The sequence below is a fragment of the Aquibium microcysteis genome, from assembly GCF_014495845.1.
Classification (GTDB): Bacteria; Pseudomonadota; Alphaproteobacteria; order Rhizobiales; family Rhizobiaceae; genus Aquibium; species Aquibium microcysteis.
Genome location: NZ_CP061080.1, coordinates 5,839,925 through 6,064,207, shown reverse-complemented (window position 1 = coordinate 6,064,207; position 224,283 = coordinate 5,839,925). Strand labels below are relative to the sequence as shown.

Here is a 224,283-nt window from a genome sequence, read left to right as displayed (position 1 = left end):
GGCGGCCAGCATCTTGCCTGGCAGACCCCGGATGTGACAGGCATGCGTGAATGAACCCGTCGAAAGTGCAGACCCGTCCGCTTCCCGCCGGCCGCAAGGCCGATCCGGAGACGGAGAGCGACGAGATCGCCGGCGTGCTGCCCGACGAACTGGCGGACGACGAGGACGACGGCGAGGAGATCGAGGCGGAACCGGTCGAGCCGGACCTCGGCGGCTACACCTGGGACACGGCCTCCGCCGACGCGGAAGGCAAGTCCGGCACCGAAGTCATCGCCCACTTCGTCAAGCGGCTGCCGAACGCGCCGGGCGTCTACCGCATGATGAACGCGGCGGGCGACGTGCTCTACGTGGGCAAGGCGCGCAGCCTGAAGAAGCGCGTCACCAATTACGCCCAGGGCCGGTTCCACACCCAGCGCATCGGCCGGATGGTGCGCGAGACCACGACGATGGAATTCGTCGTCACCCGCACCGAGATCGAGGCGCTGCTGCTCGAGGCGAACCTGATCAAGCGCCTGCGGCCGCGCTACAACGTGCTGCTGCGCGACGACAAGTCGTTTCCCTACATCCTCTTGACCGGCGACCACGCCGCACCGGGCATCTTCAAGCATCGCGGGGCGCGGTCGAGGAAGGGCGACTATTTCGGCCCCTTCGCCTCGGCCGGCGCGGTGGGACGCACCATCAACGCTCTGCAGCGTGCCTTCCTGCTCCGCAGTTGCACCGATTCCGTCTACGACGGCCGCACCCGCCCCTGCCTGCTCTACCAGATCAAGCGCTGCTCGGGTCCTTGCACCGGCGAGATCGGCACGGCCGACTATGCCGAACTGGTGAAGGAGGCGAAGGACTTCCTGTCCGGCCGCAGCCAGAAGGTGAAGGCGGAGATCGCCAGCGCCATGCAGGAGGCGTCGCAGGCGCTCGATTTCGAGCGCGCGGCTGTGTTTCGCGACCGCCTGGCGGCGCTGAGCCACGTGCAGAGCCACCAGGGCATCAACCCGCAGTCGGTCGAGGAGGCCGATGTCTTCGCCATCCATCAGGAGGGCGGGCAGAACTGCATCGAGGTGTTCTTCTTCCGCACCGGGCAGAACTGGGGCAACCGGGCCTATTTTCCGAAGGCCGACCCCGCGCTCGAGCCGGCCGAGGTGCTGGGCGCCTTCCTCGCGCAGTTCTACGACGACAAGCCCTGCCCGCGAACCATCCTGCTGTCGCATGCGGTCGAGGAACAGGCGCTGCTGGCCCAGGCGCTCGCCACCCGCGCGGGCCACAAGGTCGCGCTCGGCGTGCCGCTGCGCGGCGAGAAGAAGGGCCTCGTCGACCACGTGGCGCAGAACGCGCGCGAGGCGCTCGGCCGGCGCCTGGCGGAGACCTCGTCGCAGACCCGCCTGCTCGCCGGGATCGCGGAGACCTTCGGGCTGGCGGCGCCGCCGCGCCGGGTCGAGGTCTACGACAACTCGCACATCATGGGCACGAACGCCGTCGGCGCGATGATCGTCGCCGGGGTCGAGGGCTTCGTGAAGAACCAGTACCGCAAGTTCAACATCCGCTCGACGGAGATCACGCCCGGCGACGATTTCGGCATGATGCGGGAAGTGATGGAGCGGCGCTTCTCGCGCCTCCTGAAGGAGCATGCCCCGGCCGCAGGCGCGCCCGCGACCGAGGCCGCGGAGGAGCCGGACGAGACCGCCGCCTTCCCGGCCTGGCCGGACCTGATCCTGATCGACGGCGGCGCCGGCCAGATGTCGGCGGTGCGCAAGATCCTCGCCGACCTCGGGATCGAGGACAAGGTGACCGCCATCGGCGTCGCCAAGGGCATCGACCGCGATGCCGGGCGCGAACGCTTCTTCGTCACCGGGCGGGAGCCCTTCATGCTGCCGCCGCGCGATCCGGTGCTCTATTTCATCCAGCGGCTGCGCGACGAGGCCCACCGCTTCGCCATCGGCTCGCACCGTGCGAAGCGCAAGAAGGAGATGGTGCGCAGCCCGCTCGACGAGATCGGCGGCATCGGACCGGCACGAAAACGCGCGCTGCTCCATCACTTCGGGACTGCCAAGGCGGTCGGACGGGCGGCGATCGAGGATCTGATGTCGGTGGAAGGCATTTCGGCCGCCATGGCGAAGCAGATCTACGAGCATTTCCACGACAACGGATGATTCGTGGCCCTGGTCCATCGTTCCTGGCCGACTTGCGGTTGACCCCCGGCCTCTCCATCTGTTTTGACTAGCCGGTACGGACCAAGCTGGAACGACATGGCAAAGCGCGCTTACAATCTGCCGAACCTCCTGACCTATGCGCGCATCCTCGCCGTGCCGCTGATTCTCATCTGCTTCTATCTGGAGGGGCGGACGCGGCCGACCGAATTCTGGCGCTGGGCGGCCTTCTGGATCTTCGTGGCGGCCAGCATCACCGACTATTTCGACGGCTACATCGCGCGGATCTGGTCGCAGACGTCGAACATCGGCAAGATGCTCGACCCGATCGCCGACAAGCTCCTGGTGGCGGCCGTGCTGCTGCTGCTCGCCTTCGACCGGACGATCGACAAGTGGTCGCTGTGGGCGGCGATCATCATCCTGTGCCGCGAGGTGCTCGTCTCGGGACTGCGCGAATATCTCGCCGACCTCAAGGTGAGCGTTCCCGTTACCCGGCTCGCCAAGTGGAAGACCACGATGCAGCTCCTGGCGATCGGCTTCCTGCTCGCCGGCCCGGCGGGGGAAGTGGTGTTCCCGTGGACCATGGAGTTCGGCATCACGCTGTTGTGGCTGTCGGCGCTGGTGACGCTCTATACCGGCTGGGACTATTTCCGCGCCGGAATGAAGCACATCGCCGACGAATGACGGAGGCCGCCGTGAAACTCGTCTATTTCGCCTGGGTGCGCGAACGCATCGGCTTGTCGGAGGAAGAGATCGCGCTGCCGCCCGAGGTCGCGACCGTGCGGGACCTGCTGGCCTGGCTGCCCGGGCGCGGCGACGGCTACGCGGCGGCGCTGCGGCATCCGGACGTCATCCGGGTCGCGATCGACCGCGAACACGTCGACCATGGCCAGCGGCTCGCCGGGGCCTCCGAGGTCGCCCTGTTTCCGCCGATGACCGGAGGCTGACGATGCCCGCCGAGCCCGTCGTGCGCATCCAGGCGGAGGATTTCGACCTCGCCGAAGAGGTCGCGAAGCTGACGGCGGGGCGCGGCGACGTCGGCGCGGTCGTGACCTTCTCGGGCCTGTGCCGCGACGAGGCCGGCACGCTGGCGGCCCTCGAACTCGAGCATTATCCCGGCATGGCCGAAGCGGAGATCCTGCGGATCGCGCGGCAGGCCGCCGAGCGATGGCCGCTGACGGGTCTGGTGGCGATCCACCGCCACGGGAAGATCGAGCCGGGCGGCAACATCGTGCTGGTGGTGGCCGCCTCGGCGCACCGGCAGGCGGCGTTCGAGGGCGCGTCCTTCCTGATGGATTTCCTCAAGACCCGCGCTCCCTTCTGGAAGAAGGAGCACAGGACCGACGGCACCGCGGGCGGTTGGGTCGACGCCAAGGATGCCGACGACCGCGCCGCCGGCCGCTGGTGACGGGCAGGTCAGGAACCCGTTAACCATCCGACGAGGCGACACCGGCCAGTTAGAAATATCGCAAGCAGCCGTCCCTAATGTACCGTCCGTTGAAGAGGTCAGACGGGGTTCGGCGCTTGATCGAGGGTGCGGGTTTCGATTTCATGGGAATCGCGCTTCTCGCCTCCTCCGCGCTCGCCCTCGTCATGGGGCTGATGGCCTCGGCCTATCGCACCCAGTCCCTGAGTGCCCTCGAGGACCGGGCCTACATGCGCGGGCTCCTCGACAACCTCTCCGAGGGCGTCTACCGCTCGTCGCTCGACGGACGGCTGCTCAGGGCGAACCGCGCCCTGGTGCGGCTGAACGGCTATGGCAGCGAGGAAGAGATGCTCGCCACCGTCACCGACATCGCCAGCGAATGGTATGTCGAGCCCGGGCGGCGCGAGGAGTTGCGTGCCCTGCTCGAACGGGACGGCAAGATCGAAGAGGTCGCCTCGGAAATCTATCGGCACAAGACGCGGGAGCGGATCTGGGTCAGCGAGTCCGCCCGTCTGGTCCGCCACTCGTCGACCGGACAGCCGCTGTACTACGAGGGTTCCGTCCGCGAGATTTCCGAGACGATGGCACGCCTCGCACTGGAGGCAACGTTCCGGAAGCTGACGAGCCACCTGCCCGGTGCCCTTTTCCAGTTCCGGACGCGCGACGGCGGCCGGCAGGTGACGGTGGAATACGTCAGCGTCGGCTACTTCGATATCGTCGAGATGTCTCCGGAGGAATGGCATGCGACCGACTTCCTCCTGTCGAAGCTCGTCCATCCCGACGACGTCGACGGCTACACGGAAGGCTTCCGCAAGGCCATCGACGGCGTCACGCTGCTGGACCACGAGTTCCGCATCGTCACGCCGCGGGGCACGGAGAAGTGGCTGCGCATGACCGCTCAGCGGGAGCCCGGTCCGGGTGGGGAAGGCGGAACCTGGTACGGCTACATTTCGGACGTCTCCCTGCGCAAGCGCCAGGCGCTGGCAATCGAGAAGCTCGCCTATTTCGACCCGCTGACGGACCTTCCGAACCGGCGCATGTTCATCGACCGGGTAACCGAGACGATGCGACGATGCGGCCGCGGCGACACGAAGGGCATCCTGCTGTACATCGACCTCGACAATTTCAAGTCGCTGAACGACACGCAAGGCCACGATGTCGGCGACGCCTATCTGGTGGATGTCGCGCATCGCCTCAGGACCAGCGTCGGACCGGGCGACGTCGTCGCGCGGATGGGGGGCGACGAGTTCGTGGTGGCCATCGAGACGACGACGACGGAAGGTGCGGTCGCCTCCGCCCTCGCGATCGGCGCCGGCAACAGGATCATGGCGGCGCTGCGGCGGCCTTTCGAGCATGGGGACCTGCGGCACAATTCGTCCGCCAGCATCGGCGTGCTCGTCTTCGGCGGCGACGCGGCGAACCCTGACGACCTCCTCAAGCGCGCAGACGTCGCCATGTACCGCGCCAAGGCTTCGGGCCGGGATGCGATGGCGCTGTTCGAGACGGAATGGCTCGAAGGGGAAGCCGAGCGCTTCACGCTGCTGGCCGAACTGCGCAAGGCCATCGCCGAGGAGACGCTCTCGTTGCGCTTCCAGCCGCAGATGGACAGGCGGCTGCGTGTGGTCGGCGCAGAGGGTCTGCTGCGCTGGACCCATCCCGGACTGGGTTCAATCGCGCCCGACCGCTTCATCCCGCTGGCAGAGCAATCGGGCCTGATCCACGCGCTCTGCAGGCTGGTGCTCGACCAGGCGATCCGGCAACTCGCGGCGTGGGCCCGCGATCCGGCGACGGCGGGGCTGCGTCTGTCGGTCAACATCAGTGTCCAGTCCTTCGCCGGCAGCACGGCGGTGGAGGGGCTCATCGCGATGATCGAGAGCCACGGCGTCGACGCCTCGCTGCTGACGCTCGAGTTCACGGAGCATGTGACGGCGGGCGACCTCGCCGCGATGGGCCACAAGATGGCAAAGCTGAAGGCACTCGGCGTGCGCTTCTCGCTCGACGATTTCGGCACCGGCTATTCATCGCTGTCGCGGCTGAAGCGCCTGCCCTTCGACGAGGTGAAGATCGACGGCAGCTTCGTCGCCGAGATCGACAAGTCCGAGGAGGACCGGGATCTGGTCCGCACGATCCTGGCCATCGCCGAGACTCTGCGGCTTCACGTCGTGGCCGAACACGTCGAGACGACGAGCCAGCAGGACTTCCTGCTCTCGGCCGGCTGCGGCGGCTTCCAGGGATATCTCTATGCGCCGGCGCTGCCGGCGGCGGAGTTCGAGCGCTTCGTCAGGGCCAGCGGCACCCAGCGCACGCCGGACCGGGGAGAGCACGAGCGTCTGTCGGCCTGACGCGACTGGCTTCCAAACGACACAGGCCGCCTCCCGGCGGCCTGTCAGTACGTGATCGGCCGCCGGTGAAGCCGGCGGGACGGATCAGCCGACGATCTCGATGTCGGCGAACCAGTACTTGATCTCCTGGGCGGCCGTCTCCGGCGCATCGGAGCCATGAACGGAGTTCTCGCCGATCGACAGGGCGTGCACCTTGCGGATGGTGCCTTCGGCGGCATTGGTCGGATTGGTGGCGCCCATCACTTCGCGGTTCTTCGCGATGGCGTTCTCGCCTTCGAGCACCTGGACGATCGTCGGACCCGAGGACATGAACTCGGTCAGTTCCTGGAAGAAGGGACGCTCCTTGTGGACGGCGTAGAAGCCTTCGGCCTCGCGCAGGCTCATCCAGACCCGCTTGGACGCGACGACGCGCAGGCCCGCGTCCTCGAGCATCTTGGTGATCGCGCCGGTCAGGTTGCGCCGCGTCGCGTCGGGCTTGATCATCGAGAAAGTGCGTTCGATCGCCATCGTCAGTTCCTTCATCTGTCCAATCGGGAAAGTCGCGGCTCTATACCGTCCGCCCTGACGAATGCCAAGGGTTTGCGCGGTGCATGGTGAAGCGGGGTGTGGCCGTCAGGCGGCGGCGGGCACCCGGGCGCCGAGGCCGTCGTGGAGGGCCAGGCAGCGCTCGAACCAGGCGCGGATCGGATCGTCGGCCGCGAGCGGCTGGTAGGACGAGACGACGCGGGCGAACTGGAAGGCGCCGAAGACGATGTAGTCCGCAAAGAGCGGCGAGGCGCCGCCGATGAAGGGCTGGTAGGACAGCATGCTGCGCAGCGGCTCGAGCGAGGCGCGGAACCCGGCCAGCCGCGCGTCGCGGTCGAGGGGGACCTCCTCGATCGGCTTGCCGAAACGCGGCTCGCGGGTGCGGCGGAAATGCGCCTGGTCCTCGGGCGCCAGGCAGTCGTGGATGTCCATCAGGATCGCCGCGCCGAGATAGGAATGGATGGTGAGCTGGGACCAGCGTTCCACGAACCGCGCCATCGCCTTGCCGCCCTCGCCCCCGAAAAGCGTCGGGCGATCCGGATAGGCCTCCTCGAGATAGAGCGCGATGTCGAAGGAGTCCGACACCAGCGTGTCGCCGTCGCGGATCAGCGGCACGATCTTCGTCGCGCCGCCCTCGATGGTCGGGATGCGCGTGAAGGGCGCCGGCATGGAGGTGAACGGGAGGCCCTTGTGGGCCAGCGCCATCGCCACCTTCCAGCAATGCGGGCTGAAGGGCCGGCCGGCGTCCGCGCCTACCAGGTCATAGAGCAGAATGGCCATTGGAACGGGTCCTCCACGGATGGTATCAGGAGCGGAATTGAGCCTGTTTCGCCGAAAAAGAAAAGATGATGAAGCCCCATTTCCGGATGCTCGCCGCCTACAACCGTTGGGCCAACGGCCAGCTCTACGACGCCGCCGCCGAGCTCACCGACGAGGCGTTCGCCCGTGACGTCGGGGCGTTCTTCAGGTCCATGACGGGAACGCTGAACCATATCCTGGTCGCCGACCGCATCTGGCTCAAGCGGTTCACCGCGGAGGGGGAAGCGCCGCGGGCGCTCGACGCGATCGTGCACCCGAATCTCGGCCCCTTGCGGCTGGCGCGCGAAGCCGAGGACGAGCGGATCACCGGATGGATCGAGACGCTCGACGACGCCGCGCTCGCCGGTCGCTTCACCTACATCACGGTCACCGACATGCGCAGGGTGAGCCAGCGGCTGGCGCCCGCCCTGACGCACTTTTTCAACCACCAGACCCACCACCGCGGGCAGGCGCACACCATCCTGTCCCTGCTCGGCAAGGAACCTCCCTCTCTCGACATGATCTATTTCCAGCGCACCGAGGAAGGTCGTCAGTTCGCCTGAAGTGGTTCGCAGTCCCACATCCTGCCTTCGAAGTATCGACGGCTCGAACCGTTAACGTTCGTCTTATCTGCCTGGAACCATTCGCCGAGACTCCGATTGCTATCACGACGGAATGACACCGTCGGTTGTAAAATATTGGCAACGGAGGAGCTTGAGATGATCCGGTTTGCAGCAATGACTTCAACCTTTTCGGCAATGGCCCTCGCTGCGGCGATGGCAACCATGCCTGCGCATGCGGACGGAGTCGGCGCGGGTGTCGGCGTCGGCATCGGTGGCATCGGGGTCGGTGCCGGCGTCGGAATCGGGAGCGGCGGCGTCGACGCCGGCGCGGCCGCATCGGTCGGCGGCTCGGGTGGCGTGAACGCCGGGGCCGGCGCCTCGATCGGGGGCGGCAGCGGCGTCGACGCCGGAGCCGGCGCTTCCATCGGCGGCAGCGGCGGCGTCAATGCAGGAGCGGGCGCGTCGATCGGCGGGGGCAGCGGCGTCAACGCCGGTGCGGGCGCGACCATCGGCGGCGGCAGCGGCGTCGGTGCCGGGATCGGCGTCTCCATCGGCGGGACCCCGGGCAGCCCGGGGTCGCCGGGCACGCCCGGCAACCCGGGCACGCCGGGGCAGCCGGGTGCCACGCCCGAATCGATCGTCGCCGGCATGTCGAACGCCGAACTCAGCCGCTACAAGCGGCGCTGCGACGAGGTCACGGCCAACCCGTCCGGATACGACCGGGATCTTCTCGCGCTCTGTCGCCTGATCGGCCAGACGGCGTCCCGCTAGCCGCGGCCGGTCGAACGGTCCAAGGAGGAGGCGGCGCCGCAGCGCCGCCTCCTCCGCGTCCGGACACGTGCCCCTTGCCGCACCGCACGCCGGCGCCTAGACACGCGGCATGATCACGCTCACCGACCTCTCGCTGCGCATCGCCGGGCGCCTGCTCCTCGACCACGCCTCCCTGGCGCTGCCTGCCGGGGCGAAGGCCGGTCTCGTCGGGCGCAACGGCACCGGCAAGACCACGCTGTTCCGCGCCATCACCGGCGACCTCGCCACCGAGACCGGCACCATCGGCCTGCCGCGCAACGCCCGCATCGGGCAGGTCGCGCAGGAGGCTCCAGGCACCGAGGAGCCGCTGATCGACATCGTGCTCAAGGCGGACAAGGAACGTGCTGCGCTTCTGGAGGAGGAGAAGACGGCGACCGATGCCCACCGGATCGCCGAGATCCACATGCGGCTGGCCGACATCGACGCGCATTCGGCGGAGGCGCGGGCGGCGACCATCCTCGCCGGGCTCGGCTTCGACGAGGAGGCCCAGCGGCGTCCCGCCTCCTCGTTCTCCGGCGGCTGGCGCATGCGCGTGGCACTGGCTGCGGTGCTTTTCTCGGAACCCGACCTGCTTCTGCTCGACGAGCCGACCAACTATCTCGACCTCGAAGGCACGTTGTGGCTGGAATCCTACGTGTCGAAATATCCGCACACCGTGCTCCTGATCAGCCACGACCGCGACCTGCTGAACCGCGCCGTGAACTGCATCGTCCATCTCGACCAGCAGAAGCTGACCTTCTGGCGCGGCGGCTACGACCAGTTCGAGCGCCAGCGCGCCGAGCAGATCGAGCTGCAGGAGAAGGCGCGGGTCAAGCAGGAGGCGCAGCGCAAGCATCTGCAGTCCTTCGTCGACCGCTTCAGGGCGCAGGCGACGAAGGCCCGCCAGGCCCAGTCGCGCATCAAGGCGCTGGAGCGGATGAAGCCGATCGCCGCCTGGCACGACGAGACCGTGCGCCCGTTCTCGTTCCCCGCGCCGGTCAGGACCGTCGCCTCCCCGATCGTGGCCATCCAGCAGGGCACGGTCGGCTATCAGCCCGGCAAGCCGGTGCTGAAGAACCTGACGCTCCGGATCGACGCCGACGACCGCATCGCGCTGCTCGGCTCGAACGGCAACGGCAAGTCGACCTTCGCCAAGCTGATCGCCGGACGGCTGGAGCTGGGCGGCGGATCGATCACGATCGCGCCGCAACTCAAGGTCGCGATGTTCGCGCAGCACCAGCTCGACGACCTCCGGCCGGAGGAGAACGCCATCGAGCACGTGCGCCGGCTGATGCCGGACGCGCCCGAGGCCAAGGTGCGCGCGCGGGTGGCGCAGATGGGCCTCGTGACGGAGAAGATGAACACGCCGGCCAAGGACCTGTCGGGCGGCGAGAAGGCGCGGCTCCTGATGGGTCTCGCCTCCTTCGAGGGACCGAACCTTTTCATCCTCGACGAGCCGACCAACCATCTCGACATCGACAGCCGCGAGGCGCTGATCCACGCCCTCAACGACTATCCCGGCGCCGTCATCCTGATCTCGCACGACCGCCACCTGATCGAGGCGACCGCTGACCGGCTCTGGCTGGTGAACAACGGGACGGTGGCGCCCTTCGACGGCGACATGTCCGACTACCGCAGCATCGTCACGGGCGGCGCGAGCGACCGCCGCGAGAAGCGCGACGCCGACAAGTCGTCCAAGGCCGACAAGCGTCGCGAGGCCGCGGCACGGCGCGCGGCGCTGGAGCCGCTCGCCAAGCAGATCCGCGCCACCGAGGGGCTGATCGAACGGACCCGCAAGCGGCTGGACGCGGTGGAGGACGAACTCGCCAATCCGGCGCTCTACGAGAAGGATCCCGCCAAGGCCACACGGCTCGCCAAGGAGCGGTCGGAACTGGCTGCGACGATCGCGCGCCAGGAGGAAATCTGGCTCGAGCTTTCCGCCGAGTACGAGGAAGGCATGGCGGAATGACCATACGGGTGGAGAACCGCGGCGACGTGACCATCGTCACCATCGACCGGCCGGAAGCGCGCAACGCGGTCGATCCCGCCATGGCGGATGCACTGTTCCGCGCCTTCATCGCCTTCGACCGCGACGAGAGCGCGAAGGTGGCGATCCTGACGGGCGTGCCCGGCGCCTTCTGCGCGGGATTCGACCTGAAGGCCGCGTCCGGCGGGATGGACGAGACGTGGTACGCCAAACACCATCTCGATGCCGCGTTCGACGGGCTGGACGACCAGCCGCGCAAGGGACCGATGGGGCCGACCCGGCTGACGCTTTCCAAGCCCGTCATCGCGGCGATCTCGGGTCCGGCGGTCGCCGGCGGCATGGAACTCGCGCTCTGGTGCGACATGCGCGTGATGGAGCGCTCGGCCTATATGGGCGTCTACTGCCGCCGCTGGGGCGTTCCGCTGATCGACGGCGGCACCATGCGGCTGCCGCGCATCGTCGGGCATGGCCGGGCGATGGACCTCATCCTGACCGGCCGGCAGGTCGAGGCGGAGGAATGCCTCGCCATCGGACTGGCGAACAGGCTGTGCGAGGACGGCTCGGCGCTCGCGGCCGCACTGGAACTCGCCGGCCAGCTGGCACGGTTTCCGCAGGCCTGCATGCGCGCCGACCGGCTGTCGGCCATCGCGCAATGGTCGCTCGACCTGCCGCAGGCGCTCGGCAACGAATGGGCGAGCGCGGAGACGTTCCGCTCCGAGGGCAGCGCGGGCGCGGCCCGGTTCGCTTCCGGCAAGGGTCGATCGGGCGACTTCTCGGAGATCTGAGGGTTGTCGGGAAGCCGTGCCTACGGCTGGTCTTCGGGACCCCGGCCCCAGCGCGGCGGCGGCGGATTCTGCCGGTTGAGCTTGCGCCTGCGCCTCGCCATCGCGACGAAGCCGACGAAGCCGACCACGATCAGCACGTAGCCGACGGGAACGGCCCGCGGATCGAGGTCGAAGGCGCCGGCATTGAGGATCAGGTCGACGCGCGACGGCGACACGCCGCCCCCGCCAGCCGTCGGCTCGAGCGTGAAGACGTAGCGGTCGTCGCCATTCACCGGATCGATGGTGGCGAGATCGTCCTCGTACAGGAAATCGGCCTCCGCCCCAGCCTGCGGTTCGACGCCCGCGAAGGTGACCGACTGCTCGAAGACCGGCTGCTCGCCGGTGGTCACGACCATCCGGAACACGGGACGGTCGGCGGACGGCACCAGCCGTTCGGCGACCTGCATCACGAGCCGCACCCGCACCGGCGCGTCGGCCGGGGCGAGCGAGACGTCCGCCCGTCGGTAGCCGTCGCCGTCGAAGAGCGGAAAGACGCCGATCTCGTATCCGGGAACGTGTCTGACGGCGAGCGGATAGCCGATGCCGAGCGCAAGACCGGCCATGAGCACCACCAGGAAGAAGAACCGCATGCGCCACCCGTTCGCGTCTGTCGTGCAAGGGTGTGCCATGCACCCGCAGCCATGTCCACACGACCTGCAGTCCGACGGAGCCCGGGAGCCGCACCGGGCGGAAGCCGCCCGCAACGCCGTCCGAAGCGTCAGCCCTGGCGTTCCCAGCGTCCGTCCGGGGTCTGCTTCCAGTAGGTCGCCTGGTGGCCTGCGGCCCGGACGGCTTTCCAGTCCTGCCTCGCAAGCGTCAGCTGCATCTCGTCATGACCGTCGAACATGAAGACGGCGCGCTGGTAGCCGGCCAGGTCCGGCGGGCGGGCGCCGTCGACGAGGAAGCGGATCTCGGCGCCGTTGGCATTCGCCGCGCCGGAGGTGAGCAGCACCGGCTGATCGGCTGCGTGCGGCTCGTGCTCGACCCCGTGCCCGATGAAGGAATCGTCGCGAAAGGTCCACAGATGCTGGTCGAGCGCATCGCGCCGCTCGTCGCTGCCGGTCTGGATCACGACCTTCCACCCCCGGCCGAGCGAGCGCTCGACGAGGGCGGGCAGCGCCTCCTCGAGCGTCGATTCGGTCAGGTGGTAGAACAGGACGTCCGTCACGCCTCGTAGTGGTCCCGCACCAGCCGGTCGAGGAGGCGGACGCCGAAGCCCGATCCCCAGGACGTGTTCGTGTCGCTGGCCGGAGATCCCATCGCGGTCCCCGCGATGTCCAGATGCGCCCAGGGAGTCTCCTTGACGAAACGCTGGAGGAACTGCGCGGCGATGATGGCGCCGCCGTAGCGGCCGCCGATGTTCTTCATGTCGGCGTTCTTGGATTCGATCAGCTTGTCGTATTCGGGTCCGAGCGGCATGCGCCAGAGCTTTTCGCCGGTGACCATGCCCGCCTGCGCCAGCTTGCCGGCGAGGTCGTCGTCGTTCGAGAACAGGCCGGCATGGTGCTGGCCGAGCGCGACCATGATGGCGCCCGTCAGCGTCGCCAGGTTGACCATGAAGGCCGGTTCGAAGCGGTCGTTGCAGTACCAGAGCGCGTCGGCCAGCACGAGGCGCCCCTCGGCGTCGGTGTTCAGAACCTCGATCGTCTGGCCCGACATCGAGGTGACGATGTCGCCCGGCCGCTGGGCATTGCCGTCGACGGCGTTCTCGACGAGGCCGATGATGCCGACGACGTTCGCCTTCGCCTTTCGGGAGGCAAGCGCGTGCATCAGCCCGGTGACGGCTGCAGCACCGCCCATGTCGCCCTTCATGTCTTCCATGCCCGAAGCCGGCTTCATGGAATTGCCGCCGGTGTCGAAGGTGACGCCCTTGCCGACGAAGGCGATCGGCTTGTCCTTCCCCTTGGCGCCGTTCCACTGCATCACCACCAGCCGGGCGCCGCGCGGGGATCCCTGGGCGACGCCCAGAAGCGCGCCCATGCCGAGCTTCTTCATCTCCTTTTCGGCCAGCACCTCGACGGTGACGCCGAGTTCCTCGAGTTCCTTCGCCTTGTCGGCGAACTCGACGGGCCCCAGCGCATTGGCCGGCTCGTTGACCAGATCGCGCGCCAGGAAGACTCCGCCCATCACCGCCTCGGCGTCGGCGAATGCCTTCTTGGCAGCCGACGGATCCGCGCAGTGAATCGTCAGCTTCGATAGCTTCGGCTTGCCGTCCTCGTCTTCCCGGGCCTTCCCCTTGACGTCCTTCTTCGACTTGTACTTGTCGAAGCTGTAGGAGCGCAGCAGCAACCCGAGCGCAAAGGCGGCCGCGGCGACCTCGTCGGGCTCGCCGTCGGCGAGTTCGAGAACCACCGCTGCGGTCTCGGCCTTGCGCACCAGCGGCCAGGCCGATCCGCCGAGACGCATCCAGCCGGACTCGTCGCGCTTGTCCGGCTTGCCGGCGCCGAGCAGGGCGAAGCGATCGAGTTCGGTAGCGTCGGGAGCCCAGACGTCCAGCGTGGCGCCGAAGCCACCCTTGAACTTGGCCGCCGCCGCCGCCCTCGCGATCGTGCCGGAGGGATCGAGCAGGCTCACGGACGCGGCCGGCGACGCCTCCTCGCCGAGGAGGATCACGGCAGTCCCTTTCTTCGGCGCCGCGGAGAGCTTGGCGAAGGCGATGGATGGTGGCTTGTGCATGGCTTACCCGGGATTTGAGCCGGCCAAGGCCGGCAAGATGACACGTCTATGTAGAGCATCGGCCGGCGGATGGGAATCGGCACACGGGAAGCGTCGGCCGGACGCCGGCGGCCCGCCCGCGGCGTTCACGAAATGTTAACCGCGTCCCTTCGCCCTTTTTTAGCCGTGCTTGCGCACAATCCGCTATTGGACGGCGGGCACGAGAAGAGAAGCAGTGCGACGGACGCTTGAGACGCTGGCGGCGACGGCATAACCTGCCGCCGCGGGCGACGGCGCGCACAGGGACACCGACAGCCATACGGATGAAGCTCGTCGAACGATACATTTTCCTGCGCGCCCTCAAGGTGGCGGCGGCGACGCTGGCCATCGCCGTGGCGATTGCGTGGACGACGCAGGTCCTCGGGCGCATAAACCTCGTCACCGACAGCGGTCAGACGGCGCTGGCCTTCCTGCAACTGGCGACCCTGCTCCTGCCGACGATGATACCCGTGGTCGCGCCCTTCGCGGTGATCATCGGAGCGACGCAGGCGCTCTCGGCGATGAACCAGGACTCGGAACTTTCGGTCATCGCGGCCTCCGGTGCAGGGCGCATGACGATCATCCGCCCGATCATGCTGCTCGCGGTACTGGCGGCTGTCCTCTCCTTCGCGGTCGACGTCTTCGTGGAGCCTGCTGCGCGGCAACGCGTGCGCGAAATCATCGCGACGTCGCATGCGGATCTTCTTTCCACCGTGATCCAGGAAGGCTCGTTCCGCAGGATCGAGGACGGGCTCTACGTGCAGGTGAGCGATCGCCTGCCGGATGGCAGGCTCGGCGGCATCGTCGTCGCCGATTCGCGCGAGAAGAACGTCGATCTCCTGTTCTACGCGAAGGAGGGCGACATCCAGCGCGTCGACGGCGGCCAGATCCTGCTGATGCGCGACGGCGAGGTCCACCGCAAGGCCCCCGGCGGAGACGTGTCGGTCATCCGTTTCGTCTCCTATGCATTCGACCTTTCCGGCTTCGCATCGAAGACCGGCGAGATCTATTTCTCGCCGAAGGACCGTTCCCTCGCCTATCTTCTCGATCCGCCGCCCAACGACCGGATCGTCCAGCGCGCGCCGCTGCTTTATACCGCCGAAGCGCACCGGATCCTGTCGGAATGGTTCTACTCGATCGTCTTCGGGCTCTTCGCCCTCGCCGCCGCCGGCGACGTGAGGTCGCATCGCGAGGCGCGGATTCATCCCATGATCGCGGCAGTCGGGGTCGCGCTCGTCGCCCGTTGGCAGGGCTACGTCATGACCGACAAGGTCGAGGAATCCGCCGCCTACATCCCCTGGGTCTATGCCATGATCGCAGGCAACGTCCTGTTTGCGCTCTACTTCATCCTGACCGGGCGGGCGATGACGCCGCCGGCCGACTGGCTGGCGAAGATCTCCGATTCCCTTGGCCGGTGGTCCGGCCGGCGGCCGGGGCGGATGGATGCCGCCGGGACCGTGGGGGGACGGCCATGATCGGCTGGACGCTCGGGCGCTATTTCTTCCGGCGGTACATCGTCATCACCGCCTGGTTCCTCATCGGCATCTTCTCGCTGATCTTCATCATCGACTTCACCGAGCAGTCGAGCCGGCTGAGCGGCCTGCCCGGCTACAGTCTGCCGGTCGGCCTGCTGATGACCAGCCTGCGCACGCCGATGGTGCTGCAGATCACCGTTCCCTTCATCGCCCTGTTTGCCGCAATGGCGACGCTGATCGCGCTGAACCGCAAGTACGAACTGGTGATCGCACGTGCAGCCGGCATCTCGGCCTGGCAATTCCTGCTGCCGGCCTGCATCGGCGCCTTCGTCTTCGGGCTGGCCTCGGTGCTCGTGCTCAACCCGATCGCCGCCTACGGCTTCTCGGCCGTCGAGCGGATGGAAAGCGACATCCGCTCCGGAAGCTCGAACAAGGTTTCTGCGTCGTCGACGCCCTGGCTGCGGCAGCGCGGCGAGACCGGGGATGTCATCATCGGCGCGCGCGCGGTCCTCGATGGCGGGCTGGCGCTCTCCGACGCCGTCTTCCTCCACATCGACAAGGAAGGGCGCATCACCGAGCGCCAGGACGCCAGGCGCGCGGATCTCGCCGATGGCGAGTGGATCCTGACGGACGTCCGCGGCTTCAAGTCGGGAGACAAGCCGGTCGCCAGCGTCACCACGCGCGTGCCCACCAATCTGAGGCCCGAATTCGTCCAGCAGCGCCTCGCCCGGCCCGAGGCGACGCCGTTCTTCGAGCTCGGCGAAAAAATCGAGACCGCGAAAGCGTATGGCTATGCTGCAAACGGTTTTTCGATGCAGTATCATTCGCTCGTCGCCCTGCCGGTGCTCATGGTCGCCATGACGCTGATCGCGGCGACGGTGTCGATGGGATTCGTCAGGCTGGGGCAATCGGGGACTCTCATTCTGGGTGGCATCGCGGCCGGGTTTCTGCTTTATGTCGTGACGACTCTCGTGAAGGCGTTCGGCAGTTCGGGGATTGTGCCGCCGGTGGTTGCAGCGTGGGTTCCGGTTGTCATCGCCATGTTCTTTGGCGTGACATTCCTGCTGTACAAGGAGGACGGTTAGTGCGGTTGGTGAGGGGTAGCTGCGGGACGGCTGCGCGTGCGCGCCTTCTGTGCGGCGCGACGGCCTTGGCCTTGCTGTGCGCGTTCGGCGCAGCAACCGTCCATGCGCAGGAGCTCGGCGATCTCGCCGCGACTTCCGGCGACGGCCCGATGCTTCTCGAGGCCGACAACCTCGTCTACGACAACGACCGCAAGACGGTCACCGCGGCCGGCGACGTGCGGATCGAATACGACGGCAATCGCCTCGTGGCGCGCCGCATCACCTACAACCAGCAGACCGGCCGAATCGTCGCCGTCGGCGACGTCGAGATCATCTATCGCGACGGCACCCGCATCTTCTCGGACGACATCGACGTCACGGACGATTTCAAGGACGGTTTCGTCAACGCGCTGCGCATCCAGACGGTGGACGACACCTATTTCGCCGCCGAGAGCGCGGAGCGGCGCGCCGGTCTGCTGACGATCTTCAACAACGGCGTCTACACCGCCTGTGCCCCCTGCGAGGACCAGCCGGACAAGTCGCCGATCTGGCGGGTGAAGTCGAAGAAGATCATCTGGAACGGCCAGTCCCGGACGGTGCGGTTCGAACAGGCCCAGTTCGAGTTCTTCGGGATGCCGCTCGCGCATCTGCCGGCGTTCGAGATCGCCGACCCCTCGGTGACGCGCAAGACCGGCTTCCTCATTCCTTCCATCGGCTATTCGAGCGACCTCGGGGCACGGCTGTCGCAGCCCTACTTCATCGCGCTGGCGCCCAATTACGACCTGACGCTGACCGGCCACTATTACACGCGCCAGGGCTTCCTCGGGGAAGCCGAGTGGCGGCAGCGCTTCGACAGCGGCTTCTACTCGCTGAAGGCCGCCGGGATCATGCAGCAGGATCCCGACGCCTTCGACACCGGCCGTCTCGACGCGCAGGAGACGACGCGCTGGATGGTGGGCACGAAGGGTCGGTTCACGATCAATCCGCGCTGGAGCTTCGGCTGGGACGCGCTGCTGCAGAGCGACACCAACTTCTCGCGAACCTACGGCATCGAGGGCTTCTCTCAGACCCGGCGGGTCGACAAGGCCTATCTGACCGGTCTCGACGACCGGAATTACTTCGACGTCCGCGTCCTCAAGTTCCGCTACCAGGACCGCGACGTGGACAATCAGCGCGATCCCCTGCAGCCCTGGGTGCTTCCGTCGCTGGACTATTCCTACACGCTCGACGATCCGGTGGCGGGCGGTGAACTCGGCTTCGACGTCAATCTCCAGGTGGTCCACCGCAACAAGCTGGACTTCGCCGCCCTTAATCCCCTCGACGATTCGACCCCTCGCTTCGGCGGCGTCGAGGGCACGTCCGGCCGCCTGACGCTCGCGACCGAGTGGAAGCGGAACTTCATCACCCAGAACGGCATCGTTCTGACGCCGCTGCTTTCGGCGCGTGGCGACGTGATCGGGGCAGACCTCTCCACCGCTTCCGCGGCGGCCTATTCCAGCATGGCGACGGGTCTGGCCGGTCTCGCCTACTCGCATGACGGCAGTTCCTACGGCGCGGTGGCCGCCGACGTCCGCTCGTCCTACTATCGCGGCATGGCGACGGCCGGCATGGAAGTGCGCTGGCCGGTCATGTTTTCCACGACGAGCGCCTCGCACGTCCTCGAGCCGATCGCCCAGATCCTGGTCCGTCCGGACGCGCCCTACGGCAATTCGCTGTCGATCCCAAACGAGGATGCCCAGAGCCTCGTCTTCGACGCGACGAACCTGTTCGAGCACGACAAGTTCTCCGGCTACGATCTCATGGAAGGCGGTACCAGGGCCAATCTCGGCATCCGCTACTCCGGGGATTTCGGTGGTGGCTGGACTGCCAATGCCGTGTTCGGCCAGTCCTACCATATTGCCGGCGAAAACCCCTTCGCCCAGCCCAACCTCGTCAGCGCCGGTGCCTATTCGGGCCTGGAAACGGACGTGTCCGACTTCGTCGGCATGGTCAGCCTCCAGTCGCCGGGCAGCCTGACGTTTTCGGCCGGCGGTCGCTTCGACGAGAAGACGCTGGCCGTACGGCGCACCGACTTCGCCGCCCAGGCGACGGTGGGGCGGGTCGATGTCGTCGCGGGCTATACCTTCATCGAGAAGCAGCCGCTCTATGGGCTGAAGTTCGACCGGCGCGAGATCTCCCTCGGCAGCCGCGTCCAGCTGAACGAGAACTGGTCGGTCTCCGGCCGCGGCTCCTATGACTTCGAATCCGAGACGCTGGTGAAGAGTGGCATCAACTTCGCTTATGCGGACGAGTGCTTCACCTATGCCATGGCGCTCACGCGCACCGAGACGATCGACGACGGCAAAGTGGATTTCGATATCGGGTTCCGGATCGGTTTCCGCACCATCGGTGATTTCGGCACGGCATCGACGGATCTGCCCGGTCTGGACGGCAAGTGAAGGCGGATCCGGCGGGAAGTCATGGTTTCGCCGTATCGATGCGACATGAGGCGTTGCTCGATCGCCCGAAGACCACCACGAGGAACACCATGTCCATGATGTCGATCCTGCGACGCCTCGCCATTCCTGCCTTCCTGTCGGTCGGGATCGTCCTGCCTCTGCTTCCGGCGGCCCTGACGACCGCGGCGCATGCCAGCGAAATCAAGTATGTGGTGAACAACGTCCCCGTCACCAGCTACGACATCTCCCGGCGCAGCGCCTTCATGAAGCTGCAGCGCCGGACCGGCAGCGCTTCCGACGCCATGATCGAGCAGGCGCTGCAGATGTCGGAGATCGCGCGCCTGCGGATCAATGTCACGGACAAGCAGGTGGACGACGCCTATGCCCGCTTCGCTTCGGGCAACAAGCTGCAGGTTGCCCAGCTCGACCAGATCCTCGCCCAGTCCGGCGTGACCAAGCAGCACTTCAAGGACTACATCCGCGCCCAGATCGGGTGGAATCAGGCGCTCGGTGCGCGGGCGCGTGCCGAAGGACGCATGAGCGAGCAGGATGCCGTCCAGCGCATGCTGGAGAAAGGCGGCCAGAAGCCGACGGCCACCGAGTACATGCTGCAGCAGGTGATCTTCGTGGTCCCCGCCAGCGACCGGAAGTCGCTGATGGCCAAGCGCAAGCGCGAGGCCGAGGCGATGCGAGCCCGCTTCAACGGCTGCGGCACGACGCGCGAATTCGCCAAGGGCCTGATCGACGTGACCGTGCGCGACCTCGGCCGGATCGTCGCTCCCGAACTGCCGCCGGAATGGGAAAAGCCCATCAAGGCGGCACAGCCGGGGCAGGCCACGCCTGTGCGCGAGACCGACCGCGGCGTCGAGTTCATCGGCATCTGCAGCACGCGCGAGGTCTCCGACGACCGGGTCGCGCGGATGATCTTCCAGAACGAAGCCGCCGACGGCGGCAAGGTGGACGAACTGGCGAAGAAGTACCTCGACGAACTGCGCAAGAATGCGCGAATCATCAATCGCTGAGGTGCGGTCGCCCGCCGTGCCGCTGGCGGTCACCTGCGGCGATCCGTCAGGGATCGGCCCTGAGCTGACGCTCGTCGCATGGTCGCAGCGCAAGGCGCTCGGCCTGCCCCCCTTCTATCTGCTGGCCGATCCGGCGCTCGTGGCCGCGCGCGGCCGGGCGCTGGGTCTGCACGTCCCCCTGGAAACCGTCTCGCCCGGCGACGCCGTCGAGGTCTTCGCGCGGGCGCTGCCCGTCGTCAGACTCGACGGTCGGCTGACCGATCGTCCCGGCGAGCCGCTCGCAGACAATGCGGCCGGCATCGTCGAGGCCATCGACCGCGCCGTCGCCGACACGCTGGCGGGAAAGGCCGCCGCTGTGGTGACCAACCCGATCGCCAAGAAGCCGCTCTACGAAGCAGGGTTCCGCTTTCCCGGCCATACCGAGTACCTCGCCCACCTGGCCGCGCGGGCGACGGGGACGGAGATACGCCCGGTGATGATGATCGCCGGCCCCGACCTGCGCACCATCCCGGTGACGATCCACGTCGCCCTGCGTGACGTCCCGGAGATGCTCACCGCCGAGATGGTCGTCGAGACGGCGCGCATCGCGGCGCAGGATCTGCGGCAGCGCTTCGGCATCGCCCGTCCGCGGCTGGCGATCGCGGGGCTCAATCCGCATGCCGGGGAGAACGGCGCCATGGGCACGGAGGACCAGGCCATCGTCCGACCGGCCGTGGAGGCGCTGCTTCGCGAGGGCATCGACGCCCGCGGGCCCCTTCCCGCCGACACGCTCTTCCATGCGCGCGCCCGGCAGGGCTACGACGTCGCGATCTGCATGTATCACGACCAGGCACTGATCCCGGCCAAGGCGCTGGCCTTCGACGAAGCCGTCAACGTGACGCTGGGCCTGCCCTTCGTGCGAACCTCGCCGGACCATGGCACCGCCTTCGACATCGCCGGTAAGGGCATCGCGCGTCCCGACAGCCTCGTGGCGGCGCTGCGCATGGCCGCGGCCCTCGCCGGCGGCAGCGGGCCTGCCGCAGCATGACGACCGACGGACTGCCGCCGCTGCGGGAGGTCATCGCCGCGCATGGGATCGACGCGAGGAAGTCTCTCGGGCAGAACTTCCTGCTCGACCTGAACCTGACCGGCAAGATCGCGCGCGCGGCCGGCGATCTGACGCAGAGTACGGTCATCGAGGTAGGGCCCGGGCCCGGAGGTCTCACCCGGGCGCTGCTGTTCTCCGGCGCGCGGCGCGTGATCGCGATCGAGCGGGACGAGCGCTGCCTGGCGGCGCTGGCGCAGATCGCCGAGCACTATCCCGGCCGCCTCGACGTGGTCTCCGGCGACGCGATGAAGACCGACTTCGCCGCGCTCGCGCCGGGCGAGCCGGTGCGCATCGTGGCGAACCTGCCCTACAACATCGGCACCGAACTGCTCGTGCGCTGGCTGACGAGCCGCGACTGGCCGCCGTTCTGGTCGTCGATGACGCTGATGTTCCAGAAGGAAGTCGCCGAGCGGATCGTGGCCGCTCCCGGTGCCGATGCCTATGGACGGCTCGGGGTCCTGGCCGGCTGGCGGACGCAGGCGCAGATCGCCTTCGACGTGCCGCGGCAGGCCTTCACGCCGCCGCCGAAGGTCACCTCGTCGGTGGTGCACCTGACGCCGCGCGCCGTCCCGCCGGCGGCCGAGCTGAAGCTCCTGGAGCGCGTGACCGAGGCGGCCTTCGGCCAGCGGCGCAAGATGCTGCGCCAGAGTCTGAAGCGGGTGGGTGGCGAAACCCTGCTCGCCGAGGCCGGCATCGACGGCACGCGCAGGGCCGAGACCCTCAGCGTCGAGGAGTTCGTGCGCCTGGCCAACGCGCTCGCTGCGCGCACCTGAGAACTGCCGCGGTCGTGACGGCTGCCACCGTCACTCCACCTTTTCGTCGAGCAGGCGGGTGACGTAGTCGAACAGGCCGGGGCTGCGGTCGCGGCGCAGGCGTTCCGCCGCCACGATCGAGAGCACCTGCTGGTAGGCGCGATCGAGGTCGCGATTGATCACCACGTAGTCATAGTCGCGCCAGTGCTCGATCTCCCGGCGGGCATTCGCCAGCCGGCGCGCGATCGTCTCGGCGTCGTCCTCGGCGCGCCGCTGCAGCCGCGCCTTCAGTTCGGACATGGAGGGCGGCAGGATGAACACCGAGACGATGTCGCCCTGCATCTTCTCGCGCAACTGCTCGGCACCCTGCCAGTCGATGTCGAAGAGCATGTCCCGGCCCTCGTTCATCGCCCGCTCGGCCGGCTCGCGGGGCGTGGCGTAGAAGTTGCCGTGCACTTCGGCCCATTCCAGCAGTTCGTCGTTATCGCGCAGGTAGTCGAACTCGCGGCGCGAACGGAAGTGGTAGTGGACGCCGTCGATTTCGCTCGACCGGCGCGGCCGGGTCGTGACGCTGACCGAGAGTTCGAAACCCTTGTCGTTCTCGAGCAGGTTGCGCGCAATGGTCGACTTGCCGGCCCCCGACGGGGAGGAGAGCACGAGCATGAGGCCGCGGCGGCGAATGCCCTCGGACGGTGAGCGGTCGACCATGCCTCTACTCCAGATTCTGCAGTTGCTCGCGGAACTGGTCGACGACGACCTTCAGTTCCAGGCCGATTGCCGTGACGGCGGTGGCGTTCGACTTCGAACACAGCGTATTCGATTCGCGGTTGAATTCCTGTGCCAGGAAATCGAGCCGGCGGCCCGTGGCGCCGCCCGCTTCGATCATCCGGCGGGCGGATTCGACATGGGCCTTCAGGCGGTCGATCTCCTCGCGGATGTCGGCCTTGGTGGCCAGGATCGCCGCTTCCATGTGCAGCCGGGTCTCGTCGAGCGCCGACCCGGCCGCGCCCATCAGCAGGCGCACCTGCGCGCCGATGCGCTCGCGGATGACGGCCGGATCGCGCGAGGGATCGGCCTCGGCCCTCAGCACGAGCGCCTCGATCGCGGCGACCTGCCCGAGGAGGATCGCCGAGAGGGCCTCGCCTTCTGCGCGGCGCGCCCGTTCGAGACCGGAAACGGCTTCGTCGAGCACGGCCAGGATGGCGGCATCGAGAGCCGACCGCGCGTCCTCGTCGTCGGCCAGTTCGGGAATCTCGAGAACGCCGCGCAGCGCGAGCAGCCCGTCGGCGGATGCCGGCGCACAGCCGAAGCGCGCCTGGAGCCGCTGCGCCAGCGCGGCGGCCTCCTCGAGGAGCGCCTCGTTGACGACGGGCCGCGCTGCCGGTCCGCTGCGCGCGACGGCGAGCGACGCCTGGATGTTGCCGCGGGCGAAACGCTTCTGAATGGCCTGCTTCGCAGCCTGTTCGACGCGCTCGAGCCCCGGCGGCAGGCGCAGGCGCGCTTCGAGCCCCTTGCCGTTGACCGACCGCAATTCCCAGGTGATCGACGCGCCGTCCTGCTCCGCCGACGCGCGGGCGAAGCCGGTCATGCTCTGAACTGTCATGCTGTCCCCCGTCAGCCCGCCGGCTCAGTCTGCCGCCGCCGGTTCCGCTTCGCCGGTTTCGTCCGCAGGCGCAGCCGGATCCGCCGCAGCGCTCTCGCGCCGCTTGCGCTCGATCGCACGCCAGCGCGCAACGTTCTCGTTGTGCTCCTGGAGCGTCGCGGCGAAGACGTGACCGCCGGTGCCGTCGGCGACGAAGTAGAGGTCATTGGTCTTCGACGGATTGGCGACGGCTTCGAGAGAGGCACGGCCGGGCGAGGCGATCGGACCGGGAGGCAGGCCGTTGATGGTGTAGGTGTTGTAGGGCGTCGGCTTGTCGATGTCGGAGCGGTAGATCGGCCGGTCGGCCGGTTTGCCCTTGCCGCCGAAGATGCCGTAGATGATCGTGGGATCCGACTGGAGCCGCATGCCCTTGTTCAGCCGGTTGATGAACACGGCCGCCACCCGGGACCGCTCCTCCGCCTGCCCGGTCTCCTTTTCCACGATCGACGCGAGGGTCACGAAATCGTTGATGTCCTTCAGCGGAAGGCCGTCGACGCGGCGCGCCCAGATGCTCTCGACGAGGCTCTTCTGCGCGGCGGACATGCGGGCAATCAGATCCTTGCGTTCCGTTCCGCGCGTGAAGCGCTGCGTGTCGGCGATCAGGCTTCCCTCCGGAGGGAGATCCGACGGCATGTCGCCGACCAGGGCCTCGTGCTCGGCGATGCGCTGGAACGCCTGTTCCACGGTCAGGCCTTCCGGGATGGTCAGAGAGTAGAGAACGGACCGGCCGCTCTTGAGGATCTCCATGATGTCCTGCATGGAGGCGCGGGGCTTGATCTCGTATTCGCCCGCCTTCAGTTCCCCGTCGGCACCATAGGCACGTACGCCGAGCGCGAAGATGCGTGCGTCGCTGATCAGGCCCGACCGTTCGAGCTGCGCGCCGATCTCGCGCACGCCGGTGCTGGGCCGCACCAGCACCACGGCTCCGGTGGCGGAGGGCCCGGGACCCTCGAACTCCAACTTGCCGTAATAGACGAGAAGACCGGCACCGATGGTGACGAGGAAGATCGTCGACATCAGGAAGTTCAGGAAGATGACGACCTGGCTGCGCGATGCGCGCGACCGGCGCGGCGGCGGCGTGCCCATCTCCGGGCGAAGCGCCTCGTTGGCCGTCTTGGGCACGATCGGCTTGGCCGCTTCGCGTCGACGTCCGAATTCCGGCTGGTTGGCGGTATCGCTCATCGGTTCAAACTCGCTCCCTCATTCCGGTACCGGCTCCCGAACGATCGGAAGGCGGCCGGAGTCACCGATCGCTCGCGGCCGGTTTCGCTTCGAGGCGCACCCGCTCGCACATACACCATGGTCATGTCACGATGTTGCGCGCGAAGCCTATCGAGGAATATGGCGAAATTGACGCCCGCGCCCGCCTGTCAACCATTATACCGTTGAAAGACGAGCGAAGCGTTCGTTCCGCCGAAGCCGAAGGAATTCGACAGCGCGACATCGATCCGGCGCTCGCGTGGCGTGTTCGGCACGAGATCGAGCGCCGTCTCGGTCGATGGATTGTCGAGATTGATGGTGGCGGGCGCGACGTTGTCGCGGATGGCGAGCAGGCAGAAGATGGCTTCGGCGGCACCGGCCGCACCGAGCAGGTGCCCGATCGACGACTTGGTCGACGACATGGAAATGCGCGAGGCGGCGTTGCCGACCAGCCGCTCGACGGCACCGAGCTCGATCGTGTCGGCCATGGTCGACGTGCCGTGGGCGTTGATGTAGTCGATGTCGGAGGCGGAGATGCCGGCGCGCTTCAGCGCGGCCTTCATGCACCGGTAGGCGCCGTCTCCGTCCTCGGAAGGCGCGGTGATGTGGAAGGCGTCGCCCGACATGCCGTAGCCCGTGACCTCGGCGTAGATCCTGGCGCCGCGCGCCTTCGCGTGCTCGAGCTCCTCGAGCACGACGACGCCGGCGCCCTCGCCCATGACGAAACCGTCGCGGTCGCGGTCATAGGGGCGCGAGGCCTTTTCCGGCGTGTCGTTGTAGCCGGTCGACAGCGCACGGCAGGCCGCGAAGCCGGCGAGCGACAGGCGGTTGATCGGCGATTCGGTCCCGCCGGCCACCATGACGTCGGCATCGCCGAGCGCGATCAGCCGCGTAGCGTCGCCGATCGCATGGGCACCCGTCGAACAGGCGGTCACGACCGCATGGTTCGGACCCTTCAGCCCGTGGCGGATCGATACCTGGCCGGAAACGAGGTTGATGATGTTGCCGGGAATGAAGAACGGGCTGATGCGGCGCGGGCCGCGCTCGTGCAGGATCAGCGCGTTCTCCGCGATGCCCTCTATGCCGCCGATGCCCGAGCCGATCATCACGCCGGTGGCGCAGCGCTCGTCCTCGGTCTTCGGCTCCCAGCCGGAGTCCTTCAGCGCCTCGTCGGCGGCGGCGATGCCGTAGGTGATGAAATCGCCGACCTTGCGCTGGTCCTTGGGCTCCAGCACATGGTCGGGATTGAACGTGCCGTCGTCGCCCGACCCGCGCGGGATGACGTTGGCGATCTTGCAGGGAAGATCACCGGTCTCGAAGGTCTCGATCCTGCGCGCGGCGCTCCGCCCCGAAAGCAGCTGCTTCCAGGAGTGCTCCACGCCAGGTCCGAACGGAGACAGTAGGCCAAGGCCCGTAACGACGACACGTCTCATTGCGGGTTCCATCCGGCGCCTCGGGCGCCGGCCAATCTCAGGCCGAGGCCTTCTCGATGAACTTGACCGCGTCGCCGACGGTCAGGATGGTCTCGGCGGCATCGTCGGGGATCTCGACGCCGAACTCTTCCTCGAAAGCCATCACCAGCTCGACGGTATCCAGGCTGTCCGCGCCCAGATCGTCGATGAAGCTCGCGCCTTCGGTGACCTTCGCTTCTTCCACTCCAAGATGCTCGACGACGATCTTTTTGACGCGTTCTGCGGTATCGCTCATTGGGATAACCCTCGACTTCGGTTCAAGTTGGTCTTCGTTAGCGGCAGGATTGCCGCTAATCAAGCTGAAAGATGGCGCTTTCCGGGTCGGTCCAATGCCGATTCCCGGGACGGCGTTTTCCTCCTGGTGGGCACCGTCCGGACGGTGAAGCCCGGACGCGGATGCCGGCTTGCGCGGCGCATAACACGAAGCCGGTGCCCCGCAAAGCCGTATTCCGCCGGCCGCCCGCGTGCAATGCACGCGGAGCGCGAGCGGTTCCCGGCGTCAGAACATCGCCATGCCGCCGTTGACGTGGATCGTCTGCCCGGTGACGTAGGCCGCCTCCGCCGAGGCGAGGTAGACGGCCGCGGTGGCGATCTCCAGCCCGGTGCCCATGCGCCGCATCGGGATCGCGCCCATGATGGCATCCTTCTGCTTGTCGTTGAGCTTGTCGGTCATGGCCGATTCGATGAAGCCCGGCGCGATGCAGTTGACGGTGACGTTGCGCGACGCGATCTCCTGCGCGAGCGACTTCGAAAAGCCGATCATGCCGGCCTTGGAGGCGCAGTAGTTGGCCTGGCCCGGATTGCCGGTGACGCCGACCACCGAGGCCATGTTGATGATGCGGCCGTAGCGGCGGCGCATCATCGGATGGGTGAGTTCGCGCGTCAGGCGGAAGGTCGAGGTCAGGTTCACCTCGATCACCGCGTCCCAGTCGGCATCGGACATGCGCACGAACAGTCCGTCGCGGGTGATGCCGGCATTGTTGACGAGGATGTCGACGCCTTCGAGATCCGCTTCCGCCTTCTGCGCCAGCGCCTTGACGTCGTCGCGGTTCGAAAGATCGGCCGGAAAGACCTTCACCCGGTCGCCGAGCTCGGCCGCGAGCGCCTCGAGCTTCTCGACGCGGGTACCGTGCAGGCCTACGGTCGCGCCCTGGCCGTGCAGGGCGCGCGCCACCGCCTCGCCGATGCCGCCGGAGGCGCCGGTCACGAGGGCCTTGCGGCCGGTCAGATCGAACATGTCGCTATCCTTTCGCGGTTTCGCGCGCGGCCGCGGCCGCGGCGGAGTGCAGTGTCAGGCGAGCGCGGCCAGCGCCGCGTCGATGTCGGCCGGCGTGTTGACGGCGGCGGTGGCAGTATCGCGGCTGATGCGGCGGGCGAGCCCGCACAGCACCTTGCCGGCGCCGATCTCGTAGAGCGTGCCGACGCCGTTGGCGGCGAACCATTCGACGGTCTCGCGCCAGCGGACCCGGCCCGTGACCTGCTCCACGAGCCGCCGACGGATCTCGTCCGGGTCGGAGAGCGGGCTGACGGTGACGTTGGCCACCACCGGCACGACGGGCGGATTCATTTCCACCGCCGCCAGCGCCTCGCGCATGGCCTCGGCCGCCGGCGCCATCAGCGCGGAATGGAAAGGCGCGGAGACCGACAGCATCAGGGCGCGCTTGGCGCCCATCTCCGTGCACAGCCGCGCGGCGTGATCGACGGCCGCCTTCGATCCGGAGATGACGAGCTGGCCGCCGCCATTGTCGTTGGCGATCTGGCAAACGCCGCCCTCGGCACCGGCGCAGGCCTGCTCCACCTTGTCCTGGTCGAGCCCGAGGATGGCCGCCATGGCGCCCTCCCCGGCCGGGACGGCCGCCTGCATGGCATTGCCGCGGATGCGCAGCAGCCGCGCCGTGTCGGCCAGCGAGAACACGCCGGCGGCGCAGAGTGCGGAATATTCGCCCAGCGAATGGCCGGCGACGTAGGCGACCTTGTCCTGCAGCACCAGGCCGCGCGCCTGCAGGACGCGGATCGCCGCCATCGACACGGCCATCAACGCGGGCTGCGCGTTGGCGGTGAGCGTCAGGGTCTCTTCCGGCCCCTCCCACATCACGGCCGAGAGTTTCTCGCCCAGCGCCGCGTCGACCTCGTCGAAGACCGCCCGGGCCTCGGGGAAGGCTTCCGCCAGATCGCGGCCCATTCCGACGGACTGGCTGCCCTGGCCCGGAAAGGTGAATGCGATTGCCATCAGACGTCCTCCGCTTGCTCGAACCGCCTGCCTGTGACGCAGGAGCGGGCGCGAAGTCAAGGGCGGGGCCGCTCGGCGTCCCGGCACCTCCGCACCGGCCGCGCCGGGCGGGAGCGGACGCGGCAGCGGCGACGCTCCCGCGACGGCCGCTGCAGTCGCCCCCCTCACGGTCAGCCCGCCGGCAGCGCCGTCTCGACGAGTTTCGCCCAGTACGAGCAGCCGACGGGGATGATCTCGTCGTTGAAGTCGTATTCGGGATGGTGGACGTAGGGGCCGTCACCCTGGCCGATATAGATGAAGGCGCCGGGCCTTGCCTCCAGCATGAAGGCGAAGTCCTCTCCGCCCATCACCTGCGGCGTGTTCACGTCGACGCGGTCGCCCACGACCTGACGGGCGACGCTCGCCGCGAAATCGGTCTGGGCGGCATGGTTCGACAGCACCGGATAGTGGCGCTGGTAGTCGAGCGTGGCCTTTGCGCCGAAGGCGCGGGCGGTGTGCTCGACCACGTCCTTCATGCGCTCCTCCAGCTGGTCGCGGACGGCGGCCGACAAGGTGCGCGCGGTGCCGGTGAGGCGCGCGGTCTGCGGGATCACGTTGAAGGCGTCACCGGCCTTGAAGGTGGTGACGGAGACGACCGCCGCCTCGATGGGATCGACGTTGCGCGCCACCACCGACTGCAGCGCGGTCATGATGTGGGCGCCGACGAGCGTGGTGTCGATGCAGCGTTGCGGCCGCGCCGCATGGCCGCCGATCCCCTCGATGTCGATGACGAACATGTCGGCCGCCGCCATCATGGAGCCGCTGCGGATGGCGAAGGAGCCGGTCGGCAGCCCCGGCGCATTGTGCATGCCGTAGACCTCGTCGATGGCGAAACGGTCCATCATTCCCTCCTCGACCATCTCGCGCCCGCCGCCGCCGCCCTCTTCCGCAGGCTGGAAGATGACGACCGCCGTGCCGTCGAAATTGCGCGTTTCGGCGAGATAGCGTGCCGCGCCGAGCAGCATGGCGGTGTGCCCGTCATGGCCGCAGGCATGCATGATGCCGGGGTTCCGCGACTTGTAGGAATGGTCGAGGACCTCCTGGATCGGCAGCGCATCCATGTCGGCGCGCAGGCCGATCGCACGGCCGCTGCCGGTCTTGCGTCCGCGGATCACGCCGACCACGCCGGTGCGGCCGATGCCCGTCACCACCTCGTCCACTCCGAATTCGCGCAGCTTGTCCGCCACCAGCGCCGCCGTGCGGTGGACGTCGAACTGGAGTTCCGGATGGGCGTGGATGTCGCGGCGCCAGGCGGTGACGTCGTCGTGGAACTCGGCGATGCGGTTGACGATGGGCATGATGGTCTTCTCCTCGTTCTTTCACCATGGACTTTGCCTCAACCGTCGCCCGGTGCAACCCCGCAAATCCCGTCGGCCCGGATCGACGTCCGGCGCCGGCCTTGCCAAGCCGCGGCGCCTCCGGTATAGCGCGCCCACTCTGCCGGTTCCGATTGGGGGCTGAACGGAGGGCTCGCGCGTTTTCCGGACCAGTCCGAACGATGCGTGTGTGAAGGCAAGGGTCCTTCCGCCTCCCGTGTCTCCGCTCTCGACCGTCTCATCGATGCGTCTTTCTTCGCCCTTTCCGGGTCAAGGCAGTCGCAGAGGCTTAGCCATCGGGCGCCGGGCAGTGAAACGAAGAAAGGCAAGAACGAGCATGGCTCTCTACGAACATGTGTTTCTCGCCCGCCAGGATCTGTCCTCGCAGCAGGTCGACGCGCTTGTGGAATCCTACAAGGGCGTCATCGAAGCGAATGGCGGCAGTGTCGGCCGGGTGGAGAACTGGGGACTGAAGTCCCTGACCTACCGCATCAACAAGAACCGCAAGGCGTATTATACGCTCATGGACATCACCGCTCCGGCGGCCGCGATCCAGGAGATGGAACGCCAGATGGGCCTGTCGGAAGACGTGCTCCGCTTCATGACCGTCCGCGTCGAGAAGCACGAGGAAGGCGCCTCCGCGATGATGCAGAAGCGCGAAGAGCGCAGCGAGCGCGGCGACCGCTTCGGCGACCGTCCCCGCTTCGGCGACCGCGACCGCGGCGACCGGGGCGACCGTCCGCCGCGCGGCGACCGCGAGGATCGCGGTCCGCGCCGTCCGCGCGAGCAGGCTGAAGGAGCACACTGATGGTCGACATCAACCAGATCCCGACCCGCCGGCCCTTCCACCGCCGCCGCAAGACCTGCCCGTTCTCCGGCGCCAACGCGCCGAAGATCGACTACAAGGACGTGCGTCTCCTGCAGCGCTACATCTCCGAGCGCGGCAAGATCGTGCCGTCGCGCATCACCGCCGTCAGCCAGAAGAAGCAGCGCGAACTCGCCCAGGCGATCAAGCGCGCCCGCTTCCTCGGCCTGCTGCCCTACGTGGTGAAGTGAGTTCGAGGCCGGGCGCCGGCGCCCGGCCCCTTCCCCGCTTCGGGTGCGGCGGAACAAAGAGAAATCCCGAGTTGGGCCGAATGCCCTAACTGCCGCGACGGGCAGGACAGCGACCAGCGGACGAAGCGCCGCCCTTGCCGTATCCTGACCGTCCACGACCAGAACCGGGCCGCCTGCGCGGCCGCATGGAAGGACGAAGGACATGGAAGTCATTCTTCTCGAGCGCATCTCGCGCCTTGGCCAGATGGGCGACACCGTCAAGGTGCGCGACGGCTTCGCGCGCAATTTCCTGCTGCCGCAGGGCAAGGCGCTGCGCGCCAACGACGCCAACAAGAAGAAGTTCGAGGGCCAGCGCGCCCAGCTCGAAGCGCGCAATCTCGAACGCAAGAGCGAGGCAGAGGCCGTCGCCGAGAAGCTCGACGGCCAGAGCTTCGTGGTGGTGCGTTCCGCCGGCGAGACCGGCCAGCTGTACGGCTCGGTGTCGACCCGCGACATCTCCGACCTGCTCACCGAGGAAGGCTTCACGGTCGCCCGCAATCAGATCGAGCTGAACAACCCGATCAAGGCGATCGGCCTGACGAACGTGGTCATCGCGCTGCACCCCGAGGTCGAGGTGACGATCACGCTCAACGTCGCCCGCTCCGCGGACGAGGCCGAGCGCCAGGCGAAGGGCGAGAAGCTCGATTCGCTCGAGGCGATCTATGGCGAGGACATCAACGAGAACGCCCGTCCGGATGCCTTCTTCGATCCGGGCGCGGAAGGCTTCGACGACGAGGAAGCCTGATCGCCCTCGGCATCGGAGACCGATCCACCGATCGGGTCCGCCGTCGATCCATGCCCGGGGGGATTCCCCCGGGTTTTTTTCGCCGCACGAGCATCGCCTGCCGGCGCGGCGGCCCTGCCTGCGCGCGCTGCTTCCGCGCGGTTTTCCCGGCATCGCTTCCGTTGTACACTCGCCACCTCGGAGAAGTTGGAGACCGTCACATGGCCCGCTGGATCGTCGCCGCGCTCCTTTGGCTGGCAGCGGCGTGCTGGCCGGCGCAGGCGGGACTGAAGCGCGTCGGAGAGGCGTCGTCGGCGCGCCTGGCTCTGGTCATCGGTGTCGCGGGGTACGAGCATCTCCCGTCGCTGAAGAATGCGGTCAACGACGCGCGTCTGGTCGCGGAGGCGTTCGAGACGACCGGCTTCGACGTGACGCTCCTCGTCGATCCGGATAGGGCCGCGATCGACCGGGCGGTGCGCGAGCACGTGCGTCGGATCGGAGAGGCGGGCGGCGCCGTCTCGGCCTTCTATTTTGCCGGCCAAGGCTTCGAGATCGACCGCAGGAGCTACGTCGCGGGCGCGGATGCCCGGATCGAGACGCTCGACGACGTCGACCGTGCGGCCACCTCCTTCGATGCGATCATGGCGCAGATCGAGGCCGCGAACGGGGACGGCGTCAGCCTCTTCCTGTTCGACGCCTGCCGCGACAACCCGTTCCATGCCTCCATCCAGAGCTCGACGCGCGGGGCGGCGATGCTGTCCGATCAGGATGGCGCGCGGTCCGCGGCCGTCGTCCGGGGAAGCCTCGTCGCCTACGCCGTGGGACCGGGCGGGATCGCAGAGGACGGCAGCGGCGACAACGGCCCCTTCGCCGCTGCCGTTTCCCGCGCGCTGGCGATGCCCAACCTCGACCAGTCGGCCTGGTTTCGCGAGGTGCGCAACGCCACGGTCGACGCCACCGGGGGGCGCCAGGTGCCGACGGTGATCGACAATCTGACCGGCGATTTCATCTTCAACCCGGTCGCCGTCGCGGCCGATCCGGACGACCAGCCGCAGACGCGGGCGGCGCGGGCCATCTACGAGGCCGAACCCGGCGTGCTGAAGCCGACCTACGAGGACGGCAGCCATGCGCTGCTGATCGGCGTCGGCGACTACGACATGGGCGCCGACGGGCGGCAGGCTTGGCGCGACCTGCCCGCCGTGCCCGACGAACTGGCGCGGCTCGGGTCCGTGCTGGCGACGGTGCACGGCTTCGACGTGGAGACCGTCCTCGACCCGACCGGGGACGAGCTGACTGACGCGCTCGAGAATTTCGTCAACCGGCACGGGGCCAAACCCAATGCGCGGCTGGTCATCATGCTGGCCGGCCATGGCACGACCACCGAGAGCTTCGGCAAGAAGACGGCCTGGTTCGTTCCCCGCGACGCGCCGGCCATGACGCCGCCGGCGCCGTTCCGCAACGCGGCGCTGAACCTGCGGCGCATCGAGGAATGGTCGGAGGTGCTGGAGGCCAAGCACGTGCTGTGGATCTTCGACAGCTGTTTTTCCGGCGCGGCGATTCGCATGATCGAGAGCCGCAGCGACGGAGGAACGCCCGACGGCTGGTCGGCGCATCTGCACACCAATCCGGTACGGCGCGTCATCACGTCGGGATCGGAGAACGAGGAGGTGCCGGCCAAGAGCCGCTTCACCGAGCGACTGATCGACGTGCTCGCCGGACGCGTCACCATCGGCGAAGGTGCGATGATCACCGGTGGCCAGATCGGCAGCTTCCTGCGGGAGGACGTGATCCGCTACACCTTCAAGCAGGGGCTGCCGAAGGTGACGCCGCAGAGCGACACGATCGTCCTTCCCGGCGAGGAGGGCGACATCGTCTTCCGGATCGAACCACAGCTCGCGGCGGCATGGAGCGCCGCGCGGTAGGTCGGCGGGACGACGCCATTTTCCTGTTTTGTTCCGCCGGCGCACCGGGTATGAGTCCGGGCGCGACGCGTCAACCGGATTCGCCCACCGCCGCAGCAAAGATGTGGACGAGTGTGAATCACGGGTGGCCAGGCAGATTGGCGTCCCGCGGGCCGCCGACATCTGGTAGGCCGGTGGCCGGCAGGGAATCAGACGGGACGATCATGGCAGAAGCAGTCCGCAAGCTCGGCGTGGCGGAGACGCCGCTCTATCGCGAGGCGCCTAACAACATCGAGGCGGAGCAGGCGCTGCTCGGCGCCATCCTCGTCAACAACGACGCCTTCTACCGCGTTTCGGATTTCCTGAAGCCGACCCATTTCTACGAGCCGCTGCACCGCAAGATCTTCGAGATCGCGGGCGAGCTGATCCGCATGGGCAAGTCCGCCAATCCCGTCACCATGAAGACCTTCCTTCCCGCGGACGGGAAGGTCGGCGACATCACCGTCGCGCACTACCTCGCCAAGCTCGCCGCCGAGGCGGTCACGATCATCAACGCGGCCGACTACGGCCGGGCGATCTACGACCTCGCCACCCGCCGCGCGCTGATCACCGTCGGCGAGGACATGGTCAACATCGCTTACGACGCGCCGGTCGACATGTCGCCGGCAGAGCAGATCGAGGATGCCGAGCGCAGGCTGTTCGAGCTGGCCGAGACCGGGCGCTACGACGGCGGCTTCCAGAGCTTCTCGGATGCGGTGACGACGGCGATCGACGTCGCCAACGCCGCCTACATGCGCGAGGGTCATCTGTCGGGCGTCTCGACCGGCCTGCGCGACGTCGACCGCAAGCTCGGCGGCCTGCAGTCGTCCGACCTCATCATCCTCGCCGGCCGCCCGGCGATGGGCAAGACGTCGCTTGCCACCAACATCGCCTTCAACATCGCCGCCGCCTACAAGCCTGCGCAGCAGGCCGACGGCTCGTTCAAGGCCGAGCGCGGCGGCGTCGTCGGCTTCTTCTCGCTGGAAATGTCGGCCGAACAGCTCGCAACCCGCATCATTTCCGAGCAGACGGAAATCTCGTCGTCGAAGATCCGCCGCGGCGAGATCACCGAATCGGACTTCGAGAAACTCGTGGCCTGCGCCCAGATGATGCAGAAGACGCCGCTCTTCATCGACCAGACCGGCGGCATCTCGATCGCGCAGCTCGCCGCCCGCGCCCGGCGCCTCAAGCGCCAGCGCGGGCTCGACGTGATCGTCATCGACTACGTGCAGCTGATGCAGGGCTCGTCGGCGAAATCGAGCCAGAACCGCGTGCAGGAGATCACCGAGATCACCACCGGCCTGAAGGCGCTCGCCAAGGAGCTGCACGTGCCGATCATCGCGCTGTCGCAGCTGTCGCGCCAGGTCGAAAGCCGCGACGACAAGCGGCCGCAACTGTCGGACCTGCGCGAATCGGGTTCGATCGAGCAGGACGCCGACGTGGTGCTGTTCGTCTACCGCGACGAATACTACATGCAGAACAAGCAGCCCGAGGAAGGCACTCCGGAATACGAGGACTGGCGGCTGAAGTTCGAGCGGGTGAAGGGCAAGGCCGAGCTCATCATCGCCAAGCAGCGCCACGGCCCCACCGGCACTGTCGAACTCGCCTTCGAAGGCCAGTTCACGCGGTTCTCGGATCTCGCCGAGGAAGACCGGCTGCCGGAACGGTTCGAGTAGCGCCGTGGCGGATCCCGTCCATATCCGCGAGAGCGGCCCGCGTTCCGATCTCGCCGGCGGCCTCGTCATGGTCGACCTGCGCGCCCTGCGTTCGAACTACCGTGCGCTCTCGAAGGTCGCCGGCCGCGCGCGCGTGGCCGGGGTGGTGAAGGCCGATGCCTACGGCCTCGGCATCGCCGCGGTCGTGCCCGCACTCGCCGCGGAAGGCTGCGACACCTTCTTCGTCGCCACCGCGGACGAAGGGATCGCGACGCGCCGCGCCGCGCCGCACGCCCGCATCTTCGTGCTGAACGGCCTCTTCAGCGAAGACGCGGCGGCTCTTTTCGCCGCCCATCGCCTGACGCCGGTGCTCAGCGGCGCCCTCGACATCGCGATCTGGGAACGGCACTGCGCGACGCATGGCTCCGACAGGTCCTGCGGGCTCCAGGTGGATACCGGGCTCAACCGCCTCGGCCTGACCGTCCAGCAGGCGCGCGCCTTCGGCGCCGACAACGCCCTGACGCGGGCGGTCGAGCCGGTCCTGGTGATGAGCCACCTCGCCTGCGGCGACGAACGCGACCATCCCCTGAACCGGCGGCAGCTGGAAGCCTTCGGTGCCGTCCGCGCCGCGTTTCCGGGCGTCCCGGCCAGCCTCGCCAATTCCTCCGGGCTGCTGCTCGGCCGCGGATATCATTTCGACATCGTCCGGCCGGGCATCGCCGTCTATGGCGGCGCGCCGTCGTCGAGCGTCAAGATGAAGACCGTGGTGACGGCCGAGGCGCGCATTCTGCAGGTGCGGCGGGCGCAACCCGGCGAGGCGGTGAGCTATGGCGCCGCGCAGCTCCTCGATCGGGACACGCTGGTGGCCATCGCCGCCGTCGGCTACGCGGACGGGCTGCCGCGCTCTGCCTCCGGCAGCGGCGTGCCGCTGCGCGGCGTCCTGCCGGGCGGCTCCGGTTCGATCAAGGGCAGGCGCGTGCCGATCCTCGGCCGCGTCACCATGGACCTGACGATGTTCGACGTCACCGACCTCGGGCCCGACGCGGTCGCCGCCGGCGACTTCATCCAGCTTTTCGGCACCGATCTGCCGATCGACGAGGCGGCGCGGTCGGCCGGGACGATCGCCTACGAACTGCTCACCGGCCTGTCGCGGCGCTTCACCCGCTTTCACGTCGGTGTCGAGGGAGACCAGCAAGCGTGACCGTCTGCGACCACCCTGCCCCGCCGCCGTCTCCTGCCCTGGAAACCTGATGGCCAAATCGCGCGTCCAGTTCATCTGCCAGAATTGCGGCACCGTCCATTCCCGCTGGGCGGGCAAGTGCGACGCCTGCGGCGAATGGAACACGCTGATCGAAGAGGGCACGTCGGGCGGCATCGGCGCGGGTCCCGCCTCGACACGCAGCGCCCGCAAGGGCCGGGCCGTCGTGCTCACCTCGCTGTCGGGCGACATCGAGGACGCGCCGCGCATCGCCAGCGGCATCGGCGAACTCGACCGGGCGACCGGCGGCGGCTTCGTGCGCGGCTCGGCGCTGCTGGTCGGCGGCGACCCCGGCATCGGCAAGTCGACGCTGCTCACCCAGGCGGCCGCCGCGCTGGCGCGGCAAGGGCATCGCATCGTCTACGTGTCCGGCGAAGAGGCGGTGGCGCAGATCCGGCTGCGCGCGCAGCGGCTCGGTGCGGCGGACTCCCCGGTGGAGCTGGCCGCCGAGACGAATGTCGAGGACATCCTGGCCACCATCGCCGAGGGCCGGCGGCCCGACCTCTTGATCCTCGATTCGATCCAGACGCTGTGGACCGACCTCGCCGATTCCGCACCGGGAACGGTCACCCAGGTGCGCGCCTCCGCCCAGGCGATGATCCGCTACGCGAAGTCGACGGGTGCGGCGATCGTGCTCGTCGGGCACGTCACCAAGGAGGGCCAGATCGCCGGCCCGCGCGTGGTCGAGCACATGGTCGACGGCGTGCTCTATTTCGAGGGCGAAGGCGGGCACCACTACCGGATCCTGCGCACGGTGAAGAACCGCTTCGGCCCGACCGACGAGATCGGCGTCTTCGAGATGTCCGACAAGGGACTGCGCGAGGTGTCGAACCCGTCGGAGCTGTTCCTCGGCGAGCGCAGCACCAAGGCGCCGGGTGCCGCCGTCTTCGCCGGCATGGAGGGCACGCGGCCGGTGCTGGTGGAGATCCAGGCGCTGGTGGCGCCCTCGCCGCTCGGCACGCCACGGCGCGCCGTGGTGGGATGGGACTCCTCGCGCCTGTCGATGATCCTCGCCGTGCTGGAGGCGCATTGCGGCATCCGCTTCGCGCAGCACGACGTCTATCTCAACGTGGCGGGCGGCTACCGCATTTCCGAGCCGGCCGCCGACCTCGCGGTGGCGGCGGCGCTCGTTTCCTCCCTCACCGGACTTGCCCTGCCTGCGGATTGTGTCTATTTCGGCGAAATCAGCCTTTCGGGCGCCGTCCGGCCTGTCGCGCATGCGCAGCAACGGTTGAAAGAGGCCGAGAAACTGGGTTTCGGGCAGGGCGTCCTGCCGGCTGGCAGCGGAGAGATCGCAGGCGCGATCGCGACGCGGTCGTTCCAGCCGGGCGCGCTCGTCGATCTCGTCGCGAAGATCGCGGGAACGAAACGCAGCAAGAATGCAGACTGACGCGGTGCTTGGAACGGAGTGGGTCCGCAATGCCGATTACGCTGCTTGACGGTATTCTCGTCGGCTTCGCCCTCGTGTCGGCCACCCTCGCCATGGTGCGCGGCCTGTCGCGCGAACTGCTGTCGATCGCATCCTGGGGTGCCGCCGCCGCGGCCGCCTTCTTCCTCCATCCGATCGTCGTTCCCTACGTCACGCCCTACATCGACAACGAGAAGCTGGCGCTCGTCGCGGCGGCCGGCATCGTGTTCTTCGTCGCGCTGGTGGTCGTCACGCTGCTGACGATGAAGCTCGCGGATTTCATCATCGACTCGCGCATCGGCGCCCTCGACCGCACGCTCGGCTTCGTCTACGGGGCGGCGCGCGGCGTGCTGGTGGTGGCCGTCGCGCTGATGTTCTTCAACTGGCTGGTCGGCGACAATCGCCCTGCATGGGTGGCCGAAGCCAAGTCGCTGCCGCTTCTCGAAGGCATCGGCGCCAAGCTGCAGGACCTCCTGCCCGACGACCCCGAGAATTCGATCATCAAGCGCCTGACCGACGACGGTGAGGGCGAGACGAGCAACTGAAGCGTACCCATCGACGTCCGGCAGCCGGCGTTGCATGGCGCGAAAGGCCGATAGCCATGGCAGAGCGAGCCGACCACTCCTTCTCCGCATCCGCGCACGACGGCGGGCTTGCGGCGGAGGCAGACGACCATTTCCACGACGAATGCGGCGTGTTCGGCATCTTCGGCCGGCAGGATGCCGCGGCCATCGTCACGCTCGGCCTGCATTCGCTGCAGCACCGGGGGCAGGAAGCGGCCGGCATCGTCTCCTATGACGGCACGCAGTTCCACGTCGAGCGGCATGTGGGCCTGATCGGCGACACCTTCACCAAGCAGTCGGTGATCGACCGGCTGCAGGGCAACCGGGCGATCGGCCACACGCGCTACGCCACGACCGGTGGCGCGGGCCTGCGCAACGTCCAGCCCTTCTTCGCCGAACTCGCCGACGGCGGGCTGGCGGTGGCCCACAACGGCAACATCACCAATGCCATGACGGTGCAGCGCGTGCTGCAGAAGCAGGGCGCAATCTTCTCGTCGACCTCCGACACCGAGACGATCATGCACCTCGTCGCCACGAGCAAGGAGCGGGACCTCAACGCCCGCTTCGTCGATGCCATCCGCCAGATCGAGGGCGCCTTCTCGCTGGTGGCGCTGACGTCGAAGAAGATGATCGGCTGCCGCGACCCTCTGGGGATCCGCCCGCTGGTGCTGGGCGACCTCGACGGCGCCTGGATCCTCGCCTCGGAGACCTGCGCGCTCGACATCATCGGCGCCCGCTTCGTGCGCGACCTGAAGCCCGGCGAGATGGTCGTGGTCACCGCCAAGGGGATCGAGAGCCACTTCCCGTTCGAGCCGGTCAAGTCGCGCTTCTGCGTCTTCGAATACGTCTACTTCGCCCGCCCCGATTCCATCGTCGAGGGGCGCAACGTCTACGACGTGCGCAAGAAGATCGGCATGGAACTCGCCCGGGAGAACCCGGTCGAGGCCGACATCGTCGTGCCGGTGCCGGATTCGGGCACGCCGGCGGCGATCGGCTTCGCGCAGGAGGCCGGCCTGCCTTTCGAACTCGGCATCATCCGAAACCACTATGTCGGCCGGACCTTCATTTCGCCCGGCGATTCGATCCGCCACATGGGCGTGCGGCTGAAGCACAATGCCAACCGCAAGATCATCGAGGGCAAGCGGGTGGTGCTGGTCGACGATTCGATCGTGCGCGGCACCACCAGCCAGAAGATCGTCCAGATGGTGCGCGACGCCGGCGCGAAGGAAGTGCACATGCGCATCGCCTCGCCGCCGACGCGCGCCTCGTGCTTCTACGGCGTCGATACGCCGGAAAAGGCCAAGCTGCTCGCCTCGCGCATGTCCATCGAGGAGATGGCCGAGTTCATCCGCGTCAACACGCTGGGCTTCCTGTCGATCGACGGGCTCTACCGTGCCGTCGGCGAAGCGGCGCGCGATGCGCAGGCGCCGCAGTTCTGCGACGCCTGCTTCACCGGCGATTACCCGACCCGCCTGCTCGACATGGAGGGGACGGACAACGTCCGCACGCTCTCGCTGCTGGCGACCGGCGGGCAGTAGCCCGTCCGCCGTCAGGCGGAAACGAGCTTCAGCCCGAGGATGCCGGCAACGATGAGGCCTATGCAGGCGAGACGCAGCGCATCGGCCGGCTCGGCGAACAGAACGATGCCGAGGATGACGGTGCCGATGGTGCCGATACCGGTCCAGATGGCATAGGCGGTGCCGAGCGGAAGCGTCTTCAGCGCCAGGCCGAGCAGCCCGAGGCTGACGGCCATCGAGGCCACGGTGAGCAGGCTCGGCACGAGCCGCGTGAAACCGTGCGTGTACTTCATGCCGACGGCCCAGCCGATTTCGAACAGTCCGGCGGCGAACAGATAGATCCAGGCCATGCCCCGTCTCTCTCCTCTTGGAGATGGGGTCGTCCCCACCGATGTCGGATGAAAGCCGGGTCGTCCCGGCCGCACAATCCTCCAACGGCGGGCGGCCTTGGTCAAGCGGGGTTTTCCTGCCGCGCCGGTTCGGCTAAGCCGGCATCCATCGCGGCCCCCCGGCCGCCCGCAACCGACGACGGGAAGCGACATGTCCGACACACCAGATCTCACCGGCCGCATCGCACTCGTCACGGGCGCGTCGCGCGGCATCGGCTACTTCATCGCCCGGCAGATGGCGGCGGCGGGGGCGCACGTCGTGGCGGTGGCGCGCACGGTGGGCGGGCTGGAGGACCTCGACGACGCGATCAAGGCCGAGCGCGCGCGGACCGGCAAGGGCGAGGCGACGCTGGTGCCGCTCGACCTGACCGACATGGCCGGCATCGACCGGCTCGGCGGCGCGATCCACGAGCGCTGGGGCCGGCTCGACGTGCTGGTCGCCAATGCCGGCGTGCTGGGCGTCATCGGTCCCCTCGCCCATATCGAGGCGAAGGTGTTCGAGAAGGTGATGGCGGTGAACGTGACCGGCACCTGGCGGCTGATTCGCTCGGTCGACCCGCTTCTGCGGCTCTCCGATGCCGGCCGCGCGCTGGTGGTGTCGTCGGGTGCCGCCCATTCGGCGCGCGCCTACTGGGGACCCTACGCGGCCTCGAAGGCCGCGGTCGAGGCGATGGCCCGCTCCTGGGCCGACGAGACGAAGAACACGGCACTGAAGGTGGCGATCGTCAATCCGGGCGCCACCCGGACCGCGATGCGGGCGCAGGCCATGCCCGGCGAGGATCCCGCGACCCTGCCCCACCCGTCGGACATCGCCGCACGGATCGTGCCGCTCGCCGGACCGGCGCTCACCGAGACCGGCCTGATCTTCGACGCGCGGGCACAGGCCTTCCAGCGCAGCCGCATGCCTGCGTAAGGACGCCGCAGGACGGCGGGCGGCGCGGACGCCCGCTTCCCGGCAGTCGGGCACGGATGTAAGGTGCGCCGGAGTTGCAGCCGCCGCCGGGGCACGCCATGGAACTCATCTCCACCTTCGTCTGGTATCTCGTCGTCTCGGGTCCGCAGGGCGGCATGGTCGTCATGCCGAGCGGCTTCGACACGCGCGAGCAGTGCCAGGACGCCATCGTCGAATACGAAAAGCGGCCGGCCATCGGCTGGCAGGTGCAGTGCGTGCCTGCCGGGGCGGCCTTCTACTCGGAGGAGAGCGACCCGGGCATCGTGGAGATCCCGCCGAAGCCCGAGTGACGCCGGCCGGGCGGCGCCCCGGCCGGAGCGCCGCCTTCGCGAGGGCGCGCGCGATCAGATCGCCGCGACGACGATGATCTCGACGAGATGCTGGGCCGTGGCCAGCCGCGCCTCGCCGGTGGCGCGCGCCGGCGGGTTCGCCGGGTCGACCCAGACGTCCCAGACCGAATTCATGTCGGCGAAGTCGCGCATGTCGGCCAGCCAGATCGTTGCAGACAGCAGCTTCGACTTGTCCGAACCCGCCTCGGCGAGCAGACGGTCGATGGAGGCGAGCACTTCCTGCGTCTGCGCCTTCACGTCCTTGCCCGGCGTGCCGACCTGACCGGCGAGATAGACGGTGTTGCCGTGGACGACGGCCTGGCTCATGCGCTTGCCGGGTTCGATGCGGCGGATGGACATGTCGGGTTCTCCCTGGTTGCAATGGGTCCGCCGGCTCAATAGCGGATCGGGCCGCGCGAGGACAGGCCCGGCGACGCGATCATGCCCGGCCCCGTTGCTTCCTCCCGATCCTGCCAAGCCGGCGGCCGCCGTCGGACGGCCCGCTGGCCCCATGCATCGTATACCGTGGCGCAGGGCCGGCCCGGTGGCGCCCTCTACAGCAGAGGATCACGGAACGACGGTGCGAATTCGGATGTCGGCAGTCATCAGCGGGCGGGAACAGGTCTTCGCGGGCATCCTGCTGACGAGCGTCGGCTACTTCCTGTTCTCGCTGCAGGACGCGGCCATCAAGCTGATGGTGGTCGGCTTCTCGGTCTGGCAGATCCTGCTCTTCCGCTCGGCCACCGTGGTGGCGATCGCGATGGCCATCGGCGGGCGCAAGGCGGTGGCGGATGCCGCGAACTCCCCCGTGCTCGTGGCGATGCTGCTGCGCAGCTTCGTCATCCTCGCTGCCTGGCTGTGCTTCTACACGGCCGCGCGGGACCTGCAGCTGGCGGAGCTGACGACGATCTACTTCGCCGCGCCGATCATCGTCACGATCCTGTCGGTCTGGCTGCTGAAGGAGGTGGTGCCGCCGGTGCGGTGGGTGGCGGTGGTCACGGGGTTCGTCGGCGTCTTCATCGCCTGCAACCCGCTGGCGATCGGGCTGTCGCTGCCGGTGCTGATGGTGCTCGCCGCCGCGGCGCTGTGGGGCTTCTCGATCGTGCTCATCCGCAAGATCGCGCTCGGCGAGCGGACGCTGGTGCAGCTCCTGCTCAACAACGGCTTCTTCCTGGTGATCGCGGGCGTGCCGACGCTGTTCGTGTGGCAGACGCCCAGCCTGCCCGAGCTGGCGCTGCTCGTCGGCACCGGCATCTGCGGCGGGCTGGCGCAGTTCTGCCTGTTCGAGGGGATGCGCAAGGCGGAAGCCTCCGTCGTGGCGCCGTTCGAATACACCTCGCTGGTCTGGTCCTTCGTGCTGGGCTTCCTGATCTGGGGCGACGTGCCGCGGCCGGGCGTGGTGATCGGCGCGGTGCTGATCTTCTCGGCCGGACTGATGATCATCCTGTCGGAGCGGCGGCGCGGCTGATCAGCCCGTCCCCGAAGGCGGTTCGGCGCCGCCCTGCTGCTCCGCCGTCTCGCGGCGGCGGTAGCCGATCCAGCTGACCGGGATGAAGGCGAGGTAGGCCAGCGCCGTCACCGTCATCGTGTGCCAGGGATAGTTGAACAGCAGCAGCACGTAGAGCACGATCACCAGGAGCAGCGGCAGCATCAGGTCGCCGCGGATGCGACCCATGTTCTTTCCCGACCAGAGCGGGATGCGGCTGACGAGCAGGAAGGCGACCAGCGCCGTGAAGACCGTGGAAAACCAGGCGAAGCCCACCGAGGGCGGGAAGCCGAGAAAGCCGAGATAGGCCGGCAGCAGCACCAGCATCGCGCCGGCCGGTGCCGGCACCCCGGTGAAGTAGCCCGAGCGCCAGTTGTCGCGGTCGGGCTCGTGCGCCATGACGTTGAAGCGGGCGAGCCTGAGCCCGCAGGCGATGGCGAAGAGCAGCGCGGCGATCCAGCCCGGCGCGCCGGCGCCGTCGAGCAGATAGGCATAGAGGACGAGACCCGGCGCGACGCCGAAATTGACGATGTCGGCCAGCGAATCCATCTCGGCGCCGAATTTCGACGTCGCCTTCAGCGCCCGCGCCACCCGGCCGTCCAGCCCGTCGAGGAAGGCGGCGAGCAGCACCATCGACACGGCGAGCTCGATGCGGCCCTCGAAGGCCAGCCGGATGCCCGTCAGCCCGGCGCAGATGGCGAGCACCGTGACGAGGTTGGGCAGCACCATGCGCAGCGGAATCTCGCGGATGCGCGGTCCGCGCGGATCGGCCGGCCGCGGCGCCTCGCCCGGGTGCAGGGGATCGGCCACCGCTCAGGTCACCCGCATCAGCGGCGTGGCGATACCGCCGAACTCGGCCAGCACCGTCTCGCCCGCCACCGCCGTCTGGCCGTGGAACACCTTGGCCACCGCACCCGCCGGCAGGAACACGTCGACGCGCGAGCCGAAGCGGATCAGGCCGATGCGGTCGCCCACCGAAATGTTGGTCGCCTCCTCGACGAAGCACAGGATGCGCCGCGCGACCAGGCCGGCGATCTGGACGGTGGCGACGGGACCGTTCGGGCTGTCGATGACGAGACCGTTGCGCTCGTTCTCCTGGCTCGCCTTGTCGAGTTCGGCGTTGAGGAATTTTCCGGCCCGGTGCTCGATGCGGCTGATGCGGCCGCGCACCGGCGCGCGGTTCACGTGGCAGGAGAAGACGTTCATGAACACGGAGATGCGCAGCATCTCGGTATCGCCGAGCCCGAGTTCGCGCGGCGGCACGGCCGGCCCGACGGCCGAGACGATGCCGTCGGCCGGGCTGATCACCAGCCGGTCGTCGACCGGCGTGACCCGCTCGGGATCGCGGAAGAAATAGGCGCACCACAGGGTCAGGATGGCGCCGATCCAGAACAGGCTGGTGGAGAAGACGCCCAGGATGATCGACGCCCCGGCGAAGGCGGCGATGAAGGGCCAGCCCTCGCGGTGGACGGGGACGAAGGCGTTCCTGATGGAATCCTGGATGCTCATGCGCTGGGGTCGTTCCTGCTTCGGTGGGCCGATGATTAGCGGAAAGGCCGGACCGTCGCAACGCGCGGCTGGGCCAGGCGTTCCGGCCCGAGCGTCCCCCGAGGCCCGCGCGCCGGCGCCGGTCTCGCGATCCCCGCCTTTCCGCCAGCGCTGCGTCGTTCAGCGCCAACACCCGCGGGCCGGGAGGCGGTTTTGCCGCCCGGCCTGTCGGGGTGCGGGGAACTGCGGGGCGGCCGGCGCAGGGACGGTCCGGGTGCCCGCGGCGGCAGGACGGGTGTCAGGACGTGTCGGGCGCGCGCGGCGGTAGTGCGCGCGTGAGCGCGCCTGCCCCGGGGCCGCAGGCGGTCCTGCCGGGCACCCGGTCGCGGCCGCCCGAGTGCTCGAGCAGGGCGCCGAGCACCATGGCGAGCCAGCGCAGGCGCCAGGCCATCAGGACCGCATCCATCGGCCCGGCGTCGCCCGGACCGGCCGCGGGCGCGAGTTCGGCCGCGAGAACAGCCGGCTTGACGCCGAGTTCCCAGGCGACGTGGTCGAGCGCGACGCGTTCGCCGCGGCGCAGGAAGAACAGCACCAGCCACCGTACGGGATGGGCGCGGCCGGCGGCGGCGTCGGCCAGGCCGGCCAGCGCGACCAGCGTCGCGATGATCCGCCTCAGCTTCCGTCCATCCCCCCGCGACCCGCCCACGCTCTCGTCCTCCTTCGACCGCGGCGCAGTATGGGGCCGATGGCCGGGGGTGTGGAAAGAGCGGCCGAAATTTCGTGCAAGCGGTTGATTTCGCTGGCGGTAACGCGCGCGTTCTGCGCGCCGCTCTCGCCGGGGGAGGACGGCCGCTGCGGCCGGCCTCTCGTCCTCCACCCCACGAAGTGGGGGCGGAGGTGGCGTCGCGAAGCGACGACGGAGGGGGGGGCGCTGGAGGATGAGGCGCTGACGGTGACGAGGGCCGCGACCGTGGAGCGGCGCCGGCGGGCGACGGCGCCGACGGTCGGCGGCGCGGGCCTCGTCGTGCACCGGATCGCGGGGCGCGGCCGGCGAGGCATGGATCCCGGATACGTCGTCCTGCGCTGCGCTTGGACGCCGTTCCGGGATGACGAAGGAACGGAGGCGGCGCGAGGGTGGCGGCGGTCGCGGACCCGACGGCTGCCTGTCCTCCACCCCACGAAGTGGGGGCGGAGGTGGCGTCGCGAAGCGACGACGGAGGGGGGGCGACGCTGGAGGATGCGGCGCTGACGGTGACGACGGCCGCGACCGTGGAGCGGCGCCGGAGGCGCCGGCGGTCGGCGGCGCGGGCCTCGTCGTGCACCGGATCGCGGGGCGCGGCCGGCGAGGCATGGATCCCGGATACGTCGTCCTGCGCTGCGCTTGGACGCCGTTCCGGGATGACGAGGTCGAGGGGCGGTGACGGCGGCGGCGGTCGCGGACCCGACGGCGGCTGCCTGTCCTCCACCCCACGAAGTGGGGGCGGAGGTGGCGTCGCGAAGCGACGACGGAGGGGGGGCGCGACGCTGGAGGATGCGGCGCTGACGATGACGAGGGCCGCGACCGTGGAGCGACGCCGACGGCGCCGGCGGTCGGCGGCGCGTGCCTCGTCGTGCACCGGATCGCGGGGCGCGGCCGGCGAGGCATGGATCCCGGATACGTCGTCCTGCGCTGCGCTTGGACGCCGTTCCGGGATTGTTTGAGCCGAACGGGGTAGTGTTGGATGAGGCTGCGGGCTCGAACACCCGCAGCCTCGGCGGCAGGCGACCGTTTCCGGGATCGGGCCGACACCCGACGTCATCAAGGCTCCCTGCCGCCTTTGCACCACCGCTTGGAGAGTTGATCGGGCCCCTGACGCGCCGTCACGCCCGCAAACAATCCGAAGCCCGCAAAGGATAGCACCCTCATGGCCTTTCTGCACCACCCGCCCGCCTGCTGCCTCGGCGTCGATGTCGCCAAGGACAGTCTCACCGTCAGCAACGGCCGCCAGGCCGCCGCGACCATCGACAACAGCCGATCCGCCATTCGCGCCATGCTCAAGAAAGCCCGGCCCGACCTCGTCGTCTGCGAGCCTACCGGCGGCTACGAACTGCTGCTTCTGGAGGAATGCCTCAAGGCCGGAATCGCCTGCCACCGTGCCGACACCCTGAAGCTCAAGAGCTTCATCCGCTCCTTTGGCACGCTCGGCAAGAGCGATGCCATCGACGCCGCCCAAATGGCCGCCTATGCGCGCGAGCGCTGGGCCAAGCTGTCTTTGTGGCAGGCGCAAGACGCCGACGAGAGGCAGTTGCAGGTCCTGGTGCGGCGTAGGGCCGACCTCGTCGCCTTCAGGGTCGCCGAGCGCAACCGCTCCAGGGCGCCCGGCGCCAAGGCACTCGCAGCCTCCTTCAAGGCCATGCTGGCCGCCATCGAGCAACAGATCGACAAGCTCGACGCGGCGATCGCCGCCCTCGTCGCACGCAGCCAGAGCCTGCGCCAACGCATCGCCGTGTGCACCGCCATGAACGGCATCGGCCTCACATGCGCCGCAACCCTCATCGCCCAGATGCCCGAACTCGGCTCCCTCCAGCGCAGGCAGGCCGCCGCCCTGGCCGGGACAGCTCCCCACCCCAACGAGAGCGGAACCGCAACCGGCCGGCGGCGGCAACGCGGCGGCAGGCCGCAGATCAGAACAGCCCTGTTCATGCCGGCACTGCGCGCAGCCGCCGGCAGAGGCGAGTTCGCATCCTTCTACAAACGCCTCGTCGACAACGGAAAACGCCCCATCGTCGCAATCGCCGCAGTCATGCGAAAGATCATCGTCACCCTCAATGCAAGGCTCAGAGACGCACAATCGGCTCAGAGTTGATGACGAAGGTCGAGGGGCGGTGACGGCGGCGGCGGTCGCGGACCCGACGGCGGCTGCCTGTCCTCCACCCCACGAAGTGGGGGCGGAGGTGGCGTCGCGAAGCGACGACGGAGGGGGGGCGCTGGAGGATGAGGCGCTGACGGTGACGAGGGCCGCGACCGTGGAGCGGCGCCGACGGCGCCGGCGGTCGGTGGCGCGTGCCTCGTCGTGCACCGGATCGCGGGGCGCGGCCGGCGAGGCATGGATCCCGGATACGCCGTCCTGCGCTGCGCTTGGACGCCGTTCGGGGATGACGAAGGAAGGGAGGCGGCGCGAGGGTGGCGGCGGTCGCGGACCCGACCGCGGCTGCCTGTCCTCCACCCCACGAAGTGGGGGCGGAGGTGGCGTCGCGAAGCGACGACGGAGGGGGGGACGCTGGAGGATGAGGCGCTGACGGTGACGACGGCCGCGACCGTGGAGGGGCGCCGGAGGCGCCGACGGTCGGCGGCGCGTGCCTCGTCGTGCGCCGGATCGCGGGCGCGGCGGGCGAGGCATGGATCCCGGATACGTCGTCCTGCGCTGCGCTTGGACGCCGTTCCGGGATGACGAAGGTGGAGGGGGGCCTGCCGGCGGGCGGAATGCCTATGCCCCGACCTCCGGGGTACGGCGGCGGATGAGGACGCCCAGTTCGTCGGTCTCGCGGGCGATGCGCAGACGTTCCTCGGCTTCGGTAGCCTCGCGCTGGCGGTCCCACATGTCGGCGTAGAGGCCCCTGGCGTCGAGCAGGGCGCGGTGGGTGCCCTTTTCGGCGATGCGGCCGTCCTTCAGGACGATGATCTCGTCGGCGGAGATGACGGTGGAGAGGCGGTGGGCGATGACCAGCGTGGTGCGGCCGCGGCTGACCAGATCGAGCGCGGCCTGGATCTCCTGCTCGGTGTGGGTGTCGAGCGCCGACGTCGCCTCGTCGAGGATGAGGATGGGCGGCGCCTTGAGGATGGTGCGGGCGATGGCCACGCGCTGCTTCTCGCCGCCGGAGAGCTTCAGCCCGCGCTCGCCGACCATGGAGCGGTAGCCGTCCGGCAGGGCCTCGATGAAGGCGCCGATCTGGGCGAGTTCGGCGGCCTTGCGGATCTCGTCCTCGGAGGCGGAGAAGCGGCCGTAGCGGATGTTGTAGAAGATGGTGTCGTTGAACAGCACCGTGTCCTGCGGCACCATGCCGATGGCGCCGCGCAGGCTCTCCTGCGTGACGTCGCGCACGTCCTGGCCGTCGATGGTGATGGCGCCCGACTGGATGTCGTAGAAGCGGAAGAGCAGGCGCGACAGGGTGGACTTGCCGGCACCCGACGGGCCGACGATGGCGACCGTCCTGCCGGCCGGCACCTCGAAGGTGATGCCCTTGAGGATGGGCCGCGCCGGATCGTAGGCGAAGTGGACGTCGTCGAAGCGCACCGCGCCGTCCTTCACCACCAGCGCGGCGGCGCCCGGCCTGTCCTTCACCTCCTGGTCGACGTCGAGCAGGTCGAACATGTTCTCGATGTCGGTGAGACCCTGGCGGATCTCGCGGTAGATGAAGCCGATGAAGTTGAGCGGCACGGAAAGCTGCATCAGCATGGCGTTGACGAAGACGAAGTCGCCGATGGTCTGGGTGCCGCGCGTGACCTCCCACGCCGAGAGCGCCATGACGATGGCCATGCCGACGCCGAAGATGACGCCCTGGCCGAAGTTCAGCCAGCCGAGCGAGGTCCAGGTCTTGGTGGCGGCCTCCTCGTAGCGCTCCATCGAGCGGTCGAAGCGGCGGGCCTCCATCTCCTCGTTGTTGAAGTACTTCACCGTCTCGAAGTTGAGGAGCGAATCGACGGCCTTGGTGTTGGCGTCGGTGTCGCTATCGTTCATCTCGCGCCGGATGGAGATGCGCCAGTCGCTCGCCTTGACGGTGAACCAGGTGTAGAGCCAGACGGTGACGGCGATGACGGCGACGTAGATCCAGCCATAGGCGACCGCGAAGATGACGGCCACCAGCGCGAACTCGATGACCGTGGGCAGCGTGTTCAGGATGGTGAAGCGGACGATGGTCTCGATGCCCTTGACGCCGCGCTCGATGACGCGCGACAGGCCGCCGGTGCGGCGCTCGAGATGGAAGCGCAGCGACAACGCGTGCAGGTGCACGAAGGTGCGGTAGGCGAGCTGGCGCACGGCGTGCTGGCCGACGCGGGCGAACAGCGCGTCGCGCAGCTGGTTGAAGCCGAGCTGGACGACGCGCACGACGTTGTAGGCGACGACGAGCATCAGGGGGCCGGCGAGCACGGCCGGTATCCAGGCCGGCGCACCGCCCTCGCCGGAGAGCGCGTCGGTGGCCCATTTGAAGAAGTAGGGCACGCCGACCAGCACGAGTTTGGCGACGACCAGGAAGGCGGTCGCCAAGACGACGCGCAGCTTCAGGTCGGCGCGGTCGGCGGGCCACATGTAGGGCCATAGATTGGCAAGCGTGGAAAACAGCGAGCCGGAGTCGGCGGATACGGTCTTGTCGGCCACGATGGGCTCCCCTGGGTCGTGTTCCTCGGGTGTCAGTCTTTCTGCCGGCCGGCGCAGCAGGCGCCGAGCAGGGTGCCGACCTCCCCCGCGAGCCTGTCGAGAGCGGGGCGGTTGACGGTGTAGCGCGAGCGGCGGTTCTGCGGCTCGTAGAGCACCAGCCCGGCCGATACCAGCACCTTGAGATGCTGCGACACGGTGGACTGGGCAAGGTCGATGCGTTCCACCACCTCGCGGCAGCAGCAGGCCTCGTGCTGAGCCAGATGGCGCAGGATCGCCAGCCGGGCGGGGTGGCCGAGCGCGGCCAGCGCGGCCGCGAGACGGTCGTCAGGCGTGTCGGGCGGAGCGGAGAAGGCCAGCGTCGAAATCATCGTTCATCGTCGATAAACGATGGAAACAAATCCCGCAAGGGCCATGGCAGGGCGCGACCGGGACGGTGGTGCCGTCCCGGAACGGAAACGGCCCGCCGCGAGGGCGACGGGCCGGCGGTTCGCGGGCGAAAGCCCTCGCTTATTGCGCGGCCGTGGCCGGCGCGGGCGTGACGACCTGGGCGCCCATGGCCTCGAGATCGGCCGCCTCGCCCTCGGTGGTCTTGTCGGGCACGCGGAAGACCTGGCCGGGCCAGATGCGGTCCGGATCCTCGATCTGCTCCTGGTTGGCGAGGTAGATGGTGGAATAGCGCACCCCGCGGCCATAGACGCGCCGCGAGATCCGCCACAGCGTGTCGCCGCGCCGGATGATGACGGACCCGTCGACCGACTGCAGCGGAGCCGCCATGACGGTGACGACGCCGTCGGACGCGGGCTCGGTCGCGGCGGCGACGTCGGCGGCGGGCTTCTCGGCGGTCGGCTGGGGATCGGCGGCGGCGACCTGCGGAGCGGCGGGCGTCGCAGGCTCGGTGCCGGTGGCGGCGGGCTCTGCGGCGGTCGCGGCAGGCTCTGCGGCGGCCTCGGCGGCAGGTGCCGCGGGCTGCGCGGCGGCGGCCATTTCAGCGGGCTTCTCGGCCGTCGGCCGGGCGGGATCGGCAGCGGCCATCTGCGGGGCGGCGGGCGCGGCAGGCTCGGTGCCGGTCGCGGCGGGCTCTGCGGCAGACGTCGCAGGCTCTGCGGCTGCCTCGGCGGCAGGTGTAGCCGGCTGCGCCGCGGGCTGGGACTCGGCGGCGGCGATCCCGGGCGAGGGCTTCTCGGCGGTCGGCTGGGCCGGATCGGCAGCGGCGACCTGCGGGGCGGTTCCATCCGCGGGCTGCGCGGCAGGCGCGGCGGGCTCGGCAGCCGGTGCGGCCGGCTGCGCGGCGGCCATCTCGGCGGCGGGCTTCTCGGCGGTCGGCTGGGCCGGATCGGCCGCGGCGACCTGGGGGACGGTTCCATCCGCGGGCTGCGCGGCAGGCGCGGCGGGCTCGGCAGCCGGTGCGGCCGGCTGCGCGGCGGCGTCGGCCGCGGGTGCCGCGGGTGCCGCGGGCTGCGGCGCGGCGGCGTCGGCCGCGGGTGCCGCGGGCTGCGGCGCGGCGGCGGCCGTGTCGGCGGGCTTCTCGGCGGTCGGCTGGGCCGGATCGGCCGCGGCGACCTGCGGGGCGGTTCCATCCGCGGGCTGCGCGGCAGGCGCGGCGGGCTGAGCGGCGGTATCGGCAGGCGGCGCGGCCGGTTCGGCGACGGTGGCCTGCCCGACGGCGGGGGGCGGTGCGGCGACGGCGGCGATGGATTCGCCGGCTTCGCGCTGGAACGGCACCGCGGCGCGGGCGACGACCTTGCGGCCGCCGTCGGCGATCAGGTCGGCGCGGACGATGTAGTCGCCCACGGGCAGGTCGCGCTCGGTCTCGATGAGGAAACGGCCGGCTTCGGAGGCCACCGCCTCGCCGAGCAGGATGGCATTGGCGTAGACCCGCACGGTCAGGCCGGGCGAGGCCATGCCCGCCACGAAGACGGTGCGGCCCTCGATCTCGACCGCCTCGACGCGGACGGCGGGCTGTTCGGCGCCGGTCGGGGCCGGTGCGGCCGGCTCGGCCGGCTCGGCCGGCGCCGCCGGATCGACCATGGCGACCTGCGCCTCGCCAGCAGCGGCGGGCTCTGCCGACGCCGCAGCGGTCGCAGGTGCCGTACCGGCGGCGGACGGCGCATCGCTGCCAGCGGAGGCAACCGGGGCGGCGCCAGCGGCGGGCGCCTCCGGGGCGGCGGCTTCCGCGACGGCCTCGCCCGCGGGTGCGGCCTGGCCATCGGCGGGAGAAGCGGCGGCGGCTGTCGGCGCGGCCTCGGGCGCGGCCGCGACGGCGGGGGCTTCGGCGGCTGCCGTCGCGGCCGGCGCACCGGCCTCCGCGGCCGGCTTTGCCTCGGCGGTCACCGCGCCGGCGGGTGCAGCTTCGGAGGCCGGAGCATCGGCAGCCGGGGCCGCCGCGGCGGCGACGGTCTGGTCCGCTGGCGCCGGTGCGGCGGCGACTTCGGTTTCGGGTGCGGCAGGTTCGGCAGCGGGCGCGGCGTTCGGCGCATCGGCGGCTGCCGGCGCGGGCGTACCGGCGAGGTCGGCGGGCGGCGTGCCGCCTTCGGGTACGGTGATCAGCCGGCTCGCCTTGCCGGGCTCCTCGACCAGCGCCAGAACCTCGCCAGAGGGCGAATCAGGCACCGAGACGAGAGCCGTCTCCAGAGAGGTCGCGACGACGTTGTCGGGCGAGGTCGCCCGCAGGACGATCTGGTAGTTGCCGGGCTTCAGCGGCTCGTCGAGCACGACGACGAAGTCCTGATCGGCATTGGCGGTCGTCCGGGCGATGACACTGGAGCCGACGACGACCTCGATGGCGGACTGCGGGGCGGCGCGGCCGGCGATGACCATCGAACCGTCCGGCTCGACGCGCAGCAGATCGAAGGTCGGCACGGAAACCTGTGGATCCGCAACGGCTTGCGGCTGCGGCACGGCGGCCCCCTCCGGGGCAGCCGCGGGTGCGGCCTCGGGAGCCGCCGCGGGCGCCGTGCCCTCGGCGGGAAGGGACGCGACCTGCGGCGCTTCGACGGGCGAGCTCCGGCCCGGGCCGTCGACGTAATAGGCGACCCCTCCCACGGTGGCGAGACCGCCGATGAGGAAGAGCAGCACCTGCAAGGGAGAATTCACCGTCAAGCCCCCGATCTTTTGCCGATTATCCTCGCTCTAGCGCGTTTTTTGCACTGCCACAAGAAAAACGCCCCGTGACGTCTTGACCGCTCCGGTACCGGCAGGCCCATTGCCGCCATGAGCACGATTCGTTCCATCTGCGTCTACTGCGGTTCCTCGCCGGGCCGGCAATCCCTCTATGTCGAGGCCGGCAAGGCGCTCGGGCGCTCGATCGCGCAGGCCGGGCTCAGGCTGGTCTATGGCGGCGGCACCAAGGGCATCATGGGCGCGGTGGCCGACGGCGCGATGGCGGCCGGCGGCCCGGTGACCGGCATCATCCCGCGCTTCCTGATGACCAAGGAGCGGACCGCCTCCGATCTCGACCGGCTGGACGAACTCGTGATCACCGAGGACATGCACCAGCGCAAGCACATGATGTTCGAGAAATCCGACGCCTTCGTGGCGCTGCCGGGCGGCATCGGCACGCTGGAGGAGATCGTCGAGATCATGACCTGGGCGCAGCTCGGCCGCCACCGCAAGCCGATCGTCTTCGCCAATCTCGACGGCTTCTGGAACCCGATGACGGCCCTGCTCGACCACATGCGCGCGGAGGGTTTCGTGCACACGGGACACCTGGTGCAGCCGCTGATCGTGGACGCCGTTGCGGACGTCGTGCCGGCGATCGTGGAGACGGCGCGGGCGGCGGCGGCTGAGGCTGAAGGGGATGCGGGCGTGATCGGGCGGCTGTGAGGGCTCGCGTTCGGGCGATCGTCCGTCCGCCATGGCCCGTCTTGTGAGTCAGGCAGCAGCTTGGCTCCGCTGGCGCCCTACGACACCCCCCTCTGCCTGCCGGCATCTCCCCCTCAAGGGGGGAGATCATGCGCTCCGCCGGCTTCGCCAATCGCAGACGGTGCACGATTGCTCGCGATGCAAGAGAGGCGGCGGCGGCCCGAGCTGCCGATCTCCCCCCTTTGAGCGGGAGATGCCGGCAGGCAGAGGGGGGTGCGCCGGGGCGCAAGGCTCCTTCACGATGCTTTGACCGTTGGACGGCCGAGCGCTCCGGCCCGCTCGCGTCCGGCGGCGGCTGGTACTTCCAGTCGCTGAAGGGGCGATGACGCTGACGGCGACGTGTTCACGCTGATGAACGTGCTGCACCAAGAGGTCGGCATCGTCGGGCTGTTCTCGGACCGGCCGGCGACGACGACCTACTATGCCAACTGCTTCGGGCTGGAATAGGCGGCGGGTCCCCTGCCCTTCGGCCGGATGCCGGCGCGCGGTCCCTGCCGCCGTGCCTCGCCGCTTGACCTTTGCGGCGCGGGCCGCCAAGTCTGGCGGCATGTGCGGACGGTTCACATTGGCGGCGACGCCGGAAGAGGTGGCGGCGTTCCTGGCGACGCTGGAGCTCGAGGCCTTTCCGCCGCGCTACAACATCGCGCCGACGCAGCCGATCCTGCTCGCCATGGCGGGACCGCCGCGCGAGCCGGGCTCGAACCTGCCCGACCGGGTGGCGCTGCTGGTGCGGTGGGGGCTGATCCCGGGGTGGTGCAAGGACCCCAAGGCGCTGCCGCTCCTGATCAATGCGCGCTCGGAGACGGCGGCCGAGAAGAACGCCTTCCGCGCCGCCATGCGGCATCGCCGCGCGCTGATCCCGGCGACGGGGTTCTACGAGTGGAAGCGCGAGGGGAAGGCCAAGCAGGCCTATCTGATCCGGCCGAAGGGCGGCGGGCTGATGGCGTTCGGCGCGCTGATGGAGACCTATGCGGAGCCGGGCGGCGGCGAGATCGACACCGGCGCGATCCTGACGACCGCTGCGAACGACCAGATCGCCGAAATCCACGACCGCATGCCGGTGGTGATCCGCCCGGCGGACTTTGCGCGCTGGCTGGATTGCCGCGGCCGGGAGCCGCGCGACGTGGCCGACCTGCTCGCCCCGGTCGAGCCCGGCTTCTTCGAGGCGATCGCGATTTCGGACAAGGTGAACAAGGTGGCCAACACCGGCCCCGACATCCAGGAGCCGATCGCCAGCGCGAAGCCGGCGGCCGTCCTGGTGCCGAAGGCGGCCCGGAACCCCGCGCCGCCCGCCGATCAGCTCAAGCTGTTCTGAAATGCGCCCCGCCGGCGGTCAGCAGCGCCGTTCGCGGTGGTGGAAGGTGCCGGCGCCGCTTCGAGCACCGGACGACATGCGTCAGTCGGTGTCCTTGTGGGACGACAGCGGACCCGTCGCCGGGGCGACACCGGACTGCTTCGTCTTCTTGTGAGAGCAGACGAGCGCCGCCAGGACGGCGGCAGGGCCGATGGTGCGGAACTTGTCGAGCTGGGGGCCGGCCTTGGCGCGTTCGCTGTCGGCCTGGGTGGCGGTGCGTTGCATCGTCTTTTCCCTCGGGGTCCTCTGTGTCCGGGCTCTGCGGCCCGCGTTGGCGCAGGTGGTGATCGATTTCGTCCGAAACATGGCCGAACCACCGCTTATCCCGAATATCCGACTCGGCGGGCGGGAACTGTGAAATCTGCCCCATTGGCTGTTGCAGGAGCGACACAGGCGGCGGCGTCCGCCCGCTTGACGCGGCAGGAGACGGGCGGCATAAAGCGGGCGATGAAAACGACCGTCGCCATTACCGGCATCTGCATTTGTGGCTAGCGCTCGCGCTGGTCCGGACGTTTTCACCCTTTCTCCCAGGAAAAGAAAAACGCCCCGGCCAGCCGGCGGGTGAATTCTTTCGCGTCCCGGCGGGGCGCGGTTCTGGAAACATGGCGCCGGCGCCTCAGCCGGGCCTCTTGGGGAAGACGAAATGTCCGAGGGACTTCGCCTCTACAACACGCTGACGCGCGCCAAGGAGCCGTTCGCGCCGATCGACCCCGCCAACGTGCGCATGTATGTCTGCGGCCCGACGGTCTACGACTACGCCCATATCGGCAATGCGCGGCCGGCGATCGTGTTCGACGTGCTGTTCCGGCTGCTCAGGCACGTCCACGGGGCGGACAACGTCACCTATGTCCGCAACATCACCGACGTCGACGACAAGATCAACGCGCGGGCGCTGCGCGATTTCGGCGCCGAGATCGAGGCCGGGACGCTGTCGCTCAACGAGGCGATCCGCAAGGTGACGGAGACGACCTACGACCAGTACCAGAAGGACGTGGCCGCGCTCGGCTGCCTGCCGCCGACGGAGCAGCCGCGGGCGACGGAGCACATCCCGCAGATGCGCGCGCTGATCGACCGGCTGGTCGAGCGCGGCGTGGCCTACGTGGCCGAGGACCACGTGCTGTTTTCGCCGAAGGCCATGAACGGCCGCCCGGGCCTGCGCTACGGCTCGCTGTCGAAGCGCCCCTTCGACGAGATGCTGGCCGGCGCCCGCGTCGACGTGGCCTCCTACAAGCGCGACGAGATGGACTTCGTGCTCTGGAAGCCGTCGAAGCCGGGGGAACCCGGCTGGCCCTCGCCTGCCGGCATCGCCGTCGACGGGCGTCCCGGCTGGCACATCGAGTGCTCGGCCATGTCGATGGCCAAGCTGCTCGAGCCCTATGGCGGCGGCCTGACCTGCGACGACCCGACGAAGAACATGTTCGACATCCATGGCGGCGGGCTCGACCTCATCTTCCCCCACCACGAGAACGAGATCGCCCAGTCCTGCTGCGCGCTGGGCACCGAGGCGATGGCGACGGTGTGGATGCACAACGGCTTCGTGCAGGTCGAGGGCCGCAAGATGTCGAAGAGCGAGGGGAATTTCGTCACGATCCATGATTTGCTGGAGACGGACAGGTTCGGGGGGCGGAAGTGGCCGGGCGAGGTGCTGCGGCTGGCGATGCTGATGACGCATTATCGCGAGCCGATCGATTTCAGCGTGCGGCGGCTGGAGGAGGCACTCTCAATGTGGACCCGCTGGGCACGCGCACTGGCAGAGCCTCATGATCCCGAACTCCAAGTTCCGTCAGAGTTCATCGAAGCGGTGGGTAACGACCTGGATCTGGCGGCAGCGTTTCGTTTGATTTCGCGATACGATTCAGCTGCTTTCAGGAGCGGACTTACCGGGCACGAAAGTGACGGCGAGATCGAGGCGAGACGCCGGGAGGGCGCGAGCAAGCTCGCAGCCGCTCTAAAGTTCCTGGGCATTGACTGGGCATCTGGGATGACGGAACGGGAAGAGACGGTAATTCGCAAAGTCGTCCAACACCGCCTCGCCTTCATCGCCCAGAAGAACTGGGCCGAGGCCGACCGGATCCGCGACGAGCTGCTGGCGCAGGGGATCCAGCTGAAGGACGGGAAGGATCCCGTGACCGGCGCGCGGGTGACGACGTGGGAGGTGAGGCGGTGAGGGTGGAGCGCGACGGCGTCGAGAGGTTGGCGTCCGGGCGCCCCCCTCTGCCCTGCCGGGCATCTCCCCCACGAGGGGGGAGATCGGCAGCTTCGGCGGCGGAGCGCGACCTGCCGACGTCGGAATTGAGCGAACACGGCAGAGTGAGTGATCTCCCCCCTCGTGGGGGAGATGGCCGGCAGGCCAGAGGGGGGCGCGACGGAGCGAGACGCCTGTCAAGAAAGGTGCGCCGTAGAGTGCTGACGGGCTCGCAGATGCGTCCCCAACAGACCGCCTGACCATGCCGCACACACCTCCCCCGCCGCAGAACCGCCCCCGCGCCAAGGCCATGCGCAGGCGCATGACCGATGCGGAGCTGAAGTTCTGGAACGCCGTGCGCGCTCATCGGCTTATGGGGATGGGCTTCAGGCGCCAGTTCCCGATCGGTCCATACATCGTCGACTTCGCCTGCCCCGCCTACAGGATCATCGTCGAGATCGACGGCAGCCAGCATGGTGATGATCAGGCCATCCGCAAGGATGCCGTCCGGTCCAGGTTCCTCGGGGAGTGCGGCTGGACCATCCTGCGTTTCACCAACGCCGACGCCCTCACCGGCCTCGACGATCTCTGCCTGCACGTGATCACGGTCGCCGGCCTTGTCCGGCCCGCACCCATCCAGCACGAGGGAGCCCACCCATGAGTCTCGATAACATGCCCCGCTATTCGGGCGGCTGCCAGTGCGGTGCGGTGCGGTTCCGGGTGACCGGGGCGATGGGCGATGCTTCGGTGTGCCATTGCCGGATGTGCCAGAAGGCGGCGGGCAATTTCTACCTGCCGCTGGTCTCGGTCGGCAAGGCGAAACTCGAATGGACGCGCGGGGCGCGCAAGCGGTTCGCGTCGTCGAACGAGGTCTTCCGGGGCTTCTGCGGCGATTGCGGCACGCCGCTGACCTTCGAGGCGCCGGACGGCATCGCGCTCGCCATCGGCGCCTTCGACGAGCCGGAGGAGATCGCGCCGAAGGTGCAGTGGGGCACGGAGGCGAAGCTGCCCTATGTCGACGGCGTCCACACGCTGCCCGGGCACGACACCATGGGCGACGTGTCGTCGGCGTCGTACCTGACGCGGCTCGTCTCGTTCCAGCACCCCGACCACGACACCGACGACTGGTCCCCCGCGAAAGGCACGAACCCATGACGCTGCGCACCCTCTATCCCGAGATCGAGCCCTTCGAGACCGGCATGCTGGAGGTCGGCGACGGCCACAGGCTCTATTGGGAGCGCGTCGGAACGCGGGGGGCCAAGCCCGCCGTCTTCCTGCATGGCGGGCCGGGCGGCGGCATCTCGCCGGTGCACCGGCGGCTGTTCGACCCAGCCCTCTACGACGTGATCCTGTTCGACCAGCGCGGCTGCGGCCGCTCGACGCCGCATGCGGGGCTGGAGGCCAACACGACATGGCGGCTGGTGGCCGACATCGAGCGGCTGCGCGAGATGGCGGGCTTCGAGACCTGGCTGGTGTTCGGCGGCTCCTGGGGCTCGACGCTGGCGCTGGCCTATGCGCAGACCTACCCGGAGGCGGTCTCAGAGCTGGTGCTGCGCGGCATCTACACGCTGACGCGCGGCGAACTCGACTGGTACTATCAGTTCGGCGTGTCGGAGATGTTCCCCGACAAGTGGGAGCGTTTCCAGGCGCCGATCCCGCCAGACGAGCGCCACGACATGATGGCGGCCTACCGCCGCCGGCTGACCGGCGAGGACCGTGCGGTGCAGCTGGAGGCGGCGCGGGCCTGGAGCCTGTGGGAGGGCGAGACGATCACGCTGCTGCCGGAACCGTCGACCAGCGGCAAGTTCGGGCAGGACGATTTCGCGCTCGCCTTCGCGCGGATCGAGAACCACTTCTTCGTCCATTCAGGCTGGCTGGAGGAAGGCCAGCTGGTGCGCGACGCCTGGAAGCTCGCCGACATTCCGGGCGTCATCATCCACGGCCGCTACGACATGCCCTGCCCGCTGCGCTATGCCTGGGCGTTGCACAAGGCCTGGCCGCAGGCGCAGTTCCACATCGTCGAGGGGGCGGGCCACGCGTTCTCGGAGCCGGGGATTCTCGACCGGCTGATCGCGGCGACGGACGCGTTTGCGGGGAAGGTTTGATGGTTTTGGCTTCGTCCCGCCCTGCGGTGTCTCCGGCGTTCGCGCCAGGCACCCCCCTCTGGCCTGCCGGCCATCTCCCCCTCAGGGGCGGAGATCGGCAGCTTCGGCACCGGCGCCCATCCTGCGACAGTGGCGATTGGGCGAGGCGCTCGCGACAGCCGATCTCCCCCCCTGAGGGGGAGATGCCCGGCAGGGCAGAGGGGGGCGCCTCGCGCTACGCCCAACCAACTCCGTGCACCTATCCCTCGGTGGAAGCATGCCAATGAAATCCCGCATCCACCTCTTCGACACCACGCTCCGCGACGGCCAGCAGACGCCCGGCGTCGATTTTTCCGTCGAGGACAAGATCGCCATCGCGGCCATGCTCGACGGCTTCGGCATCGACTATGTCGAGGGCGGCTATCCGGGCGCCAATCCGACCGATACCGCCTTCTTCGAGAAGAAGCGCACGGCGCGGGCGAAGTTCGTGGCCTTCGGCATGACCAAGCGCGTCGGCGTCTCGGCCTCGAACGATCCGGGTCTGGCGGCGATCCTGCAGTCGGCCTCCGACGCGGTCTGCTTCGTGGCCAAGAGCTGGGACTACCATGTGCGCGTGGCGCTCGGCTGCACGGAAGACGAGAATCTCGACGCCATCCGCGCCTCGGTGGAGGCCGCGGCCGCCGCCGGCAAGGAGCCGATGGTCGACTGCGAACACTTCTTCGACGGCTACAAGGCAAACCCCGGCTATGCGCTGGCCTGCGCGAAGGCGGCCCACGCGGCCGGCGCGCGCTGGGTGGTGCTGTGCGACACCAATGGCGGCACGCAGCCGTCGGAGGTGCGGGCGATCGTGGCGGCCGTCATCGCGGCGGGCATCCCCGGCGAGGCGCTCGGCATCCACGCGCATGACGACACCGGCCAGGCGGTGGCGAATTCGCTGGCGGCGGTCGAGGCCGGCGTGCGCCAGATCCAGGGCACGCTCAACGGCATCGGCGAGCGCTGCGGCAATGCCAACCTGGTCACGCTGATCCCGACGCTGATGCTGAAGCCGGCCTTCGCCGACCGCTTCGTCACCGGCATCTCGACGGAACGGCTCGCCGGCATCGCGCGGCTGTCGCGGTCCTTCGACGAACTGCTCAACCGCGCGCCGGACGCGCAGGCGCCCTATGTCGGCTCCTCGGCCTTCGCCACCAAGGCCGGCATCCATGCCTCGGCGCTGCTGAAGGAGCCGCAGACCTACGAGCACGTGCCGCCCGAAAGCGTCGGCAACCGCCGCCGCGTCATGGTGTCGGACCAGGGCGGCAAGGCGAATTTCATCGCCGAACTGAAGCGGCGCGGCATTCCCGTCGACCGGGCCGATCACCGGCTCGACCGCCTGATTGCGCTGGTGAAGGAGCGCGAGGCCGAAGGCTATGCCTACGAGGGGGCGGACGCGTCGTTCGAGCTGCTGGCGCGGCGCACGCTGGGCACCGTGCCGGCCTTCTTCGAGGTGACCTCGTTCCGCTGCATGATCGAGCGCCGCTTCGACGCCAACGGCAATCTGAAGACGGTGTCGGAGGCGATCGTGAAGGTGGAGATCGACGGCGAGGAGCGGATGTCGGTGGCGGAGGGGAAGGGCCCGGTCAACGCGCTCGACATCGCGCTGCGCAAGGACCTCGGCAAGTTCCAGGCCGAGATCGGGGACATGGAACTGGTCGACTTCAAGGTGCGCATCCTCAACGGCGGCACCGAGGCCATCACCCGCGTGCTGATCGAATCGCGCGACGGCACCGGCGCGCGCTGGTGGACGGTGGGCGTCTCCGACAACATCATCGACGCTTCCTTCCAAGCGCTGATGGATTCGATCGTCTACAAGCTGATGAAGAACCGGGAGATGGCGGGGCTGGTGGCGGCGGAGTAGGGGCAGGCGGGGCGAGCAGACCGCAGATGTCCAGAACGATCCACGACCTCGAGTCGATCGGTTACCCATGCGACTGGATTTGCCATGATGATCGTCGCGGATACCAATGTGATCCTCCGAGGCGTGCGGTCGCCTCAGGGTGCATCGGGCTTCGTTCTGCGCGGCATGCTGAGCGGCACGATCGACTTCGCGGCCTCACCTGCCGTGATCCTCGAGTACGAATCGGTGCTGAAGCGTTCCGGTGCCCTCGGAGAACCGGCCATCATCGCGGAAGCGGATATCGACGTCATTCTGGACGCACTGTGCGCGCAGGCAGTCGAGGTCAGTCCGTCGTTCAGGTTCAGACCCTTTTTGGACGATCCCAAGGATGATATATTCATCGAGTGCGCACTGGCGTCGGGAGCCAAGCTGATCGTGACGGACGACCGGCATTTCAGGCATCCCGCAGTCGCCGCATTCGGCCTTCGTGCGCTATCCGCCAGGGAATTCGTGACAGAACTGACTCCTGCAGGCAGGCCATCATGAAAAAAGTCCAACTGCGGGTTCCCAATGACATTCTGGAGCAGGTGCGGGCCGCCGCCGACGAGGAGCGTGTCACGCTCGATCACTTAATTCTGTCCTATATCGCCGACGGCCTGGATCAGAGGACGAACCTCAAGATGATGCGCGCGCGCGCCCGCCGGGCCGACCCGGAGAGGGCACTGGCGATCCTCGATCGGATCGAAGGCATGCCGCCAGAACGCGGCGACGAGATGCCCCGCTGACGGGGTTATGACTGGTGTGGGTCCGGCGCGCCGACGCCAGCCCCCTCCCTTCACCGCCCCTTCATCCATCCATCAACAAAATCCATTGGCCTTTGCGGCCCGCCCGCCGCATAGCACACGCATGACACCCGATGCCCTTCCCGAAGGCGGCGCCCGGCGCGGCTTCGTCTATGCGCTCCTCGCCTATGGCCTCTGGGGCACGCTGCCGCTGTTCCTGAAGGCGGTATCGCACCTGCCGGCGCTGGAGGTGGTGGCGCATCGCGTGCTGTGGTCGATCCCCATCGCCGGCGCCGTGCTCGTCGCCACCGGCCGGACCGGCGACCTGAAGGCCGCCCTGCGCTCGCCGCGCACGGTCGCGCTGGCGAGCCTGACCGCGGGGCTGATCTCCATCAACTGGGGGATCTACGTCTGGGCGATCGCGGTGGAGCGCACCGTCGAGACCTCGCTCGGCTACTACATCAATCCGCTCATGAGCGTCGTCATGGGCATGGTGCTGCTCGGCGAGCGGCTCAGCCGGTCGCAGGTGGCCGCGCTCGGCCTCGCCACCTGCGCCGTCATCCTGATGACGGTCGAGGCGGGGGTGCTGCCCTGGGTGGCGCTGGTGCTGGCAGGGTCCTTCACGATCTACGGCTTCCTGCGCAAGACGCTGCCGATCGGCCCGAGCCAGGGCTTCTTTCTCGAAATCCTGATCCTGTCGGTCCCGGCGCTGGCCTACGCGATCTGGCTGCATGTTTCCGGCACGTCGCATTTCGTCGTGTCGCAACCGCAGAACATGATGCTGCTGCTGGCCTGCGGTCCGGCCACGGCGGTGCCGCTGCTGCTCTACGGCTTCGGAGCCAAGCTCCTGAAGCTCTCCACCCTCGGGATCATGCAGTACATCGCGCCGACCGGCATCTTCCTGATCGCCGTGTTCGCCTTCGGCGAGCCCTTCGGAATGGCGCGGCTGGTGGCCTTCGCGCTGATCTGGGTGGCCCTTGCCATCTACACCTGGTCCATGGTCTCGCAGGCCCGCGATCGGCGCGCCGCGGACGCCGCCGCGCACGGAGGTTGACGTGTACGAACTCATCATCGCCAACAAGAACTACTCGTCCTGGTCGCTGCGCCCCTGGGTGCTGATGCGCACGCTCGGCATTCCGTTCTCCGAGACGCTGGTGCCGTTTCCCGGCGGCGACAGCCTGCCGACGTACAAGCCGCTCTCGCCGAGCGGCCGCGTGCCCTGCCTGGTCGACGGCGGGCTGCGGGTCTGGGATTCGCTGGCGATCGTCGAATACCTGGCCGAGCGCCATCCAGGGGTCTGGCCGGCGGATTCCGCCGCGCGCGCCTGGGCGCGGTCGGCTTCGGCCGAGATGCACTCCTCCTTCGGCACGCTGCGCGACGTCTGCACCATGAACTGCGGGCTGCGCATCCGACTGCACGAACGGCCGGCGGCGCTGATGCGCGACGTCGCGCGCATCGGCGAGATCTGGACCGAGGGGCTCGACCGCTTCGGCGGCCCTTTCCTGGGCGGGCCGGTCTTCACCGCGGTCGACGCCTTCTACGCGCCGGTCGCCTTCCGCGCCCAGACCTACGGGCTGGAATTGGGCGAGGCCGGCGACGCCTATGCGGCACGGCTCCGCGCGCTTCCGGCCATGCAGGACTGGTATGCGGCAGCGCTCGCCGAACCCTGGCGCGAAGAGGTTCACGAGGCCGAGGCACGCACGGTCGGCGACTGGACCGGCGATTACCGCAAGGCGGGCTGAGCATGGGCGGGCGGGGCTGCGGAAGCAGAGTGCATCCTGCGCCCGCCGCCGGTTCAGGCCGGTGACCGCGCCCGTGCTCGTTCCCGCCGTCTCGATCGCGCTTCGACGCGGCGAGCGCCTGCTGCTGGTGAAGCGCGGGCGCGCGCCGGCGATGGGGCTCTACGCCTTTCCCGGCGGCCGGGTCGAGCACGGCGAGACGCTCGAAGAGGCGGCGCGCCGGGAACTGAAGGAGGAAACCGGGCTCTCGGCCGCCGCGCTGGAGGTGCATGCGGAACTGGTGCTCGAGGGCGCGACGCCGCAGACGACCTATCATCTCACCGTGTTCCGCGCGCTGCACGTGGACGGCGAGCCGATCCCCGGGGACGACGCCACGGCTGCGGGCTTCTTCACCCTTTCGGAGATGGCGGACCTACCGATGACGGCGTCCACTCTTTCCGCCGCAAGGATCATATTGTCGCTTCCGCGTTAACCATCCGGCAACCTATGCCCGCAGGTGTCTTGTTCGCGCCCGATTCCTGCGGCACGAACGGGGCGATGTCACGCCACACGCGATTCCGTGCCGCCCTGCTCGGCCTCCTCGTCACCCTGCCCCTGCCGGCGGGCGCGGTGGATGCGCCCTATGAGGAGCGGCTGTACCGGCTGGGCGAGGTGCTGGGATCGCTGCACTATCTGCGCAATCTCTGCGGCGAGACCGGCAGTCTCTGGCGCGAGCAGATGGAGGCGCTGGTGGCGGCCGAAGACCCGTCGCCCGAGAAGCGGGCACGGCTGGTGGCAAGCTTCAACCGCGGCTACCGGAGCAACTCCGAAATCCACATGAACTGCACGGAGGCGGTGGCGGCGGCGATCGCGCGCTACATGAAGGAGGGCGAGCAGTTGACGCACGAGACGGTGATCACGTTCGGCAACTAGACGGCCGGCGATTTTTCCCGGGATGGCGGCGTGCAAGGCGGTCGTCCTGTGGTAAAGGATTAACGGTTCATTAAGGGACCGACGGTGGCACTGCCCCGAAACGGGACGGCCGCCGCGGCAAGGTGGGTGGAAAGCATGGGACAGGGACTGGGCGAAATCGACGCGCTGATCCGCGAGGAGAAGCGCCTGACGGCGGTGGAAAGCCAGACGGAAGCCTGGGCCGAAGGTCTTTCCGCCGGCATCGAACCGGAGATCATCGCCGAAGCCGCGCTGACGACGGCCTTCGTGGAACTGCTGCGCGCCTGCGGCGAGGAAACGGCGCTGGCCCTGCTCGACACGATGCGCGAGAAGGTGATCGCCGGCGAGTTCGAACTGGTCCGCTCCCACCACTGAAGCCGCACGACACGGCGCCGGACGCCTGACCAAACGAGAGCCCCTGCTTATGACGTTCGCACCGAGGTCCCTGGCGATCGCCATGCTCGCAGCCGCGGTCGCGCTGCCGGCCGGTGCCGACGCGCGCGCCGGAAGCGTGCCGCATGCGAAGGGCGCGCCGCTTCTGGCGCTGAGCGAGATCGGCCAGGCGCCGGCGGCGAGCGAGGAAGACGCGGCCGACGAGACGGCCCCGGTCGAGCGCGGCGTGCCGCTGCCCGATCCGGTGCTGCGGCTGCCGCTGCCCGCCGTGCCGGCCGTTCCACCCTCGCCCGCGGACGACGCGCCGGCAGGCACGGGAGAGCCGGAACAGCCGGACGACGGCGAGGCGGCAGACGAGACGCTGCCGGAGGTGGTCTACGATTATTCGCTGCTGCCCGACGAGGTCCGTCGCATGCGCGAGCTGATCCTCGAGGCCTGCCGCAGCGGCGACCCGGAGCGGCTGCGGCCGCTGATCGGGATCGGCGACGGCGCCACGCAGATCTCCTTCGGCGACGCCGGCGACGACCCGATCGCCCATCTGATCGAGATGTCGGGCGACGAGCGCGGTCAGGAGATCCTCGCCATCCTGCTCGAAATACTGGAGGCCGGCTACGTGCACCTCTCGCCCGGCACGCCCGGCGAGATCTACGTCTTCCCCTACTTCTTCGGCCTGCCGCTGGAGCGACTGACGGACCCGCAGCGGGTCGAGCTGTTCAAGATCGTGACGGCGGGCGACGTCGAGGAGATGAAGCTCTACGGCTCCTACACCTTCTATCGTGCCGGCTTCTCGCCCGAAGGACGCTGGCTGTTCTTCGTGGCGGGAGACTGAGCGTCGGGCGCGCGAGGCCGGACCCGTCGCATCTCCTTCGTCTTCTTCCGCCCAGCGAGCACCTGCGAAATCGGACGGCCGTCATCCTCGGGCTTGTCCCGAAGATCTGCCGCCTCCTGCGCGACGGGCGCTCCGGCGTGTCCCGCGCGTCGGCAGGACCTTTCTTGCGCCGCATTGCAGATCCTCGGGACAAGCCCGAAGATGACGTGGCGAGGGCGTCGGCGGCCGGCATAGGTCGCAGCCTGTCGCGCTAGCCCCGGCTTCAGGCCGGCAGCGCTTCGGCGAACAGCACCGGCTCGCCCTGCCCCGGCGTGACGATCTCGCCCTCCCACATGACGCGGCGGCCGCGGATGATGGTGCCGACCGGCCAGCCGGTGACCGCGCGGCCGTCATGGGGCGTCCAGCCAGCGCGCGAGCCCTGGTCCTCGTTGCGGATGACGGCCTTCCGCTTCAGGTCGACGATGGTGAAGTCGGCGTCGTAGCCGGCGGCGATGCGGCCCTTGCGGGCCATGTCGAAGAGGCGGTTGGGGCCGTGGCTGGTCAGGTCGACGAAGCGCTCGATCGAGAGGCGGCCGGCGGCGACGTGATCGAGCATGATCGGCACCAGCGTCTGCACGCCGGTCATGCCCGAGGGCGAGGCCGGATAAGGCTTGGCCTTCTCCTCCAGCGTGTGCGGCGCATGGTCGGAGCCGAGCACGTCGACGACTCCATTGGCGATGCCCGTCCAGATGCCGTCGCGGTGGCGGGCGGCGCGCACCGGCGGGTTCATCTGGATCAGCGTGCCGAGGCGGGCATAGTCGTCGGCGGCGAGCGTCAGGTGGTGCGGGGTGGCCTCGCAGGAGGCGACGTCCTTGTGCCGTTCGAGGAAGGCGATCTCCTCGGCGGTGGAGATGTGCAGCACGTGGATGCGGGCGCGCACCGACCGGGCGATGCGGACCAGACGCTCGGTGCATTGAAGCGCTGCGATCTCGTCGCGCCAGACCGGGTGCGAGGCGGCGTCGCCGTCGATCCGCTCGCCCATGCGCTCGCGCAGGCGGAACTCGTCCTCGGAGTGGAAGGCCGCGCGGCGGCGGGTGTTCTTCAGGATCGAGGCCACGCCCTCATCGTCCTCGACCAGAAGGTCGCCGGTCGACGAGCCCATGAAGACCTTGATGCCGGCCGCACCCGGCAGGCGTTCGAGTTCGCCGACCTCGTGCGCGTTGTCGCGCGTGCCGCCGACCCAGAAGGCGAAGTCGCAATGCATGCGATGCGTGGCGCGGGCGAGTTTGTCGGCGAGGGCCTCGGCGCTGGTGGTCAGCGGCTTGGTGTTGGGCATCTCGAAGACCGCGGTGACGCCGCCGAGCACGGCCGCGCGCGAACCCGTCTCCAAATCCTCCTTGTGCTCCAGCCCCGGCTCGCGGAAATGCACCTGGCTGTCGACGACGCCCGGCAGCACGTGCAGGCCGGTGCAGTCGATGCGCTCTGCAGCACTGGCCGCCGAGAGATCGCCGATGGCGACGATGCGGCCGGCGCGGACGCCGACGTCGCGGATGCCCGCGCCGTCCTGGTTGACCACGGTGCCGCCCGTCAGGATGAGATCGCAGGTTGAAGCCATCGCCGTCACCGCCCTTGCCCGGATGATGCGGCCGGCTTACGTAATGGCCCCCGAGAATGCAAGCCGAGGCTCTGCCCGCGCCGGCCGCCACGCCGGCCGAAGGGAGCCGGAGGAACACCATGCCGACCGTCGTCCTCGCCGACCGCGCCTTCGTTTCCGTGTCCGGTCCCGACGCGGAGCATCTGCTGCAGTCGATCCTGACGACCGACCTCGCCGCCCTGCCCGAGGGCGTGGCGAAACCGGGCGCGCTCCTGACGCCGCAGGGCAAGATCCTGTTCGACTTCCTGGTAAGCCGCGACGGCGCGGACGGCTTCCTGCTCGAGTGCCGCGGCGCGATCGCCGACGACTTCATGCGCCGGCTGATGCTCTACAAGCTGCGCGCCAAGCTGACGATTTCCAGGCGCGACGAGCAGCTCGTCGCGGTTTCGTGGGTCGCCGGGCCGGACGCCCCGGATGCCGGATCGACGGCGACGGCTCCGGGCGCCGCGGCGGAGGCACGCGGCCTGCGCGACCTGCGCTTCCCCGAGGCGCTCGACGTGCGGCGGCGGGCGGTGGCGGAGGCCGCCGCGGCGGGGAACTCGCTCGACCTCTGGACGCGGCTGCGCATCGCCCATGGGGTGGCCGAGAGCGGCAGCGACCATGCGCTGTCGGACGCGTTTCCGCACGACGTTCTGTATGACCAGAACGGCGGCGTGGGGCTGCGCAAGGGCTGCTATGTCGGCCAGGAGGTCGTCTCGCGCATGCATCATCGCGGCACGGCGCGGCGGCGCGTGCTGATCGCCCATGGCGAGGGCGACCTGCCCGACGCCGGCACGCCGGTGCTCGCCGACGGCCGCCCGGCCGGCGCGCTCGGCACCGTGCTCGGCACTGAGGGGCTGGCGCTGGTGCGCATCGACAAGGTGAAGGCGGCGATGGATGCGGCCGCGCCGGTCACGGCCGGCGGCGTGGCGCTCACACTGTCGATCCCGCCCGGCATGGGCTTCTCCTTCCCCGAGGCCACGGCCGGCGAGGAGCCCTGATGCCCGACCGGCCCGGCGCACCGGCCCGCGCCTGGCAGCGCATGCTGTCGGGCCGCCGGCTCGACCTGCTCGACCCCTCCCCGCTCGACGTGGAGATTTCCGACATCGCGCACGGGCTCGCCCGCGTCGCGCGCTGGAACGGCCAGACGCGCGGCGACCACGCGTTCTCGGTGGCGCAGCACTCGCTGCTCGTGGAGACGATATTCACGCTGCAGAACCCGGCCGCGACGCCGCAGGCGCGGCTGACGGCGCTGCTGCACGACGGCGCCGAATACGTCATCGGCGACATGATCTCGCCCTTCAAGGCGGCCGTCGGCGGCGGCTACAAGGCGGTGGAGGAGCGCCTGCAGAACGCCATCCACATGCGCTTCTCGCTGCCCCTGCGCGCCGACCGGCTGAAGGCCACGATCAAGAAGGCCGATCTCGTGGCCGCCTATTTCGAGGCGACGGAACTCGCCGGCTTCTCGGTGGAGGAGGCGAAGAAATTCTTCGGCCAGCCGCGGGGGATCGAAGCCCGCGCGCTCGACCTCGAGCCGAGGCCGGCGGGCGCGGTGCAGCGGGCGTTCCTGGAGCGGTTCGGGGGGCTGGTGGGGGAGATGGAGCGGGCACGGGACGGGGTGACGGCGGATAGGATGCCTAGATCGGCTCCGCTCCCTCGACGCTGTTGACCTCGCCGGCAGTGATAAGCGCAAGCGTCGCTTTGATCTTTTCCGCGTCACGCTGCAAGATTCTCACTCCGCAATCGAGGCAGTAGTAGTCCCAACTTCGCTCGTTCTTCACCTCCATTCGCCGGTCGCCTTTCTGCAGCCGGTGAGTGGCGTTACCCTGGCAATTATGCCCCTTCTTCACGATCCCGATCTCAACGGTGGTGAGCAGCGACTTGATCCTAGGCATCGAACACCGCCTTAGTCGCGCGCTCGACGATACCAGCGAAATCGGCCTCGATACGGTCTAGCTCTCCCTGTGTGAACTCGCCGCGCTCGCCTGATTTTCTGCCGACCAGCTTGTTGGCCTGATCGTCAATCGCGCCTTTCATCACGACGAAATTCGTCTTGTTCAGCCGCCTTCGGTCGAGGTCGTATCCCTGATGGTTGATCTTCCTGACGGCAAAGATCCTGCCAACCTCCGTCTTGATCCGAATGTCAAGGGCGGCACGATGAGCCTGGCGCTGACGCACCTTCGTCACCGGCACGGCGTCGAGCTGATTCATGGCCCGCGCAACAACTTCGCCGGTGTAGCCGCGCTCGCGGAGTTTCCGGATCATCTCCTGTGCCTCAGCGTCGTCCTCGATGAGCGGGATCTCCTCGAGCTGGACCTCCGTTTGCGAGCGGACCTGGACGCTATCGCCTGATCCCGGCACAACTGGATCGATCTCGATCTCGTCGCCACGCGAGAAGTCAAGTTCCTCCATCGGCAGCAGGGCGTCGAAGAACTCCTGGTCTGCGCCGGTGTAGGATTGGAAATCGCTCCACCGTCTGGCGACGTTAGCGCCGGCATGGAACACCACGACGCCGCGGTTCACCGGGTTGTCGGGCGCGTTCTGCATCACCACGCGCATGATGCGGCCAACGAACTGCACAAAGGGCGAGAGATTGGCGAAGATGCTGAACACGGCGGCCACTGCTAGGCGTGGGTGATCGAAGCCCTCCCCGAGCTTTCGCACTTGAACGATCACATCGAGCTCGTTGTTCTCGAGCTTTTTCATTACCTTATCGTTGGCCTTGCCATCCTCGAGGGAGTGCACGTAGTCCGCGCGGCGACCGCGCGCCCGGTATGCCTTCACGATCTCCCCGCAGTGCACGAAGTTCAGAGCGGAGGCGATGATCTTAAGATTGTTGTCGCCCGCTTCCTTCCGAAGCCGATCTAGTTCGCGGATCGAGGCGTCGACGATGGTCGTCATGGTCGCCTCTGATGATACGATGCTACGACGGAAACCGGAATCGTCCTCGCCAAGCCGCCGCACTTCGTCGAGGCTCACCTCGATCTCCTGCCCGTCCTCTCGCCGGACATAACGTAGCGTCTTGGGGTTGAGCACTACGGCCTTGAGCCGCTTCACGTAGCCGGCGCGGATTGCCCGCGCGACCGGGTAAGAGTAGATGATCTTGCCGGCCATGAGTTGGCCGTCCGAGCGCATAGGAGTAGCGCTAAAGTTGACAATGCGTGCGGCGGGGAACTTCGCCTTGAGAAGGTCCCAGGACGCCGCGACGTTGTGATGCCCTTCGTCAAAGAGGATGAGATCGAAGTAGTCATCCGGCAGATCCTGAAGCCAGCGGTTTTCATCGCCTTGGAGCTGTTGGATATTCGTGACGACGACGTCAGATACGTCGAGGTCGCCGCGATTGGTCGTTTTACCCCTGATCTCGACCGGCTCAGGATACGGAGCGCCGATCACCTTTGCCTTCTGATAGAACATGTCCACGTTCGCGGGATCGAATTCTTTTAAAAGTTGTCGGGCAATGTTTAGGTTCGGCGCCACAACCAACGTGCGGTTGGACTTGAAGGCGAACGGTGAGATGGCGATCGTCCCCGACTTGCCGCAGCCGACCGGCAGCACGACTCCCGCTTCCCTGTCGCCCTCGTTGACGAACCGATCAATGGCTGCGAATGCTTCACGCTGCGGCTCACGGACTAGCGTGTTTCTGTCCACAGCAGCTTTTCGGGTCTTAAAAAATCCTGGCATACGAAATCCTCCTAAATATCGACTATTTGGCCACCATACGCATCTCGGCCCGATTCTGGCAAAGCGAACAGGATCGTCATTTACCGATACATTGGAGTCGAACAAGATACATTCGATCTCGACAACGTTAGAATGGCCGACGCGGGCACTGCATCCAGATGGGTAGGCGGTCGAGCTTGAAGTCGGAGCCGGGGCAGGAACCGTCTCTGATCTCTGCGTCAGCCGGTCGCGTCCAGCAGATCATCGTATGCTTGGTCTTCACCGACTGGATTGGCCACTGTGGACCACAAGCGGACATCTCCAGCGTGAAGCGTCAATGGCGGAAATGGCGTCGGCTCCGGCTCAATCGGCGACCGAGCAGAGTGCCTCCACCACAACTGGTCCGCTCGCCCCGTCGCCGCCGGCCGGCGGCCCCCTCCCCCTGCATGTATACACGCTTCCTCGAAACCGCTTGCCTCCCGGCGTCGCACAACCTAGGCTTTCTCCATGGCCGGCTGCGGGAGGAAACTGCGCCGGGGCATTCAGCCAGGGAGGAACGACATGATCAGGACAACCATGTTCGCGGCCGGCGTCGCCGCAGCAGCGCTTCTGAGCGGGGGTGCGCTGGCGCAGGATGCGCCGGTGGAGCTGCGCCTGGCGCACTGGGTGCCGCCGCAGCATCCGCTGCACGTCAACGGCATGACGGAATGGGCCAATTCGGTGAAGGAGGCGTCGGGCGGGTCGATCACCGTGACGCTCTATCCGGCGCAGCAGCTCGGCCAGGCCGGCGACCATTACGACATGGCGCGCGACGGCATCGCCGACATCGCCTTCGTCAATCCGGGCTACCAGCCGGGGCCGTTTCCCGGTGATCGCGGCCGGCGAACTGCCCTTTCTGATCAGCAACGCCAAGGGCGGCTCGGCCGGGCTCGACGCCTGGTACCGCGCCTATGCGGAGAAGGAGATGCCGGACGTGAAGGTGTGCCTGGTGCACTTCCACTCGCCGGGGACGTTCCATTCGAAGACCCCGATCAAGGTGCCGGGCGACGTTTCGGGCCTCAAGGTGCGGCCGGCGCATGCCACCATGGCGAGCTTCGTGTCGCTGCTCGGCGGCCAGAACGCACAGGTCTCCGCGCCCGAATCGCGCGACGCGCTGGAGCGCGGCGTGGCCGACGCGATCACCTTCCCGTGGAACTCGATCCTGATCTTCGGCATCGACAAGGCGGTGAGCTACCATCTCGACATGCCGCTCTACGCGACGACCTTCGCCTGGGTGATGAACCCCGACAAGTATGCATCGCTGTCGGAGAACCAGCAGAAGGTGATCGACGATCACTGCACCAGCGACTGGGCCGAGAAGGTGGCGATCGGCTGGGCCGACAACGAGGACAGCGGCCGCGAGAAGATCAAGGCGATGGAGGGCCACGAGCTGATCGTGCCCTCGGAGGCCGACGTCACCGCCTGGCGCGAGGCCGCGGCGCCGCTGCGGGCGCAGTGGGCCGACAAGGTGAAGGCGGCCGGCGTCGATCCCGATGCCGCCATGAGCGCGCTGGAAAGCGAACTGAAGGCACGCGGCGCGGCCTATTGAGGCCTGCCCGGTGCGGCGGCGCGACGCCGCCGCACCGGCCGCACGAACGGCGCGTCCGGCAGCCGATGCCGGACGGTGCCAGACTGACTGACCCTCTCTTGCGGAACGGACCATGAGCGGATTCGATCGGATCATCGGCCGGGTGTCGGCGCTTGTCGACGGCGCGGCGGCGATCTTCCTCGCCATCATCACGGCGCTGACCTTCCTGGCGGTGCTGCTGCGCTACGTCTTCAACGTGCCCTTCCCCGGCTCCTTCGACGTCAGCCGGCTGCTGCTCGGCGTCGCGATCTTCTGGGGCATCGCGGCGGCGGCCTGGCGCAACGAGCACATCAAGGTCGACCTGTTCTGGCAGATCCTGCCGGCACGCGCGCAGAAGGCGGTGGACCTGTTCTCGGACATCCTGTTTGCCGGCTTCGTCTTCACCTTCGCCTGGATGCTGTTCCGGCAGGTCGAGAAGGTGCGCGGCTCGGGCCTGACGACCTTCGAGATGGGAATACCGGTCTGGCCCTTCACCGCCGTGGCCTGGCTCGGCATCCTGTTCTGCGCGCTGGTGCTCGCGGCCCGGGTGCTGCGGTCGCTCGCCGCGCTGGTGGCGCCTGCGGGTGACGCACGGCCATGATGAGCAACGATGTCATCGCGGCCGGCGGCTTCGTCGTCCTGTTCCTGCTTCTGCTGCTGCGCGTGCCGATCGGGGTCGCCATGGGCATCGTCGGCGTCGGCGGCTTCGGCATGCTCTCCGCCTGGACGCCGGCGCTGAACCTCCTGTCGCTGTCGCCGATCCGCACGGTGACCGACTATTCGCTCGGCCTGGTGCCGATGTTCATCCTGATGGGCGCCGTGGCCTCGGCGTCGGGCATGAGTGCGGAACTCTACCGCGCCGCCAACGCCTTCCTCGGGCATCGCCGCGGCGGGCTCGCGATGGCCACGATCACCGCCTGCGGCGGATTCTCGGCGATCTGCGGCTCGTCGGTGGCCACCGCCGCCACCATGGCCAAGGTGGCGCTGCCGGAGATGCGCAGATACGGCTATCCCGACACGCTGGCCACCGGCGCCGTGGCGGGCGGCGGGACGCTCGGCGTCCTGATCCCGCCCTCGATCGTGCTCGCCATCTACGGCGTGATGACGGAGCAGGACATCGGCCGGCTGTTCATTGCCGGGCTGGTGCCGGGCCTGCTGGCTCTGGCGATGTATCTGGTGACGGTGCGGATCTACGTCGCGGTGGCGGGCGGCGGCATCCCGGCACAGCCGCGGGCGGACTGGGGCGAGCGGCTGGCGGCGCTGCGCGGGGTGTGGGCGATCCTGCTCCTGTTCGTCTTCGTCATCGGCGGCATCTATGGCGGCATCTTCACGCCCTCGGAGGCGGCGGGCATGGGGGCCGCGGGCGCGATCATCATCAGCGTCGCGCGGCGGCGGATGGGCTGGCGCCGGCTCTACCAGTGCCTGCTCGAAAGCATCCAGGTGACGGCGGGGATCTTCATGATCCTGATCGGTGCCATCCTCTTCGGCTATTTCCTGACCATCACCCAGACGCCGCAGAAGGTGACCAACTTCCTGCTGTCGCTGGAGCTCGGCGCCTATCCGACGCTGCTTCTGATCCTCCTGTTCATGGTGCTGCTCGGCTGTATCCTCGACGCCATGGCGATGATCATCCTGATGATCCCGATCCTGTTCCCGGTGATCCTGGCGCTCGGCTTCGACCCGATCTGGTTCGGCGTCATCATCGTCATGACGGTGGAACTCGGGCTGATCACGCCGCCGATCGGGATGAACGTCTTCGTCATCAACACGCTGGCGCGCGACGTCAGCCTGCCGACGATCTATCGCGGCGTGATGCCCTTCGTGGCCACCGACGTGCTGCGCCTCGGCCTGCTGATCGCCTTCCCCTGGGTGGTGATGTGGCTGCCGAACACGATGCAGTGACGGCGGTGGCCGTTGCGCGGCGACCGGCATGGCAGCCATGCAGCGAAAGGTTGCAGAGCCGGCTTGCGCCGGCCGCCGGTGCCTGATACCAATGATGCATTCGACAGGGGAGCTCCGTAACGCCGGGGCTGAGATGCGGGGCGGCATGCCTCCGGACCCTCAAGCTGATCTGGTTAATGCCAGCGGAGCGAGGCGAGCATGTTTTCCGGTGCCCAGATATCCCTTTATCCCATGTGCGACGATTTCGTCGCCGTGATCCTCGGCGCCTTGTCGGCGCTCGACCCCTATCGCGAACGGTTCCGGATCGAGACCGACGACGTCTCGACGCTGATCGTCGGTCCGCCGGAAGAGATCTTCCCGGCGATGCGCGACCTGTTTACCGCCGCGGCGGCGTCCGGCGTGCACGTGGTGCTGTCGGCGACGGTGTCGCGCGGCTGCCCCGGCGAACCGGACGACGCGCTCTGCACGCCGCTTGCCGGCGGGCCGCTCGGCCCTCTGGAGACGCGGATCGCGCAGGCGCGGCAGCGCGTGGCAGAGGCGGCCTTGCTCGGCCAGCCGGTGGCGGCGCAGTTCTCGCTCTATCCGCTCGGCGCCCATGCCCACATGGACGAGATCTACGGCTGCATCGACTTCCTGAAGGGGTCCGGCGTCTTCGACCGGTCGAAGAATTTCTGCACCAAGCTGCGCGGTGATGCAGGACCGGTGTTTTCGACCCTGTCGGAAGCCTTCCTGAGCTTCGGCGCGCGCGAGGGCCACGTCGCGCTCGACCTGACGGTCTCGGCGAACAGCCCGACCGCAGCCTGACCGCGCGCGGACCGTCCGCGCGTCCCTCTTCCCAACCTGAAAACCTCGAGGTCGTCATGACTGCCGTCGCCCGCTCCAACGCGTGGACTCTGCGCGAAATCCTGATCGTCGCCGTGCTCGGCGCCGTGTTCGGCGTGCTCTACCTGGCCTGGGTGCAGGTGTGGCTGATCGCGCAGGCGGTGTTCGGGCCGGTGACCATGGACGTGGTGATGGGCTTCTGGTTCATCGTCTCGATTATCGCCGCCAAGATCATCCGCAAGCCGGGGGCGGCACTGCTGTCGGAACTGCTGGCGGCAGCGACGCAGGTGCTGCTCGGCAGCCCGGCCGGGCTGCTGCTGCTGGTCACCGGGCTCGTGCAGGGCGCGGGCGCGGAGGCGGTGTTCGCGGCGACGCGCTGGCGCAGCTACCGGCTGCCGGTGCTGCTGGCGGCGGGCGTCGGCGCGGCGGTGGCCTCGTTCGCATACACCTGGTTCCGCTTCGACTATGGCGCGCTGGCGCCGGGGTTGCTGATCGCGATGTTTACGCTGCGCTGCCTGTCGGGCGCGCTGCTCGGCGGGCTCGCGGGCCACTGGATCACCGAGGCGCTGTATCGCACCGGCGTGCTGTCGGGCCTCGGCATCGACCGCGACCGGCGCGCCGGGATCGCGTGACGGCATGCCCGAGGCGCCAGCCATCGATGCCGCGACCTGGCGCGACGCCGCCGTGCGCTACCCCTATGCGGCGGCGGATGCGGTCGGTCCCGTCACGCTCGCGGTGCGGCAGGGCGAGGTGCTGCTGCTGCTCGGACCGTCGGGGGCCGGCAAGTCGACGCTGCTCGCCACGCTGACCGGGCTGGTGCCGCAGACGATGCCGGCCGAAGTTTCGGGCGCGGTCGAGCTGTTCGGCGAGGCGGCGTCGGCGCGACGGCCCGCGCAATGGTCGGTCGTGGTGTCGCGGCTGTTCCAGAACGCCGAGGAGACGCTCTGCGGCATGACGATCGGCGACGAGGTGGCCTTCGCGCTGGAGAACCGGGCGCTGCCCCTTGCCGAGATCGAGGCCCGCGTGGCGGCGGCGATGCGGGCCGTCGGCCTGTCGCCCGACGACCGCGGCCGCCGCACGATGGCGCTGTCGGGCGGCGAGAAGCAGATCGTGGCGCTGGCGGCTCTGCTGGCGCAGGACGCGGCGCTGGTGGTGGTGGACGAGCCGACGGCGCATCTGGCGCCCGCCGCGGCCGCACGGCTGGCGGAGCTGGTGCTCGTTCGACGGGACGGGCGCAGCGTGATCGTCGTCGACCACCGGCTGGACGGGCTGGTGGGCAGCGTCGACCGCGTGGCGGTGCTCGACCGCGACGGGCGGCTGGTGGCCGCGGGCGATCCGCGGACGGTGTTTCCGGCGCATCGCGAGACATTGGCGGCGCAAGGCATCTGGCGGCCGGCGGCGACCGAACTGGCGGCCGACCTCGCGGCCGCGGGCGTGGTGCTGGAGCCCACGCCGCTCGCCATCGGCGAGGCGATCCGCGGTCTCGACGCGCTGGCGCCGGGGCAGCGGGAGGCGGCGCGGCCCGTCGCGGCCCGCTTCGTGTCGGAGCGCCTCGCGCCGGCCGCGGCGGGAGGCGGGACGGAGGTGGTCCGGCTCGCGAGTGCGGCCTGCGCGCCGTTTCTCGGCCCCATGGTGCTGGATCGGATCGACCTCGCCGTCCGCGCGGGCGAGGCGATCGCGATCCTCGGTGCCAATGGGGCGGGCAAGTCGACGCTGGGGGCGAGCCTCGCCGGCCTGTTGCGGCTGAAGCGCGGGCGGCGCGACGGCGCTGCCGGCGGCATCGCCTTCCAGAATCCGGAAGGCCAGTTCGCGGCCGGCTCGGTGGGGGAGGAGATCGCGGCGGCGCTGGGGATCGGCTCCGGTGGACACGATCTGCCGATGCCGGCTGGCCCCGGACGCGGGGCGGAGGCCGACGCGGCACGGATCGCCGCCGTCCTGCGCGACTGGCGGCTCGAGGGGCTCGCCGCGCGCCATCCGTTCGAACTGTCGCAAGGCCAGAAGCGGCGGCTGGCGCTGGCCTGCCTGGTTGAGGCGGGGCGTTTTCCTCTGCTGGTGCTCGACGAGCCGACCGCCGGGCTGGACGCCGCCGGCGTCGCGGCGCTGGCGCGCACGGTGGAGGCGCTGCGGGCGCGCGGAACGGCGCTGGCGATCATCACGCACGAGCTCGACTTCGCGCTCGCGACCTGCCCGCGCGCCGTCATCCTCGGCGAGCGGCGGATTCTCGCCGACGGCTCCTGCCCCGTTCTGCTCGCCGACCGCGACCTGATGCGCCACGCGGGGCTGGAGCGCCCGGCCCTGCTCGACCTCGCCGCCTGGACCCGTGCTGGCGCGGAGGCGGCGGCATGCTGAGCGCGCTGCATCCGCTGCCCAGGATGGTCGTCTGCCTCGTCTGGATCGCGGCCTCGATCCTGGTCTTCGACGCGGTCTTCCAGCTGGCGACGATCCTGGTCGCGGCGCTGGCGCTGATCCTCGCCGAGCGCCGCTCGCCGCTTCTCGTGCTGGCGCTGATGGTTCCCTTCGCGCTGTTCGGCTTCGGCTTCCTCACCACGTCGGTGCTGTTCCGGCAGGAGAGCGACTTCGCGCTGCACGTGGCGTCGGAATCGCCCTTCGGCGGCGCGGCGCTGTCGGCCGGCATCGTGCTGTTCCTGCGGGCGATCGCCTGCGGCATGGTCTCGGCGCTGTTTGCGCTGACGACCGACCCCGGCCAGCTGATCAAGGCGATGATGGTCTCGTGGCGGCTGCCGCCGTCGATCGGCTACGCGCTGTTCTCGGCGCTGCATCTGGTGCCGGACCTCGTCGGCGAGGCGCGGCAGATGCGGCTGGCGCGGGCCATGCGACGGGGCCGCCCGCCGCGCCGCATCCCCGGCCCCGGCGAGGCCGCCGCGCTGGTCGTGCCGCTGCTCGCCTACGCCATCCGCCGCGCGTCCCGCTCGGCCATCGCCATGGAAGCGCGCGGACTGGGCGCCGGGCCGCAGCGCACGGTGACGGGCGCGCCGCGAGCGGGAAAGCGGGACGCGGCGTTCGTGGTCGCGGCGGTGGCGCTGATGGGCGCGAGCCTGGCGGTGGCGGCGCTGGTGGGCTGAGCGGCCGATGGAGGTTCCCCCGCTACAGGTTCAGCGTCGCCTGCCCTGCCCGGCCGATCTCGGCCATCGTTCGGGTGAGGTTGGTCTTCCTGGCGATATCGAGATAGTCGTCGCGGTCGCAGAGTTCGAGCAGGCGCGCGATGTCCTCGGCGGTCTTCACCACGGCGAAGTTTCGGGTGGTCGAGAGGTGGACGACGACCGACTTTCCCTGCCTGACGAGTTCGAGAACGTTGTTGATCGAGCCTGCGCTCTTCCCGTCCCAGAGAACGAAGCCGTAGTCGGCGTGACCCGCCATGGCCTTGTCCTTCACCGTGTAGAAATCGCGACCGGACAGTGACGAAGGAACCTCGACGTGTCTCGTCGGCCATTCGCCCACATTGTTGCGGCACGTCTGGCCGGCGCAGAAGACGGTGACGTTCCGATAGCCATTCGCAGCGAGATGAATCTGCATGGCCTTGTCAGCGCCGCTGGCGTCGCCGATGACGATGGCGAACTCCTGATCCATCATCCGGCGGATGCGGTCGCGGATCGCGTCGTCGAGCCGGTTCACGCTGCGGGAACCCGATAGGAAGACGGTCGTCATCGCTTGCTCCTCGTCATGGTCATCGTGAGAGCACAGACGCTCGCAACCTTTGCATCGTCAAGCAGGACCGAACAGCAGGCATCGAGCGTTGCTCCCGACCTGTACAGATCGTCGACCAGAAGCACATGCTTGCCCTCGAGCGTCTGACGGCCCGCAACCGAAATCGAACCCGCCAGAAGCGAGCGCCTTTCTTCCGGATCGCCTACGTTCTTGAGTTCCATTGCACCGGACTTGCGCAGGAAGCCTGCCAGGACCGGCACATTCCGGCTTTCGCCAAGCGCCAGCGCGATCTCGTCCACTGGCTGGAACGGACGAGCCCCGTTCGACGATGGCACGGGAACGATCGCGGCGAACTTCTCGATCCCTCCGATACCATCGAGGAGGCGGATGATCTGCGGAATGGCGGTTCGGTCGTTCTGGTACTTGAGCCGATAGACGAGTTCGCCCATCTCGCTTCGCTTGCTCTCGAAGCGATCATGACCGAATTCATCCGGCCCGAGATAGGTGCTGGCGAGCGTGTGGAGATCGAACGCATAGCCCTTTCGCCACCGGCCGTGGATTTCGAACTTCATCCCGCTTGCCGTCCCAGGGAACAACGGCAGGATACACCGACACCGGTGTCCGTGTCGCCTCCATTCGCGCCTACCGCCCCGTGCGCTCCAGCCGGTCCAGGAACCACTGGGTGAGGCGGACCCAGACCTCATCCTTCTCGGCGGCGTCTTCCCAGCCGTGGTCGAGGTTGGGGTTGTCGTTGACCTCGATGACGTAGACACCGTCGGGTGTTTCCTTGAGGTCGACGCCGTAGAGGCCGTCGCCGATGCAGCGGGCGGCGCGGACGGCGGTGTCGATGACTTCGGGCGGGGCATCCTTCAGGCGGAAGGGCTTGATGCCGCCCTGGTCGGGCTTGCCGGCGCGGTCGTGGTTGACGATCTGCCAGTGCTTCTTGGCCATCAGATAATGGCAGGCGAAGAGCGGCTGGCCGCCGAGCACGCCGACGCGCCAGTCATACTGCGTCGGCAGGTATTTCTGCGCGATGATCAGGTCGGAGGATTCGAGCCACTCGGTGGCGAGCGCCTTCAGCTCGTCGGGCGTGGAGGCCTTCTTGACGCCGCGCGAAAAGGAGCCGTCGGGGATCTTCAGGACGAGCGGGAAGCCGAGCCGCTGGGCCGCGACGTCGAAGTCGGCGGGGCCCGCGATCATCACCGACGGCGGCACCGGCACCTTGTTGGCGGTCATCAGCTCGTTCAGGTAGACCTTGTTGGTGCAGCGGATCATCGACATCGGGTCGTCGATGACCGGCATGCCCTCCTGCTGCGCGCGGCGGGCGAAGCGGTAGGTGTGGTTGGAGATCGCGGTGGTCTCGCGGATGAAGAGCGCGTCGTAGTTGGCGAGCCTGGCGAGATCCTTCTTGCCGATCGGCTCGACCTCGACGCCCATCTTCTCGGCGATCTTGGCCCAGTGGCGCAGCGAGGACACCATCGAGGGGGCGAGTTCCTCGTTGGGGTCGACAAGCGTGGCGAAGGTGTAGCGCGAGGGGGTCCGGGTCCGGGTGTCGCGCCATTCGCGCTGGGTGTAGGTGGCGAGGCATTCGAGGAATCGTGCCTCCTCCTCCGGCTTCATCCGGCCGAGCGGAACGAAGCCGATCTTGCGGATCGCGGCCCAGCCGTTCTCGTCCTTGATCGAGACCTCGAGCGCCGGCGCGCGGAACCAGTCGAAGAGGAGCTTCGCGAATCGGTCCGTCGCCCTGGACGGCGCGATGCCGAAGAAGACCGGGAGCCTTGTCGGGAAGACGCCGCCGAGATCCTTGCGGCACTTGTTGAGCGCGAGTTCGAGTTCCGGCAGCGCGTGCTCGTAGAGCTTGCGCTCCGACAGGTCGATCATGGTCTCGACGGTCGGGATGACGCGGTGGCCGCGCGAGGAGGCAAGCAGCGAGGCGTAATAGCCGCGGCTCTGGTAGGCGTAGCTGTTCGACAGGTTGATCACCTTCGGCCGCTGTCCCTTGAACAGCGCCGGATGCGCGAGATAGTCGCGGTTGGTGATGATCTTGTGCGGCGTGGCGTAGGGGTCGATGTCGTTCTGGCGGCCGGTGAGGATGACCCAGGTCATGGACGGTCGAGCTTTCCGATGATGATGGCCGCCCTCAGGCCGTCGCGGCCGAACTGCGCCATGGTCATGAAGATGGAATGTGGGACAGGAATGTTGGCCGCGTCCGCCTTGGTCTCGCCGCGCTCGTCCTCCACCCATGGGTCATGCAACAGGATGTGGTCGCCATCGTCGCCGATGGCAAGGACCCAGTGTGGGACCTTCTTGCCGAACATGAGATAGCCGCTGACCAGCACGATGACGAGCTTCCCCTCCGCGAGCGCGCCGCGGATGTCGTCCAGCACGAAAGGCCGGTAGGACACGGGCAGACCGTGACGCTCGGCGCGCAAACGGAAATCCACCTGCGCCAGTTCCATGACGCGGCGCTTTTCCGTGCTGCGCACCGACTGGAGGAAGAGCGCGCCGTGGAAGGAGACCAGGATCTCCGCGGACAGGCCGTGATCGCGGGCGGCGACCGCCAGGCCGAAGGGCTCGCAGCCGCCGGGTCCCGACATCATGAAGACCGTGGTCGCCTCCCGCCAAAGGCGGATTTCCATCACGGGGTCCGGCGTGAAGGACCGGTCGAAGAAGGCCTTGGCCATCATCAGGCAGCAGGGACCGCAGGTGAACTCGCAGGTCTGCTCGTAGAAGGGCACGCGCGTCTGCACCGGAACGCCGCCGCGCAGGGTCTTCTCGTAGCGCAGCGCCGCCATGCCGTCGGAATAGTATTCGTTCTCGCGGCCGATTCGGCGATAGCCGCGCTTTTCGTAGACGGCGATGGCACGGGCATTGTCCTCGCGCACCTCGAGCCGGAGCATCATGCGGCCGTGCCCGAAGGCGGCGTCCTCGGCGGCCTGCAGCAGCCTGCCGCCGGCGCCGGCCCCCGCGCGGTCGGGCGCGACGGCGATGGAATAGAGGCGGGCGACGGCCGTGCCCTTGCGAAAGAGGACCATCGCGTAGCCGGCGATGCGGGCCTCCTCCTCCAACACGAGTGTCTCGGCCGATTCGCGCTCGATCAGTTGGCGGAAGGAGCGGCGCGAGATGCGGTCCGTCGCGAAGACGGCGTTCTCGATCGCCACCAGTTCGGCGATGTCGCGCAGATCGGCAGGGCGGATGCGGGCGGTCATCTCAGGGACTTATCTCCTCCGACGAAGACCCCCGGCCCCGTTCGCGGAGAGCCTGCGGCGCGGCCATTCCGCAGGCGCGCACGGTGCCTTCGCTCTTCGATTATGACGGAAGTGTGGCGAGACGAAAGGCCCTCGCCGGCGGGAGCGCAACGTGCCATCCGGCGTTGTGGAACACATGCCCATCGGCGGCCCCGGACCCTCCGGATCGATTGAAAACCCCAGCCCAAGCAACGGAGACAGACCCTTGGACCCCATCGATCGCATCGAAACCAGCACGGCCGACATGGTGATCGCGGCGCGCACCGCCTGGGAGCAGGCGAGCGCGCTGATCGTGACCTACTCCTTCTCTCTCGTCGGCGCGCTGATCGTCCTGACGATCGGATACATCCTGTCCAACGTGCTGCAGCGCTCCACCTACGCCGCGCTCGGCCGCTTCCGGGGCTTCGACGAGACGCTGCGCAAGTTCTTCTCCAGGATCGTGCGCTATGCGGTGCTGATCATCGTCGGCGTGACGGTGCTCGCGCAGTTCGGCGTGCAGACCGCCTCGATCATCGCCGCGCTCGGCGCGGTGGGACTGGCGATCGGCCTGGCGCTGCAGGGAACGCTGCAGAACATCGCGGCCGGCATCATGCTGCTCGTGCTCAGGCCGTTCCGGGTCGGCGAGTTCATCAATGCGGGCAGCGTCATGGGCACCGTGCAGGAAATCGGCCTGTTCGCGACCGAGCTGAAGACCTTCGACGGGCTTTTCATCATGGCGCCCAACAGCGAGCTCTGGAACTCGCCGGTGACGAACTATTCGCGCAACCCGGTGCGCATGCAGGAGATCGCCATCGGCATCGGCTATGGCGACGACATCGCGCTGGCGCTGCGGACCTATGCGGAGATCGCCGCCGCCGACGAGCGCATTCTTGCCGACCCGCCGGTCAACTGCTTCGTCTCGGCGCTGGGCGACAACGCGGTGGTGGTGGCGATCCGCTACTGGACGAAGTCGCCCGACTGGTTCCAGACCAAGCTCGACTTCACGCGCCGGGCAAAGCTCGCCTTCGACGAAAAGGGCATCTCGATCCCCTTCCCCCAGCGCGACCTGCACATCATCCGCGCCGACGGCGCCGCGGCCGGGAAAGCGGGCGCCGAGCCGAAGCTGCTGCTGGATTGAACGGCGGCGGCCAGGCGGCCGTCACCGGGACGGGTCCTTCGCGTCCGCCGGCTGCTGCCCGACGTCGCCGAGCACCGCGAGCGCGGCGCGCAGGCCCTGCGTCCGCGAGCCGAGGATCAGGTCCACCTCCGCGTTGACGCCGTCCATGGCCGCGTTCATCGGGCCGAAGCGGTCGCGGCCGTCCGGGCTCAGATAGATGCGGTTGATGCGGCGGTCGCCCTCGGGGTCCGGCCGCCGCTCGACGAGGCCGGCGGTCTCCAGCCGGTCGACGATGCCGGTCATGGTGGCGCTGTCGAGCAGGAGGCGGGCGCCCATCTCGGCGCAGCTCAGCCCGTCCCGTTCCGACAATATGTGCAGGGCGGCGAACTGGACGGGGGTGACCCCGTGCGCTGCCAGCGCGTCCCGCGAGCGACGGGCCACCTGCTGCGTGGCCTTGCCGAGCAGGAAGCTGATGCAATCCTCGATCCGCTCCATTCTGGCCCAATCCGATCCGCTTGCGTGCTGATATCTTGTATGCAAGCATCTTGGGTGCAAGGCAAGCCGCGCATGATGCGATCCGGCGACACCCTCGTTCGCGCGGGGTGCTGAAACGGTCGCGAGGCCATCATCATCAGCGAAATTGAACGGTCGGCGTCGAACTATTCGTTTTTCGGCCGCGGGACTGATGCAGTAGACAACGGACGAATGGAGAGCTTCCCCATGCCGCAGGCAGCCAAGACCGCACGCGACGTCCCGAGCCTGCCCTGGCTCATCATCCTGTGCGGCGGCCTGATCGCGGCGCTGACCTTCGGCCCGCGCTCGGCGATGGGCTTCTTCCAGCTGCCGATGCTGGCCGATAAGGGCTGGGACCGCACCACCTTCGGCCTGGCGATGGCGTTCCAGAACCTCGCCTGGGGCCTCGGCACGCCGTTCTTCGGCGCGCTGGCCGACCGGTTCGGCACCTGGCGGGTGCTGGCGCTGTCGGGCGTCATGTACGCGACCGGCCTCGCGGTCATGGCCAATGCCGAGAGCGCGATGGGCCTGCATATCGGCGGCGGCGTGCTGGTGGGGCTCGGCATCGCGTCGGGTTCGTTCGGCATCGTGCTCGCCGCCTTCGCGCGGAACGTGGCGCCGGAAAGGCGCAGCCTCGCCTTCGGCATCGGCACGGCCGCGGGATCGGCCGGCATGTTCATCTTCGCGCCGCTGAGCCAGGGGCTGATCGACGCCTATGGCTGGTACGATTCGCTTCTGGTGATGTCGGCGATGATGCTGATCCTCCCGGTGCTGGCGATCCCGCTGCGCGGCAATTCCAGCTCGGGGTCGCAGCGCCAGACCGACATCGCGCAGACGGCCGGCGAGGCGCTGCGCGAGGCCGTCGGGCACAGGAGCTACCTGCTCCTGGTCTCCGGCTTCTTCGTCTGCGGCTTCCAGGTGGCCTTCATCACCGCGCATTTCCCCGCCTACATCGCCGACATCGGCATCCAGGCGCGCTATGCCGTGATCGCGCTGGCACTGATCGGCTTCTTCAACATCATCGGCTCTCTGGCCTCGGGCGTCATCGGCCAGCGCTATTCCAAGCCGATGTTCCTGGTCTGGATCTACATCGGCCGGTCGATCGTCGTGACGGCCTTCCTGGTCCTGCCACAGACGCCCGCGAGCGTCATCGTCTTCGCCGTCGTCATGGGACTGTTGTGGCTGTCGACCGTGCCGCCGACCAATGCGCTGGTGGCGATCATGTTCGGCACGCGGCATCTCGGGATGCTCGGCGGGCTGGTGTTCCTGTCGCACCAGATCGGCTCGTTCCTCGGCGTGTGGCTCGGCGGCTACCTCTACGATCTCTTCGGCTCCTACGACCCCGTGTGGTGGCTGGGCGTCGCGCTCGGCCTGTTCGCGGCGGTGGTGCACTGGCCGATCCGCGAGGCGCCGGTGGCGCGGCCGGCGCTGGCTGCGGCGGAGTGACCCCGGGGACCGGGTTCCGTGCGGCCTTCACCGAACCGTCACACGGGTGAAACAGAGCGCCCGTAGGCGTGCCTCCGCAGAGCTTCTCACCAACCCCAGGAGGCAGGGATGAACGAACGCGCCAACCCAGAGGAATTCCTCACCCCGACGCAGGTCCGCGAGGAGTCCGAAGACATCGGCCGCAATGCCAGCGCCAATCCGACGATCGGCGACGTCATCAACCGGCGCTACTCGCGCCGCGGCTTCCTCGCCGGTTCGCTCGGCGTCGCCGCCATCGCCACGACCGTCAGCCCGTTGGCGCTCATCGCCGCCGACGAGGCGAAGGCGGCCGGCGCGAGCGCCTTCTCGTTCGACGAGGTCGAGGCGGGCGTCGACGAGATGCACCACGTGGCGGCCGGCTACGACGCCGAGATCCTGCTGCGCTGGGGCGACAAGGTGTTCGCCGATTCGCCCGACTTCGACCCGATGAACCAGACCGCCGCGGCGCAGGCGCGGCAGTTCGGCTACAACAACGACTACATCGGCTTCATCCCGCTCGACGGCTCGAGCGAGCGCGGCCTGCTGGTGGTCAACCACGAATACACCAATGCCGAACTGATGTTCCCGGCCTGGGCGACGGTGGTGACCGAGGTCGAGGAGAAGGACGGGGTCAAGAAGGAAGTCCAGAAGGTGAAGATGGGCGAATACACGCCCGAACTCATCGGCATCGAGATGATGGCGCATGGCGGCACGGTCATCGAGATCGCCAGGACCGGCGGCAAGTGGGCGCCGGTGCTCGACAGCGCCTACAACCGCCGCATCACCGTCGAGACGCCGATGATGCTGACGGGCCCGGTGGCCGGCAGCGACCGCGTGAAGACCAAGGCCGATCCCTCGGGAACGCAGGTGCTCGGCACGCTCAACAACTGCGCCGGCGGCGTGACGCCCTGGGGCACCTATCTGATGGCCGAGGAGAACTTCCACGGCTACTTCATCGGCGAGGTCGCCGAGAACGATCCGCAGGCGGCCGCCTACAAGCGCTACGGCGTTCCGTCGGGCTGGTACGTCTGGGGCACGGTGCACGAGCGGTTCGACGTCGCCAGGGAGCCGAACGAGCCGAACCGCTTCGGCTGGATCGTCGAGGTCGATCCGTTCGACGCCGGTTCGACGCCGAAGAAGCGCACCGCGCTCGGCCGCACCAAGCACGAGGGCGCCGAGTCGATCGTCAACAAGGACGGCCGCGTGGTGATCTACTGCGGCGACGACGAGCGCTTCGACTATGTCTACAAGTTCGTCACCGCCGGAACCTACGACGCGGCCGACCGCGCGGCGAACATGGACCTGCTCGACCAGGGCACGCTCTACGTGGCGCGCTTCGACGCCGACGGCACCATGGAATGGCTGCCGCTCGTCCATGGCGAGGGTCCGCTGACGGCGGAAAACGGCTTCAGGGACCAGGCCGACGTGCTGATCGAGGCGCGGCGGGCCGGCGACGTGCTCGGCGCGACCAGGATGGACCGGCCGGAGGACGTGCAGCCGAACCCGAAGACCGGCAAGGTCTACGTGATGCTGACCAACAACACGCGCCGCAAGGACGACCAGGTCGACGCGGCAAACCCGCGCGCCAAGAACGCCTTCGGCCACATCATCGAGATCACCGAGACCGACGTCGACTTCGCGTCGACCAGGTCGACCTGGAACGTCCTGCTCAAGTGCGGCGATCCGTCGGTGGCAGAAGTCGGCGCGACCTTCTCGACCGCGACCACCGCGAACGGCTGGTTCGGCATGCCCGACAACTGCGCCATCGACGCCGCCGGCCGGCTGTGGGTCTCGACCGACGGCAACAACCGCAAGGAGACCGGACGGACCGACGGCCTGTGGGCGGTGGACACCGAGGGCGACGCCCGCGGCACCTCCAAGCTGTTCTTCCGGGTGCCGGTCGGCGCGGAGATGTGCGGACCGACGTTCACGCCGAACGACGAGACGCTGTTCCTGGCCGTGCAGCATCCCGGCGACGAGGGGCTGGCGACCTTCGAGGCGCCGGCGACCCGCTGGCCCGACTTCAAGGACGGCATGCCGACGCGTCCGTCGGTCGTGGTGATCACCAAGCAGGGCGGCGGCAAGATCGCCTGACGCTCACGGCCGATCCGGCTTGGAGGAAGGCGGGGCTTCGGCCTCGCCTTTTTCGCTTTTCGCGGTTTCCGCAGGCGTCGCGTCTCCCGGCACCGCCTCCCCGGAGGTCTCGCCCCCGGACCTCGCCGCTTCATCCGGCAGTGTCGCTTCCGTCGCAGCGGTCGCCCCGGCGGGCGCAGGCGGTTCGCCGATGTCGGCCTTGGCGTCGACGGGCGGAGCATGGTCCACCGGCGCGGTGAACGGGGCCGCGGCGCTCGCTGCGGCTTCGGCGCGCGTCTCCTTGTCCCCGGCGGACACGGCAGGATCGGACGTCTCCGGCCCGCTCGCCGGGGCAGCCTCCGGTGCCGCTGCAGTGTCGGCTTCGTCCGGCGCGCCTGGCACCGGCGAAGCGTCCGAAACAGTGCGACCTTCGGATACGGGTGCGACCGCCGGCGCGGCGTCTCCCGCACCGGTGACGGACGCCGTGAGCGCGATCGGCGGAACGGAAGGATCGGACGCCGCTTCCCCCGCCGGTGCGGTTTCGCGGGCAGGCAGGACCACGCGCCGCGCCACCGGCGCGGTGGACTTCTCCGCGCCCTCCGGCGCTGCCGCATCCGCGGAACCGGTCGCCCCGCCTTCGACGGCCTCTGCCGGGGCTGCATCCGGCACCGGCGCAACCCGGCGCCTGGCCGCGCCGACGAGAAGGCGCTGGTAGAACAGGCCGATGCCGATCAGCACCGCGCCGAGGCCGATGAAGGACAGGGCGCGCAGGACGCCTTCGAGTTCGGAGAGGTCGAACAGGAAGACCTTCGCCACCGCCAGCGCCACGAGCAGACCCGACGCGATGCGCAACGCCTGTGAGGAAAGGCGAACGCCAAGGACGAGAGTGCCGACGCCGAGCGCCAGCCAGACCGCGGAATAGGCATAGGTCTCGAGCTGCGTCATGCCGTGCCAGATGGCGATGCTCTCGCCCTGGAACAGGCGACGCACGGTGAGGCTGACCCAGGCGAAGGCGAGCGCGGCGGCCGTCAGCGCCAGCATGACGGAGTACCAGCGCGGCCGCCGGCCCTGGGCGAACCAGGCGAGCCCGGCCGCGGCGGCGGCCGGAAGGAGATAGGCGAGCAGGAGCAGATCGAGGACCGGGAGCCAGCCGGTCGGCTCGCCGGTGAAGAGCGGGTTCAGCGTGCCGAGATGGCGGATGACGACGAGCACGACGGAAAGGACGGCGGCGGCGAGCGAGCCGATTCGCAGGACGGCGCTGGGCGAGCGGGCGTCGATGGCGATCAGGATCGCGCCCGCGCCGAGCATGATCAGCGTGTAGATCGACTGTTCGGCGAGCGTCACGGCGGCCCCGTCGACGATGCCGCCGCTCATGGCGTGGCGCACCAGCATGGCCAGGGTGAGGAGAGCGAAGAGCACGGCGGCGGCCTCCATGGCGAGCCGCGGCCGGCCGTCCGTGGTGCGGGCGAGCTGCCATGCGCAGAAGCCGAAGGCGAGCGCGGGGATGCCGTAGCCGGGCAGCAGCGCATTGAAGACGGGCAGCGTGCCGAGGGCCGACGCGCCGACGATCGTCGGATCGACGGCGGCGCGGGCGAGCACGAAGACCCCGGCGCCGACGGAAAGCCAGCCGAGGATCGGATAGCCGCGCCGGCGGGTGGCGAGCGCGGGCAGCACCGCGGCGGCGCCGGCGAGCATCGTCGTCCAGAGCGGGCCGAAGGCCATCAGCAGCAGGAGCGCGGTCGCCAGCGCCGCACCGCCGAAGAAGAGGCTCGCGGCGAGACGCCCGGTGAGCGGCGGCTCTTCGGAGCGCGCGACGGCTTCCCCGGCGGCGACGAAGGCTGCGACCAGTGCCAGCGCGGCGGCTGCGCGCAGCCAGTCGCGGTCGACGTCGCCGTAGGCGATCCAGCCCGCGGCCAGGATCGCGAGCGGCACGAGCACGGCATGGCCGGCCCAGATGGCGGCGCGGCGCGGCCGGCGGGCGGCGAAACCGCGCGCCGACACCATGCCCGTGCCCAGGACGAGCAGCCCGAGCAGCGCGGAGGTCCAGGCGCCCGCGACGGTCCAGGGCAGGACGGCCGGGCCGTCGAGCGTCACCGGCTCGCCGAGAATCTCGAAGGCGAAGGTGCCCGAGAGGGCGATGCGCATCTGCGCCAGGACGAGCGTGGCGCCCGCGGCGTGCAGGAGCGGCAGCGCCGCCGGCTGGAGCCATGCGATGGCGAGCATGGCGACGGCGAGGATGGCGGCGTGGATCTCTCCGCCCGCGAGGATGAAATCGGGATCGATCAGCAGGAAGAGCGTCGCGAAGCCGACGACGACGCCGGCCGCGACAGCGGGAGCATCGAAGCGCGCGGCCGGACCGTCGTCGCGCAGGGCGAGCCAGATCAGCGCCAGCGCGGCGAGGACGACGAGATTGGCGAACAGGGCCGGCGCGAGGCGCACGTCCTGCATCGTGATCAGGTAGAGCAGAGTCCAGAGGCCCATGCCGACGACGGCACCGGTCATCAGGGCGGTCCAGCCGCGCAGCCGGGCGATCGCGGCGGCGGCGAGGAGGACCACCGCGAGGTAGCCGAACAGGACCCAGGGGCTCGGCGCCTGCGACGAAACGAGCAGCGGCGTGGCGAAGGCGCCGAGCAGGCCGACGCCGGCCAGCGCCTGGCCGTGGACCAGCGCCGCGAGGATGGTGCCGAGGCCGAGCAGGCCGAGCAGCAGGAAGGCGAGCGTCGCGCCGATGAAGCCGTAGAGGCCGTGGGCGGCGTAGACGGTGCCGAACAGGACGAAGGCACCCGCTGCCGTGAGGATGCCGGGAACCCACGCGCCGCCGAGGCCCTCGACCGGGACGCGCAGACCGCTGCGGCGGATCCACTCGCCCGCTGCGGCGAGGCCGCCGCCGAGGAGGGCCGCCATCAGAAGCCGCAAGCCGGGGCCGAAGACACCGGCCTCGATGGAATAGCGAACGAGGAAGACGCCCCCGAGCGCCAGCGCCAGGCCGCCGACCCAGACCGCCCAGCGGGTGCCCAGTGCAGTCTCGATGTCTGGCGAAGCGGGCGCCGGTCCGGCCGGCGGCGCAGGCGCCGGCCCGGGCTCCGGTTCCGGCTCGGGCTCGGGCTCGGCCGACCAGGCGTAACGGCGCGGCCGGGCGGCCAGAGCTTCCAGTTCGGCGAGCGCCTTCGTGGTGTCTTCGCGCGCCGCGGCAGCGGCTGCCCGCGGGTCGAGGGGCGTTTCGGCCGGCGCCTGTCCGGCGTCCGCCGTCGCTGCGGGGACGGGCTCCTGCGCGGGCGTCGTCGCCGGCACCGGCATGGTCTCCAGGACGAAGCCGCGCAGCGCCTCGAACTCGCGCTGCAGCCGGTTCAGCCGGTCGTTGAGGCGCATGGCCACGACGCCCAGAGCGACGATGATGGCGGCGACGATGAACTCGATCATGGGACCGGCTCCCCCCGGAGCGGCAGGATGGACGACGATGGCGCGACGGCCGGATCAGCGCGGCGCGAGGTTCGTCGCGGGAAAGATGGAGCAGGTCTCGGTGCCGAAGGCAAGCAGCTTGCCGGCGGCATCCTTGAGGGTCGCCTCGGAGACGGCGATGGTGCGACCGCGGTTGATCACCCGGCCCTCGCAGACCACCTCGCCGGTCTTCGGCGTGATCGGACGCATCAGGTTCACCTTGAACTCGACCGTGGTGTAGGCCTCGCCCTTCGCCATGGTGGTGTGGACGGCGCAGCCAAGCGCCGAATCGAGGATCGTCGCGGCCCAGCCGCCATGCACCGTGCCGAGCGGATTGAGATGGCGCTCGGAGGGCAGCCCGCGGAACACCGCCCGGCCCTCGCCGATCCCGGCGAGGCCGAAATTCATCCGGGCGCCGATGGAGGGGGCCGGATAGAGGCCGTCGATCAGCCGCTGCAGCAGTTCCAGGCCGGTGTACCGCAGCACCTCCTCGAGCGGGATCGAGCCGAGGCCGAGGGGAGACACATGGCCGGGATACAGTTCGACTTCACTCATTGCGCAGGCTCGTTCTCTCTGGATGGCAGGGTATCGTCACGGAAGGACCGCCTGAGGGCGGACAGGAAGCCAGCACGGGTCTCGGGCGGCTCGATGCCGCGCGGTTCGTAGACATGGCGCCCGAAGAAGAAGCCGGTGAGGCGGAACGCGTCTTCGAGGGAGCGCTCGTCGCCGCGCAGGCCGGGGCCGGCGGTGAGGAAGGCGGGCAGCGGCAGCAGCCTGTCGCGCCAAGGCTCGCCGGCGGTCCGGCTGACCGCGCGGCCGGACTTCGGGGAGACGAAGGCCAGATCCTGGAGCGATCCTGTGGCCGCGCAGGAGGACAGATCGAGCCCGAAGCCGAGTTCGTCGAGGACGAGCAGTTCGAAGCGGACCAGAAGCTCGGCGGCGGCGCGCGGCTCGTCGAGATGGTCGAGGATGATCGCCAGCGTCTCGAAGAGCGGCCCGTGCGGATCGCGTTCGGGCAGGAGCCGGAGATGGGCAGCAAGCGTCTGCAGCGCGTAGACCGCCGCGCCGCTGGCCAGAAACCGCGCCGCGTTCTGCTCGATCGGCTCGACCTGGAACTGGCCCATATGCTCGTCGAGGCGGGCGCGCCAGACCAGATCGACGCGGTTGCCGGCCTGGAGGACCGGCTGCATGCGGCGCGACCGGCCGCCGCGGACGATGCCCATGTGGCGGCCATGCGCGCGGGTCATCACTTCGAGAATGAGGCTCGTTTCGCCATGCCGGCGCGACCCGATGATGATGCCTTCGTCTCGCCACTCCATGGCCCGGAGGTTTCCACCGGATCGGCGGTGAATGCAAGGATGGCGCGGGTGGGATGGGACAGGCCGGTTCGGGATGACGAGAGTGGAGGGGCCCGGCAAGGCCGGCATGCGGCGGGTTCCGGCTCGCGGCAGCGGCGTCCCCGGGCGGCGGCGCCACGTGCCTCGTCGTGCATCCGATCGCGCGCATGGGCGGCGAGGCATGGATCCCGGATACGTCGTCCTTCGCTGCGCTCGGACGTCGTTCCGGGATGACGAAACGGAGGGGTACGCCGGCTTCCAGGCCTTCCTCCTCAGCCTCCGTCTCGATGCGGCTGCCCCGCGTCCCGGCGCAGGACCCGACGCTTCTACAGAAGCAGCGACTGGACGCCCAGGACGGTAGCCGCGACGGCCATACGGCGGTCGAGCGTGCAGAGTGTCGCGCCGTGCACGGCCGCCACGGCGATGTGCAGCGCATCGCCGGCCCGCAGACCAAGTACGTGATCTTTCAGGTGGAGCGCGGCGATGCGGAAGTCCTCGCTGGACACGGGAAGCACACGAAACGACGCCCGGACGATGCGCGTATAAGTCGCCATGATCGTCGCACGATCATCGTCGCCGACCTGTCCCGTCCTCACCTTGATCGACATGGCCGAGGCGAATTCGGTGTGCACCCACTCACTCAGGGCGAGACTGCCAGGCGACTGGTCGGCAATCCAGTCCTGCACACGCGCGGTCGCGTCTTCGCTGGTCAGCATGGCAACGAGAACGGACGTGTCGAGATAGAGCATCAGTAGCGGTCGTCGTCGCGCATGCTCCGGACGAAATCACCTGCGGTTTCGGACTGGCGGGGAACTGCCGTGGTCAAGGCTCGCAGCGCTGCCAGATCAACACGCTCACGCGGCTCGTCGACCGCGGTCAATTGCGCTATCGGTCTACCATGCCTCGTGATGGTGACCGTTTCGCCTGCCGCTGCTCTGGCCGTCAGGTCGCTGAGATGGGCCTTCGCTTCGGCAATGCTGACCGTTCGCATGGGAACCTCTGACCAGATTTCAGGTCAGAAGTAGTCGCTCACTCGGCTTGGCGCAAGTGGACCCCTCGCGGATAGAGAGGGCCGATCGGCATGGGTCGCCATTCAGCCGCGCCATGATGCCGGTCTTGCGCGCGGAAATACTCTCTGACTAAAGTCCGAGAACAGGCAGGCACCGATCGGCATCATCCCTGCCTTCGACCGCGTCGTGAAACGCCGGAAGAACGGTTGCGGCTGGTGGCCTGGATGCGGGAGGTTCGACGGCTCATGGCGGCATCCTCGTTGACCATCGCGGTCGAGCCGCCGGGCTCGCCGGACGCGCGGGCCTGCGTGGCGGCCTATGTCGGCGAACTCGGACGCCGCTTCGAGGGAGGATTCGATCCGGGCAACGGCAATCCGACCCCGGACGACGACGCGCTGACGCCGCCGGCCGGGTGCTTCCTCGTGGCGCGTCTGGACGGCCGGGCGGTGGGCTGCGGGGCGCTGCGGCGGCTTTCGCCGGGCGTGGGCGAGATCAAGCGGATGTGGGTCGCGCCCGAAGCGCGCGGGCTCGGCCTGTCACGCCGGCTGCTCGCGGCGCTGGAGGACGAGGCGCGGGCGCTGAACTTCGAGCGGGTGCGGCTCGACACCAACCGGGCGCTGACGGAGGCGCAGGCGCTCTACAGGAGCGCGGGCTATCGCGCGATCGAACGCTTCAACGACAATCCCTACGCGGATCTGTGGTTCGAGAAGGGGCTGGAGGGCGGGTGAAGGGGGGATCACCGGAACGGGCCTTGCCCTACGTCGCCCCCCTCTGGCCTGCCGGCCATCTCCCCCACAAGGGGGGAGATCACGCGCTCCGCCGGCTTCGCCCGATCGCCATCATCGCAGGATCGCCATCATCGCAGGACTGGCGCTGACGCCGAAGCTGCCAATCTCCCCCCTTGTGGGGGGTCCGAAGGACGGGCGAGACAAGTGGCTCGCCCCGCCCGGCAGGGCAGAGGGGGGCGCGACGGAGCGAGTGGCCGGCAAGGCAAAGAGCCCGCCCTCCCCTCAGCCCGGGAACTCCAGCCCCATCTCGCGGTAGCGCTCGGGGTCGTCGCTCCAGTTCTCGCGCACCTTCACGAAGAGGAAGAGATGGGCCTTCTGCTCGAGGATCTCGGCGATCTCCTTGCGGGCGGCCTGGCCGATGGCCTTGATGGTCTCGCCCTTGTGGCCGAGCACGATCTTCTTCTGGCTGTCGCGCTCGACATAGATCACCTGCTCGATCCGGACCGATCCGTTCGGCAGTTCCTCCCACTTCTCGGTCTCGACATGCGAGGAATAGGGAAGTTCCTGGTGCAGGCGCAGATAGAGCTTCTCGCGGGTGATCTCGGCGGCGAGCTGGCGCATCGGCAGGTCGGAGACCTGATCCTCCGGATAGTACCAGGGACCGGCGGGAAGCCTCCCGGCGAGATGGTCGAGAAGATCGGAACAGCCGGAGCCGTCGAGGGCGGAGATCATGAAGGTGCGCTCGAAGGACGCCTTCGCGTTGATCTCGGCGGTGAGCGCCAGGAGCGATTCGCGCTTCACGCGGTCGATCTTGTTGAGGACCAGGATCTTGGGCTGGTGCACCTCGGCGAGATTCTCGACCAGCGCGCCCGCATCGCCCTTCAGCCCGCGCTCGGCGTCGATCAGCACCAGCACGAGGTCGGCGTCCTTGGCGCCGCCCCAGGCGGTGCGGACCATGGCGCGGTCGAGCGTGCGACGGGGCTTGAAGATGCCGGGCGTGTCGACGAAGACGATCTGGGCGGCCTGATGGGTGGCGATGCCGCGCACGATGGCGCGCGTCGTCTGCACCTTGTGGGTAACGATGGAAACCTTGGTGCCGACGAGCTGGTTGATCAGCGTCGACTTGCCGGCGTTCGGCGCGCCGATCAGCGCCACGAAGCCGGAGCGTTGCGCGGCACCGGGTACGGCGGTTTCGGGGGTCTCGTCCGGACGGGCCGGGTCCTGGTCGCTCATGTGGGGTCTTCCGATCTGGGCCAGACGCCTTCGCGCTGGAGCATGGCTGCGGCACCGGCCTGCTCGGCCTCGCGCTTGGAACGGCCGCGGCCGATGGTGGGTTCAAGGGTGCCGACGCTCACCGTGACGGTGAAGACCGGCTCGTGATCCGGCCCTTCGCGACCGGCGATGGAGTAGACCGGGGTGGCGGCCGCCGACTGGTGCGCCCATTCCTGCAGCTCGGTCTTCGGATCGCGCTTGGCGCCCTGCGCGTGGCGGCTGCGCGGACCCCAGTGCCGCTCGATCAGCGGCCGAGCGGCTTCGAGCCCGCCCTCGAGATAGATCGCGGCCAGCAGGGCTTCCATCGCGTCAGCCCGCGTGGAGCGGCCGTTGGGGCCGGAGAGCGTCTTCAGCCCTGAATCCGCGCGGATCAGATCCGCCAGGCCGATCTCCTCGGCGACCTCGGCGCAGGTGGCACCGCTGACGAGCGCATTGAGCCGCACGGCGAGCTCGCCTTCCGGCGCACCGGGAAAGGCCTTGAACAGCATCTCGGCGACGACGAGCCCGAGCACCCTGTCTCCCAGGAATTCCAGCCGCTCGTAGTCGGCGCCGGCGTGGCGGCGTGCGCTGGAATGGGTGAGCGCGCGTTCGAGCCGTTCGACGTCGCGAAAGACGTGGCCGGTGCGTTCGGCGGCCAGTTCCGCCAGCGCCTGTCCGGCCGGCTTGCGGGCGGCCATCGATCAGTCGACGAATTCGAAGAGGCGCGACGGGCGGATCAGCGAAGGCCACTTCCAGATCTCGAGCGGGCTGGCTCCGCCCGCGATCGAGAAGAAGATGATGTTGGCGCGGCCGACGAAGTTCTCCTCCGGGACGAAGCCGAAGACGCGGCTGTCGGCGGAATTGTCGCGGTTGTCGCCCATCATGAAATAGTGCCCGGCCGGAACGACGAATTCGCGGGTGTTGTCGGAGAAGCCGTTGGGCGTCACGTCGAGCGTGTCGTAGGAGACGCCGTTGGGCAGCGTCTCGCGGTAGACGTCGACCGGACGGTTCTCTTCGGTGATGTCGGGATTGTCGATCTGGCCCGCCTTCTCGCGCTGCACCGCGGTGCCGTTGATGTAGAGCTGGCCGTCGCGCATCTGGACGCGGTCGCCGGGCAGGCCGATGACGCGCTTGATGTAGTCGAGCGACGGGTTCGGCGGATACTTGAATACCGCCACGTCGCCGCGCTCGGGCGCGGTTGCCCAGATGCGGCCCGAGAAGAGATCGGGCGAGAACGGCAGGGAATGGCGGGAATAGCCGTAGGCCCACTTGGTCACGAAGAGATAATCCCCTTCGAGGAGGGTCGGCCGCATCGAGCCCGAGGGAATCGAGAAGGGCTGGAAAAGCAGCGTCCGGATGACCACGGCGAGCAGCAGCGCCTGAACGATGACGCTGATGGTCTCGCCGAGACCGCCCGATTTCTTTTGCGATTTGTCCGCCACGCTCATGTCGTCCTCGGTTTGGAATGGGAAGCTTCTACCGGCTCGCGCGATGCGGGGCAACGGCATCGCCGGCACGCGAGCGGCACCGGACATCGACGAAGATTGCGCGTGCGATACTCCGCTTCGCGCGCCAGGTCTATCCCCGCAGGTGCGGCGGCGTCTCGACCGGCACCGCCTCGATGACGACGAAGGCCTGCGCGAGCGGATAGTCGTCGGTGATCGTCAGGTGAACGACGCCGCGGTGGCCGGCCGGCAGCATGCTGGCCAGCCGCGCGGCGGCGCCTCCGGAAAGCTCCATGACCGGCATGCCGCCGGCGAGGTTGACGACGCACATGTCCTTCCAGAAGACGCCCTGGGCGATGCCGGTGCCGAGCGCCTTGGCGCAGGCCTCCTTGGCGGCGAAGCGCTTGGCATAGGAAGCGATGCGGCCGCCGCGGCTTTCGGCGCGCTGGCGCTCGCCCTCGCTGAACACGCGTTCGGTGAAGCGCTCGCCGTGGCGCTCGATCGACCGCTCGATGCGGCGGATGTCGATCAGGTCAGATCCGAGCCCGATGATCATGCGCCGCCGGCCGCCATCGCCTGCGCTTCGGCGCGGCGCCTCGCCCTTTCCAGCAGGCGCAGCTGCCGCTGGCGCCGGAAGGCCGCGACGCCCCAGCGCGTCAGGACGTAGAACACGATCGCGAAGGCGAGCCCGATCGGGAAGCCGCCGACCGTCATGGGCTTCAGGAGCGGATCCCAGAGCTGGCCGAACTCCAGCCGCTCCAGGAGCTTGCCGAGCTGGATCGGCGCATCGCCGTGCGTGGCCTTGGCACCGAGGATGGCGCAGCCGAGCTTGTAGCTGGTCGCCCAGATGATCGGAAACGTGATCGGATTGCCGATCGCGGTGCCGAAGGCCGAGGCAATCAGATTTCCGGCCATGAGCCAGGCAAGGGCCGCGGCGAGGATGAAGTGGAGGCCGATAAAGGGAAGGAAGGACACGAAGACGCCCGCCGCCACGCCGGCGGCGATGGCGTGCGGCGTCGCCGTCAGGCGCAGGACGCGCTTGGCGAAATACTGGGCCGAACGCCAGAAGGAGCGGCGCGGCCAGAGCATCGTGCGCAGACGCTCCAGGATATCTGCCGGCTTTCTGCGCCGAAACAACATGCCGGTCGTCCTGCTCCGTCTTCTCGTCCGTCTCCCGATATAGGCATGGAATGTGTCAGACTCGGCCTTAAACCGGCCGGCCGCGACTCCGGATCGCCATGCCCACTGACATAAGGTATACTCATGTCACAGGTCGTGAACAACGCCGCGTCGCCTCTTTGCTGCGACGATCGCCGTGCCGCTGCGGAAGCAGCGCAGCCGGGCGTCAGATGTTGCGGCTGCCCGGCTTGACGGGAGGGATGGCGGCGAGTTCCGGCGGCAGCGCGTCGGCGGGATAGGCCGGCACCTCGTATTGCGCCAGCGCGACCAGCGGCACGCCGACATCCGCCTTCCCGGCCGAGCGGTCGATGATGCAGGCGGCCGCAACGACCTCGGCGCCGATGCTGCGCAGGCACTCCACCGTCTCGCGGATCGAAAGCCCGGTCGTCACGATATCCTCGACGATGACGACGCGCGCGCCTGGCGCGATCTCGAAGCGACGCAGACGGAAGACGCCGGCCTCGCGCTCGACCCAGATTGCCGGGACGCCGAGATGGCGCGAGGTCTCGTAGGCCGGAATGATGCCGCCGACGGCCGGGCCGACGACGTAGTCGATGCCCTCGCCCACCGCCGCGCGGATGCGGGCGGCGAGCGCCTTGCACAGGCGCCCGGTCTTGTCGGCATGCATGAAGACCCGCGCCTTCTGCAGGAAGATCGGGCTGCGCAGACCGGAGGTGAGGATGAAATGTCCCTCCAGGATCGCGCCCGCCTCGCGGAAGATCGCGAGCACCTCGTCCCTGTCCATCGCCATCGTTGCCTCCTTCGTCAGCCGTTGACGCGGCGCGCATCCGAGACGGCCGACGTGTCCTTGAGCTGCGACAGCAGCCGGTTGAGGTGCTTGAGATCCCAGACCTCGAGGTCGAGGATCATCTCGGTGAAGTCGGGCGCGGTGCGCGCCATCGACAGCGTGTGGATGTTGGCGTCGTTGGCGGCGACGACCTGCGCGATCTCTGCCAGCGAGCCGGGCTCGTTGATGGCGGTGACGGAGATGCGGGCGGGGAACCGCTCCTTGGTATCCTCGTCGATGTCCCAGCGCACGTCGATCCAGCGCTCGGGCTGGTCGTCGAAGGCGGTGAGCGAGGGCGATTGGATCGGGTAGATGGTGATGCCCGAGCCGGGTTGCAGGATGCCGACGATGCGGTCGCCCGGGACGGCGCCCTCCGGGGCGAAACGCACCGGCAGGTCGCCGGAGACGCCACGGATGGGCAGCGGCTCGCCCTTGCCGGCCTTGCCCTCGCCCTTGGCGCGGTCCTTCTCCTTCTCCTTGCGGGAGGAGCGGCCGGGGATCTGGAACAGCATGCCGGCGGCATTGCGCAGGTTGAACCAGCCCTCCTCGCGCACCTTCGGCGGCGCGACGGTGACGCGCTCGTCCTTGAAGTCGGGGTAGACGGCGCGCAGCACGTCGGGCGACGAGAGTTCGCCGCGGCCGACGGCGGCCAGCACGTCCTCGACGTCCTTGCGGGCCAGGCGATGCAGGACGGGCTTCAGCATGTCCTTGCCGAAGGAGCGTCCGGCGCGCTCGAAGGCGCGTTCGAGGATGCGGGTGCCGAGGCCGGAATACTGCTTGCGGATGGCGGCGCGCGTGGCGCGGCGGATGGCCGAGCGCGCCTTGCCGGTGACGACGACCTGTTCCCAGGCGGCGGGCGGCACCTGCGCCTTCGAGCAGATGATCTCGACCTCGTCGCCGTTCTTCAGTTCCGTCATCAGCGGCATGATGCGGCCGTTGACCTTGGCGCCGACGCAGGTGTCGCCGACGTCGGTGTGGACGGCATAGGCGAAGTCGATCGGGGTGGCGCCGCGCGGCAGCGCGATCAGCCGGCCCTTGGGCGTGAAGCAGAACACCTGGTCCTGGAACATCTCCAGGCGCGTGTTCTCCAGGAACTCCTCGGGATTGTCGCCCTCCGACAGCACCTCGATGGTGCGCTTCAGCCAGCCGTAGGAGTTGGTCTCCCTGGAGATGGCGTGACCGGCGCCGTTCACCTTGCCGCCCATGTCCTTGTAGATCGAATGGGCAGCGACGCCGTATTCGGCCACCTTGTGCATCTGCCAGGTGCGGATCTGCAGTTCGACGCGCTGGCGCGACGGGCCGACGATGGTGGTGTGGATGGAGCGGTAGTCGTTCTGCTTGGGCGTCGAGATGTAGTCCTTGAAGCGGCCCGGCACCATGGACCAGGTGGTGTGGATGGCGCAGAGCGCCTTGTAGCAGTCCTCCACCTCGTCGACGATGACGCGGAAGGCGAAGATGTCGGACAGCTGCTCGAAGGACAGCGCCTTCGATTCCATCTTGCGGAACACCGACCAGGGCTTCTTCTGGCGGCTGGTGACCTGCGCCTTCAGCCCGTACTTCTCGAACAGCGTCTTCAGCGCCGCCTCAATGTCGGAGATGACGCCCTTGTGGCGCTCGAAGATGTCGGCCAGGCGTTCGGTGACGGCCTTGTGGCCGCCGGGATTGATGTGGCGGAAGGCGAGTTCCTCGAGCTCCTCGCGCATGTCCTGCATGCCCATGCGGCCGGCGAGCGGCGCATAGATGTCCATCGTCTCCTCGGCGATGCGCTGGCGCTTCTCTTCGGGCACGTGGTCGAGCGTGCGCATGTTGTGGAGGCGGTCGGCGAGCTTGACGAGCAGCACGCGCACGTCCTCGGAGATCGCCAGCAGCAGCTTGCGAAGGTTTTCGGCCTGCGCGGCCTTCTTGGAGACCAGATCGAGCTTCTTGAGCTTGGTCAGACCCTCGACCAGCTTGCCGATGTCGGGGCCGAAGAGATCGTCGATCTCCTGGCGGGTGGCGGAGGTGTCCTCGATCGTGTCGTGCAGCAGCGCGACCGCGATCGTGGCCTCGTCGAGGTGCATGTCGGTGAGGATGGCCGCCACTTCGAGCGGGTGGGAGAAATAGGGATCCCCCGAGGCGCGCTTCTGATGGCCATGCTTCTGCATGGCGTAGACGTAGGCCTTGTTCAGAAGGGCTTCATTGATGTCGGGCTTGTAGCGCTGGACGCGCTCGACAAGCTCGTACTGACGCATCATCGGCGGCGGGGCTCCCGAACGAAACATGCGCCGCGGGAGTCGCGACGCATGTTACAGATAACCATGTCCGGGCGGCCGCGGTAGTGGCGACGATGGGGCCAGGCTTCAGTAGTCGTCGCTCTTCTCCGGCGGAACCAGGCCCTCGATGCCGGCGAGCAGGTCTTCCTCGGTCATGCGGTCGAAGGCGACCGGCTCGTCGTCCGACGCGGCCTCGACGCTCTCGTCGGCGGCGCGGTCGATCATCTCGGGCGCCTCGGCCTCCGGCTCGTCGACCTCGACGTGCTTCTGCAGCGAGTGGATCAGGTCTTCCTTGAGATCGCCCGGCGACAGCGTCTCGTCGGCGATCTCGCGCAGCGCCACGACGGGGTTCTTGTCGTTGTCGCGGTCGATGGTGATCTGCGCGCCCTGCGAGATCAGGCGGGCGCGGTGGCTTGCGAGCAGCACGAGTTCGAAGCGGTTGTCGACCTTGTCGATGCAGTCTTCAACGGTGACGCGGGCCATGGAGTGCCCCTTTCATAGCTCATTGTCGGAGAGTGACGGGTGCCATACTCCGAACGGGCCGAAAACACAAGCGCGGCAGCGGAAGCCGCAGCGCGGACCCCCGTCTGCTCGCACCCCGCGCAGGGTGAAACTTCAGGTCCGTTTCGCGGACCGGCGATTTGTGGCAGGTTCGTGACGATTCGACCGTCGGCAGCCCGGCGTCCCGTTCATTGCGCAACAGTTTTTGACGACGAGGAAATTTCGGATGTTCGATCCCCGCGAAAAGATCGCGCTCTTCATCGACGGCGCCAACCTCTATGCCACGTCGCGCGCGCTCGGCTTCGACATCGACTATCGCAAGCTGCTCGCGGCCTTCCAGAAGAAGGGCTACCTGCTGCGCGCCTATTACTACACGGCGCTGATCGAGGACCAGGAATACTCGTCGATCCGGCCGCTGATCGACTGGCTGGACTACAATGGCTACAAGGTGGTGACGAAGCCCGCCAAGGAGTTCACCGACTCGGCCGGGCGGCGCAAGATCAAGGGCAACATGGACATCGAGCTGACGATCGATGCGCTCGAGCTGTCCGAGGTGGTGGACCATTACGTGATCTTCTCCGGCGACGGCGACTTCCGGACGCTGGTGGAGGCGCTGCAGCGGCGCGGCCGCAAGGTCAGCGTCGTGTCGACAATGAGCTCGCAGCCGCCGATGATCTCCGACGACCTGCGCCGGCAGGCCGACCATTTCGTCGATCTGGTGAGCCTGCGCGCCGAGGTCGGGCGCGATCCCTCCGAGCGTCCGTCGCGGCGGGTGGAGCCGGTCGAGACGGACGACGACGACCTTTGAGCCGGTCGACGATGGCCGCCGCCGTCGAGCCGCACCGCGACTGTCCGCTCTGCCCGCGCCTGCACGGCTTCATCGCCGAGTGGCGCGCGCGCGAACCTTCCTGGCACAACGCGCCGGTGCCGAGCTTCCTGCCGCCGCAGGGCGAGGAGACGGTGCGGCTGCTGGTGGTGGGGCTGGCGCCCGGGCTGCGCGGCGCCAACCGCACCGGGCGGCCCTTCACCGGAGACTATGCGGGCGACCTGCTCTATTCCACGCTGAAGCGCTTCGGCTTCGCGCGCGGCGAGTTCCAGGCGCGGCCCGACGACGGGCTGGAACTGATCGGAACCGCGATCACCAACGCGGTGCGCTGCGTGCCGCCGGAGAACAAGCCGGTCGGCGCCGAGATCGCAACCTGCCGGCAGTTCCTCGTGCCGACGATCGCCCGTTTTCCGAGGCTCGAAGCGATCGTGACGCTCGGCGCCATCGCCCACCAGTCGACGGTGCGGGCGCTCGGCCAGCGCGTCGCCGCCCTCCCCTTCCGGCACGGCGCCCGGCAGGCGACGGGCGCGGTGACGCTGTTTCCGAGCTACCACTGCTCGCGCTACAATACGAACACCGGCCGCCTGACGGAGGCGATGTTCGTGGACGTCTTCGCGGCGGTGCGGGAAGCGCTGGGGTAGCGCGGCCGCAGACGGCGGATGCAGGCTTCGATTGCCGGGCAGCGGCGGGAAAGGTAACGACAGGGGGCCGGGGACGACGATGGCCGGGGGGCCGACAGGTGCGGGGACCACGCTGAAGCGGCTGGCGCGGCTGGCATCGGCCGCCGTCGCGGCGCAGGCGATCGTCACCTTCGCAAGGCTCGTCACCGCGGTGCGCGCCGTCTGGCAGGGGGCGGACCTCAGCGGCGTGCAGCGCGTCTACTTCGCCAACCATGCCAGCCATGGCGACTTCATCCTGATCTGGACGGTGCTGCCCAAGCGGCTGCGGCGGCGCACCCGGCCCGTCGCCGGAGCCGACTACTGGTTGAAGACCAGGGCACGCGCCTTCATCGGGCGCGACGTCTTCCGCGCCATCCTGATCGAGCGCGATCCCGAACGCCGGCAGGAAGACCCGGTCCAGCAGATGGCGCGTGCGCTCGACGAGCGGGCGTCGCTGATCCTGTTTCCCGAAGGCACGCGCAACACCGGCGACGAGCCGCTGCTGCCGTTCAGGACCGGGCTCTACCACCTCGCCAAAGCGCGTCCGGACGTCGAACTGGTGCCGGTGTGGATCGCCAATCTCAACCGGGTCATGCCGAAAGGCGAGGTCCTGCCGGTGCCGCTGCTCTGTACGGTCACCTTCGGGGCGCCGCTCCACATCGCCGCATCGGAAGACAAGGACGCCTTCTTGGCGCGCACCCGCGCGGCGCTGCTGGCGCTGGCCCCCAACGGAAGACGCCCATGACCGACGACGCGCAGCCCCGCTTCCTCGTCTCGCCGCATCCCGATCTCGTCACGCTGCTCGTCGCGCTGTTTGCCGTCCTGGTCGCGGCCTCGGCGATCGGCTACGCGCTCGAGCGCCGGCTCTCGCCGGACGGCACCAATGCCGTGATCGAGAACCTGAACGACCGGATCCGGTCCTGGTGGGTGATGGTCGTGGCCATGGCGGTCGCGCTCCTAGCGGGAAAGGGCGGGGTGGTGGTGCTGTTCGCGCTGTGCTCCTTTGCGGCGCTGCGCGAGTTCCTGACGCTGACCAGCACCCGGCGCGGCGACCACTGGGCGCTCGCGGGCGCGTTCTTCATCGTGCTTCCGGTGCAGTACTGGCTGGTCTACATCGACTGGTACGGGCTCTACTCGATCTTCATCCCGGTCTACGCGTTCCTGGCCATGCCGATCGTGGCCGCCCTGCGCGGCGACACCGAGAACTACCTGGTGCGGATCTCGGAGGTGCAGTGGGCGCTGATGATCACCGTCTTCTGCGCCTCGCACGTGCCGGCGCTGCTGACCCTGCAGATTCCCGGCTACGAGGGCCGCACGGTGATGCTGATCGCCTTCCTGGTGCTGGTGGTGCAGAGCAGCGACGTGCTGCAATATGTCTGGGGCAAGCTCGCCGGGCGCACGCCGATCGCGCCGAAGCTGTCGCCGTCGAAGACGGTCGAGGGCTTCGCCGGCGGTGCGCTCAGCGCCACCGCGCTCGGCGCGGCGCTGTCGTGGATGACGCCCTTCACGCCGGTCCAGGCGGCGCTGCTGTCCTTCGTCATCGTGCTGATGGGCTTCTTCGGCGGGCTCGTGATGTCGGCGATCAAGCGCGACCGCGGCGTCAAGGACTGGGGCCACATGATCGCCGGACATGGCGGCTTCATCGACCGGCTCGATTCGGTGGTGTTCGCGGCGCCGGTCTTCTTCCATCTGGTCCGCTACTGGTGGTCGACCGTATGAGGCCCGCAGGTCCCACGGCGGCGAAGAACGGCCTGCTGCACGTGCTGACGGCCTTCGTGCTGATGGGCGGCTGGGCGGTTTTCGCCAACCGGGCGCATCCGCTGCCGGAGGCGCTGGTCGCGGGCGCTCTCCAGGGGACCATGTCGGGCCTGATCACCCTCGGGCTGAAGCGGCTGGTCGAGCGCGTGTCGCAGCGGTTCCGCGGCGTCGCCGGTCTCGTGGTTCCGCCGCTGACCGCCTTCGCCCTGTCGGCGACGCTGCTGATCCTGCTGCATTCGGCGAGCGGCACGCCCGAGATCGCGCGGACGATCGTCGTCCCGCTGACGGTGTCGACCGGCTATGCCGCGCTCTATTCGTGGTGGCTCTGGAAGGAACGGGAGCGGACGACATGACGGGATCCGACCGGCGGCCGCTGTCGAGCCGCGATACCGGCTGGGCGCGAGCGATCACCGCCTGGCTGGCGACGACGCCGGTCACGCCCAACCAGATCTCGATGGCGAGCATGGTCGCCGCCGCGCTCGCGGGCGCGGGCTTCTGGGCGGCGGGGTCGGCGGAGGGCTGGCTTCGGAGCGGGTTGTTCGTCGCCGCGGCCCTGTTCTGTCAGCTGCGGCTGCTGTGCAACCTGTTCGACGGGCTGGTCGCCGTCGAGGGCGGCAGGCAGGCCGCCGACGGACCGTTCTGGAACGAGTTTCCCGATCGCGTCGCCGACATCCTCATTCTCGTCGGCGCGGGGCTCGGCGCGGCGGAACCGGCGCTCGGCTGGGCCGCCGCGGGTTTCGCGGTGCTGACGGCCTATGTGCGCGAACTCGGCCGCGCCAACGGCCTTCCCTCCGATTTTAGCGGACCGATGGCCAAGCAGCACCGCATGGCGCTGATGACCGCAGCCGCGCTCGCCGCGGCCTGCGCGCCGCTCTGGCCGGAAGCGGGCCTGGCCGTGCCCCTCGCCCTCTGGGCGGTCGCGATCGGCGCCGGGCTGACCGCGCTGCGGCGGGCAGCGGCTCAGGTGCGAGGTCTGAAGGGTCGGGCCGGAGACGCATAGGGCTCCGGCCAGGAGCGCCCCACGACCGGGATCCGACCCGCTGGCGTTGCCGTCGCGGTCGATGTAGAAGGCATGGGCCGGCGGCTCCCGGCGCGCGCCTTTCGGGTCACCCGCATGCACATGATTCCATCCGTCATCCGCGGCCCGCTCCTCATGGTCGCGGCGACCGGATCCTACGTGATCAACGACACCTTCATGAAGCTCGCGACCGACGGCCTGCCGCCGTACCAGGTGTTGTTCCTGCGCGGCGTGGCGGCGCTGCTGTGGGGCCTGCCGCTGCTGGCGCTGGCCGGACAGGCGCGCAACGCGCCGCTGATGGCCGACGGCCGCGTGCTGGTGCGCAGCTGCATGGAACTCGCCGCGGTGCTCTGCTACGTCGTGGCGCTGGCCAGCATGCCGATCGCCGACGCGATCGCGCTCGGCCAGGTGACGCCGCTCCTGATGCTGGTGGGGGCGGCCCTGTTCTTCGGCGAGCGGATCGGACGGCTGCGGGCGGCGCTGATCGGGCTCGGTTTCGCCGGCGCGATCATGGTGGCACAGCCGACGATGCAGGGCGTCTCGGTCTTCGCGCTGCTGGCGCTCGGCAATGCGCTGTTCAGCGCCGTGCGCGACCTTTCCGGCCGCCGGATCGATGCCCGCGTGCCGGGGCTGGTCGTGGCGATGTCGGCCGTGGTGGTGGTGGTGATCGGCGCGGGGGTGGCGCACGTCGCCGCCGAAAGCTGGGTGACGCCCGGCCCGCGGCACCTGCTGCTGCTCGCCGCCTCCGGCTTCTTCCTCGTCTTCGGCCACTTCTTCATCTTCTCGGCCTATCGCGCGGCCGCGACCGCCACGGTGGCGCCGTTCTACTACGCCTTCACGGTCTGGGCGGTGATCTCGGGCTACACCGTGTTCGGCGAGCTGCCCAATGCGCTGGCCAGCGCCGGCATCCTGCTGGTGGCCGGCAGCGGGCTGGCGATCGTGCTGATGGACCGCCGCAGCCGACGGGTCGCCCCGACGGCGTGAGCGGGCGGCGGCGCTGGCGGATCGGCCGCCGTCAGCCTCCGGCGCGCGCGATCCGCATGGCGTCGAGCGGATCGCCGGTCAGGGCGAGTGCGCGGATGATGGCGTCGCTCTCGGCCGCCAGCTTCTCGAAGTGACGCAGGCGGCCGCTGTTCTCGCGCCAGAAGAAGCCGATCGTGCGCCGGCCGGACCAGCCCGTGAGCGGGACCAGCCGGACATCGGCCTCGCGCCTGAACTCGGAGCGGACGTAGAGTTCGGGAAACAGCGAGCAGCCCATGCCGATCGAGACCATCTGGCGGATCGCGTCGAGGCTGGTGCCTTCGTAGTCCTCGACGAAGACGGCGCCGGAGGCGGCAGCGAGGTCGCGCACGCTGTCGAACAGCCGATGGCCGCGGCCGAGCGTCAGCAGGCGTTCGCCGCGCAGATCCTCCACGCAGGCCGTGCCCGTGCCGTCCAGCCGGTGGCCGGCGGGGACGCCGAGGAAGATCCCCTCCTCGCACAGCGGGCGGAAGACGAGGCGCTCGGCGCGCGGGCCGGGGCCCAGCCCGCAATCGATGATCCCGTCGAGGACGTCGCGCTCGATCGATGTCGGCCGGTCCTCGCGGATGTAGAGCTGCAGGTCGGGATAGGTGCGGTGGATGGACGGCAGGAGGCTCGGCAGGAAGTACGGCCCGAAGGTCGGCGCGACGCCGAGGCGGATCAGCCCGCCGAGATTGGTTGCGCCCGCCCTCGCCTCCGTCACGATGTCGTCGAGCGAGGCCAGCACCGACCGCGCCGTGGCGACGACGCGGCGGCCGAGCGGCGTCGGCTCGACGGCTGCCGGAATGCGATCGAACAGCGTGGCGCCGAGCTGCTTCTCCAGCAATGCGACCTGGATCGAGAGCGTCGGCTGCGAGACGTGACAGCGGCGGGCCGCGCGGCCGAAATGGCGCTCGTCGTCGAGGGCGACGACATATTCGAGCTGGCGGTGCGTCGGGCGGAACGGCATTCCCGATATATCGGCTCTATCGAAGCCAATTCAACAATCAATTGGAACTATCGCTTCGGGATTCTCATCTCCCTGTCGTCACCACCACAGGAGGACAGGACATGGATACATTCGTGAAGGCTCTGGAACGGCGGCGCCAGGAGGTTCAGGCCAGGATCGACGCGGAGATGGCGCGGCCAAGGCCCGACGCCCTGAAGCTCCTGTCGCTGAAGAAGCTCAAGCTGCATTTCCGCGACCAGATCGAATTCATCCAGCGCACCGACCGCAACAAGGCGCCGGTGATGGTCGTGCGCCGCCGCGCGCCCTTTGCTGCCGCCCAGCGGGCCTGAGGCCTCGCCGGGAGCGCTGCGGCCGGTCAGCCCGGCTGCAGCGGGACGATGGCGAACGGCCGCGTGCGCAGCGCGCGGCCGAACACGCGTCAGCCCCGCTCCTTCAGCAGGCGGCCCTTCTCGCGCGACCAGTCGCGTTCCTTCTCGGACTGGCGCTTGTCGTGCAGCTTCTTGCCGCGGGCGACGCCGAGCAGGAGCTTGGCGCGGCCCTGGTCGTTGAAGTAGATCTTCAGCGGCACCATGGTCATGCCTTCGCGCTCGACCGACTGGGCGAGCCTGGCCATCTCGCGCTTGCTGACGAGGAGCTTCCGCCGGCGGCGGGGCTCGTGGTTGAAGCGGTTGGCCTGCAGATATTCCGGCAGATAGGAATTGATCAGCCAGATCTCGCCGCCCTCGCTGGAGGCGTAGCTTTCCTGGATGTTCGCCTGGCCCTGGCGCAGCGACTTCACCTCCGTGCCGTTGAGCACGAGGCCCGTCTCGATCGTGTCGAGAATCTCGTAGTTGAAGCGGGCCTTGCGGTTCTCGGCAACGGTGCGGTTGTTCGGATCGGCTTTTCTGACCTGGACCATGGCTGAAAGATGCGGTCTTTCCGCGTCAGTTCAAGAGGCCGGCGTGCTGCATGGCCGCGTCGATCTTCTCGGCGGTGGCCGCCTCGATGGTGACGAGCGGCGAGCGCACGACGTTTTCGACCCGGCCGAGCCGCGACAGGGCGTATTTGGCGCCGGACACGCCGGGTTCCAGGAAGATCGCCTTGTGCAGCGGCATCAGCCGGTCCTGCAGCGCCAGTGCGCGGTCGCGGTCGTTGGCCATGGTGGCGGCCTGGAACTCGGCGCAGAGGCGCGGCGCGACGTTGGACGTCACCGAAATGGCGCCGACGCCGCCATGGGCGTTGAAGCCGAGCGCGGAAGCGTCCTCGCCGGAGAGCTGAATGAAGTCCGGCCCGCAGGTGATGCGCTGTTCCGAGACACGTTCGATCTTGCCGGTGGCGTCCTTGACGCCGACGATGTTGGAAAAGTCGTGCGCCAGCCGGCCCATGGTCTCGGGCGTCATGTCGATGACCGAGCGCGGTGGGATGTTGTAGATGATGATCGGCAGCGCGGTGGCGCGCGCAACGGCGGCGAAGTGCTCGTAGAGCCCGCGCTGGGTGGGCTTGTTGTAATAGGGCGTGACCACCAGCACCGCGTCCGCGCCGGCTGCTTCGGCGAAGCGGGCGAGTTCGACCGCTTCCACGGTGTTGTTGGAGCCTGCGCCGGCGATGACCGGCACGTTGCCCTTGGCCACGTCGATGCAGGCCTTCACCACCCGGCGGTGCTCGTCATGCGACAGCGTGGGGGATTCGCCGGTGGTGCCCACCGGAACGACGCCGTCGGAGCCCTCGGCGATCTGCCACTCCACGAAGGCCTTGAAGGCTTTCTCATCGAACGCGCCATCCCGCTGGAAGGGCGTGACGAGAGCGGTGAACGAGCCTCTGAACATTTTTCCGACGAACTCCCCTGGCATTGGTCGCGGCACGACGGCAGCGCGCGCGGGCTGTTTAGCCGATTGCAGCGGCGCGCACCATAGGCAGCCGGCGCAGGAGCGCCGGTGGACGCGGCCGGTGTGGCATTTTCGCCCCGCATGCGAGGCGACGCTGGCGGAGGAAGCATCCGGTAACCATTTCGGCAGGGATGAAGCGCATCATAGGACGCGAGAGAGACACGATCCGGAGGCCAGTCCCCATGCGCGGGATCGTCCTGATGGCGGCGCTGATGGCGGGCGCGGCCGCACCGCTGCCGGCGCAGGCGCTGCGCCTGCCTGCGGCGGAGGTGCCGCTGCCTTCGGCGCGTCCCGACCCCGCGGACGTCACCGGCGCGATCGTTCCCGATCCGCCGACGCTCGGCATGACGCCCGACCCGAAGGCGCTGCGGCGCGCCGCCGATCCCGTCGCCCGCGGGCTGGACGCGCTCGACCAGACCGAGATCGAAGCCTTGCGGGCGATCCGCGACGCGCTGCCGGCGGGTTCGCTCGACCGCGCCATCCTGACCTTCGCGCTGGCGAGCGGCGGATTCTCGGCCGTCGGCGCAGACGAGCTGGCCGCCGCGCTGACGGAGCTCGACGGCTGGCCGGGCCTCGACGGCATCGAGCGCAACCGCGAGCGCGCGCTGGCGCGGCTGCCTGCGGAACCGGAGGCGGTGATCCAGGCCTTCGCCGGACGCCCGCCGCTGACGCTGGAAGGCAAGCTCATGCTCGCGCGGGCGCATCGTTCGGTCGGCGACGGGGCGGCAGCGGCGGCGGTGCTGGCCCCGGTCTGGCGCATGCAGAGGCTGGACGGCGCGACGGAGGTACGGCTGATCGCGGAGTTCGGCGAAATCCTGTCGCGCGAGGACCACCGCGTGCGCATGGAGACGATGCTGCACGACGAGCGCGCGCAATCGGCGCTGCGCGTGGCGGGGCTGGCGGGCGCGGAGGCACTGGCCCGCGCCTGGACCGCGGTGAACCGCGGCGACAGGACCGCCGCCGCGCTGCTCGACGCCGTGCCGGAAGAGCAGCGGACGTCGGCCTACATCTTCGCCAAGGCCCGCTTCCTGCGGCGCGGCGGCCGGTTCCTCGAGGCGGCGGAGACGATGCTCTCCGTGCGGCGGGACGCGCAGGACGTCGTCGACCCCGATGCGTGGTGGGTGGAACGGCGCGTGCTGTCGCGCGAGATGCTCGACATCGGCCGGCCCGACCTCGCCTATGCCATCGCCGCAGCGCATTCGGCGGAGAGCCCGGCGATGGCGGCGGACGCCGAGTTCCATGCCGGCTGGTATGCGCTGTCCTTCCTCGACCAGCCGGAAACGGCGCTCGCCCATTTCGAACGCATCGCCGCGCTGACGTCGGGCGCGATCTCGCAGTCGCGGGCATTCTACTGGATGGCACGGGCGATGGAGGCCGGCGCGCCGGGCGACGCCGGCGCCGCCTACGAGAAGGCCGCGGCCTTCGGCACGGCCTTCTACGGCCAGATCGCCGCAGCGAAGCTCGGCCGGCAGACGATCCCGGTCGCCGCGCCGCAGCCGTCGCCCCACGAGCGCTTGGCCTTCGCCCGCCGGCCGGAGGTGGCGGCGATCCGCCGGCTGGAGGAGGCAGGGCATGCCGGCCGGGCCGAAGCGCTCTATCGCGGGCTCGCGGCGACGCTGGAAAACCCGCGCGAGATCGCGCTGCTTTCCGCCATGGCCGAGCGGCGCGGCGACCACACGCTGGCGCTGAGGGTGGGCAAGATCGCCGCCGCGCGCGGCCTCGACGTCGGCGCGCTGGCGCATCCGCTCGGGGCCATCCCGCCGGAAGCGGAGATTTCGGATGCCGGCGCGGCGCTGGCCTATGCGATCGCCAGGCAGGAGAGCGAGTTCAACGCCGGCGCGGTGTCGGGCGCGGGCGCGCGCGGGCTGCTGCAGCTGCTGCCCGGCACGGCGCGCGACATGGCGCGCGGCGCCGGCCTGCCCTATTCGCCGGCGCGGCTGACCACGGATGCCGCCTACAACGCGACGCTGGGGGCCGCCTTCCTGGCCGACCAGCTCGGCCGCTTCGACGGTTCCTACGTGCTGACCTTCGCGGGCTACAATGCCGGCCCCGGCCGCGCGCGCGACTGGGTGGAGCGCTACGGCGATCCGCGCGGCGCCGACCTCGCGGCGGTGGTGGACTGGATCGAGCGCATCCCCTTCACAGAAACGCGCAACTACGTGCAGCGGGTGATGGAGAACTACCAGGTCTACAAGATGCGGCTGACCGGCCGCACGGACGTCGCGCGCGACCTCGTCGCGGGGCGGTAGACTGCGGGGCCGTTGCCGGCACGGGCCGAAACCGGCGACCGCGTCCCGCATCGCAGCGGCGGCAGCCAACGTGCCGAAACACCGACCTGAACGAAGAAAACCCGGCGGTTGCCCGCCGGGTTCTCGAACCGATCCCGAAAAGGATCAGAAGTAGCGCGTGAAGCGGAGGAAGCCGTTCCAGGTGTCGTCGGTGACCGGGCCGAAGTCTTCCTCGGCATAGGTACCCTCGAGGCGAACCTCGAAGTTGGTGACCGGAACCCAGACCACCGCACCCTGGACCAGCCAGGCGTTGTCGCCGTCGAAGGCCTCGAAGTACTGGCCGCCGATGGTGGCGCTCCACTGAGCGTTGAAGGCGTGGGTGTAGGCACCGGCGACCGACCACTCGACGAAGTTGTTGCCGGGTGCGCCGGCGGGGCCGCCGGAAACCGGCAGGTTCAGGGCGTAGGAGTTCGGATCCGACGCGTAGAAGGCACCGAGGCGGATGTTGGAGCCCGCCATGTTCGGGATGTTGTACTGCATGCCGATCAGGCCAGCCCAGGCTTCGGCCGACTCGTCGTAGGCGACCTTGCCCCAGACGCCACCCCAGCCCTGGCTGATGCCGAGCACGCCGACCACGTCGGGCATGTAGCCTTCACCCGTGGCGACGTCGTCTTCGAGGACGATCGAGCCGAAGAGGCCGTTGCCGCCCGAGAAGGTGTAGCCGATCTGCTGGCGCTGCTGGTAGGCATAGACGCCGCCGCCATCGGTCGGGATGATGCCGAAGCGCGAGATGCCCGGCAGGCCCCACGGGGCAGCGAAGGCCGACTCGGTGTAGCCGACGTAGAAGCCGCCGAGCTGCACGATCGCCTGATCCATGCCGTAGGCGGCGTCGGCGTTGGTCAGCGCATCGGCCTGGATACGGAGGAAGCCGCGCAGCGTGCCCCACTCGGTGTCGGAACGCGCATCGACGTTCAGACGGGCGCGGGTGTTGAACTGCCAGCCTTCCTCGAAGCCGTCGAAGTCTTCGTCGTCAGTGGCGATGCCACCGATCGAGTAGCCGTTCTCGTTGGTGTTCACCTGCATGCGGACGTAGCCGTCGAACTTCAGGCAGGTCTCGGTGCCGGGGATGTAGAAGAAGCCAGCGCCGTAGGCGTCGCAGACGCGGACGTATTCCACCGGCTCCGGCTCGGCGATGACGATGGCGTCGGCGGCGCGGGCGCCGGTGACTGCGACGAGGGCCGCAGCCGAGCCGAGAAGAAGGCTCTTGATGTTCATTTTCTGACCTCCAGTCAAAGTATGGACGGGAGAGCGGCCGATGGAGGGCGCCGGCGCGATTGCGCTCGTCTTTTCAAGGACTTGAGAGTGCCGATGTCGGGCAGCCCATCCGCGGGCGCCGCACGCGGACGGGCTTGCGCGCCACCGGCAGGAGGATTTTCGGACGAATCGGCCCCCGCATGGAGCGCCATACCGCGGATCGGCGGTTTGGCGGCCCGGCGCCGGGAATCGCGGCGGACCTGGGACGGAGGGACGGATGCCGGGCCGGTTCCCGGGCCCGGTGCCAGATCCTGTTCGTCCGGTAGATCCGGCGCATGTGGGGCGCGAAGCAGGAGAATCTGTGGGCGGTACCCGGGGGAAAGTGGCGGAGAGGATGGGATTCGAACCCACGAGAAGCTTTTGACCTCTACTCCCTTAGCAGGGGAGCGCCTTCGACCACTCGGCCACCTCTCCGTTGCCGCCCGGATAGACCGGAATGTCCCGCCGCACAAGGCATTTTCCGGCGGGAGGTAGGAGAGGAACGGGGCGAGCCGGCTGCATGGGCGGCACAGGGCACGGGCTTCGTGCGGCGGCAGCGGCAGGGCAGGCCTGCGAATCGGCGTTGCCGCCTTGGCGGAACCGCGCGGCAAAGCGCCGGCTGCGACGGGGCGCGGGCGCAACCGGGAAAAGGCGCGATTCCAGCGCCGGACGGGCGATTCCCGGCCGTCGGGGGTGCCACAAGTGTTACCGCTTTCTGAAACGCGGCCCGATTTGCGGCGCCTGGCCGGGATTTTCGTGGCTTTTGTGCAACAGACGCCGGGCATCAAGCAGCGGAAGCCCGGGATCGGGCGGTTCCGCAGTTGAACCGGCCGCGGCGGCGAGTATGGTTGGCCTCGGAGAAGGGGCGCAGAGACGCATCTTTTTCGGAAAAGGGGATGGGGCAGTCCATGCTGTCCTTCAGCCAGAATACCCAGACCCACTTTGAAACTTTGACTGGAGGTCAGAAAATGAACATCAAGAGCCTTCTTCTCGGCTCGGCTGCGGCCCTCGTCGCAGTCACCGGCGCTCGCGCCGCCGACGCCGTCGTCATCGCCGAGCCGGAGCCGGTCGAATACGTCCGCGTCTGCGACGCCTACGGCGCTGGCTTCTTCTACATCCCCGGCACCGAGACCTGCCTGAAGTTCGACGGCTACGTCCGCATGCAGGTGAACGCTTCCGGCGGCGACGAAGTGTACGATGCGGATCCGGGCCCTGGCGTCACTCTCGACCGCCGCGACATCGCGGAAGGCTGGCGCTTCAACACCCGCGCCCGTCTGAACGTCGATGCGCGCTCGGACACCGAGTGGGGCACGCTGCGCGGCTACATGCGCATCCAGGCCGACGCCGTGTCGAACACCGACGCCGCTTACGGCATGGACCAGGCGATCGTGCAGCTCGGCGGCTTCTACGTCGGCTACACCGAATCCGCATGGGCTGCCCCGTGGGGCCTGCCGGGCATCGCCCGCTTCGGCATCCTGCACACCGACAACGGCGGCGCCTATGCCTACCAGCAGCGCCAGCAGATCGGCTACACCTTCTCGGGCGGCAACGGCGTGTTCGGCTCGATCGTTCTGGAAGACGACACCATCGCTGACGTGGGCGGCGAGGGCTACATGCCCGACGTGGTCGGCGTCCTCGGCATCAGCCAGGGCTGGGGCGGCGTCTGGGGCAAGGCTGCCTATGACGAGTCGAACGATGAATGGGCTGGCATGATCGGCATGCAGTACAACATCCCGAACATGGCCGGCTCCAACATCCGCGCTGGCGTGTTCTACGCTTCGGGCACCAACGCCTACGCTCTCAGCATGCCCGTGTCGGGCGCTGCTGGCGCGAATGCCGTCGAGTGGTCGGTTGCCGGTTCGTATAACCACAAGTTCAATGCTCAGTGGAGCGGCACGGTCGGCGGCCAGTACTTCGAGGCCTTCAACGGCAACAATGCCTGGATGGTCCAGGGTGCTGTGGTCTGGGCTCCCGTCACCAACTTCGAGGTTCGTCTCGAGGGCTCCTACGCCGACGAAGACAACGTCCTCAACCGCGGCGACGGCGATGCCTGGAACGGCTTCCTCCGCTTCACGCGCTACTTCTAAGCGCCTGAGCGTCTAGACCGTCGGGTCCGCAATTTTTAACAATTGCGGACCCGAACCTTTTGGCAATATACGGGCATCGCGGCCGGTACGCGGCGGTGGATGTCCCTTTATTGCGGTAAGCCGGGGGGCTTCATTCCAGGATGAAAGACCTCTCGTGGCCGTTTCGAAAGCACTGGACACCCCACGCGAAGAGCCCACAGGGAACGCCGCTCCTGCCCGGCAGGACATCCCTGGCTTCTCCTACGCCCTGACCTATTCCGCGCAATCCGCTCCGCGCCTCGTGCGCGAGCAGACACTGGCGGATCTCTACCGGCGTTATGCCGACATTCTTTGGGAAGACGGCTCGCACAAGAACAACGTCTGCGCCTTCATTCACGAGATGCATGCCATCCTGGGCGGCAGCGCGTTCAGCGCGATCTCCCAGGACACTGTCGACGAGATCACGGGGGCGCTGCGCAGCCGCGGCAACAGCAACGCCACCATCAACCGCAAGATGGCCGCGCTGAGCAAGCTGCTTCGCAAGGCGCTGAAAATGGGCGACGTCCACAGCCTTCCGGACTTCATCCGCCAGAAGGAGCGCGCCGGCCGGATCAGGTTCCTAACGGCCGAGGAAGAAGCCGCGCTCTTCGACGCCATTCGCGTCCGATCCGAGGATTACTACCGGCTCTCGGTGTTCCTGGTCGATACCGGCGCGCGTCTCGGCGAGGCGATCGGGCTGAAATGGGGCGACGTCGGCGAGGGCCGCGTCAGCTTCTGGATCACCAAATCCGGCCGCAGCCGGTCGATCCCCCTCACGCATCGCGCGATGGAGGTGGTCACCGCGCAGGCCGGCCGCCGCGGCGGCCCCTTCTCCGGCATCCTGCAGCACAGGTACCGCGCGGTCTGGAACGAGGCGAAGGAATCGATCGGACTGGGGTCGGACGCCGACGTCGTGCCCCACGTGCTGCGCCACACCTGCGCGTCGCGCCTGGTGCAGGGCGGGATCGACATCCGCCGCGTCCAGACCTGGCTCGGCCACCAGACGCTGACGATGACGATGCGCTACGCCCACCTCGCCACCAACGACCTCGACGTCTGCGTGCCGATCCTGGAACGCCGCTGATCGCGACCGCCCTCCGGCCAGCCGCCGGCGCCGGATGATGCCGGCGTTCCTTTCGATCGACCGTCGGCGCCCTCCCCCTCATCCCGAGGTGCGAGCCTGCACGCCCCCGCCAGCGGAGCATGACCCCGCGCGGCGAACCTCGAAGGACGCATGCCTCTGCAAGCCGCCGCCTCACTGCGTCGCGCCGCTGGCCCGTCCGCCGCGCCGTCATCAACTCTGCTGCACTCGAGCATCTGCAGGCGGGCATCGAAGCCCACCCGCGCGGCCTCCTCATCGGTGTCATGCCGGGGCCGCGAAGCCGAACCCGGAATCCAGCGTGTTGACCGAGATGGAAGTGCGCGGCGCTCGTGCCCGTCCGGGAGCCGGCACTCTGGATTCCGGGTTCCGCTGCGCGGCCCCGGAATGACGTGTCCCGCGGGCCAAAGCGTGTCGCGATCTTTCAGATTCGCTCCGGACGCATCAGGTCCTTGTCTTCGCACATGTCTTTCACCCGAAACCGGTGCCCCCTTTCGGGAGACATGCTTCAGCCGCACCGGGACGGACGGTGAGGACGAGGGGCTGGAGACCGGCACCCCCACCTTCGTCATTCCGGGGCCGCGCGGCGAACCCGGGATCCGGCGCCGCGCCGCATGCGAAGCTCGCCCCGCGCGGGCGCGATACGGTGAAGGTCGGCGTCCTGGATTCCGGCTTCCGCTCCGTGGCCCCGGAATGACGCCTGCCTATCGAAACCGCATTCGCCGTTCCGCCCCCGCGGACGCCCTCGTCGCCGTCATGCCAAGGCGCATCGTCCTCGCCGACACGCCCATCGCCCGGAACCGCCTCCGGAGCCGAACCGCGGCTTGACGGGAAACACAGCATCCCATCCCCCTGTCGGTACCTTCTCCCCGCAGCGGGGAGACGGGGTCGCGGTTGCGATTGCGGTGCCATATCCCCCACCTTTGAGAATGGCGAAGCCATCGATGACGGCTTCTTCTCCCCGCTCGCGGGGGAAGAAGCCGGCAGGGGTTCATACCAGCGGTCTTTTCGATTGACCCACGGCGCTGCCCCTCATCCGCCTGCCGGCACCTTCTCCCCGCAAGCGGGGAGAAGGGGCACGGCCGCGACATCGGCACCAGGTAGGCGACCTTTGCGACCGGCGAAGCCGTCGGTGACGGCGTTCTTCTCCCCGTGTTACGGGGAGAAGAACGCCGGCAGGCGGATGAGGGGCGGCGCGAGGGTCGAAGGTAGAGGCCAGTCGTATCAGGGGCGGCGCGGAAGGTCGACGATGAGGGCCTCCGGTGTGCCGGCCGATGCGGGCGGCGCGGGCCGTGCCCACGCAGGCCGGGCCGGGCACGCCGTGCTCATGCCGCTCTGCCGGTCAGGTCGTGCAGCAGCTGGCGGTTCTGCTCGATGGTCGATGCATCCTCCAGATGCCTGCGCGCCAGCGCCAGCGCTGAGTCGCGCAGCTGCAGCCGCTGCCCGCGGTCCATCCGCGACACGTCCTCGATCTTTTCCCGGAAGGCATCGGGATCCGCCAGCGGCAGGTCCCAGCCCGCGCCCGTCGAAGCCAGTCCGCGCCAGGGCGTGGTATCGGCGATGAGCACCGGAAGCCCGACCGCCAGCGCTTCCAGAATGACGTGGCCGTAATTCTCTCCCCGCGTGGGAAGGAAGAAGAGATCGTATCGCGCGAGCGTCTCCGGGACCGCGGCATGCTCGACCTCGCCGCGATGGACGGCCGAGACATGGGGCGGAAGGTCGGCGATCGCCCGTCTGCACAGGTCCCAATAGGCATCGTCGCGCACGGGGCCGTAGATGTCGAGCGAGGCAGGCGTGGACAGCCGCGACAGCACGTCGATGGCGTAGTCGAGGTTCTTCATCGGCGTGATCCGGGAGAGGAAGCAGATGCGGATCGGACCGGTGCGCTCCTCCGCCATGGTCGCCGGAACGGCGGCCTGCGGGCCCGGAAGATCGGACGCCACCCGGATACGCGGAGCCGACGCCGGGAACATGCGCAGGACGTCCGCACGCTCATGCGGGGTCGATGCCTGGAAGAGCACCTGTCCGTGGAGCCGCAGCGCGGCCGCTGCCGCCAGGTAGGCCTTCTTCTTCCCGGGTTTGATGGCGAGCGCCGACGGGGCGAATTCGCCCCGGGGTGCAAGCAGGCAGGGCCGACGGGGGAACAATCCCAGCCTGCGGCAGAGGAGCGGCAGGATGGTGAATTCGGGATCGAAGAAACTGTTCAGGTAGAGCGCGTCGTGCGGCGTGTCGCGCACGAGGCGCACGAGGGCCGGGAGCCTTCGCCCGGCGGGGCTGGCATACCAGACCGAAGCCTTGCCGACCCGGTTCCACGCGTCGACGTCGACGCCGCCATAGGCCCGCTCGTCCGTCGCATCGCGGTCGGACGTGACGATCCGGAAATCGAACGCGTCGCCGAGGGCCTCGACGAGGTTGGCGATCGTTCGGATCGGGCCGCCGGACCTGTAGCCGGGGAGGTCATCGCGTATGAACACCGGTATGATACCAGCGGTCTTTTCGATTGACCCACAGCGCTGCCCCTCATCCGACTGCCGGCACCTTCTCCCCGCAAGCGGAGAGAAGGGGGCACGGCCGCGACATCGGCACCAGGTAGGCGACCTTTGCGACCGGCGAAGCCGTCGGTGACGGCGTTCTTCTCCCCGTGTTACGGGGAGAAGGTGCCGGCAGGCGGATGAGGGGCGGCGCGAGGGTCGAAGGTAGAGGCCAGTCGTATCAGGGGCGGCGCGGAGGGTCGACGACGAGGGCCTCCGGTGTGCCGGCCTAAGCGGGCGGCGCGGGCCGTGCCCACGCAGGCCGGGCCCGGCACGCCGTGCTCATGCCACTCTGCCGGTCAGGTCGTGCAGCAGCTGGCGGTTCTGCTCGATCGTCGATGCATCCTCCAGATGCCTGCGCGCCAGCGCCAGCGCTGAGTCGCGCAGCTGCAGCCGCTGCCCGCGGTCCATCCGCGACACGTCCTCGATCTTTTCCCGGAAGGCATCGGGATCCGCCAGCGGCAGGTCCCAGCCCGCGCCCGTCGAAGCCAGTCCGCGCCAGGGCGTGGTATCGGCGATGAGCACCGGAAGCCCGGCCGCCAGCGCTTCCAGAATGACGTGGCCGTAATTCTCTCCCCGCGTGGGAAGGAAGAAGAGATCGTATCGCGCGAGCGTCTCCGGGACCGCGGCATGCTCGACCTCGCCGCGATGGACGGCCGAGACATGGGGCGGAAGGTCGGCGATCGCCCGTCTGCACAGGTCCCAATAGGCATCGTCGCGCACGGGGCCGTAGATGTCGAGCGAGGCAGGCGTGGACAGCCGCGACAGCACGTCGATGGCGTAGTCGAGGTTCTTCATCGGCGTGATCCGGGAGAGGAAGCAGATGCGGATCGGACCGCTGCGCTCCTCCGCCATGGTCGCCGGAACGGCGGCCTGCGGGCCCGGAAGATCGGACGCCACCCGGATACGCGGAGCCGACGCCGGAAACATGCGCAGGACGTCCGCACGCTCATGCGGGGTCGATGCCTGGAAGAGCACCTGTCCGTGGAGCCGCAGCGCGGCCGCTGCCGCCAGGTAGGCCTTCTTCTTCCCGGGTTTGATGGCGAGCGCCGACGGGGCGAATTCGCCCCGGGGTGCAAGCAGGCAGGGCCGACGGGGGAACAATCCCAGCCTGCGGCAGAGGAGCGGCAGGATGGTGAATTCGGGATCGAAGAAACTGTTCAGGTAGAGCGCGTCGTGCGGCGTGTCGCGCACGAGGCGCACGAGGGCCGGGAGCCTTCGGCCGGCGGGGCTGGCATACCAGACCGAAGCCTTGCCGACCCGGTTCCACGCGTCGACGTCGACGCCGCCATAGGCCCGCTCGTCCGTCGCATCGCGGTCGGACGTGACGATCCGGAAATCGAACGCGTCGCCGAGGGCCTCGACGAGGTTGGCGATCGTGCGGATCGGGCCGCCGGACCGGTAGCCGGGCAGGTAGTAGCGGACGAACACCATGATGACGGGCCGCGGCTGCGCCATCACGGCCTCCCGCCGCCGCCGGCAGGCGCCATGCGGGTTCCGCTTCGCGTCGGTTTCGCCCGCGCCGCGTGCATGGATTTCATGGGGCACGAACTTTTTTTCAACGCCAAGGTCCTGATTTCATTGGGTCGGCATGCAGCCCGAGGGGCAATGAAGAAAAAATTCCGAACCCCTCTGTCCCCACCCCCTCCGGGCGGCCGCATCCTTTGCGGGCGCTGCCGGATCGATCCCCGATCCGGGACGCACCGAAAGGGAGACCGTGCATGCAATATGACCACATCGCCGCCCCGGAGAGCTTCCCCGACGCCGCCGGCGCCTTCGACACCTACATGAATGCCTTCGAGGCCTTCAAGGCCGAGAACGACGCCCGGCTGCTGGCGCTGGAAAGCCGCAAGTCGGTCGATCCGCTGGTGGAGGACAAGCTGGCGCGCATCGAGCAGACCCTCCAGAAGGTCGACCAGGAGTTCCTGCGCCTCAACCGCCCGATCCTGGCCCGGGTGGACGGCGCGAGCGAGGCCAAGAGCGCCTTCGAGCGCTATGTCCGCAGGGGTGATCCCTCGCATCTGCTCTCGCTCGAGGGCAAGGGCATGAGCGTCGGCTCCGAGCCCGACGGCGGCTTCCTCGTGCCCGAGAGTTCCGAGACGGCGCTGTTCGGGGAGCTGAAGGAGCTCTCCCCCATCCGCCGCATCGCCGGGCACCTCACCGTCTCGTCCAGCGTCTACAAGCGGCCCTTCGTGACCGCGGGCGCGGCCACCGGCTGGGTGGGCGAGACCGACGACCGCCCGGTCACCGGCACGCCGAAGATCGCCGAGCTCTCCTATCCCACGATGGAGATCTATGCCTGCCCCGCCGCCACCGGCAAGCTTCTCGACGATGCCGCCGTGGACGTGGATGCCTGGCTGAACCGCGAGATCGTGGATGCCTTCGCCACCGCCGAGAGCCGCGCCTTCGTCTCCGGCACCGGCGTGAACCAGCCCAAGGGCTTCCTCGCCTACGACCAGGCCGCCAACGACGCCTGGGCCTGGGGCAAGGTGGGCTACGTGGCGACCGGCGTCTCCGGCGGCCTGCCGGCCGACTATGCCGCCGACGTGCTCTACGACCTCGTCTTCGCGCTGAAAGCCGCCTACCGCCGCAATGCGCGCTTCGTGATGAACCGGATGACCCAGTCGGCCATCCGGCGCATCAAGGACGACAACGGCAACTACCTCTGGCAGCCGGATCTCGCCGGCAGCCTGCGTCCCACCCTGCTCGGCTTCCCGGTGGAGGAGTGCGACGACATGCCCGACATCGCGCCGGGCGCGGCCAGCCTCGCCTTCGGCGATTTCGAGCGCGGCTATCTGGTGGTGGACCGCCGCGGCGTGCAGGTGCTGCGCGATCCCTACTCGGCCAAGCCCTACGTGCTGTTCTACGTGACCAAGCGGGTGGGCGGCGGCATCAGCGACTTCAACGCCATCAAGCTCCTGAAGTTCGCGGCATGAGGCGCGCGCGCGGAGGCGGCCGGTCTCCGCGCGCCCGTAACGAGGCAGGGGCCGAGGCCTCCGCGGCGACGTTCCACGCCGCGTGAGGCCCGCCCCGGCGCGGATGGCGGGCTTCTCTCTCCCGTCATTCGCAGGCGGCCGCCGGGTGTTGGGTCCCGGCGGCCGTCATTCTTGCGCAATCTCGCGGTAGAGCGCGGCATAGCGCTCGGCCACCGCGGCGGCGCTGAAGCGCGCGGCATTGGCGAAGCCGCGCTCCACCAGACCGGCGCGATAACGCTCGTCGGCGATCACGCGGTCGACGCCGGCACGGATGCTTGTGACATCGAGGGGATCGACCAGGCAGGCGCCCTCGCCCGCCACCTCCGGCATCGAGGAGAGGTTGCTCGTCACCACCGGCCGGCCAACCGCCTGCGCCTCCACGATCGGTAGCCCGAAACCTTCATATGTCGAGGCGAAGAGTACGAGATCGGCGGCGACGTACTCGGAAAGCAGTTCCTCGCGCGACAGCCCGACCCGGCTCTCGAACGCGATTCCATGCCGGCGCAGAACACTCTCCTGTGCCGGGTCGAGTTCACCGACCACCACGAGGAGACAGGACAGTCCTTCAAGCGCTTCCGCCACCCGCTCGAGGTTCTTGTTCGGCCGTGTCCCGATCTGCAGGATGCGCGGGCGCGCAGCATCGAACTCCTTCGGGGACGGCTGGAACTCGGCGGAGACGCTGTTGTGGATCACCCGGATCTTGCCCGGATCACAGCGCACACTGGCAATCAGCGCCTGCCGCGTCGTCTCCGAAATGGCCACCACGGCACGGCAGCGCCGCACAGGCAGCCAGTACCAGAACAGCCAGAGCACGAAGCGCCTGACGCCGCGCAGCCGCCCAAGCAGAACGAGATCATGCACGGTCAGGACCGTCCGGCGCGGATCGAGCAGAAGCACGAGGTAGTGTACGTCCCCGGTGACGTGATTGACGTCGCTCTGGGCCGCGCGCGCCGCCCACATATCCTTCAGGCGCGGCAGCAGGCCGGTCGAGGGATGACGGCAGGTCCAGACCTTCACCCGGCAGTCTGCGGGCATAGCGGTGCGGACGTCTTCGAACAGTCGCTCGATGCTGAAGACGTTCGGGCGGGGATGGCGGGTGAAGTGGGTGATGTACGCGGATAACATCAAATTTCACAGAACTCAGTCAGCACGCCTAAGCACAACCCACCCTGTCTTCTTTAATACATAGATAGCTACCGTCATGAACAGGAATACCCTCAAAAGACCAATATACGTATACAAGGCGTAATCGGAACCAATCGATAACGATATAGCGACAAATAGGAGTAATATTCGCTGAAGCGGATTCCTAATCCATACATTCGCAATCACTGAACCCAGCGATATTAGAAAGCCGGAGACAATTCCGGATACAATAACGAAATTAATACCTCCCCATATGTAATCTGCAACCGGTCTTATTAGCGACACAGAATTATACTCGTTACCAGTCAGCTGGATAGACAAGACCCGACCAAGATCCGCTAGGGGCTTGTCAGGCCAAAAGTACCTCGGTACGAACGCCAACGGTAACAAGAGGGAGTACGCCTCATCAACTCTTCTCTTTAGTTCGTCAAGTTGTCCCAAGTTATACATCTTTAGAGCAGTCGCACCTGTCCGTGTGTTGTCGATTCGATTCACAACGCGATCTAGAAGACGGGTGCTACCGTAAACTTCGACCGCGCTATCGTCGAACAGAGTACTGAATGCTTCAGCTACATCTACTTGCCCATACGAGTCCCGATATAGACGGAGCGGCTCGATAACGGAGTAAGCAGCGAAGATCAAAAATAATGTGGCACTAACGTATCTGAGGCGTAAATTTCCGTTCATCCAGCTCGCGACAGCAAGCAGCGCAACCGGCAGAAACACCTGAAACTTAAATCCCGAAATGAATCCTGCGAGCGTCCATAGGACGACTAAGCCGTATACTCCCCGTTTTCCACGACGATGTCTTTCTGCCACCAAAGCTACCAAAAGAAGTAAAGGCATCCCAAGGCGCGCCGCAATCGATATAGGATCTAGCCAAACCGGCGCTTCACTTACCATGTCGACCGACCTAAAGTAACCATAGTATCCGGCCATCGTCAGGACAATCAGTACAACGCTGGCGCCCAATGAGTACGCATAGCTAATCCGTGAGATCGTGAGCGGATGTAGAGTTAGCTGCGGAAAACGGAACCTTATTACCTTAGCTTCAGCGGTAAGTCGGAAAACAACGTGTCCAACTATGACGGATATTAAATATACGGCCACGACTATGAATACTTCATCCAGCCAGATAGATATAGTTTTATAATTATCACCCGCGTAACCGAACAACCCTAATGCATTTAGCGTGAAGTACTCCACTATCTGAAGGCCAAGTATGCCCCAGAACCAACTATATCCTATCTTCTTCGATCGGAGCCCCCTGTAAGCTTGAATAAATGCATATATTCCAACAGCTATGGCGGCGACCGTTATGGTGTTATAATCTATCAGGGTAACACCTTCCTTAAGAAGCGTCTGGATATATCACTAATCACCTCTCCTCCGCTAAACCAAGGAAGTATCTTATGCCTCTCGTGCCGATGCAAACGATTTAGACTCAAACGGACCGCTAAGTTAATATCATCAGGACTGTCAATTGCCTCATGCGACAAGAACTCTGGATATCGCGATACGAGAGACGTGAGCTCTTTACATCCGAAATCATCAATGCTGACTACCGCCCATACTTCTCCAGGACGCACGTGCGAGTGAAACCCTCTACGCTCGCGAATAAAGGCCGCGATATCTGCCTTTTTATTCATCTGCGCCTCCCGCTCTTGGTGGGAGTAACTCGCCAGCTTTGTACTTACATCATTCGTTCTCGTAAGGTAACTGAAATGCCAACCTGCGTTATAGATAAAATTTTTTCCGGTAATCACATTTTCCCAGCGGGCACTTCTCATTTCCTGCGGAGATCGCAGCAGCCTCCTAGGAAAAACCACCGGACCCGCCCAGACTGCATCCAGACCATGAATTAACTTGTAATTGAACTTGAAGTTATAGGTATCCAGGCCTAGATAACTTATCTCCGAACATCCAAATTGCGTGATCGCAGTCAACGCACTTGGTCTAGGGATTTCATCCACGTCGGAAAACAAAATTATATCTTCATCCCTGCACTTCTCCATATAATGAACTAATGAATTTCTACTATAATACTCTCGCTGCCAAGGATCTTTTCCAACCAGTTTCTCCAACCAAACGACATCTACTTTATGGCGATATTCTTCCGGGATTCGATCGATAACGTAACTCAAATTTATATTCTTACTTCGCCCAGTGAATGTCTCGTTAGAAGCTACAACGATATGCCTTTCAACACAACTGCTTAGCAAGGAGAGTCGTATATTCAGAATTTCATATTCGTCATTCAGCAGGACGCAGTCAATTATCACGACAGACTACCCTCACATCAATCTAAGTGTTACTGCTAATTTCCGAGCGCGCCCGAGCCACCTATTCCAGATAGTTCGCACCCAAAGATATCGCCATCTATGCGGCGATTCTATTATAATTCTCATATACCGATAATAATATAGGGGAACAAAACTAGCTATTTCTCTCGCCTGCGTATCAACAAATTTGAAAACTTCCCTATTCTCCACATATTTCGATCTCTCAATTATACCCATAAGCTCACGGCCGATAAGTATGTAGACAGCTTTGCGATCAATACGAAAGTCCGCTGCCATCCTTCTAAGTAGATCTATCCTCTTAATCCAAAATTTATTAAACCCCTTCGGGTCCCGTGCCATAACTTCTGTCCATGATCCTGCTACACCACGCCGATACACAGACATCGGCCTATCTATGTAGAGGGCGCCGCCGTTCCTGGCTCCGTAAGCTTGGACGTAAACATCGATCGCACCGCCACACTCCGATAGCCAAGAGGGCATATCTTTCAACATCTGAGCTTTGACCAGTATACTCGCAGTAGGCATGAAACTACCCCCGCCAAATATAACATCTTGTGTCTTTATTATTCTGTTTCTACTGGATACCCTATTTACAGGACCTACGAGATCAGAAGAATCCCCGTACTGTATCATACACGAATGAAAAGATATGTCGACTCCGCGCACTGTGTTAATGCAACCGATCTGCAAACTGAGCTTGTTTCCGTCGATCCAATAATCATCCCCTTCACAGAAGGCGATCCACTCTCCCCGGCATGCAGCGAGCGCGCGCTTATAGTTACTGTATATTCCGACGTTTGATTGCGCAGTCAGAACCCGGATTATATTCGGGTATCTTGCTTGATATTCTCTGACAATTTCTAAAGTCGCGTCTGTTGATGAATCGTCGGCAATTACCAGTTCAATTGCGAACCCACATTCTTGTCTCACCACTCCTTCAATTGCCTGTGCTATATATTTCTCATGGTTATAGGTAAGCATGAGCACAGACACAGTCGGATCGATGGGTAGGACGCTGGCGTCGCTGCACTCGTTTGTCGATTTTTCCATCATGAATGCTTAATACGTTTGATATTAGTCAACAACCGCTTTGCGATAGTTGCCCCGCCTCCAACATTCAGAACAATAACCACAAATAAGAACACTACGGTGCCGCTGGAGATACCGATTAGAAGGCTCGCCACTGGAGGGACTGCCTTGGCCTGAGCGACGAGAAATGCAACCATAATTGCCATAGCTGCTGCTAACAGGACTATCGAAGTGACGTCGCGCAGCTGCGCCAACGCTCCGTAACCCGCTAACTGAGATAGATAATGCGTGTTTATGAAGAAGCTGGCTATTCCAACCGCGACCATTCCCCAAGCGATCCCTATTGGTCCGAACTGGGATGCACCGAGCAGAATGATGATACCTATTATTTTCTTGATCACCTCCAATCTGAAGAAGAGGTCAGCGCGGCCAAGCGCCAGCAGCGCTTGAAGATTCAGAACATGCATCGGCATCAGAAGGCTTGCCAAGCACAATACCTGGAGGAAAGGAGCACTCGGTAGCCACTTCTCGCCAAACAGGGAGAGCACAAGCGGCTCGGCGACGGCGGCTAAGCCGAGCATCGCTGGTGCGTGGATCAGCATGCTCCCCAGAAGGGCGGAACGGAAGTTCTCTTTCAAGCGAATGCTATCGACTGCGGCCAGGCGTGAGAAATGCGGAAAAGCAACGCGAGCGATGATGCTATTGAGGATGGTCGCTGGCGTCTGAGCGGTGGTATCCGCTCGTGTATAGTAGCCGAGCGCCGTGACGCCGTAAAAGACCCCCACAAGAACGGTATAGATGCGGCTATAGACCGTTTCGAGCAAGGCTGAGGCCAATATATATCCACCAAATCCGAACAGCCGGCGTGCGCTAGCCAAGCTCACTACGAATGCGGGACGCCAAGGGCTGACCACCCATGTCAAAAGTGTCGTTACGGCGGCGGCTACGAATGCCTGCATCGCCAGCGCCCAAACCCCCCAACCCTGCCAGGCCAGCCAGACGGCGATGCCCCCGGACAGGATGGCCGACCCGATGCTGACGACCACCAACGGCCGGAAGTTCATCGTCTTCGTGAAGAGGGCACGCGGCACGGCGCCGATGGCGCCGGCGAGAACTGTCAGTGCCATCACTCCCGCGAGCGGTTCAAGAACGGGGACGCCGTACAGATCTGCAATTAATGGTCCGGACAGGAAAAAAAGTCCAGCGACTGTGGTTCCTAGCCCAGCGTTCAACCAGAAAACGGTCGACTCGTCGACAAGCGTGGTGTCCTGCTGCTGGATGAGCGCGCTGGACAGGCCACCTTCTGCAAAAATTCCCGCGATGCCCGAGAACAGATAGAGGAGCGCGATGGTGCCGAAGGCTTCCGGCGACAAGAGCCGGGCGAGAACGATCGAGATGCCGAACTGCACTCCCTGCCGCAGTAGTATGTCTGCCGCACTCCAAACTGTTGCAGAAATCGCATTCGCCTTGTCAGGCATGTAGCTCTGTGGCGTTGCCGTTTTGGCGTTGGCGCATGTAACTATCGCGTGAAAAATGATAAAGCGTCCGGCGCGTAGACCGGAATATTAAGCGCCATTAATACTTCCTCCCTTTCTTCAAATGAATCATCCACAAAGATCGAATCTCGTGAAATATAACGGGATTTTTTTTCACCGTTTACCAGATGTATTATTTCATCAAACAATTCGGATATGCGATAATTACTGAGTACAGGTCGAACTGGGCGAGAGGAACGAGTGATCAGCACGATCCGCTTTCCAGAAGCCGCGGCCTGGAACAAAAAGGTCACCAAAGTGATATTAAGAGAATTTTCAATTATGAGACAGTCGTCCAGATCGACATAAACCGAAGCATAATTAACATCGACAATCGCTTTATACTCCAAAGCTCTGTGAGCTCTATATTCAGTTTTATTCCCATTCGGTAGACGAACCAGTGTATCACTGAAGTCAAACAGCGTTAAAAGGGGTAAATTTATCCCGCTGAGACGATTTACACCCGAACTTCCAGCGATACGGCACGCGACTTCCATCAGAGTAAGCCGCCCCTGGTAGTCCCGCTTCGCCTGGAAAAACCACGCGCCGCGCATTCTGAGCAGACTGTTGATCGAGTTAGCGATCTCTTCAAACTCGAATCTTTCTCCGGCAAAGGCTTCCGAAGAGGCACTGATTCCATTTACAATCCTATTACGCTCTCGCGGCTCCACCAGCAGTAACCGACCATCAGAGCGAGTAAAGCAATCTATAGTATATTCCTGGCCGGGCAGATACTCAAGTATTATGCAGTCTGGATTCTCGCGAATATATGATTCTACGGCTTCCCGGTCCGAGCATAGTCTGTGCCGTCGCCCTCCATATCCCACATCAGGCTTGAGGTAAACAGGAAATTTATCAACATCTTCAGATCGTGCGTAGATCTTGGGAGTCTTCACACTATTCTGCAATATCCGGTATGTTTCAAGTTTTGAGTTGCAAATACTTACCGCACTATGTTCAGGAGTTACAACAGTACAACTAAAGGCGCTCCGAGACTCACTTAGCTTGTATATTACGCTGTCCATAGCGGGGTATAGGAGATCGATTTTTTCGGCCTCGACAACGCTCGCGAGAAAGTCGACAAATCCGGAGTCGTTTACTTGTGGAATACAATTTACTATATCCGAGTAGTACATTTGACCAGAATCGAATGTAGATGTACCACCAACCAAATGGAAGTGTCTAGACATCGATACTGACCGGAATATCTCTAATCCTATTTCCGATCCGCAAGGAAAAACCAAAACTCGGCGTCGCATTATTATTCCCGCAAATGGAGAAATATCTATTTTATCTATTCCCAGACAGCCCACGAACAGTAGGGTTGAAAAGGTGAGCGCATAAACCGTAGATTCTTGTACCCAATGACCTCTCGCATAGCCAAAGTTTCCCCAGGGAATTGTTTACAATTGAATTCGTCGAAAACAATAACTGACCCTCTAACTAGGCGATCGCTAATCAGCTGAAGGGTATCGCGCGTCGGTTTGTAAAGGTCCATGTCAAGTACAGCCATCGCTACGACTGCATGGGGATTTCGTTCGAGCCATTCCGGTAGCGTAGAGCTGACATCGCCTTTGATTATCTCATGCTTTTTCACATGAGGCATCGGCGCAGCCGCCTCATGCAGAGCGACGAGGCGCTCCAGAGTTTCTTCGTATCCAGATTCGGTACTGTAGTCGCCAATCTCAGAATATAACCCATCTTGGGCATCCACGTGCGGGAAACCTTCAAAAGTATCGAATGAAACCAGAGTACGACTAACATTGAACGGTTCGAATATACTACGCAAATTTGACAATGTTACAGTACTAGATCCCCACTGGACGCCGAATTCGCATATTAAACCAGGTACATCTAGGATCTTTTTATATAGATCTGCATAATACAAAACTCTCGACAGAGCTTCAACTTTAACCCCGATAAGCGCATGCCGATGCCAATTGGGGCCCATTCTGGGGATCAGCTTGTAGTACTCAGATCTAAGTGATTCCGACGAGTTTTTATCCCCACCAGACGTGTACTCTGTGCCAATTTTTTCCATCTAATGCTCGCTCAAGCCCTTTCAGTTATCTCCACGATCGCCGCAATCACGCGGCAGTCCTCCGGCGTGACCGCCGTGCCGGTCGGCAGCACCACCACGCGATCGGCCACCACCTGCGTTTGCGGCAGGAGCGCCCCCGCATTGGGGAAAAGGTCCCGGTAGGGCTGCATCCGGTGCACGCCGGGCCAGAAGTAGCGTCGGGCGAGCACGTTTTCGGCCTGCAGCGCCGCCACGATGGCGTCCCGCGTCACCGGGCAGTTCGGTCCCACTTCCATCACGACATACTGGTAGTTGCCGGCCTCTTCCGCGTCATAGGGAAGGATCGACAGGCCGGGCAGTTGGCAGATCGCTTCGCTGTAGGCCGCGTGGTTGCGTCGATTGGTGGCGATCACGGTCTCTATGCCGTCGAGGTTGACCAGGCCCATCGCCGCGCAGATCTCCGTCATCTTGCCGTTGGTGCCGGGATGGATCACGTTGTCGAAGCCCGCGAAGCCGAAATTGCGCATCAGCCGCATGCGCTGCGCCAGTTCGTCGTCATTGGTGGCGATGGCGCCGCCCTCGAAGGTGTTGAAGAACTTCGTCGCGTGGAAGCTGAACACCTCGGCCGAGCCGAAGCCGCCGATCTTCCGTCCGCCCTGGCTGCAGCCGAAGGCATGCGCGGCGTCGAACATCAGTTTCAGCCCGTGCTCGTCGGCGATCGCCTGCAATTCGTCGACCGGCGCGCCGCGCCCCCACAGATGCACGCCGAGAATGCCGGTGGTGCGCGAGGAGATCATCCGCCGCACGGCCGCGGGCGAGAGGTTGTGGGTATCGGGGTCGATGTCGGCGAATACCGGCGTGATGCCCTGCCAGTAGAGCGCATGCGCGGTGGCAACGAAGGTGTAGGAGGGAACGATCACCTCGCCGGAGAGATCGAGCGCCCGGATCGCGATCTCCAGCGCCACCGTGCCGTTGCAGATCGCCAGGCAGTGGCGCACGCCGAGATGCTCGGCCAGCCGTCGCTCCAACTCCTCCACCAGCGGCCCGCCATTGGCGAGCCGGCCGCTGTCGAACATGGCGTCGGCCATGCGCATGAAGGCCGCGCGGTCGCCGACATTCGGCTTGCCGACATGCAGCGGCTCCGCGAAGGCCGGCGGCGCGCCGTTGATCGCGAGATCGGCCGGTGAGCGGATGGTCTTTCCGGAAGAAGCCTGCCGGGGCGAGGTCCTATCGAGCATGGTCCGGTCTCCTTTTCTCGGCGGCGCGGCATCCGGCCGATCCGGTCGGCACCGCATGTGCGGCCAATTCATCCACGGGGTCCCGGACCCGGCCTATTCTTCGGCACCGCAACCGAGGGAGACCGCCATGACCACCGAATCGACCAGCCTGCTCCACCTTCCCTACATCATGCCCTCGCAGGCACAGAAGCACGTCACCCACAACGAGGCGCTGCGCCGGCTGGATGCGCTGGTGCAGATCGGCGTCGAAAGCCGCGCGCAGGCCGCGCCCCCCGCCCCGGCGGCAGAGGGTGCGCGCTACATCGTCCCGGCGGAGCCCGGCGGCGCGTGGGGAGGGCCGGCCGGCGCCATCGCCGCCCGGCAGGACGGTGCCTGGGCCTTCTATCCGGCGGCCGAAGGCTGGCTCGCCTATGTTCGCGACGAGGCGCTGCTGCTCGTGCGCCGCGACGGGGCCTGGCACCCGGCCGTGAACATCGAGGAGACACCGCGGCTCGGCATCGCGACCGCGGCCGACGACACCAACCGCCTCGCCGTCAGCGCGGCGGCGACGCTGCTCAGCCATGCCGGCGGCGGCCACCAGCTGAAGATCAACAAGAATGCGGCGGGCGATACGGCCGCGCTGCTGTTCCAGACCGGCTGGAGCGGCCGTGCCGAGCTGGGCCTGCCCGGCGGCGACGACTTCACGCTGAAGGTCAGTTCCGACGGCAGCGCCTGGACCGAGGCGATGCGGGTCGACCGCGCCAGCGGCGCCGTGTCCTTCCCGGCCACCGGGCCGGCAGGCGTGGTGAAGGCGGCCGACAGCGTGGCCTGGACGGGCGCGCATTCCTTCGCCCAGCCGGTGAAGCTCGGCGCCTCCACAACGCCCAACGTGCCGCTCACCGTGTCGGGCTCGGTCGGCGGCTCCGACGGTGCGTTCCATGTCTACAACACGCTGTCGGCGGCCTATGTCGGCTGCTTCCAGGCCTATGCGCCCAATCTCATCGGCGGCCAGCAGGCCTATTGCACCATCGGCAAGGTCGCCTCGCTCTACAACCGGGCGGCCTTCGCCTATACGCATGTCGCCGACGGCAGCGCGGCCAACCGCTTCTCCATCGGCTTCTTCGGCGCCGACAATCTGTTCAACGTCCAGGCCGGCGGCAATGTCGGCATCGGCACCACGGCGCCCACGGCCAGGCTGCACGTCGCTGGCACGGTCCGCATCGGCACGTTCACGATCGCCGGCCTGCCCGGTGCAGCGGCTGCGGGAGCCGGTGCGCTTGCCTATGTGTCGGATGCGGCCGGCGGCCCCGCCCTCGCCTGCTCCGACGGTGCGTCGTGGCGCGTCCTTGCAGCGCTCGGCGCGCCGGTGATCTGACATGATCAAGCGGGCTTCCGGAGCACGAGCACAACCACGGAGTCCCAGGGGATATTGCTGGCATAGACGAAGTTCAGCAGCCAAGAGATTCCGTCGCGCAACGCGCCGCGAAGCCCGCGAACGATCCGTTTCGCGATCCCCTTCCCGGACGCCCGGTAAGAAGGCGTATACCGAACGAATTCGAAGGGAATGGCCTGGCAGAGCTGCTCGAAGACCGATCGCGAAAGCGCGCTGCGATGGGTGGGGTCGCCGTTCTGCGGAGGCAGGCCGAACGGGCTCTGCGCATTCGGAAAACGCAGCACGAGGTGCCCGCCGGGCTTCAGCATCGTTCGGGCCGCCGCGAGGCGCGAGACCACGACATCCAGCGGAAAATGCTCGAACACGTCGAAGGCGACGATCACGTCGAACTGACCGGCATGGTCGCCGGCGATGTCCTCGATCGCCGGGTCTATCAGTTCCACGCCCTCTCGTCGGGCAGCCTCGAGCAAGCTCTCGATGATTTCGATCCCCGCGACCTCCGCTCCCCGTGCCCGCGCCCATGCGAGGAACGAGCCGGACCCGAACCCGATCTCCAGCACCCGCTTCCCCGCAACGTCGATCCCGCGCATTTCGCCGGCGAAATAGCGGCTGTCATCATCGGTGAAGGTGAACGGCCGGTGCCAGCCCTTCCACTCTTCGTATCCGGCGTAGAGGCTCTGGGGATCACTGGTCGCTTGCATGGTACCGCTCTTCCGCCTTACGACCGACTGCGCCGGACGGTGCAAGACCAGTCTGATGCAGGAGTTCGTCGATTCTCCGCGCCCTTGCTGCACAGCCATAGGCCGGGACGCACCGGGCGTAAGCCCGCTCGATCATGGCTGCGCGAAGTTCGGGCCGATCGAGATAAAAGCGGACTTTGTCACAAAGCTCTTCCGCCGTGGCGAACGTGTCGATCTCGGTGCCCACGTCGAAGAACTCGCGCACCTCCGGATTGTCGATGTGCAGCATGAACCCTTTGCATGCCGGGATCTCGAACGTCCGAGTGGAGACCAGATCAGCCCACCCATTCGGAGCTGCGCCAAAGTGAACTGCAACGTTGATGCAGGCTTTCTGGATAGATTGCGCGTAAGCAACGGCCAGCTGTTCTCCCAGAAAAGTTGCCTTGCGCAATGGACCACCGGCCGTCTGGTCCCAACGGTTGCCGACGATTCCTATGCTGGCGTCAGGCACGCCTTTCGCAAGTCGCTCAAGCCAGACCTGTTTCTCCGCGGAGTGATTCCCAGCATAGAAGACATCGAAGGATTGACGGACATCTGCCGACTCAAACAGCGGCGCATGCGTTCCGTCGACATATCCATGCGGGACGTATGCGACACGGTCCGCGCCCAACAGATCAGACAGGTAATCGATTTGGAAGCTCTTAGTGGTGACAAATAAATCGTACTCATTGAAAGAATTAATGGATACTTGCGGATGATCGAAACTGACATCGGGGTAGAACATAACGGTAGGAACACGAATCTTGCGCAGTTTTCGAAGCGTCGCGATATCGACACCTGCGCCTTTGATGGTCAGGAATACATCGGGTTTCAGCACCGAACACTCCCGAACTACCGCCTCCTGAAAAGCGTGCGCTGTCTCGGTCGCCGTCAATCGCGCGGCGATACGACTAACCAAGCTCCTCGTCCGCGGTAGAGCGAACTTCGCCCGGTCCACCTCCTGCACCGCCCAGCCACAGCGGCGAAAACCCTCAGCGAGACCAGCGCCAGAAGCTCCGTCCCAGAAGTCTCCGGCGAAAACCATTGTCGGCTTTCGGCTCATGTGGAAGCGACACCCGCCAAAGATGCTGGCGTCCGCATCGTCCCGTCGCCCGAAACCGAGCGAAGACCAAGCGCCTGTCTTAGGCCGGCATGCGTCTCACGGAAACTCCAGGTCTGCATCCGCTTCAGGCTCGCTTCGCCCATGCGCGCCCGCAATGCGTCGTCAGCAACGATCTGTTCCAGTGCAGCCGTCAACGCATCAAGGTCGCCGGGCGGAACCAAGAATCCGTTCACGCCATTTTCGACAAGATCAGGCGCACACCCGGACTCTGCTCCCACGATGACCGGGAGACCCACCGCCATCGCTTCATTCACGATCAGTCCCCATTGGTCGATCTCGGAGGGGAATACCATCACGTCGCACGCGCCGAGGACCTTCGGCATTTCGGATTGATTGACGAAGCCCGGGAAAGACACGCTCAGCGACGGATAACATCCGGCCAAAGCGCGAAGCTCCTCCTCCATCTCGCCAGAGCCTGCCATGACGAGGTGCAAGGGATACCCGTCCGCCGCCAGCGCGGCGGCAGCCTTTATCAGCAGATCTGGTCGCTTGCCGGGCATGAATTTCGAGATGAACAGCAACGCAGTTTTGCTTCCGACAATTCCCAATCCTGCACGAACTGTTGACCGCTCCTCGTGCGTCAGGCGGCTCGCAGCAAAGAACCGGTCATTGTCGACAGTAAATGGGGCGAAGACGAATTTTCGATCTGGCACTCCCATCCACCTGTAGTATTCGCGGTTACGGGAGCCGATGACGAGCATTTTGCTGCAGGCAGCGAAGACCGATCTGACGAACAGCCGCTTCGCAAGGTCCTGCCGTCTCCTTTTCGCCACCAGCACGTTCATGTCACAGCGAAAGAAGAGATCAGCACCGGAGACACGTGCCGCTACGGCAGCGACGATGCTGGCGGCATGAGAGTATCCGTAGATTGCAACAGCATCAAATCGGCCCTTGATGATGGCCGGAAGCAGTTCAGGGACGACCAAGGAAGAGAATGCGCCGGGCGTAGCCTTCTTATAATTCGGTCCGACAAAGCGGGAGGTGTATCCGGACAAAAGGTCGATGTCCCAGGTCACACTTCTACGAAAGCCGGAGTCATACTCGCCTCGCAACGAAAGATCGCTGAGATAGAAGACCTCCAGCTCGATTTCAGTGTCATTCTCAGCGAGATACCGGTACAAGGGCGCATAGTACTGGATCGGATGCGTGTTGATGATGCAGAGCCGACGGGGACGAGCAGCCTCGCTCACGCTCCCGTCTCCGCTATCTTCATGAGATACTTCCCGTACTCGCTCTTGCCGAGCCGCAGGGCAAGGTCGCGTAGCGCGGCGCGGTCGATGAAGCCCTTGTGGAAGGCCACTTCCTCGGGCGCGGCGATCTTGAAGCCCTGGCGGTGCTCCAGCACGCGGACGAATTCGGCCGCTTCCAGCAGCGAGCCCGGGGTGCCGGTGTCGAGCCAGGCGAAGCCGCGGCCCATGGTCTCCACCGCCAGCGCGCCCTCCTCCAGGTAGCGCCGGTTGAGATCCGTGATCTCGAGCTCGCCCCGCGCCGAAGGCCGGATGTCGCGGGCAAAGCCGCTGGCGCGGCCGTCATAGACGTAGAGCCCGGTCACAGCCCAGTTCGAGCGCGGCGCTGCCGGCTTCTCCTCGATCGAGAGCGCGCGCCGCGCGGCGTCGAACTCGATGACGCCGTAGCGCTGCGGATCGGCCACGTGATAGGCGAAGAGCGTCGCCTTGTCCCGCCGCGCCACGGCGCGGTCGAGCAGGTCCTGCAGGCCGGTGCCGTAGAAGAGATTGTCGCCGAGGATCAGCGCCGACGGCTCGCCCGCGACGAAGTCCTCGCCGATCAGATAGGCCTGCGCCAGCCCGTCCGGCCGCGGCTGTTCGGCATAGGAGAACCGCATGCCCCAGGCCTCGCCGCTGCCGAGCAGCGCCCGGAAGCGCGGCAGGTCGTCGGGCGTCGAGATCACCAGCACGTCGCGGATGCCGGCCAGCATCAGCACCGACAGCGGATAGTAGATCATCGGCTTGTCGTAGACCGGCAGCAGCTGCTTGGAGACGGCAAGCGTCATCGGATGCAGCCGCGTGCCGCTGCCGCCCGCCAGGATGATGCCCTTCACGCGCCGCCCCTCCGCAAAGCCGTCCGCCGCCCGCGCCGTCACGCCGCCGCGCCGAGGCGCCTGCCGTCGTAGCGGGCCTGCCGGATCGGCCGCCACCAGGCCTCGTTGTCGAGGAACCAGCGCACGGTCTTCTCCAGCCCGGTCTCGAAGCTCTCCTGCGCCCGCCAGCCCAGCTCGGTCTCGATCCGCGTCGCGTCGATGGCATAGCGCAGGTCGTGGCCCGGACGGTCGGCGACGAAGCCGATGAGGTCGCGCCGGCTGCCGCCGCCCGGCCGGGGCGCGAGCCTGTCCAGCGTGTCGCAGATGGCCTCCACCACGGCGAGGTTGCTGCGCTCGTTGCGGCCGCCGACATTGTAGGAGCGTCCCGGAACGCCCTTCGTCGCCACCAGCGCCAGCGCCCGGGCGTGGTCCTCGACATAGAGCCAGTCACGGACGTTGCGGCCGGTGCCGTAGACCGGGATCGGCCGGCCCTCGATGGCGTTCAGGATGGCGAGCGGGATCAGCTTCTCGGGGAAATGGTAGGGCCCGTAATTGTTGGAGCAGTTCGACAGCACCACGGGCAGTCCGTAGGTATGGTGCCAGGCGAGCGCCAGATGGTCCGATGCGGCCTTGGATGCCGAATAGGGCGAGGACGGCGCATAGGGGCTCTCCTCGGTGAAGAGCCCGCCGTCGAGCGGCAGCTGGCCGAACACCTCGTCGGTGGAGACGTGGTGGAAGCGGAAGCGGGCGCGCCGGTCGGCGGGAAGTGCCGCGACATGGGCGCGGGCGGCTTCGAGCAGCGTGCAGGTTCCGACCACGTTGGTCCGAATGAAGGCCGCGGGTCCGTCGATCGAACGGTCGACATGGCTCTCCGCCGCCAGATGCATGACGACGTCGATGGCTTCTTCGGCAAGCAGCGCGGACACGAGCGCGGCGTCGCCGATGTCGCCCTTCACGAAGCGGTAGCGGGGATCGCCGGCGATCGGATCGAGCGACGACAGGCTGGCGGCATAGGTCAGTGCATCGAGATTGACGACGCGGTGACCGGTCGAAGCGATCAGGTGACGGCAGACGGCCGAGCCGATGAAGCCGGCGCCGCCGGTGACGAGGATGTTCATTCAGCCTGCCCCATTTAGTTCCGCGGCGCCGGGCAGCGTCGAGCACCGGCCGTCATCCTCGCTCCGGCCTTCATGCCCAATCCTGCCGTCATCCTCGCTCCAGCCGTCATCCTCGGGCTCGTCCCCATACGCGCTAACATAGCTGCCGATGTGCAATTGCGCGCCGTCGTCGCGGTGGCTCGCGCAGTCGGTGGAGCAGACGGTCGATGGGGATCCGTCTGGTTGGTCCCTGCAAGACCGCCAGGGAGATGTTGGCGAGCGCCATGGCTGCGAGACGCCAGATCGGCAGGGCGGCCCGGTTCAGGCGGCCAGGGGGAGAGAGTCCGGCGCCTCGGGACCGAGGGCCGGCAGGTCGTCTTCGGTCAGCAGGGCGGCCAGAAGGGCGGTGTTGATCCACAGGCGCGCCAGGTTGGGATCTTTTGCGCGGAGGTCTTCCAGGCCCACCAGCGACTTCATCCGTTTGAACGCCAGCTCGACCTGCCATCGCAGCCGATAGGTCGAGGCGAGCCGTTCGGGCGGCCAGCCGTCCGACGGGAGCGACGTCAGCAGCACCAGACAACCGGCCATCTCGATGCCGGCCTCGCTGGGCTCGTACCCCGCCTTGGCGGCCAGACGGCGCGCCGCGCGCCTGGCCTTCGCCGCCGCCTCGGGCGGCAGGGGCAGGATCACCACCCGGGCGGCCACCTCGACCTTCGACTTGCGGTCCTGGACCCTCACCGGCCGATCGAGCACGCCCTTCTCGCCCGCCTCGCGGCACAGCGCCAGACGATCCAGCAGCCGACCCTCCCCATCCAGCAGGCGCGGATGGGTCGAAGGGGCGCGAACCAGGAACGCGCCGCCAGCCTCGACCACCCGAGCCAGATCGTCCGCCCTGGCGTGGGCGCGATCGGCGATCCGCAATTCGCCGGCCTGGACGACGCCGCGCGACAACCGCTCGGCATCATGCCGATCGGTCACGTCCACCGAACACAGCCTGAGCCTCGAGAGGTCGAACACCGTATGCACCATCCAATAGGCCCGCTTGGGTCCGGGCGGCGCCACCACCGTGGCGTCGACCGCCATCATCCGCAGTCCGCCGCTCGAACCGGCCAGGGCTTCGGGGCAGCGCTCGGCGAGCAGGTCCGAGACCAGGTCGCCCACCCAGTCGGCACTGGCCTTCAGCCGCCTGAGCATCGCCACGTCGGACATCGACGCCAGGCCTCGCTGCTCGGCCCAGGCCGCCAGCGTGCGAAGCGAAAACCGCCCCAGCACATAGGCGAAACACAACCGCAACAGAATTGTGGCGCTGGACACCTGCCGCTTTCGAAGCAGCGCACCCGCCTCCCGCGCGCTCCTCGTCAACTCCTCCTCCGAGCCCAGTCGCGCGACCAGCTCGTCCCAATTCATGGCGTGCAGCGAATCATTCATGCGCCAAACGAATCACGCGCCGAATGCACCGTCAACGCTATGTTAGCGCGTATGGGGCTCGTCCCGAGGATCTGCAAACGCCCGACCGCACTGCGTAACCCGGCGAGGCCGGGACCCCGCGCGATCTCCGGGAGCGTGGCAGATCCCGAGGACAGGCCCCCGGATGACGGCCTCGGAGGTCTGGCCGCCATCCCCGCTCCAGCCGTCATGCCCGCTCCGGCCGTCATCCCCGCTCCAGCCGTCATCCTCGGGCTTGTTCCGAGGATCTGCAAACGCCGAACCGCCCTGCGTATCCCCGGCGAGGCCGGGCCCCCGCACGATCTCCGGGAGGGGGCAGATCCCGGGGACAGGCCCCGGGATGACGGCATCGAAGGCCCGGCCGCCATCCTCGGCCAGACCGTCATCCTCACTCCAGCCACCATCCTCACTCCAGCCGTCATCCTCGGGCTTGTCCCGAGGATCTGCAAACGCCCGACCGCCCTGCGTATCCCCGGCGAGGCCGGGACCCCGCGCGATCTCCGGGAGCGTGGCAGATCCCGGGGACAGGCCCCGGGATGACGGAGTCGAAGGCCCGGCCGCCATCCTCGGCCAGACCGTCATCCTCACTCCAGCCACCATCCCCGCTCCAGCCGTCATCCTCGGGCTCGTCCCGAGGATCTGCAAACGCCCGACCGCCCTGCGTATCCCCGGCGAGGCCGGGTCCCCGCACGATCTCCGGGAGCGTGGCAGATCCCGGGGACAGGCCGCGGGATGACGGCATCGAAGGCTCGGCCGCCATCCCCGCTCCGGCCGTCATCCCCGCTCCAGCCGTCATCCTCGGGCTTGTCCCGAGGATCTGCAAACGCCGGACCGCCCTTCCCCCCGCGGAGGCCAGCGCCCCGCACGATCTCCAGGCGCGGGCAGATCCCGGGGACAGGCCCCGGGATGACGGCGTCGCGGCAGCGGCACCGGCAAGCCATCTCAGCCCCCGCATCAATGCGCGCCGTGCCCCGTCACCATCACCTTGACGGTGCGCAGCGCGATCAGCAGGTCGAGCCAGGGGGAGAAATTCTTGATGTAGTAGAAGTCGTAGTGCAGCTTCTCCAGCACGTCGCCCACGTCGGTGACGTGGCCCTGGTTCACCTGCGCCCAGCCGGTGATGCCGGGGCGCACGATGTGCCGGTAGCGGTAGAAGGGAAGCTCGTCCTCATACCAGCGCGACAGCGCCAGCGCTTCCGGCCGCGGCCCGATCCAGCTCATCTCGCCGCGCAGGATGTTCAGCGCCTGCGGCAGTTCGTCGAGCCGGGAATGGCGCAGGACGTGCCCCACCCGCGTGATGCGGTCGTCGCCGGGCCGCGTCATGGCACTCTCGCGCCCGTCGCCTGCCGGCTCCTCCACACGCATCGTCCGGAACTTGTAGACCGTGAAGACCTTGCCGCGATAGCCCATCCGCTCCTGCCGGAAGAGGACGGGGCCGGACGAGTCCAGCCGGATCGCCAAGGCGATCAGCGCCAGCACCGGCGCCAGCAGCACCAGCACGGCCACCGCGCCGAGCCGGTCCGCGGCCTCCTTGAAGGACAGGTAGAACTGGTTGGGGTTGAGCGAGCCCAGCGTGTTCTCCGACAGGTGCTCGATCTCGGTCCGCCCCGTCAGCGATTCGGTCACCTGCTTGACGTGGTAGACGCGGATCCCGGCCAGCGCGGCATCGGCGATGTAGCGTTCCCAGGCGTCCGACAGATCGGCCCTGAGATCCGCCACGATGCCGTTGATGCCCGCCACGGCCTGGTCGGGCGACGACAGATGGTGCCAGACGACGTTCTGGATGCGCTCGATGCCGGACACGTTGCCGCCCGGCACGACGGCCAGCCTGTGTCGCACGACGCGCCGTGCCGCGATGCTCCAGCCGAAATACCAGAGAGTGGACAGCATGAAGCTGCCGCCGGCCTGGAAGCGGCTGTAATCGATGCGGAAGAAGAAGATGACGGCGAAGATGAAGCCGTAGGTGAGCGCGAAGGTGGGCAGGATGAAGCCGGCTGCGGCGACGCCGGGGAAGGTGCCGAGGCGGCGGAAGGCCAGAAAGCCCAGGATATGGGCGCAGACCGCGGCGAGCACGGTGTTCTGGGTGGTCTGCGCCGTGATCACCCACGTGCCGTCGAGGCTTCGCAGGAGGACGGGGAGGACGACGGCGAAGAGCAATCCGCCGAGAAGCTGGTAGCGGACGCGCAGGAACCGGTGCCGGGGCGGCGCGACGATGGGTCCGGCCATGGGGATCGAGATCAACCCGAACTCTCCTGTCTTGCCGTGACCGGCGCCTCCCCCCGGCGCCGCCAGCCACGTCGGATGCAATCCGTTCGCTGCGCCGCGAGCGGCGCGGAACGTCTGGGTCGGCGCCCAATCCGCCGCGGCCTGCCGCCATGGACCAAGCCAATGGCTACCGCACTCCCGGGTGAGCGAACCGGAAGCGACCATGTCCGGACATGGCAGATATCGTCCCGATCCGCAAGCGGCTTGTGCATCCTGAGATCGTTCCCACGCCCCTGCATCGGCATGCCCAAGCCTTTGCAGTCCCTTGCTTTTTCCCGGCTGTAAAGGCCTTCGCGGACGCGACGGCGGACCGGACCGCGCGCTCAGGGCGCAGCCCGCCCGTCGCGCGCCGGCGCGGGTCGAGCGTGGGAGCCTCCCACAGGCTGCCGGCCCGGTGGCGCGGAGGCAGGGCGCCAGCCGGTGCGCCGGGTGACGTTTGGGTCAGGTTGAACGGCACCGCCGGACGCTGTAGCTATGCGTTCGAACCCATGAATCAGGAGACGGGACGGATGAGGTTCCTGCAGCCTGGCCGAGCGCCCGCCGCCGCGGAGCGGCCGGAAACGGTGATCGAGGGAGAGATCGCGAAGCCGTCCGCCACGGAAGCGGAGGCACGGCCGGACCACGCCCTTTCCGAGCGGACCGATGGGCAGCCCCGTCCATCGGAGGGACTGCGGATCCTGCTCGAGCGGATCGACACGCTGACATCGCGGCTTTCGGCCTGCGAGGAGACCATCCGCCGGATGGAGCAGAACGAGGCCACCCTGGTGGAGCGCCACGCGGCCGAGCGGCGCGACCTCGAGGAGCGCCTGCGCCGCCAGGTCGAGCGGCAGGTGGCAGACCTTTCGGCGGACATGGAACAGCGCCAGAAGGCCTTTGCGGGCAAGCAGGCGAAGCTTCTCGAACTGCTGGCGTCCGAACTCAGCAAGGTGCGGTCGATCGCGGAAGGCGCCGGACGGACGCAGCCGGCCGAGCCCGCCGCCGGCCGGAGCGAGCCGCAGGCATCGCGGCGGCGCGCGCGCGAGGCCGGGCCGGAGCTGGACTTCTTCGAGGCAGAGGGCGCCGGCGCCCGTGCCCAGGGCGCGGCATCGCGCCAGGACCGGACGCGGGAAGATTTCGAGTTCTGGGACTGGCTGGAATCGCTGCCGCCGGAGCCCGGCCACAAGGCGGCGGACGATTTCGACCTCGTCGATCTGGACGAGAACGATCTGAAGTAGGGCGCGCCCGGGCGGGGCGGACTCAGCGCCGCCGGAGACCACGAAGCAGGACCGGCCAGAGCACGGCGCCGACGGCCACGCCCGCCGCGATGCCGCCGGCGGAGGCCAGGAGGTCCGGCACGGAGGCGGTGCGGTCCGGCACGAAGGACTGCAGGATCTCGATGCCGGCCGCGACGACGCCGAGACCGGCGGCCGTCCACAGGGCGGAGTGCGAGGCCAGCGAGGCGGTCAGTCCCGCGAGGGCGAAGGCCAGGGCATGGGCCGCCTTCTCGTCGAGCATCAGCAGGGACTGGATCCGCATCTGGCTGTCGCCGCCGCGCGAGGCGAGCCAGACGATGCAGCCGAGCTCGACCGCGAGCGCCATGCCGGCGGCGATCCGCAGCCGCACCGGCGCCGGGGGCACGCCCGGGCGGGTCATGCGGACGGCGCCGCCCGGCCCGATCCGCGCCGCCGCAGGATGGCCGTGCCCGGACGGCCATCTCCGGGCCGCCGGTTCAAACGGCTTCCAGATCGTGGCCCGCCATACGGACGGCCCGCTCGCCGGACATGATCTGCAGGAGCACGCGGGCGCGGCCCGCATTGTCGAGCTGCTCCAGCGTGCCGACGAACTCGGCGAACGGACCCGTCCGCACCTTCACCTTCTGACCCGGCTGAAGCAGCGGGCGGGTTTCGATCACGCCGTTCGCATCGGCGGCATCGATCAGCCCTTCGACCAGACCTCTGGGACAGGCGACCGGCCGCTCCGCCTGCATGATCAGCGACCGGACGCCGCGCGTCGCATTGATGCTGCGCCACCGATCCAGGTCGACGTCGATCCTGACGAAGACATAGCCGGGGAAGAAGGCGGCCGACCGCGTCACCAGCCGGCGCGCGTGGCGCACCGTCCGGATCTCGATCGGGTTGAAGGCCTCGAAGCCCTGGTTGCGAAGCTGGGCTTCCGCCTCCTTCTCGCGTCCCGTGAAGGCGTGGACCACATACCAGCGCCGGCCGTCGAAACGGATCGGCCGCCCGTCCAGAACGCCTTTGCCCGCGGTGTGAAGTCCCATGTCGCCGTGCTCTCAGCAAGTCCGTTTCGGGTACGCCGGGCTCCCGCGGGAACCGCGCAGACTAAATCCGGTCCGAGCGGCAAAAACATGTCGCGCGGTGGAAAAAGGGCTCCGCGGACATCCCGCCCCGCCAAAGCCTGCGGTGAACCGATGCCTCATGCGCGTGTCGGCGATTCCTGCGGTGACGTCGAACCATCCATGACGGACAGCATAGCCCACTGTGGGCCTCCGAACCAAATCACCCTGTTCAAACGTCCGCGTCCCCGGCGTGAACGGGGACCCGGCCGAGATCCTGCTCCATCTCGCGCGCCTTCCTCTTCATGGCCGCGTTGCTCCACCAGACCAGGTACAGGCCGCCGACGGCCAGGACCGGCACCTCTCTGCGGCGCTCCGGCCCCCGCAACTCGGGATATCTCTTCACTTTGAGGGTTCCACCGGGAAGACGCATGCGGATGCTCATCGAAGTATTCCCTGCAACCGGACCACAACTCGCGACCACCCAGAGTAGACGACACACAGCACGGTTGCAATGCAATATCCACTTTAAGCTTGATTAGTGACCTTTCACATCTTCCGCCGGCCACTGGTGCCGGCGACGCGTCCCGTCGCCGCGCGGCGACGCGGATCGACCGACACGCGACCGGGAGCCACCGCGTCCGTCCGGCAGGCCGGCCATGGAGCTCCGGCGACCTGCAGCGCCGGGACGGGAGCGCCATGTCGGCCGGTGCGCCGCAGCCGGCGCGACGCCCGCATCGTAGAAAGCCCTTCGATGACAGGACCATGACGTGCGGTCCTTCACTCGCCCCTGCCGGACGCGAGGTGCCCGGCAGGACCCGACCCCTTGTCGCCGTGGCTCGAGAACCGCCGTTCGGAAAGCCAGCTCCACCACACGACATAGATGAAACCTATGACCAGGACGGGGACTTCGCGCCGGCGCTCGACGCCCCTCAGCTCGGCATATCTCTTGAACTTCAATGTCCCACCGGGAAGCCTCAGACGCACGCCCACTCTCTCAAACTCCGCAACCAGTCAGTCTTCCGTTCTACCTGGGGTATAGGCTCCCATTGCCGTTGTTGCAACGCAATATCCGGGGATCGGGTCCGATTGCAACCTGAAACGACGGCAAAAACGGCGGCCGCGGCGACGATGGACCAGCAGGACGGTCCAGACCTTGGTCCGGTGCTCGTGCAGGGTCGGCACGGGCGTCCCGTGAGGCGGGCGAGGCAACGCGTATGCCCGTGATCGTGCGCGGCGCGCAGGAAAACAACGCGTGCCGGTCAGGATCGGCGCTCCGTCCGCCGACATCCGCGTCGGCGCAGAAGTGCTGCCGAAACCCTATGGCGCGTGGCAGCAGGCCCGCGCGCAGATGCCGCGCTTGCCTGGAACCGTGGGGCGATGCACCGGCAGCCCCGGCGACGGGACCCAAAAAATCCGCAGGGCCGGCCGGATGCGACGCGGGTGATTCGCCGCGGCCCGGCCGGCGCAGACGAATCAGCAGCAGGCGACCGGGGTGGCCGGCACCGCCCTGCGTCCTGGTGGTCCCGTGCGGCGCCTGCGCGATCCGGCCGGACGGCGCGGGGGGCTGCACTTTCCGTTGCGGACACATGACGATTTCGCCTGCAGTCCCGCCGATAATTCTGGTATTGCAGAATCCGGTCGCAGGGTGCACCTGCCGGCCGCTCCCGCCTGCGTGCACCGCAGGCCATCCGCACACCCTTCCGGCGCCACCCAGGATCCGACCGATGAACGCTTCAATCCGCTTCCGCAGCGCCCTTGCCGGCCTCGCCGCGCTGCTTTCCGTCACCGCCGCTCCCGCGCAGACGCCGAGCCCGGCGCCGCGTCCGGAGGTTCCGGCCGATCCGGCGGTGACCACCGCCACCTTCGGCGACTGGCTGCTGCGCTGCGTGCGCCAGCCGGCGCCGGCCGAGGAGGCCGGCAAGAAGAACGCCCGCCCCGAGGGGCAGACCTGCGAGGTCGTCCAGACCGTCAAGGTCCAGGGCCAGACGCAGCCGATCGCCCAGCTGGCGATCGGGCGCCTGCCGGACAACGATCAGCTGATCATGACGGCCGTGCTGCCGGTCAACATCTCGCTGCCGGGCCAGGTCGGGGTGATCGTCGATCCCAAGGCGCCCGCCGAAGGCGCGATCATCCTCGAGTGGAAGCGCTGCGCGGGCGGTTCCTGCTTCGCCGACACCCGTCCGGACGCAAAGAGCCTGAAGCCGCTGCGGGCCGGCGAAGCGGGCCAGATCCGTTTCGCCGATGCCGGCGGCCGCATCATCTCCGTGCCGGTGTCCTGGCGCGGCCTCGACCAGGCGCTGACGGCGCTCGAAAAGCAGTCCTGATCCTCGCGCGAACGGCGCCACCGGCGGCGGCGGGGCCTGCCGCCGGTGGCGCCGCGCGGGCGCCGGTCCTTGGCGGATCGCGCGTCAGGTGCCGCAGAAGGTCTTCGTCACGCGCTCGTGCGGCCGGGGCGGCAGGGCATAGGCGTCGTCCTCCGGCCGGTCGTCGAAGGGCCGCTGCAGCACCTCCACCAGCCTCTCGAAGGGCGCGAAGTCGCCATGGTCCTCGGCCGCGCGGATCGCCTCCTCGACGCGGTGGTTGCGGGCGATGATGCGGGGGCTCGCCCGTCGCATGGTGTCGCGGCGCTCGGCGTCCCGCCCCGGCTCGCGTGACAGGCGGTCGCGCCACTTCACCGACCAGGCATCGAAGGCGGTGGGCGTCGCGAACAGTGCGCGCACCGGCCCCTCGCCGAGCGGCGCGTCGAGTTCGTCGACGAGGCCGCGGAAGGTGAGCGTGAAGTCCGGTCCGGATTCCGCCATCAGGGCGAAGAGATCGCTGGCGAGCTGCACGTCGTGATCCTCCTGCGAAAGCAGGCCGAGCTTGCGGCGCAGGCCGATGTGGAACACGCCTTCGTAGTGGGCCTGGAAGCCGCGCAGCGCCGTCTCGGCCCTGGCGATCGCCTCGTCCTGGGCGTCGGCGATCAGGGGCAGCAGCGTCTCGGCCAGCCGCGCGAGGTTCCACACCGCGACGTGGGGCTGGTTGGAATAGGCATAGCGTCCGGCACGGTCGATCGAGGAGAAGACCTTGTCGGGCGCGAACTCGTCCAGGAAGGCGCAGGGGCCGTAGTCGATGGTCTCGCCGGAAACGGTCATGTTGTCGGTGTTCATGACGCCATGAATGAAGCCGACGAGCATCCAGGAGGCGACCAGACGCGCCTGCGCGGCGATGACCGCTTCCAGCAGCGCCAGATAGCGGCCGGCGTCCGGGGCGATCCCGGGGTAGTGGCGCGCGATCACGTGATCGGCCAGCGCGCGGATGCCGTCGGTGTCGCCGCGCGCGGCGAAGTACTGGAAGGTGCCGACGCGGATGTGGCTGGCGGCAACGCGCGTGAGTATGGCGCCCGGCAGCGGCCAGTCGCGATAGACCTTCTCGCCGGTCGTCACGACCGCCAGGCTGCGGGTGGTGGGGATGCCGAGCGCCGCCATCGCCTCGCTGAGGACGTATTCGCGCAGCACGGGGCCGAGGGCCGCGCGGCCGTCGCCGCCGCGCGAAAACGGCGTCGGCCCGGACCCCTTGAGCTGGATGTCGCGCCGGCGGCCCTGCGGATCCACCACCTCGCCGAGCAGCAGCGCGCGGCCGTCGCCGAGCTGCGGCACGAAATTGCCGAACTGGTGGCCCGCATAGGCCTGGGCGATGGGCGGAGCGCCGTTGGGCGGGCGGCTGCCGGCCAGCATCTCGATGCCCTCCGGCGAGCCGAGCGCGGCCGGATCGAGGCCGAGCGCACGCGCAAGCGACCCGTTGAGCTTGACCAGGCGCGGCTCGAGCACCGGCGACAGGCCGGGCCGGGCATGGAAGCGGGCGGGAAGCTCCGCATAGCTCATCTCGAAGCGCGGCAGCACCGCGCCGTCCGCCGTCCGTGTCTGCGTGGGGGTGTCCATGACCGGCCCCTTCCCTGACTGTGCCATCTGTCCGTCGAACCACGCATATAGGTCGGCGCCGGTCGCGTTGCACCACCGGCACCGGGTGTCGCCGTCGCTTCGCCTCAATCCTCCGATAGCGCACGGCCCGGCTGCCGGAACGATCCGGCAGGCGAAGCGTTCGTCAGCGTCCCAGGAGATTACCGACATGCAGGTCAACATGGAAAGCGGGTGGTTCGATGCGCCGGTGACGGTGCTGGATCCCCGGGAAGCGCGGTCGTTCGACGTCACCAACACACGTCAGGCCGCCGAAATGCTGCTGCATCGCTGGCCCAACGAATGGAGCGGGCGGCATCGGGCCGCGCGACTGGCGTGCCTCGCCGTGCTGAAGGGCTTCAAGCCGCCCGTGCTGGCCCGGCGCGCCTTCGCGGAGGCGGCGCGGGAAGCGGAAATCCTGGCGGACCATGCGCAATTGCTGGAGAGCACCGACATGACGAAGGACATCAGGATGGCCGAGACGCAGGACGAGCCGTTCGAGCGGGCGGTCACGGTCTCCGATCAGGTCGGGACGATCGAGATCGGATCCGTGCGCGCCGCGCGCGACTATCTGCAGAACGTCGACTGGCCGGGCGGCGCCAGCCAGGAAGAGGCGCTGAACGCGGCGCAGGCCGCACTCGACGGCCTCATGGCCGTCTCCGATGCGCGCGCCCGCCTCGTCGATGCGGCACGCCAGGCGGGCGTGCTGGTTTTCGAATGAGGAGAGGGAACCTTTCGCGGAAACGCAAGTTGTTGGGCAGCGGCGGCCTCGACATCGCCCCCCTACTCCGAGCCGTCGCTGACTAGACCCTGCCGCCGACCCTCTCCCCCCGGAGGGTCGGCGTTTTTTTTGGCTGGTGCGGCGCCACGCAGGCGCAGGCGACCGGCAGGTTCGTTCCGATGACGAGGACTGCCGGTCGCCTGCGCGGCGAACGGATCGACCTCGGGCGTGCCCACGCGCACGCGACCGACCGCGTCCACGCGGAGCCCGGCTTGCCGCACCCGAGCGCGGCCTTCCCGGCAATGCCGTCGACGGCATGCCTGGAAGCGGCGAAGGGGGAGAGGCCGGGAAAGCCGACCAGGTCCGCCACCGAGGCGTTCAGGATCGGGCGCGGCGAGGCTTGACGAGGGTCAAGGCGGAACATCCGCGCTACGCCCATGGTTGCGTCGGCGGGCCGGGTCAGCCCGCCCGCGAGGCGCCGAGAGATGTCGACGAGCATGTTCGAGGATCGAACCGAGGCCGGACGCCTGCTCGCGGGCGAAATCGCCGCGCTTTCGCCGCATGATCCCGTCGTGCTGGCGCTGCCGCGGGGCGGCGTGCCCGTGGCCGATCCGATCGCCGGCGCTCTGAACGCGCCGCTCGATCTCGTGATCGTGCGAAAAGTGGGCGCGCCGGCCAATCCGGAACTGGCGGTGGCGGCCATCGTCGACGGAAATCCGCCGGACGTCGTCCTGAACCGCGAGATGGTGGAAGCCTACGGTCTTTCGGAAGAGGAACTCGACGCGCTGGTGAAGCAGGAACGGCCGGAACTCGAACGCCGCGCCCACGCCTATCGCAGCGGGCGCAAGGCCCTCTCGGTGACCGGCAAGACCGCCATCCTCGTCGACGACGGCGCGGCCACCGGCACGACGATGCGGGTAGCGATCCGCGCCATGAGGCGGCGTTCGCCTCGCGCCATCCTCGTCGCGTTGCCGGTGGCGCCCGCCGGGACCGTGCAGGAGCTGCGGCTGGAGGCCGACCGGGTGGTATGCCTGTCGCAGCCGGCGCAGTTTCGCGCGCTGAGCCTGCACTACCGCGATTTCCACCAGCTGACCGACGAGGAGGTGACGCTGACGCTGCATGCGGCGGCGCGCCGCCGCCGCACGGTGCTCGCGGACTGGAGGAAGCGGAAGGACGCCGGCTGAGGCGTCTCCCGCTGCGGTTGCCGCCTCGCGGTGCCGATTGACGCGCGTCAAGGCAGAACGCCCTCCCCCCGCCTAGACAACGGGCATGGACAGCCCCCGCACCGACCGGCCGATCTTTTCCGCGCGCGGTCTGACGAAAGTCTACCGCAGCGGCGAAGTGGAGGTGTATGCGCTGCGCGGCGTCGACCTCGACCTCGCCGCGGGCGAGATCGCGGTGCTGCTCGGCCCTTCCGGCAGCGGCAAGTCCACCCTGCTCAACATCATGGGCGGGCTCGACACCCCGTCGTCCGGGACGATGCGCTTCCGCGACGAGGAGCTGACGCGCTTTTCGGAGCGGCAGCTGACCGCCTACCGGCGCGACCATGTCGGCTTCGTCTTCCAGTTCTACAACCTGATCCCGAGCCTCACGGCCTGGGAGAACGTCGCGCTGGTGACGGAGATATCCGCCAATCCGATGCGACCGGAGGATGCGCTGGAGATGGTCGGCCTCAAGGACCGCATCCACCATTTCCCGGCGCAGCTTTCCGGCGGGGAGCAGCAGCGCGTGGCGATCGCGCGGGCCATCGCCAAGCGGCCTGAAGTGATGCTGTGCGACGAGCCGACCGGCGCGCTCGATTCCAGGACCGGCATCCTCGTGCTGGAGGCGCTGGCGCGCATCAACGAGGAGCTCGACACGACGATGGCGATCATCACGCACAATGCCGGCATCCGGCAGATCGCCCACCGCGTCTTCTCCTTCCGCGACGGGCAGATCGCCGAAGCGACCGTGAACGAGCGGCGGGCGAAGCCGTCGGAGGTGACCTGGTGATCGCGGTCGCGGCCCTCGACCGCAAGCTCGCCCGCGACCTCGCGCGGCTGTGGGCGCAGGTGCTGGCGGTCTCGCTCGTCATGGCCTGCGGCGTGATGACCATCGTCATCGCGGTCGGCGCCTACCGTTCCCTCGACGAGACGCGCTCGGCCTTCTACGAGCGCTACCGCTTCGCCACCGTCTTCTCGGGCCTGACCCGCGCGCCGCTGCACCTGCGCGCGGAGATCGCTGCCGTTCCGGGCGTCAGCGCCGCGGAGCTGCGGATCGTGAAGGCGACGCTGCTCGACCTGCCGGGCATGGCGGAGCCGGCGACGGGGATCGCCGTCTCGATACCCGACCGCGGCGATCCGGCTGTCAACCGGCTCTATCTGCGCAGCGGGCGCCTGCCGGAGGCGGACCGCACCGGCGAGGTGGCGGTGACGGAGCCCTTCGCCAGGGCGCACCGGATGGCTCCGGGCTCGACCTTCTCGGCCATCCTCGACGGCCGCAAGCGCGTGCTGACGGTCACCGGCATCGTGCTGTCGCCGGAATATGTCTATGCCATCGGGCCGGGCGACATGGTGCCCGACCAGCGCCGCTTCGGCGTCTTCTACATGCCGCGCACGACGCTCGCCGGCATCTTCGACATGAACGGTGCCTTCAACGACCTCGTCCTGCGCACGCAGCGCGGCGCCGAGCTGAACGGCGTGATGGACCGTGTCGACGCGCTGCTGAAGCCCTACGGCGGCACCGGCGCGCATGACCGTACCGACCAGACCTCGCATGCCTTCCTCGACAACGAGCTCACGCAGCTCAGGGCCATGGCGGTGATCATCCCGCCGATCTTCCTGTTCGTCTCGGCTTTCCTGGTGAACATGATCCTGACCCGGCTGATCGCGCTGGAGCGCGAGCAGGTGGGGCTGATGAAGGCGGTGGGCTATTCCTCGTTCGCGGCCGCCTGGCACTATGCCAAGCTGACGCTTGTGATCGCCGTGATCGGCATCGCCGTCGGGTCGTTCGCGGGCAACTGGCTCGGGCGCGGGATGACCCGGCTCTACGCCGAGTTCTTTTCCTTCCCCTTCCTGATCTTCCGCCAGAGCCTCGACCTCTACGTGATCGCGGCCGGCGTCAGCGCGGCGGCAGCGCTGGCCGGAGCCGGACGAGCGATCTGGAGCGTCGTGCGCCTGCCGCCGGCGGTGGCCATGCGCCCGCCCGCGCCGACGCAGTATCGCTCGCTGTTCGGCGGTACGGTGGCGCTGGCCAAGGTCTTCTCGCAGCTGACGATCATGGCGCTGCGTCATCTGGTCCGCTGGCCGGTGCGCACGCTGATGACGACGCTGGGCACCTCGATGGCGGTGGCGCTGCTGGTGACGGCGCTGTTCTCCTTCGATTCGATCGACTTCATGATCGACACCGTGTTCTTCCGCACCGAGCGGCAGGACGCGACGATCAGCTTCGGCATGGAGCGGTCGCCGCGCGCGCTGCAGGCGGTGGCGGCAATGCCCGGCGTGCTGCGGGCGGAAGGCTTCCGCGCGACGCCGGTGATCCTGCGCAAGGGTCACCGGGAGCGCCGCCTGGCGATCTCGGGACTCATGCCCCGACCGGAGCTGGCGCGGGTTCTCGACGAGGATTTCCGGCCCGTCGAGCCGCCGGCGACCGGGCTGATGGTCTCGGAGCGGGTGGCGAACCTGCTTCGGCTGTCGATCGGCGACCGCGTCGAGATCGAACTCCTGGAAAAGGGCCATCGCCTGGTCGAGGCGCCGGTGACCAGTATCGTGCAGGGCTATGTGGGCCTCGCCGTGACCATGCGCCTCGACGCGCTGGACAGGCTGGTGGGCGGCGGCCCGCGGCTCTCGGGCGTGCGCGTGGCGATCGACGGGTCGCGGCTCGACGATCTCTACGCGGCGGTGAAGCAGACGCCGGCGGTGGCCTCCATCGCGCTGCAGGGCGTCTCGCGCGCCCGCTTCCGCGAGACGGTGGGCGAGAACATCACCATCATGACGACCCTCTACACGCTGCTCGCCGTCATCATCACGTTCGGTGTCGTCTACAATTCGGCGCGGATCCAGCTGTCCGAACGGGCCCGCGAACTCGCCAGCCTGCGGGTGATGGGCTTCACGCGCGGCGAGGTGTCGAGCGTCCTCCTGATCGAGCTCGGCGCGATCGTGCTCATGGCGCAGCCACTGGGCTGGGCGCTCGGCTACGGCTTCTCCTGGTCCGTGGTGCGCGGCTTCGAGAGCGACCTCTTCCGCATCCCGCTGATCGTCGAGCGCTCGACCTTCGCGGTTTCGAGCCTCGTCGTGCTCGTCGTGGCGCTGGTCTCCGCGCTGATCGTGCGGCGGCGCATCGACAGGCTCGACCTGGTGCGGGTCCTCAAGACAAGGGAGTAGGACATGACCGCCATCTGGATGAAGAGGGCAGGCCTCGCGCTGGCCGCCGCGGCCATCGTCGCCGGCTTCGCCTGGGCGCTGCGCGAGCAGCCGGCCCTGGTCGACGTGGCGCTCGTCACGGAAGGGCCGATGCGGGTGACCATCCGCGAGGAGGGACGGACACGGGTGCGCGACGTCTACACCGTCTCGGCGCCGATCGCGGGTCACCTGTCGCGCACCGTGCTCGAGGAGGGCGATGCGGTGGTGGCGGGCAGGACGGTGGTGGCCGCCATTCACCCGCTCGATCCGCCGCTGATCGACCGGCGCACCGAAGCCGAACTGCTCGCCGCGCGCGACGCGGCACGGTCGGGCGTGGGAATTGCAGAAAGCGAGCTGCAGCGCGTCGAGACCGGCCTGCAGCTGGCCGAGGACGAACTCGCCCGCGCGCTCAAGCTGTTCGGGCCGGGCATCATTTCGGAGAGCGCGCTGCAGAAGGCGCAGAACCAGGTCGATCTGAGCAGGGCGGCCGTCGAGGCCGCGCGGGCGACGGTCGCCTTTCGGCGGGCCGAACTGGCAAGCGCCGAAGCGCGGCTGCTGATGCCCTCGCCGCGCCCCGGCGGCGAGGACAGCTGCTGCGTCAACCTGCTCGCGCCGGTCGACGGATCCGTCCTGGCGGTCCATGCCCAGAGCGAACAGGCGGTGGCGGCGGGCGCTCCGATCGCCGACATCGGCGACACGGCGGATCTGGAGATCGTCGTCGACCTGCTGTCGTCGGATGCCGTGCGCATCGGTGCCGGAACGGTGGCAACGATCACGGGCTGGGGCGGCGACGAGGCGCTGCCGGCGATCGTGCGCCGGGTGGACCCGGCCGCCTTCACCAAGGTCTCGGCGCTCGGGATCGAGGAGCAGCGCGTGAACGCGGTGCTGGACCTCGAGGCAGGCGATGCGCGGCTCGGCCATGCCTATCGCGTCTTCGCCGAGATGACGGTGTGGAGCTGCCAGCGCTGCCTCACCGTACCGATCCCCGCCCTTTTCCGGACCGGCGGCGACTGGACCGTGTTCGTCCTCGAAGACGGCCGCCTGCGGCAGAGGCCCGTGGAGATCGGACGCATGAACAACGAGACGGCGCAGGTGCTGGACGGGCTCGCGCCCGGAGACGCCGTCGTGCTGCATCCCGGCGACACGATTGCCGAAGGGGGCGCCGCCGTGCGGCGCGAATAATGCGCTGCAGCACGAATGGCCGACGCCTTAGAATCGACATCACTCCGCTATTTCTCGGATTAATGCTCAGCGCTCGCTCACTGCCTCCTATTTAGTCGAAATTTTTCGATTAACGTCCGGTTCGTTGCCATTCTGCAACAGCTGCATGCAAAAGAGATGTGCGGCGCAATATGTGGACACGATTTGCGTTGAGGCAGCGCAAGAAGAGGAGCACCCGTCCCTGCGAAGACGTCTTCTCCGCAGGCGGGGGAGCGGGGGCCGGGGCGGCGTCTTCCGAACAGAAACCAGGAACCAAACGATGAACCTGAGACTCTCCCTCGCCTCCGTTGCCGCCCTGACGAGCGTCAACGCGGCGTTTGCGGCCGACGCGATCGTGATCGCCGAGCCGGAGCCCGTGGAATACGTACGCGTCTGCGACGCGTTCGGTGCGGGCTTCTTCTACATCCCGGGAACCGAGACGTGCCTGAAGCTCGACGGCTACGTCCGCATGCAGATCGGCGCACGGGGCGGCGCCTCCTACAGCGGCGGAACCTATGCCGGCGACTATGCCGAAGGCTGGCGCTTCACCACCCGTGCCCGTCTGAATCTCGACGCCCGTTCGGAAACGGAACTCGGCACGCTGCGCGGCTTCATGCGCATCCAGGCCGACGCGACGAACAACGCCGACGCCGCCTACGGCATGGACCAGGCGATGGTGCAGCTCGGCGGCTTCTACGTCGGCTACACGGAATCGGCCTTCGTGGCACCGTGGGCGCTGCCGGGCATCGCCCGCTTCGGCATCCTGCACACGGATGACGGCGGCCAGCACGCCTCGCAGCAGCGCCAGCAGATCGGCTACGCCTATACCGGCCCCAACGGCCTGTTCGGCTCCATCACGCTCGAGAACGATCAGAACGAGGGCAAGGGCTACATGCCCGACGTCGTCGGCGTCGCCGGCATCAGCCAGGGTTGGGGCGGCGTCTGGGGCAAGGTGGCGTATGACGAATCGGCAGGAGAATATGCCGTCCTCGGCGCTGCGCAGTACAACGTCCCCGGCTTCGCCGGCTCGTCGCTGCGGCTGGGCATGTTCTATGCCTCGGGCGTGAACATGTACGCGCTCGACATGCCGGTGAGCGGCGGCGGCTCGAGCGAAGCGGGCACCGTGGAGTGGTCGGTCGCCGGCTCCTATCTGCACAAGATCAACGCCCAGTGGAGCGCGACGGTCGGCGGCCAGTACTTCAAGGAGTTCTCCGGCGACAAGGCCTACCTGGTGCAGGGCGCGGTGGTGTGGCTCCCGGTCACCAATTTCGAGGTCCGCCTCGAGGGCTCCTATGCCAGCGAGGAGAATCTCCGCGGTGGCCGGAAAGACGACACCTGGTCGGGCCTGCTGCGCTTCACGCGCTACTTCTGATCCGGACGTCGGTCTCCAGGCCAGGGCCCGCGACATTCGTGTCGCGGGCCTTTTCCGTTCGCACCCGAAAAGCGTGTTCGGTCGCAGCCCGATCCGCTCCCCTGAGGTGCACCTTCTTCGCCGGACGAATCATGGAACGGCTGCTCTGCCCGCGGAATGGGCGAATGCCGCGCGGAGGCGCAACATGATGCCATTTCCTCCGGCATGAGCGGATAGAGACGGAAGCATTCGTCACATTCTTGCAACAGCGGTCCGCATTCGATGCTGCACCGCAACCGCTGGCCGCAAAATATCTTGATCCGGCAAAGAGGGTGAATGATCCTGAAGAAGAAGGCGACGATCACGACGTATTCACGGGGCGGCGGAACCAAACCGCCAACGGGGACGGCAGGCCGGCTTTCGCCAGAACAAGCGAATTTTGGGACACAGGACATGAAGATCAGGAATCTCCTCCTCGCCAGCGCCGCCGCCCTCGCCGGCAGCAATGCCGCCTATGCAGCCGATGCGGTCGTGATCGCCGAGCCGGAGCCGGTCGAGTACGTGCGCGTCTGCGACATGTACGGCGCGGGCTTCTTCTACATCCCCGGCACCGAGACCTGCCTGCAGTTCTCGGGCCAGGTCTTCTTCCAGGTGGCCACCGAGACCTTCGAAGGTCGTGGTGATTCCCCGGACTACCAGACCACCGGCAGCAACGAAGGTGACGGCGGTTGGCTCGCCATGACCCGCGCACGCCTGCAGGTCGACGCCCGCTCCAGCACCGAGTGGGGCACGCTGCGCGCCATGATGCGCATCCAGGCCGACGCCGGGTCGAATGCCGACGCCGGCTACGTCATGGACAACGCCTTCGTGCAGCTCGGCGGTTTCCGCGTCGGCTTCACCGAGACGGTGTGGAACGACTCGATCGGCGCCGGCGTCGCCTCCTATGGCTCGCACTCCTGGGGCTCGCTGAGCTACGGCTATCGCAAGACGCAGCAGATCTCCTACAGCTTCGGTTCGGACCAGGGCTTCGCAGCGACGATCTCGCTCGAGAACGACGATCTCGAAGGCGATGGTTACATGCCTGACGTGGTCGGTGCGGTCAGCTACAATCAGGGTTGGGGTGCCGTCTGGGCCAAGGCCGGCTATGACGAGGACTATGACGGCCTCGGCAGTGACGGCTTCGGCGCCACGCTCGGCCTGCATTACAACATTCCCGGCTTCGAGGGTTCGTCCTTCCGCCTGATCGGTTACTATTCCGACAGCGACAACGTCTTCGGCGTCGGCAGCCCGTTCAAAGCCCTCACCGACGGGAATGGTGCGGCCGAATGGTCGGTCCTGGCCTCCTACTACCACCAGATCACGGAGAAGTTCGGCGCGTCCGTCGGCTTCCAGTACTACAGCGACCTCTATGCGGCGCAGTCCTCGGTCTCTACCGGCCTGGACGGCTATACCGCCGAGCTCAACCTCGTGTATACGCCGGTCGAGAACCTCGAGATCCGCTCGGAGATCTACTACGACAAGATCGACAACCTCGACGGCACGGCTTCGGGCTTCCTGCGCCTGACGCGCTTCTTCTGATCCGATCTATCTGAGGCGGGGGCCTTGGAAACCCGGCGGGCAACCGCCGGGTTTTTCCGTTGCGCAGACAGCCGCGGCGAACCTATGGATGGTCGGTGACCATCCGGAGCCGAGATTCATGTCCGACAGCATTTCCCGCGGCACGGTTAGCCTTTCGAACTGGCGCACCCATCCGAACAGCCGCTGGTCGTTCCAGAACGTGCGCGAGATCGTGCCGACGGCCGAGATCGCTGCGGCACGGGGAGAGACCGAGCCGTCACCTGGATACGGCGCGCTGACGGCGCTCGACCTCAGCCTGCCCGACGGCAGCCCGATCCATGCACTCGACCACCTTTCGCAGTCGCACGGCGACGCTTTCGTCGCCCTGAAGGACGATCGATTGGTCGCGGAGTGGTACGCGCCGCATTGCGATCGCGACGCACCGCACCTCATCTTCTCGATCTCGAAATCCGTCACCGGCCTGCTTGCCGGAATCGCGGCCGCGGAAGGCGCACTCGATCCCGACGCGCCGGTCACGGCCTACGTGCCCGTTCCGCGGGGCGGCGCCTATGCCGACGCCACCGTGCGGCACCTGCTCGACATGACGGTCAGCCTCTCCTTCGAGGAGAACTATCTCGACCGGCAGAGCGACTTCGACCGCTACAGGCGGGCGATGCTGTGGAACCCCGAACACGAGACGGGTCGCGAGGAAACGCTGGAAGAAGTGCTGGTCTCGCTGCCGAAGGCGGAGCATCCGCATGGGCTGCGGTTCCACTATGCCTCGCCCGACACCGACATGCTCGGCCTCGTGATCGAGCGCGCCACGGGCGTGCGCTTCCACGCCTATCTCGCCGATCGCCTTTGGCGCCATCTCGGCGGTCGCGGAGCGGCCAGCGTGACCGTCGACCGGGCCGGGACGGCCCGTGCGGCCGGCGGCATCTCGGTCACGGCGCGCGACCTTGCCCGGTTCGGCCAGATGATGCTCGACGGCGGAACCGCCGGCGGCCGGCAGGTGGTGCCGGCCGACTGGATCGAGGACATCCGCCGCAACGGCGACCGGCAGGCCTGGGCGACAGGCGACTTCGCCGGACTGTTCGGCAAGGGACGCTATCGCTCCTGCTGGTACGACACCGGCGACGACCATGGCAGCCTTGCTGCCATCGGCATCCACGAGCAGTGGATCTGGATCGATCCGGTGCGCCGGGTCGTGCTGGTGAAGCTGTCGTCGCGCCCCGAGCCCAGCCACGATCCGTCGACGATGCGGGAAAAGTCCATGCTGCGGCAGATCGCGCGGCGGCTCTGACGACCGGCAGCGCGCGCCGTCTATGCGGCGGCCTTCCGCTGCTGCCCCGCCTGATCGATGAGCGTGACGAGGGTCTGGAAACGCGTGCCGCCCCGGAAGTAATATTCCGGCTCGCTGCCGCCCAGCTGGACCAGCATGGCGCGGACCAGCCGACCGCCCAGTCCGCTGGTCGCCATCGTCGGATCGAAACCGACGCCGTCGTCGCCGATGGACAGTTCCGCATGGCTGCCGTCGCGGGACTTGAACGCGACGTGGATCGTCCCGGCCCGGCCGTCGGGGAAGGCATATTTCAGAGCGTTGGTGACGACCTCGTTGACGACGAGCGCCAGCGGCGTGGCCTGGTCGTGGTGGAGCATGACCGGGTCGATGTCGTAGTGGATCGTGACCGGCTGCGCGAAAGCCTCCCGCAGCGGATCGACGATCGCCGGAATGAGCGTGTCCGCGTTCACCTCGGCGAACTGGTCGAGGCGATAGAGGTGCTCGTGCACGGCCGTCATCGCCAAGATCCGTCCCTGCAGATCGGCCTTCATCTGCTGCGGCAGTCCGTGCAGCCTGACCAGCGACATGATCGCCTGGAGATTGTTCTTCACCCGGTGATGCGTGTCCCGCACGAGCATGCGGTTCAGTTCCAGCGTTTCGAGGAGCCTGCGCTGCCGGTCACGGTCGCGCCGAAGCAACCGGAAGATGAACACCGTCGCCAGCGCCAGCGCCAGCGCTGTCGGGACCGCGAAGAGGAGGGTGATGGCGGTGTTGCGGTGGAACTGGGCGAAGGCAGTATCCCTGGAAACGCTCGCCAGGGCCACGAGCGGCGCCCCCTGAACGCGGCGATAGCCGACGATGCGGGCGACACCGTCGGCCGGCGACACCGCGGGGTAGGTTCCCGCGTCCCCGAGCTTCAGATACTCGGTGAAGAGGACGTATTTCGACAGATCCAGCGGACCGTCCGCCAGCGGATAGCGGGCGACCAGCTGTCCATCCTCCCGCAGAACGCTGACGGTCGAGAGCGCGTCGAGCGACAGGGACTGCCAGATCTCGCGAAACAGATCCACGTCGAATGACAGGATCGCCACGCCCTGGAACATTCCCCCGCGCTCGAGGCGACGGCTGAAGACGAAGATCTGCTTGCCGTCCAGGCGGCTGACCATCAGGGCGGAGACGTGAAAGCGCGTACCGGCGGCGGGCACGGCGAAATATTCGCGGTCGCGGATGTCGATCGGCTGGACGTCGGGGTCGGTGGAGAAGAGGGTGGCACCATCCGCGCCGACGACATAGGCCTTGACGTTGCCCGGCAAACGATCGACCGCGTTTCGGATCCTTTCCTCCACACTGGCCGAACCGCCTGCAATCTCAACGCCGAGGGCATCGTCGATCCGCCCCAGCGCCTGACGCGAGAGCTCCGTGATCCAGCTGACATTCGTGGCGACCACCTGGGATGCCGCAGCCGCCCGGGCTTCGGCAGCGCGCTGCGCGGCTTCTCTTTCCCGCAGCAGGGAAACGGTCAGAACCACGACGAAGAGGACGAACATCAGCACGATCAGTGCCGTGGCGGCCCGCAAGGTGCGCGAGCCCGTCGGGACGCGCGCCCCGTTCACTTCAGACAAACCTTCCTCCGTCCACCGTTCCCTGCCGACATTCTAGGGCAGTCGCTTCCGGAACGACACCCCATGTGCACAACTATGCGCCAGCCCTGGACGGTTACGGACACGAAGAGGAAATCGGAGGAGCAGGCCTGCGGTGCCGCCCGCGGCTCACGGCTCGGCGGCGACGGCCTTCGAGACGATGGCGTCGCCGATGATCGCGAGCACGCCGCCGAGGATTTCGTTGGCCGCGCTCTCGCTGCCGGTCGCGATGGCGATGAAGTTCGTCTCCGCGTCCGGCTGGGCCAGGAAGCGACCGCCGACGATGCGGATCGACTGGCGGCTCGGAGGGATGGCTCGGGGCTGCGCCAGTTCCTCGAGACGCGCCATGTCGATCGCAGCCATCCGGGTCCTGGCATGCTTCACGTAGTTGGCCTGGTAGATCTCGGAGGGTGACGCCGGGCGCGGCATCGGAACCGGGATCGTTCCGTCCATGGTGCGGACGGCCGGCTCCGGGCTTTTGACCCTCACCACCTGACGAGGGCTTTCAACCTGCTGCCGCTGGCAACCGTTGGCCCGAAGCGCTGCCTTCAGGCGGCTGCGCTCACGAGCCGCATCGCCAGGAGCAAAACCGCTGGAGCGGAGCGCCTGGATCCGGCTCGCATGCGCGCGGCAATGGGTGTCGCGGGGCGATGCGAAACCGTTCGGCCCGCAGCCTGCCTGCCGCGAGAGGCGGACGGCGCGGGCGAGGCCATCCTGTGCCCGGTGCGGAACGGCAGAGACCGCAGCCAGCCTGTGCTCGATCTGGCGGCAGAGACTGCCGGCCTCGGACGCCGTGGTCGACAGCGGCAGCAACGCCAGCAGTGCCGGGGCGACGATGGCGAGCACGCGTGCCGTCGCGGATGCGGCGCGATTGCCCGGGATTGCCGTTTTCAGTGTCATTGCGAAAAGCCTCCCTCGCCGCCATACGGAGTAAGGCGGGCATCCTGGTTTCGTTGGTGCTGTCCCCGTCGGCGGCATCCGGTCACCGAACTGCCGGAACAATGTCGCAAATCGGCCTGGGTTCCAGGCGGGGAAAATCTTCGGCCCGGCACAGGTGGCCGCATTGCCCGAAGAGAGCCGCGTTCCCCCGGCTGGCCGCACGGAGCGGGCGGGACGGCATGACGCCGGCCCCCCTCGCCCGCGGTCGTGGATGATGCAGACTTCGGTGAAGCGCCCGCGTCTGCACGCTGCTGCACGCTTCACCGGCGCGGCTGCGGAACGGCGGCGCTGGGGCGACGGTCGGCGAAGCCGCCCGAGCCCCAAGACGGTCCGCCTGCCTTCTTCCCTCGCGCCCGGTTTCGTCCTACGGTCCGCGGCCCTTCTGCCGGATCATCGACATGCAACGCCTTCCCCGCCTGACGCCGCTTGCCGCCGCCCTGCCCTCGACCGTGCCTTTCGTGGGACCGGAAGCGCAGGAGCGCAGCCGGGGCGCCGCCTTCCGCGCCCGGATCGGCGCCAACGAGAGCGGTTTCGGCCCCGCACCCTCGGTCGTCGCGGCGATGGCGGAGGCCGCCGGTGCCATGTGGAAATACTGCGACCCCGACAATTTCGACCTGAAGGCGGCGCTGGCGCGCCATCTCGGCCTCGGCGCGCAGAACGTGGTCATCGGCGAGGGCATCGACGGGTTGCTGGGGCTGGCGGTGCGACTCCATGCCGGTCCCGGCGACACGGTCGTCACCTCGCTCGGCGCCTATCCAACCTTCAACTTCCATGTCGCGGGTTTCGGCGCGCGGCTGGTCACCGTGCCCTATCGCGACGACAGGGAGGACCTGCAGGGTCTGATCGACGCGGTGAAGCGCGACGCTGCGCAGGTGGTCTACCTGTCGAACCCGGACAACCCGATGGGCACGTGGTGGGAGGCGGCGGACGTCGAGGCCTTCATCGATGCGATCCCGCCGACGACGCTGGTGCTGCTCGACGAGGCCTATGGCGAGACCGGACCGGCCTCGGCGCAGCCGCGCGTCAACCTGTCGCGGCCGAACCTGATCCGGCTTCGGACCTTCTCCAAGGCCTATGGCCTCGCCGGCCTGCGCTGCGGCTATGCCTTCGGCGACGCCGCGGTGATCCGCAGCTTCGAGAAGGTGCGCAACCATTACGGCATCAACAAGATGGCGCAGGTGGCCGGCGAGGCCGCGCTCGCCGACCAGGACTATCTGGCCACAGTGGTCGCCCGCGTCGCGGCCGGCCGCGAGCGCATCGCCGGCATCGCCCGCGACAACGGGCTCGAGCCGATCCCGTCGGCCACCAACTTCGTCACCATCGACTGCGGCGCCGACGGCGCCTTCGCGCTGAAGGTGCTGCAGGAGACGCTCGCCCGCGACGTCTTCATCCGCAAGCCGATGGCCCCCGGCCTCGACCGCTGCATCCGGATTTCGGTCGGGCTGGACGCGGAACTCGACCTGTTCGCGGAGGAACTGCCGAAGGCGCTGGCCGCGGCGCGGGCGGGGTAGTTTGTGGCGGTCGAGCGCTTCAGGAGGCCTGCCTGAAGACCGACTGCGGGGTTCGCTCTATCTCCGCGCCGTAGGTAAGCGGGTGAACGAACTCGTACTTCTGGCCACTCTTGTCCTCGACAATGACCCGGACCGTGAAAATCCCCCAGGTCCAGATCGCCAGGCTACAGTTCGGATTGCGGATGGAGCGAGAAACGGTCCGGACCGGTTGATCGAACGTCTGGTGGAGGTGGTAGGTCGCGCTGTTGACGAAGAGCAGATCGTTCCCATCGAGATAGATGTGGACCTTGTACAAGGGGCTCTTTCCCGCCTGCCGCCGCATTTCGGGCGCCCCGGAAGGGTCATAGGGGTTTTTCAGGCTGTCCTTGACGGCGACGTTCAGGCCCATGACCTCTCTCCATGCTCGCCGAACGCCTTAGCGTCCAATCGACCATCCTCAAGATAGTCCCGGCCGCCCGCAACTCCAAGTGCGTTGGAAAGCCATCCGGCCGGTTTGGGCAGATTGCTTCGGGACATGGCTAGATTCCAGGCTCGGGCGCCGGCCGCGGAGCGACCTGTGGCGCGGCTTCCCGCGCGGCGACGCCAAGGTCATCAGGTCCGCCATTCTTCTGCTCGGGCGCGCCACCCTGAAGGGCGGTTCCCGATGGTTGCGTGGTATCGCCCGCCCCGCCGGTGCGGGCGACGGTCTCGCCGAAGTAGTAGCCGATGATGACTCCGATGATGCCACTGAGAGAACCGGTGACCGCCTGCAAGGCCTTGTTCATGTTGTCGACGTTGGTGCCTGCAACCCAAAGCGCGTAGGCGACGGAGAAGAGAAAGACCAGCATCACGATGAGTGCCAGCAGGTGCCGGAAGTCGTTCACCAGTTTCGCAAACAGTTCCGCGAAAACGAAACGGATCGGTCGTTCGGCGAAGCCTTCCCGCCCAGGCGCCATGTTGTCCGCCCGCGGACGGAAGCGTCCCCAGCCGGCGATCCAGAAAGCCCACTGGACCATTCCCATGAACAGGATGGCCGCAACAAGAAGAAGTATGATCTCCTGCCTGTAGCCCTTCAGGAAAACAAAAAACCCGTCCATGATGCATTCTCCGGACGATGAATTGACCGATAATTACATGACTTCGATGAAAGAGCCAATTCGATATGTCGCGCGGCCGATCCGCATGAACACATTTTGAATGTCGCTCCACGAATGACGCTGCGGATGGTAGCCTTGAGCGCTCATGGTTCCGCGCAGCGGCCGCCCGCCCCGATCAGAACCCGAATCAGCCTCAGGCGACGTCCACCCCTTGAATGAAACGACCGTTCGTTTTATTCATCGCCTCAGGAGGAACCACGCCTTGGCACGCACGACCGGTTCGTACGGCGAGAAGACGGAAGCGGCGCTGCGGGAGGCGGCGGTGGGGCTGATCGCGCGGCATGGCTACGAGGCGGTGTCGATGCGGCGGCTGGCGGCGGAGATCGGGCTGCAGGCGGCGGCGCTCTACAATTACTTCCCCACCAAGGAGGACCTGCTGTTCACGCTGATGCGCGAGCACATGGAGGCGCTGATCGCGGCCTGGGCTGCGGCCGATCCCGGCGGGACGCCGCGCGTGCGGCTCGCCGCCTTCGTGGAGAACCACATCGTCTTCCACGTCGAGCGGCGGCACGCGACGCATGTCTCCAACATGGAGCTGCGCAGCCTGTCGCCGGAGCGGCTGACGGCCATGCTGCGGCTGCGCTCCGCCTACGAGAAGGACCTGCGCCAGATCCTGCGCGAGGGCGCGGCCGCGGGCGATTTCGCGATCGAGGACGCGACGCTGACGGCCATGGCGATCATCCAGATGATCACCGGCGTGATCGTCTGGTTCCGGCCGGACGAGCGTCTGTCGGTCGAGGAGGTCGCCGCCACCTACCACGCCATGACGATGCGGCTCGTCGGCGTCGAGCCGACGCGACGTCAGGGCGCCCCGGAGCAAGCCAAGGAGAGGCTCGATGTATGACCACGTGATGGATTTCGGCCTCGGCGAGGACGTCGCCGCGCTGCGCGAGACCGTGCGCCGTTTCGCGCAGCAGCGCATCGCGCCGATCGCCGCCGAGATCGACCGCTCGAACGAATTTCCCGCCGGGCTCTGGGCCGAACTCGGCGCGCTCGGCCTGCTCGGCGTCACCGCCGATCCCGATTTCGGCGGCTCGGGCATGGGCTATCTCGCCCATGTCGTGGCGATGGAGGAGATTTCCCGCGCCTCGGCGTCGGTCGGCCTGTCCTACGGCGCCCATTCCAATCTCTGCGTCAACCAGATCAACCGCTGGGGCACGGCCGAGCAGAAGGCGCGCTACCTGCCGGCGCTCTGCTCGGGCGCGGCGGTCGGCGCGCTCGCCATGTCGGAGCCGGGCTCGGGCTCGGACGTCGTCTCGATGCGGCTCAGTGCCGAGAAGAAGAACGACCGCTATGTGCTCAACGGCTCCAAGATGTGGATCACCAACGGCCCCGACGCCAACACGCTGGTGGTCTATGCCAAGACCGATCCGGAGCGCGGCTCGCGCGGCATCACCGCCTTTCTCGTCGAGAAGGGTTTCGCCGGTTTCTCGGTGGCGCAGAAGCTCGACAAGCTCGGCATGCGCGGATCGAACACCGGCGAACTGGTGTTCCAGGACGTCGAGGTGCCGTTCGAGAACGTGCTCGGCGAGGAAGGCCGCGGCGTCGAGATCCTGATGTCGGGGCTCGACTACGAGCGCGTGGTGCTGGCGGGCGGACCGCTCGGCATCCTCGCCGCCTGCCTCGACGTCGTCATGCCCTATGTGCACGAGCGTCGGCAGTTCGGCCAGCCGATCGGCGAATTCCAGCTGGTGCAGGGCAAGCTCGCCGATCTCTACACGACGATGAACGCCTGCCGGGCCTATGTCTATGCCGTGGCGGCCGCCTGCGACCGCGGCGAGACCACCCGCAAGGACGCCGCCGGCTGCATCCTCTACGCCTCGGAGAAGGCGACGCTGGCTGCGCTCGACGCCATCCAGCTGCTCGGCGGCAACGGCTACATCAACGACTATCCCGCCGGCCGCCTGCTGCGCGACGCCAAGCTCTACGAGATCGGCGCCGGCACGAGCGAGATCCGGCGCTGGCTGATCGGGCGGGAGATGATGGGCGAAGGGTGATCAGTGGACCTTCGTCCTGACCTTCGTCGCGCCGCTTTCCAATCGTTTTCGGGCGACTTCTTCGAGAGTCTCGGAAATCCACTGATTGATGGACTTGCCTTCATTGGCCGCCGCCTTGCTCAGCAGCGCGTGAATTTCCGGCGTGGTTCGCAGAGCCAGCTTTCCCGAGTATGGCTTCTCGGGTTCCACGCCCCGCTCGGCGCAGAAACGGAGATACTCGTCGATGCTGTCGCGGAAGGCTTGCGACAGTTCATGCGAACTCGCGCCGGTGAAATGAACCGTATCGCGGATACCATGCACGATACCATGAAAAGCATGGTCGTCTTCTTCGTACCAGATCTCCGCGACATATCCCTTGTACGGGTTCATGGCTTGTAACCAACCTCTTTCAAGTATCGCCGGACCGCCTTCACCGCCCCCTTGTCTGTATCCGGCGAGGGATGCGGCCGGTGAATGATCAAGCTACGGTCTCTCAACACGAACCGGACACGCGAGCCGCTTCCTTCGCTCATCTCCGCGCCAAGCGCGATCAGCAAGGCCTCGATGTCTCGCCACTTGATCGATCCGCTGACTGGATCGTGAAAGATCGCATCGAGCGTTTCTTCGTGCTTCCTGCGCATGCCAGCCTCCTGAAAACAAGCAAGGGACACAGGCCGTTGCTGCCTTCGGATCGCTGCACGTCATGCGCGGTCGACCGAACGTGATACTAGAATGTGATATCATTCGTGCATTGTCAACGCCGCTTCGGACGCCATCGCAGGCGATGATCCGTTTTGCCAGCCGGGCAGTTCTCTGTCATCATGGGTGTGGTTTGGCAGCGGAGACGGACTATGGCAGCGCGTGGATTTGCCGAGGAACCTCGCCGTTTCGAGGCCGAAGAGACCGGCCTGCGGTCGGTCGACTACGTGCGGCTGAAGATCGACACCGCCGGGCGCATCGTGATCCCTGCGGAACTGCGGGCGGCGATGCTGGTCAGGCCAGGCGACACCGTTACGGCCCGGGTCGAGGATGGCGAGTTCCGGATCGTCTCGCCGGACGTGGCGCTGAAACGCGTCCAGGCCTTCGCACGCAGATGGAAGGCCGAACATCCCGACGAGCCGAGCGTCGTCGACGAGCTGATCGCCGAGCGGCGGGAAGAGGCACGGCGGGAAGACGAGCGCTACGATCGCCTTGCCAGAGAGGGCCACAGCCAAACCCCGTCGGGTTCGCACGAATGACGGGTTACGTCATCGACGCGTCGGCGCTCCTCGCGATCATCCGCAGCGAGATCGGCGCCGACCGGGCGAGCGCGCGAATGCGTGGAGCGTCGATGTCGACCGTGAACGCCAGCGAAGCCCTGATGCGAGGCGCAGAGAAGGGCACGCCTCTCGATCTCATGCGGGCGTTTCTGGCGTCTCAGGATGTGCACTTCGTCGACTTCGACGCCGACCTCGCGGTTGCCGCCGCGCTCCCGCGTCCCTCGACGAAGCGCGCGGGCCTCTCTTTCGCCGACCGCGCCTGCATCGCCACCGCGACCCGCCTGAACGCCACCGTCGTCACCGCCGACCGCGTCTGGGCCGACCTTGACCTGCCCTGCCCCGTCGAACTCATCCGATAGGCTCTATCCGGCGGCCGACTGACCACTGCCTCACGTGCGCCCACCTCCATCGCCGGGTCCAGCCGGCGCGCCGCCTCACGCGCCCTCGTAACGCGTGACGCTGAAGGCGACGTAGTTGTAGGGGATGAGGGTGCGCCGCGTGGCGCGGTCGACGATACGGCCCTGGGCGCGGTCGTAGGCCCAGAGCGACCAGTCCCAGACCGAGACCAGCGTCTCGGGGATCTGCACCGCGATCACGTCGCCCTCGGCCAGCCGCGCGCCCATGGCGTTGGCGGAGAAATCGAGGCCGATGAACATGTCCTGCACCGAGACGTTGCGGTTGCGCGCGGCAAGCGCCTTGGTGACGCCGAGCGCCATGGACGAGAGCGGCGCGATCGCCGGCTGGGCGGTGGTGGCGAGCTTCAGGCCGGCCTTGAAGGAATCGCCTTCGAGGAAGTCGAGGATCGCCTCGTCGTCGTCGTTCTTCACGTTCACGGTGTGGAAGCGGAAGGCGACGCCTTCGGTGCCGACGCTGAGGCCATTGAAGATCGGATAGCCGAGGATCGGCGCGCGCTCGCCTTCGCGGGCGCGGTAGGTGGCGTTGAAATGCAGGTCCTCGCCGCCGCCTTCAGTCTGGTTGCGGGCGTAGAAGTCGAACAGGATGCGGTGGATGCCGGCACCGGGATAGGCAGCCACGCGCAAGGCGTTGAGCCGCACCGAGACGCGGGCGTTCTTCAGCGAGGCGTCGGCTTGCGTCTCGCCGACGCCGTGGATGGGCAGCAGCCCGTCGGCGCCGGGCATGGCCGCGGCGGGCAGGAAGCCGATCGTGTGCGCGGTGTGCTGCCAGGGGCGCGGCCCGCCGGTCAGCCAGTCGCGCAGCGAGCGCGGCCGCCCGGTTTCGAAGGCGACCGGGGCCTCCACGTCCTCGGCCTTTTCGAGCGGCTCGCCCATGGCCTCCAGCCGCGCCAGCGCCGCCTCCGGCGGCAGGCGGGCGATGACGGGCAGGTCGGCGAAAGGGTTCGGGGTCATGGCGGAGGGTCTCCCTGGGCGGCGATGGCGGCTTCGATCTTGGCGAGGAGGCGGTCGCAATCCTCGACATAAGTTTCGGCGTCCCGCAGCGATGCAAACTGTTCGCGCGCGGCGTGCGCATAGGCGCGCGCTTCTAACAGGCGGCCCTCTTCGAATAGCATCAGCCCGACGTTGAAGCGCGTCTCTGCCGAGCCGAAGGGATTCTGCGCCTGCTCCTCGAACGCGATCGATTGGCGATAGTGCGCCAGCGCCTGGTCGACAGCGCCGCCGATTCGGAAGACGACACCTAACTGGTTGTGCGTGACGGCAAGGCTGGCGAGATCGTCCGCGCCGAAGGCGTCGAGCGCTTCGCGATAGGCCTCGTACGCGGCATTCAGGTGTCCAAGTAAAGTCTCCGCGTCGGCGCCGGCCACGCGGGCGTCGTAGGAGCGCCGGAGCGCCACGCTGCCGAGCTGGGCGTAGCACCTGCCGCGTCCGGCGCGGTCGTCGGCGGCGCGGAGCGCCAGGGAGGTGCGGTACCAATGCTCCGCTGTGCCGAGATCGCGGATCGAGGGCACGCGGACATGGGCATTGCCGAGATAGAAGGCGCAACCGGCTTCGACCCGGCGGTCGCCGATCACGGCGGCTATGTCTTTCGCTTCCTCCAGCGCGGGCACGCAGTCGGGCGATCCGGATTCGGTGAGCATCTCGCCAAGCTGATGTAGCGAAGCCGCGAGCGAGCGGAGGGCGTTACGCTCCGCTCCCGTTCGCTCGGCATCGGCCCTGGCCCGTGCGCCCGCCGTCGTCGTCCGGCGCCAGTCGATCCTGTTCCGGAGGATTGCCGCCGCGTGGCTCCAGTCACGGTCCTCCATCGCGATCCCGGCGTCATACTCCAACGCCAGCAACCATTCGTCCTCCAGGCCCGGCGGCGGGTCCTCGGTATGCGGGTCGAGCAGGGCCTGGCGCAGCGGCGCGACCAACGCCCGCCAGGCGCCGCGCCGGCCGCCATAGGCGTATATCTCCTTCAGGCCCTGCATGCAGCGGATAGCGCGCGCCCAGTCGCCCGCCTCGGTCGCGAGCGACCAGGCGGCGAGCAGATTGTCCTCCTCGGCCGCGAGCCCGGCACGAGCGTCGGCGTTTCCCCTGTTGATCTGGTTATGATAGAAATTGCCAAGCATCCCCATCGCCGCGACGAAGGCCGTTCTCGCCCGCTCCCCTGCCTCGCTGGCATGGTGCCGCTCGAACAGGTCGCGGAAGAACCAGGGCAGCGCCGGGTGGATGGAATAGTATCCGTCGCCCAGCGCCGTCAGCAGGCCGATCTCGGCGGCGCGGTCGAACAGGGGGATCAGCGTCTCGCGCGTCGCGTTGCGTACGGCCTCCATCGTCCACGGCGCGTTGGGATCACCCATGATTCGCACGGCGTCGACGTCGACGAACCCGTGGAACAGGTGCAGCAGCGCCAGCGCCGCCCGCTCGGCCTCCGAAAACCCGTGTGCGAAGCCGTAGGACAGCGACGCCGCCAGCGAGGCGTCGCGGCCTTCCCCGGCTTCGTCGCCGAATCGCGCCCTGCCCGCCTCCAGCGCCGCGACATAGTCCGCCAGTTGCGCGGCCGTCGCGACGGCTTGCTCCAGCATGCCGCCGACGGCGGCCCTGACGGTCAGCGGGTTGCCGCGCGTGAAGCGCAGCAGCGTGGTCAGGTCGGGCAGGTCGGCGAGCCGCTTGCGGTGCCTGGCAGCGATGGCCGCCGCCATCTGCCGGCGCTCGCGCATCGGCATCGGCGGCAGCGCCAGGCGCAGCGGCAGGTCGCCCAGCCAGGCCCGTTCGTTGCGGCGCGAGGTGAGCAGGAATTTCGCCTTGGTCCCTGCCGCGTCGCGCAGGAAATCGGCGAGTTCGCGCTGCTCCTCCGGCGACCAGGCCGACACGGCACCGCTCGGGAAGCCGGCCACCGGCTCGACATTGTCCCAGATCCACAGGACGGGCACCTGCCGCAGGACGTCAAGCGCCACCGCCCGCCGTTCGGCCTCGTCGACGATCGCATGCCACTGCACGCCGGCGGCCGCGAGCGCGCCTCCGAACATTTCGCCGATCCTGTCCAGCACGCGCGGCAGCGGCAGGTGCCGCTCGAAGGAGGAAAACAGCACGGCGCCCTGCACCCCGCCGGTGGCGGCATACCAGCGCGCGAACTCGGCCGCGACCTGCGTCTTGCCGCTGCCGGCGAAGGCCGAGAGCAGGATGACGCGCTGCGAGAAATCGCCCCTGTCGTCGAAGCCGCGGTCGAGCGCATGCAGCGTCTCGTCGCGGCCGAAGAAGCCGAAATCCGGCGCGCGCGGCAGCTTCGGATCGACGAAGGCGCCGCGCGACGCTTCCTGCGGTGCCGCGAGCACGGCCGCTGCCCTCTGCGGCCAGAGCCGCTGCGGCGCGCGCTCCCACACCAGCGGCACGTGCCAGTCACTCAAAGGCCGCGGCACCGCGCCGACCTCGCGCATCGGATCGTCGGCAAGCGCCTTGCGCGCCGCCGCCACCGCCTGCCCGAGCGTGGCGCCGGACGAAAGACGCTCGTAGAGTCGCTCCACGAAATCCGCGGCGGTGACGACCCAGACCGAATAGCGCATCGCCACCACGCCGCCGAGGCCGGCCTGCATGACCTGCTGCGCCAGCGAGCCGTAGGCCGCCGCTTCGGCCAGCGCGGTCCTGGCTTCATCACTCTCCGGCGCGGGCTCGTTGGGCGATTCGGCGAAAGCCGAGCGGCAGGCATTGAGGATCAGCGCCTGCACACCGGCATCGCGCAGCAGCGGGCCGAGCCGGTCGCCGCCGACGCAATCGCTGCGGTCCTCCTTCTCGTCGTCCTCGAAGACGAGGAAACCCTGCCGGCCGCCCGCCGCCGCGTCGTAGGCATGGACGGAGGACCGTCCCATCCCGTCGGACGGCGATGCCAGGTCGCCATAGCCGCCATGGCCGTCGAAATGCACCACGTGATAGGGCTCGCCTGAATCCGCCGCCGTCCGCAGCACGCTCGCCAGCTGCCGGAAGGTCGGCGGCCGCAGCACGTCGAGCCGCCAGCCCTTGCCGGCGGCATCGCCCAGCCTGCGCACCAGCCGGCTCGCCACCGAGCGGAAGGGAACGTCGCGCCCGCCGCCGGGCCGCGCAATGACGAGCAGGATGCGCACGACGCCCGGCTCTTCCTGCGCCACGAACATTTGCTGCGCGCCGCGGGCGCCGCGCACGAATTCGCGTGCCGACAGCGCCAGCGTCGTGCCGGATGCCGCATCGCGCATCAGCTCCCAGGGAAGGTCGGTCGCGGTTCTCACGTCGGTGACGATCTCGATGCGCGTCTGCGGCAGCGCCATCGACGCCAGCGCCCAGCAGCGCTGGCCCTCGGGCGAGGATTGGAAGACCTGTGCGAACAGATCGGCGCCTGTCCGCTCCATCAGCGTTTCCACGCTCTTGGCTATGGCCGGCGCCGGGTCATGGTCGAATTCGAGATAATCCTCCAGATACCAGCGGATGCGTTCGCGGTCGGCGGCCGGCAGTGCAAAGGCGATCTCGCGGGAAAACCTGATCTTGCCGACGCCCAGCACGTCGGAAAGCTCGACCTCGACGTCGTAGCGGTCCGGCGCGCGGCCAGGCTGCTGGCTGATCTCCAGTATCGGCATGAAAAAAACTCCCGCGGAAAGTGTAGCGGGCGATTCGTCTGCCTGTCCATGAAGCTCACGCCGTTTTCTTCAGTATCGCGACTGGCCCGGCCCCTGTACGCGGCGGCGGTTCCAACGCCGGGAGGATGCGGCTAGGATGGCGCGTCCGGCGGATCCGCCGGCCGGGAGGGAGGAATGGGTTCCAGTCCGCCGCCCGCACGACGTCCTGCCGCCGAAGGTCCTCATGCCCGTCATCCGCACCGCCCTCTCCACCGCCTCCGATGCCTTCCGCGCCAATGCCGAGCGTATGCGCGGGCTGGTGGCCGATCTCGCCGACAAGGCCGCGGCGATCGAGCGCGGCGGGCCGGAGGAGGCGCGGCGGCGGCATGTGGAGCGGGGCAAGCTGTTGCCGCGCGAGCGGCTGGCGCAGCTCATCGACACCGGGTCGCCCTTTCTGGAGATCGGGCAGTTCGCGGCATGGGACATGTATGGCGGCGACATCGCGTCGGCGGGCATGATCGCCGGCATCGGCCGGGTCGAGGGCCGCGAGGTGATGATCGTGGTCAACGACGCCACGGTGAAGGGCGGCACCTATTATCCGATGACGGTGAAGAAGCATCTGCGCGCGCAGGAGATCGCGGCCGAGAACGGGCTGCCCTGCGTCTATCTCGTCGATTCCGGCGGCGCCAACCTGCCCAACCAGGACCAGGTGTTTCCCGACCGCGAGCATTTCGGCCGTATCTTCTACAACCAGGCCAACATGAGTGCTGCCGGCATTCCGCAGATCGCCTGCGTGATGGGCTCGTGCACGGCGGGCGGCGCCTATGTGCCGGCGATGGCCGACGAATCGATCATGGTGAAGAACCAGGCGACGATCTTCCTCGGCGGGCCGCCGCTGGTGAAGGCGGCCACCGGCGAGGAGGTGTCGGCCGAGGATCTCGGCGGCGCCGACGTGCACACGCGGCTGTCGGGCGTGGCCGACCACTACGCCCAGAACGACGAGCACGCGCTGGCGATCACGCGCCGCATCGTGGCCAATCTGAACCGGGTGAAGCCGGCCTCGCTGCAGCTTCGCCCGCCGCAGCCGCCGCTGTACGACCCGGCGGAACTCCACGGGCTCATCCCGGCCGACACGCGCCAGCCCTATGACGTGCGCGAGGTGATCGCACGCGTCGTCGACGGCTCCGAGTTCGACGAGTTTAAGGCCAATTACGGCACCACGCTGGTGACGGGCTTCGCGCATCTCTTCGGCATGCCGGTCGGCATCATCGCCAACAACGGCGTGCTGTTTTCCGAAAGCGCGCAGAAGGGAGCGCATTTCATCGAACTGTGCTGCCAGCGGAAAATCCCGCTGATCTTCCTGCAGAACATCACCGGTTTCATGGTGGGTCGCAAATACGAGGCCGGCGGCATCGCCAAGGACGGCGCCAAGCTGGTGACGGCGGTGGCGACCGCGCGGGTGCCGAAGCTCACCGTCATCATCGGCGGTTCGTTCGGCGCCGGCAATTACGGCATGTGCGGCCGGGCCTATTCGCCGCGCTTCCTGTGGATGTGGCCGAACGCCCGCATCTCGGTGATGGGCGGCGAGCAGGCCGCCACCGTCCTCGCCATCGTCCGGCGCGAGGGCATCGAACGCAAGGGCGGCACCTGGCCGGCGGAGGAGGAAGCGGCGTTCAAGAAACCGATCCTCGACCAGTTCGAGACCGAGGGCCAGCCGCTCTATTCCTCGGCACGGCTCTGGGACGACGGCATCATCGACCCGGCTCGCACCCGCGAGGTGCTGGCGCTGTCGCTCTCGGCCGCTCTGAACCGGGAAGTGGAGGAAACGAAGTTCGGCCTGTTCCGGATGTAGAGCCCGACGGAAGAGCCGGTCATGCAGAAGCACCGCATCTATTCGATGAGCTTTGCGAGCGTCTATCCGCTCTACGTCGCCAAGGCGGAGCGCAAGGGGCGGACGAAGGCCGAGGTCGACGCGATCATCGCCTGGCTGACCGGCTACGAAGGGCAGTCCCTGCAGGGCGTTCTGAACGCAAAGACCGACTTCGAGACCTTCTTCGCCGAGGCCCCTGCCCTCAACGGCGCCCGCGCTGCTGTGAAGGGGCTGGTGTGCGGCGTGCGGGTGGAGGAGGTCGAGGAGCCGCTGATGCGCGAGATCCGCATTCTCGACAAGCTGATCGACGAACTGGCCAAGGGAAAGGCCATGGAGAAGATCCTGCGCGGGGCATGAGCCGGGCGGACGGCACCGTTGCCACAGCCGGGCCGTCACGGCGACGGCGCACGGCATCCTCGCTGCTCCGGCCGGGCTGGCGCCATCGGCCCTCTGCCGCTAGCCTTGCGCCAACCGACGACCGGAGGAGCGGGCGATGAGTGCGGGCTTTGTGAACCTTGTCGTGCTGGCGGCGATCGTGGCGATCATCGGCGGCGCTTTCGCCATCTTCCGCTACGCGGCCACGCGTCCGGCCGGCCGCAGGGCACGGGGGCTCGCCAAGCCGTCGAAGACCGCGCAGCGCAAGGTCAATCCGAAGACCGGGGACCTGTTTCCCTGAGCATGGGCTGGGCCGTGGTGCGTTCTTCGACCTTGCCACCCCGGGAATTGGCTTGCGCTTCGCTGTCGTGGTGCCTGTTTCGCCTTTGCAGCGGCCCCGCTTCACACATGCGGCCCCTTTCACCTTCGTCATCCCGGGCGAAGCCGGAGCGGAGCGGAGGCGCAGACCCGGGATCCATGCCTCGGCCGATGCCGAAAGGCTGGATGGTGCCGACGGCGCACCGGCGCGCGTCTTCTCCATCGTCCCCTGTCGATGTTCGTTGAGGCACGGATCCCGGCCGTCCTGCGCTGCGCTCGGACGCCGTTCCGGGATGACGAAAGCAAGGGGGCGGGCCGGTCTTCCCAGACCGTCTTTACCCCGAGGGTTTAGCCCGCACGATCGCGACCGAAGGAGCGGCATATGCCCGCGGGCGAGCGCCGAAGGAGGCGCGGGACGTCATGAACGCGAGAGGCCCGGCGCAGCGCAAGGCCTCCGTTACAAGCTGCCGCGCGATGGAGCGCGCGGCGGCGTGCCGATCAGTTGAGCTTCCAGGACAGGCCGGCCGTAAACAGCTGGACAGTCGAATCCTCGTTGCGGATCAGCCCTGCACTGGAATCGCCGAGGATGATCTCGCTGTCGTCCCACTGCGTGTTGCGGTATTCGAGCTTGGTCGACAGCCGGTCGGTCAGCATGGTCTGGACGCCGAGGCCGAAGGTCCAGCCGTCGCGTTCGTAGTCGTAGGCCAGCAACTCCTGCGAGCCGATCGCGGCGATGCCCGTGTTCAGCGTCAGATCGGCCTTCATGTTCTGGCGGGTGAAGGCACCGAGACCGTAGAAAAGGGTCTGCGGATTGACGAGAACGCCGGCGCGTCCGCCGATCGACCAGCTGTCGCCGGTCTTCAGCGTATAGGTCAGGTCGGCCGTGCCGGAGGTGATGCCGAAGGCGCAATCGTCCTGACCGCCATTGTCGTAGAGACAGTAGTCGCCGAACACGCCCACCTGGGTCTCGGCATTGGAGAAGGTGTAGTCGCCGAAGGCGCCGAGCACGAAATGCCGGCCGAGCATGAGGTCGTAGCCGCCCTCCAGGCGGCCGACGAAGCCCTCGCCGCCGAAATCGAGATCGCCGTCGATCGAGAAGATGTCGACGTCGTCGATCTGCAGCAGGCCGCCGAGACCGGTGTCGTAGGCCTCCAGCCCGGCATTGTGGCGCAGGGACGAGAAGCCGCCTGCCACGCCGACGTTGAAGCCCGTCCAGTCGACGACCGGAATGGCGTCGACGGCTGCCTGCTGGGACGCGCCGTCGCCGCCGAAGCGCCACGACAGGACACCTCGCATCGACTGCGCGACCGCATCGTCCCAGGTGTCGATGCCGGAGAAATCGTTGAAGACGATGCTGTCGTCGTTCTCCCACTCGGTGCGGCGGTATTCCATCTTGAGCGTCATGGCACCGGTGATCGGCGCCTCGATGCCGCCGCCGAAGGTGTAGCCGTCGCGCTCGTAGTCGTAGGAGGCGAGCGGGATGGTTCCGGTGAGGTCCGAGGTGAGCGTCAGCTCTCCCTCGAGGCCGGTGCGGGTGAAGCCGCCGAGCACATAGGTCAGCGCGCCGGGATTGGCGACGTAGCCCGCGCGGCCGGTGATGCTCCAGCTGTTCTTGACGGTGAGCGAATAGTCGAGGGCATAGGCGTCGTCGATGGTGCCGACGTCGCAACTGTCGGGATTGGGATCGTCCTCGTAGCAGACGGTGGCGCCGAGGCCGCCGCCGGCGTCGAAGTTCGACCAGGTGTAGTCGCCCTGGATGCCGATGACCAAGCGTTCGCCGAGCTGATAGTCGAAACCGCCCTCGATGGTGCCCAGCGCGCCGCCGCCGCCCAGATCCAGCATGGCGCCGATCGAGCGGATACCGGCGATCCCGATGTCGAATTCCGCGCTCTCGTCGTAGTCGTAGATCTCGGCGCCGGCATTGTGCGAAACGCCGCCGAGACCTGCGCCGATGCCGATGTGGAGGCCCGTCCAGTCGTAGCTCGCGGGTGGAGCCACTTCGACGCGATCCGCGGCCTGGGCGGCACCTCCGGCAAGGGCGACAAGTATCGCCACCGAGAACTTTCCGGCCTGCATCGAGTCCTCCCAAGAACAGGTCGAATCCGTTACTTCGGACGCTATCTCCGATGAAGCAGGGGCCGCAATGGAAAACAGCCGGCGCCGATTGTTTCGATATTGCTGTTGCTGACGGGCAACATCCGCGCCGCGCGTCGGCAGCCGGGGACTTATACTACGGGCCTTTACCTTCGACCTTCGCGCCGCCCCTCATCCGCCTGCCGGCACCTTCTCCCCGTAACACGGGGAGAAGAACGCCGTCACCGACGGCTTCGCCAGTCGCAAAGGTCGCCTACCTGGTGCCGATGTCGCGGCCGTGACCCCTTCTCCCCGCTTGCGGGGAGAAGGTGCCGGCAGGCGGATGAGGGGCAGCGCCGAGGGTCAATCGAAAAGACCGCTGGTATTACGTCGCCGCGCGTGGAGGGCGGCCGAGACCGTCGACCCGGCAGCCCCCTCGACCGATCCGATCAGAGCGGACCAGCACGACCGCTCACGCAGAAAGGCCCGGCGCAGGCCGGGCCTTTCGGGAGGATGCCCGCGTGCTGGAGCACGCGGCGGACGTTCGTCAGTTGAACTTCCAGGACAGGCCGACCGTGAAGGTCTGAACCGTCGAATCTTCGGTGCGCAGGACGCCGGCGCTGGCGTCGCCGAGGATGATCTCGCTCTCGTCCCACCGGGTGTTGCGGTATTCGAGCTTGGTCGACAGCTTGTCGGTGAGCATGGTCTGGACGCCGAGGCCGAAGGTCCAGCCGTCACGCTCGTAGTCGTAGGACACCAGTTCCTGCGAGCCCAGCGGCGCGAAGCCGGTGTTCAGCGTCAGGTCGGCCTTCATGTTCTGGCGGGTGAAGGCGCCGAGACCGTAGAAGAGGGTCTGCGGGTTGACCAGCACGCCGGCGCGGCCGCCGATCGACCAGCTGTCGCCGGTTTCCAGCGTGTAGGTCAGGTCGCCGGAGGCGGTGACGACGCCGTTGTCGCAGTCATCCGGCGTGCCGGCCCCACCAATGCCGGAGTCATATCCTTCGAGGCAGTAGTCGCCGAAGAGACCGACCTGCGACTCGGCGTTGGAGAAGCTGTAGTCGGCGAAGGCGCCCAGCACGAAGCGCTGGCCGAGCTGGAAATCGTAACCCGCTTCGAGGCGTCCGAGATAGCCTTCGCCGCCGAAATCGAGATCGCCGCCGATCGCGAAGATGTCGACCGGGCCGACCTGGATCAGGCCGCCGAGGCTGTCGTCATAGGCCTCCAGTCCCGCATTGTGGCGAAGGGTCGCCATACCGCCGGACAGACCGACGTTGAAGCCCGTCCAGTTGACCGCCGGAATGGCATCGACGGCCGCCTGCTGGGAGGCGTTGTCGCCGCCGAAGCGCCAGGACAGGACGCCGCGCATCGACTGGACGATGGCGTCGTCCCAGGTGTTGATGCCGCCGGTCTCGGAGAAGGGGATGTTGGTGTCGTTGTCCCACTCGGTGCGGCGGTACTCCATCTTCAGCGTCATGGCGCCGGTGATCGGTGCCTCGATGCCGCCGCCGAAGGTCCACCCGTCACGCTCGTAGTCGTATTCGGCGATCGGCGCGGATCCCTCGGGCGTGGACAGCGTGAGCTCGCCTTCCATGTTGGTGCGGGTGAAGCCGCCGAGCACGTATGCCAGGGCACCGGGGTTCGCCACATAGCCCGCCCGGCCGATGATGCTCCAGCTGCTCTTGGCCGTCAGCGAGTAGTCGAGAGCGATTTCGCCGTCCGGCGTACCGGTGTCGCAATTGTCGGGACCGTTGGGATCCTCGAAGCAGACCAGGGCTCCGAGCCCCGCTCCGGCGTCGAAGTTCGACCAGGTGTAGTCGCCCTGGATGCCGAGCACGAAGCGCTCGCCGATCTGGTAGTCGAAGCCGCCCTCGACCGTGCCGAGCGCACCGTCGCCGCCGACGTCGAGCATTCCACCGATCGAGAACAGGTCGATCGGACCGACCTGGATCAGCCCGCCCGTGTCATTGTCGTAGATCTCCGCGCCGGCATTGTGCGAGACGCCGCCGAGCCCGGCGCCGACGCCGACATGGAACCCTGTCCAGTTGTAGGTTGCGGGCGGCAGATACTCCACCTGGTCTGCCGCGTAGGCCGTGCTGCTCGCCAGCGTAAGCAGAATCGCCGCAGTGATCTTCCTCGAATGCATGGTCACTCCCCATAGCCGCATCGCCTAGTATGAGAGAAATCGTATATTCGGATGAACTGAGTCTTCAACCTTGAATCGATCCTGCAGGGGAAACGCTCCTGCTCTTCGCAAGCCGGCGTTGCCGTTCGGCCACACCAGTTGCCACACAGCAGGAACGAATGCTTACTCTGCAGGCCCGGATGAACGTCGGCTTCCTGCGAAGACTCCCCGAGTGTTCGATTGTCCTTTGTTCTTCATCCATGTCTTGCAGCGCACCCGGATTCGACTTCCGTGCTGGTCTGCGGGCAAGATGCGTCTATCGAACCGGCAGTCCTGTTCTCCCGACCCGACATCGTCCCGACGGCATTCGCGGTCCCGCAGATCCGGTCGAAGCCCGGGGAATGCGCGGCACTGCGTGCTTCCTCCCTTCCCGGATGCCCCGTCCGGCCCGAACGCACCGCCTCGTCGCGGAGGCGGCGCCGGGGTGGCGCCGCTCCGCATCGTGGGACAGCCTTTGGACCGGCGCCCGGGAGCCGTGCGTCGAGGGCCGCGGCGCGATTGCCGGTTCGACGCCGGCCGAGACGGGCGCGTCAGGGGACGTCGCGGACGTTCCCCGTGTTCCCGGCTCTCTATCGCTGCGGATCGAACTCGATCCGGACGACCGGGCCGAGCCTCGCATCCGTCGATGCCAGGGTCCCTATGGTGACGAGCGCCGCGTCCGGCAACGCCGACTGCAGGGCGTCGAGGACGCGGGTTCGGGCACTCTCTTCCAGCGCATCGAGCGCGTCATCGACGACGATGAAATCGGGCTTCTGCAGCAGCACGCGCGCGAACGCGAGCAGGCGGCGGTCGTCGTCCCCCAGTTCCCTGTCCCAGCGCACGGTTTCGGCGTACCGCCCCTTCAGCCGCTGCAGGCCGACGCGGTCGAGCGCAAGCCCGACCTCCGCCTCCGTCGGATGCGCCATGCCCGGATAGGCGAGCGCGCCGGTCAGCGTTGCGAAGGGAATGAACGGATGGCTGGGGACGAAGGCCACGGTCCGGCCCTTCGGCAGGCGGATCGTGCCGCCGCCCCAGGGCCACAGGCCGGCGATCGCGTGGAACAGCAAGGTCTTGCCTCCGCCGGGCTCGCCGACGACGTGCAGCCTCCCGCCGACGGCCACCTTCGCGGTCGCGGCCGACAGGCGCAGGTGGCCCGCGGAGGAGTTCACCGACAGGTTCTCGAACTCGAGCCCGTCGCCCGGCCCCTCCTCGATGCGGATGCTGGCTTCGGCGCCGTGAAGGGCGTCCATGGCGACGACACCGCTGCGGAAGGTCGCGATGCGCGCCAGCGTCGCGCGCCAGTCGGTGATGCCGCCGATGTTGTCGATGAACCAGCGCAGCGCGCCGTTGACCTGATTGAAGGCGGCCGCCGCCATCATCAGCCCGCCGAAGGTGAGCTCTCCCGCGAAGTACAGAGGGGACGCGATCACCAGAGGCGCGACGATGGTGATCCAGCCGTAGCCCGCCGTCACCCAGGTGAGACGCACGGCGGCGGTCATGATGCGGCGCGTCGCGAGCAGCACCGTCTCGAGGTCGCGCTCCAGCCGCGCCTTGCCGTCTGCCTCGCCGCCGGCCAGCGAAATGGCGTCCACGTGCTCGTTGATGCGCATGAGCGAAGAGCGAAGTTCGGCCTCGCGCGCGTAGCGCTCCTCGTTCAGACGCACGAGCGGGCGGCCGGCGAGCCAGCTCAGGCCGGACCCCAGCCCGGCATGGACGATGGCTGCCCAGACCATGTAGCCCGGAATGTAGACTGCATGACCGGCCACGGAGAAGGTGATGTCGGTGGAGATCGCCCAGAGCACGCCCACGAAGCTCGCCAGCAGGATGGTCGCCTGCATCAGCCCGATCGACAGGTCGGCGGTGAGGTCGGCGAGATGGCGTGCATCCTCGTGCATGCGCTGATCCGGATTGACGCCGATCTCGCCCGCATGGCCCAGCCGGAAGGCGCGACGGGGTTTCATCCACGCGCCGATCAGGTCGCGCGCCAGGCCCTCGCGCAGCTTGATGTGCAGCATCTGGTTCAGCCACGCCTGCGCCACGTTGAGGACGAGAAGGAGGCTCGCGATGGCGGCGAAGACCTGCAACTGAACGAGGAATGCGTCGAGGTCGCGGCGCTCGAGCGAATCGTAGAAGGGCTTGTTCCAGCGGTTCAGGAGGATCTGGCCGCCGGCCGTGGCGACGATGACGCCGGTGATGCCGAGATAGAGCAGAAGGATGGCGCGCCGCAGCGGCGAGGTCCGCATCGCCATCCACATGGCCGCGAACTGCGCGCCAAGTCCTTTCGGGCCTGCAGGCTCCATCGACCGGTATCCCCCGACTGATCTGACGGCGACCCTATCGCAGCCGGCCGCCGGACGGGAGGCCGCACCGGCCGCAGGAGCGTCTCCGGCGGGGGCCGTTCCGGGCTCGCGACGCCGACCGCGCCGCCCCGCCTGGCAGGGAACGACAGCAGGCCGACGACGGGCCATTGCCGCCGCGTCGGCGCGCGCCGAGGATGCGCGACGTGGAAAGGGAGGCCCGGAATGATTCTGATCGGCCAGTATGATTCATCCTTCGTGCGACGGGTCGGCATCGCAATGACGCTCTACGGGATGACGTTCGAGCACCGGCCATGGTCGGTGTTCGGGGACGCTGCACGGCTCGCCGCGTTCAATCCGCTGACCAGGGTGCCGACCCTCGTGCTCGACGACGGCGACGTGCTCGTCGACAGCCATCTGATCATCGATCATCTGGATTCGCTGGTGGAACCGGCCCGGCGCCTCTATCCGACCGCCGAACCCGCGCGGCGGCGGGCGCTCAAGGTCGCGGCTCTCGCGACCGGGCTCGCGGACACGGGCGTGAGCCTGTTCTACGAGAAGCGCCTGCACGCCGAGGCCTCCGACCTGCTGGTGGAGCGCCGGAGCGCCCAGATGCTGGGCGCGCTGGCCGCGCTGGAGGCCGACCGCGCCGGCCGCACGTCGACCTACTGGTTCGGCGAAGCGCCCGGCCATGCCGACATCGCGGTCGCCTGCGCGCTGCGCCACATGGCCGAATCGCTGCCGGAGATCGTGGACATCTCCGCGTATCCGCATCTTGAAGCGCTGGCGGCGCGGATGGAGGCGCTGCCGGCGTTCCGGACGATCTTCCAGCCCTTCGTCCCGCCCTCGTGACGGCGACCAGGGCGTCGACGACGGCGACCAGGGCGCCGACGACGGCGACCAGGGCGTCGACGACGGCGACTGCGGGTGGGCTGGACAGTGCCGCCCTGCCATGGCTTATCGTCCGGTGACGATGCCTGCCGCGGAGGAACCATGTTTTCCAAGATCCTGATCGCAAACCGCGGCGAGATCGCCTGCCGCGTCATCCGCACGGCGCGGCGCATGGGGGTGAGGACGGTCGCGGTCTTTTCCGATGCCGACGCGGCGTCACTGCACGTGGCGATGGCCGACGAGGCGGTGCACATCGGCGCCTCGCCGGTGGGCGAGAGCTATCTCAGGGCCGACCGCATCGTCGCGGCGGCGCTGGCGAGCGGGGCGCAGGCGATCCATCCCGGCTACGGCTTCCTGTCGGAGAACCCCGGCTTCGTCGACGCGGTGACGGCCGCCGGCCTCGTCTTCATCGGCCCCTCGGCCGATTCGATCCGCGCCATGGGCCTGAAGGACGCGGCCAAGCGGCTGATGGAGAAGGCCGGGGTGCCGGTGGTGCCGGGCTATCACGGCGAGGGCCAGGCGCTGGTGCTGCTCGCCGGCAAGGCTAACGAGATCGGCTATCCCGTGCTGATCAAGGCGCGGGCCGGCGGCGGGGGCAAGGGCATGCGCCGGGTGGACCGCCCGGAGGATTTTCCGGATGCGCTGAGCGGCGCGCGGCGCGAGGCGAAGGCCGCTTTCGGCGACGACGCGGTGCTGATCGAGAAATATGTCGAGAAGCCGCGCCACATCGAGGTGCAGGTGTTCGGCGACAGTTTCGGCAACGCCGTGCATCTCTTCGAGCGCGACTGCTCCGCACAGCGCCGGCATCAGAAGGTGATCGAGGAGGCCCCTGCCCCCGGCATGACCGGCGCCATGCGGACGGCGATGACCAATGCCGCCGTGAAGGCGGCGCGCGCCATCGGCTATTCGGGCGCCGGCACGATCGAGTTCATCGTCGACGCCTCGCAGGGGCTCAGGCCCGACCGGTTCTGGTTCATGGAGATGAACACGCGGCTGCAGGTCGAGCATCCGGTGACGGAGATGGTGACCGGCGTCGACCTCGTGGAATGGCAGTTGCGGGTGGCCGCCGGCGAGCCGCTGCCGCTTTCGCAGGAGGAGATCCGGCTCGACGGCCACGCCTTCGAGGCGCGCATCTATGCCGAGGACGCCGCGCGCGGCTTCCTGCCGGCGACCGGCACGCTGCACCACCTCGCCTTCCCCGCCCGCGCACCCGAAGGCGCCGGCATGCGCATCGAGACCGGCGTGCGCCAGGGCGACGCCATATCGCCCTTCTACGATCCGATGATCGCCAAGCTGGTGGTGAAGGCAGCCTCGCGTCCCGCCGCTCTGACGGCACTGACGCAGGCGCTCGAAGAGACCGAAGTGGCGGGCTCGACCGTCAACATCCCCTTCCTGGTGAAGCTGGCAGGCGACCCCGAATTCTCTGCCGGCGACGTCGACACGGGGCTGATCGGCCGCAGCCAGGAGGCGCTGACGGCACTGCCCGGCCCCTCGCGGCACGTGGCCGCGCTCGCCGCGCTGGCGGCTTCGGGCGCGCAGTGCCCCGCCGGTGCAACCGACCCGTGGGACGCGCTGGCCGGCTACACCCATTTCCATCCGCTCGGCAAGCGGGTGACGCTGAAACGCGGCGAGGAGGCTCTCGCCGCCCGCATCACCGCGCGCCGCGACGGCCGCCATGCGGTCGCTTTCGACGATGGCGAGACGCTGGTGCTCGACGAGGCCCACGTCGCGGCCGCACGGACCGCGCGCTGGCCGGGCCACGTGACGGTGTTCGAGGGTCCCGTCGGCCACGGATTCTCGATCGCCGATCCGTTCGAGGCGGCGGAGGACGCGGCAGCCGGCGGCGACGCTCTGCGCGCGCCGATGCCGGGGCTGGTCAAGGTCGTGCGCGCCGCGGCCGGCGACACGGTGCGTCGCGGCCAGGCGCTGCTGGTGCTCGAAGCCATGAAGATGGAGCACACCATCGCCGCCCCGCACGACGGCGTCATCGACGCCATCGCCACCGAGGGGGCGCAGGTGAGCGAGGGTACGGTGCTGGTGCGGTTCAGGGAGGGGTGAATCTCTGCCATTCCGCCTGACGGAGTACCCCAAGCGGAAAAGAGCATCATATGATCCGCTCCCTTGCAGATCGCGATACGAAACGACTGTTCGAGATCGAGAGGCGCATCCGGCCGCTCGACGCGGCCTGACGAGGCGCAAGTTCGGAGCCTCCCGGGCTGTCACTTCGACCGCGACATCCCGCAGAAAGCGAAACCGCGCCGGCCTCCCCTCGGAGCCGGCGCGGTTTTGGTGGCGGCCGTCCGTCGCGCTGTCCTTCAACCACGACGATCCGTCTTCTCCCGCACTCCCTGACCCACTTGTCCGATACCGTTCGTATCCCAATCCTTAACGCAGGACGTGCGCAGCGGATAAATTTCTATCGATCCGCGGCGGCGCGCGAAGCCCGCCGTGCCTGCCCCGACCGCGACGCGCCGTCAGTGCATCGTCATCCACTCGCGGGCCTCGCGGAGCGCCCGGGCGATCTCCAGCTTGCTCATCGAGGCGGCCACCTCTCCGCGCAGCCGGGCCGCACGGTCGGAGCCCTTGATCGCGGCGATGTTGAACCATTTGTGCGCGGCGACCATGTCGACTTCGCAGTCGCGGCCGGTGGCGTACATCATGCCGAGTTCGAAGAGAATGTCGGCCTGGGCGTTGTTTCCGATGTCGCCGAAACCGGCGTCGAGCATTTCGAAGCGTGCCATTGTTCCAGTCCCCGTTGGTCTCGTGGAAGCGGCGGCCTTTTGTCGTCTTCCGCTGTTCTTCCGATGCTTCACAGGATGCCGGGAAGCCTTGAATCCGTCGTTAAATGGCTTGCTTAACTCGACGAAAACAAAACTAAAACAAGAGGTAAAGGCGAGAAACCGTTAAGGATGGGAATCGCGGAGTTCCGCGGATTCGCGGAAAATTCGCGTCAAATGCGCCGCACCCGTCGAAACCCTTCGCTAACCCTGCGAAACGGTCGGCTGCCGCCGCATCGGTCGCATCGGCCCCGCGACGGCGGCAGAGCCCGCCGAAAATTTCCCCGGCCTTCCGCTGGGACACCGCTTCCGCGCTTCGTCGCATTGGTTTACGTTGACGTTCGCGTAAGCTTTCGCCGGCCCTGCGGCCGACCAGATGAAGGAGAGGACATCATGAAGCGCATTTTCGCACTGACCGCAGCGGCGGTGCTCGTGTCGGCCGGAGCGGCATTCGCCGACCCGATCGAAGGCAACTGGAAGACCGCGTCCGGCGAGACGGCCGTGATCGCCCCCTGTGGAGAGGCCTTCTGCATCAAGCTGAAGACGGGCAAATTTGCCGGCAAGCAGATCGGCAAGATGAGCCTGAACGGCGCCAACGCCTACAAGGGCTCGATCACCGATCCGACCGAGGACAAGACCTACAGCGGCACCGGAAAGCTGTCCGGCGCATCGCTGACGATGAAGGGCTGCGTGGCGGCGATCTTCTGCAAGTCGCAGACCTGGTCGAAGCTGTAGCGGTCGATCCCGCCAGCACCGGCCCTGAACAGAAGCCCGGGCGACGCGTCGGCGTCGCCCGGGCTTTTTCGTGGACCCGACGGGCCGGCCGTCAGGCGCGGGCCTTCTGGCCGAACAGGATCTTCTGCGCTTCCTTGTCGTCGGCGAGGTTGCGGCGGTGCTCCTGGCCGATGGCCATGCCCCGCTCGACGGCGGGCCGCGCCATCACCGTCTCGAACCAGCGCTTGAGGTTCGGGAAGTCGTCGATCTCCTGCCCCTGGTTCTTGTAGGGCTTCACCCAGCCCACGCAGGCCATGTCGGCGATCGAATAGTCGCCGGCGAGGAAGTCGCGGTCGGCGAGCCGCCGGTTCATGACGCCGTAGAGCCGGTTCACCTCGTTGGTGTAGCGGTCGATCGCGTAGGGCACCTTTTCCGGCGCGTACTGGCGGAAGTGGTGCGTCTGCCCGGCCATCGGCCCGAGCCCGCCCATCTGCCAGAACAGCCACTCGTCCACCGCCACGCGGGCGCGCTCGTCGGCCGGATAGAAGCGGCCGAACTTGCGGCCCAGATATTGCAGGATGGCGCCCGACTCGAAGACCGAGATGGGTTCGCCACCCGGGCCCTCCGGATCGACGATGGCCGGCATGCGGTTGTTGGGCGCGATCGCCAGGAAGGATGGCTCGAACTGCTCGCCCTTGCCGATGTTGACGAACTTTACCTCGTAGGGAACGCCGAGTTCCTCGAGCATGATGGTGATCTTCCAGCCGTTCGGCGTCGGCCAGTAGTAGAGATCGATCGGTGTGGTCTGGGTGGCCATGCATCCCTCCGTTGTTCGCATCGGCGCCAAGAAAGGCCCTCCGGGGCTCGAAGGCAAGGCCGCTTCGGTGGTCCAGCGCTCATCTTAACGTGTTTGAACGCCTCATGAACGGCCCCCTCAGCCGCGGTTCAGTCCGGCCGTGCGAAAACGGCAGCATGGAGGGACAAGCCATGCATGCCAGACGCCTCGTGATCGCCAGCCTGAGCGTCCTCGCCGCCGGTGCGGCACTGGCCGTCGTGGTGGCCGGCACCAGCCGGAGCGCCCTGTCCTGGGAGATCGGCCTGTTCATTCCCTGCGTCTTCGAAGAGGGGCTGGTCTGCCGGCCGCCCCGGCGCTGACGCCCTGCCAACCGCACCGATGCCCGAACAATTCCGAAAGCCGATCCGATGACCACCCAGCTTCCCGTTCACCGCTTCTCGCCCGGCACGGCGATCGCCCGGATCGCCCTCGTGCTGGCGCTCCTGTCGGCGCCGATGCTGGCGCTGGCCGGCGGCGAGGAGGATGGCGGCCGGTTCGTGGGCAGCGAGATCCAGCGCTCCAGCGGAGCGGGGCTGGTGATCGTGTTCGGCCTGCAACGCGCCCGATAATCCGATCTTGCGGTGGGCCTGCCCCCTCGCACTGTCACGATCCGATCCCTATAATGGGACATGGAAAAGCGAATCTACCCACGAGCCATCGCCACGATCGACCGGCCGGAGCCCTATGCCCGCCAGAGCTTCACGACCGCCGAAGAGGCCGTCGCCGCACTGAAGACGCTCTACGACCGCAACACCACCTTCCTGCGCGAGGCCTTCAACGGCCTGTCGAGTTCGGGCGCACCGGACCGGCGCTTCAGGGCCTGCTATCCCGAGGTCAGCGTCACGGTGGCGAGCTACGATCCGGTCGACACCCGCCTGGCCTACGGCCATATGCCCTCGCCCGGCCACTACGCGACGACCATCACCCGGCCCGACCTGTTCGAGAGCTACCTCACCGAACAGTTCAGGCACATCATCCGCAATCACGGCGTGCCGATCACCGTGGGCGAATCGGAGACGCCGATCCCCGTCCACTTCGCCTTCCTCGAAGGCACCCACGTGGAGGCCTCCGTCGCCGACCGCATCAAGCGGCCGCTGCGCGACATCTTCGACGTGCCGGATCTCAACGGCACCGACGACCACATCGCCAACGGCACTTACGAACCGGCACCCGGAGAGCCGTCGCCGCTGGCGCCGTTCACCGCACAGCGCATCGACTATTCGCTGCACCGGCTTTCGCACTACACGGCGACGAGCCCGTCGCATTTCCAGAACTTCGTGCTGTTCACCAACTACCAGTTCTACATCGACGAGTTCGTGGCGCTGGCGCGGGGCATGATGGCGCGCGGCGGCGAGGGCTATGCGAGCTTCGTGGAGCCCGGCAACATCGTCACCCTGCCCGGCGAGCCGGAGGAGAACCCGGTCGCGATTGCCCGCATGCCGCAGATGCCGGCCTATCACCTGACGCGGCCCGACCACGGCGGCATCACGATGGTCAACATCGGCGTCGGCCCGTCCAACGCCAAGACCATCACCGACCACATCGCGGTGCTGAGGCCCCATGCCTGGCTGATGCTCGGCCATTGCGCGGGCCTGCGCAACACCCAGGCGCTGGGCGACTACGTGCTGGCGCACGCCTATGTGCGCGAGGACCACGTTCTCGACGACGACCTTCCGGTGTGGGTGCCGATCCCGGCGCTGGCCGAGGTGCAGGTGGCGCTGCAGGAGGCGGTGGCGGAGGTGACCGGGCTGTCCGGCTACGACCTGAAGCGCATCATGCGCACCGGCACCGTCGCCACGATCGACAACCGCAACTGGGAGCTGCGCGACCAGCGCGGCCCGGTGCAGCGGCTGTCGCAGTCGCGCGCCATCGCCCTCGACATGGAGTCGGCGACCATCGCGGCCAACGGCTTCCGCTTCCGCGTGCCCTACGGCACGCTGCTGTGCGTGTCCGACAAGCCGCTGCACGGGGAACTGAAGCTGCCCGGCATGGCGACCGACTTCTACAAGCGCCAGGTCGCCCAGCACCTGATCATCGGCATGAAGGCGATGGAGCGGCTGGCCGCCATGCCGGTCGAACGGCTGCATTCGCGCAAGCTGCGCAGCTTCTCGGAGACGGCGTTCCAGTAGCGGCTTCTTGAAACGGTCATGATTGCGGAGCACCGCATCGCGATGCTCCGCTTCCGTGTCCTCGCCGCCTCCGGCCCCGTCAAGACAGCCGCCCTGCTCCTGGCGCTGGCGATCTCGCTGCCGCTGGTCGCCGGCCTGCTCGGCCGGCTGCATCCGGCGTTCGACGCCTTCTCCCATTTCCGCGCGCATCTCGCGGTGCTGCTGGCGATGGCCTGCCTGCTTCTCCTGGCGACGCGGCAATGGCTGCACGGTGCGGCCGGACTGCTGCTCGCGATCGGTGCCTTCGCCACGACGTCGAGTCTCGCGCCCTTTCATGGCGCCACGCCGGCTGCCGCGAGCGATGTCGCCGGCCCGCGCTACCGGCTGCTGCAGCTCAACATGCGCTACGACCATCCCGATCCCGCGCGCGTGCTGTCGCTGATCGGGCGCACGCGGCCGGACGTGGTGACGCTGAACGAGGCCTCGCCGGCCTGGCGGCAGAGCCTGCAGGCGATCTCGGCGGCCTACCCGCACCGGCTCGACTGCCCCGACGAGCGGTCGGTGGGCAGCGTGCTGATCCTCTCGCGCCGCCCCTTCCTCGACATGGGCGTCTGCGGCCTCGGCGGGCGCTTCGGCCTCGTCACGGTGGATTTCGGCGGCCACGCCGTGGAGATCGCCAGCCTCCACCTCCTCTGGCCCTGGCCCTTCGCACAGCCCCGGCAGATCCGCGAGCTCCTGCCCACTCTCGGCGCGCTCAGCGACACTGCGCTCCTCGCCGGCGATCTCAACGCGGCCGACTGGAGCGCGTCGGTGCGGACGATCGCGGCCGCCGGCGGTTTCACGGCGGTGCCGCGTCTCGGGCCGACCTGGCTCGTGCGGTCGGCCCCCGACGCGCTGCGGCGCTGGCTCGGACTGCCGATCGATCACGTGCTGGCCAAGCCCGGGGTGCTGCTGGTCGACGCACGGCGCCTGGAGGGCGTCGGCTCCGACCACCTGCCGGTTCTCGTCGAGTTCACGCTGCGGCCGGAGCAGCCGCCCGGCACCGTCGCCGTCGCGGGGCTCGCCTCTCCGCGCCGACCGCATGCCGCCCGGACGACGTCGGCAGGGATGCCCGAGCGCCCCTAGCCGCGTCGCGACCCTTCAAGGTCGCTCCGCACGCTTCAGGTGGTTGTTCCTGGCGATGTCGTCCGCCCGAAACGGGTGTCCCCTTCCGGGAGACATGCTCTAGCGCTTGCCGACCAGGATGCGGATGCTCTTGTCGACCGGCCCCCCGTCGCGATGTTCCTTCAGGTCGAATGCGGCCTGCTTCTTCTTGTTTCGCGTGTAGTACGCCTGGAGCTCGCGCTCGAAGCGCGACAGCGCCTTCCAGCAGGAAGGGCCATCCTTGACGGCGAAGCCGCGAACGTAGGCATCGACCTCGCTGGCGAGTTCCCGGGCGATCCGGCCGTGGGTCTGCTCGTGACGGACGTTGTCGGCCTGAAAGAGCTTCCAGCGCCGGCCGAGATCCTTGTCGAGCGTCCCTCTTGGCTTCGGGTAGACGTAGGTGATCTTCATGGTGACGCCGCCGCCCTTGATCCTGCACACACCCTTCTCGTGCACGAACTTGCCGTCCGGCCGGGTCTCGTAGCGCGTCTGTGCGATGGCCTTCGTCAGGAAGCCCTGGCGCGGGCCGCGCCGGTTCATGTCCAGAAGAAGCTCCATGCCCGTCCTGCCGGAGATTTCGTAATACTCGGTCTTCTCGGTGATGCGGGTCTTGGCCTGGGCGGGCCATGCAACGAACAGGAGGAAAGACAGCACTGCGGCGACTGCGGCTCCCAGCCGATACATCCTGACCATCCCCCGTTGCTGCGGCACATCGTACACGTGACGCGGCAACTTGCAATCACAAGATGAAGGCGCCGGTCACCGCCCATCGTCCGGACGACCCTCCCTGCATCGGACGCGCGCGCGGCGAAGGGGGAAGGCGCCGGCGTGGGCGATCACCTCACAGCGGGGTGTTGGGGTAGATCCGGCGGACCGACGGCAGGGCGGCGAGCAGCCCCAGTTGCCGGCGGTCGACGCGTGCCACCATCGAACCGGCACTGCGCAGTTCGGTGACCCGGGAGATGCCCATCGCGCCCAGTCGCTCCCTCGCCTCTCCGAAGACGGCAGCGACCCGGTCGGCATCGGCGGACGATGGCGGCATCGGCCAGAGCCCCGGACGCGCGCCTTCGCCTGAGCCCGTCGGCGCCGGCTTCGGGGTGAAGGACAAGGCCGGCAGGACGAGTTCGACGATCACGTCCTCCGTCCTGCGGCCGGAAAACCCGGCCCAGACGTCCGGCTCGACCTTCTGGTCGGAGGAATCGTCGCCGGCGGACGGTGAGGAAGGCACTCTCGACAGCATTGTATCGCTCCGGGCGTGGCAGGAGACAACACTTCGAGGTTGTCCCGGTTCCATCGAACGCCACTCATGATGGACAAACCACCTTGACGAAACGTTCACGCACCCGGATCGGCCGGACCAATCCCCGGCAGGCGGCCCAGACGACCGCGTGCCGACGGCGGCGCCACCGGAGACCGGTTCCGCCGATCACGGTACTCGGACGTATCAGTAACCCAGCCGCTTGCCGCGTCGATGGCCCTCAGCGCATCGACACGACCGAAACCGAAGCGGTGATCGAGGCCGCGCTCGCCGAGATCGAAGGTCGTTGCCAGGATGATGTCCTGGATGACGCTCGACTGGCGGAAGCCCGGCAGATCGGAGAAGCCTTGACAGGCCGATCGCAGCAGCGCCACCGCGCCGGCCACGTGCGGCGTGGCCATCGATGTTCCGCTCAGGAAGCCCCAGGCCTCCTTTGGCACGGTCGACCGAATGTCGACGCCGGGAGCGCACAGGTCGGGCTTGGAGTAGGCGAGCGGCAGCAGTTTCGGCCCGATATGTTCGCTTTCGGTGATGAGATGCGTGCCGCCGCCGCTGAAGCCCGCGCAGCGATCCTTCACGTCGACGGCGCCGACCGCCAGAGCGAAGAAATCGTTTCCCGGGGTGCCGGACGTCTGGCTGCCGTCGTTCCCGGCGGCCGCGACGACGGAGATGCCGATGCTGGCCGCGTGGAACAGCGACCGATGGAACGGCGAGCGCACCACCCGCTCGAGCGTGCGGCCGCCCAGCGACAGGTTGATGACGTGGACGCGCTGCTCGATCGCCCAGTCGAGACCGGCGAGGATCTGGGCGACGGTCCCGCCCTTGCGCCCGTTGAGGACGAGACCGGCATAGATCTCCGCCTCCGGTGCCACGCCGACGAACTGGCCGCTGTGACCGCCGCCGGCGATGGTGCCGCAGACATGGGTCCCGTGCCGGTCCGTGTCGTGCGGCCTCGACCGCGGCAGCTGGGCGCCGCTGCCGTCGAACTCGGCCCAGCCCTTGATCTTCCCCTTGAGGTCCGGATGGGACGCGTCGACCCCCGTGTCGAGCACCGCGACCCGCACACCTGCGCCGCGATGGCCGAAGGCGCCCCAGGCCGCAGGCGCGCCGACCCGCTCGACGCCCCACGCGACCCGGGAGAGTTCCCCCTGCACCTTGGCGCTGGACCGCGCCGGCGAGAAGTACCGCGGAACCCCGACCTGCTGGTTCGGGTAGACGTCGTTGAGCGATGCCAGGAAGTCCGTCCTCTGGCGCAGGTCGAGGAGGTCGTCCCGCCGCAGCGCGACACGCAGCGACTCCGAACTCCACAGCACCGCGGGACGGTACTGGCGGAAGCGGTCTTTGGTCCTGTCCTTGACGCGTTCAACCGACGGACGCAGCGCCGCGCTCGCAATCGCGGTCGCCAGCCGATCGTAGTTGCGCGCGATCGTCTCCTCGAGCGGGGACGCGGAAATAGGGGCCCGCGCAATGGTCGAGGCGAAGCTCGGTTCTTCGGCGTCACGGTCGGTCTTGCGCCGGATCGTCCGGGGCTGGCGCTCCCTCAGGACCTCGAGCGACGGAGGCAGGAGTTCCGTTGCGCTGGTGACGAGAGAACGGTTGCGGAAGGCGACGCCACCGGCGTTGACGACATGTGTCAACGTAAGGTCCTGCGACTTCAGGTGGAAGATCACGTCGCAGAGACCGTCGTCCGACCCTTCCGCGATCTCCTCGATCTTCTCGACCATTTTCTGCGGCATCGCAAGGACTCGCAATTTTTAGTGGATACCATTTAATTTTCACAACTTTTAGGGGAAGTCAACGACAGAACAAAGCCGGCGCGTGCTTCCACGCGCCGGCCGGGAAGTCTCCAGAACGGGACGGTGGTGGCCGTTCCCGCTACATGTTCGGATAGACCGGCCCCTCGCCGCCCTGCGGCGGCACCCAGTTGATGTTCTGGTTGGGATCCTTGATGTCGCAGGTCTTGCAGTGGACGCAGTTCTGCGCGTTGATGACGAAGCGGGCCTCCGGATTGCGGTGGGAAACCTCGCCGCCCTTGGCTGCGGCGCCCGGACCGCCCGCGAGCGCGTTGCCGTCGGCGTCGACCCATTCGTAGACGCCGGCCGGGCAGTAGCGGGTGGAGGGACCGGAGAAGACGCCGTATTCGGACGACTTCTGCAGTTCCGGGTCCTTGACCCTGAGGTGGATCGGCTGGTCCTCCTCGTGGTTGGTGTTGGACAGGAACACCGAGGACAGCCGGTCGAAGGTCAGCACGCCGTCGGGCCTGGGGTAGTCGATGCGCTTGTGCCGGTCGGCCGGCTCCAGCGCCGCGTAGTCGGGCTTGCCGTGCTTCATGGTGCCGAAGAAGGAGAAGCCGAAGAGCGTGTTCGTCCACATGTCGAGCCCGCCCAGCCCGACGCCGAGCCACAGGCCGAGCTTCGACCAGAGCGGCTTGACGTTGCGCACCGCCTTCAGGTCCTTGCCGATCGCGGAATCGCGCCAGGCGGCTTCATAGCCGGCGATCTCGTCGGACCCGCGGCCGGCTGCGAGCGCCTCGGCGACGTGTTCGGCCGCCATCATGCCCGACAGCACGGCGTTGTGCGACCCCTTGATGCGCGGCACGTTGACGAAGCCGGCCGAGCAGCCGATCAGCGCGCCGCCCGGGAAGGTGAGCTTCGGCACCGACTGGAAGCCGCCCTCGGTGATGGCGCGAGCGCCGTAGGAAAGCCGCTTGCCGCCTTCGAAGGTGTCGCGGATCGCCGGATGGGTCTTGAAGCGCTGGAACTCCTCGAAGGGCGAGACGAACGGGTTCTTGTAGTTCAGGTGGACGACGAAGCCGACCGCCACCTGGTTGTCCTCCAGATGGTACAGGAAGGATCCGCCGCCGGTGGCGTTGTCGAGCGGCCAGCCGAAGGAATGCTGGACGAGGCCGGGCTTGTGCTTCTCGGGCGCGACCTGCCAGAGTTCCTTGAGCCCGATGCCGAACTTCTGCGGTTCGCGCCCCTCCGACAGGCCGAACTTCGCGATCAGCTGCTTGGCGAGCGAGCCGCGCACGCCCTCGCCGATCAGCGTGTACTTGCCGTGCAGTTCCATCCCGGGCGCATAGTTCGGACCCTTCGAGCCGTCGCGCTCGATGCCCATGTCGCCGGTGGCGACGCCCTTCACGGCGCCCTTCTCGTCGTAGAGCACCTCGACGGCGGCGAAACCCGGATAGATCTCGACGCCCAGCGCCTCGGCGTGACCCGCCAGCCAGCGGCAGACATTGCCGAGCGAGACGATGTAGTTGCCGTGATTGTTCATCAGCGGCGGCATCAGCATGTTCGGCACGCGAAGCGATCCCGCCGGTCCGAGCACCAGGAAATGGTCGTCGGTGACCGGCGTCCTGAACGGATGGTCCGTCTCGGAACGCCACTCCGGCAGGAGCCTGTCGATGCCGACCGGATCGACCACCGCACCCGACAGGATATGCGCGCCCACTTCGGCGCCCTTCTCGAGCACGACGACGGAGAGCTCCGGATTCACCTGTTTCAGGCGGATCGCAGCGGCGAGACCCGCCGGCCCCGCGCCGACGATCACCACGTCGAATTCCATGCTCTCGCGTTCAACTTCGCTCATCGTCATCCTCCTGCTTTCCGGCCGTCGCCGGATGGCGTTCGTGTCGATCGGTCTTAGCGCATCGGGTTCGAATTGCGATAGCACAGCCGCCGACCGCGTCAAATTCACCCGGCTGACCGTCCGCCGTCCGGTCGAAGTTAATTACTTTGACGTAAACGTCAACGCGACATTCCGTTGCGCGCCGATCCCCGGAATCGCCGGTTGCCTGTTTCGGCGCCTGCTTCATACTGGCGAAAAGGAGGATGGAGGCGATGCGGTTCCGACGGCGCTGTCTTGCGGTCTGGACACTCGCCGCCATGCTGGTCTTCGGCGCAGGTCCGCCGGCCGGACGCGCCGGCGAGGAAGCGCCGCCGGGCATCGACGGCAAGGCTTCGTCAGGGACAGCGGGCGGCCCGTGGCGCGCCGGCGCCTACGCCTTCTCGGACGAACGCGGCGGCTTCCGCATCCTGTCGGTCTCGGGCCGCGGCACGAAGGCCGATCCGATCGTGCTCGTGCAGGAATTCGCATCCGCGAGCCCGGTCACGCTCGTCATCCGGGCCGTCGGTCCGGTCCGGGCCTTCGCGCATGAGGAAGGCGTCGCCAACGGCTTCCTCCGGCTGGAAGTGGTGGCGGTCAACGGCAGCGGGCTGGCCTGGACGCAGTTCGAATTCGAACTGCAGGAGACGCTCGGGCAGCCAAGCGTTTATGGCGACGGACTCTCCTTCGATCAGAACCGCCGCGACGGCGACGGCATCCTGTCCGACGCCTTCGGCCGCTTCGACCGCGCCTACGAACCGCACGACCGCCTGCGCTTCGAGGACGGCTTCATCGATCCTGGCAGGCGAGGCAGGTTCGAGTTCCTGATCTCCGACTTCACGCCGGTCGCCGAGTTCTATCTGGTTCAGGACCCGCGCATCCCGGCGTCGTGAGGGCGGAACGAAAGGGATCGCCATTTCCTTCGCCGGCCAAAACCGTCTAGAACCCGCGGATGGACTCCGGCCGGCCCGATCTCAGGGAACTGCTGCTCTTCTACGCCGATGCGGGCGTGGACGAGGCGCTGGAGGATTCGCCCGTCGACCGCTTCGCCGAGAGCGCGCCGCTCCGGCGCAATGCCGGCGCGTCGGGCGGCGCGCTGCGGCCGGATGGCCCCTCGCCCCGCGTTGGCGAGACGGCTGGCGTGCCGTCCCCTTCCGCGCCGCCTGCGCGCGGATCGCGCGCGCTGCCGCCGCCGGCGCGGCCGGAGCCGGCCGCCGCCGTGCCGGACGAGGCGCAGGCAGCGCGGGCGCGCGAACTGGCGCGCTCGGCCTCCTCGATGGAGGAGCTGCGCGCGCTGCTTGCCGACTTCGACGGCTGCAACCTGAAGTCAACCGCAAAGACCCTGGTCTTTGCCGACGGCAATCCGCAGGCGGACATCATGTTCGTCGGGGAGGCGCCCGGCCGGGAAGAGGATCTCGAGGGACTGCCCTTCGTGGGCCGGTCGGGCCGTCTGCTCGACCGGATGCTGGCCGCCATCGGCCTCGACCGTTCGCGTGCCTACATCGCCAACGTCATCCCCTGGCGTCCGCCCGGCAACCGCACCCCGACGCCGATCGAGACCGAAATCTGCCGCCCCTTCATCGAGCGTCAGGTGGAGCTGGCCAATCCGAAGGTGCTGGTGACGCTGGGCGGGCCGTCGGCCAAGGTGCTGCTGCACGCCAGCGAGGGCGTGCTGCGGCTGCGCGGCACCTGGAAGACCCACACGACCGCCTCCGGCCTGACGATCCCCGCGATGCCGACGCTGCATCCGGCCTATCTGCTGCGCAACCCGGCGCACAAGAAGCTGGCCTGGCGCGATTTCCTGGAGATCAAGGCGAGGCTGCGGTCGCTCGTCTGAACCGCCCCGTCAGCCGTCGCTCAGCAGTTTGCGGAGCCGCCGACGCTCGCGGCGGCCGGGGCCGTAGGCGGCCATCAACCGCCAGGCGGAATGACCCAGCGAGGGGCTGGCTCGGTTGATGCGGTAGTCGCGCCAGGCGCCGCCGATCTCGCCCTGCACGATCCGCGACACAAGACGCCGCGACACCATGTAGGCGGCGAGCGTAGCGTAGCGCTCGCGATAGCACGGGTGTCGCGCGACCAGCGCGGCGAAAGCCTCGACATAGCCGCCATGCGGCAGCGAGATGGAATCCGCGCTCGTGTGCTTGACCCAGTCCACCTCGGGAAGCACCAGCGCACCATGCCGGCGCGACAGGCGCAGCAGCAGGTCGCGATCCTGCAGGCGCATCAGCGTTTCGTCGAACAGTCCGGCCTGCTCCAGCGCGGCCCGCCGCACCGTTATCGCCGTACCGGCGATCGAGACGGTGTCGGCGACGATCGCCTGTTCGAGACCGCTGGGATCGAGGCGGGCGGGGCGGTTGGAGATACGGCGCACCGACCCGTTCTTCTCGTGATCGAACGAACTGATGGTCACGGCGAGCCCCGGATCCCGATCGAACAGTGCGACGGTCCGCTCGAGCCGCGCCGGCAGGAACACGTCGTCGGAATCCAGGAAGGTCACGAGGGGCGCCCGCGAAGCCGCGATGCCGGCATTGCGGGCGGCGTTCGCACCGCGCCACTCCGGCAGCGACAGCACGCGCAGCCGGTCGTCGGCGCGCCCGGCGAGCGCTTCGCGCGTACCATCCGTCGAGCCGTCGTCCACGACGAGGTGCTCCCAGTCGGACAGCGACTGCGCGCGCACGCTGTCGATCGCACGCAGCACCGTATCCCGGCGGTTGCGGGTGGGCGTGATCACGGCGATGCGCGGCGGCTGCGCCATCGCGTTCAGCTTCTGGTCACGTGATCTGGAACACGCTCCACGCGATCGGCCACAAGCCCTGCCGCCATGGCCGTCTGGCCCAGAAAGGCGAGACCGTGAAATGCGGAAGCCACCAGGAACGCTGCAGGACGTTCCCGGAATGGCATGCCGACGTGGCGGCCCTTGCCGAAGACGCGGCACAGCGAGCGCCATTCGCTCGTCCAGAAGCGCCGGAACGCGTGGCCGAGCCGTCGGGCACGGCGCGGCGACTTCAGGACGGCGAAACGGCGGTCGTTGTCTCGGCCCGCCACCATTGCGCGCCAGACGAGGAAGCGCAGCCCGCGCGGCGGCTTGTGCAGGGCGAGCGCGTCGACCCGACGGGTGACGACGCCGCGGCGCATGACCTCATGCCACAGGATGCTGCAGGAAACCTTGAAACCGTTGTTCTCCGGAAACGGATGGGCAGCGATCCAGGACCGGCGAAAGGCGCTGTTGTTGACGTTGAGCGACCGCTTGGCGGCGAAGCGTTCGTCGCCGCGGGCGAGCGGAAAGATCCAGAACAACGCATAGCAGCGCGACAGGAAATCGTCGTGCTCGAGTGCCGTGAAGCCGTTGACGATGCTCACCGCCGGATCGTCGAAGGGCGCCAGCATCTTCGCGAGCCAGCCGGGCTGCGGCACGGAATCGGCATCGAGGAACAGCACGATTTCGCCGCGCGCCCGGGGAACCGCCGCGTTCTTGAGTTCGTAGTAACGTCCACCGGCCAGGGAGACGATCTCGGATTGCGCCGATGCGGCGAGGTCCGGTGCCAGGTCCTGCAGCATCCGGCCCAGGGTCTCCGCTTCCTCGCGTCCGCCATCCTGTACGAAGATCACCTGCGCCGTGCGCGAGCCCGACCGGCCGTCGCGCCACGCGGCGATCTCGCGCCGGAGGGTCGCGATCGTCTCGCCGAACTCGTCCCTGGAAATGAGGCGTGCATTCTCCATCTCCACGACGATGCTGATGTCGGCCTGCGGAACGGGGCGCGGCCCGGTCGGGTAGAGCCGTCCTTCCTCCGCCGAGCGAGTTTCCGTTTCGTCCATGCCGTACTTTCCACGCCAGCGCCGCCCTGTATCGCCCGAGGTGCGCGGAAGCGCAACGGACCTCGCTGCGACGCCAGCGTGGCGTCCCGGTCGAACCTGCAGCAACTCGCGGGCGGAACGGGACGTCCCGGTTCAGTACAGTTCGACCGCGCCGTCGTGGCGGCGCGCCCGACGCAGCCGCGCATAGGCGCCGAGATTGGGGGCGATCCGGAAGCCGCGGGTCCGCGGAGACCGGAGCGCTTCCAGCCACCGCGTGTCGGCATAGAGCGACGCCTGCGCTTCGAGCGCCAGGGCGAGGGGTTCACGGCCGATATGGCGGGCCAGGGCGGCACAGGCGGCCAGGCGGGCCGCGATCGAGGCGCCATGCTTGGGAGCGATCGCGAGGCCGGCATCGGCGAGGTCGTCGATCTCGTGTGCCAGCGCCAGGAAGAGCACGTCGTCGACTCCCGTCGGCAGGCCGGCCGCCGCGAGGCGTTCGGGCTGGCCGGTGTCGAAGTCGAAATCGGGATAGCGGAAGATCAGGTCTTCCGCCCGTTCGCCGACGACCGAACGGACCAGCGCCCGATGCCCCGGGCTGGCCTTGCCGAACCGCCCGTCCGGAAACTGGCCGCTATCGTAGGCCGCGTGCAGCATCGCGGCGATGATGAAGTCGACGTCGCGTTCGAAATGGGCGACCGATGACGCCGCGCCCACCGCATGACAAAGGAAGGCGCGTTCGGTCTTGCGGTAACGACCATTGAACAGGCGCGCGGCGAGCCGGTAGGCTGCCTGGACCCGCAGCAGGTCGCTGGTCGGGTGGCCGGCCACGTGCAGTTGCAGGTACAGCGCGGTGTTGGTCTGCGCGGGAACCAGGGGGGCCGTCTTCGTCTCGTTCATGTCCGCCCCCGCACCGCCGCCTCCCGGACGGCGGTCGAGAATGCGTGCGGTGGAGGGCGGAAGTCAACGATCCGTGTGCGGCCGGGGCCGACGGGGCTCAGCGCGCGGCCACGGCCGACGGCGCCCTGATCGCGAGCCATTGCAGCAGCGCGAACAGCCCCACGGCAAGCGCCTGGGCGATCACGAAGAGCGTGCCGAACAGGTTGGGCTGGACGAGGCCGGAGAGGAGGAGCGCGAAGCTCGCGGCCATCCAGACGACGTTGCCGACCACGAAGGTCCACCCGAACGAGCGCGGGATCGCTGGACGGCGCGCGGCGGCGACCAGCAAGGCGACCCAGCCGACGATGAACACGGCGACGGCGATGAGCAAAGGCTGCGGCAGCGCGAAGAGACCGGCGAAGGTGCCCGGCGCGACCGCGAAGGCAAGGCCGATGGGCGTGCTGCCTGCGGCATCCAGATAGAGCGCATTGCGCAGGGAGGGGGTCATGATCAGGGTCATCGCGGGTCTCCTTGGAGGTGGGCGCGGGCTCGTGGCTGCCGTGCATTCGGCGCCGCCCAGGCCTTTCGGACCATGCCCGCCCCGCCGTCGCCGCGCGATTACGTGCCAGGTAATGGGAATGTCGCGGCCGGCGCATTATGGTGGGCCCATGAGCACCCTTTCGTCCTCCTCCCCGGCCGGACCCGGTCCGCTCCTACGCGACTGGCGGCTTCGACGCCGCATGAGCCAGCTCGACCTGGCGCTCGAAGCCGAGATCTCCCAGCGCCACCTCAGCTTCGTCGAGAGCGGGCGCGCCCGGCCGTCCCGCGACATGGTGCTGACGCTCGCCGAGCGGCTCGATCTGCCGCTGCGCGAGCGCAACCGTCTCCTGCTTGCCGCCGGCTTCGCGCCCGGGTTCCAGGAGCGGCCGATCGGAGACGCGTCGCTCGCGCCTGCCCTGGCGGCGGTGGAACGGGTGCTGAAGGGGCACGAGCCCAATCCGGCCATCGCGGTCGACCGGACCTGGACCCTGGTGCGCGCCAATGCCGCCATCGCACCCTTCCTGGAGGCTGTGACCGATCCCGCCCTGCTGCAACCGCCGGTCAACGTGCTGCGCCTGTCGCTCCACCCTGGAGGCCTCGCGCCGCACATCCTCGACCTCGCCGACTGGCGCGACCATCTCATGGAACGACTCGGGCGCATCACCCAGTCCGTCGCGGACGCAGATCTGTCGAGACTGATGGAGGAACTCGCCGCCTATCCGGTTCCGCCGCGGCGCCGGCCCTCGAAGCCCGACCCGAGCTTCATCGCGGTTCCGCTGCGCATGCGGCTCGGAGGCGAGCTGCTGTCCTTCATCACGACGATCACGGTCTTCGGTACCCCGCTCGACGTGACGCTGTCGGAACTGGCGGTCGAGACCTTCTTTCCCGCGGACGAGGAGACCGCGGCGTTTCTGCGCCGGCGCGCCGGATCCGTCAGCCCTGCGGCGGGCTGACCTTGCGGGCAGGAGCCCGCTGGAGGCCCAGCCGCTGCTCGCGCCAGATGATGAACAGCCCGGCACAGACCACCACCGTTCCGCCGACCAGCGTATAGGCGGTCGGAACCTCAGCGAAGACGACGTAGCCGATGACGATGGCGAGGATCATCGACGTGTATTCGAAGGGCGCGATGGTCGACATGTCCGCGTGACGGTAGCTCTCGGTCATCAGGATCTGTCCCACCCCGCCGCACAGCCCCGCGCCGATCAGGATCGCGGCCTGCGACCATGAAAGCGGCGACCAGCCGAAGGGCAGCGTCGCGAGGCCGGCCACCGTGCAGGTCGCCGAGAACCAGAAGACGATCGTCGCCGACTGCTCCGTAAGCACCAGCCGGCGCACCAGCAGCATGGCGACGGCGGAGATGGCAGCGCTCGCCAGCACCGCGGCGACGCCGATCGCCTCGCCCTGCCCCATCTCGGCGCCGGAGGTCAGAAGGGTCAGCTTCGGCCAGGACACGATGACCACGCCGACGAAACCGATCGCGACGGCCGTCCAGCGATAGATGCGGACCGTCTCGCCCAGGAAGATGGCCGAGAAGACCACCACGATCAGCGGCTGGGCGTAGTTGATGGCGACCCATTCCGGCAGCGGCAGCCGCGTCAGAGCGAAGAAGCCCAGGCCCATGGACGACACGCCGACGAGCCCGCGCAGGACGTGCCCGACCGGGCGGTGGGTGTAGAAGGCCGTCTTCAGTTCGCGGCGCCAGGCCATCACCATCACCACGGGGATGATGGCGAAGAGCGAGCGGAAGAACACGACCTGCCCTGTGAAGACCTCGCCCGCGGCCTTGATCAGCGACGACATCGCCACGAAGGCAACGACGGAACACATCTTCAGGGCGATGCCGACGAGGGGCCGGCGCTCCGGCAATACGCCGCCTGTCACTGCGTGGCAGCGTCCCGGATCGCCTGCCAGATCCGCATCGGCGTGGCAGGCATCTCGACGTGGCGGATGCCGTGGGCCCGCCACAGCGCATCCGTCACCGCGTTGAGCGCGGCAGGCGTGCCGCCGATCGTGCCCGCCTCGCCCGCGCCCTTGATGCCGAGCGCGTTGGTGGTGGAGGGCACGTTGCGGGTCTCGAAGCGGAACTCCGGGAAATCCTCGGCGCGCGGCATGGCATAGTCCATGAAGCTCGCCGAGATCAGCTGGCCGTCGGCGCCGTAGACCGTGTTCTCGGTCAGCGCCTGGCCGATGCCCTGCGCGATGCCGCCATGCACCTGGCCGGCGAGCAGGATCGGGTTCACCGTCGCGCCAAAATCGTCGACGATGGTGTAGCCGACCACCTCGGTCTGGCCCGTCTCCGGATCGATCTCGACCTCGCAGACATGGGTGCCGTTGGGATAGGTCGCCTCGCTCTGCACGAATTCGCCGAAGCCCTTGAGGTCCTGCGGGTCCTTCGCCGCCTTGGCGATGGAGGCGAAGTCGAGTGAGCGGTCGGTGCCGACGATGCGCGCGGTGCCGTCGATCAGCTCGATGTCGGCGGCGGATGCCTCCAGTTCGTCGGCTGCGAGCTTGCGGATCTTGGCGGCGAGATCCTCGCCGGCGCGGGCGGCGGAGACGCCGCCGAGGGGAATCGAGCGCGAGCCGCCGGTTCCGCCGCCCTTCGACAGTTCGTCCGAATCGCCCTGGCGGACGCGGATGCGGTCGATCGCCAGATTGAGTTTCTCGGCCACGAACTGCGCATAGGCCGTGGCGTGGCCCTGGCCGTTCGACTGGGTGCCGATGAACACCGTCACCGTGCCGTCGCCCTCGAGCCGCACATGGGCGGGCTCGGAGCCGGCGAAGGCGCAGGCCTCGATATAGGTGGCGAGCCCGATGCCGCGCAGCCGGCCGCGCGAAGCCGCTTCCGCGCGGCGCGTCTCGAAGCCGGTCCAGCCGGCGCGCTCGAGCGCCAGGTCGAGGTGACCCTGGAACTCGCCGACGTCGTACATGCGGCCGGTCTGGGTGGTGTAGGGAAACTGCTCGGGCCGGATGAAGTTGCGGCGGCGGATCTCGTCGGGACCGACGCCCACCACCCGCGCGCACTCGTCGACCAGCTTCTCCAGCAGCAGGGCCGCTTCCGGCCGCCCCGCGCCGCGATAGGCGTCCACCGGGCAGGTGTTGGTGTAGACGCCGGTGATCGCCACGTCGAGCGCCTGGATGTCGTAGACGCCCGTCGACATGGTCGCGCCGACGAAGGGGATGAACGGCCCGTACTGCGAGATGTAGGCGCCGAGATTGGCGATCAGCCTGACGCGCAGCGCGAGGAAGCGGCCTTCGTCGTCCATGGCCATCTCGGCCTCGACGGCGTTGTCGCGGCCCTGCGCGTCGGTCAGGAAGTGCTCGGTGCGGTCGCCGGTCCACTTCACCGGGCGGCCGAGGCGCTTCGCCGCTTCCAGCACCAGCGGATATTCGCGGTAGACGAAGGTCTTGGGGCCGAAGCCGCCGCCGACGTCGGGCGTCACGACGTGCAGCTTCGCGGGCTCCACGCCCATCACGCCCGCGACGATGCGCTGCATGGAATGGACACCCTGCGAGCCGGTGGTCAGCCGGAAGCGGTCCTCGGCGGCGCGCCACTCGCCGATCGCGGCGCGCGGCTCCATGTAGTTGCAGACGAGGCGGTTGTTGTGGAAGGCGACGGTGGCGACCTTCGTCGCCTGCGCGAAGGCCGCGTCGGCCTTGGCCCTCTCGCCGAGTTCGTAGACGAAGGCCTTGTTGGAGCCGGCGTCCGGCCAGACCAGCGGCGCATCGGGGTCGAGCGCGCGCGCGGTCTCGGCGATCGCCTCCTCGTCCCGGTAGTCGATTTCGATCAGTTCGGCGGCGTCCTGCGCGAGCGCACGGGTCTCGGCCACCACGAAGGCCACGGCGTCGCCGACGTAGTGGACCCGGTCGCGGCACAGAATCGGGATGTCTCTCGTCGGCGCGCGGGTGCCGTCGGGCTGCTTCTGCATGGCACCGGACTTCAGATCGGTCAGATGGGCGACATCGGCCCCGGTCAGCACGAGGTGGACGCCGGGCGCCGCCTTCGCAGCCTCGACGGAGGCGATCGTGAAGGCGGCATTCGCCACCGGCGAGCGCAGCACGTAGCCGTGCAGCACCGCTTCCGGCGCGATGTCGTCGGTGTAGCGGCCCCTTCCGGTGATGAAGGCGGCATCTTCGACCCGCAGGACCGAAGCGCCCATTCCGAATTTCGGCGTCAATACCGTCATGTTACCGTCCGATCGGTGCTAGCTGGAAACGAATGGGGGAGATAAGGGTCTCCTTAGTTTTGTCGAGTGTCGGAATTGTGTAAAGGGCAACGCTGGCGAATTGTTGTGCCAGTGCGCGGCCCGCCATGCACGCGGAAAGGATGCCCATGCGGACGGATACCGGCCAGGTCTTCAAGCTGGAGGACTACCGCCGCCCCGACTATCGGATACCCGAGACGCGGCTCTCCTTCGATCTGCACCCGGACCGGACCGTCGTCGTATCGGAGCTCCTGATCGAGCGTGCCGACGGCGTGCCGGAGGGAACGCCGCTGGTGCTCGACGGCGACGGCCTCGATCTCCTGGCGCTGGACATCAACGGCGAGCCGCTCGGCGCCAATGCCTACGAGGCGACGCCGGACCGGCTGGCGATCCACGCCCTTCCGAAGGGACCATCCTTCCGGCTCAGGGTGACGACCCGCATCGACCCGTCCGCCAACCAGGCGCTGATGGGACTCTACCGGTCGAGCGGCGTCTACACGACGCAGTGCGAGGCGGAAGGCTTCCGCCGCATCACCTACTCTCTCGACCGGCCCGACGTCCTGTCCGTCTACCGCGTCCGGCTGGAAGCCGACAAGGCGGCCGCGCCGCTTCTGCTCTCCAACGGCAACCCGGTGGAAGCCGGTGACCTTCCGGGCGGCCGGCACTACGCGGTCTGGGACGATCCCCATCCCAAGCCCTCCTACCTCTTCGCGCTGGTGGCCGGCGATCTCGGCGTGGTCACGGACGAATTCGTCACGATGTCCGGCCGCCGGGTGGCGCTCGGAATCTACGTCGAGAAGGGCAAGGAGCCGCGTGCGGCCTATGCGATGGACGCGCTCAAGCGGTCGATGACGTGGGACGAGGAGGTGTTCGGCCGCGAATACGACCTCGACGTCTTCAACATCGTCGCCGTGTCCGACTTCAACATGGGGGCGATGGAGAACAAGGGCCTCAACATCTTCAACGACAAGTACGTGCTTGCCGACGAGGAGACGGCCACCGACGCCGACTTCGCCAACATCGAGGCGATCATCGCGCACGAGTATTTCCACAACTGGACCGGCAACCGCATCACCTGCCGCGACTGGTTCCAGCTCTGCCTGAAGGAAGGCCTGACGGTCTACCGCGACCACGAGTTCTCGGCCGACCAGCGCTCGCGCGCGGTCAAGCGCATCGCCGAGGTGCGCACGCTGAAGGCGCACCAGTTCCCCGAGGACCAGGGTCCGCTCGCCCATCCGGTGCGGCCGCGGCGCTACCGCGAGATCAACAACTTCTACACGGCGACCGTCTACGAGAAGGGCTCCGAGGTGGTGCGCATGATCCGCACCATCCTGGGCGTCGACGCCTTCCGCGCCGGCATGGACCTCTATTTCGAGCGCCACGACGGCGACGCGGCGACCATCGAGGACTTCCTCGCCGTCTTCGAGGAGGTCTCGGGCCGCGACCTGTCGCAGTTCGCGCTCTGGTACCACCAGGCCGGCACGCCGAACGTCTCGGTCAAGGCGAGCCACGATGCGGCGACGGGCGAACTCGTGCTCGACATCGAGCAGTCGTCGCCGCCGACGCCCGGCGAAAGCCGCAAGCGGCTGATGCACATCCCGCTCGCCTTCGGCCTGGTCGGCCCCGACGGGCGCGACATGATCTGGGAGACGGTCGAGGGGGCCGCCGTCGAGCACGGCGTGCTCCACGTGCGCAAGCGCAGGCACCACGTCCGCTTCACCGGCATCGCCGAGCGGCCGCGCCTGTCGCTCAACCGCGGCTTCTCCGCCCCGGTCACGCTGTCGGTCGAGGAGCGGCCCGAGGACCGCGCCTTCCTCGCCCGCCACGACGGGGACCTCTATTCGCGCTGGCAGGCGCTGAACGGTCTGATGACGGACGCCGTCATCGAGGCGTCGAAGCAACTGCGCGACGGGCGCGCGGCATCGTTTTCGGCCGAGATCGCAGAGCTTTGCGGCACGATCGCCGCCGACGACCGGTTCGAGGAGGCGTACCGGGCGCTGGCGCTGTCACTGCCGTCGGAGGCCGACATCGCCCGCGAGATCGGCTCCAACATCGACCCCGACGCGATCCTGTCGGCCCGCAACGGCCTAATCGAAGCGATCGCCGGGGCCAATGCCGACGCCTTCGCCACGCTCTACGACCGGCTCGCCGACGGCGGACGGTTCAGCCCGGACGCCGCGAGCGCCGGCCGGCGCGCGCTGCGCAACGTGCTGCTCGACTATCTGGCGGCGGGCTCCCGCGCGCCCGGGCGCGCGGCCGCGCAGTATGGCGACGCCGGCAACATGACCGACCGTTCAGCCGCTCTCGCCGTGCTCGTCATGCGTCATGCGGATGCGGCCGAAACGAAGGCCGCGCTGGCCGATTTCGAAGCCCGGTTCGGGTCGGACGCGCTGGTGATGGACAAGTGGTTCCAGATCCAGGCCGCTGCCCCGGGAACCGGCGCGCTGGCGACCGTCAGGGCGCTGACGAACCACCCGGGCTTCTCGATCGCCAACCCGAACCGCGTGCGCGCGCTGATCGGCACCTTCTCCAGCGCCAACCAGACCGGCTTCCACCGCGCCGACGGCGAAGGCTATCGCTTCTTCGCCGGCATCGTGCTCGAGGTCGAGCAGCGCAACCCGCAGGTCGCCGCTCGCCTCGCCACCGGCCTGCGTTCCTGGCGGTCGCTGGAACCGCGCCGCAAGGCGCTCGCCCGCGAGGCGCTGCAGAAGATCGCGACGGCCGAAAACCTGTCGCCGGACCTGCGCGACATCGTCGAGCGCACGCTGGCGTGAGGCGGGGTACGGCGGGCTGAGCACGAGGCACGCCTGCAGTTCCCCGGCGCGCGGCGCATCATCGTCGCAGACGACGTCATCGACGAGGACATGTCCTGCGATGCCATCCCTGTCCCGGCGATTCGACACGGCCGTCAGATCGAAGAGGGTCCGGACATGGGCGGCGACATCGATTTCGAAGGGCCAACGACTGAGCGAATGCGGCGCCTGCCGCGCGCCCTTCGATCTTTTTGTCCCGCCCGCGTCATCTCCACTGGACAAGGGGAATCGGCTTTGATTCTTTAGCACCGATTCGGATGTGCGGCGTTTCGAATCGCACGGGGACACCAGACAGGATCGGAGCCACCTGATGGCTGAGGCGGACGCGCGGCGCGCGCCCGAGACGGGGAGTTTTGCACGGCCGAACGGCCGGCGCATGCCCCCCGGGCTGTCGGGCAACGCACGGATCCTCGCCGCCCCGGCCTATCACCGGCTGATCGCGGCCGAGCCGTTCCTGCGCCGCTCGATCCCGACGCTGATCATCGTCTTCCTCATCGTCGTCGCGGCCGCGCGCACGGTCTCGCTGATCGCCTGGCGCGACGACATCGACCGCACCGCGCAGACGATTCTCGCGCTCAATGCCGCGCAACTCGCCGCATCGCTGCATTCCCCCACCATCGAGGGCGATCCGGCGGTGCTGCAGCGCCACGTCGACCATGCCGCCTCGATCGGGCCGCTCGGCCCGCGCCACGTGCTGGCGGTCACCGACGCCGACATGAGGATCGTCGCCGTTTCGTCCTCCGCCGCCGGCTGGAGCAATCGCGCGCTCGACCATCTCATCGTCGGCGGCCAGCCGCTCTTCCTGTTCGGGTCGCGTGCGGGCGTGATCAGCGTCACCATCGACGGCACGGAATGGTTTGCGGCCACGAGCGCGCTTCCGTCGGGAGCGGGAATGGCCGCCGCGCTGGTCTCCAGGGACGCGGTCTTCGCCGAATGGCGTCGCATGGTCTCGCTCAACGTGACGCTGTTCGTGATCACGTCGGGCGTGCTGATCATCATCCTCTATGCCTATTTCAGCCAGGCGTCCCGCGCCCAGACGGCCGACCGCATCTACGAGCAGGCGCACCAGCGGGTCGATCTCGCGCTCGTGCGCGGGCGCTGCGGCCTGTGGGACTGGGACATGGGCCGCGGCAAGATGTACTGGTCGCGCTCGATGTACGACCTGCTCGGCTACGAGACCGTGGACGACATGCTGTCCTTCGGCGACGTGGCCGCGATCATCCACCCTGACGACGACGACCTCTTCGAACTGGCCAACCAGATCGTCGCGCGCAAGATCGACCACATCGACCAGGTGTTCCGCATGCGGCATGCGCAGGGGCACTGGGTCTGGATGCGGGCCCGCGCGCAGGTGGTCGATCCGGAAGCGGCCGAGATCCACCTCATCGGCATCGCCGTCGACATCACCGAACAGCGCAAGCTGGCGCGTGAATCCGAGATGGCCGACATGCGGCTGCGCACGGCCATCGAGAACATCTCGGAATCCTTCGTTCTCTGGGACGCCGAGGACCGGCTGGTGATGTGCAACACCAAGTTCCAGGAGCAGATGGGCCTCGCCGAAGGCGACGTCGCGCCCGGCCTGAAGCGCGACGACCTGCAGCAGCGCATGAAGCCCTTCGCGCTGGAGCGCAAGCTCGCCAATCCGAACGGCCGCGACGGCGGCGCGACCTTCGAGCGGCAGCTGGCCGATGGCCGCTGGCTGCAGGTCAACCAGTCGAAGACGCGCGACGGCGGCACCGTCTCGGTCGGCGCCGACATCACGCTGCTCAAGCAGAACCAGGAGAAGCTGGTCGACAGCGAGCGCCGCCTCATGGCGACGATCCACGACCTCAGCCTGGCGCGCCGCGCCGAAGAGGAGCGCGCGCTGGAGCTGTCGGAACTGAACCGCAAGTACATGCGCGAGACGGAACGCGCCGAAGCCGCCAGCCGCGCCAAGTCCGAGTTCCTCGCCAACATGTCGCACGAGCTGCGCACGCCGCTCAACGCCATCATCGGCTTCTCGGAGCTGATGCAGTCGGGGCTGTTCGGGAAGCTCGGCTCGGATCGCTACGAGGAATATGCCCGCGACATCCACTCGGCCGGCACCTACCTGCTCGGCGTCATCAACGACATCCTCGACATGTCGAAGATCGAGGCGGGCCAGTTCGCGCTGCAGCGCGAGGCGATCGACCTCGACGCGCTGATGGCCGAGGCGATCCGCGTCGTCACCGTGCAGGCCGACGCCAAGTCGATCACCGTCGAGACGCGCATCGCGGCCAGCACCGTGCTCCACGCCGACCGCCGCGCCATCAAGCAGATCGTCATCAACCTGCTGTCCAATGCGGTGAAGTTCACCGGGCAGAACGGCCACATCGTCGTCCATGCCCGCAAGGTGTCGGGCGCGCTGGTGCTGTCGATCGAGGACGATGGCTGCGGCATCCCGAAGGATGCGCTCAAGAAGCTCGGCCGGCCCTTCGAGCAGGTGCAGAACCAGTTCTCCAAGAACCACACCGGCTCGGGCCTCGGCCTCGCCATCTCGCGCTCGCTGACCGAGATGCATGGCGGCGTGCTCAAGATCAAGTCCGAGGAAGGCAAGGGCACTATCGTCTCGGTGCGCATCCCCGTCAGCCAGATGAAGGCTGCGGCGTAGGCGGCGCAGCGCCACACTGCCGGACGGGGCCGCCGGCCGGCCCGGTTCGACCGCCCTCCCCCCGTCCTGGATCAGCCGTCCCTGCGATCGACCGCCGGCAAGGATTCGTCGGGACTATCGCCCGCACACGACTGTGTCGAAAACCGCCCTCACCCGTTTCGCCGTCTCGCGGATATGCGCTTCCAGCACGGAAATCTCCGGCAGGTCGGTGTTGGCGAGCAGCAGGTCGGCGAGGCCGGGGGGCATGTCCTTGCGGTCGATGTCGCCGGTCAGGCACAGCCGCGCCACCTGCGTCAGCCCCATGAACAGCCGGTAGGCGGACACGAGGTCGTCGCGCGCCTGCGGCTCGCAGAAGGCGGGCGAAAGCCTGGCCAGCGCCTCGGCAGTGGATGTCGTGCGCGCCTCCCCCTCCAGTTCGCCGAGAAGGCCCGCCGTCTGGGCGATGAACTCCAGGTCGATCAGGCCGCCCGGCATCAGCTTCAGGTCCCAGCCGTCGCGCGGCGGCTTCTCGGTCTCGATGATGCCGCGCATCTCGCAGGCATCCTTCAGGAGCTTCGTCCGGTCGCGCGGCGCGGCCAGGATGGCGGCAACCTCTTCGGCCACCGACGCGGCAAGCCCTTCGTCGCCCGCCACCACGCGGGCGCGCGTCAGCGCCATGTGTTCCCAGCTCCAGGCCTCCGTCTGCTGGTACTTGCGGAAGGCGTCGACATGCGTCGCCACCGGCCCCTTGTTGCCGGACGGCCGCAGCCTGAGGTCGATCTCGTAGAGCACGCCCTCCGCCGTCGGGGCCGAGACGGCGGCGATCAGGCGCTGCGTCAGCCGGGCATAATATTGCGAGGGTGCCAGCGGCTTGTCGCCGTCGCTCTCCTCGGCGTCGGCGGCATGATCGTAGAGCAGGATGACGTCGACGTCGGAGCCCGCCGTCAGCTCGCGGCTGCCGAGTTTGCCCATGCCGAGGATGACCGCGCGGCCGCCGGGCACGTGGCCGTGGCGCCGGGCGAATTCGGCCAGTACGGCGTCGAAGGCCGCGCCGATTGTCAGATCCGCGAGATCGGAGAAAGCCTTGCCGGCGCGCGCGGCGTCGATGGCGCCCGTCAGGAGCCGGATGCCGATCAGGAACTTCTGCTCGGCGGCGAAGATCCGCAGCCGGTCGAGCCGTTCCTCATAGATCGCCGCACCGCCGAGGAAACTGTCGAGCCGTGCCGCCAGATAGGCCTTGTTGGGCAGTTCCGACATCAGCAGCGGGTCGAGCAACCCGTCGAAGACGTGCGGCCGGCGCGTGATGATGGCCGCGAGCCGGGGCGCCGCGCCCATGATGTTGGCCATGAGCTGCAGCAGGCCGGGATTGGACTGCAGCAGCGAGAACAGCTGGATACCGGCCGGCAGGCCCGCCAGGAACTCGTCGAAGCGGATGATCGCCTCGTCGGCGCGGCGCGTGCGGCCGAAGGCGGCCAGCAGAGCCGGCGTCAGTTCGGTCAGCCGCTCCCGCGCCTCCGCCGAGCGCGTCGCGCGGTAGCGGCCGAAATGCCAGGTGCGGATGACGCGGCAGATGTCGCTCGGCCGCTCGAAGCCGAGGCCGGACAGCGTCTGCAGCGTGTCCGGGTCGTCGACGTCGCCGGTGAAGACGAGGTTGCCGACGCCGGCCGACAGCTGCGGCGCTGTCTCGAACAACGCCGCGTAATGGCTCTCCACCTCCTTGAGCGACGCCCGGAAGGCGTCGGCGAAAGCATCGGCCGAAGCAAAGCCGCGCATGCGGGCGATCCGCTCCAGTCCCTCGTCGTCCTCGGGCAGGTCATGCGCCTGCTCGTCGGCCACCATCTGGATGGCGTGCTCGACGTCGCGCAGGAACCAGTACTGGCGCGTCAGCGAGGCGCAGGCATCCGTATCGATCCAGCCGCGTTCCGTCAGCCGCTCCAGCATCGCCACGGTCTCGCGGCCGCGCAGTTCGGGAAAGCGCCCGCCCGCGATCAGCTGCTGCGTCTGGACGAAGAACTCGATCTCGCGGATGCCGCCGCGGCCGAGCTTGACGTTGTGGCCGCGCACGGCGATCTCGCCATGCCCCTTGTGGGCATGGATCTGGCGCTTGATCGAATGGACGTCGGCGATGGCGGCATAGTCCATGTACTTGCGCCAGACGAAGGGCTGCAGTTCCTTCAGCACCGCCATGCCGGCCTCGAAGTCGCCCGCCACCGGCCGCGCCTTGATCATCGCGGCGCGTTCCCAGTTCTGGCCGCGGCCCTCGTAGTAATTCAGCGCCGCCTCGACCGGGATCGCCAGCGGCGTCGAGCCGGGGTCCGGCCGCAGGCGCAGGTCGGTGCGGAAGACGTAGCCGTGCTCCGTCCGGTCCGACAGGATGCGGATCAGCCGCCGCGCCAGCCGCGAGAACAGGTCCGTGGCGTCCAGCGGATCGCGGATCGCCGGAGCCTCGGCGTCGAAGAACAGGATCAGGTCGATGTCCGAAGAGTAGTTGAGTTCGCAAGCACCGAGCTTGCCCATGCCGAGCACGATGAAGCCGGAGCCCTCTCCCGGCCGGTCGCGGTCGGGCAGCGCGAGCTTTCCCTGGTCATGCGCCTCGCGCAGCAGGAAGTCGATCGCCGAACCCACCGCCGCGTCGGCCATCGCGCTCAGCCGCCGCACGCTCGCAGCCGCATCGGCGACGCCGGCGAGGTCCGCCAGCGCGATCAGCACATGCGCCTCGGTCTTCAGCCGGCGCAGATCCGCCATCAGCGACTTTTCGGTAACGGCGTCGATCGCCCAGGCGCCGCGGATCTCCTCGATGACGGACTCGACCCGGACATCCCATGGCACGTCGAACAGCGGCTCGAGCATCTGCGGGCGGCGGCGCAGCGTGTCGCGGACATAGGTCGAGAGCGCGACCGCGCCCGTCAGGAAACCGGCGATCTGCGGATGCGTCCTCGGCAGGTCGGCAAGCCTCGTACAGCCGGCGTCGGCCGCCAGGGCGAGAATGTCCTCAAACTCGGCTGCCGCCCGGTCGGGATCCGTCGGCTCGAGGGGTCGCGGCGTGCCGGCGAACCAGTCGGCGGTCCGGCGACCGGTCACGCCGCACCCCGCCGGACCGGAACCGTCATGATCACCTTCAGACCGGGCGCGGCATCGCCGAGCGCAAGCGCACCCTGATGGAAGCTCATCACGGCCTTGGCCAGGCTCAGTCCCAGGCCCGACCCCGGCTGCGAACGGCTCTGTTCCAGGCGCACGAAGCGCTCCGTGGCCCGGCCGCGATCCTCCGGCGCGATGCCGGGGCCATTGTCGGAAATCTCGATACGCACGTCTCCTCCCGCGCGGGTCGCCGTCACGCGTACGAGCGGTGCCTCGGCATGCCCGGCGCAGTACTTGATGGCGTTGTCGACCACGTTTGACAAGGCCTGCGCCAGGAGTTCCCGGTTGCCGTCCACGGCGAGATATCCGTCGATGCTGGTCTCCAGCGCCACGCCGCTTTCCTCCGCCAGCGGCTCATAGAGTTCGACGACGTCGGCCACGACCTGCGTCAGGTCGAGCGTCTCGGTCTGCTCGGCCGAGTAGCCCGCCTCCAGGCGCGAGATCATCAGGATGGCGTTGAAGGTGCGGATCAGCTGGTCGGACTCGGCGATCGTCGCTTCGAGCGCCGCGCGATACTCCCCCTCGCCCCGGGCGCTCGACAGCGTCGTCTCGGCGCGGCTGCGCAGGCGGGTCAGGGGCGTCTTGAGGTCGTGGGCGATGTTGTCCGAGACCTGCTTCAAGCCCTCGTTGAGCACGGCTATCCGCGCCAGCATGGCGTTCAGGTTCTCCGAGAGGCGGTCGAATTCGTCGCCGGCGCCGGTCACCGGCAGGCGACCCGTCAGGTCGCCGCCCATGATGCGCCTGCTCGCCTCGGACACGCTGTCGATCCGCCGCAGTGCGGTGCGTCCGACGAAGTACCAGATCAGGAACGCGCCGAGGCCCATCGTGCCGAGCGCCAGGATCAGGGCGCGCTGCACGACGCTGCGGAAGCGTTCGGGCTCGCCGAGGTCGCGACCCACGAGCATGATCAGCTGGTTCGGCAGGCGCAGCACCAGCGCCATGGCCGCGTGCGGCGGCTGCGCTCCGGGCGCGGGTGCATTTGCGTCTTCGGGAGGCGGCTGCAGCGGACCGCGCTCGCCGTAGCGCTTGTAGAAGAAGGGACGCGTGGTCCAGCCGACGGTCTCCAGCACGCCCGGTTCGAGGCTCTCGACGTTGCCCGACAGGATGCGGCCATTCGGATCGGCGATGAGATAGAGGTTGGCGCCCGGCTGGCGCGCGCGCTGCTCGACCACGCGCACGAGGAACGGCAGGCCGCCGCGCTCGTAGGCGCGCACGAGGCTCATCGATTCCTCGTTGATCGTCTCCTGCGTCTGGGTGACGAGGATCCGCACCGAGACCGAGGTCATGTAGACCACCAGGCCGATGGCGCAGACGCCGAAGAGCAGCAGATAGAGTGCGGACAGCCGGGCGGCCGTCGTCCTCATCAGCGCGGAGAGCCGGGCGGCCGCGCCGCGGAAGACCGCACCGACAGCCAAGTTCAGTCGGCCTTCAGCATATAGCCGGCGCCACGGATGGTGTGCAGCAGCGGCTTGTCGAAGCCCTTCTCGATCTTGCCGCGAAGGCGCGACACGTGCACGTCGATGACGTTGGTCTGCGGGTCGAAATGATAGTCCCAGACGTTTTCCAGCAGCATCGTGCGCGTCACCACCCGCCCGGCATGCCGCATCAGGTATTCGAGCAGCTTGAACTCGCGCGGCTGCAGCGGGATGTCGCGGCCGGCGCGGCGCACGGTGTGCGACAGCCGGTCGAGTTCCAGGTCGCCGGCCCGGTACATCGTCTCGACGTCCTTGCCGCCGGAGCGCCGCTTCAGCACCTCGACGCGGGCAAGCAGCTCGCTGAAGGCATAGGGCTTGGTCAGGTAGTCGTCCCCGCCGGCCCTGAGCCCGGTCACCCGGTCGTCCACCTCGCCAAGCGCCGAGAGGATCAGCACCGGCGTTTCCGAGCCGCGTGCCCGCAGGCCGGCGATCAGCGACAGCCCGTCGCGGCGCGGCAGCATGCGATCGACGACCAGCACGTCGTAGTCGCCCTCGTCGGCCAGCGTGAAGCCGGAATCGCCGTCGGCAGCGACATGGGCGGTATGGCCGGCCTCGGCCAGCGCCTTCTGCAGATAGTCCGCAGCCTCCCGGTCGTCTTCGATGACGAGAATCTTCATGCCCGACCTATACGTGATTTCGGGCTTCTGAACTGCAGCAATGTCCACTTCACGCCCCTGTGGAAAAGCGGCAGCGGGTTGCCCCGCTGCCGTCGTTCATGGCGGGCAGAGCCCGCCGCCCTCGATCACGCGGACGAAACGCGCCCTGCGATCAGCCCTGCTGAACCGGCAGCGCGACGAAGCGGTTGGTGTCGTCCCGCTTGATCTGGAACAGCACCGCCTTGCGGCCCGCCTTCGACGCATCGCTGACCGCCTTCTCGACGGCCGCTGCGCTGGTCACGGACTGGGAGTTGACGGAGGTGATCACGTCGCCGGCCTGGATACCGCGATCGGCGGCGTCGCTGCCCGCCAGCACGTCGGTCACGACCACGCCCGCGCCGTCCTCGGACGGCGTCACGGTGAGGCCGAAGCCCTCCAGGACGCTGCCCTGCTCTTCGCTCTGGTCGAGCGAAGCCTGCTGCTCCATGCCGGGCATCTCGCCGAGCTTCACCGTGACGGTCTGCTCGGTACCGTCGCGCAGGACCGTGAGTTCCGCCGAGACGCCGGGCTGCATGTTGCCGATGGTCCGGGCGAGTTCGCGTGGCGACTTGATGGCCTTGCCGTCGACCTTGACGATGATGTCGCCCGGCTCGACGCCGGCCTTCATCGCTGGGCTGTCGGCCTGCGGCTGCGAGACCAGCGCGCCATCCGTCCCCTTGATCCCGAGCGATTCGGCGATCTCTTCGGTCACCGGCTGGATCTGGACGCCGAGCCAGGCGCGCTCCACCGTTCCGCTCGTCCGAAGCGAGGCGATCACGTCCCTCGCGGTCGACGCCGGGATCGCGAAGGCGATGCCGACATTGCCGCCGGAGGGGGAGAAGATCGCGGTGTTGATGCCGACGACCTCGCCATTGAGGTTGAAGGCCGGTCCGCCCGAGTTGCCGCGGTTCACCGCCGCATCGATCTGGATGAAGTCGTCATAGGGACCGGCACCTATGTCGCGGCCACGCGCCGAGATGATGCCGGCGGTGACGGTGCCGCCGAGGCCGAAGGGATTGCCGACCGCCACCACCCAGTCACCGACACGGACCTTGGAATCGTCGGCGAAGGTCACGTAGGTGAAGGTGCGTTCCTCGTCGACCTTCAGGAGAGCGAGATCGGTCCGCGGGTCGGAGCCGACCAGCGTCGCGCCGATCTCGGTGCCGTCATCCATCACGACCGTGAATTCCGAGCCGCCGTCGATGACGTGGTTGTTGGTCACGAGGTAGCCGTCCTCGGAGATGAAGAAGCCTGACCCCTGCGACACCGGGCGTGCGCGCTCCGGGCGGTTGCGCTCTGCGCGCGGCCCGTTCTCGAAGCCGCGGAACTCGCGGAAGAAGCGCTTCATCGGATGATCGTCCGGCAGGTTCTCGAAGCCCTGGCCGAACATGCCCTCGGGGCCGGCCGCCGCCGGCTGCATCTTGGCCTTCACGCGCACGGAAACGACGGCCGGCGAGACCTTCTCGACGACGTCGGCGAAGCCCGGCTGCTGCTGCGTCTCGACGCGGACGGCCTGCGCGAACACGGGGACGGTTCCGCTCGTCACGGCGCCGAGGCCGATCGCCGATGCGATCGCGACCGATGCGGCGGCGGCTGCAAAGCGCTTGCCGGCGGTCGACTTGGGGGAGAATGGAGAGTTCATCGTGTCCTGTCCTTTCGGGTTCGGATGTGTGTGACATCCTCGGACAGGGATTTAGGCAACCGCACATTACGGCGCCATTTCCGGCGCATGAAATGTTGGTAAGGTTCCCGGATACTCCGCCGCGGGCAAAGCCGATACGGCGGATCGGAGCAGGGACGGCATCCCGTCGCAGCGCCGGTCGGGGTGGGCAGCGGGCGCAGGCGCTATCGTGCCCGAACCACTGTCCTCACCTTCGAGTGACCCTCGAGCGTCCTGTGCACCGGGCACTTCCCCGCGATCTCCTCGATCTTGTCTGCAAGTTCCGCCGGCAGCTCGCCCTCGATCGAGATCACGCGTTCGAAGCGGTCGATGCGCCTGCCCGAGCCGCGTTCCTCGTCGGTGCAGTCCTCGCAGTCCCTGGAGTGGACCTTGGCATGGCTGACGTCGACGCTGACGCGGCCGAGCGGGAGCTTCTTGAAGTCCGCATACATGCGCAGCGTCATCGACGTGCAGGCGCCGAGTGCGATCGACAGGAAATCGTAAGGCGACGGACCGGTGTCGAGCCCGCCGGCCGAGACCGGCTCGTCCGCGAAGAGCCGGTGCCGGCCCGCCTGGACGGCGTTCTGGAACTTGCCCTCGCCCGTCTCCGTCACGCGGACGTGCTCGACCGGTGCTTCGCCCTGAGGCGTGTCAGCATCCAGGTAGCGAGACGCCCAGCCGGCGATGACGGAGGCGGCGAAGGCCGCGTCCTCGGCGCGGGTCAGCAGATGGTCGGCCCGGTCGAGCGATACGAAGCTCTTGGGATGACGCGCGGCGATGAAGATCGCCGTCGCGTTGTCGATGCCCACCGTCTCGTCGAGCGGCGAATGCAGGATCAGCAGCGGCTTGCGCATCGCCCGGATGCGCTCGGCGAGGCGCACGCCGCGCACGTCCTCGACGAATTGCCGGGCGATGCGGAAGCCGCGCCCCGCCAGCGTCACAAGGGCCTGTCCCTCGCGCTCGATCGTCTCGAGGTCCGCACCGAAATTCGCCAGCACGTGGTCGGCGTCGGCCGGCGCGCCGATGGTCACCACGGCGCGCGCTTCCGGAATGTCGGCCGCCACCGCCAGCATGGCCGCGCCGCCCAGGGAATGGCCGATCAGGAGCGCGGGTGCGGCGTGGTTCTCCCGCAGCCAGTCGGCCGCCGCCAGCAGGTCGGCGACGTTGGACGAGAAGTTGGTCGAGGCGAATTCGCCTTCGCTCGAGCCGAGGCCGGTGAAATCGAAACGAAGAACGGCGATGCCGGCGCGGGCGAGGTCGGCCGCGATGCGGCGGACGGCAAGGAGGTCCTTCGAGCAGGTGAAGCAGTGGGCGAACAGCGCGAAGGCCCGCACCCGCCCGTCCGGCATGTCGAGGCGTGCGGCAAGGCTCGCGCCGGAATGGCCCGAAAAGCTCGCGCGGCTGGTCATCGGCTGCATGGGGCGTCCTCCCGTTCGATCCGGAGGCCAAGCCTATCAGCCGGCTCTGTCGGTCTCTTCCAGAATCTTGCCGAGACGCGCCTCCTCGTCGGCCGACAGCCGGTCGCCGGGTCCCGCTCTGCGCCGACGGCGCGTCACCAGGAAGACGGCGCCGGCGCCGATCACCACCACGGGCGTCGCCCACAGCGCGAGATTGCGCAGGTTCATGCGCGGCTTCAGCAGCACGAATTCGCCGTAGCGCGCGACGACGAAATCGATCACCTCGTCGTCGCTGTCTCCCGCCACCAGCCGCTCGCGCACCAGGACGCGCAGGTCGCGCGCCAGTTCGGCGTTCGAATCGTCGATCGACTGGTTCTGGCAGACGAGGCAGCGCAGATGCGTCGAGAGTTCGCGCGCCCGCGCCTCCAGCGCCGGATCGTCGAGCACCTCGTCTGGCAGCACCGCGCGGGCCGCCCCGGCCGACATGGCGACCGCCAGGGCCACGAGCAAGGCCGCCAGCAGCGGGCGCAGAAGGCCCGTCATGCCGCGGTCTCCGCCGCGGCGAGCCGCTTCCGGCGCTTCGCCGGCGCCCCGACGCGCAGACGCCGGTCGAGCAGCGAGAGCGTGCCGCCCACCATCATCACCACGCAGCCGAGCCAGATCAGCGTCACCAGGGGTTTCCACCAGATGCGCACGACGATGCCGCCGTCGTCGACGGCGTCGCCCAGCGCCACATAGACCTGGCTGACGCCTCGGGTGGCGATGCCGGCTTCGGTCGTCGGCATCTGCCGCGCCGGATAGATGCGCTTCGACGAGACGATCTCCGTCAGCGTCCGGCCGTCGGAATCGAGCAGCAGGAAGCGACCCTGATCCTCGGTGTAGTTCGGGCCGCGATAGGGCTGCAGCCCCTCGAAGCGCAGATCGTATCCGGCAACCCTGACGCTCTCGCCCGGCTTCATGGTCAGGATGTGCTCGGTCTGCAGCGACATGACGGCCACGACGCCGAGCGTCGTCAGCCCAACGCCGAGATGGGCGAGCGCGGTGCCATGCGCCGAACGGGGCAGTCCCGTGAAACGGCGGAAGGCGACGCGAGGCGGAACGCTGCCGATGCCGGACTTTGCGGCGAGATCGGTCAGGGCACCGAGAACCAGCCAGGTGCCGAGCCCGATGCCGAAGGCCGCCAGCACCGACGCCCGGTCGACGAAGGCGTATGTCACCAGCATGACCAGCACCGCACCGCCGAAGGCGAAGAACAGACGCTGCGAAGCGGCCCACAGATCGGCGCGCTTCCAGGCGAGCAGCGGGCCGAAGGGGACGGCCAGCAGCAGCGGCACCATCAGCGGACCGAAGGTCAGGTTGAAGAAGGGCTCGCCGACGGAAATCTTCTCGCCGGTGATCGATTCCAGCACCAGCGGATAGAGCGTGCCGACCAGCACCGTCGTCACCGCCGTCGACAGGAACAGGTTGTTGAGCACCAGCGAACCCTCGCGCGAGATCGGCGCGAAGATGCCGCCGGGCGTCAGCGTCTGCGCCCGCCATGCGAACAGCATCAGCGCTCCGCCGATGAAGAAGACGAGGATCATCAGGATGAAGACGCCGCGGGCGGGGTCGGTCGCGAAGGCATGGACGGAGGTCAGCACACCCGAGCGCACCAGGAAGGTGCCGAGCAGCGACAGCGAGAAGGCCATGATGGCGAGCAGCAGCGTCCAGATCTTCAGCGCCGAGCGCCGTTCCATCACGATCGCCGAATGCAGCAGCGCGGTCCCGGCGAGCCATGGCATGAAGGAGGCGTTCTCGACCGGATCCCAGAACCAGAAGCCGCCCCAGCCGAGTTCGTAATAGGCCCAGTATGAACCCATGGCGATGCCGCCGGTCAGGAAGATCCAGGCGGCCAGCGTCCATGGCCGCACCCAGCGCGCCCAGGCCGCGTCGATCCGGCCCTCGATCAGTGCCGCGATGGCGAAGGAAAAGCAGACAGAGAAGCCGACATAGCCCAGGTAGAGAAGCGGCGGATGGATCGCCAGGCCCACGTCCTGCAGGATCGGATTGAGGTCCTGCCCCTCGACCGGTGCCGGGTCCACCCGGATGAACGGGTTCGACGTGGCGATGATGAACAGGAAGAAGGCGGCGCCGATGAGACCCTGGATCGCCAGCACGTTGGCGCGCAGCGTCGCCGGCAGGTTGCGCCCGAAGGACGCCACCAGCGCTCCGAAGAAGGTCAGGATCAGCACCCACAGCAGCATCGAGCCCTCGTGGTTGCCCCAGGTGCCGGTGATCTTGTAGAGCATCGGCTTCTGCGAGTGCGAGTTCTGGACCACGTTCAGGACCGAGAAGTCGGACAGGATGTAGGCGATCGTCAGAGCGGCGAACGAGATCGCCGTCATCGCGAAGCCGGTCACCGCCACCGGCCCCGCCGTCGCCATCAGCCGGGCGTCGCCGGTCCGCGCGCCGATCAGCGGCAGCACGAACTGCACCAGCGACAGCACGAAGGCCAGCACGAGCGCGAAATGTCCGGTCTCGACCATGGTCCGCAGTCCTCCCCTTCCGCGCTATTCCGGCTGCCAGACGCCCTGCGCCTTGAGGCTGTCGGCCACTTCCTTCGGCATGTAGGTCTCGTCGTGCTTGGCCAGCACGCTGTCGGCGACGAAGACGCCGTCGGTACCGAGCGCGCCTTCCGTCACCACGCCCTGCCCCTCGCGGAACAGATCCGGCAGGATACCGTCATACACCACCTTGACCTTGCCGGCGCCATCCTCGACGCCGAAGGCGACGCGGGTGCCGCCGCCGCGCTCGACCGAACCCTCCTCGACCAGCCCGCCGAGCCGGATGCGTTGGCCGGGCGCGATGCTGGCTCCAGCGAGGTCCGCAGGCATGTAGAAATAGGACGACTTCTCGCCCAGGGCATAGAAGGTCAGGCCGGCAGCCGCACCGAGGAAGGTCAGCCCGCCGGCGATGATGGTCAGGCGTTTTCGCTTTCGTTTCATCATTGTTGCTCATCCCCGAGCCCGAGCCCGGCGGCGAAGGCCGTCAGGTCGCGGGCCTGTTGCGTGTCGGCGCCGAGCGCCGTGACGCCGCGGGCCAGTGCATCGCGTGCATCCGTCCTGCGGTCGAGCACGAGGTAGGAACGGACGAGGCGCTGCCACCCTTCGGCGTCCTGCGGGTTCTGCCTTAGCCGCTCGTCGAGCCGCTCGACCATGACCTGGATCATGTCCGCACGCTCCGCATCGGAAAGTGCCGCGGCCGCCTCCACGTCCTCGCTCGACGGACCGGGGGCCGCCGCTGCGCGGCGCTGCGCCTCTGCGGTGGCCTGCGCCAGCGTCTGTTCCACGACCGGCCGCCAGGGCGAGTCCGCCTCGAGCGTCGACAGGAGCGCGCCGAGGTCGTCGGCCGCCCCGGCGAGGTCACCCTCCTGGGCCTTTGCCGTCGCAAGGAAGAACCGCGGCCGCGGGTCGGCGGGATCGAGCACGGCCGCCCGTTCGAAGGCCGCGGCCGCATCGGCCGTGACCACGCCGCCGGCACCCGCCATCAACGCTTCGCCGAGGCCCGTCCAGCGCTGCGCGCTGTCGCCCTGCAGCCGGATCGCGTTTCGGAAGGCGGTCGCCGCTTCGCCCGCCCGCTCGAGCCTGAGATAGATCGGCGCCACCACGTCCCAGCCGCGGCCATCCTCGGGATTCGCGCGCAGATGGGCTTCGGCACGGGCGACGAGTTCGTCGATCGTGGACGACGCGGGATCCTTGGCGAGCCTTTCGGCGAGCGGCTGGCCGGCCATATCCGGCGATCCGATCGCGGAGTAGAGGCCCCAGCTCGTCACCGGTACCGCGACGACCGCCGCCATCGCGAGCCCGCGCACCAGCGTGTTCGCGCGCGCCGTATGCCCCTCGCCCTCGCCAGACGCGTCGAGCTTCAGGATACGGCGGCCGATCTCGGCGCGCGCCTGGGCCGCCTCGTCCACGCCGATCAGCCCGCGTTCGGCGTCGCGCTCGATTTCGGCCAGCTGGTCGCGATAGACTTCGAGGTCATGCTCGCGCGCGCCCGCCACCTCGCGGCGCGAGCCGGCGAGCGGAAGGATGATGGCGAGGCTCGCGATGACCGTGAGCAGCCCGAGGACGATCCAGAACACCATGCGGTCTCACATAGCGGGGGTTGGACCGCATTCCAATCGTCTCCCCATGCGGCTATTTGGCGGCGCCCGCATGGAAATTCCGCTCCGGATGCCTCACGCGGCATCCGCGACGTCAGGTGAGCGGTGTCCAGCTGCCGTTCGGACTGCGGCAGGCGGTACCGCGCGCGTCGTTCTCCTCCGCGCCCGCCCCGACGGAATGGCTGTACTGGCGGCAGTCCTGCGAACCGACGCGATAGGGCTGGGCGGCGACGACGCGACCGCTGATGCGCCCGTCCTCGCTGCGCCAGGCCACCGGCGTTCCCGGCGCGGTGTATTCGAGCGCGCGATACTCGGCTTCGAGCGCCCTGCGGCGGTCGCGGGAGCTGAGGCTGGCGCCGAGAGGACCCCCGATCAGCCCGCCCTTCATTGCCGCGATGATCGAATCGGCCGTCGCGGGCCGCGTCGCCTCCGAGCCGGTGATCGACATCGTCGTGCAGCCGCCGAGGCCCATGATGGCAAGCGCAGCCACGAGCCGTCCAGTCGTCCTGCGCATCCGCTCTCCTGTCTCATCCGCCGGCCGAACCGGCCCGATAGGGTTCATGTATGTCGGAATTTTGGCCCGGGCGAAAGGCCGCACGGGCACCGGGGACATGCTCTTCCTGCAGGGTGTGAACGGCGACCGTTCCGTCCGGTTCCGGATATGCCGGCGCATGAAGAGGAGCTGCTCCGCGTTCGCTATGGCCACGCCCATGACGACGGCATCTTCGCTCCACGCGCGGCGACCGTGTCGATGGAGGTCAACCGCCGGATGGCGCACGAGCCGCCACACTGCGCCGGCTTCGTCATTCGATCGCCGCCGGACCGGACTTGGCTTCGGGGCCTCACCCCGGGCCCGGCAGCCGCACCTCCGCCTTCAGCCCGCCGAGGTCCGACCGCAGCAGTCTGAGCTCGCCGCCATACTCGCGCACGAGGTCGTTGACGATCGACAGGCCGAGGCCGGTTCCGGGCTTGCTCTCGTCGAGCCGCCTGCCGCGCCGCAACGCCTCGCGCGCCTTGTCCTCGGGGATGCCCGGGCCGTCGTCCTCGATGGTCAGGAGCACCGCGCCCGCCTTTTCGCCGAGACTTACGCGGGCGCGGCTCCTGGCCCATTTCATCGCATTCTCGAGCAGGTTGCCGGTGATCTCCTCGAAATCCTCGCGCTCCCCGGCGAAGATCACCTCGCGGCCGGGCTCGTCGAAAGCGAGTTCGATCGTCGCGTCGACCTTGCGGAACACGCGCACGAGACGCTGCAGCGCCTCGCGGGTGGGCGTGCGGTAGACGACGCTGTCGCGCTGCGCGGCGATGCGCGCGCGCTGGAGGTAGTGCTCCACCTGCTGTTGCATGGCCGAGGCCTGCTCGACGATCAGTGCGCCCTTGGCCCCGCCCATGGCGCGGCCTTCGTTCAGCAGCACCGCCACCGGCGTCTTCAGCGAATGCGCGAGGTTGCCCACCTGCGTGCGCGAACGCTCGACGATCCGCCGGTTGTTCTCGATCAGCGCGTTCGTCTCGTTGGCCAGAGGTTCGATCTCGGACGGGAACTTGCCGTCGAGCCGGCTCGCCGTTCCCTCGCGCACCTGCGAGAGCGCGGTGCGCACCTTGTCCAGCGGCCGCAGACCGAACAGGATCACCAGTGCGTTGACGGCGATCATCGAGACGCCGAAGACCGAGAGGTAGGAATAGAGCTGCGTCTCGAAGTCGGAGATCTGGAACTCGAGTTCGCTGCGGTTGCCCATCACGCGAAAGCGGGCGATCCGGTTATTCGCGTCCAGGATGAAGTCGTTCTCCAGGACGTCGACCTGCTCTCCCCTCAGGCCCTGCGCCTGGTAGAGCCGCTGGAACTGGCTGTCGAAGGGAACCTCGGCCACGCTGGGCGCCGCGATTCCACCCGTCATCGACGGCGACCGGATCACCCCCGTCACGCCGGCCGACACAGGCTCGACGGCCCAGTACCAGCCGGAGCCGGGCTGCGCGAACTTCAGGTCGTACAGATCGGGCGCGCCGTCCAGCGCCCCATCCGGCGAGATCCCCACCGTCGTCACCAGGCTGTAGAGATGCGCGGTCAGGAGATCGTGGAAGCCGCGTTCGGCCGCATCGCGGTAGAGGGCGGAGATCAGCGTGGCGATCACCACGAGGGCAGCGACCGCCCACAGCGTCGAGAAGGTCACGACGCGAAAGGACAGCGATCTCAGGCCGAACTTCACCCGATCTCTCCCACGGCCGTTGCGCGGGTCCGCGTCAACCCTGCTGCTCGCGGATGCGATAGCCCATGCCGCGCACGGTCTCGATCAGGTCGACGCCCATCTTCTTGCGCAGCCGCCCGACGAAGACTTCCACCGTGTTGGAATCGCGGTCGAAATCCTGGTCGTAGAGGTGCTCCACCAGTTCGGTGCGCGACACCACCTCGCCCATGTGGTGCATCAGATAGGCGAGCAGACGGAACTCGTGCGACGTCAGTTTCAGGGTCTGTCCGTCCACTTCCGCCCGCGAGGCCTTGGTATCGAGCCGGAGCGGTCCGCAGACCAGTTCGGACGAGGCATGGCCGGCGGCGCGACGGATCAGCGCCCGCAGGCGGGCGAGCACCTCCTCGATGTGGAAGGGCTTGGCCACATAGTCGTCCGCGCCGGCGTCGATGCCCGCCACCTTGTCGCTCCAGCGGTCGCGCGCCGTCAGCATCAGCACGGGCATCTTGCGGCCCGCCTGGCGCCATTTCTCGACGACCGTGATGCCGTCCATCTCCGGCAGGCCGATGTCCAGCACCACCGCGTCATAGGGTTCGGTATCGCCCAGGAAGTGGCCTTCCTCGCCGTCGAAGGCGCGGTCGACGACGTAGCCCGCCTCCGTCAGCGCCTCGACGATCTGGCGGTTCAGGTTCTTGTCGTCCTCGACAACCAGTATGCGCATGATTCCTCTGCCCCGCGATCGGTACGCGCCTCCTGTGCACGATCGCCGCCCTCTTCACAGTGAATTAATTCGCAGGCACCTGCTTGCGCACCACGCGGGGAGGCTGCCCGCCATTGGCCGGCACCGTGTAGACGATGACGCAGACCGTGCGCCCGCCGCGATCTTCCGCCACGGCGCTGCGCACCGTGCCGCCTTCGCTGGCGGCAACCGACCGACCGATCGCGCCGCAGTCCGCGGCGGCCGTCTGCAGCAGGGACGGGGCGGCGA

205 protein-coding genes, 1 tRNA gene, 1 pseudogene and 1 riboswitch (2 of these 208 only partly in view) are annotated in these 224,283 nt (G+C 68.0%); of the genes and pseudogenes, 100 read left to right on the top strand and 107 right to left on the bottom strand.

Annotated elements, in window-relative coordinates; translation table 11 throughout:
* The 6 genes from IAI54_RS28560 to IAI54_RS28535 all read left to right on the top strand — a co-directional run.
* Positions 1 to 54: the 3' portion of an SDR family oxidoreductase gene (locus IAI54_RS28560; protein WP_187970391.1), read on the top strand. It extends 711 nt beyond the left edge of the window; 54 of the gene's 765 nt are visible here — the last part of the coding sequence; the start codon falls outside the window, past its left edge; it ends in the stop codon at positions 52 to 54.
* 125 nt (positions 55 to 179) lie between these two features.
* Positions 180 to 2,144, top strand: a complete 1,965-nt coding sequence (gene uvrC, locus IAI54_RS28555) for an excinuclease ABC subunit UvrC (RefSeq protein ID WP_420838328.1) — start codon at positions 180 to 182, stop codon at positions 2,142 to 2,144.
* A 96-nt stretch (positions 2,145 to 2,240) separates the two neighbouring features.
* Positions 2,241 to 2,825 carry a CDP-diacylglycerol--glycerol-3-phosphate 3-phosphatidyltransferase gene (gene pgsA / locus IAI54_RS28550; protein ID WP_187970389.1) on the top strand — a complete coding sequence of 195 codons (585 nt, stop codon included), beginning with the start codon at positions 2,241 to 2,243 and terminating at the stop codon, positions 2,823 to 2,825.
* Positions 2,822 to 3,088, top strand: coding sequence for a molybdopterin converting factor subunit 1 (gene moaD / locus IAI54_RS28545; protein WP_187970388.1), 267 nt, complete (start codon positions 2,822 to 2,824; stop codon positions 3,086 to 3,088). The genes pgsA and moaD overlap by 4 nt, the downstream gene beginning before the upstream one ends.
* 2 nt (positions 3,089 to 3,090) lie before the next feature.
* On the top strand, positions 3,091 to 3,549 hold the full coding sequence (locus IAI54_RS28540; RefSeq protein WP_187970387.1) for a molybdenum cofactor biosynthesis protein MoaE: 459 nt from the start codon (positions 3,091 to 3,093) through the stop codon (positions 3,547 to 3,549).
* Between the two features lie 116 nt (positions 3,550 to 3,665).
* A complete protein-coding gene (locus IAI54_RS28535) occupies positions 3,666 to 5,909 on the top strand; it encodes a putative bifunctional diguanylate cyclase/phosphodiesterase (RefSeq protein ID WP_187970386.1) in 2,244 nt (747 codons plus the stop codon).
* Positions 5,910 to 5,993: 84 nt separating this feature from the next.
* Here IAI54_RS28535 and ndk read toward each other — a convergent pair whose 3' ends face one another.
* Positions 5,994 to 6,416 carry a nucleoside-diphosphate kinase gene (gene ndk, locus IAI54_RS28530; protein ID WP_187970385.1) on the bottom strand — a complete coding sequence of 141 codons (423 nt, stop codon included), beginning with the start codon at positions 6,414 to 6,416 and terminating at the stop codon, positions 5,994 to 5,996.
* Positions 6,417 to 6,521: 105 nt separating this feature from the next.
* Positions 6,522 to 7,214 (bottom strand): glutathione S-transferase family protein, encoded by a 693-nt coding sequence (locus IAI54_RS28525; protein ID WP_187970384.1) that lies wholly within the window; start codon positions 7,212 to 7,214, stop codon positions 6,522 to 6,524.
* Between the two features lie 68 nt (positions 7,215 to 7,282).
* Between IAI54_RS28525 and IAI54_RS28520 the strand changes: the two genes are divergently transcribed.
* A complete protein-coding gene (locus IAI54_RS28520; RefSeq protein WP_187973396.1) occupies positions 7,283 to 7,795 on the top strand; it encodes a DinB family protein in 513 nt (170 codons plus the stop codon).
* On the opposite strand, the gene IAI54_RS28515 is transcribed toward IAI54_RS28520, so the two are convergent.
* Positions 7,783 to 8,019: a hypothetical protein gene (locus IAI54_RS28515; RefSeq protein ID WP_187970383.1), complete on the bottom strand. Its 237-nt coding sequence runs from the start codon at positions 8,017 to 8,019 to the stop codon at positions 7,783 to 7,785. The two genes, IAI54_RS28520 and IAI54_RS28515, sit on opposite strands and share 13 nt — an antisense overlap.
* Here IAI54_RS28515 and IAI54_RS28510 point away from each other — a divergent pair.
* From IAI54_RS28510 to IAI54_RS28500, 3 genes are all read left to right on the top strand, one after another.
* A complete protein-coding gene (locus IAI54_RS28510) occupies positions 8,018 to 8,566 on the top strand; it encodes a hypothetical protein (protein WP_187970382.1) in 549 nt (182 codons plus the stop codon). The genes IAI54_RS28515 and IAI54_RS28510 overlap by 2 nt on opposite strands.
* A 109-nt stretch (positions 8,567 to 8,675) precedes the next feature.
* Positions 8,676 to 10,553 carry an ABC-F family ATP-binding cassette domain-containing protein gene (locus IAI54_RS28505; protein ID WP_187970381.1) on the top strand — a complete coding sequence of 626 codons (1,878 nt, stop codon included), beginning with the start codon at positions 8,676 to 8,678 and terminating at the stop codon, positions 10,551 to 10,553.
* The gene (locus IAI54_RS28500) at positions 10,550 to 11,356 is read left to right on the top strand and encodes a crotonase/enoyl-CoA hydratase family protein (protein WP_187970380.1); all 807 of its coding nucleotides are present in this window, start codon (positions 10,550 to 10,552) and stop codon (positions 11,354 to 11,356) included. Before IAI54_RS28505 ends, IAI54_RS28500 begins: the two co-directional genes overlap by 4 nt.
* A 20-nt stretch (positions 11,357 to 11,376) precedes the next feature.
* On the opposite strand, the gene IAI54_RS28495 is transcribed toward IAI54_RS28500, so the two are convergent.
* The 3 genes from IAI54_RS28495 to IAI54_RS28485 all read right to left on the bottom strand — a co-directional run bounded on the left by IAI54_RS28495 (position 11,377) and on the right by IAI54_RS28485 (position 14,071).
* Positions 11,377 to 11,985, bottom strand: coding sequence for a hypothetical protein (locus IAI54_RS28495; protein ID WP_187970379.1), 609 nt, complete (start codon positions 11,983 to 11,985; stop codon positions 11,377 to 11,379).
* Positions 11,986 to 12,113: 128 nt separating this feature from the next.
* A complete protein-coding gene (locus tag IAI54_RS28490) occupies positions 12,114 to 12,563 on the bottom strand; it encodes a DNA polymerase III subunit chi (RefSeq protein WP_187970378.1) in 450 nt (149 codons plus the stop codon).
* The gene (locus tag IAI54_RS28485) at positions 12,560 to 14,071 is read right to left on the bottom strand and encodes a leucyl aminopeptidase (protein WP_187970377.1); all 1,512 of its coding nucleotides are present in this window, start codon (positions 14,069 to 14,071) and stop codon (positions 12,560 to 12,562) included. The genes IAI54_RS28490 and IAI54_RS28485 overlap by 4 nt, the downstream gene beginning before the upstream one ends.
* Positions 14,072 to 14,373: 302 nt before the next feature.
* Between IAI54_RS28485 and IAI54_RS28480 the strand changes: the two genes are divergently transcribed.
* The 6 genes from IAI54_RS28480 to rsmA all read left to right on the top strand — a co-directional run bounded on the left by IAI54_RS28480 (position 14,374) and on the right by rsmA (position 21,948).
* The gene (locus IAI54_RS28480; protein ID WP_187970376.1) at positions 14,374 to 15,564 is read left to right on the top strand and encodes an LptF/LptG family permease; all 1,191 of its coding nucleotides are present in this window, start codon (positions 14,374 to 14,376) and stop codon (positions 15,562 to 15,564) included.
* Entirely contained in the window at positions 15,561 to 16,649 is a 1,089-nt protein-coding gene (gene lptG, locus IAI54_RS28475) for an LPS export ABC transporter permease LptG (RefSeq protein WP_187970375.1), read from the top strand. Before IAI54_RS28480 ends, lptG begins: the two co-directional genes overlap by 4 nt.
* Before the next feature lie 65 nt (positions 16,650 to 16,714).
* A complete protein-coding gene (locus IAI54_RS28470) occupies positions 16,715 to 19,066 on the top strand; it encodes an LPS-assembly protein LptD (RefSeq protein ID WP_338021481.1) in 2,352 nt (783 codons plus the stop codon).
* Between the two features lie 89 nt (positions 19,067 to 19,155).
* Entirely contained in the window at positions 19,156 to 20,088 is a 933-nt protein-coding gene (locus tag IAI54_RS28465) for a peptidylprolyl isomerase (protein ID WP_235679197.1), read from the top strand.
* Entirely contained in the window at positions 20,066 to 21,115 is a 1,050-nt protein-coding gene (pdxA, locus tag IAI54_RS28460) for a 4-hydroxythreonine-4-phosphate dehydrogenase PdxA (RefSeq protein ID WP_187970374.1), read from the top strand. The genes IAI54_RS28465 and pdxA overlap by 23 nt, the downstream gene beginning before the upstream one ends.
* Entirely contained in the window at positions 21,112 to 21,948 is an 837-nt protein-coding gene (gene rsmA, locus IAI54_RS28455; protein WP_187970373.1) for a 16S rRNA (adenine(1518)-N(6)/adenine(1519)-N(6))-dimethyltransferase RsmA, read from the top strand. The genes pdxA and rsmA overlap by 4 nt, the downstream gene beginning before the upstream one ends.
* Positions 21,949 to 21,978: 30 nt before the next feature.
* On the opposite strand, the gene gmk is transcribed toward rsmA, so the two are convergent.
* The 8 genes from gmk to IAI54_RS28415 form a co-directional block, all read right to left on the bottom strand.
* Positions 21,979 to 22,635: a guanylate kinase gene (gmk, locus tag IAI54_RS28450; RefSeq protein WP_235679196.1), complete on the bottom strand. Its 657-nt coding sequence runs from the start codon at positions 22,633 to 22,635 to the stop codon at positions 21,979 to 21,981.
* A gap of 4 nt (positions 22,636 to 22,639) precedes the next feature.
* Positions 22,640 to 23,530 (bottom strand): YicC/YloC family endoribonuclease, encoded by an 891-nt coding sequence (locus IAI54_RS28445; protein WP_187970372.1) that lies wholly within the window; start codon positions 23,528 to 23,530, stop codon positions 22,640 to 22,642.
* 24 nt (positions 23,531 to 23,554) lie between these two features.
* The gene (gene mltG / locus IAI54_RS28440) at positions 23,555 to 24,751 is read right to left on the bottom strand and encodes an endolytic transglycosylase MltG (RefSeq protein ID WP_187970371.1); all 1,197 of its coding nucleotides are present in this window, start codon (positions 24,749 to 24,751) and stop codon (positions 23,555 to 23,557) included.
* A gap of 188 nt (positions 24,752 to 24,939) precedes the next feature.
* Positions 24,940 to 26,202 carry a beta-ketoacyl-ACP synthase II gene (gene fabF / locus IAI54_RS28435; protein WP_187970370.1) on the bottom strand — a complete coding sequence of 421 codons (1,263 nt, stop codon included), beginning with the start codon at positions 26,200 to 26,202 and terminating at the stop codon, positions 24,940 to 24,942.
* Positions 26,203 to 26,239: 37 nt separating this feature from the next.
* Positions 26,240 to 26,476 carry an acyl carrier protein gene (locus IAI54_RS28430; RefSeq protein WP_126700444.1) on the bottom strand — a complete coding sequence of 79 codons (237 nt, stop codon included), beginning with the start codon at positions 26,474 to 26,476 and terminating at the stop codon, positions 26,240 to 26,242.
* 264 nt (positions 26,477 to 26,740) lie between these two features.
* The gene (gene fabG, locus IAI54_RS28425) at positions 26,741 to 27,478 is read right to left on the bottom strand and encodes a 3-oxoacyl-[acyl-carrier-protein] reductase (RefSeq protein ID WP_187970369.1); all 738 of its coding nucleotides are present in this window, start codon (positions 27,476 to 27,478) and stop codon (positions 26,741 to 26,743) included.
* Positions 27,479 to 27,532: 54 nt separating this feature from the next.
* A complete protein-coding gene (fabD, locus tag IAI54_RS28420) occupies positions 27,533 to 28,471 on the bottom strand; it encodes an ACP S-malonyltransferase (RefSeq protein ID WP_187970368.1) in 939 nt (312 codons plus the stop codon).
* 170 nt (positions 28,472 to 28,641) lie between these two features.
* Positions 28,642 to 29,808, bottom strand: a complete 1,167-nt coding sequence (locus tag IAI54_RS28415) for a M20 aminoacylase family protein (RefSeq protein ID WP_187970367.1) — start codon at positions 29,806 to 29,808, stop codon at positions 28,642 to 28,644.
* A 355-nt stretch (positions 29,809 to 30,163) separates the two neighbouring features.
* Between IAI54_RS28415 and rpsF the strand changes: the two genes are divergently transcribed.
* From rpsF to purF, 9 genes are all read left to right on the top strand, one after another.
* Positions 30,164 to 30,634: a 30S ribosomal protein S6 gene (rpsF, locus tag IAI54_RS28410; RefSeq protein ID WP_187970366.1), complete on the top strand. Its 471-nt coding sequence runs from the start codon at positions 30,164 to 30,166 to the stop codon at positions 30,632 to 30,634.
* A complete protein-coding gene (rpsR, locus tag IAI54_RS28405; RefSeq protein WP_018427106.1) occupies positions 30,634 to 30,882 on the top strand; it encodes a 30S ribosomal protein S18 in 249 nt (82 codons plus the stop codon). Before rpsF ends, rpsR begins: the two co-directional genes overlap by 1 nt.
* A 202-nt stretch (positions 30,883 to 31,084) precedes the next feature.
* Positions 31,085 to 31,666: a 50S ribosomal protein L9 gene (gene rplI / locus IAI54_RS28400; protein ID WP_187970365.1), complete on the top strand. Its 582-nt coding sequence runs from the start codon at positions 31,085 to 31,087 to the stop codon at positions 31,664 to 31,666.
* 200 nt (positions 31,667 to 31,866) lie between these two features.
* Entirely contained in the window at positions 31,867 to 33,567 is a 1,701-nt protein-coding gene (locus IAI54_RS28395; RefSeq protein WP_187970364.1) for a caspase family protein, read from the top strand.
* A gap of 203 nt (positions 33,568 to 33,770) precedes the next feature.
* Entirely contained in the window at positions 33,771 to 35,261 is a 1,491-nt protein-coding gene (locus tag IAI54_RS28390) for a replicative DNA helicase (RefSeq protein ID WP_187970363.1), read from the top strand.
* Between the two features lie 4 nt (positions 35,262 to 35,265).
* Positions 35,266 to 36,441: an alanine racemase gene (alr, locus tag IAI54_RS28385; protein ID WP_235679195.1), complete on the top strand. Its 1,176-nt coding sequence runs from the start codon at positions 35,266 to 35,268 to the stop codon at positions 36,439 to 36,441.
* A 49-nt stretch (positions 36,442 to 36,490) separates the two neighbouring features.
* Entirely contained in the window at positions 36,491 to 37,888 is a 1,398-nt protein-coding gene (gene radA, locus IAI54_RS28380; RefSeq protein ID WP_187970362.1) for a DNA repair protein RadA, read from the top strand.
* Positions 37,889 to 37,917: 29 nt separating this feature from the next.
* A complete protein-coding gene (locus tag IAI54_RS28375; protein WP_187970361.1) occupies positions 37,918 to 38,451 on the top strand; it encodes a CvpA family protein in 534 nt (177 codons plus the stop codon).
* Positions 38,452 to 38,507: 56 nt separating this feature from the next.
* Entirely contained in the window at positions 38,508 to 40,007 is a 1,500-nt protein-coding gene (gene purF / locus IAI54_RS28370) for an amidophosphoribosyltransferase (RefSeq protein ID WP_187970360.1), read from the top strand.
* Between the two features lie 11 nt (positions 40,008 to 40,018).
* Here the strand turns inward: purF and sugE are convergent, their stop codons facing one another.
* A complete protein-coding gene (gene sugE / locus IAI54_RS28365) occupies positions 40,019 to 40,336 on the bottom strand; it encodes a quaternary ammonium compound efflux SMR transporter SugE (protein ID WP_187970359.1) in 318 nt (105 codons plus the stop codon).
* A gap of 190 nt (positions 40,337 to 40,526) precedes the next feature.
* Between sugE and IAI54_RS28360 the strand changes: the two genes are divergently transcribed.
* Both IAI54_RS28360 and IAI54_RS28355 read left to right on the top strand, forming a co-directional pair.
* Positions 40,527 to 41,288 (top strand): SDR family NAD(P)-dependent oxidoreductase, encoded by a 762-nt coding sequence (locus IAI54_RS28360; RefSeq protein ID WP_187970358.1) that lies wholly within the window; start codon positions 40,527 to 40,529, stop codon positions 41,286 to 41,288.
* A gap of 98 nt (positions 41,289 to 41,386) precedes the next feature.
* Positions 41,387 to 41,617, top strand: coding sequence for a hypothetical protein (locus IAI54_RS28355; RefSeq protein WP_187970357.1), 231 nt, complete (start codon positions 41,387 to 41,389; stop codon positions 41,615 to 41,617).
* 54 nt (positions 41,618 to 41,671) lie between these two features.
* Here the strand turns inward: IAI54_RS28355 and IAI54_RS28350 are convergent, their stop codons facing one another.
* Positions 41,672 to 42,016 carry a RidA family protein gene (locus tag IAI54_RS28350; RefSeq protein ID WP_187970356.1) on the bottom strand — a complete coding sequence of 115 codons (345 nt, stop codon included), beginning with the start codon at positions 42,014 to 42,016 and terminating at the stop codon, positions 41,672 to 41,674.
* A gap of 232 nt (positions 42,017 to 42,248) precedes the next feature.
* Between IAI54_RS28350 and IAI54_RS28345 the strand changes: the two genes are divergently transcribed.
* Positions 42,249 to 43,124: a DMT family transporter gene (locus IAI54_RS28345; RefSeq protein WP_420838255.1), complete on the top strand. Its 876-nt coding sequence runs from the start codon at positions 42,249 to 42,251 to the stop codon at positions 43,122 to 43,124.
* Here IAI54_RS28345 and pssA read toward each other — a convergent pair whose 3' ends face one another.
* The 3 genes from pssA to IAI54_RS28330 form a co-directional block, all read right to left on the bottom strand.
* On the bottom strand, positions 43,125 to 43,952 hold the full coding sequence (pssA, locus tag IAI54_RS28340) for a CDP-diacylglycerol--serine O-phosphatidyltransferase (RefSeq protein WP_235679194.1): 828 nt from the start codon (positions 43,950 to 43,952) through the stop codon (positions 43,125 to 43,127).
* Between the two features lie 3 nt (positions 43,953 to 43,955).
* Complete coding sequence (locus tag IAI54_RS28335; RefSeq protein WP_187970355.1) at positions 43,956 to 44,651, bottom strand: phosphatidylserine decarboxylase; 696 nt, start codon at positions 44,649 to 44,651, stop codon at positions 43,956 to 43,958.
* A gap of 277 nt (positions 44,652 to 44,928) precedes the next feature.
* Positions 44,929 to 45,336, bottom strand: a complete 408-nt coding sequence (locus tag IAI54_RS28330; RefSeq protein ID WP_187970354.1) for a hypothetical protein — start codon at positions 45,334 to 45,336, stop codon at positions 44,929 to 44,931.
* Between the two features lie 1,198 nt (positions 45,337 to 46,534).
* Here IAI54_RS28330 and IAI54_RS28325 point away from each other — a divergent pair.
* Entirely contained in the window at positions 46,535 to 47,476 is a 942-nt protein-coding gene (locus IAI54_RS28325; RefSeq protein ID WP_187968756.1) for an IS110 family RNA-guided transposase, read from the top strand.
* A 621-nt stretch (positions 47,477 to 48,097) separates the two neighbouring features.
* Here IAI54_RS28325 and IAI54_RS28320 read toward each other — a convergent pair.
* The 3 genes from IAI54_RS28320 to IAI54_RS29075 all read right to left on the bottom strand — a co-directional run bounded on the left by IAI54_RS28320 (position 48,098) and on the right by IAI54_RS29075 (position 53,080).
* Positions 48,098 to 49,987 carry an ABCB family ABC transporter ATP-binding protein/permease gene (locus IAI54_RS28320; protein WP_187970353.1) on the bottom strand — a complete coding sequence of 630 codons (1,890 nt, stop codon included), beginning with the start codon at positions 49,985 to 49,987 and terminating at the stop codon, positions 48,098 to 48,100.
* 32 nt (positions 49,988 to 50,019) lie between these two features.
* Positions 50,020 to 50,355: an ArsR/SmtB family transcription factor gene (locus IAI54_RS28315; protein WP_187970352.1), complete on the bottom strand. Its 336-nt coding sequence runs from the start codon at positions 50,353 to 50,355 to the stop codon at positions 50,020 to 50,022.
* Positions 50,356 to 50,494: 139 nt separating this feature from the next.
* Positions 50,495 to 53,080: a LysM peptidoglycan-binding domain-containing protein gene (locus IAI54_RS29075; RefSeq protein ID WP_235679193.1), complete on the bottom strand. Its 2,586-nt coding sequence runs from the start codon at positions 53,078 to 53,080 to the stop codon at positions 50,495 to 50,497.
* 117 nt (positions 53,081 to 53,197) lie between these two features.
* On the opposite strand from IAI54_RS29075, the gene IAI54_RS28305 reads away from it, so the two are divergent.
* Both IAI54_RS28305 and IAI54_RS28300 read left to right on the top strand, forming a co-directional pair.
* Positions 53,198 to 53,809, top strand: coding sequence for an LOG family protein (locus IAI54_RS28305; protein ID WP_187970351.1), 612 nt, complete (start codon positions 53,198 to 53,200; stop codon positions 53,807 to 53,809).
* A gap of 586 nt (positions 53,810 to 54,395) precedes the next feature.
* The gene (locus IAI54_RS28300) at positions 54,396 to 55,163 is read left to right on the top strand and encodes an SOS response-associated peptidase (RefSeq protein ID WP_187970350.1); all 768 of its coding nucleotides are present in this window, start codon (positions 54,396 to 54,398) and stop codon (positions 55,161 to 55,163) included.
* Between the two features lie 81 nt (positions 55,164 to 55,244).
* On the opposite strand, the gene IAI54_RS28295 is transcribed toward IAI54_RS28300, so the two are convergent.
* A complete protein-coding gene (locus IAI54_RS28295; protein WP_187970349.1) occupies positions 55,245 to 55,427 on the bottom strand; it encodes a transcriptional regulator in 183 nt (60 codons plus the stop codon).
* A 418-nt stretch (positions 55,428 to 55,845) separates the two neighbouring features.
* Here IAI54_RS28295 and cysS point away from each other — a divergent pair, with 418 nt between their 5' ends.
* From cysS to IAI54_RS28230, 13 genes are all read left to right on the top strand, one after another.
* Positions 55,846 to 57,369, top strand: coding sequence for a cysteine--tRNA ligase (cysS, locus tag IAI54_RS28290; RefSeq protein WP_187970348.1), 1,524 nt, complete (start codon positions 55,846 to 55,848; stop codon positions 57,367 to 57,369).
* A gap of 280 nt (positions 57,370 to 57,649) precedes the next feature.
* Entirely contained in the window at positions 57,650 to 58,048 is a 399-nt protein-coding gene (locus IAI54_RS28285) for an endonuclease domain-containing protein (protein ID WP_187970347.1), read from the top strand.
* A complete protein-coding gene (locus tag IAI54_RS28280) occupies positions 58,045 to 58,542 on the top strand; it encodes a GFA family protein (RefSeq protein WP_187970346.1) in 498 nt (165 codons plus the stop codon). The genes IAI54_RS28285 and IAI54_RS28280 overlap by 4 nt, the downstream gene beginning before the upstream one ends.
* Positions 58,539 to 59,492 (top strand): prolyl aminopeptidase, encoded by a 954-nt coding sequence (gene pip / locus IAI54_RS28275; protein ID WP_187970345.1) that lies wholly within the window; start codon positions 58,539 to 58,541, stop codon positions 59,490 to 59,492. The genes IAI54_RS28280 and pip overlap by 4 nt, the downstream gene beginning before the upstream one ends.
* A 262-nt stretch (positions 59,493 to 59,754) precedes the next feature.
* Positions 59,755 to 61,368, top strand: a complete 1,614-nt coding sequence (gene cimA, locus IAI54_RS28270; RefSeq protein ID WP_420838254.1) for a citramalate synthase — start codon at positions 59,755 to 59,757, stop codon at positions 61,366 to 61,368.
* An 84-nt stretch (positions 61,369 to 61,452) separates the two neighbouring features.
* Positions 61,453 to 61,893 (top strand): PIN domain-containing protein, encoded by a 441-nt coding sequence (locus IAI54_RS28265; protein WP_235679192.1) that lies wholly within the window; start codon positions 61,453 to 61,455, stop codon positions 61,891 to 61,893.
* Positions 61,890 to 62,132 carry a hypothetical protein gene (locus IAI54_RS28260; protein WP_187970343.1) on the top strand — a complete coding sequence of 81 codons (243 nt, stop codon included), beginning with the start codon at positions 61,890 to 61,892 and terminating at the stop codon, positions 62,130 to 62,132. Before IAI54_RS28265 ends, IAI54_RS28260 begins: the two co-directional genes overlap by 4 nt.
* Before the next feature lie 121 nt (positions 62,133 to 62,253).
* Positions 62,254 to 63,183 carry an EamA family transporter RarD gene (gene rarD, locus IAI54_RS28255; protein ID WP_187970342.1) on the top strand — a complete coding sequence of 310 codons (930 nt, stop codon included), beginning with the start codon at positions 62,254 to 62,256 and terminating at the stop codon, positions 63,181 to 63,183.
* Position 63,184: 1 nt separating this feature from the next.
* Complete coding sequence (locus IAI54_RS28250) at positions 63,185 to 63,871, top strand: glutathione S-transferase family protein (RefSeq protein ID WP_187970341.1); 687 nt, start codon at positions 63,185 to 63,187, stop codon at positions 63,869 to 63,871.
* 61 nt (positions 63,872 to 63,932) lie between these two features.
* Positions 63,933 to 64,340, top strand: a complete 408-nt coding sequence (locus IAI54_RS28245) for an NUDIX hydrolase (protein ID WP_275403595.1) — start codon at positions 63,933 to 63,935, stop codon at positions 64,338 to 64,340.
* A gap of 65 nt (positions 64,341 to 64,405) precedes the next feature.
* Positions 64,406 to 64,780 carry a TIGR02301 family protein gene (locus IAI54_RS28240; RefSeq protein WP_187970339.1) on the top strand — a complete coding sequence of 125 codons (375 nt, stop codon included), beginning with the start codon at positions 64,406 to 64,408 and terminating at the stop codon, positions 64,778 to 64,780.
* Positions 64,781 to 64,915: 135 nt separating this feature from the next.
* On the top strand, positions 64,916 to 65,173 hold the full coding sequence (locus IAI54_RS28235) for a hypothetical protein (protein ID WP_187970338.1): 258 nt from the start codon (positions 64,916 to 64,918) through the stop codon (positions 65,171 to 65,173).
* A 49-nt stretch (positions 65,174 to 65,222) separates the two neighbouring features.
* Positions 65,223 to 66,020, top strand: coding sequence for a hypothetical protein (locus tag IAI54_RS28230; RefSeq protein ID WP_187970337.1), 798 nt, complete (start codon positions 65,223 to 65,225; stop codon positions 66,018 to 66,020).
* 262 nt (positions 66,021 to 66,282) lie between these two features.
* Here the strand turns inward: IAI54_RS28230 and IAI54_RS28225 are convergent, their stop codons facing one another.
* Entirely contained in the window at positions 66,283 to 67,614 is a 1,332-nt protein-coding gene (locus IAI54_RS28225) for a dihydroorotase (protein WP_187970336.1), read from the bottom strand.
* 119 nt (positions 67,615 to 67,733) lie between these two features.
* Here IAI54_RS28225 and ygfZ point away from each other — a divergent pair, with 119 nt between their 5' ends.
* Positions 67,734 to 68,633, top strand: coding sequence for a CAF17-like 4Fe-4S cluster assembly/insertion protein YgfZ (gene ygfZ / locus IAI54_RS28220; RefSeq protein ID WP_187970335.1), 900 nt, complete (start codon positions 67,734 to 67,736; stop codon positions 68,631 to 68,633).
* Positions 68,633 to 69,301 (top strand): HD domain-containing protein, encoded by a 669-nt coding sequence (locus IAI54_RS28215; protein ID WP_187970334.1) that lies wholly within the window; start codon positions 68,633 to 68,635, stop codon positions 69,299 to 69,301. The genes ygfZ and IAI54_RS28215 overlap by 1 nt, the downstream gene beginning before the upstream one ends.
* Here the strand turns inward: IAI54_RS28215 and IAI54_RS28210 are convergent.
* Together IAI54_RS28210 and IAI54_RS28205 are read right to left on the bottom strand one after the other, a co-directional pair.
* Positions 69,270 to 69,527: a hypothetical protein gene (locus IAI54_RS28210; RefSeq protein ID WP_187970333.1), complete on the bottom strand. Its 258-nt coding sequence runs from the start codon at positions 69,525 to 69,527 to the stop codon at positions 69,270 to 69,272. The genes IAI54_RS28215 and IAI54_RS28210 overlap by 32 nt on opposite strands.
* The gene (locus IAI54_RS28205; protein WP_235679191.1) at positions 69,520 to 71,280 is read right to left on the bottom strand and encodes a DEAD/DEAH box helicase; all 1,761 of its coding nucleotides are present in this window, start codon (positions 71,278 to 71,280) and stop codon (positions 69,520 to 69,522) included. The genes IAI54_RS28210 and IAI54_RS28205 overlap by 8 nt, the downstream gene beginning before the upstream one ends.
* Positions 71,281 to 71,853: 573 nt before the next feature.
* Here IAI54_RS28205 and IAI54_RS28200 point away from each other — a divergent pair.
* From IAI54_RS28200 to IAI54_RS28170, 7 genes and pseudogenes are all read left to right on the top strand, one after another.
* Positions 71,854 to 72,880: pseudogene (locus IAI54_RS28200) on the top strand (TRAP transporter substrate-binding protein).
* Positions 72,881 to 72,992: 112 nt separating this feature from the next.
* Positions 72,993 to 73,499, top strand: coding sequence for a TRAP transporter small permease (locus IAI54_RS28195; RefSeq protein WP_187970331.1), 507 nt, complete (start codon positions 72,993 to 72,995; stop codon positions 73,497 to 73,499).
* Positions 73,499 to 74,800 carry a TRAP transporter large permease gene (locus tag IAI54_RS28190; protein WP_210321313.1) on the top strand — a complete coding sequence of 434 codons (1,302 nt, stop codon included), beginning with the start codon at positions 73,499 to 73,501 and terminating at the stop codon, positions 74,798 to 74,800. The genes IAI54_RS28195 and IAI54_RS28190 overlap by 1 nt, the downstream gene beginning before the upstream one ends.
* Positions 74,801 to 74,895: 95 nt before the next feature.
* Positions 74,896 to 75,008, top strand: a riboswitch (TPP riboswitch).
* Positions 74,999 to 75,604 (top strand): YkoF family thiamine/hydroxymethylpyrimidine-binding protein, encoded by a 606-nt coding sequence (locus IAI54_RS28185; protein WP_187970329.1) that lies wholly within the window; start codon positions 74,999 to 75,001, stop codon positions 75,602 to 75,604. Its footprint overlaps the riboswitch before it by 10 nt.
* Positions 75,605 to 75,660: 56 nt before the next feature.
* On the top strand, positions 75,661 to 76,254 hold the full coding sequence (locus IAI54_RS28180) for an ECF transporter S component (RefSeq protein ID WP_187970328.1): 594 nt from the start codon (positions 75,661 to 75,663) through the stop codon (positions 76,252 to 76,254).
* 4 nt (positions 76,255 to 76,258) lie between these two features.
* On the top strand, positions 76,259 to 77,971 hold the full coding sequence (locus tag IAI54_RS28175) for an ATP-binding cassette domain-containing protein (protein ID WP_187970327.1): 1,713 nt from the start codon (positions 76,259 to 76,261) through the stop codon (positions 77,969 to 77,971).
* Positions 77,965 to 78,705: an energy-coupling factor transporter transmembrane component T family protein gene (locus IAI54_RS28170; protein ID WP_187970326.1), complete on the top strand. Its 741-nt coding sequence runs from the start codon at positions 77,965 to 77,967 to the stop codon at positions 78,703 to 78,705. The genes IAI54_RS28175 and IAI54_RS28170 overlap by 7 nt, the downstream gene beginning before the upstream one ends.
* 22 nt (positions 78,706 to 78,727) lie before the next feature.
* On the opposite strand, the gene IAI54_RS28165 is transcribed toward IAI54_RS28170, so the two are convergent.
* The 4 genes from IAI54_RS28165 to IAI54_RS28150 form a co-directional block, all read right to left on the bottom strand.
* On the bottom strand, positions 78,728 to 79,288 hold the full coding sequence (locus tag IAI54_RS28165; protein WP_187970325.1) for a hypothetical protein: 561 nt from the start codon (positions 79,286 to 79,288) through the stop codon (positions 78,728 to 78,730).
* Entirely contained in the window at positions 79,285 to 79,860 is a 576-nt protein-coding gene (locus IAI54_RS28160) for a ComF family protein (RefSeq protein WP_187970324.1), read from the bottom strand. The genes IAI54_RS28165 and IAI54_RS28160 overlap by 4 nt, the downstream gene beginning before the upstream one ends.
* A gap of 70 nt (positions 79,861 to 79,930) precedes the next feature.
* Positions 79,931 to 81,394, bottom strand: coding sequence for a RimK family protein (locus tag IAI54_RS28155; RefSeq protein ID WP_187970323.1), 1,464 nt, complete (start codon positions 81,392 to 81,394; stop codon positions 79,931 to 79,933).
* Entirely contained in the window at positions 81,391 to 82,497 is a 1,107-nt protein-coding gene (locus IAI54_RS28150; RefSeq protein WP_187970322.1) for a peptidase C39 family protein, read from the bottom strand. Before IAI54_RS28150 ends, IAI54_RS28155 begins: the two co-directional genes overlap by 4 nt.
* Positions 82,498 to 82,759: 262 nt before the next feature.
* Between IAI54_RS28150 and IAI54_RS28145 the strand changes: the two genes are divergently transcribed.
* Positions 82,760 to 83,653, top strand: coding sequence for a mechanosensitive ion channel family protein (locus IAI54_RS28145; RefSeq protein ID WP_420838327.1), 894 nt, complete (start codon positions 82,760 to 82,762; stop codon positions 83,651 to 83,653).
* Between the two features lie 21 nt (positions 83,654 to 83,674).
* Here the strand turns inward: IAI54_RS28145 and IAI54_RS28140 are convergent, their stop codons facing one another.
* Positions 83,675 to 84,127 (bottom strand): MarR family winged helix-turn-helix transcriptional regulator, encoded by a 453-nt coding sequence (locus IAI54_RS28140; RefSeq protein ID WP_187970321.1) that lies wholly within the window; start codon positions 84,125 to 84,127, stop codon positions 83,675 to 83,677.
* Positions 84,128 to 84,352: 225 nt separating this feature from the next.
* On the opposite strand from IAI54_RS28140, the gene IAI54_RS28135 reads away from it, so the two are divergent.
* Positions 84,353 to 85,591: an MFS transporter gene (locus IAI54_RS28135; protein ID WP_187970320.1), complete on the top strand. Its 1,239-nt coding sequence runs from the start codon at positions 84,353 to 84,355 to the stop codon at positions 85,589 to 85,591.
* Between the two features lie 108 nt (positions 85,592 to 85,699).
* A complete protein-coding gene (locus IAI54_RS28130) occupies positions 85,700 to 87,703 on the top strand; it encodes a PhoX family protein (protein ID WP_187970319.1) in 2,004 nt (667 codons plus the stop codon).
* Between the two features lie 3 nt (positions 87,704 to 87,706).
* Here the strand turns inward: IAI54_RS28130 and IAI54_RS28125 are convergent, their stop codons facing one another.
* The 5 genes from IAI54_RS28125 to IAI54_RS28105 form a co-directional block, all read right to left on the bottom strand.
* A complete protein-coding gene (locus tag IAI54_RS28125; protein WP_187970318.1) occupies positions 87,707 to 91,102 on the bottom strand; it encodes a DUF2339 domain-containing protein in 3,396 nt (1,131 codons plus the stop codon).
* A gap of 54 nt (positions 91,103 to 91,156) precedes the next feature.
* On the bottom strand, positions 91,157 to 91,675 hold the full coding sequence (locus IAI54_RS28120) for a PaaI family thioesterase (RefSeq protein WP_187970317.1): 519 nt from the start codon (positions 91,673 to 91,675) through the stop codon (positions 91,157 to 91,159).
* Positions 91,672 to 92,439: a DNA repair protein RecO gene (gene recO / locus IAI54_RS28115; protein ID WP_187970316.1), complete on the bottom strand. Its 768-nt coding sequence runs from the start codon at positions 92,437 to 92,439 to the stop codon at positions 91,672 to 91,674. Before recO ends, IAI54_RS28120 begins: the two co-directional genes overlap by 4 nt.
* A 344-nt stretch (positions 92,440 to 92,783) precedes the next feature.
* Positions 92,784 to 93,206: a type II toxin-antitoxin system VapC family toxin gene (locus tag IAI54_RS28110; protein ID WP_187970315.1), complete on the bottom strand. Its 423-nt coding sequence runs from the start codon at positions 93,204 to 93,206 to the stop codon at positions 92,784 to 92,786.
* The gene (locus tag IAI54_RS28105) at positions 93,206 to 93,448 is read right to left on the bottom strand and encodes a type II toxin-antitoxin system Phd/YefM family antitoxin (RefSeq protein ID WP_187970314.1); all 243 of its coding nucleotides are present in this window, start codon (positions 93,446 to 93,448) and stop codon (positions 93,206 to 93,208) included. Before IAI54_RS28105 ends, IAI54_RS28110 begins: the two co-directional genes overlap by 1 nt.
* Before the next feature lie 264 nt (positions 93,449 to 93,712).
* Here IAI54_RS28105 and IAI54_RS28100 point away from each other — a divergent pair, with 264 nt between their 5' ends.
* Positions 93,713 to 94,195 (top strand): GNAT family N-acetyltransferase, encoded by a 483-nt coding sequence (locus tag IAI54_RS28100; RefSeq protein WP_187970313.1) that lies wholly within the window; start codon positions 93,713 to 93,715, stop codon positions 94,193 to 94,195.
* 282 nt (positions 94,196 to 94,477) lie between these two features.
* On the opposite strand, the gene era is transcribed toward IAI54_RS28100, so the two are convergent.
* From era to rpoZ, 8 genes are all read right to left on the bottom strand, one after another.
* Positions 94,478 to 95,428: a GTPase Era gene (gene era / locus IAI54_RS28095; protein ID WP_187970312.1), complete on the bottom strand. Its 951-nt coding sequence runs from the start codon at positions 95,426 to 95,428 to the stop codon at positions 94,478 to 94,480.
* Positions 95,425 to 96,144, bottom strand: coding sequence for a ribonuclease III (rnc, locus tag IAI54_RS28090; RefSeq protein WP_187970311.1), 720 nt, complete (start codon positions 96,142 to 96,144; stop codon positions 95,425 to 95,427). Before rnc ends, era begins: the two co-directional genes overlap by 4 nt.
* Positions 96,145 to 96,147: 3 nt before the next feature.
* Positions 96,148 to 96,894, bottom strand: a complete 747-nt coding sequence (lepB, locus tag IAI54_RS28085; protein WP_187970310.1) for a signal peptidase I — start codon at positions 96,892 to 96,894, stop codon at positions 96,148 to 96,150.
* A gap of 130 nt (positions 96,895 to 97,024) precedes the next feature.
* Positions 97,025 to 97,447, bottom strand: coding sequence for a holo-ACP synthase (gene acpS, locus IAI54_RS28080; RefSeq protein ID WP_187970309.1), 423 nt, complete (start codon positions 97,445 to 97,447; stop codon positions 97,025 to 97,027).
* The gene (locus tag IAI54_RS28075; protein WP_187970308.1) at positions 97,444 to 98,031 is read right to left on the bottom strand and encodes a DUF2062 domain-containing protein; all 588 of its coding nucleotides are present in this window, start codon (positions 98,029 to 98,031) and stop codon (positions 97,444 to 97,446) included. Before IAI54_RS28075 ends, acpS begins: the two co-directional genes overlap by 4 nt.
* Before the next feature lie 205 nt (positions 98,032 to 98,236).
* Positions 98,237 to 98,815, bottom strand: coding sequence for an orotate phosphoribosyltransferase (gene pyrE, locus IAI54_RS28070; RefSeq protein WP_187973386.1), 579 nt, complete (start codon positions 98,813 to 98,815; stop codon positions 98,237 to 98,239).
* Positions 98,816 to 98,835: 20 nt separating this feature from the next.
* Positions 98,836 to 101,091, bottom strand: a complete 2,256-nt coding sequence (locus IAI54_RS28065; protein ID WP_187970307.1) for a RelA/SpoT family protein — start codon at positions 101,089 to 101,091, stop codon at positions 98,836 to 98,838.
* A 105-nt stretch (positions 101,092 to 101,196) separates the two neighbouring features.
* The gene (rpoZ, locus tag IAI54_RS28060; RefSeq protein ID WP_187970306.1) at positions 101,197 to 101,592 is read right to left on the bottom strand and encodes a DNA-directed RNA polymerase subunit omega; all 396 of its coding nucleotides are present in this window, start codon (positions 101,590 to 101,592) and stop codon (positions 101,197 to 101,199) included.
* Between the two features lie 244 nt (positions 101,593 to 101,836).
* On the opposite strand from rpoZ, the gene IAI54_RS28055 reads away from it, so the two are divergent.
* The 7 genes from IAI54_RS28055 to IAI54_RS28025 all read left to right on the top strand — a co-directional run bounded on the left by IAI54_RS28055 (position 101,837) and on the right by IAI54_RS28025 (position 106,855).
* Positions 101,837 to 102,418, top strand: coding sequence for a LabA-like NYN domain-containing protein (locus IAI54_RS28055; RefSeq protein ID WP_187970305.1), 582 nt, complete (start codon positions 101,837 to 101,839; stop codon positions 102,416 to 102,418).
* A gap of 11 nt (positions 102,419 to 102,429) precedes the next feature.
* Complete coding sequence (locus IAI54_RS28050) at positions 102,430 to 103,077, top strand: uracil-DNA glycosylase (protein ID WP_187970304.1); 648 nt, start codon at positions 102,430 to 102,432, stop codon at positions 103,075 to 103,077.
* Between the two features lie 79 nt (positions 103,078 to 103,156).
* Positions 103,157 to 103,840, top strand: coding sequence for a lysophospholipid acyltransferase family protein (locus IAI54_RS28045; RefSeq protein WP_187970303.1), 684 nt, complete (start codon positions 103,157 to 103,159; stop codon positions 103,838 to 103,840).
* Positions 103,837 to 104,814, top strand: a complete 978-nt coding sequence (locus IAI54_RS28040) for a phosphatidate cytidylyltransferase (protein WP_187970302.1) — start codon at positions 103,837 to 103,839, stop codon at positions 104,812 to 104,814. Before IAI54_RS28045 ends, IAI54_RS28040 begins: the two co-directional genes overlap by 4 nt.
* On the top strand, positions 104,811 to 105,206 hold the full coding sequence (locus IAI54_RS28035; protein ID WP_187970301.1) for a hypothetical protein: 396 nt from the start codon (positions 104,811 to 104,813) through the stop codon (positions 105,204 to 105,206). Before IAI54_RS28040 ends, IAI54_RS28035 begins: the two co-directional genes overlap by 4 nt.
* Positions 105,203 to 105,853: a CDP-alcohol phosphatidyltransferase family protein gene (locus tag IAI54_RS28030; protein ID WP_187970300.1), complete on the top strand. Its 651-nt coding sequence runs from the start codon at positions 105,203 to 105,205 to the stop codon at positions 105,851 to 105,853. Before IAI54_RS28035 ends, IAI54_RS28030 begins: the two co-directional genes overlap by 4 nt.
* A 114-nt stretch (positions 105,854 to 105,967) precedes the next feature.
* The gene (locus tag IAI54_RS28025) at positions 105,968 to 106,855 is read left to right on the top strand and encodes a DMT family transporter (RefSeq protein WP_187970299.1); all 888 of its coding nucleotides are present in this window, start codon (positions 105,968 to 105,970) and stop codon (positions 106,853 to 106,855) included.
* A 31-nt stretch (positions 106,856 to 106,886) separates the two neighbouring features.
* Here IAI54_RS28025 and IAI54_RS28020 read toward each other — a convergent pair whose 3' ends face one another.
* A complete protein-coding gene (locus tag IAI54_RS28020) occupies positions 106,887 to 107,840 on the bottom strand; it encodes a hydrogen peroxide-inducible genes activator (RefSeq protein WP_187970298.1) in 954 nt (317 codons plus the stop codon).
* Between the two features lie 101 nt (positions 107,841 to 107,941).
* On the opposite strand from IAI54_RS28020, the gene IAI54_RS28015 reads away from it, so the two are divergent.
* Positions 107,942 to 108,169 (top strand): DUF465 domain-containing protein, encoded by a 228-nt coding sequence (locus IAI54_RS28015; RefSeq protein WP_187970297.1) that lies wholly within the window; start codon positions 107,942 to 107,944, stop codon positions 108,167 to 108,169.
* 89 nt (positions 108,170 to 108,258) lie between these two features.
* Here IAI54_RS28015 and smpB read toward each other — a convergent pair whose 3' ends face one another.
* Together smpB and dapA are read right to left on the bottom strand one after the other, a co-directional pair.
* A complete protein-coding gene (gene smpB, locus IAI54_RS28010; RefSeq protein WP_187970296.1) occupies positions 108,259 to 108,738 on the bottom strand; it encodes an SsrA-binding protein SmpB in 480 nt (159 codons plus the stop codon).
* 25 nt (positions 108,739 to 108,763) lie between these two features.
* Entirely contained in the window at positions 108,764 to 109,645 is an 882-nt protein-coding gene (dapA, locus tag IAI54_RS28005) for a 4-hydroxy-tetrahydrodipicolinate synthase (RefSeq protein WP_187970295.1), read from the bottom strand.
* Between the two features lie 242 nt (positions 109,646 to 109,887).
* Between dapA and IAI54_RS28000 the strand changes: the two genes are divergently transcribed.
* Positions 109,888 to 111,954: a lytic transglycosylase domain-containing protein gene (locus IAI54_RS28000; protein ID WP_187970294.1), complete on the top strand. Its 2,067-nt coding sequence runs from the start codon at positions 109,888 to 109,890 to the stop codon at positions 111,952 to 111,954.
* A 144-nt stretch (positions 111,955 to 112,098) separates the two neighbouring features.
* On the opposite strand, the gene IAI54_RS27995 is transcribed toward IAI54_RS28000, so the two are convergent.
* Entirely contained in the window at positions 112,099 to 113,208 is a 1,110-nt protein-coding gene (locus IAI54_RS27995; RefSeq protein WP_187970293.1) for a porin, read from the bottom strand.
* Positions 113,209 to 113,570: 362 nt separating this feature from the next.
* Positions 113,571 to 113,661 (bottom strand) — tRNA-Ser (locus IAI54_RS27990).
* 533 nt (positions 113,662 to 114,194) lie between these two features.
* Between IAI54_RS27990 and IAI54_RS27985 the strand changes: the two genes are divergently transcribed.
* Positions 114,195 to 115,313 carry a porin gene (locus tag IAI54_RS27985; protein ID WP_187970292.1) on the top strand — a complete coding sequence of 373 codons (1,119 nt, stop codon included), beginning with the start codon at positions 114,195 to 114,197 and terminating at the stop codon, positions 115,311 to 115,313.
* Between the two features lie 226 nt (positions 115,314 to 115,539).
* Positions 115,540 to 116,415, top strand: a complete 876-nt coding sequence (locus IAI54_RS27980) for a tyrosine-type recombinase/integrase (protein WP_420838326.1) — start codon at positions 115,540 to 115,542, stop codon at positions 116,413 to 116,415.
* 1,340 nt (positions 116,416 to 117,755) lie between these two features.
* Here IAI54_RS27980 and IAI54_RS27975 read toward each other — a convergent pair.
* Both IAI54_RS27975 and IAI54_RS27970 read right to left on the bottom strand, forming a co-directional pair.
* Positions 117,756 to 118,904 (bottom strand): glycosyltransferase family 4 protein, encoded by a 1,149-nt coding sequence (locus tag IAI54_RS27975; RefSeq protein ID WP_187970291.1) that lies wholly within the window; start codon positions 118,902 to 118,904, stop codon positions 117,756 to 117,758.
* A gap of 339 nt (positions 118,905 to 119,243) precedes the next feature.
* Positions 119,244 to 120,419, bottom strand: coding sequence for a glycosyltransferase family 4 protein (locus IAI54_RS27970; protein ID WP_187970290.1), 1,176 nt, complete (start codon positions 120,417 to 120,419; stop codon positions 119,244 to 119,246).
* Positions 120,420 to 120,682: 263 nt separating this feature from the next.
* Here IAI54_RS27970 and IAI54_RS27965 point away from each other — a divergent pair, with 263 nt between their 5' ends.
* Positions 120,683 to 121,897 carry a phage major capsid protein gene (locus tag IAI54_RS27965; protein WP_187970289.1) on the top strand — a complete coding sequence of 405 codons (1,215 nt, stop codon included), beginning with the start codon at positions 120,683 to 120,685 and terminating at the stop codon, positions 121,895 to 121,897.
* 165 nt (positions 121,898 to 122,062) lie between these two features.
* On the opposite strand, the gene IAI54_RS27960 is transcribed toward IAI54_RS27965, so the two are convergent.
* The 7 genes from IAI54_RS27960 to IAI54_RS27930 form a co-directional block, all read right to left on the bottom strand.
* Positions 122,063 to 123,061 (bottom strand): glycosyltransferase family 4 protein, encoded by a 999-nt coding sequence (locus IAI54_RS27960; protein WP_187970288.1) that lies wholly within the window; start codon positions 123,059 to 123,061, stop codon positions 122,063 to 122,065.
* 1,355 nt (positions 123,062 to 124,416) lie between these two features.
* Positions 124,417 to 125,364 (bottom strand): glycosyltransferase family 17 protein, encoded by a 948-nt coding sequence (locus IAI54_RS27955; protein ID WP_187970287.1) that lies wholly within the window; start codon positions 125,362 to 125,364, stop codon positions 124,417 to 124,419.
* A gap of 12 nt (positions 125,365 to 125,376) precedes the next feature.
* A complete protein-coding gene (locus IAI54_RS27950) occupies positions 125,377 to 126,438 on the bottom strand; it encodes a glycosyltransferase family 2 protein (RefSeq protein WP_187970286.1) in 1,062 nt (353 codons plus the stop codon).
* Entirely contained in the window at positions 126,435 to 127,892 is a 1,458-nt protein-coding gene (locus IAI54_RS27945) for a lipopolysaccharide biosynthesis protein (protein ID WP_187970285.1), read from the bottom strand. The genes IAI54_RS27950 and IAI54_RS27945 overlap by 4 nt, the downstream gene beginning before the upstream one ends.
* Positions 127,893 to 127,933: 41 nt before the next feature.
* Positions 127,934 to 128,974, bottom strand: a complete 1,041-nt coding sequence (locus IAI54_RS27940) for an ATP-grasp domain-containing protein (protein ID WP_275403626.1) — start codon at positions 128,972 to 128,974, stop codon at positions 127,934 to 127,936.
* Positions 128,975 to 129,243: 269 nt separating this feature from the next.
* Positions 129,244 to 129,990, bottom strand: coding sequence for a TylF/MycF/NovP-related O-methyltransferase (locus IAI54_RS27935; RefSeq protein WP_187970283.1), 747 nt, complete (start codon positions 129,988 to 129,990; stop codon positions 129,244 to 129,246).
* Between the two features lie 11 nt (positions 129,991 to 130,001).
* On the bottom strand, positions 130,002 to 131,207 hold the full coding sequence (locus IAI54_RS27930; protein ID WP_187970282.1) for a DegT/DnrJ/EryC1/StrS family aminotransferase: 1,206 nt from the start codon (positions 131,205 to 131,207) through the stop codon (positions 130,002 to 130,004).
* Between the two features lie 127 nt (positions 131,208 to 131,334).
* On the opposite strand from IAI54_RS27930, the gene IAI54_RS27925 reads away from it, so the two are divergent.
* Positions 131,335 to 132,561, top strand: a complete 1,227-nt coding sequence (locus IAI54_RS27925; RefSeq protein WP_187970281.1) for a DUF2793 domain-containing protein — start codon at positions 131,335 to 131,337, stop codon at positions 132,559 to 132,561.
* A gap of 5 nt (positions 132,562 to 132,566) precedes the next feature.
* On the opposite strand, the gene IAI54_RS27920 is transcribed toward IAI54_RS27925, so the two are convergent.
* The 7 genes from IAI54_RS27920 to IAI54_RS27890 all read right to left on the bottom strand — a co-directional run bounded on the left by IAI54_RS27920 (position 132,567) and on the right by IAI54_RS27890 (position 141,243).
* Entirely contained in the window at positions 132,567 to 133,325 is a 759-nt protein-coding gene (locus tag IAI54_RS27920; RefSeq protein ID WP_187970280.1) for a class I SAM-dependent methyltransferase, read from the bottom strand.
* A complete protein-coding gene (locus tag IAI54_RS27915) occupies positions 133,264 to 134,136 on the bottom strand; it encodes a CgeB family protein (RefSeq protein ID WP_187970279.1) in 873 nt (290 codons plus the stop codon). The genes IAI54_RS27920 and IAI54_RS27915 overlap by 62 nt, the downstream gene beginning before the upstream one ends.
* A gap of 221 nt (positions 134,137 to 134,357) precedes the next feature.
* On the bottom strand, positions 134,358 to 135,611 hold the full coding sequence (locus tag IAI54_RS27910) for a glycosyltransferase family 4 protein (RefSeq protein WP_187970278.1): 1,254 nt from the start codon (positions 135,609 to 135,611) through the stop codon (positions 134,358 to 134,360).
* Complete coding sequence (gene rfbA, locus IAI54_RS27905) at positions 135,608 to 136,480, bottom strand: glucose-1-phosphate thymidylyltransferase RfbA (RefSeq protein ID WP_187970277.1); 873 nt, start codon at positions 136,478 to 136,480, stop codon at positions 135,608 to 135,610. Before rfbA ends, IAI54_RS27910 begins: the two co-directional genes overlap by 4 nt.
* Positions 136,481 to 136,518: 38 nt before the next feature.
* Positions 136,519 to 137,577 carry a dTDP-glucose 4,6-dehydratase gene (gene rfbB / locus IAI54_RS27900; protein WP_187970276.1) on the bottom strand — a complete coding sequence of 353 codons (1,059 nt, stop codon included), beginning with the start codon at positions 137,575 to 137,577 and terminating at the stop codon, positions 136,519 to 136,521.
* Between the two features lie 300 nt (positions 137,578 to 137,877).
* Positions 137,878 to 138,984, bottom strand: a complete 1,107-nt coding sequence (locus IAI54_RS27895) for an IS4 family transposase (RefSeq protein WP_187970016.1) — start codon at positions 138,982 to 138,984, stop codon at positions 137,878 to 137,880.
* Positions 138,985 to 139,956: 972 nt separating this feature from the next.
* Positions 139,957 to 141,243 carry a sugar transferase gene (locus IAI54_RS27890; RefSeq protein WP_235679190.1) on the bottom strand — a complete coding sequence of 429 codons (1,287 nt, stop codon included), beginning with the start codon at positions 141,241 to 141,243 and terminating at the stop codon, positions 139,957 to 139,959.
* A gap of 533 nt (positions 141,244 to 141,776) precedes the next feature.
* Here IAI54_RS27890 and IAI54_RS27885 point away from each other — a divergent pair.
* Positions 141,777 to 142,481 (top strand): hypothetical protein, encoded by a 705-nt coding sequence (locus IAI54_RS27885; RefSeq protein WP_187970275.1) that lies wholly within the window; start codon positions 141,777 to 141,779, stop codon positions 142,479 to 142,481.
* Between the two features lie 22 nt (positions 142,482 to 142,503).
* On the opposite strand, the gene IAI54_RS27880 is transcribed toward IAI54_RS27885, so the two are convergent.
* The 4 genes from IAI54_RS27880 to IAI54_RS27865 form a co-directional block, all read right to left on the bottom strand.
* Positions 142,504 to 142,899 carry a VanZ family protein gene (locus tag IAI54_RS27880; protein WP_187970274.1) on the bottom strand — a complete coding sequence of 132 codons (396 nt, stop codon included), beginning with the start codon at positions 142,897 to 142,899 and terminating at the stop codon, positions 142,504 to 142,506.
* A 76-nt stretch (positions 142,900 to 142,975) separates the two neighbouring features.
* Positions 142,976 to 143,527 (bottom strand): transcription termination/antitermination protein NusG, encoded by a 552-nt coding sequence (gene nusG, locus IAI54_RS27875; RefSeq protein ID WP_187970273.1) that lies wholly within the window; start codon positions 143,525 to 143,527, stop codon positions 142,976 to 142,978.
* Between the two features lie 247 nt (positions 143,528 to 143,774).
* On the bottom strand, positions 143,775 to 143,987 hold the full coding sequence (locus tag IAI54_RS27870; RefSeq protein WP_187973407.1) for a hypothetical protein: 213 nt from the start codon (positions 143,985 to 143,987) through the stop codon (positions 143,775 to 143,777).
* 335 nt (positions 143,988 to 144,322) lie between these two features.
* Positions 144,323 to 144,502 carry a hypothetical protein gene (locus IAI54_RS27865; protein WP_235679189.1) on the bottom strand — a complete coding sequence of 60 codons (180 nt, stop codon included), beginning with the start codon at positions 144,500 to 144,502 and terminating at the stop codon, positions 144,323 to 144,325.
* A gap of 767 nt (positions 144,503 to 145,269) precedes the next feature.
* Between IAI54_RS27865 and IAI54_RS27860 the strand changes: the two genes are divergently transcribed.
* Positions 145,270 to 145,869, top strand: coding sequence for an invasion associated locus B family protein (locus IAI54_RS27860; protein ID WP_187970271.1), 600 nt, complete (start codon positions 145,270 to 145,272; stop codon positions 145,867 to 145,869).
* Between the two features lie 84 nt (positions 145,870 to 145,953).
* Here IAI54_RS27860 and IAI54_RS27855 read toward each other — a convergent pair whose 3' ends face one another.
* Positions 145,954 to 147,465 carry a protein adenylyltransferase SelO gene (locus IAI54_RS27855; RefSeq protein WP_187970270.1) on the bottom strand — a complete coding sequence of 504 codons (1,512 nt, stop codon included), beginning with the start codon at positions 147,463 to 147,465 and terminating at the stop codon, positions 145,954 to 145,956.
* Between IAI54_RS27855 and IAI54_RS27850 the strand changes: the two genes are divergently transcribed.
* Positions 147,464 to 148,201 (top strand): DUF982 domain-containing protein, encoded by a 738-nt coding sequence (locus tag IAI54_RS27850; protein WP_187970269.1) that lies wholly within the window; start codon positions 147,464 to 147,466, stop codon positions 148,199 to 148,201. The genes IAI54_RS27855 and IAI54_RS27850 overlap by 2 nt on opposite strands.
* 82 nt (positions 148,202 to 148,283) lie before the next feature.
* On the opposite strand, the gene IAI54_RS27845 is transcribed toward IAI54_RS27850, so the two are convergent.
* Entirely contained in the window at positions 148,284 to 148,700 is a 417-nt protein-coding gene (locus IAI54_RS27845; protein WP_187970268.1) for a hypothetical protein, read from the bottom strand.
* Between IAI54_RS27845 and IAI54_RS27840 the strand changes: the two genes are divergently transcribed.
* The 7 genes from IAI54_RS27840 to IAI54_RS27810 all read left to right on the top strand — a co-directional run bounded on the left by IAI54_RS27840 (position 148,699) and on the right by IAI54_RS27810 (position 157,991).
* The gene (locus IAI54_RS27840) at positions 148,699 to 149,385 is read left to right on the top strand and encodes a phosphoribosyltransferase (protein ID WP_187970267.1); all 687 of its coding nucleotides are present in this window, start codon (positions 148,699 to 148,701) and stop codon (positions 149,383 to 149,385) included. The genes IAI54_RS27845 and IAI54_RS27840 overlap by 2 nt on opposite strands.
* Positions 149,386 to 149,470: 85 nt before the next feature.
* Positions 149,471 to 150,193: an ABC transporter ATP-binding protein gene (locus IAI54_RS27835; RefSeq protein WP_187970266.1), complete on the top strand. Its 723-nt coding sequence runs from the start codon at positions 149,471 to 149,473 to the stop codon at positions 150,191 to 150,193.
* The gene (locus IAI54_RS27830) at positions 150,190 to 152,562 is read left to right on the top strand and encodes an ABC transporter permease (protein WP_235679188.1); all 2,373 of its coding nucleotides are present in this window, start codon (positions 150,190 to 150,192) and stop codon (positions 152,560 to 152,562) included. Before IAI54_RS27835 ends, IAI54_RS27830 begins: the two co-directional genes overlap by 4 nt.
* Positions 152,563 to 152,565: 3 nt before the next feature.
* A complete protein-coding gene (locus IAI54_RS27825; protein ID WP_187970265.1) occupies positions 152,566 to 153,762 on the top strand; it encodes an efflux RND transporter periplasmic adaptor subunit in 1,197 nt (398 codons plus the stop codon).
* 298 nt (positions 153,763 to 154,060) lie between these two features.
* Complete coding sequence (locus IAI54_RS27820) at positions 154,061 to 155,152, top strand: porin (protein ID WP_187970264.1); 1,092 nt, start codon at positions 154,061 to 154,063, stop codon at positions 155,150 to 155,152.
* A 432-nt stretch (positions 155,153 to 155,584) separates the two neighbouring features.
* Positions 155,585 to 156,709, top strand: coding sequence for a porin (locus tag IAI54_RS27815; protein ID WP_187970263.1), 1,125 nt, complete (start codon positions 155,585 to 155,587; stop codon positions 156,707 to 156,709).
* A 118-nt stretch (positions 156,710 to 156,827) separates the two neighbouring features.
* Positions 156,828 to 157,991, top strand: a complete 1,164-nt coding sequence (locus IAI54_RS27810) for a serine hydrolase domain-containing protein (RefSeq protein WP_187970262.1) — start codon at positions 156,828 to 156,830, stop codon at positions 157,989 to 157,991.
* 20 nt (positions 157,992 to 158,011) lie between these two features.
* On the opposite strand, the gene IAI54_RS27805 is transcribed toward IAI54_RS27810, so the two are convergent.
* Positions 158,012 to 159,583, bottom strand: coding sequence for a sensor histidine kinase (locus tag IAI54_RS27805; RefSeq protein WP_235679456.1), 1,572 nt, complete (start codon positions 159,581 to 159,583; stop codon positions 158,012 to 158,014).
* A gap of 156 nt (positions 159,584 to 159,739) precedes the next feature.
* Positions 159,740 to 160,510, bottom strand: a complete 771-nt coding sequence (locus IAI54_RS27800; RefSeq protein WP_187970260.1) for a hypothetical protein — start codon at positions 160,508 to 160,510, stop codon at positions 159,740 to 159,742.
* Between the two features lie 437 nt (positions 160,511 to 160,947).
* Here IAI54_RS27800 and IAI54_RS27795 point away from each other — a divergent pair, with 437 nt between their 5' ends.
* Positions 160,948 to 162,060: a pyridoxal phosphate-dependent aminotransferase gene (locus IAI54_RS27795; protein ID WP_187970259.1), complete on the top strand. Its 1,113-nt coding sequence runs from the start codon at positions 160,948 to 160,950 to the stop codon at positions 162,058 to 162,060.
* A gap of 19 nt (positions 162,061 to 162,079) precedes the next feature.
* Here the strand turns inward: IAI54_RS27795 and IAI54_RS27790 are convergent, their stop codons facing one another.
* Positions 162,080 to 162,448, bottom strand: coding sequence for a pYEATS domain-containing protein (locus tag IAI54_RS27790; protein ID WP_187970258.1), 369 nt, complete (start codon positions 162,446 to 162,448; stop codon positions 162,080 to 162,082).
* 130 nt (positions 162,449 to 162,578) lie between these two features.
* Entirely contained in the window at positions 162,579 to 163,136 is a 558-nt protein-coding gene (locus tag IAI54_RS27785; RefSeq protein WP_187970257.1) for a hypothetical protein, read from the bottom strand.
* Positions 163,137 to 163,398: 262 nt separating this feature from the next.
* Here IAI54_RS27785 and IAI54_RS27780 point away from each other — a divergent pair, with 262 nt between their 5' ends.
* Both IAI54_RS27780 and IAI54_RS27775 read left to right on the top strand, forming a co-directional pair.
* Entirely contained in the window at positions 163,399 to 164,040 is a 642-nt protein-coding gene (locus IAI54_RS27780) for a TetR/AcrR family transcriptional regulator (RefSeq protein ID WP_187970256.1), read from the top strand.
* Entirely contained in the window at positions 164,033 to 165,193 is a 1,161-nt protein-coding gene (locus IAI54_RS27775) for an isovaleryl-CoA dehydrogenase (protein ID WP_187970255.1), read from the top strand. The genes IAI54_RS27780 and IAI54_RS27775 overlap by 8 nt, the downstream gene beginning before the upstream one ends.
* Here IAI54_RS27775 and IAI54_RS27770 read toward each other — a convergent pair whose 3' ends face one another.
* Both IAI54_RS27770 and IAI54_RS27765 read right to left on the bottom strand, forming a co-directional pair.
* Positions 165,194 to 165,562, bottom strand: coding sequence for a type II toxin-antitoxin system HicB family antitoxin (locus IAI54_RS27770; protein ID WP_187970254.1), 369 nt, complete (start codon positions 165,560 to 165,562; stop codon positions 165,194 to 165,196). It lies immediately after the preceding gene.
* Positions 165,559 to 165,813: a type II toxin-antitoxin system HicA family toxin gene (locus IAI54_RS27765; protein ID WP_187970253.1), complete on the bottom strand. Its 255-nt coding sequence runs from the start codon at positions 165,811 to 165,813 to the stop codon at positions 165,559 to 165,561. The genes IAI54_RS27770 and IAI54_RS27765 overlap by 4 nt, the downstream gene beginning before the upstream one ends.
* A gap of 210 nt (positions 165,814 to 166,023) precedes the next feature.
* Between IAI54_RS27765 and IAI54_RS27760 the strand changes: the two genes are divergently transcribed.
* On the top strand, positions 166,024 to 166,410 hold the full coding sequence (locus IAI54_RS27760) for an AbrB/MazE/SpoVT family DNA-binding domain-containing protein (protein ID WP_210321190.1): 387 nt from the start codon (positions 166,024 to 166,026) through the stop codon (positions 166,408 to 166,410).
* On the top strand, positions 166,407 to 166,790 hold the full coding sequence (locus IAI54_RS27755; protein ID WP_187970252.1) for a type II toxin-antitoxin system VapC family toxin: 384 nt from the start codon (positions 166,407 to 166,409) through the stop codon (positions 166,788 to 166,790). The genes IAI54_RS27760 and IAI54_RS27755 overlap by 4 nt, the downstream gene beginning before the upstream one ends.
* Before the next feature lie 75 nt (positions 166,791 to 166,865).
* On the opposite strand, the gene IAI54_RS27750 is transcribed toward IAI54_RS27755, so the two are convergent.
* Together IAI54_RS27750 and IAI54_RS27745 are read right to left on the bottom strand one after the other, a co-directional pair.
* Complete coding sequence (locus IAI54_RS27750) at positions 166,866 to 167,798, bottom strand: hypothetical protein (RefSeq protein WP_187970251.1); 933 nt, start codon at positions 167,796 to 167,798, stop codon at positions 166,866 to 166,868.
* Entirely contained in the window at positions 167,795 to 171,430 is a 3,636-nt protein-coding gene (locus IAI54_RS27745) for a CHAT domain-containing protein (protein ID WP_187970250.1), read from the bottom strand. Before IAI54_RS27745 ends, IAI54_RS27750 begins: the two co-directional genes overlap by 4 nt.
* A 223-nt stretch (positions 171,431 to 171,653) precedes the next feature.
* Here IAI54_RS27745 and IAI54_RS27740 point away from each other — a divergent pair, with 223 nt between their 5' ends.
* From IAI54_RS27740 to IAI54_RS27730, 3 genes are all read left to right on the top strand, one after another.
* Positions 171,654 to 173,261 carry a carboxyl transferase domain-containing protein gene (locus tag IAI54_RS27740; RefSeq protein WP_187970249.1) on the top strand — a complete coding sequence of 536 codons (1,608 nt, stop codon included), beginning with the start codon at positions 171,654 to 171,656 and terminating at the stop codon, positions 173,259 to 173,261.
* Between the two features lie 21 nt (positions 173,262 to 173,282).
* Positions 173,283 to 173,636: a DUF2200 domain-containing protein gene (locus IAI54_RS27735; RefSeq protein ID WP_187970248.1), complete on the top strand. Its 354-nt coding sequence runs from the start codon at positions 173,283 to 173,285 to the stop codon at positions 173,634 to 173,636.
* A gap of 136 nt (positions 173,637 to 173,772) precedes the next feature.
* On the top strand, positions 173,773 to 173,955 hold the full coding sequence (locus tag IAI54_RS27730) for a hypothetical protein (protein WP_187970247.1): 183 nt from the start codon (positions 173,773 to 173,775) through the stop codon (positions 173,953 to 173,955).
* A gap of 515 nt (positions 173,956 to 174,470) precedes the next feature.
* Here the strand turns inward: IAI54_RS27730 and IAI54_RS27725 are convergent.
* The 3 genes from IAI54_RS27725 to IAI54_RS27715 form a co-directional block, all read right to left on the bottom strand.
* On the bottom strand, positions 174,471 to 176,048 hold the full coding sequence (locus IAI54_RS27725) for an outer membrane protein (protein WP_187970246.1): 1,578 nt from the start codon (positions 176,046 to 176,048) through the stop codon (positions 174,471 to 174,473).
* Between the two features lie 544 nt (positions 176,049 to 176,592).
* Complete coding sequence (locus IAI54_RS27720; RefSeq protein WP_187970245.1) at positions 176,593 to 178,188, bottom strand: outer membrane protein; 1,596 nt, start codon at positions 178,186 to 178,188, stop codon at positions 176,593 to 176,595.
* A gap of 608 nt (positions 178,189 to 178,796) precedes the next feature.
* Positions 178,797 to 180,506 (bottom strand): ABC transporter ATP-binding protein/permease, encoded by a 1,710-nt coding sequence (locus IAI54_RS27715; protein WP_187970244.1) that lies wholly within the window; start codon positions 180,504 to 180,506, stop codon positions 178,797 to 178,799.
* 222 nt (positions 180,507 to 180,728) lie between these two features.
* Here IAI54_RS27715 and IAI54_RS27710 point away from each other — a divergent pair, with 222 nt between their 5' ends.
* Both IAI54_RS27710 and IAI54_RS27705 read left to right on the top strand, forming a co-directional pair.
* Complete coding sequence (locus tag IAI54_RS27710) at positions 180,729 to 181,355, top strand: glutathione S-transferase family protein (protein WP_187970243.1); 627 nt, start codon at positions 180,729 to 180,731, stop codon at positions 181,353 to 181,355.
* Between the two features lie 141 nt (positions 181,356 to 181,496).
* Positions 181,497 to 183,452, top strand: a complete 1,956-nt coding sequence (locus IAI54_RS27705) for an acetyl/propionyl/methylcrotonyl-CoA carboxylase subunit alpha (protein WP_187970242.1) — start codon at positions 181,497 to 181,499, stop codon at positions 183,450 to 183,452.
* A 416-nt stretch (positions 183,453 to 183,868) separates the two neighbouring features.
* Here IAI54_RS27705 and IAI54_RS27700 read toward each other — a convergent pair whose 3' ends face one another.
* A complete protein-coding gene (locus IAI54_RS27700) occupies positions 183,869 to 184,135 on the bottom strand; it encodes a sel1 repeat family protein (protein WP_187970241.1) in 267 nt (88 codons plus the stop codon).
* A 429-nt stretch (positions 184,136 to 184,564) separates the two neighbouring features.
* Between IAI54_RS27700 and IAI54_RS27695 the strand changes: the two genes are divergently transcribed.
* Positions 184,565 to 184,906, top strand: coding sequence for a DUF2147 domain-containing protein (locus IAI54_RS27695; protein WP_187970240.1), 342 nt, complete (start codon positions 184,565 to 184,567; stop codon positions 184,904 to 184,906).
* A 91-nt stretch (positions 184,907 to 184,997) separates the two neighbouring features.
* Here IAI54_RS27695 and IAI54_RS27690 read toward each other — a convergent pair whose 3' ends face one another.
* A complete protein-coding gene (locus IAI54_RS27690; RefSeq protein ID WP_187970239.1) occupies positions 184,998 to 185,702 on the bottom strand; it encodes a glutathione S-transferase family protein in 705 nt (234 codons plus the stop codon).
* A gap of 170 nt (positions 185,703 to 185,872) precedes the next feature.
* On the opposite strand from IAI54_RS27690, the gene IAI54_RS27685 reads away from it, so the two are divergent.
* The 4 genes from IAI54_RS27685 to IAI54_RS27670 are packed head-to-tail and all read left to right on the top strand — an operon-like array spanning position 185,873 to position 188,953.
* Entirely contained in the window at positions 185,873 to 186,040 is a 168-nt protein-coding gene (locus IAI54_RS27685; protein WP_187970238.1) for a hypothetical protein, read from the top strand.
* Positions 186,041 to 186,088: 48 nt separating this feature from the next.
* Positions 186,089 to 186,289, top strand: coding sequence for a hypothetical protein (locus IAI54_RS27680; protein ID WP_187970237.1), 201 nt, complete (start codon positions 186,089 to 186,091; stop codon positions 186,287 to 186,289).
* 60 nt (positions 186,290 to 186,349) lie between these two features.
* Entirely contained in the window at positions 186,350 to 187,849 is a 1,500-nt protein-coding gene (locus IAI54_RS27675; protein ID WP_187970236.1) for an AMP nucleosidase, read from the top strand.
* A 42-nt stretch (positions 187,850 to 187,891) separates the two neighbouring features.
* The gene (locus IAI54_RS27670) at positions 187,892 to 188,953 is read left to right on the top strand and encodes an endonuclease/exonuclease/phosphatase family protein (protein WP_187973381.1); all 1,062 of its coding nucleotides are present in this window, start codon (positions 187,892 to 187,894) and stop codon (positions 188,951 to 188,953) included.
* A gap of 99 nt (positions 188,954 to 189,052) precedes the next feature.
* Here IAI54_RS27670 and IAI54_RS27665 read toward each other — a convergent pair whose 3' ends face one another.
* The 4 genes from IAI54_RS27665 to IAI54_RS27650 form a co-directional block, all read right to left on the bottom strand.
* Entirely contained in the window at positions 189,053 to 189,655 is a 603-nt protein-coding gene (locus IAI54_RS27665; RefSeq protein WP_187970235.1) for a DUF922 domain-containing protein, read from the bottom strand.
* 157 nt (positions 189,656 to 189,812) lie between these two features.
* Positions 189,813 to 190,211: a hypothetical protein gene (locus IAI54_RS27660; protein WP_187970234.1), complete on the bottom strand. Its 399-nt coding sequence runs from the start codon at positions 190,209 to 190,211 to the stop codon at positions 189,813 to 189,815.
* A gap of 95 nt (positions 190,212 to 190,306) precedes the next feature.
* Positions 190,307 to 191,965, bottom strand: a complete 1,659-nt coding sequence (locus IAI54_RS27655; RefSeq protein WP_187970233.1) for a S8 family peptidase — start codon at positions 191,963 to 191,965, stop codon at positions 190,307 to 190,309.
* 139 nt (positions 191,966 to 192,104) lie between these two features.
* Positions 192,105 to 193,820 (bottom strand): electron transfer flavoprotein-ubiquinone oxidoreductase, encoded by a 1,716-nt coding sequence (locus IAI54_RS27650; RefSeq protein WP_187970232.1) that lies wholly within the window; start codon positions 193,818 to 193,820, stop codon positions 192,105 to 192,107.
* Between the two features lie 251 nt (positions 193,821 to 194,071).
* Between IAI54_RS27650 and IAI54_RS27645 the strand changes: the two genes are divergently transcribed.
* Positions 194,072 to 194,728 carry a hypothetical protein gene (locus IAI54_RS27645; protein ID WP_235679187.1) on the top strand — a complete coding sequence of 219 codons (657 nt, stop codon included), beginning with the start codon at positions 194,072 to 194,074 and terminating at the stop codon, positions 194,726 to 194,728.
* Positions 194,729 to 194,787: 59 nt separating this feature from the next.
* A complete protein-coding gene (locus IAI54_RS27640; RefSeq protein ID WP_187970231.1) occupies positions 194,788 to 195,672 on the top strand; it encodes a uracil-DNA glycosylase in 885 nt (294 codons plus the stop codon).
* 9 nt (positions 195,673 to 195,681) lie between these two features.
* Here IAI54_RS27640 and IAI54_RS27635 read toward each other — a convergent pair whose 3' ends face one another.
* The 4 genes from IAI54_RS27635 to IAI54_RS27620 all read right to left on the bottom strand — a co-directional run bounded on the left by IAI54_RS27635 (position 195,682) and on the right by IAI54_RS27620 (position 199,026).
* Positions 195,682 to 196,590 carry a glycosyltransferase family 2 protein gene (locus IAI54_RS27635; protein WP_187970230.1) on the bottom strand — a complete coding sequence of 303 codons (909 nt, stop codon included), beginning with the start codon at positions 196,588 to 196,590 and terminating at the stop codon, positions 195,682 to 195,684.
* Positions 196,591 to 196,595: 5 nt separating this feature from the next.
* On the bottom strand, positions 196,596 to 197,651 hold the full coding sequence (locus tag IAI54_RS27630; protein WP_187970229.1) for a glycosyltransferase family 2 protein: 1,056 nt from the start codon (positions 197,649 to 197,651) through the stop codon (positions 196,596 to 196,598).
* 132 nt (positions 197,652 to 197,783) lie between these two features.
* On the bottom strand, positions 197,784 to 198,527 hold the full coding sequence (locus tag IAI54_RS27625) for a DUF6817 domain-containing protein (protein WP_187970228.1): 744 nt from the start codon (positions 198,525 to 198,527) through the stop codon (positions 197,784 to 197,786).
* Between the two features lie 97 nt (positions 198,528 to 198,624).
* On the bottom strand, positions 198,625 to 199,026 hold the full coding sequence (locus IAI54_RS27620) for a hypothetical protein (protein ID WP_187970227.1): 402 nt from the start codon (positions 199,024 to 199,026) through the stop codon (positions 198,625 to 198,627).
* A 148-nt stretch (positions 199,027 to 199,174) separates the two neighbouring features.
* Between IAI54_RS27620 and IAI54_RS27615 the strand changes: the two genes are divergently transcribed.
* A complete protein-coding gene (locus tag IAI54_RS27615; protein ID WP_187970226.1) occupies positions 199,175 to 199,999 on the top strand; it encodes a helix-turn-helix transcriptional regulator in 825 nt (274 codons plus the stop codon).
* On the opposite strand, the gene IAI54_RS27610 is transcribed toward IAI54_RS27615, so the two are convergent.
* Together IAI54_RS27610 and IAI54_RS27605 are read right to left on the bottom strand one after the other, a co-directional pair.
* Entirely contained in the window at positions 199,980 to 200,873 is an 894-nt protein-coding gene (locus IAI54_RS27610; RefSeq protein WP_187970225.1) for a DMT family transporter, read from the bottom strand. The genes IAI54_RS27615 and IAI54_RS27610 overlap by 20 nt on opposite strands.
* Before the next feature lie 50 nt (positions 200,874 to 200,923).
* Complete coding sequence (locus IAI54_RS27605) at positions 200,924 to 203,230, bottom strand: xanthine dehydrogenase family protein molybdopterin-binding subunit (RefSeq protein WP_187970224.1); 2,307 nt, start codon at positions 203,228 to 203,230, stop codon at positions 200,924 to 200,926.
* 146 nt (positions 203,231 to 203,376) lie between these two features.
* Between IAI54_RS27605 and pepN the strand changes: the two genes are divergently transcribed.
* Positions 203,377 to 206,022, top strand: a complete 2,646-nt coding sequence (pepN, locus tag IAI54_RS27600; RefSeq protein WP_187970223.1) for an aminopeptidase N — start codon at positions 203,377 to 203,379, stop codon at positions 206,020 to 206,022.
* Positions 206,023 to 206,371: 349 nt separating this feature from the next.
* Entirely contained in the window at positions 206,372 to 208,690 is a 2,319-nt protein-coding gene (locus tag IAI54_RS27595) for a PAS domain-containing sensor histidine kinase (RefSeq protein ID WP_187970222.1), read from the top strand.
* A 114-nt stretch (positions 208,691 to 208,804) separates the two neighbouring features.
* Here the strand turns inward: IAI54_RS27595 and IAI54_RS27590 are convergent, their stop codons facing one another.
* The 13 genes from IAI54_RS27590 to IAI54_RS27530 all read right to left on the bottom strand — a co-directional run.
* Positions 208,805 to 211,750: a bifunctional [glutamine synthetase] adenylyltransferase/[glutamine synthetase]-adenylyl-L-tyrosine phosphorylase gene (locus IAI54_RS27590; RefSeq protein ID WP_187970221.1), complete on the bottom strand. Its 2,946-nt coding sequence runs from the start codon at positions 211,748 to 211,750 to the stop codon at positions 208,805 to 208,807.
* On the bottom strand, positions 211,747 to 213,171 hold the full coding sequence (locus tag IAI54_RS27585) for a sensor histidine kinase (RefSeq protein ID WP_187973379.1): 1,425 nt from the start codon (positions 213,169 to 213,171) through the stop codon (positions 211,747 to 211,749). The genes IAI54_RS27590 and IAI54_RS27585 overlap by 4 nt, the downstream gene beginning before the upstream one ends.
* A 53-nt stretch (positions 213,172 to 213,224) precedes the next feature.
* On the bottom strand, positions 213,225 to 213,899 hold the full coding sequence (locus tag IAI54_RS27580) for a response regulator transcription factor (protein WP_187970220.1): 675 nt from the start codon (positions 213,897 to 213,899) through the stop codon (positions 213,225 to 213,227).
* Positions 213,900 to 214,050: 151 nt separating this feature from the next.
* Positions 214,051 to 215,559 carry a Do family serine endopeptidase gene (locus IAI54_RS27575; protein WP_187970219.1) on the bottom strand — a complete coding sequence of 503 codons (1,509 nt, stop codon included), beginning with the start codon at positions 215,557 to 215,559 and terminating at the stop codon, positions 214,051 to 214,053.
* Positions 215,560 to 215,762: 203 nt separating this feature from the next.
* Positions 215,763 to 216,995: a bifunctional alpha/beta hydrolase/OsmC family protein gene (locus IAI54_RS27570; protein WP_187970218.1), complete on the bottom strand. Its 1,233-nt coding sequence runs from the start codon at positions 216,993 to 216,995 to the stop codon at positions 215,763 to 215,765.
* A gap of 36 nt (positions 216,996 to 217,031) precedes the next feature.
* On the bottom strand, positions 217,032 to 217,517 hold the full coding sequence (locus tag IAI54_RS27565) for a cytochrome c-type biogenesis protein (protein WP_187970217.1): 486 nt from the start codon (positions 217,515 to 217,517) through the stop codon (positions 217,032 to 217,034).
* Complete coding sequence (locus IAI54_RS27560; protein ID WP_187970216.1) at positions 217,514 to 219,499, bottom strand: heme lyase CcmF/NrfE family subunit; 1,986 nt, start codon at positions 219,497 to 219,499, stop codon at positions 217,514 to 217,516. The genes IAI54_RS27565 and IAI54_RS27560 overlap by 4 nt, the downstream gene beginning before the upstream one ends.
* A gap of 24 nt (positions 219,500 to 219,523) precedes the next feature.
* Positions 219,524 to 219,958: a cytochrome c maturation protein CcmE gene (gene ccmE / locus IAI54_RS27555; RefSeq protein ID WP_187973378.1), complete on the bottom strand. Its 435-nt coding sequence runs from the start codon at positions 219,956 to 219,958 to the stop codon at positions 219,524 to 219,526.
* The gene (gene ccmI / locus IAI54_RS27550; protein ID WP_187970215.1) at positions 219,958 to 221,097 is read right to left on the bottom strand and encodes a c-type cytochrome biogenesis protein CcmI; all 1,140 of its coding nucleotides are present in this window, start codon (positions 221,095 to 221,097) and stop codon (positions 219,958 to 219,960) included. Before ccmI ends, ccmE begins: the two co-directional genes overlap by 1 nt.
* Positions 221,098 to 221,209: 112 nt before the next feature.
* Entirely contained in the window at positions 221,210 to 221,629 is a 420-nt protein-coding gene (locus IAI54_RS27545) for a hypothetical protein (RefSeq protein ID WP_187970214.1), read from the bottom strand.
* A 328-nt stretch (positions 221,630 to 221,957) separates the two neighbouring features.
* Positions 221,958 to 223,316, bottom strand: a complete 1,359-nt coding sequence (locus IAI54_RS27540) for an ATP-binding protein (protein ID WP_187970213.1) — start codon at positions 223,314 to 223,316, stop codon at positions 221,958 to 221,960.
* Positions 223,317 to 223,350: 34 nt separating this feature from the next.
* Complete coding sequence (locus tag IAI54_RS27535) at positions 223,351 to 224,016, bottom strand: response regulator transcription factor (protein WP_187970212.1); 666 nt, start codon at positions 224,014 to 224,016, stop codon at positions 223,351 to 223,353.
* A 64-nt stretch (positions 224,017 to 224,080) separates the two neighbouring features.
* A protein-coding gene (locus tag IAI54_RS27530; RefSeq protein ID WP_187970211.1) for a hypothetical protein crosses the window boundary here: on the bottom strand, positions 224,081 to 224,283 show its 3' portion. 97 nt of this gene lie beyond the right edge of the window; the window shows 203 of its 300 coding nt (coding positions 98-300); its start codon lies beyond the right edge, outside the window; its stop codon occupies positions 224,081 to 224,083.

What these genes read in the sequence shown, in the direction of transcription:
- IAI54_RS28235 (WP_187970338.1), top strand. Translation starts at nt 64,916, where the DNA reads ATGGGACAGGGACTGGGCGAAATCGACGCGCTGATCCGCGAGGAGAAG.
- IAI54_RS28510 (WP_187970382.1), top strand. Translation starts at nt 8,018, where the DNA reads ATGCCTGCGCATGCGGACGGAGTCGGCGCGGGTGTCGGCGTCGGCATC.
- IAI54_RS28240 (WP_187970339.1), top strand. Translation starts at nt 64,406, where the DNA reads ATGTCACGCCACACGCGATTCCGTGCCGCCCTGCTCGGCCTCCTCGTC.
- IAI54_RS28190 (WP_210321313.1), top strand. Translation starts at nt 73,499, where the DNA reads ATGAGCAACGATGTCATCGCGGCCGGCGGCTTCGTCGTCCTGTTCCTG.
- sugE (WP_187970359.1), bottom strand. Translation starts at nt 40,336, where the DNA reads ATGGCCTGGATCTATCTGTTCGCCGCCGGACTGTTCGAAATCGGCTGG.
- IAI54_RS27545 (WP_187970214.1), bottom strand. Translation starts at nt 221,629, where the DNA reads ATGCGCAGGACGACTGGACGGCTCGTGGCTGCGCTTGCCATCATGGGC.
- IAI54_RS28065 (WP_187970307.1), bottom strand. Translation starts at nt 101,091, where the DNA reads ATGATGCGTCAGTACGAGCTTGTCGAGCGCGTCCAGCGCTACAAGCCC.
- IAI54_RS27800 (WP_187970260.1), bottom strand. Translation starts at nt 160,510, where the DNA reads ATGACACTGAAAACGGCAATCCCGGGCAATCGCGCCGCATCCGCGACG.
- IAI54_RS27895 (WP_187970016.1), bottom strand. Translation starts at nt 138,984, where the DNA reads ATGAATGATTCGCTGCACGCCATGAATTGGGACGAGCTGGTCGCGCGA.
- IAI54_RS27565 (WP_187970217.1), bottom strand. Translation starts at nt 217,517, where the DNA reads ATGACGGGCCTTCTGCGCCCGCTGCTGGCGGCCTTGCTCGTGGCCCTG.
- IAI54_RS27985 (WP_187970292.1), top strand. Translation starts at nt 114,195, where the DNA reads ATGAACATCAAGAGCCTTCTTCTCGGCTCGGCTGCGGCCCTCGTCGCA.
- IAI54_RS27790 (WP_187970258.1), bottom strand. Translation starts at nt 162,448, where the DNA reads ATGGGCCTGAACGTCGCCGTCAAGGACAGCCTGAAAAACCCCTATGAC.
- IAI54_RS27925 (WP_187970281.1), top strand. Translation starts at nt 131,335, where the DNA reads ATGACCACCGAATCGACCAGCCTGCTCCACCTTCCCTACATCATGCCC.
- IAI54_RS28345 (WP_420838255.1), top strand. Translation starts at nt 42,249, where the DNA reads ATGTCGGCAGTCATCAGCGGGCGGGAACAGGTCTTCGCGGGCATCCTG.
- IAI54_RS27680 (WP_187970237.1), top strand. Translation starts at nt 186,089, where the DNA reads ATGACCACCCAGCTTCCCGTTCACCGCTTCTCGCCCGGCACGGCGATC.
- IAI54_RS28185 (WP_187970329.1), top strand. Translation starts at nt 74,999, where the DNA reads ATGTTTTCCGGTGCCCAGATATCCCTTTATCCCATGTGCGACGATTTC.
- IAI54_RS27635 (WP_187970230.1), bottom strand. Translation starts at nt 196,590, where the DNA reads ATGGCGCAGCCGCCGCGCATCGCCGTGATCACGCCCACCCGCAACCGC.
- IAI54_RS27690 (WP_187970239.1), bottom strand. Translation starts at nt 185,702, where the DNA reads ATGGCCACCCAGACCACACCGATCGATCTCTACTACTGGCCGACGCCG.
- IAI54_RS27810 (WP_187970262.1), top strand. Translation starts at nt 156,828, where the DNA reads ATGTCCGACAGCATTTCCCGCGGCACGGTTAGCCTTTCGAACTGGCGC.
- IAI54_RS28215 (WP_187970334.1), top strand. Translation starts at nt 68,633, where the DNA reads ATGCCCGACCGGCCCGGCGCACCGGCCCGCGCCTGGCAGCGCATGCTG.
- IAI54_RS28160 (WP_187970324.1), bottom strand. Translation starts at nt 79,860, where the DNA reads ATGAAGTTCGAAATCCACGGCCGGTGGCGAAAGGGCTATGCGTTCGAT.
- IAI54_RS28030 (WP_187970300.1), top strand. Translation starts at nt 105,203, where the DNA reads ATGACGGGATCCGACCGGCGGCCGCTGTCGAGCCGCGATACCGGCTGG.
- rsmA (WP_187970373.1), top strand. Translation starts at nt 21,112, where the DNA reads ATGACGACCGACGGACTGCCGCCGCTGCGGGAGGTCATCGCCGCGCAT.
- IAI54_RS27950 (WP_187970286.1), bottom strand. Translation starts at nt 126,438, where the DNA reads ATGATGGAAAAATCGACAAACGAGTGCAGCGACGCCAGCGTCCTACCC.
- IAI54_RS27965 (WP_187970289.1), top strand. Translation starts at nt 120,683, where the DNA reads ATGCAATATGACCACATCGCCGCCCCGGAGAGCTTCCCCGACGCCGCC.
- IAI54_RS28360 (WP_187970358.1), top strand. Translation starts at nt 40,527, where the DNA reads ATGTCCGACACACCAGATCTCACCGGCCGCATCGCACTCGTCACGGGC.
- IAI54_RS28225 (WP_187970336.1), bottom strand. Translation starts at nt 67,614, where the DNA reads ATGGCTTCAACCTGCGATCTCATCCTGACGGGCGGCACCGTGGTCAAC.
- IAI54_RS27595 (WP_187970222.1), top strand. Translation starts at nt 206,372, where the DNA reads ATGGCTGAGGCGGACGCGCGGCGCGCGCCCGAGACGGGGAGTTTTGCA.
- acpS (WP_187970309.1), bottom strand. Translation starts at nt 97,447, where the DNA reads ATGATCATCGGGCTCGGATCTGACCTGATCGACATCCGCCGCATCGAG.
- IAI54_RS28260 (WP_187970343.1), top strand. Translation starts at nt 61,890, where the DNA reads ATGAAAAAAGTCCAACTGCGGGTTCCCAATGACATTCTGGAGCAGGTG.
- IAI54_RS27655 (WP_187970233.1), bottom strand. Translation starts at nt 191,965, where the DNA reads ATGCCGCAGAAAATGGTCGAGAAGATCGAGGAGATCGCGGAAGGGTCG.
- dapA (WP_187970295.1), bottom strand. Translation starts at nt 109,645, where the DNA reads ATGTTCAGAGGCTCGTTCACCGCTCTCGTCACGCCCTTCCAGCGGGAT.
- IAI54_RS27820 (WP_187970264.1), top strand. Translation starts at nt 154,061, where the DNA reads ATGAACCTGAGACTCTCCCTCGCCTCCGTTGCCGCCCTGACGAGCGTC.
- ccmI (WP_187970215.1), bottom strand. Translation starts at nt 221,097, where the DNA reads ATGGTGTTCTGGATCGTCCTCGGGCTGCTCACGGTCATCGCGAGCCTC.
- IAI54_RS27685 (WP_187970238.1), top strand. Translation starts at nt 185,873, where the DNA reads ATGCATGCCAGACGCCTCGTGATCGCCAGCCTGAGCGTCCTCGCCGCC.
- IAI54_RS28230 (WP_187970337.1), top strand. Translation starts at nt 65,223, where the DNA reads ATGACGTTCGCACCGAGGTCCCTGGCGATCGCCATGCTCGCAGCCGCG.
- rpoZ (WP_187970306.1), bottom strand. Translation starts at nt 101,592, where the DNA reads ATGGCCCGCGTCACCGTTGAAGACTGCATCGACAAGGTCGACAACCGC.
- moaD (WP_187970388.1), top strand. Translation starts at nt 2,822, where the DNA reads ATGACGGAGGCCGCCGTGAAACTCGTCTATTTCGCCTGGGTGCGCGAA.
- IAI54_RS27610 (WP_187970225.1), bottom strand. Translation starts at nt 200,873, where the DNA reads ATGTGTTCCGTCGTTGCCTTCGTGGCGATGTCGTCGCTGATCAAGGCC.
- fabF (WP_187970370.1), bottom strand. Translation starts at nt 26,202, where the DNA reads ATGAGACGTGTCGTCGTTACGGGCCTTGGCCTACTGTCTCCGTTCGGA.
- IAI54_RS27745 (WP_187970250.1), bottom strand. Translation starts at nt 171,430, where the DNA reads ATGCCGATACTGGAGATCAGCCAGCAGCCTGGCCGCGCGCCGGACCGC.
- IAI54_RS27645 (WP_235679187.1), top strand. Translation starts at nt 194,072, where the DNA reads ATGCGGTTCCGACGGCGCTGTCTTGCGGTCTGGACACTCGCCGCCATG.
- purF (WP_187970360.1), top strand. Translation starts at nt 38,508, where the DNA reads ATGGCAGAGCGAGCCGACCACTCCTTCTCCGCATCCGCGCACGACGGC.
- IAI54_RS28520 (WP_187973396.1), top strand. Translation starts at nt 7,283, where the DNA reads ATGAAGCCCCATTTCCGGATGCTCGCCGCCTACAACCGTTGGGCCAAC.
- IAI54_RS27585 (WP_187973379.1), bottom strand. Translation starts at nt 213,171, where the DNA reads ATGAGGACGACGGCCGCCCGGCTGTCCGCACTCTATCTGCTGCTCTTC.
- IAI54_RS27935 (WP_187970283.1), bottom strand. Translation starts at nt 129,990, where the DNA reads ATGGAAAAAATTGGCACAGAGTACACGTCTGGTGGGGATAAAAACTCG.
- IAI54_RS27580 (WP_187970220.1), bottom strand. Translation starts at nt 213,899, where the DNA reads ATGAAGATTCTCGTCATCGAAGACGACCGGGAGGCTGCGGACTATCTG.
- gmk (WP_235679196.1), bottom strand. Translation starts at nt 22,635, where the DNA reads ATGGTCGACCGCTCACCGTCCGAGGGCATTCGCCGCCGCGGCCTCATG.
- IAI54_RS28295 (WP_187970349.1), bottom strand. Translation starts at nt 55,427, where the DNA reads ATGCAACGCACCGCCACCCAGGCCGACAGCGAACGCGCCAAGGCCGGC.
- fabG (WP_187970369.1), bottom strand. Translation starts at nt 27,478, where the DNA reads ATGTTCGATCTGACCGGCCGCAAGGCCCTCGTGACCGGCGCCTCCGGC.
- ccmE (WP_187973378.1), bottom strand. Translation starts at nt 219,958, where the DNA reads ATGAAACGAAAGCGAAAACGCCTGACCATCATCGCCGGCGGGCTGACC.
- IAI54_RS27860 (WP_187970271.1), top strand. Translation starts at nt 145,270, where the DNA reads ATGAACGCTTCAATCCGCTTCCGCAGCGCCCTTGCCGGCCTCGCCGCG.
- IAI54_RS27870 (WP_187973407.1), bottom strand. Translation starts at nt 143,987, where the DNA reads ATGAGCATCCGCATGCGTCTTCCCGGTGGAACCCTCAAAGTGAAGAGA.
- IAI54_RS27970 (WP_187970290.1), bottom strand. Translation starts at nt 120,419, where the DNA reads ATGGCGCAGCCGCGGCCCGTCATCATGGTGTTCGTCCGCTACTACCTG.
- IAI54_RS28525 (WP_187970384.1), bottom strand. Translation starts at nt 7,214, where the DNA reads ATGGCCATTCTGCTCTATGACCTGGTAGGCGCGGACGCCGGCCGGCCC.
- IAI54_RS27795 (WP_187970259.1), top strand. Translation starts at nt 160,948, where the DNA reads ATGCAACGCCTTCCCCGCCTGACGCCGCTTGCCGCCGCCCTGCCCTCG.
- IAI54_RS27940 (WP_275403626.1), bottom strand. Translation starts at nt 128,974, where the DNA reads ATGGACAGCGTAATATACAAGCTAAGTGAGTCTCGGAGCGCCTTTAGT.
- IAI54_RS28350 (WP_187970356.1), bottom strand. Translation starts at nt 42,016, where the DNA reads ATGTCCATCCGCCGCATCGAACCCGGCAAGCGCATGAGCCAGGCCGTC.
- IAI54_RS28175 (WP_187970327.1), top strand. Translation starts at nt 76,259, where the DNA reads ATGCCCGAGGCGCCAGCCATCGATGCCGCGACCTGGCGCGACGCCGCC.
- IAI54_RS27660 (WP_187970234.1), bottom strand. Translation starts at nt 190,211, where the DNA reads ATGCTGTCGAGAGTGCCTTCCTCACCGTCCGCCGGCGACGATTCCTCC.
- IAI54_RS27705 (WP_187970242.1), top strand. Translation starts at nt 181,497, where the DNA reads ATGTTTTCCAAGATCCTGATCGCAAACCGCGGCGAGATCGCCTGCCGC.
- IAI54_RS28025 (WP_187970299.1), top strand. Translation starts at nt 105,968, where the DNA reads ATGCACATGATTCCATCCGTCATCCGCGGCCCGCTCCTCATGGTCGCG.
- mltG (WP_187970371.1), bottom strand. Translation starts at nt 24,751, where the DNA reads ATGAGCGATACCGCCAACCAGCCGGAATTCGGACGTCGACGCGAAGCG.
- IAI54_RS27700 (WP_187970241.1), bottom strand. Translation starts at nt 184,135, where the DNA reads ATGGCACGCTTCGAAATGCTCGACGCCGGTTTCGGCGACATCGGAAAC.
- cysS (WP_187970348.1), top strand. Translation starts at nt 55,846, where the DNA reads ATGTCCGAGGGACTTCGCCTCTACAACACGCTGACGCGCGCCAAGGAG.
- fabD (WP_187970368.1), bottom strand. Translation starts at nt 28,471, where the DNA reads ATGGCAATCGCATTCACCTTTCCGGGCCAGGGCAGCCAGTCCGTCGGA.
- IAI54_RS27620 (WP_187970227.1), bottom strand. Translation starts at nt 199,026, where the DNA reads ATGACCCTGATCATGACCCCCTCCCTGCGCAATGCGCTCTATCTGGAT.
- IAI54_RS28155 (WP_187970323.1), bottom strand. Translation starts at nt 81,394, where the DNA reads ATGACCTGGGTCATCCTCACCGGCCGCCAGAACGACATCGACCCCTAC.
- smpB (WP_187970296.1), bottom strand. Translation starts at nt 108,738, where the DNA reads ATGGTCCAGGTCAGAAAAGCCGATCCGAACAACCGCACCGTTGCCGAG.
- IAI54_RS27945 (WP_187970285.1), bottom strand. Translation starts at nt 127,892, where the DNA reads ATGCCTGACAAGGCGAATGCGATTTCTGCAACAGTTTGGAGTGCGGCA.
- IAI54_RS27755 (WP_187970252.1), top strand. Translation starts at nt 166,407, where the DNA reads ATGACGGGTTACGTCATCGACGCGTCGGCGCTCCTCGCGATCATCCGC.
- IAI54_RS28035 (WP_187970301.1), top strand. Translation starts at nt 104,811, where the DNA reads ATGAGGCCCGCAGGTCCCACGGCGGCGAAGAACGGCCTGCTGCACGTG.
- IAI54_RS28125 (WP_187970318.1), bottom strand. Translation starts at nt 91,102, where the DNA reads ATGATCGAGTTCATCGTCGCCGCCATCATCGTCGCTCTGGGCGTCGTG.
- IAI54_RS27615 (WP_187970226.1), top strand. Translation starts at nt 199,175, where the DNA reads ATGAGCACCCTTTCGTCCTCCTCCCCGGCCGGACCCGGTCCGCTCCTA.
- IAI54_RS27710 (WP_187970243.1), top strand. Translation starts at nt 180,729, where the DNA reads ATGATTCTGATCGGCCAGTATGATTCATCCTTCGTGCGACGGGTCGGC.
- IAI54_RS27715 (WP_187970244.1), bottom strand. Translation starts at nt 180,506, where the DNA reads ATGGAGCCTGCAGGCCCGAAAGGACTTGGCGCGCAGTTCGCGGCCATG.
- IAI54_RS27730 (WP_187970247.1), top strand. Translation starts at nt 173,773, where the DNA reads ATGAGTGCGGGCTTTGTGAACCTTGTCGTGCTGGCGGCGATCGTGGCG.
- IAI54_RS28170 (WP_187970326.1), top strand. Translation starts at nt 77,965, where the DNA reads ATGCTGAGCGCGCTGCATCCGCTGCCCAGGATGGTCGTCTGCCTCGTC.
- pgsA (WP_187970389.1), top strand. Translation starts at nt 2,241, where the DNA reads ATGGCAAAGCGCGCTTACAATCTGCCGAACCTCCTGACCTATGCGCGC.
- IAI54_RS27575 (WP_187970219.1), bottom strand. Translation starts at nt 215,559, where the DNA reads ATGAACTCTCCATTCTCCCCCAAGTCGACCGCCGGCAAGCGCTTTGCA.
- IAI54_RS28500 (WP_187970380.1), top strand. Translation starts at nt 10,550, where the DNA reads ATGACCATACGGGTGGAGAACCGCGGCGACGTGACCATCGTCACCATC.
- IAI54_RS27770 (WP_187970254.1), bottom strand. Translation starts at nt 165,562, where the DNA reads ATGAACCCGTACAAGGGATATGTCGCGGAGATCTGGTACGAAGAAGAC.
- IAI54_RS28050 (WP_187970304.1), top strand. Translation starts at nt 102,430, where the DNA reads ATGGCCGCCGCCGTCGAGCCGCACCGCGACTGTCCGCTCTGCCCGCGC.
- IAI54_RS28480 (WP_187970376.1), top strand. Translation starts at nt 14,374, where the DNA reads ATGAAGCTCGTCGAACGATACATTTTCCTGCGCGCCCTCAAGGTGGCG.
- IAI54_RS27670 (WP_187973381.1), top strand. Translation starts at nt 187,892, where the DNA reads ATGCTCCGCTTCCGTGTCCTCGCCGCCTCCGGCCCCGTCAAGACAGCC.
- IAI54_RS28285 (WP_187970347.1), top strand. Translation starts at nt 57,650, where the DNA reads ATGCCGCACACACCTCCCCCGCCGCAGAACCGCCCCCGCGCCAAGGCC.
- rpsR (WP_018427106.1), top strand. Translation starts at nt 30,634, where the DNA reads ATGGTCGACATCAACCAGATCCCGACCCGCCGGCCCTTCCACCGCCGC.
- IAI54_RS27850 (WP_187970269.1), top strand. Translation starts at nt 147,464, where the DNA reads ATGACCGGCCCCTTCCCTGACTGTGCCATCTGTCCGTCGAACCACGCA.
- radA (WP_187970362.1), top strand. Translation starts at nt 36,491, where the DNA reads ATGGCCAAATCGCGCGTCCAGTTCATCTGCCAGAATTGCGGCACCGTC.
- IAI54_RS27630 (WP_187970229.1), bottom strand. Translation starts at nt 197,651, where the DNA reads ATGGACGAAACGGAAACTCGCTCGGCGGAGGAAGGACGGCTCTACCCG.
- lptG (WP_187970375.1), top strand. Translation starts at nt 15,561, where the DNA reads ATGATCGGCTGGACGCTCGGGCGCTATTTCTTCCGGCGGTACATCGTC.
- IAI54_RS28180 (WP_187970328.1), top strand. Translation starts at nt 75,661, where the DNA reads ATGACTGCCGTCGCCCGCTCCAACGCGTGGACTCTGCGCGAAATCCTG.
- IAI54_RS28315 (WP_187970352.1), bottom strand. Translation starts at nt 50,355, where the DNA reads ATGATTTCGACGCTGGCCTTCTCCGCTCCGCCCGACACGCCTGACGAC.
- IAI54_RS28390 (WP_187970363.1), top strand. Translation starts at nt 33,771, where the DNA reads ATGGCAGAAGCAGTCCGCAAGCTCGGCGTGGCGGAGACGCCGCTCTAT.
- rnc (WP_187970311.1), bottom strand. Translation starts at nt 96,144, where the DNA reads ATGGCCGCCCGCAAGCCGGCCGGACAGGCGCTGGCGGAACTGGCCGCC.
- IAI54_RS27605 (WP_187970224.1), bottom strand. Translation starts at nt 203,230, where the DNA reads ATGACGGTATTGACGCCGAAATTCGGAATGGGCGCTTCGGTCCTGCGG.
- IAI54_RS28300 (WP_187970350.1), top strand. Translation starts at nt 54,396, where the DNA reads ATGTGCGGACGGTTCACATTGGCGGCGACGCCGGAAGAGGTGGCGGCG.
- IAI54_RS28280 (WP_187970346.1), top strand. Translation starts at nt 58,045, where the DNA reads ATGAGTCTCGATAACATGCCCCGCTATTCGGGCGGCTGCCAGTGCGGT.
- pdxA (WP_187970374.1), top strand. Translation starts at nt 20,066, where the DNA reads ATGCGCGAATCATCAATCGCTGAGGTGCGGTCGCCCGCCGTGCCGCTG.
- nusG (WP_187970273.1), bottom strand. Translation starts at nt 143,527, where the DNA reads ATGGGACTTCACACCGCGGGCAAAGGCGTTCTGGACGGGCGGCCGATC.
- IAI54_RS28465 (WP_235679197.1), top strand. Translation starts at nt 19,156, where the DNA reads ATGTCCATGATGTCGATCCTGCGACGCCTCGCCATTCCTGCCTTCCTG.
- IAI54_RS28150 (WP_187970322.1), bottom strand. Translation starts at nt 82,497, where the DNA reads ATGACCGCCCGCATCCGCCCTGCCGATCTGCGCGACATCGCCGAACTG.
- IAI54_RS28515 (WP_187970383.1), bottom strand. Translation starts at nt 8,019, where the DNA reads ATGGTTGCCATCGCCGCAGCGAGGGCCATTGCCGAAAAGGTTGAAGTC.
- IAI54_RS28055 (WP_187970305.1), top strand. Translation starts at nt 101,837, where the DNA reads ATGTTCGATCCCCGCGAAAAGATCGCGCTCTTCATCGACGGCGCCAAC.
- IAI54_RS27835 (WP_187970266.1), top strand. Translation starts at nt 149,471, where the DNA reads ATGGACAGCCCCCGCACCGACCGGCCGATCTTTTCCGCGCGCGGTCTG.
- IAI54_RS28210 (WP_187970333.1), bottom strand. Translation starts at nt 69,527, where the DNA reads ATGCCTAGGATCAAGTCGCTGCTCACCACCGTTGAGATCGGGATCGTG.
- IAI54_RS28130 (WP_187970319.1), top strand. Translation starts at nt 85,700, where the DNA reads ATGAACGAACGCGCCAACCCAGAGGAATTCCTCACCCCGACGCAGGTC.
- IAI54_RS27880 (WP_187970274.1), bottom strand. Translation starts at nt 142,899, where the DNA reads ATGACCCGCCCGGGCGTGCCCCCGGCGCCGGTGCGGCTGCGGATCGCC.
- IAI54_RS28045 (WP_187970303.1), top strand. Translation starts at nt 103,157, where the DNA reads ATGGCCGGGGGGCCGACAGGTGCGGGGACCACGCTGAAGCGGCTGGCG.
- IAI54_RS28020 (WP_187970298.1), bottom strand. Translation starts at nt 107,840, where the DNA reads ATGCCGTTCCGCCCGACGCACCGCCAGCTCGAATATGTCGTCGCCCTC.
- IAI54_RS27560 (WP_187970216.1), bottom strand. Translation starts at nt 219,499, where the DNA reads ATGGTCGAGACCGGACATTTCGCGCTCGTGCTGGCCTTCGTGCTGTCG.
- lepB (WP_187970310.1), bottom strand. Translation starts at nt 96,894, where the DNA reads ATGAGCGTGGCGGACAAATCGCAAAAGAAATCGGGCGGTCTCGGCGAG.
- pip (WP_187970345.1), top strand. Translation starts at nt 58,539, where the DNA reads ATGACGCTGCGCACCCTCTATCCCGAGATCGAGCCCTTCGAGACCGGC.
- IAI54_RS28015 (WP_187970297.1), top strand. Translation starts at nt 107,942, where the DNA reads ATGGATACATTCGTGAAGGCTCTGGAACGGCGGCGCCAGGAGGTTCAG.
- IAI54_RS27855 (WP_187970270.1), bottom strand. Translation starts at nt 147,465, where the DNA reads ATGGACACCCCCACGCAGACACGGACGGCGGACGGCGCGGTGCTGCCG.
- IAI54_RS27740 (WP_187970249.1), top strand. Translation starts at nt 171,654, where the DNA reads ATGCCCGTCATCCGCACCGCCCTCTCCACCGCCTCCGATGCCTTCCGC.
- IAI54_RS27825 (WP_187970265.1), top strand. Translation starts at nt 152,566, where the DNA reads ATGACCGCCATCTGGATGAAGAGGGCAGGCCTCGCGCTGGCCGCCGCG.
- recO (WP_187970316.1), bottom strand. Translation starts at nt 92,439, where the DNA reads ATGGAGTGGCGAGACGAAGGCATCATCATCGGGTCGCGCCGGCATGGC.
- IAI54_RS28140 (WP_187970321.1), bottom strand. Translation starts at nt 84,127, where the DNA reads ATGGAGCGGATCGAGGATTGCATCAGCTTCCTGCTCGGCAAGGCCACG.
- IAI54_RS28415 (WP_187970367.1), bottom strand. Translation starts at nt 29,808, where the DNA reads ATGCCCATCGTCAACCGCATCGCCGAGTTCCACGACGACGTCACCGCC.
- rfbB (WP_187970276.1), bottom strand. Translation starts at nt 137,577, where the DNA reads ATGAACATCCTCGTCACCGGCGGCGCCGGCTTCATCGGCTCGGCCGTC.
- IAI54_RS28505 (WP_187970381.1), top strand. Translation starts at nt 8,676, where the DNA reads ATGATCACGCTCACCGACCTCTCGCTGCGCATCGCCGGGCGCCTGCTC.
- IAI54_RS28165 (WP_187970325.1), bottom strand. Translation starts at nt 79,288, where the DNA reads ATGACGACCGTCTTCCTATCGGGTTCCCGCAGCGTGAACCGGCTCGAC.
- IAI54_RS28000 (WP_187970294.1), top strand. Translation starts at nt 109,888, where the DNA reads ATGCGCGGGATCGTCCTGATGGCGGCGCTGATGGCGGGCGCGGCCGCA.
- IAI54_RS28485 (WP_187970377.1), bottom strand. Translation starts at nt 14,071, where the DNA reads ATGCACAAGCCACCATCCATCGCCTTCGCCAAGCTCTCCGCGGCGCCG.
- IAI54_RS28135 (WP_187970320.1), top strand. Translation starts at nt 84,353, where the DNA reads ATGCCGCAGGCAGCCAAGACCGCACGCGACGTCCCGAGCCTGCCCTGG.
- IAI54_RS27995 (WP_187970293.1), bottom strand. Translation starts at nt 113,208, where the DNA reads ATGAACATCAAGAGCCTTCTTCTCGGCTCGGCTGCGGCCCTCGTCGCA.
- IAI54_RS28540 (WP_187970387.1), top strand. Translation starts at nt 3,091, where the DNA reads ATGCCCGCCGAGCCCGTCGTGCGCATCCAGGCGGAGGATTTCGACCTC.
- ndk (WP_187970385.1), bottom strand. Translation starts at nt 6,416, where the DNA reads ATGGCGATCGAACGCACTTTCTCGATGATCAAGCCCGACGCGACGCGG.
- IAI54_RS27960 (WP_187970288.1), bottom strand. Translation starts at nt 123,061, where the DNA reads ATGTTATCCGCGTACATCACCCACTTCACCCGCCATCCCCGCCCGAAC.
- IAI54_RS27625 (WP_187970228.1), bottom strand. Translation starts at nt 198,527, where the DNA reads ATGAACGAGACGAAGACGGCCCCCCTGGTTCCCGCGCAGACCAACACC.
- IAI54_RS28355 (WP_187970357.1), top strand. Translation starts at nt 41,387, where the DNA reads ATGGAACTCATCTCCACCTTCGTCTGGTATCTCGTCGTCTCGGGTCCG.
- IAI54_RS27885 (WP_187970275.1), top strand. Translation starts at nt 141,777, where the DNA reads ATGAGGTTCCTGCAGCCTGGCCGAGCGCCCGCCGCCGCGGAGCGGCCG.
- IAI54_RS27675 (WP_187970236.1), top strand. Translation starts at nt 186,350, where the DNA reads ATGGAAAAGCGAATCTACCCACGAGCCATCGCCACGATCGACCGGCCG.
- IAI54_RS27720 (WP_187970245.1), bottom strand. Translation starts at nt 178,188, where the DNA reads ATGCATTCGAGGAAGATCACTGCGGCGATTCTGCTTACGCTGGCGAGC.
- rplI (WP_187970365.1), top strand. Translation starts at nt 31,085, where the DNA reads ATGGAAGTCATTCTTCTCGAGCGCATCTCGCGCCTTGGCCAGATGGGC.
- IAI54_RS28075 (WP_187970308.1), bottom strand. Translation starts at nt 98,031, where the DNA reads ATGTTGTTTCGGCGCAGAAAGCCGGCAGATATCCTGGAGCGTCTGCGC.
- pyrE (WP_187973386.1), bottom strand. Translation starts at nt 98,815, where the DNA reads ATGGACAGGGACGAGGTGCTCGCGATCTTCCGCGAGGCGGGCGCGATC.
- IAI54_RS28040 (WP_187970302.1), top strand. Translation starts at nt 103,837, where the DNA reads ATGACCGACGACGCGCAGCCCCGCTTCCTCGTCTCGCCGCATCCCGAT.
- IAI54_RS27930 (WP_187970282.1), bottom strand. Translation starts at nt 131,207, where the DNA reads ATGCTCGATAGGACCTCGCCCCGGCAGGCTTCTTCCGGAAAGACCATC.
- IAI54_RS27695 (WP_187970240.1), top strand. Translation starts at nt 184,565, where the DNA reads ATGAAGCGCATTTTCGCACTGACCGCAGCGGCGGTGCTCGTGTCGGCC.
- IAI54_RS27765 (WP_187970253.1), bottom strand. Translation starts at nt 165,813, where the DNA reads ATGCGCAGGAAGCACGAAGAAACGCTCGATGCGATCTTTCACGATCCA.
- IAI54_RS28110 (WP_187970315.1), bottom strand. Translation starts at nt 93,206, where the DNA reads ATGCTCTATCTCGACACGTCCGTTCTCGTTGCCATGCTGACCAGCGAA.
- rpsF (WP_187970366.1), top strand. Translation starts at nt 30,164, where the DNA reads ATGGCTCTCTACGAACATGTGTTTCTCGCCCGCCAGGATCTGTCCTCG.
- IAI54_RS28105 (WP_187970314.1), bottom strand. Translation starts at nt 93,448, where the DNA reads ATGCGAACGGTCAGCATTGCCGAAGCGAAGGCCCATCTCAGCGACCTG.
- IAI54_RS27735 (WP_187970248.1), top strand. Translation starts at nt 173,283, where the DNA reads ATGCAGAAGCACCGCATCTATTCGATGAGCTTTGCGAGCGTCTATCCG.
- IAI54_RS27750 (WP_187970251.1), bottom strand. Translation starts at nt 167,798, where the DNA reads ATGACCCCGAACCCTTTCGCCGACCTGCCCGTCATCGCCCGCCTGCCG.
- rarD (WP_187970342.1), top strand. Translation starts at nt 62,254, where the DNA reads ATGACACCCGATGCCCTTCCCGAAGGCGGCGCCCGGCGCGGCTTCGTC.
- era (WP_187970312.1), bottom strand. Translation starts at nt 95,428, where the DNA reads ATGAGCGACCAGGACCCGGCCCGTCCGGACGAGACCCCCGAAACCGCC.
- IAI54_RS27570 (WP_187970218.1), bottom strand. Translation starts at nt 216,995, where the DNA reads ATGCAGCCGATGACCAGCCGCGCGAGCTTTTCGGGCCATTCCGGCGCG.
- IAI54_RS28305 (WP_187970351.1), top strand. Translation starts at nt 53,198, where the DNA reads ATGAGCACGATTCGTTCCATCTGCGTCTACTGCGGTTCCTCGCCGGGC.
- cimA (WP_420838254.1), top strand. Translation starts at nt 59,755, where the DNA reads ATGAAATCCCGCATCCACCTCTTCGACACCACGCTCCGCGACGGCCAG.
- IAI54_RS28430 (WP_126700444.1), bottom strand. Translation starts at nt 26,476, where the DNA reads ATGAGCGATACCGCAGAACGCGTCAAAAAGATCGTCGTCGAGCATCTT.
- IAI54_RS28100 (WP_187970313.1), top strand. Translation starts at nt 93,713, where the DNA reads ATGGCGGCATCCTCGTTGACCATCGCGGTCGAGCCGCCGGGCTCGCCG.
- IAI54_RS28495 (WP_187970379.1), bottom strand. Translation starts at nt 11,985, where the DNA reads ATGCGGTTCTTCTTCCTGGTGGTGCTCATGGCCGGTCTTGCGCTCGGC.
- pepN (WP_187970223.1), top strand. Translation starts at nt 203,377, where the DNA reads ATGCGGACGGATACCGGCCAGGTCTTCAAGCTGGAGGACTACCGCCGC.
- IAI54_RS27760 (WP_210321190.1), top strand. Translation starts at nt 166,024, where the DNA reads ATGGCAGCGCGTGGATTTGCCGAGGAACCTCGCCGTTTCGAGGCCGAA.
- IAI54_RS27785 (WP_187970257.1), bottom strand. Translation starts at nt 163,136, where the DNA reads ATGGACGGGTTTTTTGTTTTCCTGAAGGGCTACAGGCAGGAGATCATA.
- IAI54_RS27650 (WP_187970232.1), bottom strand. Translation starts at nt 193,820, where the DNA reads ATGAGCGAAGTTGAACGCGAGAGCATGGAATTCGACGTGGTGATCGTC.
- IAI54_RS27535 (WP_187970212.1), bottom strand. Translation starts at nt 224,016, where the DNA reads ATGCGCATACTGGTTGTCGAGGACGACAAGAACCTGAACCGCCAGATC.
- IAI54_RS27665 (WP_187970235.1), bottom strand. Translation starts at nt 189,655, where the DNA reads ATGTATCGGCTGGGAGCCGCAGTCGCCGCAGTGCTGTCTTTCCTCCTG.
- IAI54_RS27640 (WP_187970231.1), top strand. Translation starts at nt 194,788, where the DNA reads ATGGACTCCGGCCGGCCCGATCTCAGGGAACTGCTGCTCTTCTACGCC.
- IAI54_RS28445 (WP_187970372.1), bottom strand. Translation starts at nt 23,530, where the DNA reads ATGACAGTTCAGAGCATGACCGGCTTCGCCCGCGCGTCGGCGGAGCAG.
- IAI54_RS27840 (WP_187970267.1), top strand. Translation starts at nt 148,699, where the DNA reads ATGTTCGAGGATCGAACCGAGGCCGGACGCCTGCTCGCGGGCGAAATC.
- IAI54_RS28265 (WP_235679192.1), top strand. Translation starts at nt 61,453, where the DNA reads ATGATGATCGTCGCGGATACCAATGTGATCCTCCGAGGCGTGCGGTCG.
- IAI54_RS28395 (WP_187970364.1), top strand. Translation starts at nt 31,867, where the DNA reads ATGGCCCGCTGGATCGTCGCCGCGCTCCTTTGGCTGGCAGCGGCGTGC.
- IAI54_RS28335 (WP_187970355.1), bottom strand. Translation starts at nt 44,651, where the DNA reads ATGAGCATCCAGGATTCCATCAGGAACGCCTTCGTCCCCGTCCACCGC.
- IAI54_RS27845 (WP_187970268.1), bottom strand. Translation starts at nt 148,700, where the DNA reads ATGCTCGTCGACATCTCTCGGCGCCTCGCGGGCGGGCTGACCCGGCCC.
- IAI54_RS27775 (WP_187970255.1), top strand. Translation starts at nt 164,033, where the DNA reads ATGTATGACCACGTGATGGATTTCGGCCTCGGCGAGGACGTCGCCGCG.
- IAI54_RS28325 (WP_187968756.1), top strand. Translation starts at nt 46,535, where the DNA reads ATGGCCTTTCTGCACCACCCGCCCGCCTGCTGCCTCGGCGTCGATGTC.
- IAI54_RS27725 (WP_187970246.1), bottom strand. Translation starts at nt 176,048, where the DNA reads ATGCAGGCCGGAAAGTTCTCGGTGGCGATACTTGTCGCCCTTGCCGGA.
- ygfZ (WP_187970335.1), top strand. Translation starts at nt 67,734, where the DNA reads ATGCCGACCGTCGTCCTCGCCGACCGCGCCTTCGTTTCCGTGTCCGGT.
- IAI54_RS27815 (WP_187970263.1), top strand. Translation starts at nt 155,585, where the DNA reads ATGAAGATCAGGAATCTCCTCCTCGCCAGCGCCGCCGCCCTCGCCGGC.
- IAI54_RS28375 (WP_187970361.1), top strand. Translation starts at nt 37,918, where the DNA reads ATGCCGATTACGCTGCTTGACGGTATTCTCGTCGGCTTCGCCCTCGTG.
- IAI54_RS28195 (WP_187970331.1), top strand. Translation starts at nt 72,993, where the DNA reads ATGAGCGGATTCGATCGGATCATCGGCCGGGTGTCGGCGCTTGTCGAC.
- IAI54_RS28120 (WP_187970317.1), bottom strand. Translation starts at nt 91,675, where the DNA reads ATGAGTGAAGTCGAACTGTATCCCGGCCATGTGTCTCCCCTCGGCCTC.